Annotated in this window: 174 protein-coding genes, 1 pseudogene and 3 riboswitches; of the genes and pseudogenes, 97 read left to right on the forward strand and 78 right to left on the reverse strand. The window is 58.7% G+C overall.

Annotation, left to right across the window (positions count from 1 at the left end; genetic code table 11):
* The 5 genes from ACFVTJ_RS20045 to ACFVTJ_RS20065 all read left to right on the forward strand — a co-directional run.
* The coding region (locus ACFVTJ_RS20045; protein WP_386910517.1) for a biotin/lipoyl-containing protein at positions 1 to 129 on the forward strand (129 nt) is incomplete at its 5' end.
* A 129-nt stretch (positions 130 to 258) separates the two neighbouring features.
* On the forward strand, positions 259 to 1,059 hold the full coding sequence (locus tag ACFVTJ_RS20050) for a DeoR/GlpR family DNA-binding transcription regulator (protein ID WP_386910364.1): 801 nt from the start codon (positions 259 to 261) through the stop codon (positions 1,057 to 1,059).
* A gap of 12 nt (positions 1,060 to 1,071) precedes the next feature.
* The gene (locus ACFVTJ_RS20055; protein ID WP_386910365.1) at positions 1,072 to 2,262 is read left to right on the forward strand and encodes an MFS transporter; all 1,191 of its coding nucleotides are present in this window, start codon (positions 1,072 to 1,074) and stop codon (positions 2,260 to 2,262) included.
* A gap of 120 nt (positions 2,263 to 2,382) precedes the next feature.
* On the forward strand, positions 2,383 to 3,633 hold the full coding sequence (gene ispG, locus ACFVTJ_RS20060; protein WP_386910366.1) for a flavodoxin-dependent (E)-4-hydroxy-3-methylbut-2-enyl-diphosphate synthase: 1,251 nt from the start codon (positions 2,383 to 2,385) through the stop codon (positions 3,631 to 3,633).
* Positions 3,634 to 3,698: 65 nt separating this feature from the next.
* Positions 3,699 to 4,361, forward strand: coding sequence for an OmpA family protein (locus tag ACFVTJ_RS20065; protein ID WP_386910367.1), 663 nt, complete (start codon positions 3,699 to 3,701; stop codon positions 4,359 to 4,361).
* Positions 4,362 to 4,391: 30 nt separating this feature from the next.
* Here ACFVTJ_RS20065 and ACFVTJ_RS20070 read toward each other — a convergent pair whose 3' ends face one another.
* Complete coding sequence (locus ACFVTJ_RS20070; RefSeq protein ID WP_386910368.1) at positions 4,392 to 5,306, reverse strand: polyprenyl synthetase family protein; 915 nt, start codon at positions 5,304 to 5,306, stop codon at positions 4,392 to 4,394.
* A gap of 136 nt (positions 5,307 to 5,442) precedes the next feature.
* Between ACFVTJ_RS20070 and mtgA the strand changes: the two genes are divergently transcribed.
* Positions 5,443 to 6,189 carry a monofunctional biosynthetic peptidoglycan transglycosylase gene (gene mtgA / locus ACFVTJ_RS20075; RefSeq protein WP_386910369.1) on the forward strand — a complete coding sequence of 249 codons (747 nt, stop codon included), beginning with the start codon at positions 5,443 to 5,445 and terminating at the stop codon, positions 6,187 to 6,189.
* 15 nt (positions 6,190 to 6,204) lie between these two features.
* Here the strand turns inward: mtgA and ACFVTJ_RS20080 are convergent, their stop codons facing one another.
* Positions 6,205 to 7,224 carry an aldose epimerase family protein gene (locus ACFVTJ_RS20080; RefSeq protein ID WP_386910518.1) on the reverse strand — a complete coding sequence of 340 codons (1,020 nt, stop codon included), beginning with the start codon at positions 7,222 to 7,224 and terminating at the stop codon, positions 6,205 to 6,207.
* Positions 7,225 to 7,300: 76 nt separating this feature from the next.
* Positions 7,301 to 8,227, reverse strand: a complete 927-nt coding sequence (gene metA / locus ACFVTJ_RS20085; RefSeq protein WP_386910370.1) for a homoserine O-succinyltransferase — start codon at positions 8,225 to 8,227, stop codon at positions 7,301 to 7,303.
* 84 nt (positions 8,228 to 8,311) lie between these two features.
* Positions 8,312 to 8,388, reverse strand: a riboswitch (SAM riboswitch).
* Positions 8,389 to 8,477: 89 nt separating this feature from the next.
* On the opposite strand from metA, the gene ACFVTJ_RS20090 reads away from it, so the two are divergent.
* From ACFVTJ_RS20090 to ACFVTJ_RS20120, 7 genes are all read left to right on the forward strand, one after another.
* The gene (locus tag ACFVTJ_RS20090; protein ID WP_386910371.1) at positions 8,478 to 9,131 is read left to right on the forward strand and encodes a thiamine diphosphokinase; all 654 of its coding nucleotides are present in this window, start codon (positions 8,478 to 8,480) and stop codon (positions 9,129 to 9,131) included.
* 4 nt (positions 9,132 to 9,135) lie between these two features.
* Complete coding sequence (locus ACFVTJ_RS20095; protein ID WP_386910372.1) at positions 9,136 to 10,962, forward strand: ABC-F family ATP-binding cassette domain-containing protein; 1,827 nt, start codon at positions 9,136 to 9,138, stop codon at positions 10,960 to 10,962.
* A 96-nt stretch (positions 10,963 to 11,058) separates the two neighbouring features.
* The gene (locus tag ACFVTJ_RS20100) at positions 11,059 to 11,451 is read left to right on the forward strand and encodes a VOC family protein (RefSeq protein ID WP_386910373.1); all 393 of its coding nucleotides are present in this window, start codon (positions 11,059 to 11,061) and stop codon (positions 11,449 to 11,451) included.
* A gap of 45 nt (positions 11,452 to 11,496) precedes the next feature.
* Positions 11,497 to 11,607: riboswitch (TPP riboswitch) on the forward strand.
* A 37-nt stretch (positions 11,608 to 11,644) separates the two neighbouring features.
* Positions 11,645 to 12,658 (forward strand): thiamine ABC transporter substrate binding subunit, encoded by a 1,014-nt coding sequence (gene thiB / locus ACFVTJ_RS20105; RefSeq protein ID WP_386910374.1) that lies wholly within the window; start codon positions 11,645 to 11,647, stop codon positions 12,656 to 12,658.
* Positions 12,659 to 12,677: 19 nt separating this feature from the next.
* Positions 12,678 to 14,303, forward strand: a complete 1,626-nt coding sequence (thiP, locus tag ACFVTJ_RS20110) for a thiamine/thiamine pyrophosphate ABC transporter permease ThiP (protein ID WP_386910375.1) — start codon at positions 12,678 to 12,680, stop codon at positions 14,301 to 14,303.
* A complete protein-coding gene (gene thiQ / locus ACFVTJ_RS20115) occupies positions 14,300 to 15,016 on the forward strand; it encodes a thiamine ABC transporter ATP-binding protein (RefSeq protein WP_386910376.1) in 717 nt (238 codons plus the stop codon). Before thiP ends, thiQ begins: the two co-directional genes overlap by 4 nt.
* Before the next feature lie 254 nt (positions 15,017 to 15,270).
* Complete coding sequence (locus ACFVTJ_RS20120) at positions 15,271 to 16,785, forward strand: M48 family metalloprotease (protein WP_386910377.1); 1,515 nt, start codon at positions 15,271 to 15,273, stop codon at positions 16,783 to 16,785.
* Between the two features lie 52 nt (positions 16,786 to 16,837).
* Here the strand turns inward: ACFVTJ_RS20120 and leuC are convergent, their stop codons facing one another.
* Positions 16,838 to 18,247 carry a 3-isopropylmalate dehydratase large subunit gene (leuC, locus tag ACFVTJ_RS20125; protein ID WP_386910378.1) on the reverse strand — a complete coding sequence of 470 codons (1,410 nt, stop codon included), beginning with the start codon at positions 18,245 to 18,247 and terminating at the stop codon, positions 16,838 to 16,840.
* Between the two features lie 415 nt (positions 18,248 to 18,662).
* On the opposite strand from leuC, the gene ACFVTJ_RS20130 reads away from it, so the two are divergent.
* Positions 18,663 to 19,940, forward strand: a complete 1,278-nt coding sequence (locus tag ACFVTJ_RS20130; RefSeq protein WP_386910379.1) for an MFS transporter — start codon at positions 18,663 to 18,665, stop codon at positions 19,938 to 19,940.
* A 124-nt stretch (positions 19,941 to 20,064) separates the two neighbouring features.
* Here ACFVTJ_RS20130 and ACFVTJ_RS20135 read toward each other — a convergent pair whose 3' ends face one another.
* The 4 genes from ACFVTJ_RS20135 to rplS form a co-directional block, all read right to left on the reverse strand.
* Positions 20,065 to 21,027: a rhizobiocin gene (locus ACFVTJ_RS20135; RefSeq protein ID WP_386910380.1), complete on the reverse strand. Its 963-nt coding sequence runs from the start codon at positions 21,025 to 21,027 to the stop codon at positions 20,065 to 20,067.
* 182 nt (positions 21,028 to 21,209) lie between these two features.
* Positions 21,210 to 22,523 carry an HlyD family type I secretion periplasmic adaptor subunit gene (locus tag ACFVTJ_RS20140; protein WP_386910381.1) on the reverse strand — a complete coding sequence of 438 codons (1,314 nt, stop codon included), beginning with the start codon at positions 22,521 to 22,523 and terminating at the stop codon, positions 21,210 to 21,212.
* Positions 22,516 to 24,249, reverse strand: a complete 1,734-nt coding sequence (locus ACFVTJ_RS20145; RefSeq protein ID WP_386910382.1) for a type I secretion system permease/ATPase — start codon at positions 24,247 to 24,249, stop codon at positions 22,516 to 22,518. Before ACFVTJ_RS20145 ends, ACFVTJ_RS20140 begins: the two co-directional genes overlap by 8 nt.
* A 322-nt stretch (positions 24,250 to 24,571) precedes the next feature.
* On the reverse strand, positions 24,572 to 25,111 hold the full coding sequence (gene rplS, locus ACFVTJ_RS20150) for a 50S ribosomal protein L19 (RefSeq protein ID WP_046799594.1): 540 nt from the start codon (positions 25,109 to 25,111) through the stop codon (positions 24,572 to 24,574).
* Positions 25,112 to 25,377: 266 nt separating this feature from the next.
* On the opposite strand from rplS, the gene ACFVTJ_RS20155 reads away from it, so the two are divergent.
* Positions 25,378 to 26,124: a sulfite exporter TauE/SafE family protein gene (locus tag ACFVTJ_RS20155; protein ID WP_386910383.1), complete on the forward strand. Its 747-nt coding sequence runs from the start codon at positions 25,378 to 25,380 to the stop codon at positions 26,122 to 26,124.
* Here ACFVTJ_RS20155 and trmD read toward each other — a convergent pair.
* The 5 genes from trmD to ffh all read right to left on the reverse strand — a co-directional run bounded on the left by trmD (position 26,106) and on the right by ffh (position 29,806).
* Positions 26,106 to 26,804: a tRNA (guanosine(37)-N1)-methyltransferase TrmD gene (gene trmD / locus ACFVTJ_RS20160; RefSeq protein WP_386910384.1), complete on the reverse strand. Its 699-nt coding sequence runs from the start codon at positions 26,802 to 26,804 to the stop codon at positions 26,106 to 26,108. The genes ACFVTJ_RS20155 and trmD overlap by 19 nt on opposite strands.
* 4 nt (positions 26,805 to 26,808) lie before the next feature.
* Positions 26,809 to 27,375, reverse strand: a complete 567-nt coding sequence (gene rimM / locus ACFVTJ_RS20165; RefSeq protein WP_386910385.1) for a ribosome maturation factor RimM — start codon at positions 27,373 to 27,375, stop codon at positions 26,809 to 26,811.
* Positions 27,376 to 27,495: 120 nt separating this feature from the next.
* Positions 27,496 to 27,873, reverse strand: a complete 378-nt coding sequence (gene rpsP / locus ACFVTJ_RS20170; protein ID WP_004443943.1) for a 30S ribosomal protein S16 — start codon at positions 27,871 to 27,873, stop codon at positions 27,496 to 27,498.
* Between the two features lie 33 nt (positions 27,874 to 27,906).
* Positions 27,907 to 28,224, reverse strand: coding sequence for a chorismate mutase (locus ACFVTJ_RS20175; RefSeq protein WP_269346833.1), 318 nt, complete (start codon positions 28,222 to 28,224; stop codon positions 27,907 to 27,909).
* A 10-nt stretch (positions 28,225 to 28,234) separates the two neighbouring features.
* Positions 28,235 to 29,806, reverse strand: coding sequence for a signal recognition particle protein (ffh, locus tag ACFVTJ_RS20180; protein WP_142186820.1), 1,572 nt, complete (start codon positions 29,804 to 29,806; stop codon positions 28,235 to 28,237).
* 326 nt (positions 29,807 to 30,132) lie between these two features.
* On the opposite strand from ffh, the gene ACFVTJ_RS20185 reads away from it, so the two are divergent.
* From ACFVTJ_RS20185 to ACFVTJ_RS20215, 7 genes are all read left to right on the forward strand, one after another.
* Positions 30,133 to 31,203 (forward strand): MBL fold metallo-hydrolase, encoded by a 1,071-nt coding sequence (locus tag ACFVTJ_RS20185; RefSeq protein ID WP_386910519.1) that lies wholly within the window; start codon positions 30,133 to 30,135, stop codon positions 31,201 to 31,203.
* 109 nt (positions 31,204 to 31,312) lie between these two features.
* A complete protein-coding gene (dapF, locus tag ACFVTJ_RS20190) occupies positions 31,313 to 32,212 on the forward strand; it encodes a diaminopimelate epimerase (protein WP_386910386.1) in 900 nt (299 codons plus the stop codon).
* Complete coding sequence (mtaB, locus tag ACFVTJ_RS20195) at positions 32,209 to 33,483, forward strand: tRNA (N(6)-L-threonylcarbamoyladenosine(37)-C(2))-methylthiotransferase MtaB (protein ID WP_386910387.1); 1,275 nt, start codon at positions 32,209 to 32,211, stop codon at positions 33,481 to 33,483. The genes dapF and mtaB overlap by 4 nt, the downstream gene beginning before the upstream one ends.
* 32 nt (positions 33,484 to 33,515) lie before the next feature.
* On the forward strand, positions 33,516 to 34,952 hold the full coding sequence (gene ftsY / locus ACFVTJ_RS20200; protein ID WP_386910388.1) for a signal recognition particle-docking protein FtsY: 1,437 nt from the start codon (positions 33,516 to 33,518) through the stop codon (positions 34,950 to 34,952).
* 2 nt (positions 34,953 to 34,954) lie between these two features.
* Entirely contained in the window at positions 34,955 to 35,605 is a 651-nt protein-coding gene (locus tag ACFVTJ_RS20205) for a septation protein A (protein WP_386910389.1), read from the forward strand.
* A complete protein-coding gene (locus ACFVTJ_RS20210; RefSeq protein ID WP_386910390.1) occupies positions 35,602 to 36,198 on the forward strand; it encodes a DUF2585 domain-containing protein in 597 nt (198 codons plus the stop codon). The genes ACFVTJ_RS20205 and ACFVTJ_RS20210 overlap by 4 nt, the downstream gene beginning before the upstream one ends.
* Before the next feature lie 122 nt (positions 36,199 to 36,320).
* Positions 36,321 to 37,502 carry a diguanylate cyclase domain-containing protein gene (locus tag ACFVTJ_RS20215; RefSeq protein ID WP_386910391.1) on the forward strand — a complete coding sequence of 394 codons (1,182 nt, stop codon included), beginning with the start codon at positions 36,321 to 36,323 and terminating at the stop codon, positions 37,500 to 37,502.
* Positions 37,503 to 37,517: 15 nt separating this feature from the next.
* Here the strand turns inward: ACFVTJ_RS20215 and ACFVTJ_RS20220 are convergent, their stop codons facing one another.
* From ACFVTJ_RS20220 to ccmA, 5 genes are all read right to left on the reverse strand, one after another.
* On the reverse strand, positions 37,518 to 38,123 hold the full coding sequence (locus tag ACFVTJ_RS20220) for a DsbE family thiol:disulfide interchange protein (RefSeq protein WP_386910392.1): 606 nt from the start codon (positions 38,121 to 38,123) through the stop codon (positions 37,518 to 37,520).
* A complete protein-coding gene (ccmD, locus tag ACFVTJ_RS20225) occupies positions 38,120 to 38,293 on the reverse strand; it encodes a heme exporter protein CcmD (RefSeq protein WP_386910393.1) in 174 nt (57 codons plus the stop codon). The genes ACFVTJ_RS20220 and ccmD overlap by 4 nt, the downstream gene beginning before the upstream one ends.
* Before the next feature lie 4 nt (positions 38,294 to 38,297).
* Entirely contained in the window at positions 38,298 to 39,059 is a 762-nt protein-coding gene (locus ACFVTJ_RS20230; RefSeq protein ID WP_386910394.1) for a heme ABC transporter permease, read from the reverse strand.
* Between the two features lie 74 nt (positions 39,060 to 39,133).
* Positions 39,134 to 39,793 carry a heme exporter protein CcmB gene (gene ccmB, locus ACFVTJ_RS20235; protein WP_386910395.1) on the reverse strand — a complete coding sequence of 220 codons (660 nt, stop codon included), beginning with the start codon at positions 39,791 to 39,793 and terminating at the stop codon, positions 39,134 to 39,136.
* A 202-nt stretch (positions 39,794 to 39,995) separates the two neighbouring features.
* On the reverse strand, positions 39,996 to 40,637 hold the full coding sequence (gene ccmA, locus ACFVTJ_RS20240; protein WP_386910396.1) for a heme ABC exporter ATP-binding protein CcmA: 642 nt from the start codon (positions 40,635 to 40,637) through the stop codon (positions 39,996 to 39,998).
* A gap of 269 nt (positions 40,638 to 40,906) precedes the next feature.
* Here ccmA and acnA point away from each other — a divergent pair, with 269 nt between their 5' ends.
* From acnA to ACFVTJ_RS20255, 3 genes are all read left to right on the forward strand, one after another.
* Positions 40,907 to 43,600 carry an aconitate hydratase AcnA gene (gene acnA, locus ACFVTJ_RS20245; RefSeq protein WP_386910397.1) on the forward strand — a complete coding sequence of 898 codons (2,694 nt, stop codon included), beginning with the start codon at positions 40,907 to 40,909 and terminating at the stop codon, positions 43,598 to 43,600.
* Positions 43,601 to 43,789: 189 nt separating this feature from the next.
* Positions 43,790 to 44,530: a DUF1223 domain-containing protein gene (locus ACFVTJ_RS20250; protein WP_386910398.1), complete on the forward strand. Its 741-nt coding sequence runs from the start codon at positions 43,790 to 43,792 to the stop codon at positions 44,528 to 44,530.
* 400 nt (positions 44,531 to 44,930) lie between these two features.
* Positions 44,931 to 45,323, forward strand: a complete 393-nt coding sequence (locus ACFVTJ_RS20255; protein WP_386910399.1) for a DUF2794 domain-containing protein — start codon at positions 44,931 to 44,933, stop codon at positions 45,321 to 45,323.
* A 133-nt stretch (positions 45,324 to 45,456) separates the two neighbouring features.
* On the opposite strand, the gene ACFVTJ_RS20260 is transcribed toward ACFVTJ_RS20255, so the two are convergent.
* From ACFVTJ_RS20260 to ACFVTJ_RS20270, 3 genes are all read right to left on the reverse strand, one after another.
* A complete protein-coding gene (locus ACFVTJ_RS20260; protein WP_386910400.1) occupies positions 45,457 to 46,194 on the reverse strand; it encodes a Bax inhibitor-1 family protein in 738 nt (245 codons plus the stop codon).
* Positions 46,195 to 46,412: 218 nt separating this feature from the next.
* Complete coding sequence (locus ACFVTJ_RS20265; protein WP_386910401.1) at positions 46,413 to 48,974, reverse strand: ABC transporter permease; 2,562 nt, start codon at positions 48,972 to 48,974, stop codon at positions 46,413 to 46,415.
* Positions 48,971 to 49,681 (reverse strand): ABC transporter ATP-binding protein, encoded by a 711-nt coding sequence (locus ACFVTJ_RS20270; RefSeq protein WP_386910402.1) that lies wholly within the window; start codon positions 49,679 to 49,681, stop codon positions 48,971 to 48,973. Before ACFVTJ_RS20270 ends, ACFVTJ_RS20265 begins: the two co-directional genes overlap by 4 nt.
* Positions 49,682 to 49,771: 90 nt before the next feature.
* On the opposite strand from ACFVTJ_RS20270, the gene ACFVTJ_RS20275 reads away from it, so the two are divergent.
* Together ACFVTJ_RS20275 and thpR are read left to right on the forward strand one after the other, a co-directional pair.
* Positions 49,772 to 50,422: an arylesterase gene (locus tag ACFVTJ_RS20275; protein WP_386910403.1), complete on the forward strand. Its 651-nt coding sequence runs from the start codon at positions 49,772 to 49,774 to the stop codon at positions 50,420 to 50,422.
* A 68-nt stretch (positions 50,423 to 50,490) separates the two neighbouring features.
* Positions 50,491 to 51,084, forward strand: a complete 594-nt coding sequence (gene thpR, locus ACFVTJ_RS20280) for an RNA 2',3'-cyclic phosphodiesterase (protein WP_386910404.1) — start codon at positions 50,491 to 50,493, stop codon at positions 51,082 to 51,084.
* Here thpR and ACFVTJ_RS20285 read toward each other — a convergent pair.
* A complete protein-coding gene (locus ACFVTJ_RS20285) occupies positions 51,018 to 51,497 on the reverse strand; it encodes a low molecular weight protein-tyrosine-phosphatase (RefSeq protein ID WP_386910405.1) in 480 nt (159 codons plus the stop codon). The genes thpR and ACFVTJ_RS20285 overlap by 67 nt on opposite strands.
* A gap of 57 nt (positions 51,498 to 51,554) precedes the next feature.
* On the opposite strand from ACFVTJ_RS20285, the gene ACFVTJ_RS20290 reads away from it, so the two are divergent.
* The 7 genes from ACFVTJ_RS20290 (at position 51,555) to ACFVTJ_RS20320 (ending at position 57,374) form a co-directional block, all read left to right on the forward strand.
* Positions 51,555 to 51,860 carry a 4a-hydroxytetrahydrobiopterin dehydratase gene (locus tag ACFVTJ_RS20290; RefSeq protein WP_386910406.1) on the forward strand — a complete coding sequence of 102 codons (306 nt, stop codon included), beginning with the start codon at positions 51,555 to 51,557 and terminating at the stop codon, positions 51,858 to 51,860.
* 51 nt (positions 51,861 to 51,911) lie between these two features.
* Positions 51,912 to 52,292 carry a YkvA family protein gene (locus ACFVTJ_RS20295; RefSeq protein WP_386910407.1) on the forward strand — a complete coding sequence of 127 codons (381 nt, stop codon included), beginning with the start codon at positions 51,912 to 51,914 and terminating at the stop codon, positions 52,290 to 52,292.
* A 297-nt stretch (positions 52,293 to 52,589) separates the two neighbouring features.
* The gene (locus ACFVTJ_RS20300; protein WP_269346877.1) at positions 52,590 to 53,093 is read left to right on the forward strand and encodes an invasion associated locus B family protein; all 504 of its coding nucleotides are present in this window, start codon (positions 52,590 to 52,592) and stop codon (positions 53,091 to 53,093) included.
* Between the two features lie 200 nt (positions 53,094 to 53,293).
* Positions 53,294 to 54,532, forward strand: coding sequence for a 23S rRNA (adenine(2503)-C(2))-methyltransferase RlmN (gene rlmN / locus ACFVTJ_RS20305; RefSeq protein ID WP_386910408.1), 1,239 nt, complete (start codon positions 53,294 to 53,296; stop codon positions 54,530 to 54,532).
* A gap of 108 nt (positions 54,533 to 54,640) precedes the next feature.
* Positions 54,641 to 55,594 carry an ABC transporter substrate-binding protein gene (locus ACFVTJ_RS20310; RefSeq protein WP_386910409.1) on the forward strand — a complete coding sequence of 318 codons (954 nt, stop codon included), beginning with the start codon at positions 54,641 to 54,643 and terminating at the stop codon, positions 55,592 to 55,594.
* Positions 55,595 to 55,701: 107 nt separating this feature from the next.
* Positions 55,702 to 56,583, forward strand: a complete 882-nt coding sequence (locus tag ACFVTJ_RS20315; protein ID WP_386910410.1) for an ABC transporter permease — start codon at positions 55,702 to 55,704, stop codon at positions 56,581 to 56,583.
* The gene (locus tag ACFVTJ_RS20320; RefSeq protein WP_386910411.1) at positions 56,580 to 57,374 is read left to right on the forward strand and encodes an ABC transporter ATP-binding protein; all 795 of its coding nucleotides are present in this window, start codon (positions 56,580 to 56,582) and stop codon (positions 57,372 to 57,374) included. The genes ACFVTJ_RS20315 and ACFVTJ_RS20320 overlap by 4 nt, the downstream gene beginning before the upstream one ends.
* A gap of 42 nt (positions 57,375 to 57,416) precedes the next feature.
* On the opposite strand, the gene ACFVTJ_RS20325 is transcribed toward ACFVTJ_RS20320, so the two are convergent.
* Together ACFVTJ_RS20325 and ACFVTJ_RS20330 are read right to left on the reverse strand one after the other, a co-directional pair.
* Positions 57,417 to 58,064, reverse strand: a complete 648-nt coding sequence (locus ACFVTJ_RS20325; RefSeq protein ID WP_386910412.1) for a LysE family translocator — start codon at positions 58,062 to 58,064, stop codon at positions 57,417 to 57,419.
* A gap of 151 nt (positions 58,065 to 58,215) precedes the next feature.
* A complete protein-coding gene (locus tag ACFVTJ_RS20330) occupies positions 58,216 to 59,070 on the reverse strand; it encodes an SDR family NAD(P)-dependent oxidoreductase (protein WP_386910413.1) in 855 nt (284 codons plus the stop codon).
* Positions 59,071 to 59,382: 312 nt separating this feature from the next.
* On the opposite strand from ACFVTJ_RS20330, the gene ACFVTJ_RS20335 reads away from it, so the two are divergent.
* Positions 59,383 to 60,606, forward strand: a complete 1,224-nt coding sequence (locus ACFVTJ_RS20335; RefSeq protein WP_209086860.1) for an argininosuccinate synthase — start codon at positions 59,383 to 59,385, stop codon at positions 60,604 to 60,606.
* A gap of 53 nt (positions 60,607 to 60,659) precedes the next feature.
* Here the strand turns inward: ACFVTJ_RS20335 and ACFVTJ_RS20340 are convergent, their stop codons facing one another.
* Together ACFVTJ_RS20340 and ACFVTJ_RS20345 are read right to left on the reverse strand one after the other, a co-directional pair.
* Positions 60,660 to 61,838, reverse strand: coding sequence for a multidrug effflux MFS transporter (locus ACFVTJ_RS20340; RefSeq protein WP_386910414.1), 1,179 nt, complete (start codon positions 61,836 to 61,838; stop codon positions 60,660 to 60,662).
* 23 nt (positions 61,839 to 61,861) lie between these two features.
* Entirely contained in the window at positions 61,862 to 62,320 is a 459-nt protein-coding gene (locus ACFVTJ_RS20345; RefSeq protein WP_386910415.1) for a MarR family winged helix-turn-helix transcriptional regulator, read from the reverse strand.
* Positions 62,321 to 62,567: 247 nt separating this feature from the next.
* On the opposite strand from ACFVTJ_RS20345, the gene ACFVTJ_RS20350 reads away from it, so the two are divergent.
* The 4 genes from ACFVTJ_RS20350 (at position 62,568) to ppa (ending at position 68,013) form a co-directional block, all read left to right on the forward strand.
* Positions 62,568 to 64,628, forward strand: a complete 2,061-nt coding sequence (locus ACFVTJ_RS20350; protein ID WP_386910416.1) for a M3 family metallopeptidase — start codon at positions 62,568 to 62,570, stop codon at positions 64,626 to 64,628.
* A gap of 149 nt (positions 64,629 to 64,777) precedes the next feature.
* Positions 64,778 to 66,598: a translational GTPase TypA gene (gene typA, locus ACFVTJ_RS20355; RefSeq protein ID WP_386910417.1), complete on the forward strand. Its 1,821-nt coding sequence runs from the start codon at positions 64,778 to 64,780 to the stop codon at positions 66,596 to 66,598.
* A 215-nt stretch (positions 66,599 to 66,813) separates the two neighbouring features.
* Complete coding sequence (locus ACFVTJ_RS20360) at positions 66,814 to 67,320, forward strand: GNAT family N-acetyltransferase (protein WP_386910418.1); 507 nt, start codon at positions 66,814 to 66,816, stop codon at positions 67,318 to 67,320.
* 159 nt (positions 67,321 to 67,479) lie between these two features.
* Complete coding sequence (ppa, locus tag ACFVTJ_RS20365; RefSeq protein ID WP_386910419.1) at positions 67,480 to 68,013, forward strand: inorganic diphosphatase; 534 nt, start codon at positions 67,480 to 67,482, stop codon at positions 68,011 to 68,013.
* A 4-nt stretch (positions 68,014 to 68,017) separates the two neighbouring features.
* Here the strand turns inward: ppa and ACFVTJ_RS20370 are convergent, their stop codons facing one another.
* Positions 68,018 to 68,329: a DUF167 domain-containing protein gene (locus ACFVTJ_RS20370; RefSeq protein WP_386910420.1), complete on the reverse strand. Its 312-nt coding sequence runs from the start codon at positions 68,327 to 68,329 to the stop codon at positions 68,018 to 68,020.
* Positions 68,326 to 68,616, reverse strand: coding sequence for a YggT family protein (locus tag ACFVTJ_RS20375; protein ID WP_386910421.1), 291 nt, complete (start codon positions 68,614 to 68,616; stop codon positions 68,326 to 68,328). The genes ACFVTJ_RS20370 and ACFVTJ_RS20375 overlap by 4 nt, the downstream gene beginning before the upstream one ends.
* A gap of 137 nt (positions 68,617 to 68,753) precedes the next feature.
* Between ACFVTJ_RS20375 and ACFVTJ_RS20380 the strand changes: the two genes are divergently transcribed.
* On the forward strand, positions 68,754 to 69,986 hold the full coding sequence (locus ACFVTJ_RS20380; protein ID WP_386910422.1) for an MFS transporter: 1,233 nt from the start codon (positions 68,754 to 68,756) through the stop codon (positions 69,984 to 69,986).
* Between the two features lie 78 nt (positions 69,987 to 70,064).
* On the opposite strand, the gene ACFVTJ_RS20385 is transcribed toward ACFVTJ_RS20380, so the two are convergent.
* The 6 genes from ACFVTJ_RS20385 to hemC form a co-directional block, all read right to left on the reverse strand.
* Positions 70,065 to 70,796: a glutamine amidotransferase gene (locus ACFVTJ_RS20385; RefSeq protein ID WP_386910423.1), complete on the reverse strand. Its 732-nt coding sequence runs from the start codon at positions 70,794 to 70,796 to the stop codon at positions 70,065 to 70,067.
* Positions 70,786 to 71,274, reverse strand: a complete 489-nt coding sequence (locus ACFVTJ_RS20390; RefSeq protein WP_386910424.1) for a TerB family tellurite resistance protein — start codon at positions 71,272 to 71,274, stop codon at positions 70,786 to 70,788. Before ACFVTJ_RS20390 ends, ACFVTJ_RS20385 begins: the two co-directional genes overlap by 11 nt.
* 14 nt (positions 71,275 to 71,288) lie before the next feature.
* Entirely contained in the window at positions 71,289 to 73,067 is a 1,779-nt protein-coding gene (locus tag ACFVTJ_RS20395; protein ID WP_386910425.1) for a heme biosynthesis protein HemY, read from the reverse strand.
* A 4-nt stretch (positions 73,068 to 73,071) separates the two neighbouring features.
* Positions 73,072 to 74,526, reverse strand: coding sequence for a COG4223 family protein (locus ACFVTJ_RS20400; protein WP_386910426.1), 1,455 nt, complete (start codon positions 74,524 to 74,526; stop codon positions 73,072 to 73,074).
* A gap of 73 nt (positions 74,527 to 74,599) precedes the next feature.
* Positions 74,600 to 75,340 carry a uroporphyrinogen-III synthase gene (locus tag ACFVTJ_RS20405; RefSeq protein ID WP_386910427.1) on the reverse strand — a complete coding sequence of 247 codons (741 nt, stop codon included), beginning with the start codon at positions 75,338 to 75,340 and terminating at the stop codon, positions 74,600 to 74,602.
* 4 nt (positions 75,341 to 75,344) lie between these two features.
* Positions 75,345 to 76,274 (reverse strand): hydroxymethylbilane synthase, encoded by a 930-nt coding sequence (gene hemC, locus ACFVTJ_RS20410; RefSeq protein WP_386910428.1) that lies wholly within the window; start codon positions 76,272 to 76,274, stop codon positions 75,345 to 75,347.
* Between the two features lie 73 nt (positions 76,275 to 76,347).
* Here hemC and tsaD point away from each other — a divergent pair, with 73 nt between their 5' ends.
* From tsaD to ACFVTJ_RS20435, 5 genes are all read left to right on the forward strand, one after another.
* Positions 76,348 to 77,445: a tRNA (adenosine(37)-N6)-threonylcarbamoyltransferase complex transferase subunit TsaD gene (tsaD, locus tag ACFVTJ_RS20415; protein WP_386910429.1), complete on the forward strand. Its 1,098-nt coding sequence runs from the start codon at positions 76,348 to 76,350 to the stop codon at positions 77,443 to 77,445.
* A complete protein-coding gene (locus tag ACFVTJ_RS20420) occupies positions 77,445 to 78,428 on the forward strand; it encodes an NAD(P)H-dependent glycerol-3-phosphate dehydrogenase (protein WP_386910430.1) in 984 nt (327 codons plus the stop codon). The genes tsaD and ACFVTJ_RS20420 overlap by 1 nt, the downstream gene beginning before the upstream one ends.
* An 87-nt stretch (positions 78,429 to 78,515) precedes the next feature.
* Positions 78,516 to 78,809, forward strand: coding sequence for a YciI-like protein (locus tag ACFVTJ_RS20425; RefSeq protein WP_386910431.1), 294 nt, complete (start codon positions 78,516 to 78,518; stop codon positions 78,807 to 78,809).
* A gap of 6 nt (positions 78,810 to 78,815) precedes the next feature.
* Positions 78,816 to 79,259: an EVE domain-containing protein gene (locus ACFVTJ_RS20430; RefSeq protein WP_003492407.1), complete on the forward strand. Its 444-nt coding sequence runs from the start codon at positions 78,816 to 78,818 to the stop codon at positions 79,257 to 79,259.
* A gap of 7 nt (positions 79,260 to 79,266) precedes the next feature.
* Entirely contained in the window at positions 79,267 to 79,911 is a 645-nt protein-coding gene (locus ACFVTJ_RS20435; protein ID WP_386910432.1) for a class I SAM-dependent methyltransferase, read from the forward strand.
* On the opposite strand, the gene ACFVTJ_RS20440 is transcribed toward ACFVTJ_RS20435, so the two are convergent.
* Positions 79,912 to 80,280: a hypothetical protein gene (locus ACFVTJ_RS20440; RefSeq protein ID WP_386910520.1), complete on the reverse strand. Its 369-nt coding sequence runs from the start codon at positions 80,278 to 80,280 to the stop codon at positions 79,912 to 79,914.
* Between the two features lie 305 nt (positions 80,281 to 80,585).
* Between ACFVTJ_RS20440 and sdhC the strand changes: the two genes are divergently transcribed.
* The 17 genes and pseudogenes from sdhC (at position 80,586) to ACFVTJ_RS20525 (ending at position 98,100) form a co-directional block, all read left to right on the forward strand.
* Positions 80,586 to 80,978 carry a succinate dehydrogenase, cytochrome b556 subunit gene (gene sdhC, locus ACFVTJ_RS20445; RefSeq protein WP_386910433.1) on the forward strand — a complete coding sequence of 131 codons (393 nt, stop codon included), beginning with the start codon at positions 80,586 to 80,588 and terminating at the stop codon, positions 80,976 to 80,978.
* 11 nt (positions 80,979 to 80,989) lie between these two features.
* A complete protein-coding gene (gene sdhD / locus ACFVTJ_RS20450) occupies positions 80,990 to 81,370 on the forward strand; it encodes a succinate dehydrogenase, hydrophobic membrane anchor protein (protein ID WP_386910434.1) in 381 nt (126 codons plus the stop codon).
* 7 nt (positions 81,371 to 81,377) lie between these two features.
* Positions 81,378 to 83,219, forward strand: coding sequence for a succinate dehydrogenase flavoprotein subunit (gene sdhA / locus ACFVTJ_RS20455; protein WP_386910435.1), 1,842 nt, complete (start codon positions 81,378 to 81,380; stop codon positions 83,217 to 83,219).
* Positions 83,220 to 83,234: 15 nt separating this feature from the next.
* Positions 83,235 to 84,014: a succinate dehydrogenase iron-sulfur subunit gene (locus ACFVTJ_RS20460; protein WP_386910436.1), complete on the forward strand. Its 780-nt coding sequence runs from the start codon at positions 83,235 to 83,237 to the stop codon at positions 84,012 to 84,014.
* A 205-nt stretch (positions 84,015 to 84,219) separates the two neighbouring features.
* On the forward strand, positions 84,220 to 84,762 hold the full coding sequence (locus tag ACFVTJ_RS20465; RefSeq protein ID WP_386910437.1) for a protease inhibitor Inh/omp19 family protein: 543 nt from the start codon (positions 84,220 to 84,222) through the stop codon (positions 84,760 to 84,762).
* A 92-nt stretch (positions 84,763 to 84,854) separates the two neighbouring features.
* Positions 84,855 to 86,018 carry a cell division protein ZapE gene (gene zapE / locus ACFVTJ_RS20470; protein WP_386910438.1) on the forward strand — a complete coding sequence of 388 codons (1,164 nt, stop codon included), beginning with the start codon at positions 84,855 to 84,857 and terminating at the stop codon, positions 86,016 to 86,018.
* Between the two features lie 178 nt (positions 86,019 to 86,196).
* Positions 86,197 to 87,159, forward strand: a complete 963-nt coding sequence (mdh, locus tag ACFVTJ_RS20475; RefSeq protein ID WP_003523512.1) for a malate dehydrogenase — start codon at positions 86,197 to 86,199, stop codon at positions 87,157 to 87,159.
* Positions 87,160 to 87,170: 11 nt separating this feature from the next.
* Positions 87,171 to 87,722 carry a hypothetical protein gene (locus ACFVTJ_RS20480; protein WP_386910439.1) on the forward strand — a complete coding sequence of 184 codons (552 nt, stop codon included), beginning with the start codon at positions 87,171 to 87,173 and terminating at the stop codon, positions 87,720 to 87,722.
* Position 87,723: 1 nt separating this feature from the next.
* Positions 87,724 to 88,917: an ADP-forming succinate--CoA ligase subunit beta gene (sucC, locus tag ACFVTJ_RS20485; protein ID WP_386910440.1), complete on the forward strand. Its 1,194-nt coding sequence runs from the start codon at positions 87,724 to 87,726 to the stop codon at positions 88,915 to 88,917.
* Between the two features lie 17 nt (positions 88,918 to 88,934).
* Positions 88,935 to 89,837: a succinate--CoA ligase subunit alpha gene (gene sucD, locus ACFVTJ_RS20490; RefSeq protein WP_006698231.1), complete on the forward strand. Its 903-nt coding sequence runs from the start codon at positions 88,935 to 88,937 to the stop codon at positions 89,835 to 89,837.
* Positions 89,838 to 90,012: 175 nt separating this feature from the next.
* Entirely contained in the window at positions 90,013 to 93,009 is a 2,997-nt protein-coding gene (locus ACFVTJ_RS20495) for a 2-oxoglutarate dehydrogenase E1 component (protein ID WP_386910441.1), read from the forward strand.
* Between the two features lie 53 nt (positions 93,010 to 93,062).
* The gene (gene odhB, locus ACFVTJ_RS20500; protein WP_386910442.1) at positions 93,063 to 94,295 is read left to right on the forward strand and encodes a 2-oxoglutarate dehydrogenase complex dihydrolipoyllysine-residue succinyltransferase; all 1,233 of its coding nucleotides are present in this window, start codon (positions 93,063 to 93,065) and stop codon (positions 94,293 to 94,295) included.
* 70 nt (positions 94,296 to 94,365) lie between these two features.
* A complete protein-coding gene (locus tag ACFVTJ_RS20505) occupies positions 94,366 to 94,779 on the forward strand; it encodes an MAPEG family protein (RefSeq protein ID WP_386910443.1) in 414 nt (137 codons plus the stop codon).
* A 12-nt stretch (positions 94,780 to 94,791) separates the two neighbouring features.
* Positions 94,792 to 95,433 carry a LysE family translocator gene (locus ACFVTJ_RS20510; RefSeq protein WP_386910444.1) on the forward strand — a complete coding sequence of 214 codons (642 nt, stop codon included), beginning with the start codon at positions 94,792 to 94,794 and terminating at the stop codon, positions 95,431 to 95,433.
* Positions 95,434 to 95,497: 64 nt separating this feature from the next.
* Positions 95,498 to 96,904 carry a dihydrolipoyl dehydrogenase gene (gene lpdA / locus ACFVTJ_RS20515; RefSeq protein WP_386910445.1) on the forward strand — a complete coding sequence of 469 codons (1,407 nt, stop codon included), beginning with the start codon at positions 95,498 to 95,500 and terminating at the stop codon, positions 96,902 to 96,904.
* 127 nt (positions 96,905 to 97,031) lie between these two features.
* Complete coding sequence (locus tag ACFVTJ_RS20520; protein ID WP_386910446.1) at positions 97,032 to 97,532, forward strand: cytochrome b; 501 nt, start codon at positions 97,032 to 97,034, stop codon at positions 97,530 to 97,532.
* A 79-nt stretch (positions 97,533 to 97,611) separates the two neighbouring features.
* Positions 97,612 to 98,100: pseudogene (locus ACFVTJ_RS20525) on the forward strand (DUF2867 domain-containing protein).
* Here ACFVTJ_RS20525 and ACFVTJ_RS20530 read toward each other — a convergent pair.
* Together ACFVTJ_RS20530 and ACFVTJ_RS20535 are read right to left on the reverse strand one after the other, a co-directional pair.
* On the reverse strand, positions 98,084 to 99,181 hold the full coding sequence (locus tag ACFVTJ_RS20530) for a TraB/GumN family protein (RefSeq protein WP_386910447.1): 1,098 nt from the start codon (positions 99,179 to 99,181) through the stop codon (positions 98,084 to 98,086). The pseudogene ACFVTJ_RS20525 and the gene ACFVTJ_RS20530 sit on opposite strands and share 17 nt — an antisense overlap.
* A gap of 80 nt (positions 99,182 to 99,261) precedes the next feature.
* On the reverse strand, positions 99,262 to 100,209 hold the full coding sequence (locus ACFVTJ_RS20535; RefSeq protein WP_386910448.1) for a tyrosine recombinase XerC: 948 nt from the start codon (positions 100,207 to 100,209) through the stop codon (positions 99,262 to 99,264).
* A 121-nt stretch (positions 100,210 to 100,330) separates the two neighbouring features.
* On the opposite strand from ACFVTJ_RS20535, the gene ACFVTJ_RS20540 reads away from it, so the two are divergent.
* From ACFVTJ_RS20540 to fdhD, 8 genes are all read left to right on the forward strand, one after another.
* Entirely contained in the window at positions 100,331 to 102,547 is a 2,217-nt protein-coding gene (locus tag ACFVTJ_RS20540) for a primosomal protein N' (protein ID WP_386910449.1), read from the forward strand.
* A 79-nt stretch (positions 102,548 to 102,626) separates the two neighbouring features.
* Positions 102,627 to 103,013: a phage infection protein gene (locus ACFVTJ_RS20545; protein ID WP_386910450.1), complete on the forward strand. Its 387-nt coding sequence runs from the start codon at positions 102,627 to 102,629 to the stop codon at positions 103,011 to 103,013.
* Positions 103,014 to 103,274: 261 nt separating this feature from the next.
* The gene (locus ACFVTJ_RS20550) at positions 103,275 to 103,841 is read left to right on the forward strand and encodes a F0F1 ATP synthase subunit delta (RefSeq protein WP_386910451.1); all 567 of its coding nucleotides are present in this window, start codon (positions 103,275 to 103,277) and stop codon (positions 103,839 to 103,841) included.
* Complete coding sequence (atpA, locus tag ACFVTJ_RS20555) at positions 103,841 to 105,370, forward strand: F0F1 ATP synthase subunit alpha (RefSeq protein ID WP_386910452.1); 1,530 nt, start codon at positions 103,841 to 103,843, stop codon at positions 105,368 to 105,370. The genes ACFVTJ_RS20550 and atpA overlap by 1 nt, the downstream gene beginning before the upstream one ends.
* Positions 105,371 to 105,401: 31 nt before the next feature.
* The gene (locus ACFVTJ_RS20560) at positions 105,402 to 106,280 is read left to right on the forward strand and encodes a F0F1 ATP synthase subunit gamma (protein ID WP_063948352.1); all 879 of its coding nucleotides are present in this window, start codon (positions 105,402 to 105,404) and stop codon (positions 106,278 to 106,280) included.
* A 23-nt stretch (positions 106,281 to 106,303) separates the two neighbouring features.
* Positions 106,304 to 107,758, forward strand: coding sequence for a F0F1 ATP synthase subunit beta (gene atpD / locus ACFVTJ_RS20565; RefSeq protein WP_386910453.1), 1,455 nt, complete (start codon positions 106,304 to 106,306; stop codon positions 107,756 to 107,758).
* Positions 107,759 to 107,886: 128 nt separating this feature from the next.
* The gene (locus tag ACFVTJ_RS20570; RefSeq protein WP_006310765.1) at positions 107,887 to 108,297 is read left to right on the forward strand and encodes a F0F1 ATP synthase subunit epsilon; all 411 of its coding nucleotides are present in this window, start codon (positions 107,887 to 107,889) and stop codon (positions 108,295 to 108,297) included.
* 274 nt (positions 108,298 to 108,571) lie between these two features.
* A complete protein-coding gene (gene fdhD / locus ACFVTJ_RS20575; RefSeq protein WP_386910454.1) occupies positions 108,572 to 109,387 on the forward strand; it encodes a formate dehydrogenase accessory sulfurtransferase FdhD in 816 nt (271 codons plus the stop codon).
* Positions 109,388 to 109,417: 30 nt separating this feature from the next.
* Here fdhD and ACFVTJ_RS20580 read toward each other — a convergent pair whose 3' ends face one another.
* The 5 genes from ACFVTJ_RS20580 to ACFVTJ_RS20600 all read right to left on the reverse strand — a co-directional run bounded on the left by ACFVTJ_RS20580 (position 109,418) and on the right by ACFVTJ_RS20600 (position 118,731).
* Positions 109,418 to 111,154: a methyl-accepting chemotaxis protein gene (locus tag ACFVTJ_RS20580; RefSeq protein ID WP_386910455.1), complete on the reverse strand. Its 1,737-nt coding sequence runs from the start codon at positions 111,152 to 111,154 to the stop codon at positions 109,418 to 109,420.
* A 373-nt stretch (positions 111,155 to 111,527) separates the two neighbouring features.
* Positions 111,528 to 112,004, reverse strand: coding sequence for a chemotaxis protein CheW (locus ACFVTJ_RS20585; protein WP_003504949.1), 477 nt, complete (start codon positions 112,002 to 112,004; stop codon positions 111,528 to 111,530).
* 168 nt (positions 112,005 to 112,172) lie between these two features.
* On the reverse strand, positions 112,173 to 116,333 hold the full coding sequence (locus ACFVTJ_RS20590; RefSeq protein ID WP_386910456.1) for a translocation/assembly module TamB domain-containing protein: 4,161 nt from the start codon (positions 116,331 to 116,333) through the stop codon (positions 112,173 to 112,175).
* A 45-nt stretch (positions 116,334 to 116,378) separates the two neighbouring features.
* On the reverse strand, positions 116,379 to 118,304 hold the full coding sequence (locus ACFVTJ_RS20595; protein ID WP_386910457.1) for an autotransporter assembly complex family protein: 1,926 nt from the start codon (positions 118,302 to 118,304) through the stop codon (positions 116,379 to 116,381).
* Positions 118,305 to 118,479: 175 nt separating this feature from the next.
* Entirely contained in the window at positions 118,480 to 118,731 is a 252-nt protein-coding gene (locus ACFVTJ_RS20600) for a YMGG-like glycine zipper-containing protein (RefSeq protein ID WP_004443753.1), read from the reverse strand.
* A 369-nt stretch (positions 118,732 to 119,100) separates the two neighbouring features.
* On the opposite strand from ACFVTJ_RS20600, the gene hemA reads away from it, so the two are divergent.
* Positions 119,101 to 120,318 carry a 5-aminolevulinate synthase gene (hemA, locus tag ACFVTJ_RS20605; RefSeq protein WP_386910458.1) on the forward strand — a complete coding sequence of 406 codons (1,218 nt, stop codon included), beginning with the start codon at positions 119,101 to 119,103 and terminating at the stop codon, positions 120,316 to 120,318.
* Between the two features lie 34 nt (positions 120,319 to 120,352).
* On the opposite strand, the gene dxr is transcribed toward hemA, so the two are convergent.
* Positions 120,353 to 121,546, reverse strand: a complete 1,194-nt coding sequence (dxr, locus tag ACFVTJ_RS20610) for a 1-deoxy-D-xylulose-5-phosphate reductoisomerase (protein WP_386910459.1) — start codon at positions 121,544 to 121,546, stop codon at positions 120,353 to 120,355.
* 130 nt (positions 121,547 to 121,676) lie between these two features.
* On the opposite strand from dxr, the gene ACFVTJ_RS20615 reads away from it, so the two are divergent.
* Both ACFVTJ_RS20615 and ACFVTJ_RS20620 read left to right on the forward strand, forming a co-directional pair.
* Positions 121,677 to 122,378 carry a phosphatase PAP2 family protein gene (locus tag ACFVTJ_RS20615; RefSeq protein ID WP_386910460.1) on the forward strand — a complete coding sequence of 234 codons (702 nt, stop codon included), beginning with the start codon at positions 121,677 to 121,679 and terminating at the stop codon, positions 122,376 to 122,378.
* Positions 122,379 to 122,410: 32 nt separating this feature from the next.
* Positions 122,411 to 123,667, forward strand: a complete 1,257-nt coding sequence (locus tag ACFVTJ_RS20620; protein ID WP_386910461.1) for an FAD-dependent oxidoreductase — start codon at positions 122,411 to 122,413, stop codon at positions 123,665 to 123,667.
* A gap of 5 nt (positions 123,668 to 123,672) precedes the next feature.
* On the opposite strand, the gene ACFVTJ_RS20625 is transcribed toward ACFVTJ_RS20620, so the two are convergent.
* The 4 genes from ACFVTJ_RS20625 to ACFVTJ_RS20640 are packed head-to-tail and all read right to left on the reverse strand — an operon-like array spanning position 123,673 to position 127,565.
* A complete protein-coding gene (locus ACFVTJ_RS20625; protein ID WP_386910462.1) occupies positions 123,673 to 124,599 on the reverse strand; it encodes an ROK family protein in 927 nt (308 codons plus the stop codon).
* A 3-nt stretch (positions 124,600 to 124,602) separates the two neighbouring features.
* Complete coding sequence (gene nagA, locus ACFVTJ_RS20630; protein ID WP_386910463.1) at positions 124,603 to 125,769, reverse strand: N-acetylglucosamine-6-phosphate deacetylase; 1,167 nt, start codon at positions 125,767 to 125,769, stop codon at positions 124,603 to 124,605.
* Positions 125,766 to 126,788: an SIS domain-containing protein gene (locus ACFVTJ_RS20635; protein ID WP_386910464.1), complete on the reverse strand. Its 1,023-nt coding sequence runs from the start codon at positions 126,786 to 126,788 to the stop codon at positions 125,766 to 125,768. The genes nagA and ACFVTJ_RS20635 overlap by 4 nt, the downstream gene beginning before the upstream one ends.
* A gap of 24 nt (positions 126,789 to 126,812) precedes the next feature.
* Positions 126,813 to 127,565 (reverse strand): GntR family transcriptional regulator, encoded by a 753-nt coding sequence (locus ACFVTJ_RS20640; RefSeq protein WP_386910465.1) that lies wholly within the window; start codon positions 127,563 to 127,565, stop codon positions 126,813 to 126,815.
* Between the two features lie 440 nt (positions 127,566 to 128,005).
* Between ACFVTJ_RS20640 and ACFVTJ_RS20645 the strand changes: the two genes are divergently transcribed.
* The 5 genes from ACFVTJ_RS20645 (at position 128,006) to ACFVTJ_RS20665 (ending at position 133,513) form a co-directional block, all read left to right on the forward strand.
* Positions 128,006 to 129,187: a Gfo/Idh/MocA family protein gene (locus ACFVTJ_RS20645; RefSeq protein WP_386910466.1), complete on the forward strand. Its 1,182-nt coding sequence runs from the start codon at positions 128,006 to 128,008 to the stop codon at positions 129,185 to 129,187.
* A 13-nt stretch (positions 129,188 to 129,200) separates the two neighbouring features.
* Positions 129,201 to 130,085 (forward strand): carbohydrate ABC transporter permease, encoded by an 885-nt coding sequence (locus ACFVTJ_RS20650; protein ID WP_386910467.1) that lies wholly within the window; start codon positions 129,201 to 129,203, stop codon positions 130,083 to 130,085.
* On the forward strand, positions 130,082 to 130,939 hold the full coding sequence (locus ACFVTJ_RS20655) for a carbohydrate ABC transporter permease (RefSeq protein WP_386910468.1): 858 nt from the start codon (positions 130,082 to 130,084) through the stop codon (positions 130,937 to 130,939). The genes ACFVTJ_RS20650 and ACFVTJ_RS20655 overlap by 4 nt, the downstream gene beginning before the upstream one ends.
* A 38-nt stretch (positions 130,940 to 130,977) precedes the next feature.
* On the forward strand, positions 130,978 to 132,210 hold the full coding sequence (locus ACFVTJ_RS20660; protein WP_386910469.1) for an ABC transporter substrate-binding protein: 1,233 nt from the start codon (positions 130,978 to 130,980) through the stop codon (positions 132,208 to 132,210).
* Positions 132,211 to 132,400: 190 nt separating this feature from the next.
* Positions 132,401 to 133,513 (forward strand): ABC transporter ATP-binding protein, encoded by a 1,113-nt coding sequence (locus ACFVTJ_RS20665; protein ID WP_386910470.1) that lies wholly within the window; start codon positions 132,401 to 132,403, stop codon positions 133,511 to 133,513.
* Positions 133,514 to 133,658: 145 nt separating this feature from the next.
* Here the strand turns inward: ACFVTJ_RS20665 and ACFVTJ_RS20670 are convergent, their stop codons facing one another.
* Positions 133,659 to 134,144 (reverse strand): hypothetical protein, encoded by a 486-nt coding sequence (locus ACFVTJ_RS20670; RefSeq protein WP_386910471.1) that lies wholly within the window; start codon positions 134,142 to 134,144, stop codon positions 133,659 to 133,661.
* Between the two features lie 243 nt (positions 134,145 to 134,387).
* On the opposite strand from ACFVTJ_RS20670, the gene ACFVTJ_RS20675 reads away from it, so the two are divergent.
* The 6 genes from ACFVTJ_RS20675 (at position 134,388) to ACFVTJ_RS20700 (ending at position 141,613) form a co-directional block, all read left to right on the forward strand.
* Positions 134,388 to 135,251 carry a MurR/RpiR family transcriptional regulator gene (locus ACFVTJ_RS20675; protein ID WP_386910472.1) on the forward strand — a complete coding sequence of 288 codons (864 nt, stop codon included), beginning with the start codon at positions 134,388 to 134,390 and terminating at the stop codon, positions 135,249 to 135,251.
* A gap of 83 nt (positions 135,252 to 135,334) precedes the next feature.
* Positions 135,335 to 136,117, forward strand: coding sequence for an SDR family oxidoreductase (locus ACFVTJ_RS20680; RefSeq protein WP_386910473.1), 783 nt, complete (start codon positions 135,335 to 135,337; stop codon positions 136,115 to 136,117).
* A 44-nt stretch (positions 136,118 to 136,161) separates the two neighbouring features.
* Positions 136,162 to 138,081 carry a beta-N-acetylhexosaminidase gene (locus tag ACFVTJ_RS20685; protein ID WP_386910474.1) on the forward strand — a complete coding sequence of 640 codons (1,920 nt, stop codon included), beginning with the start codon at positions 136,162 to 136,164 and terminating at the stop codon, positions 138,079 to 138,081.
* 12 nt (positions 138,082 to 138,093) lie between these two features.
* Entirely contained in the window at positions 138,094 to 139,527 is a 1,434-nt protein-coding gene (locus tag ACFVTJ_RS20690) for a M81 family metallopeptidase (protein WP_386910475.1), read from the forward strand.
* A 62-nt stretch (positions 139,528 to 139,589) separates the two neighbouring features.
* Positions 139,590 to 140,795, forward strand: coding sequence for an MFS transporter (locus tag ACFVTJ_RS20695; protein ID WP_386910476.1), 1,206 nt, complete (start codon positions 139,590 to 139,592; stop codon positions 140,793 to 140,795).
* A gap of 77 nt (positions 140,796 to 140,872) precedes the next feature.
* Entirely contained in the window at positions 140,873 to 141,613 is a 741-nt protein-coding gene (locus ACFVTJ_RS20700; protein WP_386910477.1) for a copper homeostasis protein CutC, read from the forward strand.
* Here the strand turns inward: ACFVTJ_RS20700 and ACFVTJ_RS20705 are convergent.
* The 7 genes from ACFVTJ_RS20705 to ACFVTJ_RS20735 form a co-directional block, all read right to left on the reverse strand.
* On the reverse strand, positions 141,579 to 142,730 hold the full coding sequence (locus tag ACFVTJ_RS20705) for a glycosyltransferase family protein (RefSeq protein ID WP_386910478.1): 1,152 nt from the start codon (positions 142,728 to 142,730) through the stop codon (positions 141,579 to 141,581). The genes ACFVTJ_RS20700 and ACFVTJ_RS20705 overlap by 35 nt on opposite strands.
* Positions 142,727 to 143,974, reverse strand: a complete 1,248-nt coding sequence (locus ACFVTJ_RS20710) for a glycosyltransferase (RefSeq protein ID WP_386910479.1) — start codon at positions 143,972 to 143,974, stop codon at positions 142,727 to 142,729. Before ACFVTJ_RS20710 ends, ACFVTJ_RS20705 begins: the two co-directional genes overlap by 4 nt.
* A 43-nt stretch (positions 143,975 to 144,017) precedes the next feature.
* Positions 144,018 to 145,226, reverse strand: a complete 1,209-nt coding sequence (locus ACFVTJ_RS20715; RefSeq protein WP_386910480.1) for a glycosyltransferase family protein — start codon at positions 145,224 to 145,226, stop codon at positions 144,018 to 144,020.
* Between the two features lie 72 nt (positions 145,227 to 145,298).
* Positions 145,299 to 146,474, reverse strand: coding sequence for an ABC transporter permease (locus tag ACFVTJ_RS20720; RefSeq protein ID WP_386910481.1), 1,176 nt, complete (start codon positions 146,472 to 146,474; stop codon positions 145,299 to 145,301).
* Positions 146,471 to 147,469, reverse strand: coding sequence for an ABC transporter permease (locus ACFVTJ_RS20725; RefSeq protein ID WP_386910482.1), 999 nt, complete (start codon positions 147,467 to 147,469; stop codon positions 146,471 to 146,473). Before ACFVTJ_RS20725 ends, ACFVTJ_RS20720 begins: the two co-directional genes overlap by 4 nt.
* A 1-nt stretch (position 147,470) precedes the next feature.
* The gene (locus ACFVTJ_RS20730) at positions 147,471 to 149,372 is read right to left on the reverse strand and encodes an ABC transporter substrate-binding protein (protein WP_386910483.1); all 1,902 of its coding nucleotides are present in this window, start codon (positions 149,370 to 149,372) and stop codon (positions 147,471 to 147,473) included.
* On the reverse strand, positions 149,369 to 151,261 hold the full coding sequence (locus tag ACFVTJ_RS20735; protein WP_386910484.1) for an ABC transporter ATP-binding protein: 1,893 nt from the start codon (positions 151,259 to 151,261) through the stop codon (positions 149,369 to 149,371). The genes ACFVTJ_RS20730 and ACFVTJ_RS20735 overlap by 4 nt, the downstream gene beginning before the upstream one ends.
* Positions 151,262 to 151,471: 210 nt before the next feature.
* Here ACFVTJ_RS20735 and ACFVTJ_RS20740 point away from each other — a divergent pair, with 210 nt between their 5' ends.
* Positions 151,472 to 152,434, forward strand: a complete 963-nt coding sequence (locus ACFVTJ_RS20740) for a glycosyltransferase family 32 protein (protein WP_386910485.1) — start codon at positions 151,472 to 151,474, stop codon at positions 152,432 to 152,434.
* Here ACFVTJ_RS20740 and ACFVTJ_RS20745 read toward each other — a convergent pair.
* Together ACFVTJ_RS20745 and ACFVTJ_RS20750 are read right to left on the reverse strand one after the other, a co-directional pair.
* Positions 152,426 to 153,169, reverse strand: a complete 744-nt coding sequence (locus ACFVTJ_RS20745) for a polysaccharide deacetylase family protein (protein WP_386910521.1) — start codon at positions 153,167 to 153,169, stop codon at positions 152,426 to 152,428. The two genes, ACFVTJ_RS20740 and ACFVTJ_RS20745, sit on opposite strands and share 9 nt — an antisense overlap.
* A gap of 2 nt (positions 153,170 to 153,171) precedes the next feature.
* Positions 153,172 to 154,263: a glycosyltransferase family 4 protein gene (locus ACFVTJ_RS20750; protein WP_386910486.1), complete on the reverse strand. Its 1,092-nt coding sequence runs from the start codon at positions 154,261 to 154,263 to the stop codon at positions 153,172 to 153,174.
* Between the two features lie 127 nt (positions 154,264 to 154,390).
* Here ACFVTJ_RS20750 and ACFVTJ_RS20755 point away from each other — a divergent pair, with 127 nt between their 5' ends.
* Positions 154,391 to 155,731 carry a nucleotide sugar dehydrogenase gene (locus ACFVTJ_RS20755; protein ID WP_386910487.1) on the forward strand — a complete coding sequence of 447 codons (1,341 nt, stop codon included), beginning with the start codon at positions 154,391 to 154,393 and terminating at the stop codon, positions 155,729 to 155,731.
* 4 nt (positions 155,732 to 155,735) lie between these two features.
* On the forward strand, positions 155,736 to 156,218 hold the full coding sequence (locus tag ACFVTJ_RS20760; RefSeq protein ID WP_386910488.1) for a class I SAM-dependent methyltransferase: 483 nt from the start codon (positions 155,736 to 155,738) through the stop codon (positions 156,216 to 156,218).
* A gap of 37 nt (positions 156,219 to 156,255) precedes the next feature.
* Here ACFVTJ_RS20760 and ACFVTJ_RS20765 read toward each other — a convergent pair whose 3' ends face one another.
* The 4 genes from ACFVTJ_RS20765 to ACFVTJ_RS20780 all read right to left on the reverse strand — a co-directional run bounded on the left by ACFVTJ_RS20765 (position 156,256) and on the right by ACFVTJ_RS20780 (position 162,490).
* Complete coding sequence (locus ACFVTJ_RS20765) at positions 156,256 to 157,950, reverse strand: adenylate/guanylate cyclase domain-containing protein (protein ID WP_386910489.1); 1,695 nt, start codon at positions 157,948 to 157,950, stop codon at positions 156,256 to 156,258.
* A gap of 272 nt (positions 157,951 to 158,222) precedes the next feature.
* Complete coding sequence (locus ACFVTJ_RS20770) at positions 158,223 to 159,083, reverse strand: MBL fold metallo-hydrolase (protein WP_386910490.1); 861 nt, start codon at positions 159,081 to 159,083, stop codon at positions 158,223 to 158,225.
* A gap of 190 nt (positions 159,084 to 159,273) precedes the next feature.
* Positions 159,274 to 159,729, reverse strand: a complete 456-nt coding sequence (locus ACFVTJ_RS20775) for a cyclic nucleotide-binding domain-containing protein (protein WP_386910491.1) — start codon at positions 159,727 to 159,729, stop codon at positions 159,274 to 159,276.
* Between the two features lie 43 nt (positions 159,730 to 159,772).
* Complete coding sequence (locus ACFVTJ_RS20780) at positions 159,773 to 162,490, reverse strand: ABC transporter transmembrane domain-containing protein (RefSeq protein WP_386910492.1); 2,718 nt, start codon at positions 162,488 to 162,490, stop codon at positions 159,773 to 159,775.
* 344 nt (positions 162,491 to 162,834) lie between these two features.
* Here ACFVTJ_RS20780 and ACFVTJ_RS20785 point away from each other — a divergent pair, with 344 nt between their 5' ends.
* The gene (locus ACFVTJ_RS20785; RefSeq protein ID WP_386910493.1) at positions 162,835 to 164,655 is read left to right on the forward strand and encodes a hypothetical protein; all 1,821 of its coding nucleotides are present in this window, start codon (positions 162,835 to 162,837) and stop codon (positions 164,653 to 164,655) included.
* Here ACFVTJ_RS20785 and ACFVTJ_RS20790 read toward each other — a convergent pair.
* The 5 genes from ACFVTJ_RS20790 to ACFVTJ_RS20810 are packed head-to-tail and all read right to left on the reverse strand — an operon-like array spanning position 164,623 to position 170,411.
* A complete protein-coding gene (locus ACFVTJ_RS20790; RefSeq protein WP_386910494.1) occupies positions 164,623 to 167,079 on the reverse strand; it encodes a glycoside hydrolase family 2 protein in 2,457 nt (818 codons plus the stop codon). The genes ACFVTJ_RS20785 and ACFVTJ_RS20790 overlap by 33 nt on opposite strands.
* Positions 167,076 to 168,059 carry a DUF1839 family protein gene (locus ACFVTJ_RS20795; RefSeq protein WP_386910495.1) on the reverse strand — a complete coding sequence of 328 codons (984 nt, stop codon included), beginning with the start codon at positions 168,057 to 168,059 and terminating at the stop codon, positions 167,076 to 167,078. Before ACFVTJ_RS20795 ends, ACFVTJ_RS20790 begins: the two co-directional genes overlap by 4 nt.
* A 6-nt stretch (positions 168,060 to 168,065) precedes the next feature.
* The gene (locus tag ACFVTJ_RS20800) at positions 168,066 to 168,974 is read right to left on the reverse strand and encodes an amino acid--[acyl-carrier-protein] ligase (RefSeq protein WP_386910496.1); all 909 of its coding nucleotides are present in this window, start codon (positions 168,972 to 168,974) and stop codon (positions 168,066 to 168,068) included.
* 4 nt (positions 168,975 to 168,978) lie between these two features.
* Positions 168,979 to 170,160, reverse strand: coding sequence for an acyl-CoA dehydrogenase family protein (locus ACFVTJ_RS20805; RefSeq protein ID WP_386910497.1), 1,182 nt, complete (start codon positions 170,158 to 170,160; stop codon positions 168,979 to 168,981).
* Positions 170,160 to 170,411 carry an acyl carrier protein gene (locus ACFVTJ_RS20810; RefSeq protein WP_003504852.1) on the reverse strand — a complete coding sequence of 84 codons (252 nt, stop codon included), beginning with the start codon at positions 170,409 to 170,411 and terminating at the stop codon, positions 170,160 to 170,162. Before ACFVTJ_RS20810 ends, ACFVTJ_RS20805 begins: the two co-directional genes overlap by 1 nt.
* Positions 170,412 to 170,593: 182 nt before the next feature.
* Positions 170,594 to 170,705: riboswitch (TPP riboswitch) on the forward strand.
* Between the two features lie 95 nt (positions 170,706 to 170,800).
* On the opposite strand from ACFVTJ_RS20810, the gene thiC reads away from it, so the two are divergent.
* The 6 genes from thiC (at position 170,801) to ACFVTJ_RS20840 (ending at position 176,065) form a co-directional block, all read left to right on the forward strand.
* Complete coding sequence (gene thiC / locus ACFVTJ_RS20815) at positions 170,801 to 172,624, forward strand: phosphomethylpyrimidine synthase ThiC (RefSeq protein WP_386910498.1); 1,824 nt, start codon at positions 170,801 to 170,803, stop codon at positions 172,622 to 172,624.
* Between the two features lies 1 nt (position 172,625).
* Positions 172,626 to 173,630, forward strand: a complete 1,005-nt coding sequence (thiO, locus tag ACFVTJ_RS20820; RefSeq protein WP_386910499.1) for a glycine oxidase ThiO — start codon at positions 172,626 to 172,628, stop codon at positions 173,628 to 173,630.
* Entirely contained in the window at positions 173,599 to 173,796 is a 198-nt protein-coding gene (gene thiS / locus ACFVTJ_RS20825; protein ID WP_386910500.1) for a sulfur carrier protein ThiS, read from the forward strand. Before thiO ends, thiS begins: the two co-directional genes overlap by 32 nt.
* Positions 173,797 to 173,800: 4 nt before the next feature.
* Positions 173,801 to 174,574, forward strand: coding sequence for a thiazole synthase (locus tag ACFVTJ_RS20830; RefSeq protein WP_386910501.1), 774 nt, complete (start codon positions 173,801 to 173,803; stop codon positions 174,572 to 174,574).
* An 88-nt stretch (positions 174,575 to 174,662) separates the two neighbouring features.
* Positions 174,663 to 175,667, forward strand: coding sequence for a P1 family peptidase (locus ACFVTJ_RS20835; protein ID WP_386910502.1), 1,005 nt, complete (start codon positions 174,663 to 174,665; stop codon positions 175,665 to 175,667).
* A gap of 2 nt (positions 175,668 to 175,669) precedes the next feature.
* Complete coding sequence (locus tag ACFVTJ_RS20840; protein WP_386910503.1) at positions 175,670 to 176,065, forward strand: winged helix-turn-helix domain-containing protein; 396 nt, start codon at positions 175,670 to 175,672, stop codon at positions 176,063 to 176,065.
* On the opposite strand, the gene modC is transcribed toward ACFVTJ_RS20840, so the two are convergent.
* The 4 genes from modC to ACFVTJ_RS20860 all read right to left on the reverse strand — a co-directional run bounded on the left by modC (position 176,034) and on the right by ACFVTJ_RS20860 (position 180,230).
* Complete coding sequence (gene modC / locus ACFVTJ_RS20845) at positions 176,034 to 177,110, reverse strand: molybdenum ABC transporter ATP-binding protein (protein ID WP_386910504.1); 1,077 nt, start codon at positions 177,108 to 177,110, stop codon at positions 176,034 to 176,036. The two genes, ACFVTJ_RS20840 and modC, sit on opposite strands and share 32 nt — an antisense overlap.
* Entirely contained in the window at positions 177,107 to 177,814 is a 708-nt protein-coding gene (modB, locus tag ACFVTJ_RS20850) for a molybdate ABC transporter permease subunit (protein ID WP_386910505.1), read from the reverse strand. The genes modC and modB overlap by 4 nt, the downstream gene beginning before the upstream one ends.
* 53 nt (positions 177,815 to 177,867) lie before the next feature.
* Positions 177,868 to 178,659, reverse strand: coding sequence for a molybdate ABC transporter substrate-binding protein (modA, locus tag ACFVTJ_RS20855; protein ID WP_386910506.1), 792 nt, complete (start codon positions 178,657 to 178,659; stop codon positions 177,868 to 177,870).
* A gap of 287 nt (positions 178,660 to 178,946) precedes the next feature.
* On the reverse strand, positions 178,947 to 180,230 hold the full coding sequence (locus ACFVTJ_RS20860; RefSeq protein WP_386910507.1) for an NAD(P)/FAD-dependent oxidoreductase: 1,284 nt from the start codon (positions 180,228 to 180,230) through the stop codon (positions 178,947 to 178,949).
* 130 nt (positions 180,231 to 180,360) lie between these two features.
* Here ACFVTJ_RS20860 and ACFVTJ_RS20865 point away from each other — a divergent pair, with 130 nt between their 5' ends.
* Positions 180,361 to 181,287 (forward strand): LysR family transcriptional regulator, encoded by a 927-nt coding sequence (locus ACFVTJ_RS20865; RefSeq protein ID WP_386910508.1) that lies wholly within the window; start codon positions 180,361 to 180,363, stop codon positions 181,285 to 181,287.
* A gap of 103 nt (positions 181,288 to 181,390) precedes the next feature.
* Complete coding sequence (locus tag ACFVTJ_RS20870) at positions 181,391 to 181,627, forward strand: Lrp/AsnC ligand binding domain-containing protein (protein ID WP_269712371.1); 237 nt, start codon at positions 181,391 to 181,393, stop codon at positions 181,625 to 181,627.
* A gap of 354 nt (positions 181,628 to 181,981) precedes the next feature.
* Here the strand turns inward: ACFVTJ_RS20870 and ACFVTJ_RS20875 are convergent, their stop codons facing one another.
* The 3 genes from ACFVTJ_RS20875 to epmA all read right to left on the reverse strand — a co-directional run bounded on the left by ACFVTJ_RS20875 (position 181,982) and on the right by epmA (position 184,675).
* On the reverse strand, positions 181,982 to 182,170 hold the full coding sequence (locus ACFVTJ_RS20875; RefSeq protein ID WP_386910509.1) for a hypothetical protein: 189 nt from the start codon (positions 182,168 to 182,170) through the stop codon (positions 181,982 to 181,984).
* A gap of 379 nt (positions 182,171 to 182,549) precedes the next feature.
* The gene (locus ACFVTJ_RS20880; protein WP_386910510.1) at positions 182,550 to 183,614 is read right to left on the reverse strand and encodes a lysine-2,3-aminomutase-like protein; all 1,065 of its coding nucleotides are present in this window, start codon (positions 183,612 to 183,614) and stop codon (positions 182,550 to 182,552) included.
* Complete coding sequence (gene epmA, locus ACFVTJ_RS20885; RefSeq protein ID WP_386910511.1) at positions 183,611 to 184,675, reverse strand: EF-P lysine aminoacylase EpmA; 1,065 nt, start codon at positions 184,673 to 184,675, stop codon at positions 183,611 to 183,613. Before epmA ends, ACFVTJ_RS20880 begins: the two co-directional genes overlap by 4 nt.
* A 251-nt stretch (positions 184,676 to 184,926) precedes the next feature.
* On the opposite strand from epmA, the gene efp reads away from it, so the two are divergent.
* On the forward strand, positions 184,927 to 185,496 hold the full coding sequence (gene efp / locus ACFVTJ_RS20890) for an elongation factor P (protein WP_080792640.1): 570 nt from the start codon (positions 184,927 to 184,929) through the stop codon (positions 185,494 to 185,496).
* A 112-nt stretch (positions 185,497 to 185,608) separates the two neighbouring features.
* Here efp and ACFVTJ_RS20895 read toward each other — a convergent pair whose 3' ends face one another.
* From ACFVTJ_RS20895 to ACFVTJ_RS20915, 5 genes are all read right to left on the reverse strand, one after another.
* Positions 185,609 to 187,063: an efflux transporter outer membrane subunit gene (locus ACFVTJ_RS20895; RefSeq protein ID WP_386910512.1), complete on the reverse strand. Its 1,455-nt coding sequence runs from the start codon at positions 187,061 to 187,063 to the stop codon at positions 185,609 to 185,611.
* A gap of 149 nt (positions 187,064 to 187,212) precedes the next feature.
* Positions 187,213 to 190,302, reverse strand: coding sequence for an efflux RND transporter permease subunit (locus ACFVTJ_RS20900; RefSeq protein WP_386910513.1), 3,090 nt, complete (start codon positions 190,300 to 190,302; stop codon positions 187,213 to 187,215).
* 53 nt (positions 190,303 to 190,355) lie between these two features.
* Positions 190,356 to 191,558: an efflux RND transporter periplasmic adaptor subunit gene (locus ACFVTJ_RS20905; protein WP_386910514.1), complete on the reverse strand. Its 1,203-nt coding sequence runs from the start codon at positions 191,556 to 191,558 to the stop codon at positions 190,356 to 190,358.
* Positions 191,559 to 191,757: 199 nt separating this feature from the next.
* Entirely contained in the window at positions 191,758 to 192,417 is a 660-nt protein-coding gene (locus tag ACFVTJ_RS20910) for a TetR family transcriptional regulator (protein WP_386910515.1), read from the reverse strand.
* A gap of 3 nt (positions 192,418 to 192,420) precedes the next feature.
* Positions 192,421 to 193,371 (reverse strand): phosphoribosylaminoimidazolesuccinocarboxamide synthase, encoded by a 951-nt coding sequence (locus tag ACFVTJ_RS20915; protein ID WP_386910516.1) that lies wholly within the window; start codon positions 193,369 to 193,371, stop codon positions 192,421 to 192,423.
* Between the last annotated feature and the right edge of the window lie 311 nt (positions 193,372 to 193,682).

Raw genomic sequence — 193,682 nt, forward strand, 5'->3', positions numbered from 1 at the left:
CTCTCCATCGAGGCCATGAAGATGGAAACCGCGCTGCATGCCGAACGCGACGGCAAGATCACTGAGGTTCTGGTGCGCCCCGGTGATCAGATCGATGCGAAGGATTTGCTGGTCTCCTACGCCGAATAACGGCGTACCTCTCCCCTGCAACAGAGCTACAGACGCCCGCCTTCTAGGCGGGCGTTTTTTATTGCACTCCGGCAGAAACTTGATTATGCATGTTCGTGCACGTTTATACTTGTTTATGCATGAGTCCCGATGAGTGATCATTTCGTCAGTGAGCGGCAGGCGCTCATCCTTGCGCAGTTGCGGCAAAGTGGCCGGGTGCTCGCGCAGGATCTGGCCCAGAATTTCGGCGTCTCCGAAGACACGGTGCGCCGCGACCTGCGCGAGATGGCGGCGCGTGGGGAATGCCTGCGCGTTTACGGCGGGGCGCTGCTTTCCGACAGCACGACTGTGCCGCTGAAAACGCGGATTGCCGAGGACGCCGACCGCAAGGCCATGCTGGCCCGCGCCGTCGTTCCACTTCTTGAACCGGGCATGGTGGTTTTCATCGATGCCGGCTCGACCAATCTTGCCATTGCAAGGGCGATCCCGGCCGGCCTCAAGCTGACCGTCGTGACGAACACGCCCGCCATAGCTGCCGAGTTGACGGGGCGGTCCGATATCGATCTGGTGCTGATTGGCGGCAAGGTCGATCCGGCCGTCGGTGCAGCGATCGACGCGATGGCGTTGCGGCAGCTTGAGCTGATGCGGCCCGATCTCTGCATTCTCGGTGTTTGCGGTGTTGCGGCCGAGACGGGTTTGTCAGCGGATGTATTCGAGGACGCGGTGTTCAAGCGGCTTGGCTGCAGCGCCAGCCAGCGGGTCATCGCCGCAATTACCACGGAAAAGCTCGGCCATAAGGCTGCTTTCCACGTCCATGATTTTTCCCCACCGCTTTGCCTCGTGCTGGAACGGGATGCCGACCGGGCATTGGTCGAGTCGCTCTCGGCACAAGGCGTAGACGTTTATTGCGGCGACGATGACGCTGCCCTGTTTTCTCATGGTCAAGTCTGAAGGATATTGCCGATGAATGGCCCCACGACATTTTCGCCGACAGGCACACGCTCGTCCTATCTGACGCGACACAGGCTCGGCGTTTCGCTGCTGTTCTTGATGAACGGCTTCATGATGGGATCATGGGCGCCGAAGATTCCGGAATTTGCCGCGCGCCTGTCTCTCAGCGAAAGTGCGCTTGGCCTGATCATTCTGGTTTTCGGTATCGGTTCGCTGGTTTTCATGCCGATTGCCGGCTCCCAGATCGCCCGGTTTGGCTCAAGGACGGTAAGCCTTGTCACGGCGGCGATCTTTTTGCCGACGCTGCTCTTCATCTCATGGGCCGGCACGGTTTGGGCCGGCGTGATCGCGGTTTTCCTGTTTGGCGGGCTGACGGGGGCGATGGATGTTGCCATGAATGCCAACGCCGTGGCTGTGGAGCGTGATATGCGCCGGGCGATCATGTCGTCCTGCCATGCCTTCTGGAGCCTCGGTGGCCTCATCGGGGCCGGTCTCGGTGGTTATCTCATCACGGCAATCGGCGTGCAGGGCCACGCCATTGCACTCACCGTCATCGCGCTGGTGCTCCTCGTCATTGCGTGGCCGCGGGTTCTGGCGGATCGTCCGCACCCCGAGGAAGAGCGTCCGAAAGGTGGCCTGCCGCTAACGCCGCTGCCCTGGATCATCGGCCTGATGGCCCTGTTCTCGATGATCCCTGAAGGCGCCATCCTCGATTGGGGCGCGCTTTATCTGCGCAATGAACTCGGCGCTTCCGTATCGCAGTCCGGTTTCGCTTTTGCGGCCTTCTCCATGACCATGGCGGCGATGCGCTTTGCCGGTGACCTCGTGCGCGACCGTTTTGGCGCTGTAACAACGCTGCGCTTCTGTTCGGCCATGTCGATCATAGGTCTCCTGATTGCGGGTGTTGCGGACAATTCAACCATCGCCATAATCGGCTTTGCGATCGCTGGCATCGGTATCTCCAACATGGTGCCCATTGCCTTTTCGGCTGCGGGCAACATGCCGGGGCTGGCACCCGGGATTGGTCTTTCGGTCGTCACCACCATGGGGTATTCCGGCATTCTGGTAGCGCCGTCGGCAATCGGCTTCATTGCAGAGCATACCGGCCTCGCCAGCGTTTTCCTGTTCCTGCCGCTTCTTCATGTGGTGGTTCTCCTGCTTTCGCGGCTCGCCCGCCATGCGGATGGTGCGGGCAAGGAATAGGCGTCTCGAATTTTGCCATGATTGCGGTAAAGTAGAAGCTCCAGCGCGTTGGGTGTTGACAAGCAGGCTTGCCTGTTTCACCTCAATTGCAAGACCTTGCCGCAAGCTCCAGAGACCGCCATGACGTCACATGCCGATTATGACCCGAAGCCCCGCCGCTCATCCGTCGCTGTAGACGTCGGCGGCGTCATCGTGGGGGGTGGCGCACCCGTCGTCGTGCAGTCCATGACCAATACCGATACGGCGGACATCGACGCCACCGTGCAACAGGTGGCGGCGCTCTTCCGGGCTGGTTCGGAAATCGTGCGCATCACCGTCGATCGTGACGAGAGTGCGGCCGCCGTGCCGAAAATCCGTGAGCGGTTGCTGCGCCTTGGGCTTGATGTGCCGCTTGTGGGCGATTTCCATTATATCGGCCACAAGCTTCTGGCCGATCATCCGGCTTGCGCCGAAGCGCTGGCCAAATACCGCATCAACCCCGGCAATGTCGGTTTCAAGGACAAGAAGGACAAGCAGTTCGGCGAGATTGTCGAAATGGCGATTCGTTATGACAAACCCGTCCGCATCGGCGTCAACTGGGGGTCGCTTGATCAGGAGCTGCTGACGACCCTGATGGACAGGAACAAGGAGCAGGGTTTTCCGCTCTCCGCCCGTCAGGTCACGCGTGAGGCGATCGTGCAGTCAGCACTGATTTCCGCGGAGCTTGCCGAAGAGATCGGCCTGCCGCGCAATCGCATCATCCTGTCTGCCAAGGTCAGCCAAGTGCAGGATCTGATTGCCGTTTATTCGATGCTTTCTGAGCGCTCCAACCATGCCCTGCATCTCGGCCTCACTGAAGCGGGCATGGGGTCGAAGGGCATCGTCGCCTCGTCTGCCGCCATGGGTTACGTTCTGCAACACGGCATTGGCGATACGATCCGCGTTTCGCTGACGCCTGAGCCGAATGGCGACCGCACCCGTGAGGTGCAGGTGGCGCAGGAACTGCTGCAGGTTATGGGTTTCCGTCAGTTCATTCCGGTGGTTGCGGCATGTCCCGGCTGCGGGCGCACCACGTCCACCGTCTTTCAGGAACTTGCCCAGAACATCCAGAACGACATTCGCAAGAATATGCCGGTCTGGCGTGAAAAATATCCCGGCGTCGAGGCGCTGAATGTTGCCGTCATGGGCTGCATCGTCAATGGGCCCGGCGAAAGCAAACATGCCGATATCGGCATTTCACTGCCCGGAACTGGCGAAAGCCCGGCCGCGCCTGTTTTCATCGATGGCGAAAAGGCTCTCACCCTGCGTGGTCCCAACATCGCCGCCGATTTTGAAGCGCTTGTGATCGACTACATCGAAAAGCGTTTTGGCCACAAAGATGCGGCGGAGTAAAACGACCGTGAAAAGGCCGGAATTCCACTGTTCTACCTCCTGAACCTCTCGGAGCATCAAAACACATGATCAAAAAAATCGCGATCGTCGCCCTTTGCGGCACCTATCTTTCCGCCTGCACCACCACCGATCCCTATACGGGCGAGCAGAAGATGTCGAACACGGCCGGCGGCGCGGGTATCGGCGCTGTTGTTGGTGCTCTCGGTGGTCTGGCTGTCGGCGGCTCGCCGGTCGGCCGCCGTAACGCCGCGCTTATCGGTGCGGGCATCGGTGCGCTCGCCGGTGGCGCCATCGGCAATTACATGGACGGTCAGGAATCCGAACTTCGCGCGCAGCTTCAGGGCACAGGCGTTTCGGTTACCCGCCGTGGCGACAGCATCGTTCTCAACATGCCGTCGAACATTACCTTCGCGACGGATCAGGATCAGGTCATTCCACCGTTCTATCAGACGCTCGATTCCGTCGCTATCGTGCTGAACAAGTTCAACCGTACGCTTATCGATATTAACGGCCACACGGATTCTACCGGCAACCCCGGTTACAATCAGGGCCTTTCGGAACGTCGCGCCGCATCGGTTGCCAATTATCTCGGCGCGCGGGGTGTCGACCAGCGTCGTATCTCGACGCTCGGTTTTGGTGCCACGCAGCCGATCGCGTCGAACGCAACACCTGACGGCCGCGCCCAGAACCGTCGCGTTGAAGTGCTGATTTCGCCGCTTAAGGGCTGATTGGATAATGAAAAGCTGAGAGGTATCTGCTCAGCTTTTCCGTTCGGCGATGAATCTTGCGGCCGCGATGAGAATCGCGGCCTTTTCGCCATAAGGGGCCAGGAGTTCGCTGGCTTCCGCCACCTGTTCCTGCAGTTTGCGGCGTGCCCAGTCTTCGCCGCGCAGTGCCACCAACGTGCCCTTGCCGCGTGCGGCATCCTTGCCAGTCGCCTTCCCCATGGTGGCGGCATCGGCAGTCAGATCCAGAAGATCGTCGGCGAGCTGGAAGGCGAGGCCGATCTTTTCGCCGAAGAGGCGCAGTTTCTGCCTTTCGGCCTGATCGCTGCCGCTAATGATCGCTCCGGCCTCGCAGGCGAAACGCAACAAAGCCCCAGTTTTCATAGCCTGCAATGTGATGATGCCGTCCTCATCAGGCGCGTTCTTTTCGGCAGCGAGATCAAGGGCCTGTCCGCCAGCCATGCCGCCAATGCCGGCGGCGCGCGCGAGCGAAAGCACGAGTGCGGCCTTGCGCTCGTCTGCCAGCGGATTGTCATCCGAGGCGATGATGTCGAAAGCAAGCGTCAGCAGGCTGTCGCCCGCGAGGATGGCGGTTGCCTCATCGAATTTGCGGTGCACGGTCGGCTGGCCACGGCGCAAGTCGTCGTCATCCATGGCCGGCAGGTCGTCATGAACAAGCGAATAACAATGGAGGCATTCGAGTGCTGCGCCGACATAAAGGGCGGCTTCGGCATCTCCGCCAAGAAGCGTTGCACTTTCGATGACGAGAAAAGGCCGCAGGCGTTTACCGCCGTTCAGCACGCCATGGCGCATGGCCTCCAGCAGGTTTTGCGGGCGTGTGATCTCGTCCGCGCGTGCCTTGCCGGAAAGCAGGTGGCCAAGCAGCGCTTCGGTTTTCGCCGCGTTTTCGCGCAGCCTCGTTTCGAAATTCGTCATCTGAGCGTCCATGCGCGCTCTTTGGCATGTCGAACGAATGCAGGCAAACCTTTTCGTGATTCCATTGCGCAACGGTGTGACCGGACTCGCCTTGAAGACGGCAATGGACTATGAAAGGCTTCAATTGGCGTGGGTGCGGGGACGGAAATTGAGCAGTACGCCTGAAAGCGACGCAGAATACGCCGTGCTGGCGGAAGACCGGAGCAGTCCGAAGGTGGATTTTCGCACGTTGGCAAAGCGCATCCTGATGACCTTGCTGCCTTTGCTGATCCTGCCCTATCTGTTGATCCCGGTTTATGCGCTGCCGTTCATCCGACCTGTTTCGACGCTGATGCTTGCCGATCTCGTGACCTTTCAGGGTTATGACAGGCGCTGGGTGCCGCTCGAGGATATTTCGCCGCGCCTTGTGCAATCCGTGATGATGTCCGAGGATGGGCAATTCTGTTTCCACGGCGGTGTGGACTGGAACCAGATGCAATCTGTGGTCAGCAATGCACTTGATGGAGCCTCCACCCGCGGTGCCAGCACCATTCCGATGCAGACGGCCAAGAACCTGTTTTTATGGAATGGCCGCTCTTTCCTGCGCAAGGGGCTGGAGTTGCCGCTGGCAATCGCGGCTGATTTCGTCTGGTCGAAAAAGCGGATGATGGAGATTTATCTCAACGTTGCCGAGTGGGGGCCGGGTATTTACGGCATCGAGGCGGCGGCCCAGCATCATTTCAATATACCGGCTGCCAAGCTCAATTCCCGTCAGGCCGCGCTTTTGGCCGTCTCTCTGCCTAATCCGATTGACCGGGTTGCGAGCAAACCAGGGCGCGGCCTGCAGCGGCTGGCTGGCCTTATCGAGCGTCGTGCCCGCGCCTCGGGCAGCTATGTCGGCTGCGTGCTGGACTGAGCCCAGCCCTCCGCCTCAACCCTTTCTAAAAATATAGTCCGTTTCCTGACGCAGCGTTTCGCCCGGCCGCAGGATGGCGTGCGGAAAATCCGGGTGATTGACGGCATCAGGCCAAATCTGCGTTTCAAGGCAGAAACCGGCGAAGGGGCCGTAGTGTCGGCCATCGAGGCCCGGAACGGGAACGTCCAGCTTGAAGGCCGAATAGAACTGCACGCCGGGCTCTGTCGTGTGAACTTCAAGCGCGATATCGGAGGCGGGCGAATAGGCACGGGCGACCTTGCGCTTGGCGCGACGCTCGGGCGAAAGGCAGAAATTGTGGTCGTACAGAACCTGTTCGCCATTCTCCGTGCGCCGCATCGGCGTCGAGTGGCGCAGGTCGAAGACGGTGCCTTCGACGGAGCGGATTTCGCCTGTCGGTATCTGCTGTTCGTTGGTCGGCAGGTAAAAGTCAGCGGCGATGCTGATTTCATGGCCAAGTGCGGTATCCGCGCCGTCGAGATTGAAATAGGAGTGCTGGCAGACATTGGCGATGGTCGGCCGGTCGGTCACCGTTTCGTAAACCACCGAAAGCACGCCGCCATCGCGGATCGTATAGGTGGCGGTCACCGTGCAGTTGCCGGGATAACCGGCGCGGCCATCTGGATCGATGATCTGCAGGACGGCATGGCTTTCGCCATGTTCCATCAGCATCCAGTTGCGCTTGCCCATGCCATCGCTGCCGCCATGCAGATGAGTCACGCCCTTTTCGTTCAGCTCCAGCTGATATTCGTGCCCGTCGATGGCGAACCTGCCATTGCCGATGCGATTGGCGTTGCGGCCGGGCGTGGCGCCGAAATAGGAGGAATATTTGTAGTCCTCGAACTTTTCGAAGCCGAGCACCAGCGGCGGCTGGTGGCCGTCAAGCCGCAAATCCTGGATAACGGCGCCCCAGGTGATGATTTTCGCTGTCAAACCGTCTTTAGAGATGGTGACCCGTTCGACCTTTTCACCCGTCGTCGTGAAACCGAAATCTTCTCGTGCCGCACCGTCGCTCATCTCGTCATTCTCCATGGTGTCGCGAATTGCCGGGGCGGACGTTGCGTCATTTTCCGGCAATTCGCAATCCTGCAGTTTAGGCAGCCATCTGCCCGATGGCTTCGAGATCATAGGGCGTCGTCTGGTATATTTCGTTGATCCAGTTTCCGACAAACAGATGGGCATGGCTGCGCCAGCGGTTTAGCGGGGCGAGCTCCGGGTCGTTATGCGGAAAATAATCATGCGGAAGCTTGATAGGCACGCCGGAATTCACGTCACGGAAATACTCGTCGGACAATGAGGTCGAATCATATTCGACATGATTGAACATATAGAGACGGTTACCTTCCTTCTCATGCACCAGACACACGCCCATTTCCTCAGATTCCATCAGGATTTCGAGGTCGGGGTGTTTTTCGATATCGGCGCGCCTAACTTCCGTCCAGCGCGATACCGGAACCTGAAAATCGTCCGAAAAGCCGTTGAGGTAGATCGAGGAGGGGCAAAGGTTGCGGTGGCGATAGACCCCGAAAGCTTTTTCCTTCAGTTCGTATTTCGGCACGCCATGGAAATGATAGATGGCGGCCATCGCGCCCCAGCAGACGTTGAGGGTCGAATGAACATTGGTGCGGGTCCATTCGAAAATCTTCTGCATTTCATTCCAATAGGTAACGTCCTCATATTCCAGCAGCTCGATGGGAGCGCCGGTAATGATGAAACCGTCGAACTTGCGGTGACGCACTTCCTCCCACGTCTCGTAGAAGGAGAGGAGGTGCTCTTCCGGTGTGTTCTTGGCGCGATGACCGCCTATGCGGACGAGCGACAATTCCACCTGCAGCGGCGAGGCGCCGACGAGGCGCGCCATCTGGATTTCGGTCTTGATCTTGTTCGGCATGAGGTTGAGAAGCCCGATCTGGAGCGGGCGGATATCCTGCCGGATGGCCGCCGTTTCGGTCATGACCCGCACGCCCTCATGAACGAGGGTATCAAAAGCGGGAAGCGTATCGGGTATCTTGATCGGCATGTCGAACTCTCTTTTCCGGGTCGCGTAAAGAACGTTGCGAAAACAAAAAAACCGGCAGCGGAAATCGCGACCGGTCCCAGGAAATTGCCCTTTTCCTCGACCCTTTAGCGACTTCTTTAAAGTGGCTGCAAGCCGGTCGGCAAATCACCACTGAGGGGTTTCATAATCCCGAAGCCGGCGAAAATCAATATAGGCTGATTTCATCGGGTTTCTGCTTTCCCTTTTTGGCCGAGGTGCGATAAGGCAGGGCATGGATAAAGAGTGCTTCACCATTCTGCTTGGCGGCGATGTCACGGTGACCGATCGTCTGAAACGGGCGGTCGCGAATAGCCGCGTGATTGCGGCCGATGGCGGAATGCGCCATGCCGCGCCGCTCGGTCTTACGCCTGAACTTTGGGTCGGAGATTTCGATTCCGCCAGTGAAGAGCTGCTCAATGCCTGGCCCGATGTGACGCGGCAACCCTATCCGGCGGCAAAGGCCGTGACAGATGGGGAGATCGCGGTCTCCGAAGCACTTTCGCGTGGCGCACACTCGCTGCTGCTGGTGGGCGCGCTCGGTGGCGCGAGAAGCGACCATGCGCTTCAGCACCTTCTTTATGCCGTAGCGCTTGCGGAGCGCGGTTTCCGGGTGACGCTGACCTCCGGTGAAGAAGAGGCGAGGCCGCTGCTTGCCGGTTCGCTCACCATTGATCTGCCAGCCGGATCGCTGTTTTCGGTCGCCGGGTTCACCACCCTTGAGGGGCTCAATATCGGCAATGTGCGTTATCCGCTTAATGATTTCGTGCTTGCTTTCGGCTCCTCCCGCACTATTTCCAATGTCGCGAATGGCGGCCCTGTGCATTTCTCGCTGAAAAGCGGCAAAGCCATCGTGCTTGCCCGACCCTATGACCTGACCGGAGCCTGACGCCTTGGCACCCCCAATTCTGAAACTCGACGATATAAAGCTGACCTTCGGCGTGACCCCACTGCTCGACGGCGCCAATCTCCAGGTAGAGCCCGGTGACCGTATCTGCCTTGTCGGACGCAATGGCTCGGGTAAATCCACGCTGATGAAGATTGCTGCCGGTCTGGTCGAGGCGCAGTCGGGCGAGGTTTTCCGGCATCCCGCCGCTACCATTCGTTATCTTGAACAGGCACCGGATTTTGCGGGTTATGACACCGTGCAAGCCTATGCGGAATCGGGGCTTGGGCCGGGTGACGATCCCTATCGGGTGACCTATCTTCTCGAACATCTGGGTCTTACCGGACAGGAAAATCCGGAGAGCCTCTCAGGCGGCGAAGCGCGCCGTGCGGCGCTTGCCCGCGTCATGGCGCCTGAGCCTGATATTCTGATGCTGGACGAGCCGACCAACCATCTGGACCTGCCTACTATCGAATGGCTGGAAGGCGAGTTACAGCAGACGCGCAGTGCTCTGGTGCTGATCTCGCACGACCGGCGCTTTCTGGAGAAGGTCTCGACCTCCACAGTGTGGCTCGATCGCGGTCAGTCGCGCCGTCTCAATCGTGGCTTTGCCCATTTCGAGGAATGGCGCGACAAGGTGCTGGAAGAGGAAGAGCTGGAACAGCACAAGCTCGGCAAGGCCATCGAGCGCGAAGAACACTGGATGCGTTACGGCGTGACCGCAAGGCGCAAGCGCAACATGCGCCGCGTCGGCGAGCTTCAGGCCATGCGCGCGGAATATCGCGGCCACAAGGGTCCGCAGGGTTCCGTACAGGCAACCGTCACCGAAGGGCGGGAATCCGGAAAGCTGGTCATCGAGGCCGACGCCATCACCAAGGCTTATGGCGAGCGCGTGATCGTGGCGCCATTCTCGCTCAGGGTTCATCGGGGGGATTGCATCGGTCTCGTCGGTCCGAACGGTGCGGGCAAAACCACGCTCCTGAAGATGCTGACGGGCCAGCTTGAACCCGACAGCGGCACGGTGAAGCTCGGCACCAATCTGGAGATCGCCACGCTTGACCAGAAACGTGAGGATCTCAACCCTAACGAAACGCTCGCCCATTATCTGACCGACGGGCGTGGTGACAATCTTCTCGTCAATGGCGAAGTGAAGCATGTTACGGGTTACATGAAGGACTTCCTGTTCCAGCCGGAACAGGCGCGCACACCCATCCGCAATCTTTCCGGTGGGGAGCGCGCCCGTCTTATCCTGGCGCGCATTCTGGCCCGGCCGACCAATCTTCTCATTCTCGACGAACCGACCAACGATCTCGACATCGAAACGCTCGATCTGTTGCAGGAGATCGTGGCCGGTTTTTCCGGTACGGTCATTCTCGTCAGCCACGACCGTGATTTTCTGGATCGTACCGTCACCTCCACCATCGCGCCGGCCAATCCCGATCAGCCGGATGGGCGCTGGATCGAATATGCGGGCGGCTATTCGGACATGATGGCGCAGCGCAAGGGTGCGGCGGAAGAAAAACGCAAGGCCGAAAGGCAGGAAAAGGCAAGAGCCGTATCTTCAGCTTCGCCATCGCAGGAGCCCGTCAAGGCCAAGGGCAAACTTTCCTTCAAGCAAAAATTCGCTCTCGAAAATCTTCCGAAGGAAATGGAAAAGGCCCAGGAAGAGATCGCAAAACGCGAACAGCGCATGGCTGACCCGCAACTCTTCGCCAAGGATCAGGCGACCTTCAACAAGCTGGCGCAGGAAATGGAAAAGCTGCGCGAAAAGCTGGAGACCATGGAAGAGGAATGGCTGGAGCTGGAGATGCTGCGCGAAGAACTGGAGAGCTGAAACCAGGCGCTCTCCATTCAAGCAGCCCTTCTTCGGCCTTTGACAGGCAAGCGGAATTGCCGTTCTATGCTCGCGTTCGTTTGGAGGACGTCTGAAATGCGCATGATTTTCGTCAATCTGCCGGTCAAGAACATCGAGGGATCGAGAAGCTTTTTCACGGCCCTCGGTTTCAGTTTCAATCCGGAGTATTCCGACGACCGCACGCTGTGCATGATCGTGGAGGAGAACATCTTCGTGATGCTTCTTCAGGAGGAACGTTTTCGCGATTTCATCAATGGTGATATCGCCGATGCCAAGCGCAGCACCGAGGTTCTGACCTGCCTTTCCGCCGGGAGCCGCGAGGAGATCGACGGGATGATCGCGACCGCGCTTGCCTCCGGTGGCAGCAGCTGGAAACCGGTTCAGGACCATGGCTTCATGTATGCGGGCAGCTTTCAAGATCCCGACGGTCACGTCTGGGAACTGGTGCATATGACGGGGCAGGGCTGATCTCGGCCGTCTTGCCAATCACAGACGACGGGACTAAACCATCATCTTGATCTAACGGGGTGTCTTCTGTGCTCATGTGCAGAAGGCTGAGAGGCTTGCCAACCCGAAGAACCTGATCCGGTTCATACCGGCGGAGGGATTAGACGGCTTAAAGACAAGCGGCTACTCCTTCTCGTTTTTTGAGGAGATACCCGTGCGCCGTCGTCTTTTTCTGAATTCCGTCATTGCCGCCTCGCTGTTTCTGCCCGGTCTCGCCGCGGCTCAGGATAAGCCGGAACTGACCGTCTATACCTATGAAAGCTTCGTTTCCGAATGGGGTCCCGGCCCTAAGGTGAAGGAAGCTTTCGAGAAGGTGTGCGGCTGCAAGGTCAATTTTGTGGGTGTCGCGGATGGTGTGGCACTGCTCAATCGTCTGAAGCTTGAAGGCGCAGGATCCAAGGCGGATGTGGTCGTTGGTCTCGACACCAATCTTGTCGCAGAGGCGAAACAGACCGGTCTTTTTGACGTGAGCGGCATCGATGCGTCGGCGGCCAAAGTGCCGGGCGGTTACAAGGATGATGTTTTCGTACCCTATGACTATGGGCATTTTGCCGTCATCTATGACACGCAGACGGTGAAGAACCCGCCGACGAGCCTGAAGGAGCTGGTGGAAGGCGATCCCGCGCAGAAGATCGCCATTCAGGATCCGCGCACTTCCACGCCGGGGCTCGGCCTGCTTTTGTGGGTGAAATCGGTTTATGGCGACAAGGCGCCGGAGGCCTGGGCAAAGCTCAGGAAGCGCATTCTCACCGTCACGCCGGGCTGGTCGGAATCCTATGGCCTCTTCACCAAGGGGGAAGTGCCGATGGTGCTCTCCTACACCACCTCGCCCGCCTATCACATGGTCGCGGAAAAATCGGAGCGTTATCAGGCTGCGGCCTTTTCCGAAGGGCATTACATCCAGATCGAAGTCTCTGGTCTCCTCAAAAACGCACCGCACAAGGATCTGGCAAAGCAGTTTCTCGCTTTCACACTGACATCAGGTTTTCAGGACGCCATTCCTGAAAACAACTGGATGATGCCGGTCGCGGCCACGTCGGCACCCTTGCCCGAGGCATTTTCCAAACTCGTCGTGCCGCAAAAGACCTTCCTGATGGATCCCGAAGAGGTGGCGAAGAACCGCAAGGCCTGGATCGACGAATGGCTTTCGGCCATGAGCATGAACTGAGGAAGAGGCACGCTCGCACATGATGTTGCGTCGCGATTATCGGCGGTCAGTCATTTTCGGGACGGCGGCCTTTGCCGCCGTTTTCTTGTTCATGGCGCTCGCGGTTTTTGCGCTGCTGTCATTTGATGCCGGCCCATCCGCCGCCGGAATCATGGATGCCTATACGTTGCGCATCCTGCGCTTCACGCTTTACCAGGCGATGCTATCTACCCTTTTATCTATCGTTCTCGGTCTGCCCGTCGCTCTGGCACTCGCCCGGCGCAGAGAGTTTCCGGGAAGGATCTGGATCATCCGGCTGATGGCGGTGCCAATGGGTTTGCCGGTGATCGTCGGTGCCTTCGGCATCATCACTATCTGGGGCAGGCAGGGCGTGCTGAACAGTGCCCTTGTTTTTGCCGGTGCGGATGAGCCTTTCAGCATATACGGCCTTTCCGGCATTCTCATTGCTCACGTCTTCTTCAATCTGCCGCTTTCCGTGCGGCTGATGCTGGCCGGGCTGGAGCGCATTCCGGGAGAATATTGGCGCATGGCGGCAAGTCTCGGCATGGGGTCGGTTTCAGTTTTCCGTTTCATCGAATGGCCGGCGGTCTCGCGGCTCATTCCTGGCATCGCCGGGCTGGTTTTCATGCTGTGCGCCACCAGCTTCACGCTTGTGCTTCTTCTGGGCGGCGGGCCGGCAGCAACGACGCTGGAAGTGGCGATCTATCAGGCGCTGCGGTTCGATTTCGATCCGCAGCGGGCAATCGCGCTTTCGGTTCTGCAGATTGTGCTCACCGCAATCCTGCTTGCGCTCCTCGCCTTTTTGCCGTCACCGGAAGCGGAAATCTCCTCGCTTGGTCGCAGCATCCAGCGTTTCGACGGCAAAAGCACCGCAGCGCGCCTGTGGGACGGCGCGGCAATCGCTTTTGCTGTTTTTCTGGTCGGGTTGCCGCTTATCGCCATCGCTGTTTCGGGGTTGCAGGCCGATCTGCCGCGCCTGCTCACCGCGCCGATCTTCCTGCGTGCTGCGGCGACCAGTCTCGCCATCGCCATGCTGTCGGCAATTCTCGTCGTTTTCTGCTGCATGGCGATTATCGGCGCGCGCCAGGCCATCGGCTCCAGACGCAAGGTGGCGTGGCCTCTCCGCTTGCTTTCCGCACTGCTTGGGGCGGGCTCCTCGCTGGTGCTGCTTGTTCCGCCCGTCGTGCTTGGAAGCGGTTGGTTCCTGCTGCTTCGGATCTTCGGTGATGTCAGCTTCTATGCGCCCGTTCTCGTGGCGCTCATCAATATGCTGATGGCCCTGCCGCTGGCCATGCGGGTGATGGAGCCGGCCTTCACCAGTCATTTCCTGCGCACCGGCCGGCTTTCCGCCAGCCTCGGACTTCAGGGCTTTTCGCGGTTGCGGTTTGCCGATCTGCCGGTTCTTCGGCGGCCCATGCTGATGGCACTTTCTTTTGCCATGGCGTTGTCGCTCGGCGATCTCGGGGCGGTTGCGCTGTTCGGATCGGAAAACTTCATAACCTTGCCCTGGCTGGTTTACAGCAATATGGGGAGCTATCGCACCAATGACGCCGCCGGATATGCCTTCCTCCTCGGCATCGTTTGCCTGCTGCTTGCCGCAGGCGGTGTTTCCAGACCATCCCAATCAGCAGGGGCTCGTATATGACAGGCGACGATTTTGCCGTGGAGCTGGATAATGTCAGGCTACGGCTCGGGACGCAGGATTTCGAACTCGATTGCACCTTCCCGCAAGGTCAGGTGACGGCGGTCGTCGGTGCCTCCGGTTCGGGAAAATCGACGCTCCTCAATCTCGTGGCCGGTTTCGAGGTGCCGGACTCCGGCCGTGTGCTTATCGATGGACAGGACATCACGGCAAAGGATCCTTCGGAAAGGCCGGTTTCATCGATCTTTCAGGACAATAATCTTTTCGCCCATCTCGATATTTTCACCAATGTCGCCCTCGGCGTCAGCCCCAGCCTGAAATTGCGGGCGGAGGGCCGGCAGAAGATCGAAGTGGCGCTGGCGCGCGTCGGTCTTGCGGGTTTCGACAGGCGCCTGCCGGGTACGCTTTCCGGCGGAGAAAGGCAAAGGGCGGCGCTGGCGCGTGCCCTGGTGCGGCAAAAACCGGTCATGTTGCTCGATGAACCCTTCGCCGCGCTCGATCCGGGATTGCGGGCGGGCATGACGTCTCTGCTTCTCGACTTGCACGACGAAACAAAAAATACGGTGATTATTGTCACACATCATCCCGACGACATAAAAAAGCTGGCGCAGCGGGTGGTTTTTCTTGAGCGTGGCCGCGTTGTCTACGCAGGCGCGACCGCAGATTTCTTCGCCACACAAAATGTGAAGGCGGTCGATAGTTTTCTGAATGGCTGATCGCCTTATTTTCGACGCGTGCCGCTGGCAATCGCTTTAGATGACTTCAATGGCGCTAATTTGCACTTGCCAGTTTCAAGTTGTTGCCCGAGAAAAGATGGGAATTATTGCGTTCTTCAGGAATATTCAGGGCTTGGTGGATCGTTTTTACCGCTTTGGCATTCATCGCCCATTGGGGCGAATCGGTTATTCTGGTCTGCAATTAACGGATGATCAGGAACGTTAAGGGGCAGGCATAGAGAATGAAAAATAGCATGACTGCACAGCGGGGGCTTTTCTCCGGTTCAGGCCTTCGCCGTTCCGGCAGGCTTGCTGCGGCGTGGTCTGCACTGACGGCGTCCGCCGTGCTGCTGTCATCGTGCCAGTCCCTGTTCAGCCCGGCCTATCAGTCCACATTGCGTCCCTCGGACAATCCGCAGACCGTGGAACAGGTGCAGAAGAACGATCCACGTGCCCAGATGGGTGCACGCGAACATCCGCGTATCGTGGCAAGTTATGGCGGCGAGTATCGCGATGCCAAGACGGAACGGTTGGTCGCCCGCATTGCCGGCGCGCTGACGGCTGTGTCGGAAAATCCGCAGCAATCCTACCGCATCACCATTCTCAATTCGCCCGCCATCAACGCTTTCGCTTTGCCCGGCGGATATCTTTACGTCACGCGCGGCCTGCTGGCGCTTGCCAATGATGCGTCCGAAGTGGCGGCCGTGCTTTCGCACGAGATGGGCCATGTCACCGCAAACCACGGCATCGAACGCCAGCGCCGCGAAGAGGCGGAGGTGATTGCCAGCCGTGTGGTTGCGGAAGTTCTGTCGAGCGATCTCGCCGGCAAACAGGCACTGGCACGCGGCAAGCTGCGGCTTGCGGCCTTCTCCCGTCAGCAGGAATTGCAGGCAGACGTCATTGGGGTTCGCATGCTGGGCGAGGCCGGTTACGATCCTTACGCGTCGCCGCGTTTTCTGGATTCCATGGCGGCCTATGCACGGTTCTCGTCGGCTGATCCCGAAAACGACCAGAGCCTCGACTTCCTTTCCAGTCACCCCAACACGCCGCAGCGTATCGAGCTTGCGCGCCGCCATGCCCGCGCCTTCGGCCAGGAAGGTCAGGTCGGGGATAAGGGCCGCGACTGGTTTCTGGATGGTATAGATGGGCTGCTTTACGGGGACAGCCCACAGGAAGGTTACGTCCGCGGCCAGACATTCCTGCACGGAACGCTGGGCATCCGTTTCGACGTGCCGGAAGGGTTCGTCATCGACAACAAGGTGGAAGCCGTTCTGGCGACGGGGCCGGGCGATATGGCGATCCGTTTCGATGGCGTGGCCGATCCGAAGCAGACGAGCCTCGCCAACTACCTGACCAGCGGCTGGGTCGCGGGTCTGTTACCGGAAACCGTCAAGGAAACGCAAATCAACGGTCTGGAGGCTGCGACAGCCCGGGCGAGTGCGGATAAATGGGATTTCGACGTGACCGTCATTCGTGTCGGCCAGCAGATATTCCGTTTCCTGACAGCAGTGCCAAAAGGCAATACCCAGCTCGACTCCATTGCCAACACACTGCGCACCAGCTTCCGCAAGATGACGCCGCAGGAGATCGCCTCGCTAAAGCCGCTGAGGGTGCGGGTGGTGACGGTGAAGCCCGGTGAAACCGTGGCGACAATGGCGGCGAGGATGATGGGGACGGAGCGGAAGCTCGACATGTTCCGCATGATCAATGCCATGAGCGCGACGGCGACGCTTCAGCCGGGCCAGCGTGTAAAGATCATCGCTGAATAAATAAAAACCCCGGATTACTCCGGGGTTTTGTGTTCAAGTCGTCAGCCGGCAATCATTGCCACTCGCGCACGTCAACGAAATGACCGGCGATTGCCGCCGCCGCCGCCATGGCGGGGGAGACAAGGTGGGTGCGACTCTTATAGCCCTGACGGCCCTCGAAGTTGCGGTTCGAGGTGGAGGCGCAGCGTTCGCCCGGCTTCAGACGGTCGTCATTCATGGCAAGGCACATGGAGCAGCCCGGTTCGCGCCATTCGAAACCGGCGTCGAGGAAGATCTTGTCCAGACCTTCCTTTTCCGCCTGTTCCTTGACGAGGCCGGAGCCGGGTACGATCATCGCCGAGACGGTAGGGGCGACCTTGCGGCCATCGACGATCTTCGCTGCCGCGCGCAAGTCCTCGATACGGCCATTGGTGCAGGAGCCGATGAAGACGCGGTCGATGGCGATATCGGTGATGCGTGTGCCGGGTTTCAGGCCCATATAGTCAAGCGCACGCCATTTGGAGGTGCGCTTGTTTTCTTCCTCGATATCGTCGGGATTGGGAACGATACCTTCAACGGAGGTCACATCTTCCGGAGAAGAACCCCAGGAGACGATTGGAGGCAGGTTGGCCGCATCGAGAATGACAACCTTGTCGTAATGGGCGCCTTCGTCGGATTTCAGCGTCTTCCAATAGGCGATGGCCTGTTCCAGCGTTTCACCCTTCGGCGCACGCGGCTTGTCCTTGATGTAATCGAAAGTCGTTTCGTCAGGTGCGATCAAACCGGCACGGGCGCCGCCCTCGATCGTCATGTTGCAGACCGTCATGCGGCCTTCCATGGAGAGCGAGCGGATCGCCTCGCCGGCAAATTCGATCACATGGCCGGTACCGCCAGCCGTGCCGATCTCGCCGATTATGGCAAGGATGATGTCCTTGGCGGTCACGCCTTCAGGAACCTTGCCATCGACACGCACCAGCATGTTCTTGGCCTTTTTTTGGATCAGCGTCTGGGTGGCCAGAACGTGCTCCACTTCCGACGTGCCGATGCCATGTGCCAGTGCGCCGAAAGCGCCGTGGGTCGAGGTGTGGCTGTCGCCGCAGACGATCGTCATGCCGGGCAGGGTGAAACCCTGTTCGGGGCCGACGATGTGGACGATGCCTTGGCGTTTGTCCCGCTCCGAATAATATTCGACACCGAAATCCTTGGCGTTCTGCGCAAGCGCTTCCACCTGAATGCGGCTTTCTTCGTTCTTGATGCCTTCCAGCCGGTCAGCGGTGGTCGGCACATTATGGTCGACGACCGCCAGCGTGCGGGTGGGCGAATGGACTGGACGGCCGGCGATGCGCAGACCTTCGAAGGCCTGCGGGCTCGTCACCTCATGCACGAGGTGACGGTCGATATAGAGAAGACAGGTTCCGTCCGGGTCACGATTGACGACGTGGTCGTCCCAGATTTTGTCATACAAAGTGCGGGGTGCGCTCATGGCTCAATGCCTTGTCATGGAAAAGAATATTCAGGGTTCAATAAGGCGGTGGACAGCGGGTGCTGTCAGGCGAGCCTAAGTCGGCTGTTGAGCGCCCCGGAAATGCGCGCAAAGAACCGTGCCGGCAGACGCTTGTGGTCCTGCAGCACATAAACATTCTGTGCGAGACATCCGAATTTAGATCCCATGGCAACTTTCATAGCAGATCGATGGTTTTACGGCAATATGAATGCTTGGGAGACACGCCTGAGGAGGGAATAGTTTCGCTCATATGCGCTGCACCAGGACTGGAGGGCCGGAACCGCAACGCTTTCCAACGGATATGATGCGGCGCAACTTGCCTATTTTGCGGCGCACATATAGATGGGTTCCCTTATCATTTGCATTCGACGAGAAATCGAAGGGAGGAAAGCATATGGTATCCGAGAAAGCCCTCATCTCGAAGATCACCTGGCGGCTGATGCCGTTTCTAGGCCTTCTCTATCTCATCGCCTATATCGACCGCCAAAATGTCAGCTATGCCAAGCTGCAGATGGTCGATGCGCTGAGTCTCAGCGAATACGCCTACGGTCTTGGCGCGTCGCTGTTCTTCATCGGTTACTTCATCTTCGAAGTGCCGAGCAACCTGTTCCTCAACCGTTTCGGCGCCAGCAAATGGTTCGCCCGCATTCTGGTTTCCTGGGGCGCCGTCACCATCGCGCTTGCCTATACGCAGAATGCCACGATGTTTTACATCCTGCGTTTCCTGCTCGGGCTTTGCGAGGCCGGTTTCTTCCCGGGCGTGCTGTTCCTGATGACGCTCTGGTTCCCGCGTGACTATCGCGGCCGCATGATCGGCCTTTTCATGATTTTCAGCGCGCTTGCCAATGCGGTCGGTGCGCCGCTCGGCGGTATGCTGCTCGATCTCGATGGTTTCCTCGGTTATGCCGGATGGGAATGGGTGTTCCTCGCGACCGGCATACCGGCCGTTATCGCCGGTATCGTCACCTTCTTTTATCTGGATGATACGCCTGATAAGGCGAAATTTCTCACCCAGGACGAGAAAGACTGGCTGAAGAACCGGTTGGCCGAAGAAAATAAGGGTATGGAAGACCATGCGGAGGACGGCTTCAAGGCCCTGATCAACCCGCGCGTTCTGTTCATGGCGCTTTGCTATGTCGGCTTTCCGCTGGCCGCCTATGGTCTCAGCTATTGGCTTCCGACGATCGTGAAGAGTTTTGGTGTTTCCAACACCACCAACGGCTTCATCAACATCATACCTTGGATTATCGTCGCCATCGCCCTGTTCGTCGTTCCTTCGGCAGCCGATAAGGCAAAGAAAAAGACGCCCTATATCGTCGGCCCGGCTTTCGTTGGCGCTTTCTGCCTGCTGATGTCGGCGTTGCTCAGCGATCCCATTTTGCAGTTCGCCTTCCTTTGCGTCGCTGCCGCAGGCATTTTTGCCGGCCAGCCGGTGTTCTGGAGCCTGCCCGGCCGGTTCCTGAAGGGAGCGGGAGCTGCCGCCGGCATCGCCGCGATCAATTCCGTCGGTAATCTGGGTGGTTTCGTGGCGCAGAACGTTGTGCCCTGGATCAAGGATCAGACCGGCAGCACCATTGCGCCGATGTTCTTCCTTGCTTTCTGCCTTGCCCTTGCAGGTGTGCTGGTCATCATCGCGACGCGTAAGATGGGCAATCAGGTCAAGGCTGCCTGATTTTTGAAGTCAGAGCGAGGACGAACAAGATCGCCGTTTGTCGCGCGTAATAAAAATCGCGGCCCGGATGTTTCCGGGCCACGATCATTTTAAGCGACAGTATATGGCGTTTTCTTCAAGAGAATTACGCGGTGAACCAATCGTTGCCGGTGAGGTGAACATTGGAAAGAATGATCTTCTCGCCCTTGTGCTCGCCAGTGACGTTGTAGGTGAGGATGGTGTCGTTATCGATGGTCGATACGGCCCAATTGTCGATTGTCGTATTCACCAGCTTGAGCTTGTCCATGGCGGCATCGAAGTTGGCGATGGTATCGGTCGCGAAGCTCTTCGCCATGTCGCCGAGATTGAAGACAAAGGTATCTGCGCCACCGCTTGCGATGATGTGGTCTATGCCCTTGCCGCCGGTCACCAACGAGGAAGCAAGCTTCACGCCGCTCAGGTCGATAAAGTCGTTACCTGCACCAGCGTCGATCTTAACCGAGGTGAAGCTGCCGTCGGTGATGCCGGCGCCGCCATTCACAGCGCCGGTGTTGGCAGCGAGGCCACCGGTGCCAGCTGCAGACGTGTCATTGAATGCAGCGCCGGCCTTGACGATGATCGTGTCGTTGCCCGCGCCGGTGTCGATGTTGAAATTGTTTACCCAGGTCTTTTCGTTCGAAACGACAGAGACGATGACGGTGTCGTTGCCTGCGCCGGTTGAGATATTGCCACGCTTGGCATTGAGAACTTCGACAGAAGACGAGCCGGTGCCGCCGAGATGAACGTCGACCTGAACGAAATCCTTGAAGATAAGGTTTTCAGAAGTGTCGGACTGCGCAAGAGCGTTCTTTACCGAATTCCACGCCGACGACACGTCAAATTTGAAGCCGTTCGAGCTGGGGTCATAACCCACATCGACAGTACCACCCGCACCGGTACCCGCTACCGCTACGGAGCCGACATTGACGCTGCCGGATTCCATCGAGGAACCGGTCTTGATCTGGGCGGTGGATTCCGTGAGGAGCTTATAAGCTTCCTGGTCGATCAAACTGGTAAGCGAGGAAACCGAAGCGGCGCCACCATTACCGAACGTTACTTTTAACGCCATTTTAAACTCCTATAAATCTTTGAGAAATGGATGAATTAAAATTGAATTTATACTAATTATTGCGGGGGATATTTAATACATAAAAAACCATAATACAATATAAGAAAAAACACTTTTTTTAAAAAAATCACGTATTTGGTGTATCGGTAAATTATACCCAGAATAAGGGCTGTAACTGAAAATCATTCCTGAATGAACGTCTTTCTAAGTCTATCCTGGAATGGTTTGACAAAATAGGAGAGAACACTCCTTTCGCTGGTCTGGATGAATACTTCCGCTGGCATGCCAGGATACAACTTCCCGCCAGGTATATGCCCCATGTCAGCTTTGTTGGGTCTGATGCGCAGAACGTAATAAGATGTGCCAGTTCGGGAATCCGTTTGCAGATCGGGGGCGACGACAGCAACTTGCGCGCTTAAGTCCGGTGTCGTGCTCTGATTGAACGCGGTGAAGCGAACGGTAACCGGCTGCCCGACGTAAATCTGATCGATGTCTCGCGGCGTTATATTCGCTTCTATTGCAAGCTCGTCCTTATCGGGAACCACGAGCATCAGCACTTCACCGGGTTGAATGACCCCGTTTATGTTGTGCACTGAAAGCTGATAGATGCGACCGGCAATCGGCGAGCGGAGGTCGAGACGGTCCAGCTGGTCGCGCGTTGCCGCCAGCCGCTCTTCATATTCCGCAACGGTTGCCTCTATGGATGTCAGATCTTTCGTGACCTCCGATTTGCGGTCTTCATCGAGCTGAAGCAATTGCAGGTCTAGTTCGCTGAGTTTTCCCACCGTCTGCGCACGGGACGCTATATACTGGCCCTGCTGGCCCTCAAGATTGGAAAGCTGGCGCTTGAGGAGATTGAGACGCTGCAGCGTGACCAGTCCTTTTTTCAAGAGTTCGTCTGTCTTGGAGACGTCTTCCTTCACGATAGCGAGTTCATTTTCCGTGGCTTCGACCTGCACGTCGAGGCCGCGCGCCTCGTCGGCCAGCTGATCTTTTCGGGTTGCAAGCTGCTTCTTCATGCCGATCAGCGCGTTGTGACGACTGTTGAAAAGGTTTTGCTCGCTATCGATGAAGGTTTTGGCCGCTTTCTTACTTGTCAGTGCTGCCAGGTCTTCCGTCACGGTGAAAGATGGTTCTTCGGCAATCTCCGCCCGCAGGCGAGCCCGGCGCGCATAGAGTTGTGCGAGCGTATTCTCGACGATGGAGAGGTTTGCCTGGACGACCGTGGCGCTCAGTCGCAACAGGACCTGGCCGGCCTCCACCCTGTCGCCCTCAACGACATTTATTTCACTGACGATGCCGCCGGAAAGATGCTGGATTTTTTTGGAATTGCCTTCAACGACAACCCGGCCCGTGGCCACCACCGCACCGGCAAGCTTTGCGAAGGCCGCCCAGCCGCCCATTCCGACGAGAAGGCCGAGACCGAGAACGACCACCGCGATCGAGTGCCTGAGTATGGATGAATTTGTCGTGCCGGCTTTTTCTGTCTCAGCCATTTTCGCTCACCCGGTTTTCAATCTTGCGCGTTTCTTCTCCCTCGGGCACCTGGCGGATGTTCTGCCGCAGGATTTGTGCCAGCACCTCTTCCTTGGTGCCGAAGCGCAGCATCCGGCCATTGCTCATCACCATCACCATATTGACGCTTTCGATGGCGCTGGGGCGATGGGCGATGACGACGACAATGCCGCCACGCGCCCGGATGTCGCCAATGGCATTGCGCAGCGCCGCTTCCCCTTCGCTGTCGAGATTGGAGTTCGGCTCATCGAGCAGGACAAAGAAAGGCTCGCCAAACAGCGCACGGGCAAGGCCGATGCGCTGTTTCTGCCCGCCCGACAAAGCCTCACCGCGATCGCCTATGGTGGTGTCGTAGCCATTCGGCAGGTTCAGTATCAGTTCATGCACCTGGGCGGCCTTGGCTGCGGCAACGATCGATTCCGCGGTCGCGTTGCGGTCGAAACGCGCGATATTCTGCGCGACCGTTCCCGGCATCAGTTCCACCTGTTGGGGCATATAGCCGATGGATTTGCCGAGGAACTCGAAATCCCACTGGTTCAGTGCCGCGCCATCGAAGCGGACGGAGCCGCGCTCGTAGGGCCAGATGCCGGTCATCAAACGCGCCAGAGTGGATTTGCCCGAGGCGCTTGGGCCTATGATGCCGAGCCCATCGCCCGCATTCAGCGTGAAGGAGATGTCTGAAACCGTATCGCGCGCGCCATTGGGCGGCCCACCCGTTACCCGGTCGACGGCGACGGTATATTGCGGACGTGGCAGGGAGAGAGGTGGTGAGGGCTCCGGCACCAGTTCCAGAAACTCATTGACGCGTTTCCACCCCTGCCTTGCGGTCATGAAGCTGCGCCAGTTCGCGATAGCGTGTTCGACGGGGCCGAGCGCCTTTGCGGAAAGGATTGAGCCAGCGATGATGCTGCCTGCCGAGGCGTGGCCGTCGATGACAAGTACGGCGCCGATGGCCATGACGCCGGATTGCAGCAACAGGCGAAATGTCCGCGACATGGCGCCGAGCATGCCTGTCGTGTCTGATGTCGACAGGGTGACGGAGCGATATTTGGAATGCAATTCGTCCCACATCGACGTCACCGCAGCCATCATGCCCATGGTCTTGATGGATTCGATGTTGCGCTGGCTACTACCGACAAGCACGTTTCTCTGGCCTCGGGCGGTATAAGCCTGCTTTGTCGCTCTTTCGGTCAACCAATTGGTCAGAAGAGTAAGCATGACGAGAACCACGGCGCCGCCGAGCACCGCAAAACCGATCCAGGGATGCAGGGCAAAGCAGATCAGGAGATAGATGGGCAGCCAGGGAATATCAAAAAACGCCGCCGGGCCCGGCCCGGAGAGAAACTGGCGGATCTGATCGAGATCGCCGACGATCTGCAGCCCGTCGATCTTGGCTGAGGCGAGGAGCGGCGCGCTGATCGATGCCCTGAAAAGTTTCTGATTGAGCGCGTCATCCATACTATCGGAGATGCGCGCCAATATGCGACCTCGCAATGTGTCGAACCCCATCAGAAACGCGTAGAGAACGATCAGCAGAACGACCAGCGCTACAAGAGACGGAATGCTCTTGCTGGGCAAAATGCGGTCGTAAACCTCCAGCATGAAAAGCGAGCCGGAAAGATTAAGGATGTTCATCAACGCGCTGGCGAGGCCAACCGCGAAAAAAGCGGACTTATTTTTTGTTAAAAAAGAATTAAATAAAAACATAATAACACCTAAAACAGCAAGAAAATTGCACAATAAAAGAGATTAGGCAATGCTATTCGAGGATGGGCTAAAACACCCGCCTGAAAAAATAAGTAAATATCCGTTATCTGTTTGGAATCTGTTGGTTTATTCAGAAAAAACTGAAGTGGGACCAGCAGACGGGAAGTAGCGACAGCTTTTCGTAAGGTTTCTGGCCCGCCGCCCGTCACTAGGGCCTGGTGCCGAACTGGTAATTTGTGGCCTGCGGTTTCGATTGGCAGCCCGAAACCACAAAAAAGGCGACCCGAAGGTCGCCTTTAATGCATCCATCGAAATGGAAATCTTATTCCGCTGTGGCTTCTGCAGCCTTTGCTGCTTCTTCCGCTGCCTTGGCTTCTGCGGCTTCAGCTGCTGCCTTTTCGGCGGCCAGGGCCTGTGCTGCTGCTACCTTTTCGGCTTCCAGACGTGCCTTTTCTTCGGCAGCGGCCTGGCGCTCGGATTCGTTCAGCTTGCGGGCGCGCGTACCGGTGTTTTCAACGATACGGGCAGCCTTACCGCGACGGTCGCGCAGGTAGTAGAGCTTCGCACGGCGAACCTTACCGCGGCGAACGATTTCTACGCCTTCGACCAGCGGAGAGTAGATCGGGAATACGCGCTCGACGCCTTCGCCGTAGGAAATCTTGCGGACGGTGAAGCTTTCGGAAAGGCCGCCACCAGAACGGGCAATGCAAACGCCTTCGTAAGCCTGAACGCGGGTACGGTTACCTTCCGTCACGCGAACGTTGACGCGCAACGTGTCGCCCGGAGAAAAGTCAGGCAGGGTGCGCTTTGCTTCGATCTTGGCAGCCTGTTCGGCTTCCAGCTGCTGAATGATATTGGTCATATTAACCTCTGATTTCTTCTGAAACAGCCAGAGCGCTCAACGTTCATCCTTCGGTCAAAGCCTTGGGATCATGCCTTGCGGCAGGAGCGGGTTCGCCATTCTTTGCTTGCGGTTAAAGGGGAAAACCCCAATTCCAAGCGCGCACATATACTAGCATGCGCCATTTGTCATCCCTTCGTGACAATTTTTTATCAATACCGCGCCGCATCCGACCGGTTGCGAAGCACGATTTTGACGGATATGGCATGAGAACCTTGGGAGGGGCCATGTCAGTTTTCATCGTTCTCATGCTGTTTGCGACAGGCTTTCTGTCTGGCGTCGTCAATGCGATTGCCGGTGGCGGCACCTTCCTGACCTTCGGGGCGATGACGCTGGCCGGCTTGCCGCCCATCGTTGCCAATGCCACCTCGGCAATCGTGCAATTTCCGGGCTACATCACTTCAGTGATCGCCTATGGACCGGAAATTCGTGCCCATTGGCGCGAGGCGATTCTTCTGTCTGCTGTTTCTGTCATCGGCGGGTTGGCTGGGTCGCTCCTGCTGCTGTCGCTCGACAATCCTGCCTTCCGGCAGCTCGTGCCATGGCTGCTGCTGGCCGCCACGGCGGTTTTCGCTGCCGGCCCATGGCTCAGGCCGAAGGCGAGTTGGGAGCGTTCCCCCGGCAATCTGCCGAGCCTCGTTTTTCAGGGGCTCGCTTCGATCTATGGCGGCTTTTTTGGTGCCGGCATGGGCATCATGATGCTCGCCATCCTCGGGATAACCTCCGGCGGCAGCTATCATCATCTGAACGCTTTGAAGAACCTGCTGTCGGTGGTGATTGCCGTCATCGCCATCACGATTTTCGTCAGCGGCGGCGTCGTGTCCTGGTGGGCGGCACTCATCATGTTTCCGGCGGCGGCACTTGGCGGCTATGTGGGTGTGCACACCGCAAGGCGAGTGCCGCAATGGATCATCCGCTGGCTGGTCATTGCAGTCGGGCTGGTGCTGACGGCCTATTATTTCGTTTCGACCTGAGTTTTTTCCAGCAGATCGGGCCGTCTTTTCTTCGTCAGCGCCAGTGCCTGTTCGTGCCGCCACTTGTCGATGGCGGCATGATTGCCTGATGTGAGGATGGCGGGAATATCGAGGCCTTCCCACACCTGCGGGCGGGTATAATGGGGATGCTCCAGCAAACCGCCCTCGAAGCTCTCATGCACGCCGGAGAGATCGTTGCCCATGACACCAGGCAGGATGCGGACGACGGCATCAAGCAGCGTCAGCGCCGCCGGCTCGCCGCCGGAGAGAATGTAATCGCCGATCGACACTTCCTCCAGCCCGCGTGCTTCGATGACGCGCTGGTCGACACCTTCGAAACGACCACAGACGATGATCGCGCCGTCTCCCGCCGCCAGTTCGCGCACACGGGTCTGCGACAGCGGTTTGCCGCGGGGGCTCATCAGCAGCCGTGGCCGGGTGTCGCCATTCGAAACGTGATCGATGGCCGCGGCCAATACGTCGGGCTTCAGCACCATGCCAGCGCCGCCGCCTGCCGGCGTGTCATCGACGCTTCTATGCCTGTCGGCGGCGAATTCGCGGATTTGTACGGCATCGAGCGACCATTGCCCCCGCTCCAGCGCCTTGCCGGCTAGCGAATATTGGAGATGCCCCGGAAACATTTCCGGGTAGAGCGTCAGAACGGTCGCCTTGAAGGTCATGGATTTATTTCTTACCGAACGGCGGTACGCCGTTTGGGTCCTTGTCGTCCGGGTTGTCGATCAGGCCGGCGGCCATAGGGTCGATCAGGATGCGCCCTGCTTCGAGGTCGATTTCGAGCACCGCAGCCTCGGAAAAGGGAATGAGGGCGGGGCGGCGGCCGGCGCCTTTCAGTTCCAGCAGATCGCCTGCACCGAAATCATAGACTGCGCTGACGGCGCCGTAACTTTTTCCCTCGGCGTCGACGGCTTCCAGACCTTCCAGATCGGCGTAATAGAATTCGTCATCGTCGAGTTCATCATCCGGTAGATTGTCACGCTCGATGAAGAGTTCCAGCCCGTTGAGGCTTTCCGCGGCGTTGCGGTCGTTGATGCCACGGAAACGGACGACGACGACATTTTTACCCTCACGAACTTCCAGAATTTCAAAGACACGGCCATCGGCAGTGACCAGATTGCCGTAGTCGCCCAGCGCCATCGGGTCGTCGGTATAGGTACTCACACGGACTTCGCCGCGCAGACCCTGCGCGCCGCCGATCTTTGCCATGAGTATCGGGTTTTCCAGCTTTGCCATCGGGCTGTCCGTCTTCTGGTGTTGGTTGCGTCAGCTTTAAGGTTTGTTGACGCCAAAATAAACAAAAAACGGGCGGCATGGGAAACCATGCCACCCGTTCTTCAAAAGTTTCCGTGCAGATTATTCTGCAGCAGAGGCTTCCGCAGCAGCAGCGGCTGCATCTTCAGCCTTCTGCTTCTTTTCAGCAACGCGCTCCAGGGCGCGCTTGCCGGGCTTTGCCTTTTCCGGGTTGCTGCGAGCGGCGCGCTCGGCAAGACCGGCTTCGGCGAGGAAGCGCAGAACGCGGTCGGTCGGCTGTGCGCCCTTGGCGATCCATTCCTTGATGAGGTCAGCCTTCAGCTCAACGCGCTGCGGGTTGTCCTTGGCGAGCATCGGGTTCCAGGAACCTACCTTCTCGAGGAAACGGCCGTCGCGGGGCGAACGGGCGTCAGCAACGACGATCTGGTAATACGGGCGCTTCTTGGAACCACCGCGTGCGAGACGAATTTTAAGTGCCATGTGATATACTCCTTAGGATGGCTTGTCCGCCTTTCAGGCGGTCTTTTCGTTACCGCCATGTTCGGCGGCGATTGCTTCATGATGCCGGATGACTTCCTTGATGACGAAGTTCAGGAACTTCTCGGCGAAATCCGGGTCCAGATTGGCGTCCTTCGCCAGACGGCGAAGGCGTTCGATCTGGTATTCCTCGCGCGCCGGGTCGGCCGGCGGCAAACTGTATTTTGCCTTCAATACGCCCACCGCCTTGGTGCAGCGAAAACGTTCGGCAAGAATGTGAACCAGTGCGGCATCGATATTGTCGATCGACTGACGGTATTCGGAAAGCTGGGCTTTCACCTCTGCATTGTTCATTGGCGCGCCCTCACTTCTTCTTCGGAAAACCGGGAAGCCCCGGCATGCCACCAAGACCCGGCAGCTTTGCGCCACCGAGACCAGGTAATCCGCCTGGCAGACCGCCAAGGCCAGGCATTCCACCCGGCTTGCCGAGACCGGCGGCTTCCGCCTGCTTCTGCAGCGCTTCAAGCTGCTTCGGATCGATGTTGGACAGGTCAGGCATACCGCCGCCCATCATGCCACCGAGGCCCATCTTGCCGGCAAGGCCGCCCATCATCTGTTTCATGATGCCGCCCTTGCCCTTGCCGCCCATGGCCTTCATCATGTCGGCCATGCCGCGATGCATCTTCAAGAGCTTGTTGATTTCAGCGGCATCCGTGCCGGAACCGGCGGCGATGCGCTTCTTGCGGCTGTGTTTCAGAATGTCCGGATTGGCGCGTTCGGCCTTGGTCATGGAGGAGATGATGGCGATCTGGCGGTCGAACATCTTGTCGTTCATGCCAGCCGAGGCCATCTTGTCCTTCATGCCGGCCATGCCGGGCATCAGACCCATGATGCCGCCCATGCCGCCCATCTTTTTCATCTGGGCAAGTTGGTCGGCGAGATCGTTCAGATCGAACTTGCCCTTGGCCATCTTCTCGGCCATGGCGCGGGCTTTTTCCGCGTCGATGTTTTCGGCGGCCTTCTCGACCAGCGAGACGATGTCGCCCATGCCGAGAATACGGTCGGCGATACGGCGCGGATGGAACTCGTCGAGTTCGTTCATGCGCTCACCGATACCGATCAGCTTGATCGGCTTGCCGGTGACGGCGCGCATGGAGAGGGCCGCACCGCCGCGACCGTCGCCATCCATGCGGGTGAGAACGAGGCCGGTGATGCCGACTCGCTCATCGAAATTGCGCGCCAGATTGACGGCGTCCTGACCAGTCAGCGAATCCGCGACCAGCAGGATTTCATGCGGGTTGGACTTCTTCTTGATGTCGGCCATTTCCAGCATCAAGGGTTCGTCGATGTGGGTGCGGCCGGCGGTATCGAGAATGACGACGTCATGCCCGCCAAGCTTGGCGGCCTGCACGGCGCGCGCGGCAATATCCGTCGGCGACTGGCCGGCGATGATGGGCAGCGTGTCGACGCCGGTCTGGACGCCGAGCTGGCGAAGCTGCTCCTGTGCGGCCGGACGACGCGTGTCGAGAGATGCCATCAGCACCTTCTTCTTGTCGCGGTCGGTCAGGCGCTTGGCGATCTTGCCTGTCGTGGTCGTCTTGCCCGAGCCCTGCAGACCCACCATCATGATGACGACGGGGGCGGCTGCATGCAGGTCGATCGAGACGCCTTCGGTGCCCAGCATTTCGACAAGCTCGTCATGCACGATCTTGACGACCATCTGGCCGGGCTTGATGGATTTCAGAACGGCGGCACCAACGGCCTTTTCACGCACCTTATCGGTGAAGGAGCGCACGACTTCCAACGCCACGTCCGCTTCCAGCAGCGCACGGCGAACCTCGCGCAGGGCGGCGGCAACATCGGCTTCCGTCAGCGCGCCACGGCCGGTCAGTCCATTCAGAATGGAACCAAGGCGGTCCTGGAGGTTTTCAAACATCGCTTTTTCCTTCTTCGTTCCGGGGTCTCCGAAACGTCGGTGCTTTCGCTGGCAAAAACAAGACGCAAAGCCAAAAAGCACCCGAGGGCGCATCGCGCTGTCGGGTGTTGACCTCCGGGATCTCTTTATACCTTTTCGGGTCCCGGTCGGCGGCTTGGAGTCGTGAAACTGCCAGCTGATGGGCGGGATAAACAGGAAAGTGCCGGAAAAGTCAAGGCGATGCCGGATTTTAGCTGCAAACGCGCCGATTTCATCTTCGCGTGATCGTTACAAGAGCGGTACGCGCCCTCCTTGAAGGCCGCCGCATCGACACCTATACATCTTTCATGAACCGTCGAAAATTTTTCCGTTTTTCCGCTGTTGGTCTGCTCGCTCTGGCGGGCGGCGGCCTTTATGCTCGCCGTTCAAGCGCCAGCGCCTATTACAGCGGCCCAATCTCCGATCATTTCGACGGGATACGTTTTTTCAATCCCGGAGGTACGCCGCCAAGCAACTTCATAGGGCTGCTGAAATGGCGTTTCAACGGCGAGCGCGCCAAGTGGCCGGAAAGCTATCCGAGCCCGTTTCCCTTTGCGAAACCGGACAGCCGGGTCGAGGGTAAAGACATGCGTGTCACCTTCATCGGCCATGCTTCCTTTTTTATCCAGACGGCGGGATTGAATATTCTCGTCGATCCGGTGTGGTCTGAGCGCACCAGCCCTTTCAGCTTTGTCGGCCCCAAGCGGGTCAATCCGCCCGGCATTCGTTTCGAGGACCTACCGCCCATCGATCTGGTGCTGGTGACGCACAATCACTACGACCATCTGGATATGGAAACGCTGAAGCGCCTGCATGTGGCGCACAAGCCGCTTTTCATCACGCCGCTCGGCAATGATGCCATCATTCGCACGGGTGTCGAGGCGGCTCGCATCGAGGTCGGCGACTGGGGTGATGTGATTGATGCCGGTGGGGTCAAAATTCACTTCGAGCCCTGCCACCATTGGTCCGCGCGAGGCTTGAACGACCGCCGCATGGCGCTCTGGGCGGCGTTCGTCATCGAAACGCCGGGTGGGAAAATCTACCATATCGGCGATACCGGCTTTCACGAGGGCCTCAACTATCGCGCCGCACGCAAGAAGCATGGTGCGTTCCGCCTCGCCAACCTGCCCTTCGGCGCCTATGAGCCGCGCTGGTTCATGAAGGGGCAGCACCAAAACCCCGCTGAAGCTGTCGAGGGCATGAAGATTTGCGGAGCGGCGCATGTGTGCGGCCATCACTGGGGCACGGTACAGCTCACCGATGAGGCCGTCGATGCGCCGCTCGCGGCGCTCAAGGCGGCGTTGGCGGAGCAGGGGGTGGACGAGAGCCGTTTTCGACCGATGCGTCCCGGCGAGGTTTTTGACGTGCCTTCCGCCTGACACCGCCCCGTTTGCGCCGCAACAGTCTGGTAATTTGTCGGCCTTTCCGCCATATAGGGCGAAAGCACGGGAAAATCCCGTATGAAAAGCGGTTTTCAGGTTTAAAGCGATGGCGGACACGGTCGAATTTGCGAAGATGAACGGGCTTGGCAACAAGATCCTGGTTGTCGATATGCGCGGCCGAAAGGATATGGTCACGCCAGCGGCCGCAATTGCCCTCAATGCCGATCCTGCCACCCAATTCGACCAGATCATGGCCATCCACGATCCGCGGGTGGGCGGCACGGATGCCTTCATCGATATACTCAATTGCGATGGCACCAAGGCGCAGGCCTGCGGCAACGGCACGCGCTGCGTGGTGCAGGCGCTGTCGTCCGAAACCGGCAAGACCAGCTTCACCTTCCAAACGGTCGCTGGCATTCTGAATGCCGTCGAGCATGAAGACGGCATGATTTCGGTCGACATGGGCCTGCCGCGTTTCCGCTGGAGCGACATTCCGCTCTCTGAGGAGTTTCACGATACCAGCCGCATTGAGTTGCAGATCGGACCGATCGATGCGCCGATCCTGCATTCGCCTGCTGTGATGTCGATGGGCAATCCGCACGCCGTATTTTGGGTTGATCGCGATCCGATGGAGTTCGATCTTGAACGCTTCGGGCCGTTGCTTGAAAACCATCCGATCTTTCCGGAAAAGGCAAATATCACGCTGGCGCAGGTCGTTTCCGACAGCGCGCTGCGCACACGTACGTGGGAGCGCGGCGCCGGACTGACCCTCGCCTGCGGTTCCGCTGCCTGTGCTTCAGCCGTCTCTGCTGCCCGTACAGGCCGCACCGGCCGCAAGGTCAGCATCGATGTGGCATCAAGCCCGATCCGCGTGCCGCTCACGATCGACTGGCGCGAGGACAATCACGTCATCATGACCGGGCCGGCCGAGTGGGAATGGTCCGGGTCGGTCGACCCCGTCACCGGTTCCTGGGCGCGGGATGCGGTCGAGCGGGGGGCTGTATGAGCGGCGTCGAGGTCATAACCTTCGGCTGTCGTCTCAACACCTATGAATCGGAAGTGATGCGGGCGGAGGCCGAAAAGGCCGGGCTTAACAATGCCGTGCTGGTCAATACCTGCGCGGTGACCGGGGAGGCGGTGCGTCAGGCCCGCCAGGCGATACGCCGCGCCCGCCGTGACAATCCGCATGCGCGCATCATCGTCACCGGCTGCGCCGCCCAGACCGAAAAGCAGACCTTTGCCGACATGCCCGAGGTGGATGCCGTGCTGGGCAATGAGGAAAAGCTGAAGAGCGCTTCCTATCGTTCCTTGCCGGATTTCGGCGTCTCCGCAGAAGAAAAGCTGCGCGTCAACGATATCATGAGCATCAAGGCGACCGCCCCGCAGATGGTGAAGCACATCGACGGGCATGTGCGCGCCTTCATTCAGGTGCAGAACGGCTGCGATCATCGCTGCACCTTCTGCATCATTCCCTATGGGCGCGGCAATTCTCGCTCCGTGCCGATGGGTGCGGTGGTGGATCAGGCCCGCCGGCTGACGGAGAGCGGTTATCGCGAAATCGTGCTCACCGGCGTGGATGCGACCAGTTACGGCGCCGACCTGCCCGGCGAGCCTTCCCTCGGTTATCTCGCCAAGACATTGCTGAAGCAGGTGCCGGACATTCTGCGCCTGCGCCTTTCCTCCATCGACAGTATTGAGGCCGACCACCATCTGATGGATCTGATTGCCGATGAGCCGCGTTTCATGCCGCATCTGCATCTCTCTCTCCAGCATGGTGACGACATGATTTTGAAACGCATGAAACGCCGTCATTTGCGGGCGGATGCCATCCGTTTCTGTCATGAGGTGCGGGCGCTCAGACCTAATATTGCTTTCGGAGCTGATATGATCGCCGGGTTCCCGACCGAAACGGAAGAGATGTTCGAGAACGCCGCGACGCTCGCGGAAGAATGCGGCATTTCCAACCTGCATGTGTTTCCCTACAGCCCGCGTGCCGGCACGCCAGCCGCGCGCATGCCGCAGCTCGACCGAGCGCTTGTGAAGGAGCGGGCAGCAAGGCTGCGTGATCGCGGCGAGGTTCTCAAGGTGGCGCATCTGCAAAACATGGTCGGCTCGGTGCAGACCGTCCTTGTTGAAAACAATGGCTTTGCCCACACGGATAATTTCACGCTGGTGGAGACGCCTGATCTTGCGCCGCGCACTCTTGCGCGGGTTGCGATTACCGGCCACAACGGCAAACATCTGAATATGAGGCTTCTGGCGGCAGATGCGGCCTGAGGCAGCGCAAGAAAAGAGACACGGGAACAACCATGGCCCTCGGCTTCATCAAAAAAGTCTTTTCGTTCGGCAAGGACAAGGCCGAAACGGAAGAGCGGCCGCAAGAGGACGCTGCGTCTGCGCGCGGCAATGAAAACGCCTCCTTCGAAGCGGCGCTGAGCGACGCCGAAGCGCATGATGTTGCCGAAAGGGACCCGGTTTCCGACCTGGAGATGGAGACGGCCGGCGGCCCGGCCCCTGACGAGGCGGAATATCTAGCTTCCCCCGGAGAGAATGCAGACGAGGACGCGCCGCTTCTTCCCGGTGCCGAGCTTTCCGGTGATATGGGCCTGGTGCCATTGTCGTTGCTACAGGCGGAAGCCGCTGCCGAGGAGCAGGATGAGGCTTCGCCGGAAGCCGTGGATGTCGTGCTGGATGCGGATGCGATGGATGCGCTGCTCGACGAGGCGGAAGCCGCGACTGCCGCCGAGCCTTCCGCTATACCACCAGTTCTGCCAAAGGGTTTTTCGTCCGCCAGCGAACGGCAGGAGCCTGCGCCTGCCGTACCTGAGGTGAAATTGACATGGTTTCAGCGCCTGCGGGCCGGGCTCGCCCGCACCTCGTCGCAGCTGACCACGCAGATTTCGGCGCTGTTTACCAAGCGCAAGCTGGATGAGGACACGCTCGACGAGCTGGAAGATCTTCTCATCCAGTCCGATCTTGGTGTCGAGACCGCCATGCGCATCACCGGCGCCCTGTCTTCGGAGCGTTACGGCAAGGATGTCAGCGGTGAGGATGTGGCGCGCATTATGGCTGGTGAAATCACCAAGGTGCTGAAGCCTGTTGCCAAACCTTTGGAGCTCGATCTTTCGCACAAGCCGCATGTCATTCTCGTGGTGGGTGTCAACGGCACCGGCAAGACGACCACCATCGGCAAGCTCGCTGCCAAGCTGTCAGGTTCCGGCCTCAAGGTGATGCTAGCGGCCGGTGATACATTCCGCGCGGCGGCCATCGAGCAGCTGAAGATATGGGCCGACCGCACCGGCTCGGACTTTATCGGCACAAAGCTTGGGGCGGATGCCTCCGGTCTGGCTTACGACGCCTATGAGCAGGCGCGGGCGCAGAAAAGCGATGTGCTCATCATCGACACCGCGGGCCGTTTGCAGAACAAGACGGAACTGATGGCGGAGCTGGAAAAGATCGTGCGCGTGCTCGGCAAGCTCGATCCAGATGCGCCGCACACCGTGCTACAGACGCTAGATGCGACAACGGGTCAGAACGCCATGAACCAAGTGGAAATATTCCGCAACGTCGCGGGTGTTTCTGGCCTGATTATGACAAAATTGGATGGCACGGCGCGGGGCGGTATCCTCGTTGCCATCGCTGCCAAACACAAGCTGCCGGTTTACTTCATCGGCGTGGGTGAAGGTGTTGACGATCTGGAGCCCTTCGAGGCGGAAGATTTCGCCAAGGCCATTGCGGGAGTTTGAGTATGGATATTGAAAGCAATTCCAAGGAGAGCGAAAAGATGGTGGCGGAAATCAGCCCGCTCCTGAAATTCGTGCTTGAGCTTGGCCCGCTCGTCGTTTTCTTTTTCGCCAATTCCCGCGGCGAATGGCTTGCCACCACTTTTCCGGTTCTAACAGAGTTTGGCGGCCCGATCTTCATCGCCACCGGCCTGTTCATGATTGCGACTGCCGCCGCCCTGACTGTGTCGTGGATTTTGACGCGGAAATTGCCGATCATGCCACTGATTTCTGGCATCGTCGTCTTTGTGTTCGGCGCGCTGACGCTATGGCTGCAGAACGATACCTTCATCAAGATGAAGCCGACCATCGTCAACACGCTGTTCGGCGTTATTCTGCTGGGCGGCCTGTTCTTCGGCCAATCGCTGCTCGGTTACGTCTTCAATTCCGCCTTCAAACTGACGGATGAGGGCTGGCGCAAGCTGACGCTGCGCTGGGGCATCTTTTTCCTCTTTCTGGCGGTGCTGAACGAGGTTGTCTGGCGCATGTTCTCTACAGACACCTGGGTGGCCTTCAAGGTGTGGGGTACGATGCCGATCACCATCATCTTCACCATGGCGCAGATGCCGCTTGTGATGCGCCATTCTGTCGAGCCGCTTGGCAAGGACGAAAAATGACAGTTGCGGAGATACCGGCTTCCCGTTCGCGTTCGCTCAAATGGTTCGGCGTGGCCGCCGGGCTGCTTCTCCTGCAGATCATCATTCTCTACGCCATGGGTCGCATTCCCATCTGCGAATGCGGTTATGTGAAGCTGTTCGAACCGGGCGTGAACACGCCGGGCAATTCGCAGCATCTCGCGGACTGGTATACGCCCTCGCACATCATTCATGGCTTCCTATTCTACTGGTTTGCGTGGCTGCTGTTCCGCAACAAGCCGCTTTCCATGCGGCTTTCGCTCGCGGTTCTGGTAGAGGCGGCGTGGGAAATTCTCGAAAACTCGCCCATCATCATCGATCGCTACCGTACGGCGACGATGGCGCTGGGGTACACCGGCGACAGCATCTTGAACTCGGCGATGGACACGGTTTTCATGGCGCTGGGTTTCCTGTTCGCTGCGCGAGTGCCGGTCTGGCTGACGGTCCTGATCGCCATCTCCTTCGAAATCTTCACCGGCTGGCTGATCCGCGATAATCTGACGCTCAACGTGGTCATGCTCGTCTGGCCGGTGGAGGCGATCAAGGAATGGCAGAACGCGCTGCCGCAGATGTGATAAAGCGTCTAATGCCTCCTACGGGAACCGCCGGAAAGTATTTCGTCATATGCAGGTTTTCTTAATGGCGTTCGGCTAAGATTCGGGTTCAAAAGCTCGTCTCTTTATCCGGCAGAACCTCCTTGCAAGATAATTTCGCCTATCTTCTTCCCTTCATCATGCTGACATTCGGCGTGGTGTTCCTGTTCCTGCAGCGGATTGGGCATGCTTCGGCCCGTTATTGGGGCTTCGGATATTTGTCGGCGGCTTTCGGTTTCGCGACGCCGCTTGTTTTGGGCGGTCTTCCGTTCGAAGTGCAGGCGATCCTGTCGAACCTGCTCTTCTTCTCCGCCTTCTTTCTGTTTGGCCACGCATTGCTCACGCATTTCGAGCAGCCGCTTTACACTAAGGCACGGCTGTCGATCGTCCTTGTCGCGGCGCTGTTTGTTTCCTTCCACGTTGTCGTGACGCCGGATTTGAAGCGAGAACTGGTGATCGGCGATCTCATTTGCGCCCTGTTGCTTGCCATCCCTGTTTGGGTCGTCCGCAAACGGCCGATAACGCTTGCAGACAGGATGATGGTTGGGATCGCCTGTCTTGTGGTCGCGGAAACGCTGGTGCGCATCGGCGCGCTTCTGGTCATGACGCCGAACGGATCGATGATCGAGCTCAGCGAATTCTTCGAGTCCGACTACGCGTTTTACATGCAGCTGACGGCCAGCATTTTCGGTTTCCTGCTGGCCTTGTCCGTCCTTGCGAGCCAGATTTCCGTCACCGTCGAAAGGCACCAGCATGCGGCGGAACATGACCCGCTGACGGATGTGCTGAACCGGCGCGGCTTTGACCGCCATGTGCCCGACTTTCGCAACGAAACACCCAATGGTGCCGTCATCACCTGTGACATCGACCACTTCAAGCGCATCAACGACATTCACGGCCATGCGGCAGGCGATATCGTTCTGATCGGCCTGTCTGATCTGCTCAGGCGGCATACTTCTAATGGTGCGCTGGTGGCACGTTTCGGCGGCGAAGAATTCGTGGTCTTCCTGCCGGATCAGACGGCGGCAGCGGCCGGACAAGTGGCAAATGCAATACGCGCGGCGTTTTCGTCGCTCGACTGGACAAATCGTGGCATTCCGGAGCAGATAACGGCGAGTTTCGGCGTGTCAGCCATTGCTAGAGGTGATCACTCCATCCACGACGCCATCAAACGGGCTGACGACAGTCTCTATGCCGCGAAACGTGGTGGGCGTGATCAGGTCGTGCTGGAGGGTGCGCGGTTGCCGGCTGAGGGACCGTCACTCAGGATCATTTCCGGCAGGTGATCTGTTGCGGGCTCGCTATTGTCCGGCTACGGCTGCAATCGCCGGCATGAGGTCACGCTCGATGCTGCGCGCGTCGAATGGTCCGACCTTTTTGAACAGGATCGTACCGTCCCTGCCGACCAGATAGCTTTCGGGAATGCCGTAGACACCCCAGTCAATCGCCGCCTTGCCGTTGGGATCGATACCTATGGCAGCAAACGGGTTGCCGAGTTCGCCGAGGAAGCGCAGGGCATTGTCCGGCTTGTCCTTGTAATTGATACCGACGACGGTGATGCGGCTGTCCTTCGCCAGTTCCTGAAGCAGCGGGTGCTCCTGCCGGCAGGGGATGCACCACGAGGCGAAGACATTGACCAGCGTCAGCTTGCCCTTGATGGCGGCGTCGGTGAGTGCGGGCAGGTTCGAGCCTTCCAGCGGCGGCAGCGACAAGGAGGGCGCCTTGGTGCCGATGAGTGCCGAGGGAATAGCGCTGATATCCAGGCCGTTCACATCCTGATCATACAGCATCTTGCCGGCGACGAGGGCAAAGCCGCCGAAGAGCAGAAGCGGCAGCAATGCCAGCGCATAACGGGCGCGGCCGGTCGTCTTGGCTTTGGCATCCTCATTCTGGCTGGCCTGCGTCATTGCGCATCACCTGCGGAACCGGCTCTTGCCCTGCGGCGCACGCCGGATGCTTCCAGTTCCTTCAGTTCCCGCCTGCGTGCCTGACCGTCCAAGAAGACCCAGGCGATGAGACAGAGAACGACGAGACCGGTCGCAGCATAGGACATGCCGATATAAAAGGCGTGCGTCATCCCCTCAGCCCTCCCGGTTCGCCATGCGGGCAGCAAGCCGGCGTTGCGCGGCTACGCGTCGGCGCCAGATTTCGTTACGCATGGCAGCGATGTGCAAAGTGAAGAACAGCAGTGTGAAACCGAGGGCCATGGTCAGAAGCGGCCACAGGAACTCCGCATCGATGGCGGAACCGCCCATGCGGATGACGCTTGCCGGCTGATGCAGCGTGTTCCACCACTCGACCGAAAACTTGATGATCGGAATATTCACAAATCCGACGAGGATCAGCACGGCGCTGACGCGGGCGGCTCTGGAGGGATCGTCCATGGCGCGGTTGAGTGCGATCAGCCCGAGATACATCAGAAAGAGGACGAAAACGGAGGTGAGCCGCGCATCCCACACCCACCAGGTTCCCCACATGGGTTTGCCCCAGAGCGAGCCGGTGATAAGCGCAATGAGCGTGAAGGCTGCACCGATGGGAGCTGCCGCCTTGTGGCTGACATCGGCCAGTGGGTGACGCCAGACGAGGGTGCCGATGGCGGATATTGCCATCACCGAATAACACATCATCGCCAGCCATGCGGAAGGTACGTGCACATACATGATGCGCACCGTGTAACCCTGCTGGTAATCTCCCTCTGAGCTGAAGGACATGTAGAGGCCGGCCGCCAGCACCAGTGCGGTCAAACCGGCGAGCCATGGCAGGATGCGTGCGGCCAGCGCCAGAAAGCGCGTGGGATTGGCGAGATCGCTGAACTTGGTGATGGTGAAGGTCTGCTCGTTCATGCCGTTTGTGTAACCCGAGAATGGCCGCCCCGCAATTGATCCCTGTCAACAGGGGGTCATCCATCGCGGTTTCATCAATCCATACCATTGCGCAGCGCCAAAGCGGCAAAGAAAGGGCCGGTCACGGCTGAAAATAGCGTGATCGCGCAGAGAATGAGAAAGGGCGGCAGGAAAGGTGCCGGGTCCTGCACGGCTGCATAGGACGCGCTGACACCGAAGATCAGCACCGGAATGGCGAGCGGCAGGACGAGGATGGAAACTAGAAGGCCGCCGCGTGGCAGGGCAACGGCAACCGCCGCTCCAACTGCGCCAATGAAAGTGATGGCGGGTGAGCCGACGAGAAGGGTGAGCATCACCGCGCCGATTGCCACCTCGTCCATGTTCATGAACAGGCCGAGAAGGGGCGATGCCAGCACCAGGGGCAGGCCCGTTGATACCCAGTGCGCCAGGCATTTGACGAAGACGGTTAGCACCAACGGGGTTTCCTGCATCAGGATGAGATCGAGCGATCCGTCGTCGCGTTCCGCCTGGAACAGCCGGTCGAGCCCGAGAAGGGCGGACAGAAGTGCGCCGATCCAGACAATGGCCGGGCCAATGCGGGCCAAGAGGTTGAGGTCGGGACCGACACCGAAAGGGATGACGGCAACCACGGTCATGAAGAACAGTACGCCGATTAGCGCGCCGCCGCCGGCGCGGATGGAGAGTTTGATATCGCGGAGGAAGAGGGCGGTCATTGGTGGAACCTCGGTGGGTGAAGTTTACCCCCCTCTGTCCTGCCGGACATCTCCCCCACAAGGGGGGAGATCGACTCGCGGTTAGGTCTCGGCAATCTCAAGGTTTGAGAATGGAGCGCCAGAACGGCCACCTGCGGATCTCCCCCCTTGAGGGGGAGATGCCCGGCAGGGCAGAGGGGGGTAAGCCGCGTGCACATCGCCATCACGCCCAAGCCTCCACACCCACAAACCCCGTCATCTGCAATTCCCGCGCATTCGTTAGCCCCAACGGCTGATGGGTTGCCGCCAGAACGATCCCGCCTTTTGCAAGATGGTCTTTCACAAGATCGGTAAACATGTCGTCTGCCGCCCTGTCGAGCGCCGCAGTCGGTTCGTCGAGAATCCACACTGGCCGCCATGCGACAAGGAGCTTTGCCATCGCGAAGCGGCGCTGCTGGCCGGCGGAAAGATAACCGAAGGGCAAATGGGTAATGCCGGCAAGGCCAACGATCTCTGCCGCGTCGTCAATCGGGATGCCGTCTGCGCCTTGAAAGTCTCCGAGGAAATCCTTCCAGAAGCGCAGGTTCTCGGAAACTGTCAGTTCCGTCTTCATGGCATTGCGATGTCCAAGATAATGGCAAGCCTCTGACGGCCGCATCTCGTCGTCAACCCCTTCGCCGGCTATCTTTACGCTGCCCTGTTCGGGCCTCAACAGACCGGCCACCGTGCGCAGCAGCGTCGATTTTCCCGAGCCGTTGCGGCCGGTCAGCACCAGTGCCTCGCCGCCGCTTAACTTGAAGGAAATATTCATGAATATGAAATCTTCGCCGCGTCGCACGCCAAGATTTTCCGCCGTCAGATGCATGCTGCGGTTCCGATTAAAATTTGCCGCTCGATCATAAAAAAATCGATTAGCGTCGTGGAATGGTCTGGCACGTTTGTCTGAAATTATCTATATGGGTGTCAACACGCCAGCGGCCGGCGTGAACATCATCTTGCGCCGGACTTGACGATTGCGAGGAGCAATTTTCACGTGCGGACAGCGGAAATGGTCGTACCCGCATCCTGATGTGCATGAGTGCATAGGTGTCCGCACGAACGTGTTGGCTATCAGTGTAAGCGGGGTTTATATCCATGCCCAAATCACTCGACAGTTTCAAATGTCGTTCCGTTCTTACCGTCGATGGTAAGGACTATGTCTATTTCAGCCTACCCAAGGCCGAAGCAAATGGCCTGAAGGGCGTTTCCAAGCTGCCCTATTCCATGAAGGTCCTGCTGGAAAATCTCCTGCGTTTCGAAGACGGCCAGTCTGTTACCAAGGAACATATTCTGGCGGTTTCCGAATGGCTCAACAATAAGGGCCTGACGGAAAACGAAATCGCCTATCGCCCCGCCCGCGTTCTCATGCAGGACTTTACCGGTGTTCCCGCCGTGGTCGACCTCGCCGCCATGCGTGACGGTCTCAAGGCTCTCGGTGGCGATCCGGAAAAGATCAATCCGCTGGTTCCTGTTGATCTTGTCATCGACCACTCCGTTATCGTTGATGAATTTGGCACGCCCAACGCCTTTGCCCGCAACGTCGAGCTTGAATATGAGCGCAATGGCGAGCGTTACCGCTTCCTGAAGTGGGGCCAGCAGGCCTTCAAAAACTTCCGTGTTGTCCCTCCCGGCACCGGCATCTGTCACCAGGTCAACCTTGAATATCTCGGCCAGACCGTCTGGACCAAGGAAGAGGATGGCGAGACGATCGCTTACCCGGATACGTGCGTCGGCACCGACAGCCACACGACCATGATCAATGGTCTTGGCGTTCTTGGCTGGGGTGTCGGTGGTATCGAGGCTGAAGCGGCCATGCTTGGCCAGCCGGTTTCCATGCTTCTGCCTGAGGTCATCGGCTTCAAGCTGACCGGCAAGGTCAAGGAAGGCGTCACTGCGACCGACCTCGTTCTGACCGTCGTGCAGATGCTGCGCAAGAAGGGCGTCGTTTCCAAGTTCGTCGAATTCTTCGGCCCCGGCCTTGATTCGATGTCTCTGGCCGACCGTGCGACCATCGGCAATATGGGCCCGGAATATGGCGCGACCTGCGGTTTCTTCCCGGTTGATAGCGAAACCATCAATTACCTGACGATGTCCGGCCGTGCGAAAGATCGTATTGCCCTTGTGGAGGCCTACTCCAAGGCTCAGGATATGTGGCGCACCGGCGACGGTTCCGATCTTGTCTTTACCGACACGCTGGAACTTGACCTCGGCGACGTCGTACCGTCCATGGCCGGCCCAAAGCGTCCTGAAGGCCGGCTGCCGCTTGAAACCATCGCGCCCAATTTCGCGACGGCTCTTGAGAACGACTACAAGAAGCCCGGCCAGCTTTCGAGCCGCTACGCGGTTGAAGGCGAGGACTTCGATCTTGGTCACGGCGATGTGGCGATTGCCGCCATCACCTCCTGCACCAACACGTCCAACCCCTCCGTCCTCATCGCGGCCGGCCTTCTTGCCCGCAATGCTGTTGCCAAGGGACTGACCTCCAAGCCATGGGTGAAGACATCGCTTGCGCCCGGAAGCCAAGTGGTTGCCGAATATCTCGACAAGTCGGGCCTGCAGAAGGATCTCGATGCGATCGGCTTCAACCTCGTCGGCTTCGGCTGCACGACCTGCATCGGCAACTCCGGCCCGCTGCCGGCGCCGATCTCCAAGACGATCAACGACAAGGGCCTGATTGCGGCTGGCGTTCTCTCCGGTAACCGCAACTTCGAAGGCCGTATCTCGCCTGACGTGCAGGCGAACTATCTGGCCTCTCCGCCCCTCGTCGTTGCTTACGCCCTTGCCGGCACGGTCCAGAAGGACCTGACCAAGGAGCCGATCGGCAATGATAAGGACGGTAACCCGGTGTATCTGAAGGATATCTGGCCGACCTCCAAGGAAATCCAGGAGTTCATCCTGAAATATGTCACCCGCGAGCTTTACGAGACGAAGTACGCCGACGTCTTCAAAGGTGATGCCAACTGGCAGGCCGTTCAGGTTCCGCCGGGCCAGACCTATGCCTGGGACGACAATTCGACCTATGTCCAGAACCCACCTTACTTCGTGGGCATGGGCAAGACGGGTTCGGGTCTCAAGAACATCAAGGGCGCGCGCGTTCTCGGTCTCTTTGGCGACAAGATCACGACCGACCATATTTCTCCGGCCGGTTCGATCAAGGCGGCATCGCCTGCCGGTGCTTACCTCACCGAGCATGGAGTTGGCGTTGCCGACTTCAACCAGTACGGCACGCGTCGTGGCAACCACGAAGTGATGATGCGCGGCACTTTCGCCAACATCCGTATTCGTAACCACATGCTCGGCCCGAACGGCAAGGAAGGTGGCTACACCATCCACTATCCGTCCAAGGAAGAGATGTCGATCTACGACGCGGCCATGAAGTACAAGGCAGAGGGCGTTCCGCTCGTCATCTTTGCGGGTGTCGAATATGGTAACGGCTCATCCCGCGACTGGGCGGCCAAGGGCACCAACCTGCTTGGCGTCAAGGCGGTCATCGCGCAGTCCTTCGAGCGTATTCACCGTTCTAATCTGGTCGGTATGGGCGTCGTGCCGTTCGTCTTCGAAGAGGGAACATCCTGGGCGAGCCTCGACCTCAAGGGCGATGAAATCGTCGAGATCGACGGTCTCGAAGGCGAGATCAAACCGCGTGAAAAGAAGATCGCCAAGATCACCTACAGTGACGGCACGGTGAAGGAGGTTCCGCTTCTTTGCCGCATCGATACGCTTGATGAGGTGATCTACATGAACAATGGCGGCATTTTGCAGACCGTTCTTCGGGATCTGGCCGCGTAACGCTTTGACAATCGAAGGTGCCGGGAGGAATCCCGGCGCCTTTCGTTTTTCAGTCTCTTTTTTTGTGATTGGCCCTCACCCCTTCGTGACTTTCTATTGAAGGGCGTTAGACGTTATTTTCCGGTTTGCATCCGGGCGAAATTGATCGCATCAATTCGTCTGGATATCTTCCGGACAAAGGTTTTTGTAATGCCCCTGAAATTTCCTCTGTCGATATGTCTTCTCGGCACGCTTCTCGTCACCTCTGCACAGGCGCAGGAGGCAGTGAAGGGCGTTGTCGAATTGTTCACATCGCAGGGATGCGCTTCCTGCCCGCCGGCGGATGAAGCCTTGCGCAAGATGATCCAGAAGGGTGATGTCGTCGGTCTCTCCTACCATGTCGATTATTGGAATTATCTCGGCTGGGTGGATTCGCTGGCCTCGAAGGAAAATACCGATCGCCAATATGGCTATATGCGCGCGCTCGGCCGCAACGGCGTCTATACACCGCAGGCCATTCTGAATGGCCGCGACCACGTCAAGGGTGCTGATGTCCGCGGCATCTATGATAGGCTCGATGCGTTCAAGCGTGAGGGCAAAGGCCTGAACGTACCCGTCTCTTCGAAATTCGCCGGCGATGAGGTGGAGATCGATATTGGTGCGGGTAGTGGCAAGGCCGATGTTGTGGTGGCCTATTTCACTCGCGAGCAGACCGTGGATGTGCAGAAAGGCGAAAACCAAGGGAAAAAAATGTCCTACTGGCACAGCGTTTACGATGTGCAGACCGTCGGCATGTGGGATGGTTCACCGATGACGGTGAAGCTTCCTGCCAGCGTGGTGGCAAAGGTGAAGAAGGGCGGATGCGCCGTGCTGTTGCAGACGGCAAATGCCAGCGGCGATCCCGCGGCAATCGTCGGCGCAAGTATTCTGCTGGGGAATGAAAAACCGTAATCGCCGAGTTGGCGATGGAAGATCCGATCCGGGCATTGGGGGCTGGGGGTAAAGGGTCAATGCACCGGACCGGGTCATCTTGGTGCCTAGGCATCAATTGACAATAGGACTATTCCATCCAATTCGGGCCATGGTTTGACCGAAATACGGCAGGCCATGTGAAAATGGCTGCCTAAATGGTTACCATTTTTAACCCCTGCTTTTGTCGTTGGCAGTTCTTTCGGAGGGATAGAGGGATGGAATTTTGTGTTGTCACTTTCTGTTTCCCCTGCCATTCGAAAGCTTGTCGAACATCTCCCGGATTACGCTCTCCTGTGCGTGATGGCGGTGCAAAGGCTTGCAATTTCACCCTCCCAGGCTCACACTGCATGGATGATGTGGGTGGATTCGGAGGTATTGGATGACCGATCAACCGGATGTGCAGCGGGTGCAGACCGCTTCACGCGACAATTCCACCGTTATCGATCTCCGCGAATATAAGAAGAATAAGGATCCTCTGCCGGTCACTTTTCACCGCCGCGAGCTGGATGCTATCCTGCGTATCTATGGCCGCATGGTGGGGGAAGGGGAATGGCGTGACTATGCCATCGATCACCTGAAGGAAAAGGCGGTGTTTTCCGTCTTCAAACGGTCGGGTGAAATGCCGCTCTACAGGATCGAGAAGAACCCAAAGCTGGCTGCGAAACAGGGCGCTTATTGCGTTGTGAATGTGGATGGCCGCATTCTCAAGCGCGGCCACGAGTTGCCGCAGGTTCTCAAGGTTTTCGACAAGGTTCTGAAGCTTATCGAGTGAGATGAGATGGTCGAGCTATTCTGTCGCGGCTTTAGGCGGCAGGCTGGTGACGAGGCAGTCGGTTGAAAATACGGTAAATAAAAAGGCGGCCTTACGGCCGCCTTTCGCATATTTGCCAGTCGGGTCCTTACCCTTACTTGTCACGGTTACCCATGAACTGCAGGAGGAACATGAACAGGTTGATGAAGTCGAGATACAGCGTCAGCGCACCCATGATGGCTTTACGGCCGGCCACGGCAACCTCGTCGCCATCGAAATACATTTCCTTGATCTTCTGAGTATCGTAGGCGGTAAGGCCTGCGAAGATCAGTACACCGATCGCGGAGATTGCAAACTGCAGCGCGGACGATGCCAGGAAGATGTTGACGATCGAGGCGATGATCAGGCCGAACAGACCCATGATCAAGAACGAACCCATGCCGGACAGGTCCTTCTTGGTCGTGTAACCGTAAAGCGAGAGCGCGCCGAACGAGGCAGCGGTCACGAAGAAGGTCTGTACGACGCTCTGGCCGGTATAGACCAGGAAGATCGAGGACAGAGACACGCCCATCAGCGCTGCATAGACCCAGAAGGTCATCTGAGCGGCGGAAACGCTCATGTTCTGAATACGGAAGCTAAGGAAGAACACCAGTCCGAGCGGTGCGAGCATCACAACCCAGCGCAGCGGCGACGCATAGAGCAACTGGGCGAAAGCCGGATTGGTCGTCGCGAGCGTAAAGGTGGCGAACGCTGCAACGCCGGTGATGACCAGAGCCAGCGCCATAAGGTTGTAAACCTTGAGCATATAGGCGCGAAGACCTTCATCGATCATCGCACCAGACTGTGCACGGGTCTGCGCCATGCGGTTCTGGTAATTGTTAAAGTCAGCCATTGTTTCCTCTTTTGAGCTCCGTGATTGCTACGGTGTCGGGATACCTCCCGGGCGCCGCTGCGGAGCTTCAGCAAGCCTGATTGAGAATATGATGGCAGATCGTGTCCGATACAAGGCCTTTTCCCGCCGAAAAGACACCATATGCGCGAAAAGCCCTCACGTTTTGGCGATCATTACGAAGAATTAATCGTTAAAGTTAAGCGGCGCACAACCGATGATCATTCCCCCGCCTGCCGCAGAACCGGCGCCGCCTTCTGCCCGAGGATCCGCCACGTACCGATGAGGCCGATGCCAACGGTCATGACGAGGGCTATGACAAGCGTTCCGATCGCCACATCAGGTAGGAAGCTGGACGGCAGCTTCATGATCCGCGCGATCACGAACCATGCGGAAACGCCGCCGGCAAAAAGCGCGAAGACGGCCGTGGCGAGACCGAGCATCATATATTCATAGGAGAAGGCGCGGATGAGCAGGTTTCGTGTACCGCCCAGCGTTTTGAGGATGACCGCGTCATGGGTGCGGGCGCGGTTGCCAGCGGCAAGTGCGCCGGCAAGCACTAGAACGGATGCAATGAGCGCCACGGCTGCGGCAGCGCGAATGGCGGTGGCGAGCTGGCCGACAAGCCTATTGACGACGTCAAGCGCATCCTTAACCCGCACGCTGGTTATCGTCGGGAAGGTGTTGGTGACGGCGCGCAATATGCGGCCCTCGTCGCTGGCGGTTGCGGAAGGGTCGGCAAGGGTCGCAAGCCAGGCATGCGGTGCGCCGCGGAAGGTATTGGGCGAAAACACCATGACGAAATTGATCGAAAGGGATTCCCACTCGACATTGCGCAGATTGGCGATCTTGGCCGTGATGCTGCGGCCGAGCACGTTGACGGTGACCTTATCACCGATCTTCAGACCCAGATCTCCCGCCTCTTTCGCCGCGAACGAGACCAGCGGTTCGCCGTTATAATCCGGCTCCCACCATGTTCCTTCCGTCAGCGTCGCGTTTTCGGGCCGGTTCTCCGAATAGGTTATGCCGCGGTCGCCGCGCAGCAGCCAACGTCCCCCCGGCGGCACCTCCATTTTCGTCACGTCCGTGCCGTTCAGCGCCATGATACGGCCGCGTAGCATGGGCACTTCGGTCAGGGTTCCCTCGGGTGCTTCCCGCTTCAGGAGGTCGCGGAAGTTTTGAACTTCACTACCTTGAATATCCACGAAGAAGAAGTTCGGTGCCTTTTCCGGCAGGCTGTCCGTCAGTTCGCGGCGCAGATTGCCGTCGATCAACGTCAGCGTCACAAGCAGGGTGAGGCCGAGGCCAAGGGACAGAACGACCGAGGGGGTGAGCGCACCGGGGCGGTGAATATTGCCGATCGCCAGCCGAAGGGCGGCCGAATGAACGCGCGGGCTGCGTTTGGCTATGGCCTTGACACCTGAGGCCACCAGCCGCAACACCACGAAGGCAAAAGCGATCGCCGCAAGGAACACCGAGGCAATGAAACGGTCTTCCGCCGAAAAGATGGCGAGTGCAGCCAGCGCTGCCAGAAGCAGGCCGGTTGCGGCGAGATAAGGCCAGGATGGCCAACGGCCCTCCTCGAAACCCTGTTCGCGGAAGAGCGCCGTTGCCGGAACCTCACGCGCCTGACCGAGTGGTACGATGGCGAATGCGAGGGTCGTCAACAGGCCGAAAAGGGCGGCAAGACCGAGTGCACCGGGATAAAAGGCAAGCCCTTCCGGCACCGGCAATACACCTTCCAGAAACCGCATGGCGATCAGCGGGGCGATAGCGCCCACCACAAGGCCGATCACGATACCGACGGCGGCAATGAAGGCGATCTGGAAGAGATAAGTCATGGTGACCACGGAGGCCGGTGCGCCCAGGCATTTCAGCGACGCGATCGTGGTGCGCTTGGAATCGAGAAAGGCGCGCACGGCGTTAGCGACGCCGACACCGCCGACGATGAGGGCAGTCAAACCCACCAGCGTCAGGAATTGCGAGAAACGGTTGACGTTATCGGTCAGCGAGGGTGCTGCCCGGTCGCTGGTGCGGATGGACCAGCCAGCGTCGGGAAAAGCCTTGTTGGCCGCGTCGGTCATGGTTGACCGTGCCGGCGGGTCGTTCAGCTTGATTTTGTAGGCGTGTTCGACGAGGCTGCCGGTCTGGATGAGGCCCGAAGCAAAGAGGGCGTCGCGGCTTACCATCAGCCTGGGAGCGAAACCGAAACCATCGGACAGGGCGTCCGGTTCATCGACGACCGTGCCGGTCAGTTTCAGTTTCGTATTTCCGAGCAGAATTTCATCACCGACCTTGATGCCAAGCCGTTCCAGCAGAAGCGGCGCGGCGACGGCGCCATAGGTATCGCCGTTGACAGCCAGAAGTTCGCCCAGCGGCCGGTTGGGGTCGGCGACAAAGGTGCCATAGAGCGGATAGGCGCCGTCAATGGCTTTTACTTCCGTCAGGGTCTGTTCGGAGCCATCGGCAAGACGGGCCATGGATCGCAGACCGGTGGAAACCGCGACGGTGCCGAGGCCGTCGAGATAGGACCGTTCTTCTGCCGTTGCCTCCCTGTTACGCAGTTCAAAACGGACGTCTCCGGCGAGGATCGACTGGCCTTCGGTGGCAATGGCGCTGGTGACCGCGCGTGACACGGAATTGACGGCGGCGATGGCTCCGGTCCCCAACGCAATACAGGCGAGGAAAATGTAAAAGCCGCGCAGGCCCCCGCGAATTTCGCGGCGCGCGAGCCTTGCGGCGTTTCTGATATTGGCGACGGACGGAAGAAGGGATCCAATCATGCCGGTACCGCCCGCGCCACCTGGGGGCGGGCGCTGTCGCCCTCGATCTCGCCGGAGCGTACCTTGATCTGCCGCGAGCAGCGGGCGGCGAGCGAAGGATCATGGGTGACGAGCACCATGGTCATGCCGCGTTCGGCCTGCTTGGCAAACAGAAGATCGGCAATCTGTTTGCCCGTATCGGTATCGAGATTGCCTGTCGGTTCGTCGGCGATCAGCACGGCTGGGGAGGGGGCAAGCGCACGGGCGATGGCGACACGCTGTTGCTCGCCGCCGGAAAGCTGGCCGGGATAGTGGTTGAGACGTTCGCCGAGACCGACGGCGATGAGTTCGCGTTTGGCGATCTCGAAGGGATTGGGGGCGTTGGCCAATTCCAGCGGAACAGCCACATTCTCCAGCGCCGTCATATTGGCGATGAGGTGGAAGGACTGGAAGACGATGCCGATATTGCGGCCGCGAAAATCCGCAAGCGCATCTTCGCCGAGCTTGTGCAGGTCCGTATCCGCTATGACGATTTCGCCGCTGTCGAGCCGCTCCAGCCCTGCAAGCACCATCAGCAGCGTCGATTTTCCCGAGCCGGAAGGGCCGACGATACCAACCGCCTCGCCTTCGCCGATGGAAAGATCGATGTTCTTGAGAACGTGAACGGAGGCGGCGGCGTTACCGAGGGTGAGGTCGGCCTTCTTCAGCTCTATGATGCTTTTCGTCACAATTCTCGTTCCTATATAGGGTGATGAAGAGGTCTGGCGGTCAGTGCGGTCGGTGTTTCAGACAATGTGAACCAAGTTAGGAAAGCCGTGATGAGATTTAAAGCTGCCCTGTTTCACTTCATCGTCATTCTCGTGGGTGCATTTTCGGTTGCTTCGGCGACGGCACAGGAACGGACATTGCAATTGGTCGGCTTCGGCGACAGCCTGATGGCCGGGTATCAGCTTCCCTCTACTGACGGCTACACGGCACAGCTTGAAGCTGCATTAAAGGCAAAAGGTATCGACGTCGTCGTTACCAATGCCGGTGTCTCCGGTGACACATCTTCCGGCGGGCTGGCACGGGCGGAGTGGTCCGTTCCCGATGGATCAGATGGGGTCATTCTGGAGCTCGGCGCCAATGATGCCCTGCGTGGTATTGCCCCTGAACAGACGGAAAAGAACCTTGATGCCATTATTTCCGGTTTCCAGAAGCGTAACATAGCTGTGCTGCTGGTCGGCATTATGGCGCCGCCGAACATGGGTGAAGATTACGCCAAGCGGTTCAACCCGATCTTTCCAAGGTTAGCTGAAAAATACAACCTGCCGATTTATCCCTTCTTTCTGGATGGCGTCGTGACGGATGACACGCTGAAGCTTGAGGACAAGATGCACCCCAATACCAAGGGGGTGGCAATGATGGTGGAGAAATCTTTGCCGGCTGTTGAAAGCTTCATCAAGACAATCGGTGCGCAAAAAAAATAAGCACTTGCGCCAGTGTGCATTGCGTGATTCGCTATGCTTGTTCTGCCTAGAGATTCGGGGAGCTCGCCATGCCGAGACTGTTTACCGCCCTCGAAATTCCGCGCAATGCGGCTATGAGCCTTTCATTGTTGCGCGGTGGTCTGCCGGGAGCCCGGTGGATTGATGTGGAGAATTATCACATAACCCTGCGTTTTATCGGCGATATCGACGGTCGCACCGCCGATGAGGTCGTGGACAGGCTGGATCGGATCGAAAGGCCGGAATTCCAGCTCAACCTCACCGGTATGGGGTCTTTCGGTTCCAAGAAGCCGCATTCCATCTGGGCGGGGGTTTCGCCCTCACCGGAAATGCATGCGTTGCAGGCGGAGGTCGAGAGAATTTGCCAGAGGATTGGCCTCCCGCCCGATCCCCGCAAATTCATGCCGCATGTCACGTTGGCGCGGCTGCGCTCCTCACGTGTGGATGATGTGGTGCATTATCTTTCCGGACGCGGAAACTTCCGTACCTCGCCCTTTACGGTCGGTCGTTTCGTGCTGATGTCGTCGAAGGAATCGGTGGGCGGTGGCCCTTATATCGTTGAAGAGGCTTTCCCGCTTCACGAGGCCCGGTCCAGCTCCATCTTTTCGAGCAACGATCTGCATCCCGCCAAGAGCATGTTGTAGACATCAAGGAACCCGTCCTCGGCCCCATAATAGGGATCGGGGACGTTTTCCCGGCGGCCCGTGGCATAGTCCATTAAGAGATGGATTTTGTGCCGCTGGTTTTCCGGGCTTGATTGACGCAGGTTGGCCAGATTGTCTTCGTCCATGGCGAGGATAAGGTCGAAGGCTTCGAGATCCGCACGGGTGACCTGCCTTGCCCGTTGTCTCGAAATATCAATGCCATGCTTGCGCGCGATGGCAATAGATCGGCTATCAGGCGCGTCACCCGCGTGCCAGCCACCGGTGCCGGCGGAATCGATCGTGAACCTGTCCGACACGGCCGCCTCGTCACAAAGTTTCCTTAGAACGCCTTCGGCAAGCGGTGAGCGGCAAATATTGCCCATGCAGACAAAAAGAATAGCTGTATGTTTCATGGCGTGTGCGTCGATCCGGGCGTTCAAGCGTTATGAGTGTGAATTGGAGGTTAGTTCATGAAATATCCGAGACTCGAGCCGGACGCCATAGAACAGAGGCTCTCAAAGCTGGAAGGCTGGTCCTTGCGGGAAGACGGTGCGGCGATCGTCCGTGCTTTCAAATTCGCAAGTTTTGCGGAAGCCTTTGGGTTCATGACCGAGGCGGCGTTGGCCGCAGAAAAGCTCAACCATCATCCTGAATGGTCGAATGTCTATTCGCGCGTGAAGGTCTGTCTTACAACGCATGACTCGCAAGGGGTGACCGAGCGGGATTTTATTCTGGCCGAGGCGATGCAGAAAGCGGCGGCTGGCCGGGGGAATTGAACGGCTGTCTTTCAAACCCATATAATAGCCGTGACCGGAGGACCGTCGATCATGGATGATGTGAAAATCGGTGAAATTCTTCTGCCGGGTGAAACCGACAAGCAGCGTGCGCGCGAAGAAGTTGTTCGAGCCAAGTTCTGGCCGAAGCTGAAACGTGTCATGGCGAAAGTGCCGTTTGCCCGCGATGCGGCCGCTGCTTACTATTGCGCAATCGATCGCGACACGCCGCTGCGCGCCAAGGGCATCATCCTGGCTGCACTTGCCTATTTCATCATGCCCTTTGACGCCGTACCAGACATGCTCGCAGTCGTCGGATTTACCGATGATATTGCGGTCATTACTGCCGCGCTTGCGATGATCCGTGCCCATATCAAGATGGAGCATTACGATGCGGCTGATGCCATGTTGAAGAGGCAGCAGGAGGCCGAGTAACACCTCTGTGATGCTCTGCATCGGCGCTGCCAGAGGCGTGACAAATTCTTGCCTGAATTTATGTGTCATACACGCGGGGGAAGGGTGTTTCGCGCCCTTTTCCTCAGGGCGTCGGGAGTCGCCAATCTGTAACACTGCAAGACGTTTCAGGCTTTTTATGCATGTTGTTGACGGTTTGGTAACCGCTTCCCGAACACAATGAGAAAAGACGATCCGCACCTGAACGTGGCCGATCCAGAAAATGGAGCCCGCCGCTGCTTCGGGCCAATGGAAGACAATAACCCGGCAGGAAATTCTATGTTTGTAAGAAGTGTAGCAACCGCAGCGGCCATTTTGCTGACCAGCGTCGGCGTAGCATCTGCACAGTCGCCCACGCGCATCCAGCAGTTCAATGCCTGGGGTGCCTATTCGTACAAATCGGGCAACAGCACCGTCTGCTACGTTCTTTCCATCCCGACCTCCAAGGAGCCGGCAAGCGTCGACCATGGCGATATCTTCTTCATCGTCTCGCAGCGCCCTGGCCAGAATATCTCCTATGAGCCGCAGGCGATGGTGGGTTATCCGCTGAAGCAGGGCTCCAAGGTCAATGTGACGATCGACAACAAGAACTTCGTCATGTTTACCAAGGACAAGGCCGCGTGGGTTGAAAACGCCGCTGAAGAGCCCGCCCTCGTCGCGGCGATGAAGAGCGGAAAGTCGATGACCGTGAAGGCGACGTCCGGTCGCGGGACCGGCACATCCTATTCCTATTCGCTCTCGGGTATTTCGGCTGCTCTCAAGCAGATCGAGAGCTGCAAGTAATTTCGATACTTGATCGCATTTGACAATGGCCGGTCCTCGACCGGCCATTTGCGTTTTTACCAGTTTGATGCTAAAGGCGCGGCAACATTGACAGGCGGGAGCGCGAAACGTGCTCCGCCTTTGATTTTCTCGACATGCAGACGATTTTCCGCCTCTCTGACAGGCCGGTCGTGCGATGCATGGAACGATGGGATAACGTGATGTCCGTAATGGAAGCTTCTGCCGGCATGGCAATCAAGACCCCGCTGATCGCCAATAGCGATCTCATGTCCGGTAAGCCGTCGCTGATCGGCCTGACGCGTGAGGAAATGGGCGAGGCGCTGGCCGAAATCGGCGTACCGCAGAAGCAGGTGAAGATGCGCGTCAGCCAGTTGTGGAACTGGCTTTATGTGCGCGGCGTCTCGGATTTCGATAATATGACCAATGTCGCCAAGGAGCTTCGCGAGAAGCTGAAGGCGGCCTTCACCATCGCCCGTCCGGAAATCGTCGAGGAGCAGATATCCAATGACGGCACCCGTAAATGGCTGATGCGTTTTCCGCCAAGGGGCGCAGGACGTCCCGTCGAGATCGAAACGGTCTATATTCCCGAGGAGGGACGCGGCACTCTGTGCATATCGAGCCAGGTCGGCTGTTCGCTAACCTGCTCCTTCTGCCACACCGGCACGCAACGCCTGGTGCGCAACCTGACGGCGGAGGAAATTCTTTCCCAGCTGCTGCTGGCCCGTGATCGGCTTGGCGATTTCCCTGACGGTTCGACGCCGGTTGGTGCCTATGTGCCGAGCGAAGGCCGCAAGGTTTCCAACATCGTCATGATGGGCATGGGCGAGCCGCTCTATAATTTTGAGCATGTGAAGACCGCGCTTTTGATCGCGACCGATGGTGACGGCCTGTCGCTTTCCAAGCGCCGTGTGACGCTGTCTACCTCGGGCGTCGTGCCGGAAATCTTCCGCACAGGTGACGAGATCGGCGTAATGCTGGCGATTTCGCTGCATGCGGTGCGCGACGAGCTGCGCGATATGCTGGTACCGATCAACAAGAAATATCCGCTGAAAGAGCTGATCGAAGCCTGCCGCAACTATCCGGGTCTTTCCAATGCCCGCCGCATCACTTTTGAATATGTGATGCTGAAGGACGTCAACGACAGCCTGGAAGACGCCAAGATGCTGGTGCAGTTGCTGAAGGGCGTTCCGGCAAAGATCAACCTCATTCCATTTAATCCGTGGCCGGGCACGAATTACCAGTGCTCCGACTGGGCGCAGATCGAAAAATTCGCCGACTTCATCAATCAGGCGGGTTACGCTTCGCCGATCCGTACACCACGCGGTCGCGACATCCTCGCCGCCTGTGGCCAGCTGAAGTCGGAATCGGAGCGTATGCGCAAGACGGAGAGGCTGGCTTTCGAGGCCATGATGATCGCCAACCACGGCGCGGATGACTGAATAAGTCACAACTGCGCCAGAAAGCTGGCTTTTGCGCTGTTCTTCGATTGATTTCGGCCGGTCTTGTTTTTAAGAAAGCGGCAATAAGAAACCAACTGGAGGACACCCATGCGCGCACTTATCCTGGCTCTTGCCGCAGCGACCGCACTCGCTCTGCCGGCAAAGGCTGAAACCGTCACCGTTGCCGTTACCGCCATTGTCGAACATCCGGCTCTTGATGCTGCCCGTGATGGCGTCAAGGCAGCCCTTGCCGAGGCCGGTTACAAGGAAGGCGACAACCTCAAGTTCCTCTACGAGTCCGCGCAGGGCAACCCTGGCACCGCAGCGCAGATCGCGCGCCAGTTCGTGGGCGACGCTCCTGCTGTTATCGTGCCGATCTCTACGCCCTCCGCCCAGGCTGTTGTTGCCGCGACGCGCGATATCCCTGTTGTCTTCACGGCGGTTTCCGATCCTGTCGGCGCACAGCTCATCAAGAGCATGGAAAAGCCCGGCCGTAACGTGACCGGCCTTTCCGACATGCTGCCGGTTGCCGAGCATCTGGCGCTCATCAAGGAAATCTCGCCGAACGCCAAGTCCATCGGTTTCATCTACAATTCGGCCGAAGCCAACTCCGCTTCGACGCTTGCCCTTCTGAAGGCAGAGGCTGAAAAGGCCGGCCTGAAGATCGTCGAATCGGTCGCGACCAAGTCCGCTGAAGTTCAGGGCGCGACACGCGCGCTGGTCGGCAAGGCTGACGTTATCTACGTTCCCACCGACAACACAATTGTTTCCGCTTTCGAAGCCGCAGCCGGTGTTGCGGCCGAAGCCAAGATCCCGCTCTATGCCGCTGATACGGATTCCGTCGCCCGCGGCGCTGTTGCCGCCCTCGGCTTTAACTATTTCGACGTTGGCAAGCAGACCGGCGCCGTTGTTGTCCGCATCCTCAAGGGTGAAAAGCCAGGCGACATCCCGGCCACCGTTGCTGTCGGCACCGATCTGGTGATCAACAAGAAGGCCGCTGAAAAAGTGGGCATCACCTTCCCTGAGAGCGTCACCAAGCGCGCCACCAAGGTCATCGACTGAACCGAAACCAGACTGAATGACGGGCGGCGGCAAATTCGCCGCCCGTTTTACGTGGCACGAGACGGTGCCCGTCTCCGCCTCATGGCGGCAATAACAAGGACATTACCGTGAGCCAAATCGCCTTCTGGGGTGCCGTGGAGCTGGGACTGGTCTTCGCTTTCGTGGCGATCGGCGTCTATCTCGCTTTCCGCGTGCTTGATTTTCCTGACCTGACCGTGGACGGTTCGTTTCCGCTTGGCGCCGCCGTTGCTGCCGTGCTGATCATCGCCGGTCTGAATGCCTGGGTCGCGACAGCGATTGCCATGGGTGCTGGCGCTGTCGCTGGCATCGTGACCGCTACCCTCAATGTTCGTTTCAAGATTCTGAACCTGCTTGCCTCGATCCTGACGATGATCGCGCTGTTTTCCGTCAATCTTCGGGTTATGGGAAAGCCCAATGTGGCGCTGCTCAATCAGGACACGATGATCTCGCCGTTTTACGGCCTGGGCCTTTCGGAATATCTGGTGCGGCCGCTCTTCGTTGGTGCGCTGGTACTGATCGCCGTCATTCTCGTCTGGCGTTTTCTGGAGAGCGATGCGGGCCTGGCCATGCGCGCCACGGGTGCCAATGCGCGGATGGCGCGGGCGCAGGGCGTGAAGACCGGTAACCAGATCTATCTTGGCATGGCGCTTTCAAATGCGCTGGTCGCTCTTGGTGGCGCTTTGTTTGCCCAGACGAATGGTTTTGCGGATGTGACTGCCGGCGTCGGCACCATCGTCGTCGGGCTTGCGGCCGTCATCATTGGCGAAACGCTTTTCGGCGCGCGCGGTATTCTGATCGCGCTCATCGGCTGTGTCTTCGGTTCTATTGCCTATCGTCTTGCCATTCAGCTCGCTCTTTCGAGCGATGTGCTGGGTCTCAAGGCATCCGATCTCAATTTCGTAACGGCGGTATTGGTGGCCATCGCATTGATCCTGCCGCGACTGCGCCGCGGGGGAGCCACATCGTGATTTCGCTTTCCGATATCCAGGTCGTCTTCGGGCGCGGTACACCGCTGCAGAAGCAGGCGCTGGCCAAGATCGATCTGACCATCGAGGATGGTTCATTCGTCACCGTCATCGGCTCCAACGGTGCCGGCAAATCCACTTTGCTCGGCGTTTTGGCTGGCGATGTTCTGCCGACGGCGGGTAAGGTGACGATCGGCGGTGCCGATGTCACCCGTAAGCCGACCGCAAGCCGCGCGGGACGGGTGGCACGCGTGTTTCAGGACCCGCTCGCGGGCAGCTGCGGTGCGCTCACCATTGAGGAGAACCTGGCGCTTGCGGCGTCTCGTGGAGAGCGTCGCGGGTTGTCGTCAGCGCTTGGACGCGGCAGGCGGGACTTCTTTAAAGAACGCATTGCTTCCCTTAATCTCGGCCTTGAAAACCGCTTGAAGGACCGCATGGACCTTCTTTCCGGTGGGCAGAGGCAGGCGGTGTCACTTGTCATGGCGACGCTGTCGGGCTCGGACGTGCTGCTCCTGGATGAACATACGGCAGCGCTCGATCCGGGCATGGCGGAATTTGTGATGGAGCTGACCCGCAAGGTGGTGGAGGAGCGCAAGCTCACAACCCTTATGGTCACTCACTCCATGCGTCAGGCGCTGGACTACGGCACCCGCACGATCATGCTGCATGCCGGTGAAATCGTGCTCGACGTGTCCGGCGAAAGCCGCAAGGGTCTTCAGGTCGAAGATCTCATCGACATGTTCCGCAAGATACGCGGCCAGACGCTTGATGACGACGAGCTATTGATCGGCTGATGAATGATGCAAAAGGCGCCAGCGGGCGCCTTTTTTTGTCCCTTATCGCGTCTGCGTCAGAAAAATCTTGACGGCGAAAAGCGAAAAGACACCGGCGATCGTATAATCCAGCCCACGCAGAACCTTGCGGTTGCGTTGCAGCCAGGCGGACAGGACATCGGCGGCGACAACGATGCCGATACCGATCGGCAGCGCCACGATGATGGACCAGAGCCCGAGGAAAATCAGCTTGCCGGTGACATGCGGATCGGAGGCGCTGACGAATTGCGGCAGGAACGTCATGAAAAAGATGATGACCTTCGGATTGAGCAGATTGACCCAGATGCCGTTCAGCAAGGCAGATTTCAGCGAGGATTGCTGTTTTTCGTTTGTCGTCTTGACCATCACGAAATCCGAGCCCTTGCGGATCGCCTGAATGGCCAGCCAGACCAGATAGGCAGCCCCACCGGTCTTCAGGATCAGAAAAGCCGTAGGCGATGCGACGATGAGGGCGGCGACGCCGAAGGCAACCAGCATCGTGTGCACGGTGATGCCAAGATTGGTTCCAACAAGCGTCATAAAACCCGCAGCCCGGCCTTCGCGTATCGACCGGCTGATCCACAAGGTCATGTCAGGCCCGGGCGTGACCGCCAGAAGCAGAATGGCGACGGTGAAGGCGGCAAGTGTTGGCAGGCTCGGAACGAAATCCATCGCGGCACCCGTAAATCTGGAGACTGCCGTTGCTTAACGCGATTTCGCGTTTCTGCCAATGCTTTTGCGTGCGCAGGACGCTGGCGCCAAAGCGAGGGCCGACAAAGCGTTATTGGCCGCCGCAACTTTTAATGTGCGGCGGCCTCGCAGATCAGTTTTTGAGGAAGCTTGTAAAGGCGGTGGAATATTCCGTGTGCCAGCGCGACAGCGGCGGACGATTTTGGACGATGTCCTGGGCGGCCCAGAGTATGCGCTTTTCGTCCGTGGGACGGTCCACTTCGCCGTCGGGGCAGAGAATGTAGAAATCACCACGGCCAATGCTTTCGACCATGAAATCCACGGTCTGTTCGCCGGTCCAGGCGCCTTCAGGCTTTTCCGTTCTGCCATGGGCGGTGAGGCCAGTGAAGACAAAACCGGGGATCAGCAGGTGGGCGGAAACCGCGCTGTTAGGCACATTGCGCAACTCGTGCTGAAGCGCTTCAGTGAAGGTTTTGACGCCGGCCTTCGAGACATTGTAGGCCGGGTCACCCGGCGGCGTGGTGATGCCTTGTTTTGAGCCTGTATTTATGATGAGCGCTGGCTCGCCATGGGCAATCATACCCTGGCCGAAGACGCGGCTGCCGTTCACGACGCCCATCAGATTGACGCCGATGATCTTGTCCCAATTGGCCTGCGGCCCGAAGATGGCGCTGCCGGGCTGGATGCCGGCATTGTTCATGAGGACGTGCACGCGCCCGAAACGCTGGATGACGGCGCGTTCCAGCGCCTCCAGCTCATCGAGTTTCGAGACGTCGGTCGGGATGGCGACGATCTGCGCTTCGCCGTCCTTGGCGACGGTCAGAATATCCGCATGGGCAGCGGCAAGCTTTTCCCCATCGAGATCGACGAGCACAACGCTCATGCCGAGACCGGCGAATTTGCGGGCGGCGGCAAGTCCGATGCCGGATGCCGCACCTGTTATGACAGCGACATTATCTTCCTTGAATGCGGGGTGGATGGTCGTCATAGGTTTCTCCTTCGCGTCGTTTCTGCTGTTTCCAGCGGTTTGCAACGTTGCCTGAACCTGAGTGGCTTCATTCACGGTCTTCAAGTTGATCGCGCCGCTTTATGATAAAGCGCGAAATTTCTAAATGCATGTGACAATTGCTTCGTTCCCATCGGTGCACTCGTTCATCACCCGTGAAATCCGCCCATCAATTGTTTTGTCGCTTATCTCACGGAAAAGCGCTTCACACATTTCGGGTTGCACTGTAAAAGTGCCGAAATCCCAAGGAAATGGCGGTGTCACCATGCCGTCATCATGCAGATGGACATCATTATGGCACTTCCGAAAGACGTTAAGAAAGTCGTTCTCGCCTATTCCGGCGGCCTCGACACCTCGATCATCCTGAAATGGCTTCAGACCGAACTCGGCGCTGAAGTCGTGACCTTCACCGCCGATCTCGGCCAGGGCGAAGAGCTTGAGCCGGCGCGCAAGAAGGCCGAGATGCTGGGCATCAAGGAAATCTTCATCGAGGACGTCCGCGAAGAATTCGTGCGTGATTTCGTGTTCCCGATGTTCCGCGCCAACGCCGTTTACGAAGGCGTCTATCTGCTCGGCACGTCGATTGCCCGTCCGCTGATTTCCAAACACCTGATCGAGATCGCCAAGAAGACCGGCGCTGATGCCATCGCCCATGGCGCCACCGGCAAGGGCAACGACCAGGTTCGTTTCGAGCTATCGGCCTATGCTCTGAATCCCGACATCAAGATCATCGCCCCCTGGCGCGACTGGACGTTCAAGAGCCGTACAGACCTCCTGAACTTTGCCGAACAGCATCAGATTCCCGTTGCCAAGGACAAGAAGGGCGAAGCGCCATTCTCCGTGGACGCCAACCTGTTGCACTCCTCGTCCGAGGGCAAAGTTCTGGAAGATCCGGCGGTGGAAGCCCCGGAATACGTGCATATGCGCACCATTTCTCCGGAAGCTGCGCCTGACAAGGCAACTGTCATCAAGGTCGGTTTCCGCAAGGGTGACGCCTGCTCCATCAATGGCGTCGAAATGTCGCCCGCGACGCTTCTTGCCACGCTTAACAATTACGGCCGCGAAAACGGCATCGGCCGTCTCGATCTGGTTGAGAACCGGTTCGTCGGCATGAAGTCGCGCGGCGTATATGAAACGCCCGGCGGCACCATTCTGCTTGCCGCACACCGTGCCATCGAATCCATCACGCTCGACCGGGGTGCAGCGCATCTCAAGGACGAGTTGATGCCGCGTTACGCCGAGCTCATCTATTACGGCTTCTGGTTCTCGCCGGAGCGCGAAATGCTGCAGGCGCTGATCGACAAGAGCCAGGAGCATGTCGAAGGTGAAGTGACGCTGAAGCTCTACAAGGGCAACGTCATGGTAACCGGCCGCGAGAGCGCCAAGTCGCTCTATTCCGACGCGCTGGTGACCTTCGAAGACGACCATGGCGCTTACGACCAGAAGGATGCAGCAGGCTTCATCAAGCTTAACGCCCTGCGTCTGCGCACGCTCGCAAAGCGTAACCTCAGCAAGTAATTTTGCTGATCTGAGATAATGAAACCCGCAGGCGGTGACGTCAGCGGGTTTTTTTATGTCTCCCGTCTGGAGACGATGCGGAAGCCGATGTAGCTGGCGACGGCGGTGAATTCCATCACCGGAATGATGATGCCGAAACCGGTCAAAGGCGAACCTATGAGCGCGGCGGCAGCACCGCCCGCAAAACCTGATCCCATCTGGATGAAGCCCATCATCGCCGACGCCGAGCCGGCGATATGCGGGAAAGGCGCAAGCGCCGCCGTTACCATCGAGGGTGTCAGCAAGGCGATACCGACCGTTGCGACTGCCACAGGCCCCATGATCGAGAGGAAGGACGGCGGTATGAAGAAGACCGACAGCAGGATAAGCAGACCGCCTGTTCCCGAAAAACAGAGACCGAGCATGACCGAACGGCGATCACCCAATCGCGGTGCGATATAGCGCAGGGCGATGGAGCCGAAGAAGTAGGCGCCGGTCTGCATCAGCATGCCGATACCGAATGCGGTGGGTGTCATGCCAACCGTGTTGATGAGAATGAAGGTCAGCATGGTGGCCTGCGCGTAAAGCGCGCCGATGGAGCCGCCGAGCACGAGGGCGGCCAGAAGAAAGCGTGGTTCGGTCAGCAAGGTGCCGTAGGCCGACAGGAGGCGACGGGGGCGAATGAGGCTTTTGTCCGGGACCGTTGTTTCGCGCAGAAAAATCACGACGGACAAGATGGCAATGGCGCCGAGACCGGCCATGAGGAAAAACACCGATTTCCAGCCAAAGGCCGCAAGCGAAAGCCCGCCGATCGTCGGCCCCATGGCAGGGCCGACGGCCAGCATGATGCCGATGAGGTTCATGATGCTGGAGGCGTCTGCGCCGGTGAACTGGTCACGGACAATGGCGCGCGCCACCGTCATGCCGACAGAGGCGCCGATGCCCTGAATGAGCCGGGCGAGGAGTAGGACCTCTATCGTCGGGGCAAAGACCGCCAGCAATCCGCCGCCCAGAAAGATCGACAGGAAGACGAGACTTGCCTGTTTTCTGCCAAAAGCGTCCGAGGCCGGGCCGGAAAGCAATTGCGCCACGGCAAAACCGGCAAAATAAAGCGAAAGGCTGAGCTTGATCGCGGCTTCGTTGGTGGCAAAGACTCGTGTGAGTTCTGGCATGGCCGGGGTGTAGATCGACATCGAAATCGGTGCCAGCGCCGTCAGCAACGCGCCGAGAATGGCCGTGCGTTTTGTCGACATGATCGGTCCTGGCATCATTGCGGTCAGCAGCTCTGGCCCGGCTGGTCCGGCTGGAGATTATCGCGAAGCGTCTGCAGGAAGCTGCGGAAAAGCGCAACTTCGTCCTCGTTCAAGCCACGCGTGGCGTGACGGACCAGTTCATCGATTTCCTGACGCACGGCTTCCAGCATGTCGGTGGAGTTTTTTGTCAGTACGATGCGTTTGGAGCGCCTGTCTTGCGGGTCCTGCTGGCGCTCGATCAGGTCGAGGGATTGCAGCTTGTCGAGATAGGCGCAGATCGTCATGGGCTCAATGCCCAGACGGGCGGCAATATCAGATTGCTTGCTGCCATCAACGACGGCAACCGTCAGCAATGCGCGTGCTTCGCCGGGGGTCAGGCCGAGGCCCGCTTCAGAAATTCGGCGCTCAAAAGCATTGTTCAGCAGGCGGGCGCCGCTGTTCAACAGAAATGCCAGTGAATCTTTTTCGCGTTTCGTGCTCATGCTTCGCCTTTTCGTAAGTCAGCCTTACTAAATTCCGGGCGATAATCAATGCTACGCGACCGATATTCTCGAAAATCGGCTCAACTATACGTCAGCCGCCAGAGCAGGGCGGTCGGCGTTGGGGCTGATAATTGCCTCGCATTACAGGAGAAAGCGTCTGCATTTTTCGACCTCAGCTTAGCATATTGAATTGACGCTAGAGGCATGCCCATATGGATTTTAATCGGAATCGCACAAGGAAGATGAAATGCCATTGAAGACCGCCCTTTATCCCGCGCTGGTTGACTGGAACGGCCATAATGGCCTGCCGAAATTCGATGCGGTCAAGGATGAGGATTTTGCGCCCGCTTTCGATGCCGCGCTTCTATCCCATGAACAGGAAATCGATGCGATTGCGGGAAATACGGAGGCGCCGAGCTTCGAGAACACGGTGACCGCTCTCGAAATTGCAGGTGACGAGCTCTCGCGCATCTCGTCGCTGTTCTGGAACAAAGCCGGCGCCAACACCAATGGGGTGATCCAGGCACTCGAGCGGGAAATCGCGCCAAAGATGTCGCGGCATTATTCGAAGATCGGCATGAACGAAGCGCTGTTCAAGCGCATCGACACGCTGTGGGAAAAGCGCGAGGCGCTTGGGCTGACAGGCGAAGAAAAACGGGTTCTCGAACGCCACTGGAAAGGTTTTGTCCGCTCAGGTGCGAAATTGCCGAAAGAGCGGCAGGAGCGATTGGCGGCCATCAATGAGGAGCTTGCCGGTCTCGGCGCGAAATTCGGCCAGAACGTGCTGGCGGATGAGAAGAGCTGGAAGCTTTTGCTTTCCACGGATGAAGAGCTTGCGGGCATCCCCGGCTTCCTGCGCGACGCAATGGCGGGGGCAGCCCGCGAGCACGGGGAGGACGGCAAATTCGCCGTTACCCTTTCCCGCTCGATCATCGAGCCCTTCCTGACCTTTTCCGAACGGCGCGACCTGCGCGAACAGGCATTCAAGGCCTGGGCGGCGCGGGGCGAGAACGGTGGCGAGACCGACAATCGCGAGATCGTCCGCCGCACGCTCGAACTGCGCGAGGAGAAGGCAAAACTTCTCGGTTATGCTAATTTCGCTGCCTATAAGCTCGATGACACGATGGCGAAGACGCCGGACGCAGTGAACGGTCTTCTCGGACAGGTTTGGGAAAAGGCTGTTCAACGGGCAGGAGAGGAAGAGGCTGAACTTGCCGCCATCATCGCAGCGGAAGGCAAGAACCACGAGGTACTGCCGTGGGACTGGCGGCACTATGCCGAAAAGCTCCGCGCCCAGAAATTCAATTTCTCCGAGGCGGAATTGAAGCCCTATCTACAGCTGGAGAAGATCATCGAAGCTTGCTTCGATGTGGCAGAGCGGCTGTTTGGAATTCGTGCCGTCGAAGTGAAGGGCGTTGCGGGCTATCATCCGGACGTTCGGATTTTCGAAATCCGCGATGACAAGGGTGATCTCAAGGCCATGTTCCTCGGCGATTATTTCGCCCGCCCTTCGAAGCGATCCGGCGCGTGGATGAGCTCCTTCCAGTCGCAGCACAAGCTGCCTTTGAAGAACGGTACGGTGGGTGAAATCCCGATCATCTACAATGTCTGTAATTTTGCGAAACCGGCAGAGGGAAAACCGGCGCTGCTTTCGCTTGATGATGCGCGCACGTTATTTCATGAATTCGGCCACGCCTTGCATGGCATGTTGTCCGACGTCACTTACCCCTCGGTATCGGGAACGGGTGTTTCGCGCGATTTCGTGGAATTGCCGTCGCAGCTTTACGAACATTGGCTGACGGTTCCGGAAATTCTGGAAAAATACGCGCTGCACTATGAGACTGGTGCGCCGATGCCGAAGGCGCTCTTGGACAAGGTTCTGGCGGCTCAGACCTTTAATGCCGGTTTCAGCACGGTGGAATTCACCTCCTCAGCGATCGTCGACATGGCGTTCCACACCCGTGACAGCGTCGCCGATCCGATGGTGGTTCAGGGTGAGGTGCTGTCTGGCCTCAACATGCCAAAATCCATCGTCATGCGGCACGCGACGCCGCATTTCCAGCATGTGTTTTCGGGTGATGGCTACTCCGCGGGCTATTACTCCTACATGTGGTCGGAAGTTCTTGACGCCGATGCCTTTGCTGCCTTTGAGGAAACAGGCAATGCCTTTGATGGCGAGATGGCGCGCCGGCTGAAGGACAACATCTATTCCGTCGGTGGTTCGATCGATCCGGAGGAGGCCTATCTCGCCTTCCGCGGCAAGATGCCCAGCCCGGATGCGATGCTTTCGAAGCGCGGTCTCCTATAAGAGACTGTCATAATTCTCAGCTAGAACCTCAGCGCAGGGGGCTTATGACATGAGCCCCCTTTCGCATTTGCAAAAAAAAGGTTATGAGCGCGCCAAACTAAATTGGCGCTTCTCACCATTATAGCGCCCAACCTCAGAGATTTTGAACAATGGCACTTCGCAACATCGCGATCATCGCGCACGTTGACCATGGAAAAACGACGCTCGTGGACGAGCTTCTGAAGCAGTCCGGCTCGTTCCGCGATAACCAGCGCGTTGCAGAGCGCGTGATGGACAGCAACGACCTCGAAAAGGAACGTGGCATCACCATTCTCGCCAAGGCGACTTCGGTGGAGTGGAAGGGTGTTCGCATCAACATCGTCGACACCCCCGGCCACGCCGACTTTGGCGGTGAAGTCGAGCGTATCCTGTCGATGGTGGATGGCGCGATCGTTCTGGTCGACAGCTCGGAAGGCCCGATGCCGCAGACCAAGTTCGTGGTCTCCAAGGCGCTGAAGGTTGGTCTTCGCCCGATCGTTGCGATCAACAAGATCGACCGTCCGGATGGCCGCCATGAAGAAGTCATCAACGAAGTTTTCGACCTCTTTGCAAACCTCGATGCGACCGACGAGCAGCTCGACTTCCCGATCCTCTACGGTTCCGGCCGTGACGGCTGGATGAACGTCAATCCGGAAGGTCCGAAGGATCAGGGTCTTGCACCGCTGCTCGATCTGGTTCTTGAGCATGTTCCGGAGCCCAAGGTTGAAGAAGGTCCGTTCCGTCTGATCGGCACGATCCTCGAAGCCAACCCCTTCCTCGGCCGCATCATTACCGGCCGTATCGCTTCTGGTTCCATCAAGCCGAACCAGGCTGTGAAGGTTCTGGGTCAGGACGGCAAGCTGATCGAAACGGGTCGTATCTCCAAGATCCTCGCATTCCGCGGTATCGAGCGCACGTCCATCGAAGAAGCTCATGCCGGTGACATCGTCGCCATCGCCGGCCTTTCCAAGGGCACCGTTGCCGACACCTTCTGCGATCCGTCCGTGACCGAAGCGATGACCGCGCAGCCGATCGACCCACCGACCGTTACCATGTCGTTCATCGTCAATGACAGCCCGCTTGCCGGCACCGAAGGCGATAAGGTGACGAGCCGTGTTATCCGCGACCGTCTGTTCAAGGAAGCCGAAGGCAACGTCGCGCTGAAAATTGAAGAGGCTGAAGGCAAGGATTCGTTCTTCGTGTCCGGCCGTGGCGAATTGCAGCTGGCGGTTCTGATCGAGACCATGCGTCGCGAAGGCTTCGAACTTGCCGTTTCGCGTCCGCGCGTCGTGATGCACAAGGATGAGAACGGCACCCTCCTGGAGCCGATCGAAGAAGTCGTGATCGACGTTGACGAAGAGCATTCCGGCGTCGTCGTTCAGAAGATGTCCGAGCGCAAGGCTGAAATGGCCGAGCTCCGTCCTTCCGGCGGCAATCGCGTTCGTCTGAAGTTTTACGCTCCGACCCGTGGCCTGATCGGTTACCAGTCGGAACTGTTGACCGACACGCGCGGCACGGCGATCATGAACCGCCTGTTCCACGACTATCAACCCTTCAAGGGCCAGATTGCCGGTCGCGTTAACGGCGTTCTGCTGTCCAACGGTTCAGGCGAAGCTGTCGCTTACGCCATGTTCAACCTGGAAGATCGCGGCCCGATGATCATCGAGCCAGGTGAAAAGGTTTACGCCGGCATGATCATCGGCATTCACTCTCGCGATAACGATCTCGAAGTGAACGTGCTCAAGGGCAAGCAGCTGACCAACATTCGCGCCGCTGGCAAGGATGAGGCCGTCAAGCTGACACCGCCGATCCGCATGACGCTCGACCGCGCTCTTTCCTGGATCCAGGACGACGAGTTGATGGAAGTGACGCCGAAGTCGATCCGTTTGCGCAAGATGTTCCTTGATGCAAACGACCGCAAGCGTTTTGAAAAGGCCAAGCTCGCAATCTGATTTGCAGTCACTCGCCAAGAATCTGAAAACCCGGCCTTGAGCCGGGTTTTTTTATGCATTTGTTTTTATGTGTGCATGAGTCGAAAGGTGCTTGTGCGAAAGGTTAAGGATGCGTTAATTTTTCCTGGTCGTCCACATGAATAGGCTGTGGGTAAGCTCGCCGGCGTTAACCTTTATGACTGGTAAGTTTCCTTGGCCGGGGCCAGAATCGCGTTATGAAAACGTTATCCATCGATGTTCGCCGTGCTGAGCCGCATGATGCGCGCGCTATCTCCGAAGCGCACCGTCTGTCGTGGCAACAGGCCTATGCCGGGCTTATCCCGCATCGGCCGTTGACGCAGATGCTGGAGCGTCGTGGCGAAATCTGGTGGAAGAAGGCGACCAAGGGTTCCGCAACCATGCTGGTGGTGGAAGTGGCCGGTGTGGTTGCCGGATATGCGACGCTGGGCCTCAGCCGTGCGCGCGGCTTGCCGCATGATGGCGAGATATACGAACTCTATCTTCGGCCAGAATACCAGGGTATCGGGCTTGGCTCGCTCCTGTTCACCGAGGCCCGCCGGCTGCTGACTTCGCTCGGCTGCAATGGCATTGTCGTCTGGTGCTTGGAAGATAGCGATGTCGCCAATCGGTTCTTCCGTTCGCATGGCGGACGCGATATTGCCGAAGGCATGGAAGATTTCGACGGCAAGTCGCTGCGCAAGGTTGGTTTCGTCTGGAACTGACGGGGGAATTTCGAGCCGGTTTGATTTCTCGGCGGGTGATCCGTGGTCGCTACGGAGCCAAATCGCTCATTCTGCCTTATCCGCTTAAAGCCGTGTTGCAATGCGGCGACTTTCCCAGTATCGAAAACCAAATCCAACCCGATGAATTGAGGGAAGCGAATGCGTATCGATGCAATTTCCATAGGCAAGAACCCGCCGGATGACGTGAATGTCATCGTTGAAGTGCCGGTCGGTGGCCATCCGATCAAGTACGAGATGGACAAGGATGCCGGTGCGCTGATCGTCGATCGCTTCCTTTACACGCCGATGACCTATCCGGGTAACTATGGCTTCGTCCCGCACACGCTCTCTGACGATGGTGACCCGATCGACGTTCTCATCTGCAACACCCGTCCGCTCGTTCCCGGCTGCGTGATCAATGTCCGCCCCATCGGCGTGATGATCATGGAAGATGACGGCGGCAAGGATGAGAAGATCCTCGCTGTTCCGGCTCCGAAGCTGACGCGCCGTTACGACAAGGTCAACAACTACACCGACCTGCCGGAAATCACGCTGAAGCAGATCGAGCACTTCTTCGAGCACTACAAGGATCTGGAGCCCGGCAAGTGGGTGAAGATGGGCGGCTGGCAGGATGTCGACGTCGCCAAGAAGCTGATCGTAGAGGCCATCGAGCGCTACAAAACGCAGGGCTGATAGGCTAATCCGTCAGCTTTTTAAAAAGCTTTTCGAAATCCTCCGGTTCGGTATCGATCCGGAGGATTTTTTTACGCGCTGTTTCGCCTGAAATGAAGGTGATGGAAGATTTGGGCAGCCTGAGTTTTTTTGCCAGCAAAACAATCAGGGCCTTGTTCGCCTTGCCGTCTTCCGGCACGGCGCTGACGCGGGCTTTCAGATGCGCGTTTCCGTCGGCATCTTGCTCCACGCCGTCGATCTCATCCCGCCCGCCGTTCGGCGTGAGGCGAACCGACAGGCGGACATGATCATCGTGTTTTCGCCAGGAGCCGCTCAAATGGTCATCGGGTAAAGCGTGTTCCACATGAAGGAGCGGATGAAGAAGATGATGAGCAGCAGGATGATCGGCGAGATGTCGATGCCGCCGAGATTGGGCAAGATACGGCGGATCGGGCGCAGGGCGGGTTCCGTAACATTAACCAGAAAGCTGCCGATGGCGTTCACGAACTGGTTGCGGGAATTGATGACGTTGAAGGCGTACAGCCAGGAAAAAATAGCGCTGGCGATCAGCACCCACGTATAGAGGTTCAAAGCCAGATCGATGGTCTGAAACAGGGCAAGCATCAATATCTCCGTATCTTGGTTGCAAGACATTTAGACATTCGCTGGTGAACCGGCAAGTGTTGCGCCCATAGGGCTGGCGATTCTTGTGATATCGCTCTATTGCAAAGCTCTCCTATTGTCTCGCGAGCACCCAGCCGATGTCCCTCCCTTCCGCCGATAACCGCTTTGGCGCATTCCGGCATAGTTCCTATCGCCGTTTTTTTAGCGCCCGGTTTTTCTCGGCCTTCGCCATCCAGATCGTCAGTGTTTCCGTCGGCTGGCAGATGTATGAGGTGACAGGCAACGCCTTTTATCTCGGCCTGATCGGTCTTTTCCAGTTTCTGCCGTCGCTGCTTCTGATCCTCGTCACGGGAACGGTCGCCGACCGGCATAATCGTCGGCGCATTACGGCCATATGCCTGCTGATCGCGGCGCTCTGTGCCGCGGCGCTTCTTTGCCTCACGCTGATGCACAGCTTTTCGCCCTGGCCGGTCTTTGCCATTCTCGTCGTCTTCGGCATAGAGCGGGCCTTCATGGGGCCGGCGGTTCAGTCGCTGGCGCCCAATCTTGTGCCGGTCGAGGATTTGCCGAACGCCATTGCCTGGAATTCGTCTTCCTGGCAGATGGCATCGATTCTTGGGCCCGTCGCCGGTGGTCTGCTTTATGGCGTCGGGGCCGCCGTCGCCTATAGTGTGGCGTTGGTGCTTTTCATCGTATCTGCAGCACTTGCAGTCGCAATCCGCAAGCCGGAACAACGCGGGCCGGCAAAAGCCATCAGCCTCGAAACCATGCTGGCCGGGTTCAAATTCATCTCGCAGGAAAAGATAGTTCTTGGCGCGATCTCGCTCGATCTTTTTGCTGTGCTGCTGGGCGGCGCCGTGGCGCTGATGCCGATCTTTGCCAAGGAGGTGTTGACGCTCGGTCCATGGGGCCTTGGGCTTCTGCGTGCCGCGCCTGGTATCGGGGCCATCACCGTTGCGGTCATTCTGGCGTTCAAGCCCATCCGGCATCATGCCGGTTTGTTGATGTTTGTCGGCGTCGGCCTCTTCGGCGTTTCCACCGTCGTCTTCGGGCTTTCGCAAACCGCGTGGCTGTCCATCGCCGCGCTGGTTGTCATGGGTGCATCGGACATGGTGTCGGTTTATGTGCGCGAGACCCTGATTGCGCTCTGGACACCGGACGAGGTGCGCGGGCGTGTGAACGCGGTTAACATGGTCTTTGTCGGCGCATCAAACGAGCTGGGTGAGTTTCGTGCCGGCACCATGGCCCACGTTGTCGGAGCGGTGCCAGCAGTCGTCCTCGGCGGGGCGGGTACACTTGCGGTGGCGGTAATCTGGGCGCTCGGTTTTTCCAAGCTGCGCAAGATCGACAATCTGGATGCGCCGCACTGATGGTGATGGGTCTTAGATCGTTTTGTTTTTACGCATTTTCCGACCGTAAAACCGCTACGCACTTTTACTGGAAATGCTCTAGCGCTGCGCCTTGCCTTCAAAGACCAGATCGAGAAAATTGCCGAGCCATGCCCTGAGCGGTGTGTCGAACAGCATGCGGCCTTCCAGATGCTGGCTGCCCACCTGCGCATTTGGCATGCCGAAACGCTGCGCGCCGCGCACCACCCAGCTATGCATCATGGCGCGCGTGAGTTCTGCGTGGAACTGCAGACCCCAGGCATTTTTGCCGTAACGATAGGCCTGGTTAGGATAGGTCTCGCCAGAAGCCAAAAGTTCGGCTCCGCGCGGCAATTCGAACCCTTCCCTGTGGAAATGATAGACCATCTTCGGCCAGTGCGGCATCAAGAGCCGCCCGTGTTCGGTGGCGTGAAGCGGATACCAGCCGATTTCAACCTTGCCGTCCCTGTCGGCCTCCACCTTGCCGCCCAGATGTTTGGACAGCATCTGAGCGCCGAGACAGATGCCGAGGAAAGGCTTGTTTTCCTTCAGCGGCACCCTCAGCCAGTCGATTTCGGCTTTGACATAATCATGCGGGTCATTCGCGCTCATCGGGCCGCCGAAGATGATGGCGCCCGCATGTTTCTCCAGCGTTGTCGGCAGGTCATCGCCGAGCGCAGGCCGCCTTATGTCCAGGCGATATCCCTTCTCAACCAGTATCTGGCCGACGCGACCGGGCGTAGAACGCTCCTGATGCAGGACGATAAGCAGCGAAGGTTGTTCTCTCTGTTGCCTGGAGGGGTCAAACAGCATCGTCTTCGTTTTCGCTTTCTTCAGCGGGCCCGGACCTCGTGGCGGCCTGCTGACGTTGCAGAACCCTGTCGCGAACGGAAACACCAAGCAGATCGGCTACCCGCCAGATCACATGATCTTCCATTTCGCTTCGTTCGCCGTCAGCGTAAACAATATCCCATAATATTCCAATAAGCTCTACGCGCTGATCTTCGTCGAGATGGCGGCGAATATCGGCGGTGAAGCGGTAATAATCGACGGCCTCCTTGCCGGCCTCCTGGCCGGCGGCAAGAAGGGCATCGAGTTTGCCGCCGTCGAGATGGTAATATTCGTGCAGAATTTCGCGAAGGCGGTCACGCTCGCTTTTCGAGACGGTGCCATCCGCTTCCATCACCTGGAAACAGAGGGCTGCCACCGCCACCCTCAGATCGTCTGGGCTGAAATCCCCCGCATGCGGGCCGACGAGGTTCTGAATAAAAGACTGTATTTGCTGGAACATCGATAGCCTGTTGGTCAGAAGAGTTTGAGCCGGGTCTTAGGTTCGGCTTCCGCGCCTGATTTCTTGACGCCCGGATCATCCGGAGCGCCGCCGAAAAAGGGCACGGCTTCACTCTTTTCAGCCGACACATCACTTGGCTTTAGCGGGTCGATTGTGGCGGGCTTTTTTTCTTTCTGCGGCGGCGCGACCGGCGTTGTCTTGGCTTCAGCTTCCACGCCTGGCTTCTTGACACCCGGATCATCAGGAGCACCGCCGAAAAAGGGCACGGCTTCCGCTTTTTCGGCCGACGCCTCGGTTTGCGGTGGGGTGGTGATCGTGATGGGCTTTTTCTCTTTTTGCGATGGGACGACAGGCTTCATCTCGGCCCTCTGGGCCGGAACAGGCTTCGACTCAACTCTTGTTTCGGGTGGGGTTTCCACAATGATTGTCTTTGCAACTGGTTCAGCTTTGGCTGGCGCTGCCGCAATAGCGTTTTCGATCGTCAAATCTTCAACGGGTCCTTCAAGCTGACCAAATGGCGCTTTCCATTCGAAGGCGTCGAGACGACCGGTGACCGGAGACACCGGCAGCCATTTTTCCGAAACAAAGCCATCGGCCACCCAGGCAGGGTCACGCGGCGCGCGCAACGCCTGCGCCATCCAGTAGCGCACGCGGCCCTGATCTCCGGTTTCGGCTTCCTCGATGTCGGCCATCAGCAGGAAGATGCTTTCGCGTGGCTCGATCCGCGCGGCGGCTTCCGCCTTGGCCCGTGCCTTGGCGAATTCCTTGGCGTCGAGTGCTGCCTGCGCCACAGCGAACAGCGATTCAATATTATTGGGCTTCAGGCTTTCCAGTCGCTCTGCGCGTTTCAGCCGGTCTATGGCGGTATCGCCGCTGCGGGCGCGAACATAAAGCGCGGCGATCTGCGGATGCGGATCGTTCTTCCACACGGGCTCCAGGATCGTTGCGGCCTTGCGCAGATTGTCTTCGCGCAGATAGGATTTTGCCGCAATCAGCGCTGCCGGAACCAGGCCCTTTGCAAGCTTGAGAGCGTGCTTGGCATCATCTCGCGCTGATACCGGATCGCTTTCCAGCTTCTCGCCGGCCTTGGCGGTGAGAAGCACGGCTTTGAGCCGCTCCGCGTCGCCGCGTTCAATCACGCTTGCCGCCTTCTGCTGGTCGAGCAGACGGATGGCATCGTCCCATTGCCCGTTGCGGCAGCGGTTTTCCAGCGTCGCCTGCGCTGCCCAGGGCAGGTAGGGGGCCTTTTCCGCTGCGTCCTCGGCATATTGCTGGGCGGCTTCATAAGCCCCCTGACGGCGTGCTTCGATATAAAGGCCGCGAAGGCCCAGCTCGCGGGTTTCCGGGTCGCGGGCCATGGCCTCGAATTTGCGGCGCGCCTCGTCATATTTGCCTTCGATGAGATCGGCTTGCGCATCGAGCAGGTGGATCAGCGGCTCCTGGTCGGCACTGAGCAGACCCTGCGTACGCGCTGTCATCTTCCGGGCGAGAATGGCGTTGCCGGCCCCGGCGGCGATGAGGCCGGTGGACAGAGCCTGATAACCCCGGTCGCGCTTGCGGGCGCGGAAATAGCGGCGTGCGGCATTGGGCGAGGTCCAGATGGCGTTGACGACCCACCAGACAAGCATGATGGCGGCAACCAGCGCCGCGATGATGGAGGCAGCTACCATCAGGCTCATTTCGATGAGCTGGCCCTGCCAGACGATGGAAAGCACGCCCGGCCTGTCCGCCAGCCAGGAGAAACCGAAACCGAGCGCCAGAACGATAACGGCGAAAGTCAGAATTCTGGTCATGCCCTTACCCCTGCCTGCCGGTGCTGGTGATGGCACGGTTCAACGTGCCGCCCACCAGATTTTCGACTTCGATACGCGCATCCAGAGATCTCTTGTAATCGGCGGATGCAGTCTTGGCCGCCTCGGGAAGCCCGTTCCATTCAAGTGCCGCGCCCTGCAGATCGCCGTTCCGCAGCTTGTTTTCCATGCGCGCGATCTTCGCTTCGGGACTCTCGCCCTCGATATTTCCGACGGGACGAACCTTCACCAGTGAGAAGGCGCTTTCCGTCAGGCGCTCCATGATGCCCTGATTGGGATCGGGCTGGTTGATGGCCGAGAGCATCGCATTGGCGACATCGGGGAATTTCTGCATCAGCTCGGAACGCGACGGTACGCCGGTTGCGGCGAAAGATTGCAGCGATGCGATGGCCGGATCGTCAGGCGTGACCTTGGAGAGCGTGTCGAGTTCGGTGAGGAACGGTCCACCGCGATCGATCGCCGCCTTCAGCGCGGCCGACGCTATGGCGCGGGCGACTTCGATATCGTCGCGCGGCTCGTTGATCTTGGTCTCCGCATCCGTCAGGCGGCGGGTCAGATCTGCCGTCGCGGAGGCCTGCGCGGACCGTTCAGATTGCAGTGCGGCCTCCAGCGCGGTGATTTTTTCCGAAAGTCCCTCGACCTGCGGGGTCTCGCCCTTTGCAGCTTCCAGCGAAGAGATACGCTGTTCCAGCGCCGATGTGTCTGCCGCAGGCGCATTGGCGAGTTGCTGCCGCAGACTGCTTATATCGGTTTTCAACGCAGTGATCTCACCGTTTCCGGCGCTTCCGGAATTCGAGGACGGCAGGATACCGGCATATTGCATGCTGCCGGCGGCGGCGAGTGCGATGAGGCCGCCGACGATACCGGCAGCGATGAGGCCGGAGGTCGCCGCCTGTTTGCGCTCCGCCTGCTGTGTGGTGGTGGACGGCTTGGCCGGTCCTGACGACGAGGTTGTCGCAGAGGATTTGGCAGCAGAAGCATTGCCGGATGTGCTGGAGGAAGCTGTGGAACCAAAGGCTGGTTTCGAAGCCGTAGCGGAAGCTGCGGCTGCGCTTGTCCCTGCAGTATCCGTCGTCGGTTTTGCATCGGCTTTGGGGGGGACGGGAGCCTGTGAGACCGGCTCTTTCCGATTGCCCCCTGTGTTTTCAGCCTCCTGCCCTGCGGCTGCGGAGTCAGTTTTGCTGACATTGGGTTCAGGCTCGATAGGGGTTTTCTTCGCCTGATCCCATACGGGGGCTGGGTTGCCCGCAACAGTCGCTTCAGGCTTTTTTTCCTGGGCGCTCGACGCTATGGTCGTCTCTGTTGTGTTGTCATCGGGCTTTTTGTCCGTGCTGGCAGCGTTCCCATCGGCGGAAATTGCTTTCACGTCTTTTGCGTCCAGGTCGATCGTGACCGGTTCGGCTTTGGACTTGGAGTGGCGTGGCGGCTTTCCCGATACCATGACAACCTCATTTCTGCCTGCAGTAATCTAAACCTAGTCAGTGACGGCGGCAAAGGAAAGAGGCGAGCTCGAATTAGGTTCCAGAGTTCTGGTGCAGAAGTTCGAACATCGCGGCCTCGCTTGGTTCTTCGGCTGCCTTGGCATTGGGGCGGAAAACCTGCGGGACCAGAGAAAACACGTTACGGCTGATGCAGATGAATTTTGTCGTGGTCAGTGCCATTGCGTATTTCTCTGCTGAGACATGACGGAAAAAGGCCCGCGCCGCTTCTGAAGAATAAAGCAGGACTATGTCAGCTGCAGCGTCGAGAAGCGCCGTTTTGAGAGTGGTTTCGGAGATATCGGAGGGCAGCATCTCGTAACAGTCGACCGTTCTGAAGGGAATGCCCGCAGCGGCAAGGCCTTCCTCGAAGACGGAGCCACGTGGCCTGCCCGCGAGATAGAGCAATGGCTCTTCTTCAGTCAAAAAAGTGCGGTGTTGTGTCACCAGCGCGGTCAGACCCAGCGCATCTCCTGATGCGGTGAATATCTGCTGGAAGCCGGTTTTTTCCGCGGCTTCCGCCGTTGCCCCGCCGACGGCGAAAAGCGGTTTCGGCAGATGCGAGGCCAACTGCCCGCCGAATGTGTCCAGTGCCCGCACTGCCTCTGCGCTGGTGACAGCGATGGCAGCCAGTGGGGTGGACAGTGCCGAGATGGCACGTTCACCATGATGGACTGGATGAAACAGCGGAAGAAGCACCGGCGAATGGCCAAGCGCTTCAAGCTTTGCGGCCGTCCTTTCGCCCGAACGCTGCGGCCGGGTGACGACGATCCGCATCCGCTCAGCTCCAGCCTTCGAAGAAATTGCTGCCCGCTTTGGCGCGCACCTCTTCGCCGGCCTGTCGGCCGAGTTTCGCCGCATCCTTGCGTTTGCCGGAGATTTCAATCCCGTGGCTTGTCTGGCCATCGGGCGTAAGGATCAGGCCGGAAAAATGGAGATCCTCACCTTCACAGGTGGCATAACCGGCAATGGGGGTACGACAGGAACCGTCAAGTGCCGCGAGGAAGGCACGCTCACAGGTCACGGCGTCATAGGTGGGGGCATGGTTTATGGGAGCCAGCAATTCATCCATGCGAGCGTCACCGATGCGGCTTTCGACCCCGATCGCGCCCTGGGCCGGAGCGGGGGGGAACTCTCTCGGATCGAGAATTTCCGTGGGCACCTTGTCCTTGCCAAGTCTCTTCAGGCCGGCAAAGGCAAGAAGCGTGGCATCCGCCTGGCCTTCTTCGAGTTTGCGCAGGCGGGTATCGACCAGACCGCGAAAAACGATGACGCTCAGATCCGGCCGCAGGCGGCGGATCAGCGCCTGACGGCGCAGGGATGCGGAACCGACCACGGCGCCCTGCGGCAGCTCCAGCAGCTTCGGCGCGGCGCGGCCGATGAAGGCGTCGCGCATGTCTTCACGTGGCAGGAAGGCGGAAAGATAGAGGCCCTCAGGCAAAATAGTCGGCATGTCCTTGGAGGAATGCACGGCAATATCGAGTTCGCCGGACAGAAGCTGATTTTCCAGTTCCTCCGTGAACAGACCCTTGCCACCGATTTCCGACAAGGCGCGGTCGGTGATCCGATCACCCTTGGTGGACAGCACGACGACCTCGAACATGTCTTCCGGCAGACCATGCGCCGCCATCAGCCGGCTGCGGGTCTCATAGGCCTGTGCCAGCGCCAGCGGGCTGCCACGCGTGCCGATTCGGAAAGGTTTTGTTTGCATCCGCGTCTATCCATTGTTACCGGAGTTGTCTTAGACCAACTCAGCGTATGATCGCAATGAACGAACAGATTTGATGGCTCCCTTTCTTCGTATCCTCGGCATAGAGACAAGCTGTGACGAAACCGCTGCATCCATTGTGGTTCGGCATGCGGACGGGCGTGGCGAGATCGTCTCCGACGTCGTTTTGTCGCAGCTGGAGGAACACAGCGCTTATGGTGGCGTGGTGCCGGAAATTGCAGCGCGCGCCCATGTCGAGGCGCTGGACACGCTGGTGGAAGAGGCACTGGAGCAGGCGGGAGTCACTCTTGCCGATGTGGACGCCATTGCCGCCACCTCCGGTCCCGGTCTCATCGGTGGCCTGCTGGTGGGGCTGATGACCGGCAAGGCAATCGCGAAGGCCGCCGGCAAGCCGCTTTACGCCATCAATCATCTGGAAGGCCACGCACTGACGGCGCGGCTGACCGATGGTCTGTCTTTCCCCTATCTGATGCTGCTGGTTTCCGGCGGCCACACCCAGCTGGTGCTGGTGCGCGGCGTGGACGACTATGAGCGCTGGGGAACCACCATTGATGACGCTTTGGGTGAAGCCTTCGACAAGACCGCGAAACTTCTGGGCCTGCCCTATCCCGGCGGGCCTGCCGTCGAGAAAGCGGCCGCGAAGGGTGACCCGGACCGCTTTCCGCTTCCGCGTCCGATGGTGGGTGAGACGCGTCTTGATTTTTCCTTCTCGGGCCTGAAGACAGCGGTGCGGCAGGCTGCGACCGCTATCGCGCCGCTTTCCGAGCAGGATATTGCCGATATCTGCGCCTCCTTCCAGAAAGCGGTATCGCGCACCCTGAAGGACCGTATCGGCCGTGGCCTTGCGCGTTTCAGCCAGGAGTTTCCAAAGCTGGAGACGACGCCTGCGCTGGTCGTGGCTGGCGGCGTTGCGGCCAATCAGGAAATCCGCCAGACGCTGCAGGCGCTTTGCGATACGCATGGTTTCCGTTTCGTTGCGCCGCCGCACCGGCTTTGCACGGATAATGCGGTGATGATCGCCTGGGCGGGACTGGAGCGCATGGCGGATGGCAGGCAACCCGATCCGCTGGAGGTACCGCCGCGCTCGCGCTGGCCACTTGATGGCAATGCGGAGACGTTGATCGGCTTCGGCAAAAGGGGAGCCAAGGCCTGATGCAGCGGGAAAAAATCGTCGTTATCGGCGCCGGCGCCTTCGGAACTGCGCTTGCCGTCGTCATTGCGCTGGAAAACCGGCATGACGTCATCTTGCTCGGCCGTGATGCATCGCTGATGGCCGATCTCAAGGTTGATCGTGTTCACGAGGCGGCTCTGCCGGGTGTCGATTTGCCGGACGCGCTTGAATTTTCGGCCGAGCCGGACGTGCTGGCTGGCGCCAATATCGTGCTCTTCGCCATGCCCTCGCAGGCTCATGCGGACGCGGCGCGTCATTACGGTCCTTATCTGGCTAACGACTCTGTCATCGTCACCTGTGCCAAGGGTATCGACCGCAGCTCCGGTCGTCTGCTGACGGAGCTTCTGGAAGCGGAGCTGCCACATCACCCGATTGCGGTCCTTTCCGGCCCAGGGTTTGCGGCGGATATCGCGCGCGGATTGCCGACAGCCATGGCGATTGCGGCTGATGATGCAGGGATTGCCGAACGGCTGGCGACCACGATCTCCGGCAGGACCTTCCGGCTTTATGCCTCCACTGACCGCATCGGCGTGCAGCTTGGCGGAGCCCTGAAGAATGTCCTCGCCATTGCCGCCGGCATCGTTGAAGGCGCGGGGCTTGGCGATTCCGCCCGGGCGGCGCTGATCTCGCGTGGGCTTGCCGAAATGTCGCGCCTCATCGTCGCGATGGGCGGCAAGGCCGATACGGTGCGCGGACTTTCCGGCCTCGGCGATCTGGTGCTGACGGCTACCAGCCACCAGTCGCGCAACCTGCGTTTCGGTATCGCGCTTGGCCGGGGTGAGGGCAAGGACACGTCCGGCGGGCTGGTGGAGGGCGCCTTTGCGGCTGCCGTCGCCGCGCGGCTCGGTGAACATCACGCCGTCGATATGCCGGTTACCGAAGCGGTCGCCGCCATCATCGATGGCAATCTGGATGTGGCAAGCGCCATGCAACAATTGATGACGCGGCCGATCACCACCGAATGAGATGGGGCGGTCAAATGATGTTTTACGCATGTTCCGGTCCCGAAACCGCTGACGCTTCGGGGGACATGCTCCAGCAAGGAGACGACAATGCTGTTTGCCTTTATCTGCAAGGACAAGCCCGGCCATTTGAACGTGCGCATGGAAACGCGCCCGGCGCATCTGGAACATCTGAACAAACTCAATACAGAGGGCACGCTGAAGATCGCCGGTCCGTTTCTGGATGCCGAAGGCAAGCCGAATGGCAGCCTCGTCATCGTGGAAGCTGCCGATATCGATGCGGCCAAGGCCCTTGCCGACGCCGATCCTTATGCCAAGGCCGGCCTGTTCGAAAGCGTTGACGTGAAGCCCTATAACTGGGTCTTCAACAATCCGGGGGCGTGATCGGGCATGGCGAATTATTGGCTTTACAAGTCCGAGCCGTTCAAATGGTCCTGGGAAATGCAGAAGGCAAAGGGCGAGGCCGGCGAAGAATGGACCGGCGTGCGCAATTATCAGGCGCGCAACAACATGCGCGCCATGAAGATTGGCGACAAGGGTTTCTTCTACCACTCGAATGAGGGGCTGGATGTCGTCGGCATCGTCGAAGTCTGTGCATTGTCGCATCCGGACTCGACCGCCGAAGGCGATCTGAAATGGGATTGCGTCGATATCCGTGCCGTCTGCGATATGCCGCAGCCGGTTTCGCTGAAGGATGTGAAGGCAAACCCGAAGCTGGAGAAGATGTCGCTCGTCACCTCCATGCGGCTTTCCGTGCAACCGGTAACGGAAGAGGAATATCTCGAGGTCTGCCGCATGGGCGGCCTCGCCAATCCGCCGAAATCACCGGACTGATGCGTCGGTGAGGACCGATCCCGAGCGCTTCATTCTTGACAATACCGGAATCATGCGGCCGCCGCATGTGCCGGAGTTGCGTCTTCATCTCGCCACCGAGGCGCACGAGCTTTGGCTGAAGACGGAGGATGAACTGGAGGAGATCGGTCTGCCACCACCGTTCTGGGCCTTCGCCTGGGCCGGCGGGCAGGGGCTTGCCCGTTATGTTCTAGACCATCCTGAGAGTGTTCGCGGCAAGCATGTGCTGGATTTCGCCAGTGGCTCCGGGCTGGTTGCCATCGCAGCGGCAACGGCCGGTGCAAGCGAGGTTCTGGCCGCCGATATCGATCCGTGGACGGAAACAGCCATTCGGTTGAATGCGGCTCTCAATGACGTGGAAATCGGCTTTACGGGGTTCGACCTGGTCGGCGAGCCGGTTGAAGCCGATGTCCTCTTGGCGGGCGACGTGTTTTACGACCGCGCCTTTGCCGATCTTCTCGTGCCGTGGTTTCTGGCACTGACGGAAAAGGGTGTAAGCGTCCTCGTCGGCGATCCGGGGCGGGCCTATCTGCCCAAAGAGCGCCTTCGCGCCGAGGCGACCTATCAGGTGCCGGTGACGCGGGCGCTGGAAGACAGCGAAGTGAAGAAGACCACGGTGTGGCGTTTTATCTGATCACGGTCTGATGATGCAAACGCCGTGCTCATACGCGCAGGCGTCGTCAGCGTTTTCGGCATGGACAGAGATGATTTTCGCCTTGGGGGCTAATTGTACGCCCGCTCTATCCGTTACACTTCTTCGCGAAAATCCGCTGCTGATTGCAAAATAATTGCCGTTTCCGCGCACCCGCAGGGCTGCTATGCCGCCCACATAGGTGCCGCCGGGAAGGGTTGATGGTAACCCATCGGTGGAGAAGCTTACCTGAGATTGATGATGCCGATATTGGTGGCGACCATAAAAATCCTCTGCCGCCGCCGGTGGCACGAAGGTGAAAATTGCGCCAGCGACCGTCATGGTCAGGGCGGCGATTCGGCAAAGTAACATGAGCTTCATGCTCCGGTTTTTGAGGTTAACCAATCGTAAATTACACCTTTTCTGAATTACGTAAAGGTAAATATTTCGAGGGCGTAAATCTTGGAAACGCTCGTTTTTTTATTTTGACGCAAAAAAATTCCAAAAAAAATTCGCGAACCAATCGATTAAATTCGAATCGGCCATGAAATGTGCTTGTGGTGATGCTCCCATGTGATTAAACGTCGCGGTTGGTGCAATGCACATTCTTTCGTCATGTGCTGTTGCTTGGGGGCGTCCTGTCTGATGGGCGCACGGGAAAACGCCGCGAGGTTCTGATGGCGAATGCGACTAATAACCGGCCTCTGTCGCCGCATCTTCAAGTTTACAAGCTGATTCCGACGATGGTTGCATCCATCGTGCACCGCATCACGGGCGGCGCGCTTTATTTCGGAACGCTTCTGGTTGCCTGGTGGCTGATCGCGCTCGCCTCGGGCCCTGCCTATTATGACTGGGTCAGCTGGGCGATGGGTACGATCATCGGCAGGCTCATCCTGATCGGATACACCTGGGCTCTGGTTCACCACATGCTGGGCGGTCTTCGCCACTTCATGTGGGATCTGGGTCATGGCTTCGAAAAGCACTTTACCACCAAGCTGGCAAAGGCCTCGTGGGTGGTGTCGATCTGTCTGACCGCGCTGATCTGGGTCGTTGCCCTGATCGTGCGCTGAGGAGATTTTTCATGGATATGCGTACACCTCTCGGGAAGGTTCGCGGTCTCGGCTCCGCCAAGGAAGGCACCGACCATTTCTGGCGTCAGCGCGTAACTGCGGTCGCCAACGTTCCGCTGCTCACTTTCTTTGTCGTCTTCCTCATCAGATATGCCGGCGCGCCCTATCCGGAAGTCGTTTCGGCGCTGTCGAACCCGCTCGTTGCGGTCATCATGGCTCTGGTTTTGGTTTCCGGCCTCATCCACATGAAGCTCGGCATGCAGGTCATCATCGAAGACTACATTCACGCCGAGGTTTTGAAGCTCGTTCTTCTGATGCTGAATACATTTTTCGCGATCCTCATCGGTGGCCTGTCGATCTTCGCCATCCTGAAAATCGCATTCGTAGGATAAGTTCGCCATGGCTTCGATCAGTTCACCTTCCCAGAATGGCAAGGCCTACACCTATGTCGATCACTCCTATGACGTGATCGTGGTAGGCGCCGGCGGCGCCGGTCTGCGCGCCACGCTCGGCATGGCCGAGCAGGGTTTCAAGACCGCCTGCATCACCAAGGTTTTCCCGACGCGGTCCCACACGGTGGCAGCGCAGGGCGGTATCGCCGCATCGCTCACCAACATGACGCCCGACTGTTGGCAGTGGCACCTTTACGACACCGTAAAGGGCTCCGACTGGCTGGGCGACGTCGATGCGATGCAATATCTCGCCATGGAAGCGCCGAAGGCGGTCTATGAGCTGGAGCATTACGGCGTGCCTTTCTCGCGTAACGAAGAAGGCAAGATCTACCAGCGCCCCTTCGGCGGCCACATGCAGAATTACGGTGAAGGCCCGCCGGTGCAGCGCACTTGCGCTGCCGCCGACCGTACCGGCCACGCCATTCTGCACACGCTTTATGGCCAGTCGCTGCGCAACAATGCGGAATTCTTCATCGAATATTTCGCGCTCGACCTCATTATGGCGCCCGATGGCCGCTGCACCGGCGTCGTGGCCTGGAACCTCGATGACGGCACGATCCATCGCTTCTCCGCCAAGATGGTGGTTCTGGCGACCGGCGGTTACGGCCGCGCCTATTTCTCGGCGACCTCGGCTCATACCTGCACCGGTGATGGCGGCGGCATGATCGCGCGTGCCGGCCTGCCGCTCCAGGACATGGAATTCGTGCAGTTTCACCCGACCGGCATTTATGGCGCGGGCTGCCTCATCACCGAAGGCGCACGCGGCGAAGGCGGTTATCTCGTCAACTCCGAAGGCGAACGCTTCATGGAGCGTTATGCGCCTTCCGCGAAGGACCTTGCCTCGCGTGACGTTGTCTCCCGCTGCATGACGATGGAAATCCGTGAAGGCCGCGGCGTCGGCAAGAACAAGGACCACATCTTCCTGCATCTCGATCATCTCGATCCGGCGATCCTGCATGAGCGTCTTCCGGGCATCTCCGAAAGCGCCAAGATTTTCGCCGGCGTCGATGTGACGCGCGAGCCGATCCCGGTTCTCCCGACCGTTCACTACAATATGGGCGGCATTCCGACCAACTATTGGGGTGAAGTGCTGAACGCCGATGCCAACAACCCGGAACGCATCGCGCCCGGCCTGATGGCTGTGGGTGAAGCCGGTTGCGCCTCGGTTCATGGCGCCAACCGTCTCGGTTCGAACTCGCTGATCGACCTCGTTGTCTTCGGCCGTGCTGCCGCCATCCGCGCAGCCCAGGTCATTGACCGCGATTCGCCGGTTCCCGCGCTTGACGTTGCGGCCTGCGACAAGATCATGGAACGCTTCGACAGCCTGCGTTACGCCAACGGCTCGACGCCGACGGCGGTGCTGCGCGACAAGATGCAGCGCGCCATGCAGGACGATGCGGCCGTGTTCCGCACCCAGGAATCGCTCGAAAGCGGCTGCCAGCGTCTTTCCGCCATCTGGAAGGAACTGCCTGACGTCAAAGTCACCGACCGTTCGATGGTCTGGAATTCCGATCTGGTCGAAACGCTTGAGCTTCATAACCTCATGGCCAATGCCATCACCACGGTCTACGGCGCGGAAGCGCGCAAGGAAAGCCGCGGTTCGCACGCCCGCGAGGATTTCGTCGACGGTCCGTTCGGTGGTCGCGACGACGTGAACTGGCGCAAGCATACGCTTGCCTGGGTCAGCCCCGAAGGCGACGTGAAGCTCGATTATCGCCCGGTTCACACCGACCTCATCGCCGACGGCATCGATCCGAAAAAGATCGAGCCGAAGGCGCGCGTCTACTGATTTGAGGAACTGGATATGGTTGAACTTGCTCTCCCCAAGAATTCCCAGATCAACGAAGGTAAAGTCTGGCCCAAGCCCGACGGCGCCAAGAATGTGCGCGAATACCGCATCTATCGCTGGAACCCGGATGATGGCCAGAACCCGCGCATCGACACTTTCTATATCGATGTCGATGATTGCGGGCCGATGGTTCTCGATGCGCTTCTTTACATCAAGAACAATATCGACCCGACCCTGACGCTGCGCCGCTCCTGCCGCGAAGGCATTTGTGGCTCCTGTGCCATGAACATCGACGGTACCAATACGCTCGCCTGCACCAAGGGCATGGACGAGATCAACGGCACGGTGAAGGTTTATCCGCTGCCGCATATGCCCGTCGTAAAGGACCTTGTTCCCGACTTGTCGAACTTCTATGCGCAGCACCGCTCGATCGAGCCCTGGCTGAAGACGGTTTCGCCGACGCCGGCCAAGGAATGGAAGCAGAGTCATGAGGACCGCCTCAAGCTCGACGGTCTTTATGAGTGCATTCTCTGCGCCTGCTGCTCCACCTCCTGTCCCAGCTACTGGTGGAATGGCGACCGTTACCTTGGTCCCGCCGTTCTGCTGCAGGCCTATCGCTGGCTGATCGATAGCCGTGACGAGGCGACCGGCGAGCGTCTCGACAATCTCGAAGACCCGTTCCGCCTTTATCGCTGCCACACCATCATGAACTGCGCGCAGGCTTGCCCGAAGGGCTTGAACCCGGCCAAGGCGATCGCCGAAATCAAGAAGATGATGGTCGAGCGTCGCGTTTAAAGTCGATTCGCTGACGACGGAAAATCTATCGGGCTACGGTCTCGACCGTGGCCCTTTTTACTACCTGGCGCCGGAAATTTCGGTAAAAATCGACCGAAATTGTAATTATCCGGGCCATCGCTTGCGCAAGATAAGGCTTTGGTAATAATTCAGCCTTCTTGTTTGATCACTGTCTTTCCGGAAGCGAGAGAATCGGGAGCTTGATATGCAATTCAGATATGTGGTGACGGGCCTTGCCGTTGTGATGGGCCTTGCCGGTTGCCAACGTACCTCCTACGATTACAACAATAACGCCAGCAACAATCCCGGTTATACGCCGCCCTTGCAGGCGCAGCCGGTGCCCTCCGTTCAGTCCGGCGCCCTGCCGCCACCCGGTGGCGCGAATGGTAGCCAGTTCCCGTCGGCGCCGGCCTCGGCAGCCCCTGGCGGTACCAACGTTGCGTCCGCCGCTCCGCCAGCAACGGCTCTCGACGTCACCAAGGAATCCATGGTCGGCAACTGGCGCGTTTCCAATGGCGGCGCCAATTGCGACATGTTCCTGACGCTCACCAACCTCGGCGGCGGTTCGCGTGGGGGCACGCGTGGCTGCTCCGGTGAATTAACGGCGATGGGATCGTGGGAAGTGTCCGGCAAGATGGTGCTGTTCAAGAACCGTTCGGGTGACACGATCGGCCGCGTCTACAAGAGCGCCGATGCGCGCTTTGATGGTACGACCAATAGCGGCCAGCCGCTCAGCCTCAGCCGATGAGTCTTTCCGGTGCATCCGGAATGCTCTTTTCGCTCTAAGCCTGTTTATTTGCCGCGGGTGCCTTCGTGCGCCCGCGTCCGAGGCGTTTTTTTATGAAGCCATTGCCTGACTATAATCATAGTGTCGTTGAACAGCTCAACGCATTGACGGCAGCTGGTACCTTGCAGGCCGATGCCGCCCAGCTTGGCGTGGCGGTCCATCTCGACCGTATCCTTGCCGATCTGAAGGCGCGCAAGCCCGCCAAGAAGAAGAGCGCGCTCGGCTGGATGTTTGCGCGCAAGTCAGCACCGGCTACGACGGTCAAGGGTCTCTATGTCTATGGCAGCGTCGGTCGAGGCAAGACCATGCTGATGGACATGTTCTATGAAATGGCGCCCGTTTCTTCCAAGCGGCGTTGCCATTTTCATGAATTCATGGCGGATGTGCATAATCGTGTGCATGCGCACCGGCAGAAACTGAAGAATGGCGAAACCAAGCAGGCCGATCCCATTCCGCCGGTCGCGGCCGAGCTTCTGGCCGAAGCCGAGCTTCTATGCTTCGACGAATTTTCCGTCACTGATATCGCCGATGCAATGATCCTTGCGCGGCTTTTCACCGAATTGTTCGCTCATGGCTGCACATTGGTAACGACCTCCAACGTCGTGCCTGACAATCTCTACAAGGATGGTCTCAATCGCGGCCTTTTCCTACCCTTCGTCGATCTGCTGAAGAGATATGTAGAGGTGGTGTCGCTGGACAGCCCCACCGACTACCGGATGGAGAAGCTGGAAAGCCTGCCGGTCTATGTCACGCCGCTCGACGGTTTGGCGGATCAGGCGATGGACATGGCCTGGCGGCATATGATTGCCGGGCACCTCGTTGCACCGACCGAGATACCGATGAAGGGCCGTTCCATTCTGGTGCCCCGCGCCAGTGGCCGGGTGGCGCGCTTCTCTTTTTCCGATCTCTGCGAAAAACCGCTAGGGGCTTCCGATTTCCTGGCCATCGCCAATCGTTTCGATACCGTCTTCATAGACCACATTCCGCTTCTCAACGCGGATAAGCGCAACGAGACCAAACGTTTCATTATTCTCATCGATGCGCTTTATGATCATAGCGTCAGGCTCTTCGCATCGGCGGCAGCGATGCCGGAAGACCTGCTCGGTAAGCGCAAGGGAACGGAAGGTTTCGAGTTCGACCGAACCGCCTCGCGCCTGTTTGAGATGCGCAGCGCCGATTATCTCGCGCTTCATCACGAAAAACGGCAGAAAGTTTGACACTTTCGTGACGCATTTTCTTACGTTTACGTAAGAAAATAATGATCTAAACGATTGAAAATATTCACCACAAAAGAATCTGTTGCCTATTTTGGCCAATGGGTCTAATCGGAGTGCGACAATTTGGCTGCCGGTTTGGCGCGGTGAAATTGAATTGAAGCTCAAGAGGAAGCATTCGATGGCTCGCAAAAAGATTGCACTTATTGGTTCTGGCATGATCGGCGGCACGCTGGCGCATCTCGCCAGCCTGAAGGAACTGGGCGATATCGTCCTCTTCGATATTGCTGACGGCATCCCGCAGGGCAAAGGCCTGGATATTGCCCAGTCCGGCCCGGTTGAAGGCTTCAATGCAAAGCTCACCGGCGCATCCGATTACGCTGCCATCGAAGGCGCGGACGTCTGCATCGTCACCGCTGGCGTTGCCCGCAAGCCTGGCATGAGCCGTGACGATCTTCTCGGCATCAACCTCAAGGTCATGGAACAGGTCGGCGCCGGCATCAAGAAGTATGCCCCGAACGCATTCGTCATCTGCATCACCAACCCGCTCGACGCCATGGTCTGGGCGCTGCAGAAGTTCTCCGGCCTGCCGAAGAACAAGGTCGTCGGCATGGCCGGCGTTCTCGACAGCGCGCGTTTCCGCCTCTTCCTCGCCGAAGAATTCAACGTTTCGGTCGAAGACGTCACCGCCTTCGTTCTCGGCGGTCATGGCGACACCATGGTGCCGCTCGCCCGCTATTCCACCGTTGCCGGCGTTCCGCTGACCGATCTCGTCAAAATGGGCTGGCTGACCGCCGAGCGTCTTGAGCAGATCATCCAGCGCACCCGTGACGGCGGTGCGGAAATCGTTGGCCTCTTGAAGACCGGCTCGGCCTATTATGCTCCGGCTGCCTCGGCAATCGAAATGGCTGAATCCTACCTCAAGGACAAGAAGCGTGTTCTGCCCGCCGCTGCCCATCTGTCGGGTCAGTATGGCGTGGACGACATGTATGTCGGCGTTCCCACCATCATCGGTGCAGGCGGTATCGAGCGCATCATCGAGATCGAACTCAACAAGGAAGAAGAAGCCGCCTTCCAGAAGTCCGTCGGCGCTGTTGCCGGTCTTTGCGAAGCCTGCGTCAACATTGCTCCGTCGCTGAAGTAATCGAGGACGTTTTGCGCTCTGAAAAATCGAAGCTTGTTTTGGCTTTTGTTATGACCGCACTTTTAGGAGTGTGCGTCATATGGCTGATGTCGATATTTTGGAGCGCAATCTATGGCGCAGACAAGTCAATTCAAGCGGCGGTGATCGCTGCGATAGTAGGTATTTTTACTGTCGCATTTACTTACTGGAAGGAGCGGAGCCGCTCAATAAAGGAAGCACACAGAGATAAGAAAATCGAAGTGTACGCTGAGTTCTACGACATGATGTTTGATCTTCCTCATAAATCGAAGAAGGGCGATATCAGGGAACTTGAAGGTGACGAAGATTTTCAGAAAACGTGGTTTTCAATATCGAAGGGTGTTCTTTTTTACGGGTCCCCTAAAGTTGTGAGAGCATTCTCACAATTTAAAGTTGGGTCGGCTGACAAGCTTGATGTTATGAAACTTGTTGGTCGACTTCTCCTCTCCATGAGAGAGGATATTGGGTTGAGTAATTCGGGTTTAGATGAATTGAATATCCATCAAATCTACGTAACGGACGATATCAGAAAGCTAGGAAGCTAAGATGAATATCCATGAATATCAGGCCAAGGCTCTTCTGAAGGGCTACGGCGCGCCGGTTGCTGAAGGCGTCGCCATCCTCAAGGTCGAAGAGGCCGAAGCTGCTGCAAAGCAGCTTCCCGGCCCGCTCTACGTCGTCAAAAGCCAGATCCATGCTGGTGGTCGCGGCAAAGGCAAGTTCAAGGAACTCGGCCCCGACGCCAAGGGCGGCGTTCGTCTGGCGAAGTCGATCGAGGAAGTCGTTTCCCATTCCAAGGACATGCTCGGCAACACGCTGGTAACGGCCCAGACGGGCGATGCCGGCAAGCAGGTCAACCGCCTCTACATCGAAGACGGCGCTGACATTGCCCGCGAACTCTATTGCTCGCTGCTGGTTGACCGTTCGGTCGGCCAGGTTGCTTTCGTGGTTTCTACCGAAGGCGGCATGGACATCGAAGCTGTCGCTCACGACACGCCTGAGAAGATCCACACCATCGCCATCAACCCTGAAAAGGGCGTTTCCGATGCCGACGTTGCTGCGATCTCCAAGGCGCTTGAGCTTGACGGCGTTGCAGCTGAAGACGCCAAGTCGCTCTTCCCGATCCTCTACAAGGCCTTCAGCGAGAAGGACATGGCTCTTCTCGAGATCAACCCGTTGATCGTCATGGAAAATGGCCATCTGCGCGTTCTCGACGCCAAGGTTTCCTTCGATGGCAACGCCATGTTCCGCCATGACGACGTCAAGGCGCTGCGCGACGAGACCGAAGAAGACGCCAAGGAAATCGAAGCCTCCAAGTGGGACCTCGCTTATGTCGCGCTCGACGGCAACATCGGTTGCATGGTCAACGGCGCTGGCCTTGCCATGGCGACCATGGACATCATCAAGCTTTACGGCAAGGAGCCGGCTAACTTCTGCGACGTCGGCGGCGGCGCCGGCAAGGAGAAGGTTGCGGCAGCTTTCAAGATCATCACTGCCGACCCGAAGGTCGAGGGTATCCTCGTCAACATCTTCGGCGGCATCATGAAGTGCGACGTTATCGCCGAAGGCGTCATCGCCGCGGTGAAGGAAGTCGGTTTGCAGGTTCCGCTCGTTGTTCGCCTCGAAGGCACCAACGTCGAGCTCGGCAAGAAGCTTCTGAACGAATCGGGCCTTGCGATTACGGCTGCTGACGATCTGGACGACGCAGCCAAGAAGATCGTCGCGGCGATCAACGGCTAATTGAGGGACCGGAAATAATGTCTATTCTCGTTAATAAAGACACCAAGATCCTCGTTCAGGGTCTGACCGGCAAGACCGGCACCTTCCACACCGAACAGGCACTTGCCTATTACGGCACGCAGATGGTCGGCGGTATTCATCCGAAGAAGGGTGGGGAAACCTGGACCGGTTCCAAGGGCGAAACCCTGCCGATCTTCGCAACGGTTGCCGAAGCCAAGGAAAAGACCGGTGCAGACGCATCCGTGATCTATGTTCCGCCGGCCGGTGCAGCAGACGCGATCATCGAAGCCATCGATGCGGAAATTCCGTTCATCACCTGCATCACCGAAGGCATCCCGGTCATGGACATGGTTCGCGTAAAGGCTCGCCTCGACCGCTCCAAGTCCCGCCTGCTCGGCCCGAACTGCCCCGGTATCCTGACGCCGGAAGAATGCAAGATCGGCATCATGCCGGGCTCCATCTTCCGCAAGGGTTCGGTCGGTATCGTATCGCGCTCCGGCACGCTGACCTATGAAGCCGTGTTCCAGACATCCAACGAAGGCCTCGGCCAGACGACGGCTGTCGGCATCGGCGGCGACCCGGTCAAGGGTACCGAGTTCATCGACGTCCTGGAAATGTTCCTCGCTGACGACGCTACGCAGTCGATCATCATGATCGGCGAAATCGGCGGTTCGGCTGAAGAAGATGCGGCGCAGTTCCTGATCGACGAAGCCAAGAAGGGCCGCAAGAAGCCGATGGCCGGCTTCATCGCGGGCCGTACGGCTCCGAAGGGCCGCACCATGGGCCACGCCGGCGCTGTCGTTTCCGGCGGCAAGGGCGATGCGGAATCCAAGATTGCTGCCATGGAAGCAGCGGGCATCAAGGTATCGCCTTCCCCGGCGCGCCTTGGCAAGACACTGGTTGAAGTCCTCAAGGGCTGAGACCACATGAAACGGTAACGGGCGGCGCGGCTTCAAGCTCGCGCTGCCCGATGCCGCAAGAACGACAACAGACGGCATACCGCCCAGGCGGCAGATAGCAATAATCAAAGCGGCAGGCCGGTCGAACGGCCCTAACGGCATCGAGGAGGCGGACGGATAAGTCCGCAAGAACACAATGGCAAGGCAAGAAGCGAACGAGCAGTTTCAGATCACGTCGTTTCTGGACGGCGCGAATGCAGCCTATATCGAGCAGCTCTATGCCCGGTACGAAGAGGACCCCTCTTCCGTGTCGCCGGAGTGGCAGAGCTTCTTCAAGGCACTGTCCGATAATCCGGAAGATGTGAAGAAGGCGGCCAAGGGCGCCTCCTGGAAGCGCGCCAACTGGCCTATCCCGGCGAATGGCGACCTGGTTTCCGCGCTTGATGGCAACTGGGCCACGGTCGAAAAGGCCATCGAAAAGAAGGTTCAGGCCAAGGCGGAAGCCAAGAGCGCGGATACTGGCAAGGCTGTCAGCCCGGCGGAAGTGCTGCAGGCGACCCGTGATAGCGTTCGCGCCATCATGATGATCCGCGCCTACCGCATGCGCGGCCATCTGCATGCCAAGCTCGATCCGCTCGGCATTGCCGTTGCCGTCGAGGACTATAACGAGCTTTCGCCGAAGTCCTACGGCTTCGAGGAAAGCGATTACGACCGTAAGATTTTCATCGATAACGTGCTCGGCCTCGAATATGCGACCGTGCGCGAGATGATCGATATTCTGGAGCGCACCTACTGCTCCACCATCGGCGTCGAATTCATGCACATGTCCAGCCCGGAAGAGAAGGCCTGGATCCAGGAGCGTATCGAAGGTCCGGATAAGGGCGTTGCCTTCACGGCCGAAGGCAAGAAGGCAATCCTGTCGAAGCTGGTCGAAGCCGAAGGTTACGAACAGTTCCTCGACGTGCGTTTCAAGGGGACCAAGCGTTTCGGTCTCGATGGCGGTGAATCGCTCATCCCGGCGCTGGAGCAGATCATCAAGCGCGGCGGCCAGGAAGGTCTGGAAGAAGTCGTGCTCGGCATGGCTCACCGCGGCCGCCTGAACGTTCTGACGAACGTCATGGGCAAGCCGCACCGCGCCGTGTTCCACGAGTTCAAGGGCGGCTCGTTCAAGCCTGACGATGTCGAAGGTTCGGGCGACGTGAAGTATCACCTTGGCGCCTCCTCCGACCGCGAATTCGATGGCAACAAGGTTCACCTGTCGCTGACGGCCAACCCGTCGCACCTTGAAATCGTCAACCCTGTCGTCATGGGCAAGGCCCGTGCAAAGCAGGACCAGCTGGCCAAGCAGTGGGACGGCGACATCATTCCGCTTTCCGAGCGCGCCAAGGTTCTGCCGCTGCTTCTGCATGGCGATGCCGCTTTTGCGGGTCAGGGCGTGGTTGCTGAAATTCTTGGTCTTTCCGGTCTGCGCGGTCACCGCGTTGCCGGCACGATGCACTTCATCATCAACAACCAGATCGGCTTTACGACGAACCCGGCCTTCTCGCGTTCGTCGCCTTATCCGTCGGACGTTGCCAAGATGATCGAAGCGCCGATCTTCCACGTCAACGGTGACGATCCGGAAGCTGTGACCTATGCGGCCAAGGTTGCCACTGAATACCGTATGAAGTTCCACAAGCCTGTCGTCATCGACATGTTCTGCTATCGCCGCTTCGGCCATAACGAAGGCGATGAGCCGGCGTTCACGCAGCCGAAGATGTACAAGGTCATCCGTGGCCACAAGACCGTCGCGCGCATCTATGCCGACCGTCTGATCGCCGAAGGCCTGATGAACGAAGGCGAATTCGAGAAGATGAAGGCCGACTGGCGCGCTCATCTCGAGCAGGAATTCGAAGCGGGCCAGTCCTACAAGCCGAACAAGGCCGACTGGCTGGATGGCCAGTGGTCGGGTCTGCGCGCTGCCGACAATGCCGATGAGCAGCGTCGCGGCAAGACCGGCGTGCCGATGAAGCAGCTGAAGGAGATCGGCAAGAAGCTGTCGACCATCCCGGAAGGCTTCAGCGCTCACCGCACGATCCAGCGTTTCATGGAAAACCGCTCGCAGATGGTCGAGACAGGCGAAGGCATCGACTGGGCAATGGCGGAAGCGCTCGCTTTCGGTTCGCTCGTCGTCGACGGCCACAAGATCCGCCTTTCCGGTCAGGATTGCGAACGCGGCACCTTCTCGCAGCGTCACTCGGTTCTCTACGATCAGGAAACCGAAGAACGCTACATCCCGCTGGCAAACCTTGCGCCGACACAGGCCCGTTACGAAGTCATCAATTCGATGCTTTCGGAAGAAGCCGTTCTCGGTTTCGAATATGGCTATTCGCTTGCCCGCCCGAATGCGCTGACGCTCTGGGAAGCCCAGTTCGGCGACTTCGCCAACGGTGCACAGGTCGTGTTCGACCAGTTCATCTCGTCGGGTGAACGCAAGTGGCTGCGCATGTCCGGTCTGGTCTGCCTTCTGCCGCATGGTTACGAAGGTCAGGGTCCGGAACACTCTTCCGCCCGTCTGGAGCGTTGGCTGCAAATGTGCGCCGAAGACAACATGCAGGTTGCCAACTGCACGACGCCGGCAAACTACTTCCACATCCTGCGCCGCCAGGTGAAGCGCGACTTCCGCAAGCCGCTGATCCTGATGACGCCGAAGTCGCTGCTGCGCCACAAGCGCGCCACCTCTTCGCTGGCCGAGCTTGCAGGCGAGTCCTCCTTCCACCGTCTCCTGTGGGACGATGCCGAGGTCATCAAGGACGGCCCGATCAAGCTGCAGAAGGATTCGAAAATCCGTCGCGTCGTCATGTGCACGGGCAAGGTCTATTATGATCTGCTCGAAGAGCGCGAAAAGCGCGGTATCGACGATATCTACCTGCTGCGCGTCGAACAGCTCTATCCGTTCCCGGCCAAAGCGCTCATCAACGAGCTGTCGCGTTTCCGCAATGCGGAGATGGTCTGGTGCCAGGAAGAGCCCAAGAACATGGGTGCGTGGTCGTTCATCGATCCTTACCTGGAATGGGTCCTGGCGCATATCGACGCCAAATACCAGAAGGTCCGTTACACGGGCCGTCCGGCTGCCGCCTCTCCGGCGACCGGCCTGATGTCCAAGCATCTGGCGCAGCTTGCTGCGTTCCTGGAAGACGCGCTGGGAGAGTGAGAACTCTCCCGCATCGCCCCGCACAAAAGACACCCGAATAACGGAACTAGATCATGGCCACTGAAATCCGCGTACCAACCCTCGGCGAATCCGTCAGCGAAGCGACCGTCGGCACCTGGTTCAAGAAGGTCGGCGACACCGTCAAGGCCGACGAACCTCTCGTTGAACTGGAAACCGACAAGGTTACCGTCGAAGTCCCGGCGCCTGCGTCCGGCGTTCTCACCGAAATCGTTGCGCAGAACGGCGAAACCGTCGGTCTCGACGCGCTTCTCGGCCAGATCGCCGAAGGTGCCGCCGGCGCTGCAACTTCTGCACCGGCTGCCGAACCGGCAAAGCCTGCTGCTGCCGCGGCCGCCGCTCCGGCTCCCGCTGCTTCTGCCGCCAGCGCCATGCCGCCGGCACCTGCCGCTGGCAAGCTGCTTGCTGAAAACAACCTGTCTGCCGATCAGGTCGATGGTTCGGGCAAGCGTGGTCAGGTGCTGAAGGGCGATGTGCTCGCTGCTGTCGCCAAGGGCGTTTCGGCGCCCGCCGCCGCTCCGGCTCCGGTTGCTGCCGCTCCCCGTCCGGTTTCCGCCGAGCAGGATCAGGTTCGCGAAGAGCGCGTGAAGATGACCCGCCTGCGCCAGACAATCGCTCGTCGCCTGAAGGACGCCCAGAACACTGCCGCCATGCTGACCACCTATAATGAGGTGGACATGAGCGCGGTCATGGACCTGCGCAACCGTTACAAGGACGTGTTCGAGAAGAAGCATGGCGTCAAGCTCGGCTTCATGGGCTTCTTCACCAAGGCCGTGACCCACGCGCTGAAGGAACTGCCTGCCGTCAACGCTGAAATCGACGGCACTGACATCATCTACAAGAACTATTGTCACGTCGGCATGGCTGTCGGCACCGACAAAGGCCTCGTTGTCCCTGTCATCCGCGATGCAGACCAGCTGTCCATCGCTGGCGTCGAAAAGGAACTCGGTCGTCTTGCCAAGGCTGCGCGTGACGGTTCGCTCGGCATGGCCGACATGCAGGGCGGCACCTTCACCATCACCAATGGTGGTGTCTATGGTTCGCTGATGTCGTCGCCGATCCTCAATGCGCCGCAGTCGGGCATTCTTGGCATGCACAAGATCCAGGAGCGTCCGGTCGCCATCGGCGGTCAGGTCGTCATCCGTCCGATGATGTATCTGGCGCTCTCCTACGATCACCGTATCGTTGACGGCAAGGAAGCCGTGACCTTCCTCGTTCGCGTCAAGGAGAGCCTCGAAGATCCGGAACGTCTGGTTCTCGATCTTTAATCGGTCTTGCTTTTCGTTTCAGCGGGGTTTCAAGTGAAGCCCCGCTGAAAGACCACCTGGGAGAGCAGACGTGCAGCCGACATTTCTTGCCGCTTCGCCTTTTTTACCGCTTATCGGTCTAAGCGTTCTTCTTCTCGTCGTGCATGTCCTGTTACAGGGGATGACGGCGACCAAAGAACTGGGGCGCGAATGGAATGCCGGTCCTAGAGACGGTGAGCAGAAGCCACAGGGCAAGCTCTCCGGTCGCGCTTCGCGCGCATCGGCGAATTTCCGGGAGACCTATCCGGCTTTTGTGGCACTCGCCTTCGGCGTTATCATGGCGGGTGACCCATCCGGGCTAGCGCTTATCGGTGCCTGGCTGTGGCTGATCTGCCGTGTTGTCTATATCCCGCTTTATCTCACGGGCGTTCCTTATATCCGCTCGTTCGTCTGGCTGGGCTCCATGCTTGGTCTGGCGCTCATGTTTATCGTGCTGATGTTCTGAAGGCGGCTCGTGATGCATCAATATATTGTCGAACTTGCATCCCTGATGGCGATCTTCGCTTTTGCAATCGTATCGCCGGGCGCAGATCTGGCGATGGTTATGCGCCAGGCGATGGTACACGGGCGCAAGCAGGCCATCATTACCAGCTTCGGCGTGGGAACATCGCTGATGTTCCACGTCACCTATACGATCCTCGGACTTGGCCTCATCATTTCCCAGTCGATCTATCTCTTCAACATCGTCAAATGGCTCGGCGTTGCCTATCTGATTTACATCGGCATCAAGGCGCTGCGCGCCGGCAAGACCGAATTGCCCGCCGCTGAAGCTGAGGGCGTTCAGACGAAAAGCAGCCAGACGGCCCTCAAGGCTTTCACGCTCGGTTTTGCCGCCAATGCGCTCAATCCCAAGCCGGTGTTTTTCTTCCTGTCGATCTTTTCGACGGTGGTTCACGCGCATACGCCTGTTGGCATCAAGTTCGGATACGGGCTCGTCATGGCAAGCTGCCTTATCCTGTGGTTCGTCGGCGTCAGCCTGTTCATGACGACGCCGCGCATGCGTGCTGCATTTCAGCGCGCCAGCCAATGGATCGACCGCACCAGCGGTGTGGTCTTCATCGCTCTCGGTATAAAACTCGCAACTGAAAAAGCGGCCTGAGTTTCAGGTCAAACGGAAGCAGGGCGGTTCAAAATCCTGCCCGATATCAATCAGGAACAAAGATATGGCATATGATGTAGTTGTAATCGGCACAGGCCCCGGCGGTTATGTTTGCGCGGTCAAGGCGGCACAGCTCGGCCTGAAGGTCGCTGTCATCGAAAAGCGCGCGACCTATGGCGGCACCTGCCTCAATGTCGGCTGCATTCCCTCCAAGGCGCTGCTGCATGCTTCCGAAACCTTCGCGCATGTCGCCCACGGCGTCGATTCGCTCGGTATCGAAGTTGCTGCGCCTAAGCTTAATCTTGAAAAGATGATGGGCCATAAGGACGGCGTGGTGAAGGCCAATGTCGATGGCGTTGCCTTCCTGTTCAAGAAGAACAAGATCGATGCGTTCCAGGGTACCGGCAAGGTGGTTTCCGCCGGCAAGGTTTCTGTCACCAACGAGAAGGGCGAGACACAGGAAATCGAAGCGAAGAACATCGTCATCGCAACGGGTTCTGACGTTGCCGGCATTCCCGGTGTGCAGGTCGATATCGATGAAAGCGTCATCGTGTCGTCTACCGGCGCAATCGCTCTCTCCAAGGTTCCGGAAAAGCTGATCGTCGTCGGCGGCGGTGTGATCGGCCTCGAACTCGGTTCGGTCTGGTCGCGTCTTGGCGCCAAGGTGACCGTTGTCGAATATCTCGACAACATTCTCGGCGGCATGGATGGTGAAGTTTCCAAGCAGGCGCAGCGTCTGCTCGCCAAGCAGGGCCTCGATTTCAAGCTTGGCGCCAAGGTGACGGGTGTTGAAAAGACCGCCGCTAGCGCGAAGGTAGTGTTTGAGCCGGTCAAGGGCGGCGCTGCCGAGACGCTGGAAGCAAACGTTGTACTCATCTCCACCGGCCGCAAGCCCTACACCGAAGGCCTCGGCCTCGCGGAAGCTGGCGTCGTTCTCGACAGCCGCGGCCGCGTCGAAATCGACGGCCACTTCAAGACCAATGTAGACGGCATCTACGCCATCGGTGACGTGGTGAAGGGCCCGATGCTGGCGCACAAGGCGGAAGACGAAGGCGTTGCGCTTGCTGAAATCCTCGCGGGCCAGCACGGCCACGTCAATTACGATGTCATTCCGGCCGTCGTTTATACGCAGCCGGAAGTGGCTTCCGTCGGCAAGACTGAAGAAGAACTTAAGGCGGCCGGCATCGCCTATAAGGTCGGAAAGTTCCCCTTCACCGCCAATGGCCGCGCCCGCGCCATGCAGGTTACGGATGGTTTCGTGAAGATCCTTGCCGACAAGGAAACCGACCGGGTTCTCGGTGGTCATATCGTTGGTTTCGGTGCCGGCGAAATGATCCACGAAATCACGGTGCTGATGGAATTCGGCGGTTCTTCGGAAGATCTCGGCCGCACCTGCCATGCGCATCCGACCATGTCGGAAGCGGTGAAGGAAGCAGCGCTCGCGACCTTCTTCAAGCCGATCCACATGTGATCGGCGTTTAAGCCCGACGCTCGAATATTAAATTTCTGTCATCTGCTGAACCCCGGCTTGCCATGCAGGCCGGGGTTTCCCATACTCGCGCTACGGCCTGTCTAACCTTTTGATAAAAGGCAATAAAATGGCGCATCCTACTCAAGTTTCCTTCTCCATTCCGCAGCGTGTCATTCATTGGGCAATGGCGCTTCTGATCTTCTTCAACCTTTTGTTTCCTGACGCCATGGCCCATGCCTACCGGCAGATGCGGCGGGGTGAAACATTGACGTCGGATCAGATTTCCTCGGCTAATATTCACGCCTATGTCGGCTTTGCAGTCCTGCTGCTCGCGGTTCTGCGCCTCTGTCTGCGTTTCTTCCAAGGTGTGCCGCCGCATCCAGCTGAAGAACCGCGACCGTTTAAGATTGCCGCCAAGGTGGCGCATTTCACCTTCTATGTCCTGTTCTTCATTCTGCCCCTTTCCGGCATTGCTGCTTATTACTTTGGTATTGCAACGGCAGGAGAGTTGCATTCGGGTCCCTTCAAGGCTGTGATGTGGGTGCTGATTGCGGGCCATGTCGCCGCCGTTCTGGTTCACCAGTTCTACTGGCGCACCAATGTTCTAAAGCGCATGACCCACGGTTGAGCGGCGGTTTGTCGCGTTTTCTGTTCGACGGAAAAAGAAGATGGTGGTCCCTGTCGCAGCGTGCGGCTGGGGTTCAGGGATGCGAAACATCGAAGATGTATTGCCGGGCGCCGACTGGTGCGATCGCTTTCAGGGGGACATGATGACGCCGGGAGCGACCTCGCTCGATGTGAGCAGGCTTCTCCTCGATCATCCTCCGGCATGGATTAGCGCGCTGATGGCACTTCGAAACCCTGTCGTCTCGCTTTTCGGCTTAAAAACGGTCGAGTTGGTGGCCGGCGCTTCGGCGGGTGGATTTCCGGTTCTGTCGTCAAGCCGGGAGCGGACAGTGCTGGGTTTCGATGACCGTCATCTCGATTTCCGGATCGTCGTTGATCTCGAAGAAAAGGTAGCCACCAGCTGGTGAATGTCACCACCATCGTCCGGCGCAAGAACTTGTTCGGGCGGCTCTATCTTCTTGCCGTCGGGCCGTTTCACCGCCGTATCGTGCCGGCGACGATGCGGCCGTTCTGCGCCAATGTCCGGCCTGTCAGCACAGGAAACTGAGTGGTTCAGTCAACCCGCGTGAGTGTGAAACCCTTTGCGCGCAACAGTTCGACTAGGCCTTCCTCGCCCGGGAGATGCAGCGCGCCGACGGCCATGAAGACATCGCCCTTGGCAAGTTCTGGTGTGGCCCTGTCAGCCATGACATGATTGCGGTCGGTGATGATGCGTTGTTCGAAGGCGGCATAGCCCTGTTCGTTTTCTGCCGCTGCCTTCTTGGGGTCCAGGCTTTTCAGCATGGGCATGGTCATGCCAATATCGCCGGCGACGTAGAGATCGGTCATGGTCGTCATTACGTCATCCATGCGGTCGCCCAGTTCGAGCGTCTCGATCAGCGCCTGCAAATGAAATTCCATCGGCAGTTCAGACATGGCTGTCAATTGTTCGACCATGGTCTCCAGCCCGACGAGACGCTTTCCGTCGGCAATCGCGTCTTCGGCCAGCTTTTTGTCGAGAAAGGAAAGACCCGTTGCCTTGCGGGCAAACTCGCAGGCGGGAAGGGCAACGAAGCTTGAGAGCATCCAGGGCTTCATGCGCGAGACCGCATTCAGCGGAATGCCGCGCTCCTTCAGGCCTTTTTCGAGGCGCGCAACATTATCGGGCGACAGGATGTCGGTAATCGATTTGCCATCCAGAAACATGGTGAGTTCGGGCTTGCTCAGCAGCGAGGTCGCGACCTTCTTATCGTCAACGATTTCGTCCGACTCCACGATAACGGTCGTGGCTTTCTCGAAGGCGGGGCTGGCGGCCGCAGGCATCTCCAGAACACGCGGATCGGTGACATGCATGGTGCCAAGAAGATAGGATGGGGCCGTGCCGGCCTTTTCGATGCGCCAGAAATTGCCCTTGCCGTTCGGGATCGCGGCTGCTTCCTGTTCGATCTTTGCGAAAGCTTGCGGATCGGTCTTGCGCATCTCCACGAGAATATCGCTGCCCGTGCAGGTGATCTTCCGCTCTGTGGCCCCCGCTTCACTGAGTGACAGCAAGGTCATGAGCAGGATGGCAACGGCGGTAACATGGAGGGCGGCCAGCAGCCAGAGCAGGGCGTCGCCTGTCTTGCCCATCAGGGTGGCGGTGAGATTTTGAGGTTTTATCAGGCTGTTCATCGGTCCAATCCGGTTCTTGTTCGCTTATAGAACGGCGGTTTGGACGTCTGGTTAATATCTATGGTTAACCATTTCCTGCTTCATGCGCGAGGGTGCGCGTTGTCGTAGATTTCCAGCAATCTTGCAGTATCGACACCGGTATAGACCTGGGTGGTGGAGAGGCTGGCATGGCCGAGCAGTTCCTGAATGGTGCGCAGATCCCCACCGCCGGCCAAAAGATGGGTGGCGAAGGAATGGCGCAACGCATGCGGGGTGGCGTTTTCCGGCAGGCCGAAAGCGCCGCGCAGCTTCTGCATTTCACGCTGGATGATCGCAGGCTGAAGCTTGCCGCCGCGTGCCCCGAGGAACATCGGTTCGTCGGCCGACAGGGCAAAGGGGCAGAGCTTTTTGTATGTATCGACCGCTTCCGTCACCACTGCGAGCAGCGGCACGATCCGCGTCTTGTTGCCCTTGCCGGTGATGCGCAGGCTCCGCGCTCCGGGTGGGAAATCGGCCGGGGTAAGACCCAGCGCCTCGGAAATGCGAAGACCGCAGCCATAAAGCAGCGACAGGACCGCAGCGTTGCGGGCTGCGATCCAGGGTTCTTCGTTCAACTGTGCCTCGGCCGTGGTGATTTTAAGCGCCTGACGGTCGGTCAGCGGCTTCGGCAGGGATTTCGGCTGTTTTGGCGCGCGCATTGCAGTGGCGCCGGCCGCATTGACGAGTCCCTTTTTCTGCAGGTGGTGCAGCAGCGAGCGCAGACCCGCCAGATGCCGCCCAAGCGACCGCGCGCCGGCGCCCTCCTTTCGTCTGTTGGCCAGAAAGGCGCGAAGATCAACGGGGCGCAGATCGGCAATATCGACTATGGAGGCTGGTTTGCCGATGTAGCCGGTCAGGAACGTCAGAAATTGCCGCGTATCGCGCTCATAGGCTTCCACGGTGTTGTCGGAGAGGCGGCGCTCGCCTGCAAGCGCCGTCAGCCAGGCTTGGCGCTCGGCGAGCAGATCGGGTTCGGCAAATGTCAGGATTTCGGTCACGCGGCGCTCCATTCCACGATTCGAAACTAAGCGCTTATGGTCAGCATTTGGTTAAGAGGTGGACTTTGCGGGGCGCGCCCACTACATCCGGGCGGTTTCCTTTTTCCTGTCGCCGGGGCATGGTCGCCACATCATGGCAAAAGATTCGTCCGATCTGTTTGGGGCTCTGTTCGACCCGCCGTCGCCCACGCGCACGGTGCCCGTTCTTGTGCCCATGCCGGCGCCCGGGCCCTATAGCTACGCTGTGCCTGAAGATATGGTGGTGGAAACTGGTTCCGTCGTTCAGGTGCCACTTGGTCCCCGGCAGGTGTTCGGGGTGGTGTGGGACGATACTGGCGAAAAGGGTGTTGACCCCAAAAAGCTGCGGCCCATCACCAAGAGTTTCGAGTGCCCGCCGCTGAAGGCGGAAATGCGCCGCTTTGTGGATTGGGTCGCCGCCTACACGCTTTCTCCGCCCGGCCTCGTGGCGCGCATGGCATTGCGGGCGCCCGCCGCTTTCGATCCCGAACCGATGATCGAGGGGCTGCGGCTGACCGAGGGCAGGCCGGAGCGCCTGACCCCGGCCCGCGAGAGGGTGATGGAGCTGGCGGCCGAAGGGCACGGCTGGACGAAGAGCGGGCTTGCCCATGCTGCCGGTGTTTCAACCAGCGTTATTGACGGGCTTGTGAAACAGGGCGTGTTCGAGACGATCTTCCTGCCCGCGCCGCCAGTGGTGCCCGAGCCTGACCCTGATTATGTCGAGCCGCGTCTGGAAGGACCGCAGAAACAGGCCGCTTCGGAGATACTCGAAGATGTGCGCAAGGGCGGTTTTCACGTCTCGCTCGTTGATGGCGTGACCGGCTCTGGCAAGACCGAGGTCTATTTTGAGGCCGTGGCCGAAACGCTCAGGCAAGGCAGGCAGGTCCTCATCCTGCTGCCCGAAATCGCGTTGACGGCGGCGTTTCTGGAGCGTTTTCAGGATCGTTTCGGCGCGAAACCGGCCGAATGGCATTCGGACCTGTCGCCGCGGATGCGCGAAAAGGTCTGGCGGCAGGCGGTGACCGGCGAGGTGAAGGTGGTGGCCGGAGCGCGTTCGGCGCTTTTCCTGCCGTTCGACAATCTTGGTCTTATTATTGTCGATGAAGAGCACGACCCCGCTTACAAGCAGGAAGATCGCGTCTTCTATAATGCCCGCGACATGGCGGTGGTGAGGGCGCGGATCGCCGAATTCCCGGTCGTGCTGGTTTCGGCCACGCCTTCGGTGGAAAGCCAGGTCAACGGCAGCTCGGGGCGTTACAACACTATTCACCTGCATACGCGTTTCGGCGATGCGGCGATGCCTGACCTGCATCTTGTCGATATGCGTCGCCATCCGCCAGAGCGGGGAGGTTTTCTATCTCCCGTTCTGCTGCGCGGGATCGGCAAGACGATCGAAAAGGGTGAACAGGCGCTGCTGTTTCTCAATCGACGCGGTTATGCGCCGCTGACGCTCTGCCGCGTCTGCGGCCATCGCTTTCAGTGCCCGCAATGTTCCAGCTGGCTGGTGGAGCACCGGTTCCGCAATCAGTTGCAGTGCCATCAGTGCGGCCACAGCGAGCCCACCCCCGACCATTGCCCGGAATGTGGCACCTTCGATCATCTGGTGGCCTGCGGTCCGGGGGTGGAGCGCATCGCCGAAGAGGTGGAGAAACACTTCCCCGATGCCCGCACCATTGTACTCTCTTCCGATCTCATGGGCGTCAAGCGGCTGCGGCTGGAACTGGAGGCGATCGTCAAAGGGGAGGCGGATATCGTCATCGGCACGCAGCTCGTCGCCAAGGGGCATAACTTCCCGCTGATGACGCTCGTCGGCATCGTCGATGCCGATCTAGGCCTGGCCAACGGCGATCCGCGGGCGGCGGAGCGAACTTTCCAGCTGCTTTCGCAGGTGACGGGGCGAGCCGGACGAACGGGGCGTAAGAGCCATGGCCTGCTCCAGACCTATCAGCCGCAGCACCCGGTCATGCAGGCCATCGTTTCGGGTGATGCTTCTGCCTTTTACGAAAGGGAGATCGTGGAGCGCGAAAAGGCCGTGCTACCGCCCTTCGGACGGCTTGCCTCAATCATCGTTTCGGCCGATACGCGCGGAGAAGCCGAAACCCATGCGCGAGGTCTGAGGGCGGCCGCCCCGCAGGTTACCGGCATCATGCTGCTCGGCCCGGCGGAGGCACCCTTGGCGTTGATCCGCGGCCGTCACCGTTTCCGCCTTCTCGCGCACGGGCGGCGCAATTCCGACATGCAGACCTTCCTTCGCACATTGCTGGCCAATGGCCCGAAAGAGCGCGGCAGCGTCCACGTGCAGCTCGATATAGATCCGCAAAGTTTCCTTTGAAACTCGCCAACGGGCGTTTTCCCGCTGTCATGACCGTGTCATAACGCAGCAGGCAATCAAAGATGATTTGGGGAACGAGATGGAGTTTTATTTTCCCGCCGAGTTTGGCGAGCAGCTGGCTTTCGGCGCAGCGGTGGTATCGGTCGTGATGGGCCTTTTTTTCATGTTTGCACCGGGCGTCACGCTGCGCGCCTTCGGTTTGCAGCCGGCTGGCGAGCGCAGGGACGGTTATGTGCTCGTGCGGTCGTCGCTGGCGGGGTTCTATCTCGGTCTGGGCGCTGCCGCCCTGCTTCTCGCACAGCCGATGGTCTATCTCGCCTTCGGTGCGGCATTCGGCCTCAGCGTGTTCGGCGGCATTCTTTCCATCCTCTCGGATGGTGGCGCAACCATGCGGAATTTCTTACTTCTGGTTGTGCACTTTCTGCTCTCCGCACTCGCGTTGAGCTATGTCTTCGGGCTGGTCTGAAGCGGGCTTTTGGGCTTTTGTGCCGCAGATGCGCCGCATCCTGAGCGAAAACGGAAAATTTAAACGCATTCCCCCTTGCCCAAACGGCGCTTTCCGCTATTACGCGTGTTGCGAGTCCCGGCGTCCTATGCTAGACGGACCGCGAAATTGGGAAAAGGCAGGGGGGAATTCCGGTCTTTTTCGGGGAAATTGAAACGATTTCAAGAATTTGATGCGGTGGAGCCCCATCGCTGAGGGTCTTGGACGATTAGCAGGGAAAAAGTGCCCGTGGCAGACACCTCCCAGGGAACATCCGGTGTAGCGGAAAGGTATGCGTCGTCGCTTTTCGAGCTTGCTTTGGAAGCGGGTACGGTCGAAGCGGTTCAGGCCGAACTGGACAAGTTTGGCGCACTTCTCGACGAAAGCGACGATTTAAAGCGTCTGGTTGCGAGCCCGGTGTTTTCCGCCGAGGATCAGTTCAAGGCAATCACCGCTATCTGCGAAAAGGCCGGTATCTCCGGTCTCGCTCTGAATTTCCTCAAGGTTGTTGCGAATAACCGCCGTCTCTTCGCCGTTCCCGGCATGATCCGCGCCTACCGCACCATCGCTGCCGCCCATCGCGGCGAAATCACCGCCGAGGTCACCTCGGCACATGCGCTCGACGAGGCGCAGGAAACTGAACTGAAAGCGGCGCTGAAGAGCGTTACCGGCAAGGATGTGACGATTTCCGTTACCGTCGACCCGTCGATCCTCGGTGGTCTGATCGTCAAGGTCGGCTCCCGCCAGATCGATACGTCTCTTCGCACCAAACTTTCCACCCTTAAGCTTGCACTGAAAGAGGTTGGCTGATGGATATCCGCGCCGCGGAAATTTCCGCAATTCTGAAAGATCAAATCAAAAATTTCGGCAACGAGGCGGAAGTCTCGGAAGTCGGCCAGGTGCTTTCCGTCGGTGACGGTATTGCTCGCGTTTACGGTCTCGACAATGTTCAGGCTGGCGAAATGGTCGAGTTTCCGGGCGGCATCCGCGGCATGGCGCTCAACCTCGAAGCCGACAATGTCGGCGTGGTTATCTTCGGTTCCGACCGTGACATCAAGGAAGGCGACACCGTAAAGCGGACTGGCGCTATCGTTGACGTTCCCGTGGGTCCGGAACTGCTCGGCCGCGTCGTTGACGCGCTCGGCAACCCGATCGACGGCAAGGGCCCGATCAATGCCGTCAAGCGTTCGCGCGTTGACGTCAAGGCTCCTGGCATCATTCCGCGCAAGTCGGTTCATGAGCCGATGTCGACCGGCCTCAAGGCCATCGACGCGCTCATCCCGGTTGGCCGCGGCCAGCGCGAGCTTGTGATCGGCGACCGCCAAACCGGCAAGACCGCGATCATTCTCGACACGATTCTGAACCAGAAGGCCATTCACGACAATGGTCCTGACGGCGACAAGCTTTATTGCGTCTACGTCGCTATCGGTCAGAAGCGTTCGACCGTTGCCCAGTTCGTGAAGGTTCTGGAAGAGCGCGGCGCACTGCAGTATTCGATCATCGTTGCTGCGACCGCTTCCGATCCGGCTCCGATGCAATACCTCGCACCGTTCGCCGGTTGCGCCATGGGCGAATACTTCCGTGACAACGGCAAGCATGCTCTTATCGGTTACGACGACCTTTCCAAGCAGGCCGTTGCCTATCGTCAGATGTCGCTTCTGCTGCGCCGTCCTCCGGGCCGCGAAGCTTATCCGGGCGACGTTTTCTACCTCCACTCCCGTCTTCTCGAGCGCGCTGCAAAGCTCTCCGACGAAATGGGCGCTGGCTCGCTGACGGCTCTGCCTGTCATCGAAACCCAGGGTAACGACGTTTCGGCCTTTATTCCGACCAACGTGATCTCGATCACTGACGGCCAGATCTTCCTCGAAACCGACCTGTTCTATCAGGGTATCCGCCCGGCTGTTAACGTCGGTCTGTCGGTTTCGCGCGTTGGCTCCGCCGCTCAGATCAAGGCGATGAAGCAGGTTGCCGGCTCGATCAAGGGTGAACTCGCCCAGTATCGCGAAATGGCCGCTTTTGCCCAGTTCGGCTCGGACCTCGATGCTTCCACGCAGCGCCTGCTTAACCGCGGTGCTCGCCTGACCGAGCTTCTGAAGCAACCGCAGTTCTCGCCGCTCAAGACGGAAGAACAGGTTGCGGTGATCTTCGCTGGTGTCAACGGCTACCTCGACAAGATCCCGGTCGCACAGGTCGGCAAGTTCGAGCAGGGTTTCCTCTCCTACCTCCGCTCGGAAGGTAAGGCGATCCTCGACACCATCCGCACGGAAAAGGCTATCAGCGACGATACCAAGGGCAAGCTCAAGGGCGCTCTTGATACCTTCGCCAAGTCTTTCTCTTAAATCAGGGCTCTTTTACTCGGACGGATAACGGATGCCTTCACTAAAGGATCTGAAAAACCGCATTGCCTCTGTTAAGGCGACGCAGAAGATTACCAAGGCGATGAAAATGGTCGCCGCGGCGAAGCTTCGGCGCGCCCAGGAAGCTGCGGAGGCCGCCCGGCCTTATTCTCAGCGCATGAGCGCCGTTCTTGCCAACATCGCGAATGCGGTCGAGGCGGACGTTGCTCCGGCGCTGATGACCGGCACCGGCAAGGACGACGTGCATCTGCTCGTCGTCTGCACGGCTGAGCGTGGTCTTTGCGGCGGTTTCAACTCGCAAATCGCCCGTTTTGCCCGCGATCACGCCCGCAAGCTGATTTCGGAAGGCAAGACGGTCAAGATCATCACGGTCGGCAAGAAGGGTTACGACGCCCTGCGTCGCGAATTTGCAGCCAACATTATCGAGCGCATCGAACTGCGCGACGTGAAGAAGGTCGGTTTTGAAAATGCCGACCAGATCGCCAAGAAGGTGATCTCGCTCTTCAACGCCGGCGAGTTCGATGTCTGCACGCTGATCTATTCGGAATTCAAGTCCGTCATCAGCCAGATCCCGACCGGCCTGCAGCTCATTCCGGCCGCAACGCCTGTTGTGGAAGAGGATGCCGCGACGCAGAACGCCGTCTACGAATATGAGCCGGATGCGGCTTCTATTCTGGAAGACCTTATTCCGCGCAACATTTCGGTTCAGGTTTTCCGGGCTCTGCTCGAAAACGTTGCCGGTGAAATGGGCGCCAAGATGAGCGCGATGGATAACGCAACGCGCAATGCCGGTGAAATGATCAACAAGCTGACGCTGTCCTACAACCGTCAGCGTCAGGCTCAGATCACCAAGGAACTCATTGAAATCATTTCGGGCGCGGAAGCGCTCTGAGGTAAGGAAAGAGGGTAAGGATAATGGCTAAGGCAGCTACCCCCAAGAAAACCGCAGCGGTGAACGGCGCGGGCAAGGTTACCCAGGTTATCGGCGCTGTTGTCGACGTGGCGTTCGAAGGCGAACTGCCTCCGATCCTGAACGCGCTCGAAACCGAGAACAACGGCAACCGTCTGGTTCTGGAAGTCGCGCAGCACCTCGGTGAAAACGTCGTTCGCACGATCGCCATGGACTCGACCGAAGGTCTGGTTCGTGGTCAGTTCGTTTCGAACACCGGCGCTCCGATCTCCGTTCCGGTTGGTCCGGAAACGCTCGGCCGTATCATGAACGTCATCGGCGAGCCGGTTGACGAAGCTGGTCCGATCGTGACCGCCTCCAAGCGCGCCATCCACCAGGACGCTCCTGCTTACGTCGAACAGTCGACCGAAGCGCAGATCCTCGTCACCGGCATCAAGGTCGTCGACCTTCTGGCTCCTTACGCCAAGGGCGGTAAGATCGGCCTGTTCGGCGGCGCCGGCGTTGGCAAGACCGTTCTCATCATGGAACTCATCAACAACGTTGCTAAGGCACATGGCGGTTACTCGGTATTCGCCGGCGTTGGTGAGCGTACCCGTGAAGGTAACGACCTCTACCACGAAATGATCGAATCGAACGTCAACAAGCTCGGCGGCGGCGAAGGCTCCAAGGCTGCGCTGGTTTACGGCCAGATGAACGAGCCGCCGGGCGCTCGCGCTCGCGTCGCTCTGACCGGTCTGACGATCGCTGAGAACTTCCGCGACGAAGGCCAGGACGTTCTGTTCTTCGTGGACAACATCTTCCGCTTCACGCAGGCTGGTTCGGAAGTGTCGGCTCTTCTCGGTCGTATTCCTTCGGCCGTGGGTTATCAGCCGACGCTCGCAACCGACATGGGTCAGATGCAGGAACGCATCACCACCACGACCAAGGGTTCGATCACCTCGGTTCAGGCTATTTACGTTCCCGCCGACGACTTGACCGACCCGGCTCCGGCCACCTCGTTCGCCCACCTGGACGCAACGACGGTTCTGTCTCGTTCGATCGCTGAAAAGGGCATCTACCCGGCTGTTGACCCGCTCGACTCCACCTCGCGTATGCTCGACCCGATGATCGTCGGCGAAGAACACTACGAAGTGGCTCGTAAGGTTCAGTCTACCCTGCAGCGCTACAAGTCTCTTCAGGACATCATTGCCATCCTCGGCATGGACGAACTGTCGGAAGAAGACAAGCTGACGGTTGCCCGCGCCCGCAAGATCGAGCGCTTCCTGTCGCAGCCGTTCTTTGTTGCTGAAGTCTTCACCGGTTCGCCGGGCAAGCTGGTTGCTCTCGAAGACACGATCAAGGGCTTCAAGGGCCTCGTCAACGGCGAATACGACAATCTGCCGGAAGCCGCCTTCTACATGGTCGGTTCGATGGAAGAAGCCATCGAAAAGGCAAAGAAGCTGGCTGGCGAAGCTGCTTGATGATGAATTGGCGGGCGCGTGGTTTAACCGCGCGCCTCGCTGGCAATGGCGGCGAAACCCGAATGGTGATGCCGGCGTTGTAACGAATAATTCGTGACGCCCGCGTAATTGAAAAGAAGTGAATAGCCATGGCTGACAGTTTCAAATTCGATCTCGTTTCCCCGGAGCGTCTGCTCGTTTCCGAAACGGTTACGGAAGTCGTCATCCCGGCTACGCTGGGTGAAATGACGGTTCTGGCCAATCATGCGCCGACGATGACCACGATCAAGCCGGGTCTTGTGACGGTGAAATTTGCCTCTGGCGAAACACACAAATACGTCGTGTTTGGCGGTTTTGCCGATATTCTGCCGACCGGCTGCACGCTTCTCGCGGAATCCGCTGTTTCGGCTGACGATATGTCTCCCGATACGCTTCAGAAGCGCATCGATGCGGCCAAGGCCGAAATCCAGGAAGGCAATCATCACCACGAACATCTGACCAAGCTTGAAAAGCACCTCTATGAGCTGACGAACCTGCATGAGGTTCTCGTCGCTGCTTGAAAGTACCGGGCGGGTTCGAAAGAATGACTGCCCACAAAAAACTAGAAGCAGAAAGCGGCCGTTTCGGTCGCTTTTTTGTTTTTAGCTGTCTCTCCCGCTTCTGTTGCTAGAGCCCTATCGGGTCGTCGCCTTGCCAGGCTCATTACGGGGAATTGGCTCGCATCTGCCGAAATCGATTCCGATTTTGTGGGTGATAGGCTAGATGTGAAAGGGAAGGGAATGTCGCTTTATCCATCACAGACCGATATGGTGGTGCGTTTCCCGTCATGGAGGAATGATCGTCGTGTCGGTGGAAGCAAGTTATCGAAGGGTTGCCAGAACCGCATTGCGGGAGGGCGCACTTGCCACAGGTGAGCGTGCCGTGCCGGAAGAAATCCCGGTTGCTTTTTCTTATGGCGGTAGCACCCATGCCGTGATGATGGCCAGCCCTGCCGATCTCGTCGATTTTGCCGTCGGCTTCAGCCTTACCGAGGGCATCATATCGATGCGTTCCGACATTCAGGCTATCGAAGTGATTGAAGCGGGACAGGGTTACGATGTCCAGGTGGATTTGACGGATGCCGAGGCCGATGCCCTGCGGGCGAGACGACGGCATATGGCAGGTCCGGTGGGCTGCGGTCTCTGCGGCATTGAGTCGATAGAACAGGCGGTGCGTGTCGTGCCGGATTTGAGCGGCTTGAAATCGTCGGTCCACGGCAATGATGTGGTTGCGGCTGTGAAGGCGCTGAACGATGGGCAAACCCTCAATCGTGAAACAAGGGCCGTTCACGGCGCAGGGTTTTATAGTCCGCGTGAGGGGCTTTTGGCGGTACGCGAAGATGTCGGCCGTCACAATGCGCTGGATAAATTGGCCGGCGCGGTCGTGAATGCGGGCTTTTCCGCGCAGACGGGTATTGTGGCCGTTACCAGCCGCCTGTCGGTGGAGATGGTGCAGAAGACGGCGATTCTCGGCTGCCCGGTTCTCGCGGCGATCTCCGCACCCACGGCGCTTGCGATCGAAACTGCCGATAAGGCGGGCATTACACTCGTTGCTTTGGTCCGGGGTGAAGACTTCGAAATCTTCACCCGTGCGGACCGTATTAGCCTGTAACCCCGGCATGGGGCTTCGGCATATGCGGATTTAGAATTCCGCCCATTCCGCCGCCATGTTACCGGGCGCCCTTGCTGTGGCATATCGCGGCTGAGGTGTCGGCAGCCGGGTTATGCTGGCGGGTTTTTTATCGATGGGCTGGGCGGGTGCTAGCTGTGCCTCGCCGGATATTCTGAACTGTCGCAGCAATTCGTAGAGGTTGTCGGCCTCACTGGCGAGACCGTGGCTGGCGGCAGTGGTTTCTTCCACCATGGCGGCGTTTTTCTGGGTCGCCTGATCCATGACGTTGACGGCCTGGTTGATTTCCCTCAGCCCGTTCGCCTGTTCGCGCGATGCTTCGACGATCGCCGAGACATTGACGTCGATTTCACCCATCTGCGACTGAATATCCCGCAAGGCCTCACCGGTTCTGCCGACAAGATCGACGCCATTGGCGACCTGTTCGCGGGAGGTGTTGATCAGCGACTTGATCTCCTTGGCTGCCACGGCGGAGCGTTGGGCCAGCTCGCGCACTTCCTGCGCCACGACGGCGAAACCCTTGCCGGCCTCCCCGGCGCGGGCGGCTTCTACCCCGGCGTTCAGCGCCAGGAGGTTGGTCTGGAAGGCGATGTCGTCGATTACGCCAATGATGTTGGTGATTTCGCCGGAAGAACGCGAAATCGCATCCATGGCGGAAATTGCCTGCTGAACGACATCGCCGGAATGTTCGGCATGTTCTCTCGTCCGCAGCACCAGCTTGCCAGCCTCACCGGCGCGACGGCTGGCATCGGTCACGGTGGTGGTGATTTCCTCCAGTGCAGCGGCAGTTTCCTCCAGCGAGGCCGCCTGTTGTTCCGTTCGTTGCGAAAGCTGATCGGCGGCGATGCGGATTTCGCCGGAGCCGGAGGCGATGGTCGAGGCATTGTGAGATATCGTCTGCATGGTGGCCTGCAGCTTGCCGACGACCTCATTGAAGTCCGCCCGCAGTTTCTCCATGCTGGGGACGAAACCGGTGTCGAGGCGCTGCACAAGGTCGCCCTCGGCGAGTGCGCGCAGGGCGTTGGCAAGCACGGTGATGGCGCTCATGCGCGGCGTGACGTCGGTGGCGAATTTTACCACTTTCACGACTTTTCCGGCCTCATCCAGGACCGGGTTGTAGGCGGCCTGGATCCATATTTCCTTGCCGTTCTTGCCATAGCGGACAAATTCGTCCGAAATGAATTCTCCCGATGCCAGTCGCTGCCAGAAATTGGCGTAAGTGGGGGATGCCGTATAGGCCGGATCGCAGAACATGCGATGGTGCTTGCCCTCGATCTCCTTCAGATCGTAGTTCACCGTTGCACAGAAATTCGGGTTGGCGGTGATGATCGTGCCGTCAGGGAAAAACTCGATGGTCGCCTGAGAGCGCGATAGCGCTTCCAGCTTGCCTGCGTCTTCTATGGCCTTGATCCTCTTGGCGGTGATGTCAGTCGCGATCTTGACGACTTTGTAGGGCTTGCCCGAACGGAAGACGGGGTTATAGGAGGCTTCAATCCAGATGGCTGATCCATCCTTGCGAATACGGCGATACTCGCTCGCCTGAAATTCACCGCGCGCAAGAGATTCCCAGAATTCTTGATAGGCGTGCGATGCGGCAATCTCCCTGTCGCAGAACATGCGATGGTGCTTGCCGACGATTTCTGCGAGATCGTAACCCAGCGTCATGCAGAAATTCCGGTTTGCGGTGAGAATATTACCTTTGAGATCGAATTCTATGACCGCCTGCGATCTGGATATCGCATCGAGCATATTTCGGTTATCTGCGCTTTTCCCTAACCCCAGCATTAACGTCCCCCAAATATCGGTCGACGGAGCGGCTCGCAGCACCCAAGGTGTGGTCCACGCCGTATCATGTTGAACAACGGACAGGTTTTGCCGCCACGGGCGGCAATGCAGGCACTTGCGACTTTTGTGGCCTTCGTCAGCTATCGAACCCGGGTGAATATGATGTGGGTGAGGTACTGTTCGCCGGCTTTTAATATTAGATATCTATAATATTAAAATGTTCTTATTTAAGTTGTAAGATGAACGACAAAACAAAAAAACCGCCGGAGGGCCCGGCGGTCTGGTTCTGTTGTCGATGACAGCTGTGAAACACTTGCTTCAGACTGTAGTCACCTGATCAGGCGGCAAGGTCTTCGGCTTCGGTTCCCTTGAACATCTTAGCGAGGTTCAGGAAGCAGATCATACCGTGTTCGTTGGCGATGATGCCTTCGGAATAGGACTTGTCGAAAGAGGCGGAGATTTCCGGAACGGGCTGCACCTGGTTTGCCGGGATCGTGAGGATATCGGAAACGCGGTCAACAAGCATGCCGATAACCATGTTGTGCACTTCCGCCACCACGATGGCGCTTCGTTCATTGGCGACGGTGCTCTTCATGCCGAGCTTGTGAGCCAGATCGATGATCGGAATGACCGAGCCGCGCAGGTTCATGACACCGATGACATCTTTCGGTGCGTGGGGAATGGGCGTGGAAGGCGCCCAGCCGCGAATTTCGCGAATGGTCGTCGTCTTCACGCAGAACTCCTGATCATGCAGGCGGAATGCGATGATTTCGAGCGTCTCACCGCCAAAATTGGTAGAGTTAATCATTGCCATCAGAATTCTTCCCAATGCTCGCTGTGGAGGCCGGCGCAAGTGCACCGACACTTGCATATGCGGGTTTGGCGTTCTGCCTGGTGCCTGAACAGCCGGAAATACTATTTCCGTCTTCAATGGAAGAGTCGTACCACGAGATGGTTTCGCAAACCTAAATGCGAAGCCGTCTCAATATTCCTTCTCGTAAAATATCCCGGCCGCGCCTTCGCCATTGCCGCCTGCTTCGCCGCGCAGCTTCACGCCGCGCCCGACATCGAGGTTGATGATCGCTTTTGCGCCGGAGTCGCCGCTCTGCTGCAGCTCGAGATAGGTTCTTTCATTGAGATACTTACCAGCGGAAACACGGGCCTGTCCCTCGGAATCCGTGGAAATATCGAGATCGTCGACGCCGAGATTGCTTCTAAGCTTGTCGAACAGCGAGGTGGAGCGTCCACCGGCCAGCTGGGCGGCGGCATCGGCCAGACGCGCGATCTGCAGGGCAGAGAGTTTCGACATCGACTGTCCGAAAATCAGCTGTGCCATCACCTCGTCCTGCGGCAGGGCAGGGGCGGAGGAGAAGGCAAAGGTCGGGTCGTTGGCGTTGCCGGAAACAGATACGGTGACCGTGGTCGAACCGACCGCCGAGTCTGCCTTCATATCGAGAACCGGGACGAGGCCGCCACCAAAGGTGATATTGCCCGTTGTGAAATCCAGCCGGCGGGTAAGGATTTCCAACCGGCCTCGGCGCATTTCAAAGCCGCCCGAGATGACGGGAACGGCGGCGGTGCCGCGGATGGTCAGATTGCCGGTCAGTTCGGCATCGATGCCTCGCCCGCGCACGAAGATGCCGCTCGGCGCATTTACCTTGAGATCGAGATTGATGGTGGAGGAACTGCCGCTTCCGCCCTGGTCCGCTCCGAGTGCCTTGGCCTGGGCGCGCACTTTTGGCGGCGCGTTCTTGTGCTTGACATCGATCTCCGTCAGCGAGGCCGGAAGTTTCTCAGGAATGGTGATGGCGCTTCTGTCGAGAGTGAGGTTGCCACCAAGTATTGGCGAATTCAGCAGCGGCCCTTTCAGAGTCAGCGTGCCGCTCACCACCGTCGTCACCAGCGTGCCGTCGTTATAACCGGCGCGATCCAGCGTGATGGAAATATCGGCGGGAAAACCAGAGCCGCCGGTTATGCCGATGTTGCCGGTGCCCGAGATCGTTCCGCCACCGGCGAGCTTGCCCGTCAATCTGGAAATGACGGCACGGTCGCGATCGAAGGTGACCGTTGCGCCCAGGCCATTGATCGTCAGGTTCCGGCGCACATCTGTCAGGCGTGTGCCATCGGTGGTGATGCTGCCGGTCACGACAGGTGCGGAAGCGGTGCCGGAGATCTTGACGTCGATGGCGGCGGTACCGTCCACATCCAGGCCCTGTGCTGCGGTTTGCGCGGCAACTGCGGTGAAAGGCAGCCGACCGGAAAAAGCCATGGAAAGCGGGCGATTGCCGGCGATGCCAAGCGAGCCGCCGCCGGAAAGGGACATGCCGCCCTGACCGCTCACGTTGGTTTCGATCTGCAGGCTGCCGCCGGCAAACCGGCCGTTCGCCTTGATGCCGAGTGCCGCGAGCCCCGAGGCGCGGGTCTGCGCGACCTCGGCATTGGCCCAGTTCAAATCATAATCAACCGAGGGGTCGGATGCCGCACCCTTGGCGCTGACCGTGCCGGATATGCTGCCTGCTGCATCCAGCCCGGCAGCAAAGGCGTTTGCCAGGTTCGCGGGAAGCGAGCGGATATCGGCCTTGATATCAAGGGTCGAGCCGGCGGTACCGTTGACCACCACACGCCCATCTCCCGTGATGATGGTCAGATCGGCGATTCGAGCCGTGCCGTTCTGGACGGCGATGGTGCTTGGTTTTTCAAGCCGCACCGCAATTCCCCTGGGTGCTGCCGAAAAGGCGTCGACCCGCACCGTCATCGGTGATCCACCAGTATCCGCGCTGCCTTTCACCACCAGCGGCGCATTGTCATAACGGCCCGTGACATCGAACGCGGTCATCGTGCCGGAATGTCCGATGGTGGCATTCAGGCCTGAAATCGCAGCCGTTCCGGTATTGACGCTGTCGGCGCTGACCTTGCCATTGATGGCGAGCGCCTGAAGGTCATCGATGGAAATATCGGCGGCCAGCTTTGAAATCGTCGTCGTGCCTTGGCGGATGCTGCCGCCATTTGCCTTTATCGTTGCTGCGATCTTGCCATTGGCGTTGCTCAGCGCGATATCGCCGGCAATATCGCCATCCGCCTGCTGGGCGGCGAGTGCGGCCAACAGGGCGAGATCGGGGAAATTGAAGGAGAGATTGCCCGTCGGCAGGAACTGCTGCGAAAATTGCAGCTTCCCGTCCAAGATGTTGCGACCCACCGCGATATGAAGTTCGGGTATTGCCGTGCCATTTTCGGTCTGCACCACATTGGCGTTGGCGTCGATCTTCTGCCGGTCGAGGCTGCCGCTGGCCGTCAGCTTTGCCTGCGGTGCGGCCGGGTCGGCCTTGCCGGCGGCATTGACCTTCAGTGCTTCGAGTTTTCGCCCGGCAAGGACGGCACTTTCAGAACTCAGGGTCACGTTAAAATCGGGTGCGGCAAGCGCGCCGCTGGCCTCGATCGCAAAATCGGCGAGGCCCTTCGCCTGCGGCGTCAGCTTTTCGAGCGCGGGGAACTTACCTGTGAGATCGGCTTTCAGTTCCTCATTTTCGAGGCTGACATTCCCTGCCGCCTCGATCGTACCGGACTTGATGACGAGGTTCTCGACGCTGATGCGTCCGCCGATAATCAGGTCGATATCCCCCTGGAGGGCGATGGTTGTGTCGAATTTTTCCGCGAGCGAGGGCGGAAGCGTGGCGGGCAGCGCAAAGAGTTGAACGCTTGAGGTCAGGTGGTTGTCGGCGAGATCGAAATTGCCGTTCAGTGTGCCGCCGACACTCGCACTTTCCAGCGTCGCGCCGTTAAAAGCGATGGCGGACGAGGTGAGGCTGAGCGGTGCCTTGATGGTGAGAGGTGCACGTACCAGCCGGTCGATATCGGGACTGACAAAGGATGATTGCGCCACCGACAGGACGGTGGCGATCGTGCCGCTGCGGTTGGCGATATTGAGATCGGTGCTCTCTGCGGTCAGTTTGACATCGCCAAGCCGACCCTGTGGTAGCGCAAGGCTGCGCAGGGAAACGGTGGTGTTGAGGTGAGCGGCGTCTGCGCCACCCTTCAGGGAAAGATCAAGGCCGTTGATGAGGGCCTGGATTTCACCATTGCCGAGCGGCCAGCGGAAATCCACGGGGCCGGCGGTGCCGATGAGATTGGCGGCAAGATCGTTCTGGCCGTTCGGATCGACGGTGCCCCATGCCGTCAGCAGCAGCGTGCCGGTCTCAAGCGTACTGCTGCCGATTTCGATGCGGCCCTGCGGGGAGAGTGTGGCATTCGCATCAAGCTTCGTCTCACCGGCAAAAAGCTGGCGGAAGGCAGGCGGCAGCAGCAGATCGGGCTTACCGCCGCCCGCAATCTCGATACGGCGCGTTCCGTCATCACCAAGGAGATGACGACCGGTGACGTTGAGCACCGCATTGCCGGCGACATTGCCGCGCAGCGTGCCCGTCCAGTTGGAAAGCGGGCCTTCGCCATTGAGGTCTATCGCCACCGCAGGCGTGCCGGGAAGCGAAAGCAGCGTAGCGAGCAGGCCGCCTTCGGGTTCCTTCATCTCCGCTTTCAGCTTCAGCACGTTCTCATTCGGCAGGAAAGCAACGTCGGCATTGATCTCCGCATCCACGGCATTGCGCCTGTGAGCGGTCAGTGAAAGCCGCATGTCGTCCTGGGCGGCCTTGAGGTTGCCTTCCACCGTCAGATCGAAGGGGCGGCCGAGAAGTGATTGCCCAAGGCTGATATTCGGAAAGTTGAAATTATCGATGACGATTTCAACAGGAAGCGAAGAATTGCCGGAGTTTTTGCTGGTCGTCTGCTGAGCGGGCAATGGTTGGCGCTCGACATCGACCGATGCAGCCGAGACGCGATCGGCATGGAAGGTGCCGGCAAGCAGCGACAGCGGCGACCAGTCGACGGCGATCTGGTTCACGCGAGCATAAGGGCCCTGCCGGTCGGAAAGGGTGACATTATCAAGCCGCAGCCGGCCGGTCAGAAGGCCGGCCGGAGGAGAAATCTCGATTGTCTGATCGGGTGTCGATACGAGTGATGCAATCTGCTTTGCGGCAATCCGGGCGCCCATCGGCGTAAAACCGACGAACAGCGCCGCAAGCAACACCAGCACCACGCATAACAGTGCAGCGTAACCCAGCCATCTCAGCAATCGAATCAACGTTTTCATCAAGGGTAAACTACACTCTGTTGCAAGGGTGTTCGACTGCGGCGTTTAAAAAGACTGGCCGATGCCAGCATAAATGCCGAAATTGTTGCCGCCGTCGTATTTTTCAAGCGGCATGGCGACATCGAGACGCAGAGGCCCGAAGGGCGTCACGTAACGCAGACCGATACCGGCACCAGCCCGGATATCGGAAAAATCGGGAGTTACTTCATCCGAAACCACACCGGCATCAATGAAGGGCACGATGCCGATCGTATCGGTGACCTTGATGCGGGCCTCAACGGAGCCGACCACATAAGAACGACCGCCGGTCGCGTCACCCGCTGCATTATAGGGCGAAATTTCCTGGTAGCTGTAGCCGCGCACCGATCCGCCGCCACCGGCGTAAAAGCGCCGTGTGGTCGGAATGTCCTGCAGATCGCTGCCACCCACCAGAACGCCACCAGAGAGCTTTCCGGCCATGATCAGCCTGTCTTCTGCACCAAGCCCCTTGTAACCGGTGATGGAGCCCTCGAAGGAGGAGAAGAACGTACCGTTCAGCGCCTCATAGCTCGGCTTGGCGGCAAGAGATGCCCGAAAACCTTCGGTGGGATTCAGCTTGTCGTCGCGTGTATCGCGAACGAATTCAAGCGGTATCGATGTGGTCAGATATTCGTTCTTGCCGAAAGCGTCGTCGGTGTTGGCCCATTGCACCTCGAGGCCGGCCGCAGCCGTATCGGTGTCGTTCAGCTCATAGGCGAAACCGGCCGTGCCCGTCAGCGTCTTGGCTTCATAGGTATCGGGATGCTCGGTCTTGGCAATCAGGCTGGTCTTGAATGTGGTGCGCGGGTTGAACATGCCGGGCTTGGTGAAGGTGATGCCCGCCGAATAATCCATGCCGTCAATGCTCGATGCCTCGGCGATGCGCGAGACCGAGCCTTCGATACGTAGCGATTCCGCCTGTCCGAAGAGGTTCCTGTGGCCCCAATACCCCTGGAGGCCGATGCCTTCCGTGGTGGAATATTGCGCGCCGACACCGAAATAACGGTGCTTGCCTTCGGACACTTCGATGGTGAGCGGGATGGAGCCGTCGCGGGCGAGCGTTCCAGCTTCCTTGATCGTCAGGCTGGAAAAGACGCCGAGCTGGCGCAGGCGGTCGGCGGCCTTGCGCAGCTTTTCCGGGGAATAGGGCTCGCCGCCATTGAGGCGTGAATAACGGCGGATGAAGTCGCCATCGACGGTTTTTTCACCCGTGACGGTGACTGCACCGAGCGGCGCAATGGGTCCACCTTCGGCCGCCATCGTAATGTCGACGGTATTCGTCGCATGGTTTGCGACGGCCTCGCGTTTCGTCAGTTTCGCGAGCGGCCGGCCTTCCGCCTTCAGATCATCGATCAACTTGTTGCCGGCGCGGATGATTGCCAGCGATCCGGCATCGCCGCCGTTGATCAGGCCGTATTCCTCAAGATTTCGGCCCGTTACATCACCCTCAAGGCGGACGTTGCCGAGCGTGAATTTCGGGCCCGGCGTCACCGTTATGACCACGGGTACGGGCGCGCTGTGATCGAAAACCGGATTGGGAGGCAGGTCGTCAACGTTTTTCCCGGCCACGGTGACATTGACGATGCCGCCGTAACGGGCGTTTTCATAAAGTGCCGCGATCAGCCTGTCCCTGTCATCCCGCGCCTTTATCAGAAGGCCGAGATCGCCGGAGGCAGGTTTGTCCTTGTCGGCCAGAAGAAGCGAGCTATTTTCCAGACTATCCCTGAGGGACTTGTCGGCGTCGGCAGCGTCAAGCGTGACAGCATATTTGACCGGGTTGATAACCTCGACCTCCGGTTCTTCCGAACCCCAGAGGCGCACACCGAACAGTTTGAAGGCAAAGGCATCACGGGCAAACGCCGGATACAGGGCGAGCGTCACAGCAACCGCAAGAGCGGTGCCAGCTTTCCGATACGCAATACCTGTCTTCGGGTTAGTCCGTGTTCTTCGCATAAGCTGCTTTATGGTTGAGCATTTATTGTCGCCCTAACCCGTTTCCTCTCCGTTAACATTGCAATTTAATCATAAATAAACGGCGTTGAGCACCCTTTGACCTGCGTTTTGATGCCCATAACGCAAAAAGCCCCGGGTGACCGGGGCTTCTGTGCAACGGTATTTCGCGATGCGATTAGCGGCAACGTGCCGTGTAACGCTGACCGTACTGGTCGCGATAATAGCAGTAGCCCGGCTCGGAAGCGTTGCCAATCAAAGCACCACCGACGCCACCGATCGCTGCGCCAACAGCTGCACCACGAACGTTGCCAGTGACCGCGCCACCGATAACGGCGCCGGAAACGGCACCAATCGAAGCACCCTTTTCAGTCTGCGTGCAGCTTGCGAGCGACAGGCCGACCAGCGCAAATATGATTGCCTTTTTCATGAAACTCTCTCCAACGTTACAATGAGCTCTTTGGCTCGGTAGGCGTCCCATATTTATCTGCGGCGACTGCTACCTCCGACCGCCACAGATAACTAACAATTCGATATCGTTTAGGGAAGCCTAGACTTGAGGCATTCCTGCGAGCGTAAATCGATTGTGCCCCAAACAACGGCGCGGCGCGAAAAAGGTTCCAAAATTCCGGTTTTTTGATGTGAATCAATTTTGTGCTTTTCATCAGTGTCTATAAACGGTTTATTGGAATGGTTCAAAACAACGGCGAATTGACGCAGACACGGTTAAAGTGGGCCCAAAGGGTTGACGGTCCCGGTGCCGGGGCAGAAAACGGTCTGGTCAATTCTGGAGCATGGCATGGACTTCGAGGCATTTTTCACGACGGAACTGCAGAGCCTGCATTCTGAGGGGCGCTATCGCGTTTTTGCAGATATCGAACGCCAGCAGGGCAATTTCCCCCGCGCGACACGGTACAACGCCAATGGCGAGCGCAAGGACGTCACGGTCTGGTGCTCCAACGACTATCTCGGCATGGGCCAGAACCCGAAAGTCATCCAAGCCATGAAGGCCGCCATCGATCACTGTGGCGCGGGTGCGGGAGGCACCCGGAATATTTCTGGCACCAACCATTATCATGTCCTTCTTGAACAGGAACTTGCCGATCTGCACGGTAAGGAATCGGCGCTGATCTTCACCTCGGGTTACGTGTCCAACTGGGCGACACTCGGCACGCTCGGCCAGAAAATTCCGGGGCTCATCATCTTCTCGGATGCGCTCAACCATGCATCGATGATCGAGGGCATCCGTTACGGTCGTTGCGAGCGGGTGATCTGGAAGCACAATGACCTTGAAGATCTCGAGGCGAAGCTCAAGGCTGCCGATCCGAACGCGCCGAAGCTGATCGCCTTCGAATCCGTCTATTCCATGGATGGCGATATCGCGCCGATCAAGGAAATTTGCGATCTTGCCGACCGTTACGGCGCCATGACCTATCTCGACGAAGTTCATGCCGTTGGCATGTATGGGCCGCGCGGCGGCGGCATTGCCGAGCGCGAAGGCCTTATGGATCGCCTGACGATCATCGAGGGTACGCTCGGCAAGGCCTTCGGCGTGATGGGCGGTTATATTGCCGGCTCCACAGCGGTCTGCGATTTCATCCGTTCTTTTGCCTCCGGCTTCATCTTCACGACGGCCCTGCCGCCGTCGCTTGCCGCCGGTGCCATTGCCTCGATCCAGCATCTGAAGGCCAGCCCCTTTGAGCGCGCCCGCCATCAGGACCGGGTGCGCAAGCTGCGCGGCCTTCTCGATGCGCGCGGTATTCCGCATATGGACAATCCAAGCCACATCGTGCCGGTCATGGTGGGCGATGCCGCCAAGTGCAAATGGATTTCGGATATCCTGCTGGATAATCACGGCGTCTATGTGCAGCCGATCAATTACCCGACGGTGCCGCGCAAGACCGAGCGCCTGCGCATTACCCCGACCCCGCTGCATACCGATGCCGATATCGAACATCTCGTCGGCGCGCTGCATCAGCTCTGGTCGCATTGCGCACTGGCGCGTGCGGTGGCGTAAGGCCGTCGTTCAGATTGGGGAGACCGGGCCGCGTTTACGCGGCCTTTTCTTTTGTGGTGATGATTTCCAGTGCATGACGACGGGCTTCCTCGTCCGCTGCGAACACGTCTTCAATCGTCGTCGCAGACCGGCCGTCATGCAGGCGGTCCATGACCGTTTCGACGATCTCGGCCATATCGAGAAAGCCGATATTGCCTCCAACGAAGGCGTGAAATGCAGTTTCTTCAGCGGCATTCAGGGCCGCACCTTGTAGACCACCGCGCTCCAGCGCCGTGCGGGCCAGTCGAATCGCCGGGAAACGGGCTTCATCCGGCGCTTCGAAATCGAGCCGCGCCAGTTTTGCGAAATCCAGCCGCTCGACATTCAGATTGCCGCGGTGCGGATAGGTGAGGGCATAAGAGATTGCTGTGCGCATGTCCGGCGCGCCGAGCTGGGCGATATAGGAACCGTCGGTGTAGCCCACCATCGAATGAATGATCGACTGCGGATGGACGATCACCTCTACCTGATCTGGCCTGAGATCGAAGAGATATTTCGCCTCGATCATTTCCAGCCCCTTGTTGAACATGGAGGCGCTGCCAATCGAAACTTTTAGCCCCATCGACCAGTTAGGATGGGCGCGGGCGATATCGGCCGTCACGTTGGCCATCTCGTCCCGCGACCAGGTACGGAACGGCCCGCCGGAGGCCGTTAGCACGATGCGCTCCACGGCTTGTTTGTGTTCACCCGTCAGGCACTGGAATATCGCACTGTGTTCGCTGTCGACCGGGATCAGCCTGCCGCCACCCTGTTTGATCGTGCGCAGAAAAACATCGCCAGCCGAAACCAGGCATTCCTTGTTGGCGAGTGCAATATCGGCACCACGCCGGGCGGCAGTCAATGTGGGCGCGAGGCCGGGAGTGCCGGCGATTGCCGCCATGACCCAGTCGGCCGCCATCGAAGCGGCCTCTTCAAGGCCGGCCTTGCCCGCCGCGACCTTGATGCCAGTGCCGACAAGGGCTGATTTCAGTTCTTCGTATTTGTCATCTTCGGCCGTGACCGCGAGCTGTGCACCAAATTCCCGCGCCTGTTCCGCCAGAAGCGCGATGTTTCCCGCGCCGGTCAGAGCCATGATCTCAAACCCATCGCGGCCGCCCAGCTGACGCACGACATCCAGCGTATTGGTGCCGATCGAACCCGTCGAACCCAATATGGTCAGCTTGCGTGGCAGTTCACTGGCATTCGTCATTTTCAGCCCGTCGGTTTATTTGGCAGATTTAGGCTCTACCCGCGAAAACCCGCCATAACAAGGACAAAGCCCAGGCTATTGTTTTTGCGAGGCGCAAAGCCATATGCAAGAAAATGATAAGAGGATGTCGATGCGACGTTTCGTGGTTTCCAGCGGCTGGATTTTTGTGGCAAGCCTTGTGCTGGTTCTGGTTTTCATTCCTTTCGATCCGCGCCTTTCCGAAACTGCGCAGGCCTTGCCCGGCCGAGTAGTTACTTTCAATCGAGCGATTACCGATTTCGGAACTTTCCGCTGGATGCTTTATTCCACGGGTGCGCTCGCTATTCTCGCTTATGTCGCCGCGCGTGTCCTGCAGGCGCAGACCTATTCAGGGCGGTTGCGAACGGCATGGCGACTTCTCGCCTATTTTTTCCTGACGATCGGCACTGCGAGTATTCTTGTCCATACCCTGAAATTTCTGATCGGGCGGGCGCGGCCTGAGCTTTTTCTGGAAATGGGCGCCTACAGCCTCACGCCTTTTACCGGCGATAATCTGTATGAGAGTTTCCCTTCCGGCCATTCGACGGCTGCCGGGGCGTTTTTTGGTGTTTTCGCCATGCTGATGCCGCGCTTCCGCTGGGCATTTCTCCTGCTTGCCCTCGTGATCGGTGTTTCGCGTGTCATTGTCGGTGCCCATTACCCAAGCGACGTCGCGGCCGGGTTGTTTCTCGGCATGTGGACGGCCATGGCATTCGCCTTTATCTTCGCACGGTCCGAAATGCTGTTTCGCTTCGATGCACAGGGCTGGCCGCAGCCGAAAAATGCGACCCTTCCCGCGGCGGACGTAAGATAGAGGCCTTTAACGGGACGTGACGGGGGACGGTAATGGAAAGCGAAGAGGTCTTGCGTGAAAGGGACGGCAAGGCCGTTCGGAACATCCGCACCCGCATTGCCGTGGCCGGTGGTGGACCGGCAGGCATGATGCTCGGCCTGCTGCTTGCCCGCAGCGGTATCGATGTTGTCGTCGTCGAGAAACACGGCGATTTTCTGCGCGATTTTCGCGGCGACACGATCCATCCTTCCACGCTTGAACTGATGGAACACCTCGGCTTCATCGATGAGTTTCTGAGCCTTCCGCATACGCGCGCGCCGCGTTTGAACGCGGTTATTGGCGGCGAACGCGTCACGATTGCGGATTTTTCCCGTCTGCCCGTCCGGCATCGTTTCATCGCCTTCATGCCGCAGTGGGATTTTCTCAATTTCATCGTCGGCAAGGCAGGCCAATATGAAAATTTTCGCCTGCTGATGAACGCGCCGGTCACGGGCCTTATTGAACACGGTGGGCGCGTCGGTGGTCTCACCCTCGAAACGCCTGATGGCGTGGTCGAGATCGCTGCCGATCTGGTGGTGGGTGCGGATGGCCGCAACTCCATCGTCCGCGAGGCGGCGGGGCTCGAGGTCCAGCGCTTTGGAATTCCGACCGAGGTGCTGTGGCTGCGCCTTTCAAAACAGCCTGGCGATCCGACCGAAACCATGGGCCACGCCGGTTCGCGGCAGGGCTTCGTGATGATCAACCGCGGTGACTACTGGCAATGCGGTTATGTGGTGCGAAAGGGATTTTTTGCCGACATAAAGTTGGAGGGGCTCGAAGCTTTCCGGGACCGGGTCGCGGAAATCTGCCCTTTCCCCCGCGAAAGGCTTGAGGAGATCAAGAGCTGGGACGACGTGCATCTCCTGACCGTTCGTATCGACCGTCTGAAACGCTGGTGGAAACCTGGCCTGATCTGCATCGGTGATGCGGCCCATGCCATGTCGCCGGTCGGCGGCGTCGGCGTCAATCTGGCCATTCAGGATGCGGTTGCCGCTGCCAATATATTGGTGCCGGTGCTGCTGTCCGGCCGTTCCATTCGTGACGATGATCTTGCCGCAATCGAAAAGCGGCGGTCTTTTCCGACCAAGGCCACGCAGTTTCTGCAGCGCATGATGCGTATCGGTCGCAAGAAAGGGCACGAGGAAAGAGCGGAGAGGCCCAAAGGCCCTCCTGCCTTCGTGCGGGCGATCATGCGGTTTCCGCTTCTTTCCCACCTGACGGGGCGGCTGGTGGGGTTGGGTTTCCGGCGGGAAAAGATCGAGACACCGTGAGGCCATCAGGACGAGCGTGCGATCTCCTGCGCATATTTCAACCCGATAACGGCTGATCCGATCAGCCCCGGCTCAATGCGGCAGATGGCAGGCACGACCAGCGGGCGGTCGAAACGTCTGAGGATGCGAGCCCTGACCGCTTCATCCAATGCGGCGAGAAGCTCCCGCGAATTCGAAAGCCCGCCGCCCACCGGCACGATGGTCGCGCCGGTCACATTGATCATCATCGCCAGCGGCGAGGCGAGAATATCGATGAGAACGTCGATGGTTCTGGCGGCTTTTGCGTCGCCCGCCTGCCAGGCGTCGATAATGTCCTCGCTGGTCTTCTCCTGCCGGTGCAGATGCACGTGCAGCTTTTCCATGCCGCGGGCGCTGCCGATGGCGTCGACGCAGCCGGTAAGGCCACAGCCGCATTCGAAGCGGGGCAGCGAGACCGGTGGATTTCCGGCCAGTGTCGCGGCCACGGGGCCGTGTCCCCATTCGCCGGCAAAACCGCCATGGCTGTTGATGAGTTTGCCGTCGATTGCCAGGCCGCCGCCGACACCCGTTCCGAGGATAACCCCGAAAACCACGCGGTGGCCCTGACCCGAGCCGATTTCCGATTCGGCGATCACGAAGCAATCCGCGTCGTTCGACACGATGACGGGTAGGTTGAGGGCTTTTTCCAGCTCGTCCTTCAAGACCCGGCGATGAATGCTCGGAATATTGGCAACGGTAGCTTGGCCGGTGTCGGGATCGAGCACGCCGGCAATCGATAACGACACGCAGCCGGGTGTGCCGCCGCTCACATCGATGACGGATTTGAGGCCGGCGGCGAAGTCTTCAAAACTGGTCTTAGGCGTCGGTATGCGTGGCACGGGGCGAATATCGTCCGGTGCATGGGCAATAGCGCCCTTGATGGTCGTTCCGCCAATATCGAAACAAACGATCATGGTTCACACTCCGGAATGCGCGGCATCGTAAATCTTCTTTCCACCGATCCAGGTTGAATGCATCTGGAGGTCGGGCGTCAGCACAACGAAATCGGCATCAAAACCGGGCAGGAGTTTTCCCTTATCCGATGCGCCGACGGCCTGCGCAGGATAAGCGGATGCCATCCTCAAAGCTTCTTCCAATGGCGTTTCCAGTTTTTCATGCATGAAGCGGACGCAGGAAAGCATGTCTATATCCGCCCCCGCCAGCGTGCCGTCTTCAAGCGTCAGCCGGCCGCCATTGCGATAGACGCGTCGGCCGTTCAGTTCGAAACCATCATCATCCGTGCCGATCGTCGACATGGCGTCGGTGACGAGGAAAATCCGGCCGGGGCCGTTCTTGGCGCGGAGCGAGATGCCAATGGCAGCAGGATCGACGTGAAATCCATCAGCGATCAGCCCGCAATCCAGCCGGCCGTTCGAAAGGGCGGCGCCGACCAGACCCGGTTCGCGATGGCCAAGCGGGCTCATCGCGTTGAAAAGATGTGTCACCATGGAAGCGCCGGCCTCAGTATAGGCCGTTGCAACATCGAGGCCGGTATCGGTATGGCCGAGGCTGACGGTGATGCCGGCTTTTCTGAGTGCTGCGACCTGCTCCTCGGTCACGTTTTCAGGGGCAATCGTCGTCATCACGAAGGCAAGCTCCATCTTGCAGCCGGTCAGAACGGCAAGATCGGCCGTTTCCATCCTGCGGATCAGCGCCGGGTCATGCGTTCCCTTGCGTGCGATGGAAAGATGCGGCCCTTCGAAATGCAGGCCCAGAAAGCCCGGCACCTGCTTCTGGCCGGCGGCAACACCCGCCTTTGCCGCTTTCGAGGTCACATCCGGCCGGTCGGTAATGAGCGTGACCATCAGCGCCGTCGTGCCGAACCTGGCATGAGCGGAACAGATGCGGGCAATACCTTCGACGTCAGGCTGGTTGTTGAACATCACCCCGCCGCCGCCATTGACCTGAAGGTCGATGAAGCCGGGCGCGATGAGCAGTCCCTTCACATCGATCATCTCGGCTTCGGCCGGCACGCCGTCCGAGACGGCAGCAATGTGCCCATCGCCGACCACGAGCACCTTGCCGTCGTGCCATGCGGCGCCATCGAAAATGCGGGCGCCGACAAATGCCTTGATGCCGCTCATTGGGTTTCCGTTACCTTCTTCAGCGCCACGGGTGCATCCGGGTTGAAGCCGCGTGCGCGGGACAATTGTTCGATGAACCCGTAAAACGGCGCAATCAGCAGCAATGCATCGGTCAGCGGGTGGTTGGTCTCCACGAAGGGCAGGGGTTTGGCCGGGCCACCCTTTGTGGATGTGACGAATACATTCGCGCCCTTATGAGCAAGACCTGCGGCGATATCCGTGACTGAAGCTTCGGCACGATCGCGGGCGGCGAAGGCGATGACGGGGAATTGCGGCGCCACCAGCGAGACCGGGCCATGCATGACTTCCGCCGAGGAATAGGCTTCGGCATGCAGCTCGCAGGTTTCCTTGCATTTCAGCGCAGCTTCCGCGGCAATGGCCAGCGCCGGACCGCGGCCCAGCATGTAAAGCGATTCTTCGCCCTTCACGGCCTCGCCGATATGGCTCCAGTCAAGCGCGATGGCCTTGGCGAAATTCTTCGGCAGGGCGCTGACGGCCTTGGCAAGCAGGCTGTCTTCCGTCCATTCGGCAAGGATTGCGAGGCCAGCGACGATGGAGTTGACGAAGGATTTGGTCGCCGCCACGGCTTTCTCCGGTCCCGCCTGGATATTGATGGCATGATCGGCTGCCTCACCCAGAGGAGAAGGCAAAGTATTGACGAGCGAGAAGGTGAGCGCGCCGCCCTTGCGGGCGCTTTGCGCGAGGGCAACGATGTCGGGGCTCTTGCCTGATTGAGAGACGGCAAAGGCAGCCGCGCGGTCCAGCCGCAGCCTTGTCTGATAGATGGAGGCGAGCGAGGGACCGAGCGAAGCGACTGGCAAACCGGTCTGCAATTCGATGGCATATTTAAGGAAATGTGCGGCGTGGTCCGACGAGCCGCGCGCGATGGTGACGATAACGGCCGGGTCACGGGCTTTCAGTTTGGCGCCGGCTTCGTGAAAGTCGGCATTGGCATTGTCCAGCAGGCGGGCGACAGCATCGGGAATCTCATCGATTTCCTGGCGCATCAGGGTTGTCATTGTTTCGTGTCCTTGGTCAATGTTTCACTCTGGACCCATCGTCAGTTCGGCGACGAGGTCATAGGCATCACTGCGGTAAAGTGCGCGGGATATTTCCATGAGGCGCCCGCTTTCCAGATAGGCCATGCGCTGAACGGAGAGCGCTGCCGAGCCAAGCGGAACCCCAAGCAGCAGGGTTTCCTCATCCGTGAGATTGCGGGCGGAGATGCGCTGAATGGCGCGCACAGGGCGAATGCCGCTTTTCTCAAGCTCCAGATAGAGGGAGTTTTCCACCAGTTGCGGATCGGGCAGAATATCACCCGGCAGGCTGGTGACTTCCAGTGCGATCGGTTGGTCATTGGCAAGGCGCAGACGCGTAAGCCTTGCCACCATGGCGGATTGGGAAAGGCCGAGCGCCATCATCTCGTCGCCGGTCGGGTGGAAGAGGCCCCTGTCCAGCCAGCGGGTGCTCGCTGTCATGCCGCGCCTTCGCATATCCTCCGTAAACGAGGTAAGCTTGGTCAGGGGCTGCTGCATGCGGGTGATCGGCTTGACGACAAACGTGCCCGAACCATGCCGGCGGACGAGAAGGCCGTCGCGGACGAGGTCGTCCACAGCCTTGCGGACCGTCACACGGCTGACGCAGGCGCTTTCGGCAATATCGCGCTCCGGCGGCAAGGCGTCGCCATGTTTCAGGCGACCGGCATTGATGGCGTCTTCAATCGTCTGGCGCAGTTTCAGGTAAAGCGGGCCACCGCCTGATTGCAGGTCGTCCAGATTTAGCGCTGCCCCGTTCATCCATAACCTCTGTCACAATCCGATATGGCTGCCTGTGGCTATATCACAGAAGGCGCGATCAGCAATACCAAAATAGAACCATTAGCGAACTTGTATGGTTGATCGGAGCTTTTTTCGTTCCTGTGCCTTAAATTAAGGCCATATGACCGAAATTTTCGCATTAACCAAAAAAATTTTCCCATCGCTGTAATTGCTCTGGACGATTGGCATTTTTTTGGTATTGTTTTGGCATCGGTTGCCGGTGAATAGCTGTTGCGCATCCCGCTGGCCTGGAAGAATCGGTTTCTTATCCGTGACTTGCCAGAGTAAATCGAATTTTGCTTGACCGTTTTGAAAACTAATTTCATCATGGTTGGAAATTATCGCAGATAACTGAATGGCCGACGTAGAAACGGCTGCTTCTGCGAAAATTATTTACGAATGAGCAGGGAACAAAGTTAATGAAGGTGGGAATTATCGGACTCGGATTCCGTCTCGGTTATCTGGGCTACGTTTTTCATGAGATCGACAAGGATTTCGAGATCGTCGGTTATGTCGATCCGGCGCCGGCAGGCCTGCCTGGTTTGCAGGAGAAGGGCATCTCGGCCGGAAAGGCTTATGACACCCCCGAGGCCTTGATCGCCAATGAGAAATTCGATCTCCTGATGATCGGCTCGCCGAACCACATGCATCTGGACCACATTCGTCTCGGTCTCGAGGCCGGCTGCACCATCTTCTCCGAAAAGCCAATCGTCGTCAGCATCGAGGAAAGCCTTGAGCTCGCCCGGCTGCTCAACAAGCATGGTCATGAGCGGCTGCTGGTCGGTCTCGTGCTCAGATACTCGCCGCTTTACCGCGACCTGCGCGCCGCGCAGGCGGAAGGCAAGCTTGGCGATGTCGTTTCCATCGAGGCTTCCGAACATATTCCGCCCTATCACGGCGCGTTCTTCATGCGCGACTGGCGGCGTTACGAGCACTATTCCGGTTCCTTCATGCTGGAGAAATGCTGCCACGATCTCGATCTTTACAATGGTGTTGTCGGCGCGCGGCCGCGTTTCGTCTCGAGCTTCGGCGGTCGCAAGAGTTTCACGCCCGCAAACGCGCCGCAGAATGACGGCATCAACGACATGGAGGTCTACCATCGCAAGCCGAGTGGCTGGATGGGGTCCGACAAGGTCTTTGACAGTGATGGCGATATCATCGATTACCAGACGGCGATCGTAGAATATGAAAATGGCGCATCGCTCGCCTTCCATACCAATCTGAACGTTCCCGATGATTTCCGCCGCTTCTGCGTGATCGGCGCCAAGGGCATGGCGGAAGGCGATTTTGTGCGCGGTTTCCTCAACGTGCACAATGCCCGTACCAACGAGAAGACGGTCGCCAAGACCTATTCTGCGGCGACCACGCTCTCGCAGCATTATGGCGCGGACGAGCAGATGGCAGAGGACGTCATCGCCCATATCGTCAAGGGTACGCCCTTGCCGGTTTCCGCCCTCGATGCGATCGAGGCCGGCATTCTGGCGCTTGCCATGGATGAGGCGCGCCATGGCCGCAAAGTGGTCGATCTGAAACCGGTCTGGGAGGAGTACGATCTGGCGCTGCACGGTCAGACGCATTCCCCCACCGCGAAATCGGCTTGAGGGGGACTGCGCGATGGATGCCAAACGCAGCGCAGTCATTTTCGCCTGGCTTCTTCTCGTCCCGGCGCTTTTATACATCACGCTTATCGTTGCTTACCCGCTGGTGGACACATTCATCCTGTCGTTCACCGACGCGTCGCTCAAGAAAGTGACGAACTGGGTTGGCTTCATCAATTACGAGAAGATTTTCAACGCGACTTTTGCCGATGTCATCACGCGGACCTTTATCTGGACGTTCTTTTCCGTCTCGATAAAGATGATCATCGGCACATTCGGTGCAGTGCTGTTGAATTCGGCCGTCCCCGGCCGTGCGATTTTCCGCATCCTGACCATGCCGCCATGGATCGTGCCGATGGCTATCGGCATCTTCATGTGGGGCTGGATGTATAATGGCCAGTTCGGCATGATTTCCGGGGTGTTGCAGAATCTCGGCCTGGTGGATGGCCCCGTCGCCTTCCTTGCCTATGGCAGAACCGCCTTCTGGGCGACGATCGTGACCGATGTGTGGATCGGCGTGCCGATGGTGACGCTTTATCTGCTGGCCGCCATCCAATCCATTCCGCAGGACCTCTACGAAGCGGCCTGGACAGATGGCGCAAGCCGCGCCTATCGCTTCCGCCGCATCACCTTGCCGCTGATGTTGCCGGCCATGATCACCATGTCCGTCCTGTCATTGATTTCGACGTTCAATTCCTTCGATATCATCTGGATTCTGACGCGCGGTGGTCCGAATGGCGAAACCACGACGATGATCATCGACACCTATAAGACGGCGATCGGGGCCTACAAATATGGCGAAGGTGCCGCGCGCGCCGTGCTGATCTGTATCTTCCTGTCGATCTTCACCTTCTTCTATTTCCGCATCACCAGCCGTTTCTCGCAGGAGGCCACCCGATGACCGACAAACATGCGAGGATCAACCGCTACACCTGGTATGAAATGGTCGGGATTTATTGCGGCGTTGCCGTGTTCCTGACCTTCGTTCTGGCCCCCTTTGTGGAAGGTTTTCTGGTTTCCCTGAAGCCGCTCAGCCTGCTTTTCTCGTCGCCTTACAAATTCTGGCCCGAGAATGGTTCGTTTGAGGCCTACCGGACGATGTGGGTCAGCGTTCCCGGCTTTGCGATTTATATCTTCAATTCCTTCTTTATCGCCGGCAGCATCACGCTGATCGTACTCGTGCTGGTGATTCCTGCCTCCTACGCTTTCGCGCGTTTCGAGTTCAAGGGAGCCGGTCTGTTGCTGGGCATATTCCTGGCGGTGAAGATGTTCTCTGGCGCGGTGCTGCTCATACCGCTTTTCCGGCTGATGCGATCCATCGGGGTTTTGAACACCTATTTCGCGATGATCATCCCCGGCGTCGCCTTCATCATCCCGACGGGCATCCTGCTTCTCGTAACCTATATGCGCCGCATACCGCGCGAACTGGAAGAGGCTGCCTATGTGGATGGCGCGAGCCGGCTCTACACGCTGCGCCGCGTGGTCCTGCCGATAGCAACGCCGGGCATCGCTGTCGTCGCCATCTCGTCCTTCATCGAGGCCTATGCCCAGCAGTTCATCTATGCCCTGACCTTCAATTCCAAGACCGAATATATGCCGTTGCCGGTGGGCCTGTTTGCCTATTTTGGCCGGCAGGAAGTGGTGTGGAACGAGTTGATGGCGGCGAGCTTCGTCGGCATCGCGCCAGCAATGATCGCGATTTTCCTGATGCAACGATATCTCGTCGGCGGGCTGACCGCCGGCGCGGTGAAATAAAGCAATAACCGGAACGACCACCAAAACGGGAGACTACAATGGCACTGAAACATTACGGTTTGGCGCTCTGCGCCTTCGCATTTGCCGGTTCCACCGCCCTTGGCACGGTGACGGCACATGCCGCCGACAAGGAGATCAGCTGGATCTACTGCGGCGACAAGATGGACCCGATCCACGAGAAATACATCAAGGAATGGGAAGGCAAGAATGCCGGCTGGAAGGTCGTGCCTGAGGTCGTCGGCTGGGAACAGTGCCAGGACAAGGCCACTACGCTCGCTGCCGCCGGCACGCCGGTCGCCATGGCCTATGTCGGCTCGCGCACGCTGAAGCAGTTCGCCCAGAACGATCTGATCGTTCCAGTGCCGATGACGGAAGACGAAAAGAAGACCTACTATCCCAACATCGTCGACACGGTCACCTTCGAAGACACGCAGTGGGGCGTGCCGGTCGCTTTCTCGACCAAGGCGCTCTACTGGAACAAGGATCTGTTCAAGAAGGCTGGCCTCGATCCGGAAGTGCCGCCGAAGACTTGGGCTGAAGAGATCGCCTTTGCCAAGCAGATCAAGGAAAAGACCGGTATTGCCGGTTACGGCCTGCCGGCCAAGACCTTCGACAACACCATGCACCAGTTCATGCATTGGGTTTACACCAATAATGGCAAGGTGATCGATGGCGACAAGATTACCGTCGACAGCCCCCAGGTGCTCGAAGCTCTCAAGGCCTATAAGGACATCACGCCCTATTCCGTCGAAGGCCCGACGGCCTATGAGCAGAACGAAATCCGCGCCATCTTCCTTGATGGCAAGGTCGGTATGATCCAGGCCGGTTCGGGTGCTGCAACCCGTCTGCAGGCAACCAAGATCAACTGGGGCATCGCAACCCTGCCGCTTGGCCCTGAAGCCAAAGGTCCCGGCACGCTGCTCATCACCGACAGCCTTGCGATCTTCAAGGGAACCGGCGTGGAAGAAAAGGCGACCGAATTCGCCAAGTTCATCACGTCCCCCGGTCCGCAGGGTGAATACGAGCTGCAGGGCGGCGCTGGCCTGACCCCGCTGCGCCCGTCCGCCAAGGTCGATGAATTCGTTGCAAAGGATCCCTTCTGGAAGCCGCTGATCGACGGTATCGCCTATGGTGGTCCTGAGCCGCTCTTCACAGACTACAAGGGTTTCCAGGACGTGATGATCGAGATGGTGCAGTCTGTCGTGACAGGCAAAGCAACTCCGGAAGATGCCGCAAAGAAGGCATCCGGTGCTCTCGAGCAGTACAAATAAGACCTCCTGACTAGGGGATGCGGGCGAAAGACCGCCCGCATCCGTTCAGTTTCGCCGCGGGAATTCCAGCGCCCATTTTGGACGCTCCTTCCCATGTTTTTCAACGGTTCCGATCCAGCGCTGTTTTGTCCCTGTTTCGGAACGTCTCTGAACGCAGCCTGATGTCGGCTGGTGACGGGAGAGGCAAGTTTTGGGTCAGCTTTATCTCAACAACGTCCGCAAGAACTATGGACATTTCGAAGTCATCAAGGGCGTTCAGCTCGACATCAGGGATGGCGAGTTCGTCGTTTTTGTCGGCCCTTCGGGATGCGGTAAATCCACATTGCTGCGCATGATTGCCGGCCTTGAGGAGATTACCACCGGTGACGTCGTCATTAACGGCGTCAAGGTCAATGAATTGCCACCGGTCAAGCGCGGCATCGCCATGGTGTTCCAGTCCTATGCGCTCTACCCGCATATGAGTGTTTTTGAAAACATCGCCTTTCCGCTCCGCGTCGAAAAGATGAGCGAGGAGAAGATCAAGCAGAAGGTCGAAGGCGTCGCGAAAATCCTCCAGCTCGAACAGCGCCTGCAGCAGCGTCCCGGCATGTTGTCCGGCGGCCAGCGCCAGCGCGTCGCGATCGGCCGTGCCATCGTGCGCGAGCCGAAGATATTCCTGTTCGACGAGCCGCTTTCCAACCTGGATGCCGCCCTTCGCGCCGACATGCGCATCGAGCTTACCAATCTTCACAAGACGCTGAAGGCGACGATGATCTATGTCACCCACGATCAGGTGGAAGCCATGACCATGGCTGACCGCATCGTGGTGCTGAATGCCGGCGAAATCGCCCAGGTCGGTGCGCCGCTCGAGCTTTACCACAAGCCGGCCAACCTGTTTGTGGCCGGTTTTATCGGCAACCCCAAAATGAACTTCCTGAAGGTCACCTGCAAGTCGGTCAGCCCCGAGGGCGTGACGGTGGAATATGAGGGCCAGACGATCACCGTGCCGGTGGAGCCCCGTGCCGGTCTTGAGGGTAAGCAGCTGACGCTAGGCATTCGCCCGGAACATACCGGTCTCGAAGCGGCCGATCTCAACATCAAGGTCGCGCCGAGCGTAATCGAGCGGCTGGGGGTCAATACCATCGCTTACGGCGTTGCCCCGACCGGTGAGAATTATTGCGCCCTGCTTCCCGGCTCGGCTCCTGTGGTCGTGGATGAACCCGTCGTTACTGGCATCAAAGCATCAGACTGCCATCTGTTCGATGAGAGCGGCATCGCTCTGGAGCGTCGCGTCGATCTCTCCGTTCTCAAGCTGATACAATAGAGGCAGGGACCGGGCCATGACATTTGTTTCCCCATGCCCGGCTGTTTCTGACACGACCCGTCTCCGGCAGTTTTCTGCCTCCAGACGAAAAAATAACGCCGGGTGTTGGGCCCGGCGTTCAAATCCTTATCGGAGGCTTGTCTGTTCAAGGCATGGGGTTGGGCATGTAGCCGGTAAACCCACTGATCTTCCAGCGTCCCTCGTGCAGCCGGCAATAATAGAGCGTCTGCCATTTCATCACGTCGAAGCTGCCATCTGCCTTGCGAAGCCCGCCGTCAAACTTCTTGCGCACCAGCGCGGTTTCGCCCTCGACTTCGATCTCTTCGAGCGTGGTCGTCTTGAAAATCGCATGGCGCGGATCTTCCGCGAATTTCTGGGTCTGGAAATCCTGCGCCTGCCGCAGCCACTCGTCGCGATAGGCGATAAGCGAAGGGAAGGAGAGGCGCCAGTTGTCCGGGTTGGCATCGCGGTTGGCGTTGATGCCGAGAAAGCCATCCTCGACGAAATCGTCCGCGACTTTCGACCAGTCTGCGGCAAGGAAGGCGTCAATGTCCCGCGTCACCAACATCTCCCAGATGGAGTGGCGGGCGCTGTCTGTTTCTGGAAAGGGATTTTTGAAGGGATCGCGCATCGTTTCAGTCCGTTGTTGAAATTATTTTCAAGATTTGGATATTTCTCTGGTGAATATTGTTGGCATATGCTCATCTCTCAATCAACAGAGAAAATAATTTTCAGATCAAAGGTATCGGTGGTGGCGTCAAACGGACGAAACATGCTCGATTCAGAGGTTAATATGGTTGACGGGCGCGCCTTATTAGGGTGCATCGGAAACGGGGCCAGGCTTTAAGTTTTGGCGGAACGGAGACCGGTGAGCATGGATATTTTTGCAAGGATACAGGAAGGCAGGGGGCAGTTCTCGCAATCGGAACGGCGGATTGCTGATATTCTGGTTTCGGACTTCGAATTCGCCGTCAATGCTTCGATTATCGAGCTTGCGGCCCGCGCCGAAGTGTCTCCCCCGACCGTTACGCGGTTCTGCCGGCGGCTGGGATGCCAGAGCTTTTCGGATTTCAAGGTCAGCCTCGCCAAGACCGCCTATGTGGGTATCCGCTATCTTACCTCCGAACCCTCCAGCACCGGCCCCTCCGATGTTGCGGAAGAGGTGCTTGCCAAGGCCCAGGAAGCGCTTTTCCTGCTGCACAAAACGCTCGATCCCGCCCTTGCAGATGCAGCTGCGACCAGGATCGCCAATAGCGGCATGATCTATGCTTTTGGCGCGGGCGGAAATTCATCGATGATAGCTTCGGAAATCCAGAACCGGCTGTTTCGCCTTGGGTTGCGCGTTTCCACCAGCGCCGACCACAGCATGCAACTGATGATGACCGCTGCGGCGCGTAAGGAAGACGTCATTATCGGTTCGTCCTTCTCCGGCCGAAACATGGAGCTGGTGAAATGTTTCAGGCTGGCGCGGGAAATGGGGGTAACCACTATTGCGCTGACCCAGAGCGACACGCCCGTTGCCGCCGCCGCCGATATGGTGGTGGCCGTCAATGTGCCTGAAGGAAACAATATCTTCCGCCCCACCTCATCACGCTACGCCTATCTGGCAGCCGTCGATGTCTTGGCGACGCTTGCTGCCTATCACCAACGGCAACGATCGATGGTGACCTTGCGTCACATCAAGCAGCAGCTCGTGGAACATCGTGACCCGGATGACAAGCAATTGCTCGGCGATTGAGGCGGGCTGACGAAAAACACAGGCTGCTTTGCCTGAGACCCGGCTTTGTGCCGGGTTGGATAGCTTCAAGGGAGTTGTAGGAGATGAACGACAGGAAAGAGCAGCTCGCCGTTGTTACCGGCGCGGCAGGTGATATTGGCCGGGCAATTGCCGCGGCTCTCGCTGAAAGCCATGCAAAGGTTGTGTTGGTGGATATCGACCCCGACGCCCTTTCAAGCGCGCTTTCCCTGCTTGCCGATCCTCGCTTTGTTGCGAAAACCTGTGATGTCACTGATCCGCAGGACCTCGCGAGGCTTGCCGCTGAGATTGCGGAACTCGGCGATGTTGCTACCCTCGTCAACAATGCGGGCGCCGCAAGGGCGGTCAGCCTGCATGACACGACCGCCGATATATGGCGCAAAGACAATGCACTTAATCTGGAAGCGCCGTTCCTCTGCTTCAGGGCTTTCGAAGAGGCGTTGAAGAAAACCCAGGGGTCGGTGGTTAATATCACCTCCGTCAATGGCATGGCGGTCTTCGGGCATCCTGCCTATAGCGCGGCAAAGGCTGGCCTGATCCATCTGACCAAGCTGATCGCCGTCGAATACGGCAAATTCGGCATTCGCGCCAACGCCGTGGCGCCCGGCACCGTGCGCACGCAGGCGTGGGAAGCGCGGGCTGCAAGCAATCCTCAGGTCTTTGAGGAAGCAAAGCATTGGTATCCGCTGCAACGCATCGTGAAACCTGAGGACGTGGCCAATGCGGTTGCTTTTCTCGCCGGCCCGCAGGCCGCCGCCATCAGCGGCGTTTGCCTGCCGGTCGATTGTGGTCTCACGGCAGGGCAAGCGCCGCTCGCCCGGACTTTTTCGCAATCCGAACATTACTGACCAAAGCCCTCTTAAGGGTTCAATGCGCAATAAAGGGGAGCATCATGGCGCTCGCACAATATCGTCTTGAAAATTCTTGGCATCCGCTCGCAGAGTCCGCATCCGGCGGCTTTACCTTTACCCTCGTCAATCTGTCCGGCGCGCCGCTGAAGGACTTCCGCATCGTCTATACGTCGCTGACGCGGACGGTGGACAAGCCGGTCTGCGGCAACGCCGTTTACCTGCGCCGGAACGCCAATTTCCATGAGTTTGCACCGCCGCCGGGCTTTGTACTGGAGCCGGGAAAATCCTGGCGCTTCACCGTCGATGGCCTGCTGCGACCCGCAAGGCATCGCACGGACGGCGCGAAATCCGCCTATATCAGCTTTGCCGATGGCACACATCGCGCCGTTGATGTCGGTGACCTGATGCTGGACGGACGCCACAGCGAGCCAGCGCCGGTGCTGCTTCCAGAAGGCAAGCTCGATCTGCCCTTCGCCATCCAGCCCTGGCCCGCCGAAATCGATGCAGAACCGGGTGAAGGTTTTCCCGTCGCGCTCTTCCCGGCGGAAGATGCGGGAGCCGAAGAAGTGCTTGCGGTGGAAACCGTGCTGTCGCTGTTCCGCCGGCTTTTTGCCGTCGGGCATGTGCCCTTCAGCCTTGCGCCGGTTCATGAGGGAAAACCGCTGCGTTTCAAGCAACATAGCGGGCTGGAAGCGGAAGGTTATCGCCTTAGCTTTTCCAAGGAAGTCGTTACTGTCGAATATTCAGCCGTTGCCGGCCTGCAATATGGTCTGACGGTTCTGGCGCAGCTGCTGCATGGCGCGCGCATCGATCCGAAATTCCGTTTCCCGGCGTCCGGCACTATCAGCGATGCGCCGCGTTATAGCTGGCGGGGCTGCCATCTCGATGTTTCGCGGCAATTCTATCCGACAGGCGATGTCGTGCGGCTGATCGATATTCTTGCATGGCTTCGCATGAACCACTTCCATTGGCACCTGACGGATGACGAAGCGTGGCGTCTGGAAATCAAGGCCTATCCGCTGCTGACCACCGTCGGCGCGACGCGCGGCCCGGATGCACCGCTTCTGCCGCAGCTGGGCAATGGCGCGGAACCGGTTTCCGGTTATTACACGCAGGATGACGTGCATCTGGTGGTGGCGCATGCGGCGGCGTTGAATGTCGAAATCGTGCCGGAGGTGGATATTCCCGGCCACAGCACGGCGGCGCTTGTCGCCTATCCGGAACTTGCGGACGGGCAGGAAGCGCCGGACAGCTACCGTTCGGTGCAGGGATATCCCAATAACGCGCTCAACCCGGCGATCGAGCCGACCTATGAATTTCTTGGCAAGATCTTCGACGAGATGGTTGAACTCTTCCCATCGCGGCTGATCCATATCGGCGGTGACGAAGTTGCGGATGGGTCGTGGCTGGCTTCCCCGCTTGCCAAGGCATTGATGGAAAAGGAAGGGCTGGAGGGCACCTTCGGTATCCAGTCCTATTTCATGAAACGTATTCAGGGCATGCTGCATGAGCGCGGCCGCCAGCTCGCTGGCTGGGACGAGGTTTCCCATGGCGGCGGCGTTGATCCCTCGGGAACATTGCTGATGGCCTGGCAGAAGCCTGAAGTTGGACTTGAGCTCGCAAAGCAGGGTTATGACGTCGTGATGACGCCGGGTCAGGCCTATTATCTCGATATGGTTCAGGATGAAGCCTGGCAGGAGCCGGGCGCAAGCTGGGCTGGCACCGTCCCGCCTTCGCATACCTACGCCTATGAGGCTGTCGGCGATTTCCCGGAGGAATTGAAGGAGCGGATGAAGGGCGTTCAGGCCTGCATCTGGTCTGAACATTTCCTCAACCGGGCCTACTTCAACCATCTGGTTTTTCCCCGTCTGCCAGCCATTGCCGAAGCAGCATGGACACCAAAAGCGCAAAAGGACTGGCTGCGTTTTTCCGCCATCGTCCCCTTGAACCCGGTTTATTGAGGGGAAGGCGAGATGCGTATTGCCGTTGGTGGAATACATACCGAATGCAGCACCTATTCTCCGGTGCTGATGGAGCAGAACGACTTTCGCGTCTTTCGCGGCTCCGAACTTCTGGAGGCCGAGTATTTCAATTTTCTCGGTGAGGGTGGGGCGGAGGTGTTGCCGCTTCTGCATGCGCGGGCGGTGCCAGGTGGCCCGGTGTCACGGGTCGCCTATGATGCGTTCAAGCAGGAATTCCTCGAACGCCTGAAGGCGTCGTTGCCGTTGGACGGGCTTTACCTCGCCATGCATGGTGCGATGAATGTCGAAGGCATGGACGATGCGGAAGGTGACTGGATTTCCAGTGCCCGTGCCGTGGTCGGGCCGGATGTTGTTGTCGCTGCGAGCTATGACCTGCATGGCAATGTCAGCCAGACCATTATCGATCAGCTGGATATCTTTGCTGGCTACCGAACCGCGCCGCATATCGATGTGCGCGAGACGATGGTGCGGGCATGGACGATGTTGCTCAAGGCTCTGAAGTCGGGAGAAAAACCCGGCGTCGCGTGGGCGAAAATCCCCGTTCTGCTGCCCGGCGAAAAGACCTCGACGGAAGACGAGCCCGCCAAAAGTCTCTATGCCGTGTTGCCGGATTACGATGCGCGGTCCGGCATATGGGATGCGAATTTCATGATCGGTTACGTCTGGGCCGATGAACCCCGGGCGACGGCCTGCGCGGTGGTGACGGGAACCGACAAAGCCGCCGCGCAAATTGTCGCCACCGAGATCGCTCAATCCTACTGGAATGCCCGGCAGGATTTCCGTTTCGGGCCCGTGACGGAGCCGCTCGATGCTATCATGGATATCGCGGAAAAGACGGTTACCCTGCCTATCATTCTCGCTGACTCGGGCGACAACCCGACCGGCGGCGGGGTGGGTGACCGTGCCGACGTTCTGGCAGCGTTGATTGCGCGCAACTGGCAGGGCGCATTGCTGGGCGGCATCACCGACCGGCCAGCAGTCGAAGCCTGTTTCGCGGCTGGCGAGGGCGCGCGCCTTTCCCTGAAGATCGGCGGTAGTCTCGATCCGCAAAGCCCGTCCGTCAGCGTCGAAGCCCAGGTTCTGAAACTGGACGATCCCGGTGCCGCCGATCAGCGGCAGGCAGTGGTCACGATCGGTGGCATCACGGTCATCCTGGCGGCGCGGCGCAGGCCCTATCACATGATTTCGGATTTCACCCGTCTGGGCTTCGATCCGAAGGAGGTCAGGCTGCTGGTCGTCAAATCGGGTTATCTTTCGCCGGAGCTCGCGCCGATCGCCAATCCCAACCTCATGGCGCTGACGGACGGGGTTATCAATCAGGATATCGAAAACCTTCCCAATCATCGCCGGTCCGGCGATTTTTACCCATGGAAGCGGGATTTCGATTATACACCCGAACCCATCCTTTCGGCCCGCTGGCGATGACAGCGGTCTGACAGGTTTTACCCAGCGATCCGGCCTTGCCGGATCATTTCAGGCGAATATCCATGCCGTCGGCTCTTTCCATCGTCATCAACAATCCGTCGATCCGCATCGGCGCGCTCGCCATCCTGTTTTTCGGGTTTTCGAACGCGGCGACTGCGCCCTATCAAGCGGTCATCGGTATTCGTGAAATCGGGTTGAGCAACAGTGTTTATTCCCTGCTGATGCTGTTTGCCGCCGTCATCAATGTCAGCGCCAGCGTCCTGATGGGCATCGTTGCCGACAGGCTGGGCGAATATCGCAAGCCAATGCTGCTCATCGCGCTCTTCGGCGTCAGCGGTTATCTGCTGGTTTATCTGGTGGGTAATGCCACGGCTTTCGTCAGCGCCAAGCTCCTTCTGCTGCCGATTTTCGGGGCGATGAACTCACTGATCTTCGCGCATGTGCGGGCCGATGCGCGCAATCTTTCGACAGGCGACATGATCGCCGTGAATTCGATCATGCGGGCCACCATTTCGCTGTCCTGGGTGCTGGTGCCCGGCATTGTCGGCATTTTTCTGGTGAATTCCGGCAATATGCTTTTGGCCTTCCTGTTCTCAGGTATTTGTGCGCTCATCTGTTTCCTGCTGGTCGCTTTCTGCCTGCCGCGCGCGGCGACACCGGCGGTCGTCAATAATGAAGCGCGCTTCGGCCTTGTGGCTTCCCTCGCGGAAATCGGATCGCGGCGGGTGCTTTTGCGCATCATCGCCATCGCGCTGATTTGCTCCATGTTGCATCTGAATGATTCCATCCGCTCGCTCATCATAACCGGACAGGCAAAGGGCACGGTTGCAGATATCGGTATCGTCGCGGGGATCGTCGCCGCGCTGGAAATCGTTTTCATTCTCCTGTGGGGCTGGATCGAAAAGAAAGTGCCGCAAACGCTGACGCTGGCGGCGGGCGCGGTGCTTTATGCCATCTATCTCATCTTGCAGGGGCTCGCTTCCGCGCCATGGCACATTTATGCACAGACTGTCATCAGCGCGCTTGGCGCTGCCGCCATCATCAGCATTCCCATCACCTATCTGCAGGAATTGATCGCCGACCGGCCGGGGCTCGGAAGCTCGCTGATCGCGGTCAATATCTTCCTCGGCGCAGGCCTTGGGGCGCTGATTTTTGCCGTTGGAACCCTGGTCTCCAGCTACTCGGGAACCTCCATATTGGGAGCGATCGTGGGTCTTGGCGGGGTCTATATGTTGTATGCGCTTGATGGGACGGGTCGCCGCAGGTAGAGCGTCGGCCAAAAGTGTGGGCGGTTTTCGGATGATCGAGCGCGTTAGCAGACCGCAGCCAGACAAAAGAGGTTAGAATGATACTCGAAATTTGCGTGGACGATGTGGCTGGTCTGGAAGCGGCGGTCCGGGGCGGAGCCGATCGGATCGAGCTTTGTGCAGCGCTGTCCGGCGGCGGCGTGACGCCATCGGCGGGGTTCATGCAGCGGGCGGCGACCTATGGACTGCCGGTGAGCGTCATGATCAGGCCGCGTGCCGGCGATTTCGTGTTTACGCGCGACGAGGCCGACGTGATGAAGCGCGATATCGATGCGGCGCGTGCGGCCGGGCTTTCCGGCGTGGTGCTCGGCGCATCGCGCGGCGATGGCTCGCTCGATATGGCTTTGCTCGAAGAGTTGCGCCGTCACGCCGACGGAATGGATGCGACGCTGCACCGGGCGTTTGATGTCGTACCGGATATGGAAGAGGCTCTGGAGGCTGCCGTTTCGCTTGGTTTTCCACGCATCCTGACCTCCGGCGGCGCGCGCTCGGCGCTTGAGGGTGCCGAGGCCCTGGCACATCTGTCGGAGATTGCCAAAGGCCGGATCGTCATCATGCCCGGAGCCGGCGTACGCCCGCAGAGCGTCCAGACTTTGCTGGACCGCTTTCCGATCACGGAAATCCATGCTTCTTGTTCCGCCGTTCCGTTTTATGATCCGGAAAGCATGGTGGCGAAGCTCGGTTTCACCGGCGCGGGGCGCAAGGCAACGGATGAGGCGGCGGTTCGTGAGTTGAAGACGATCCTCAGCGCTCATCATAAAGGCGGCGCAGCGCTCTAGCGGTGCCTGCAGCGCCATCGAGATCGAGGTGGATCTTGCCCGGTTCCGGCAGCGCCAAAGCCGCCTGGATGGCCTCGGCCATGGATTGTGCGGAGATGTATTTTTCCTCCAGCACCTGCGCCAGCCCAAGCCGCGCCAGCCGTTCCGCGCGGGCGCTCTGCTCCGTCTCGCCACCGGCCGCGAAGGGGATAAGAAGCGAGCGGCATTTCGCCTGGAGAATATCGCAGACGGTGTTGTAGCCCGCCTGCGAGACCGAAAGCCGCGCGCCTGCCAGAAGGCTGGCGAAATCCTTGCGGAAACGGAAGACGGAGACATTGTCCGGCGCTTCAGCGGAGATCGCATCGAAATCCATCTGAGGCATGTTCGGACCGGTGACGAGACACCAGCTTTTGATGCTTGGGAGCAACGGGGCCGCCTCAAGCGCCGCCCGTATGAGGGCTGCACCGACAGCACCACCACCGGCGGAAACGACGATATCGAATTTTTCCACCGGCTCCGGCGGTGGCAGCGGGGCGACGAGCCCCGTATAGACAATGCGCTGGCTGATCTCGTCGGCGAGGGGAAAAGTGTCTTCCAGCCGGGCGAAATCGGGATCACCGTGCACCAGCACCGCGTCGAAATGTTTCTTCACCAGGGAAACGGTCTCTTCGTCCCGGCCCGGCTTGGTCTTTTCCTGCAGGATATCACGCAGGGATGTCATGACGAGCGGGCGTGGTTCGCTGTCTTCGATCTCGTCCAGCAGCGGCAGCAATTCGAAGCGCACCTGTCTGCGGCCGAAGGGGAAAGCCTCGATGATGACGATATCGGGTTTCGCGCCGTGATAGGCGCCGATCAGCATGTCGGTTCTGAGGTTCTTGAAGGCCTCGTCTACCGGTTTGCCGGCGCTGTCGACCAGGCCGGAAAAGCTGCCGTCGCTAACGGCGATCGGCGGCAGTTCGACGTGGCGGATGCCGTCGCCCGGAAAGCCCGGAACCGGGGTGCCGCCGGTGACCAGAACGACATCGAAACCATCCGCCTGCAGGGCATTGGCAACGCGGCTGGCGCGGGCAATATGGCCGATGCCGAGAAGATGCTGGACGTAAAAGAAAACGCAAGGGCGCTTTTCCATCTCGGTCATGGTGTCTTTTCCCACTCGGTCTCGAACAGAGCCTTCAATTCCGCGATGCTGGTGCGATGATCAAAGGCGGTTCGTACACGATTTTCGGCAGCCGCCCCCAGACGCTGGCGCAATTGCGGATCGGTGATCGCGATACGCAATGCTTCCGCAAAGGCTGCCGGATTTTCCGGCTCCGTCAGCAAACCGTTTTCGCCATTGAAGAAGAACTCCGGGATGCCCGATATATTGGTGGAAATGCAGGTCAGCGCCTGGCTTGCGGCCTCGACCAGTACATTGGGAAGTCCATCTCGGTCGCCATCGCTGGTGATGCGGCAGGCGAGGGCAAAGAGATCCGCCGCGCGGTAATTTTCCAGCACCTGCTTCTGGTCCATGGCGCCGGTCCAGACGATCCTGTCGGCAATGCCGAGTTCGTCGGCCAGTTTTTTCAGCGCGGTCAGCTCGTCACCACCGCCGATATGGGTGAAGCGCCAATGAATGCTTTCGGGAAGCGAGGCGAGCGCCCGCAGCAGTATATCGATGCCCTTTTTCTTGACTGCTCGCCCGACGCTTAAAATCCTGACCGGATCGTCGGCGGTTGATCCATCCCTGGCGGGGCGTGGTCCATCGAAATGCGGGAAACGGGTGAGATCGAGCCCGTGATAGCTGAGGTGCACGTTCCGTTTTGCCCCTGAGAGCGCCTGCAGGTGCTGGAAACCACCGGCAGTACAGGTCACGGCCCAGCGGGCGCTTTGCAGCTTGGCGGCGAGGTCACGGTCGTTCGAGGTCCAGATGTCCTTGGCATGTGCCGAGATCGTCCAGGGTATGCCAGTGATCAGATGGGTATAGGCGGCGACCGAGGCAGGGGTGTGGATGAAGTGGACATGCAACCAATCCGCATCCGCAGGCCATTCATGGGCGAGCACGGCGGCCTGCCCAAAACGGCGAAAGCGGTTGCGGCTGAAATCATGCGGCAGATCGCTGAAAAACCGGCGAAGCGCCTTGGTGAAGCCGGGCTTTTTACGGCAGGCCCATAGCGCCTTCAGAACCCGCAAGGGCTCTTCATGCAGATATTCCGGCAGGTATGTAACAGGTGCGCGTATCTCATCGTGAACGGGGTGGCGCTTCTTGTCGGTCGGACGGCGCATGGACATGAGCTCGAGTTTCAGTCCGGCCTTCTCAAGCCCCAGAAGCTCCTGGGCAATGAAAGTCTCGGACAGACGCGGATAGCCCTTGAGGAGCACCACGATTTTTTTTGTGTCGGTCACGTTGCGCGTGTCTCTTCTGAAGCGGAGTTGGTTGGGAAGACTCTCACGCGGTGAGCGTGATCGGCGTCTTTTCGCCTTCGGGCGGCAGCCACTCGGCGATCCGGCGCGATATGTTTTCCAGACCGTCGAGTTTCAGATTTTGCGAGTTGACGGAAGGGGGCGCACGGTTCGGCAAGGCTTTGAGGGCCGCTGCCATTTTTGCGGGGTTCTCCGCGTCTTCCGGCAGAAGCATGTCAAAAAGACCAAGCTCCGATGCACGGCTGGCGCGGATGAGCTGCTCTTCACGCGGCACAGTGCGGGGTACGACGAGGGCGGGCTTGTCGAAGGACAATATCTCGCAGACCGTATTATAGCCGCCCATGGAGACGACGGCCTGCGCGCCGGCGACGAGGTCTTCCATGCGGTTGTCGAATTCGATGATCTCGATATGCGGGATATCGGCCACGCTGCTCATGAAGCGCAGGCGCTGATCCGCTGGCATGTAGGGGCCGAGCACAACAAGTGCCTTGTGTGTCAGGTCCGGGTCGTGGCGATAAGCGTTGATGACGTCGTCGATCAATTCACTGCCGTCGCCACCGCCGCCGGTGGTGATGAGGAGATAATCGCCTTCCGGCCGATGCGCCACGGTCTCGGCCTGCGTCTTGGATCGTTGCAGGAAGCCCACGAAATCCATTTTTTCGCGCACGGTTGACGGAACATCGAGCCCCGTCAGAGGATCGTGAAAATCCGGCGGACCGTAGACCCAGACGTGATCATAAAACTTCCCGATCTTGGTCATGACATTGTTGCGCTTCCACTCAGCCTCCAGCAGCTGCGGCGCGTCCATGACGTCGCGTAGGCCGATGACGAGCTTGGTGCCCTGTCCCTTGAGATAGGCGAGCGTCTCTTCCACCTCACCGCGCAGGCCCATGGGCTCCTTGTCGACGATGAAGATATCTGGCTGGAAGCTCTCGGCGGTATGATAGATAATGGAGCGGCGCATCTTCAGAGTTTCCTGAAGATCGATATGCCTGTCCATCGAGGTGTATTCGCCGTTGCGCAGCTTGATGACGCTTGGGATTTTCACGAAATCGACGCGGGCGCGGTAATCGAAGGCACCGGCAATGGTCGCGCCTGAAATGATGAGGACGTTGAGTCCGCGATAATCCTCCACCAGTGCATGCGCGATGGTGCGACACCGTCGCAGGTGACCGAGACCGAAGGAATCATGGCTGTACATGAGAATGCGCGCGTCGTTCAAACGGGAGCTCATGGGCCACACCTCTTTTTGCCTTTCACGATGAAGGCGGCTTCGGAAGGGCAGTGTATCAAGGCGTATTCCATTTTATTTGAAGGGGTCCGCAGCATCACGTAGTCCGTCGCCGAAGAAATTAAAGGCCAGAATGACGAGAACGACCGGGATCGTCGGAATGAGAAGCCACGGATATAGCGCAATGACGCTGACGCTGCGCGCCTCCGTGAGCAGAATTCCCCAACTTGTGATCGGAGGCCTGAGACCAAGCCCGAGGAAGCTGAGCGCGGTCTCGCCGAGAATCATGCCTGGTATCGTTAGCGTTGCCGACGCGATCAAGTGTGACATGAAGCCGGGAATAAGGTGTCTGCCGATGATGCGCGGCGTACCCGCACCCATCAATTGCGCAGACAAAACATAGTCTTCTTCGCGAAGCGCCAGCAATTTAGAGCGCACGGCGCGTGCGAGCCCCGTCCAGTCCAGCATGCCGAGAATGATGGTGATGCCGAGATAGACGAGGATCGGGCTCCAGGTCACCGGCATGATGGCGGCAAGCGCCAGCCACAGCGGAATGCTTGGAATGGATTGCAGGACCTCGATGATGCGTTGAACAATCAGATCGAACGTGCCGCCGCGATAACCCGCTAAACCACCGATCACAATGCCGAGAACAAAGCTCATGGCGACGCCAAGAAGGCCGATGGTCAACGAAATGCGGGCACCGTAGATGATGCGGGACAGCACGTCACGGCCGAGCCGATCTGTGCCAAGCAGGAACAATTCACCGCCTTCTGCCGGGCAGACGAGATGGGTTCTGCCCTCGAACATGCCCCAGAAGTGATAGGTATCGCCCTTGCAGAAGAAACGCAGCGGCTGAACATCCGTCGGCACATCGCGGTAGACGCGGCGCAGATTGTCCATGTCGAGCGTCATTTCCCGGCCATACACGAAGGGGCCGACAAATTTGCCGTCATTGAAGAGGTGAATGGCCTGCGGTGGCGCGTAGATATGCTCGATATTGCGGGTATGGAGATTGTAGGGCGCCAGGAACTCGCTGATCAGGATCGAAAGGTAAAGTACTACCAGAAAAGCACCGGACCACACCGCGATCTTGTGCTGGCGGAACTGCCACCACATGAGCTTCAGTTGCGACGCTTTGCTGAAGGCCGCCATGCCCGACGTGTTGGGTTCGATCAGCGAGGGGTCAAAAGGCGCGGTCGAGACGTAATGGGGCAGGGCTTCGCCTGGGTTCGGAATGGATGAAGTCATTTGACGTTACCACCTCCGAAGCGGATTCTCGGGTCGAGTATGGCAAGGGCGATATCCGAGACCAGCACGCCGATCACCGTCAGGAAAGCGAGGAACATCAGGAACGAACCGGCCAGATACATATCTTGGCTTTGTAACGCGCGGATGAGCATCGGGCCGGTGGTTTCGAGCGATAGGACGACGGCGGTGATTTCCGCGCCTGATATGATGGCGGGCAGGATCGAGCCGATATCCGAGATGAAGAAATTCAACGCCATACGCAGCGGATATTTGATCAGCACCTTGAATGGGTGCAGACCCTTGGCGCGGGCGGTCACGACATATTGTTTCTGCAATTCGTCGAGCAGGTTGGCGCGCAGGCGACGGATCATGCCAGCCGTTCCCGCCGTTCCGATGATGAGGACGGGTATCCAGATATGTTCGAGGATCGACTTAAACTTCGCCCAGCTCATCGCCTGATTGAGGTACTCCCGGTCCATCAGATGGCCGATGGAGATGCCGAACCAGATGTTGGCGAAATACATCAGGATCAAAGCCAACATGAAATTGGGGATGGCAATGCCGAGCAGGCCGAGGAAGGTAAGCCCGTAATCGCCCCAGCTGTATTTATGCGTGGCGGAATAGATGCCGATCGGAAAAGCAAGCAGCCAGGTGACGATGATGGTGACAAACGAAACCAGAACCGTCAGCCACAGGCGGTCTCCCACCACGTCGCTGACCGGCAGCTGATATTCGAAGGAATAACCGAAATCGCCGACCAGCATGCCGGTCGCCCAGCGGAAATAGCGGATCGGTGCCGGCTGGTCGAAACCGTAACGGGTACGCAGTTCCTCGATTTCGGCAAGGTTTGCGGTTTCGCCCATGGCGCGAAGCTCGGCGACATAACTTTCGAAATAATCGCCCGGCGGCAGTTCGATGATGGTGAAGACCAGCATCGAGATGAGGATCAGCGTGGGGATCATGACGAGGATGCGCTTGATTATATACCGCAGCATATCAGGCGTCTCCGTCATACCAGAAGGCATCCGGCATATAGACGCCGAGATAGGATGTGGGTTCAAAGCCGAAGAGCGCCTTCTCCGGCACATTTCGCATGCGTTTGACATGGACGACGGGTTGCAGCGCGCCGTTGACGATGCCGATGGAAAATACCTGCTGCGTATAGATGCCAAGCATTTCCAGCCAGATCGCCTCACGTTCTTCCTCGGTGACGCTTCTGCGCCATTTTTTCAGAAGATCAAGCAAATGGGCTGCCTCCGGCAGATCGGGCTCCTTGCCCTCGCGGCCGCCGGAAAGATAATGAATGCCCCAGACCGGCCATTGCAACTGGTCATCCCCCGTGGGCGCAAGGCCGGAAGGCAGCATGTCGGGCGTCGGCACGCCATTGTCCATGCCCATCCACACCGACATCAGCACCTCACCGCCCATAGCGCGCTTGCGGAAGACATCGCGCTGGGTGGGGCGGACGGAAACGGCAATGCCGATATGCCGCCAGTGATCCGTCACCAGCTCCATCACGTCCGTTTCGAGCGTGCTTTCGCCCGTCGTCTCGACGATGATATAGGCGGGTCGACCATCCGGCAGCAGCCGAAGTCCGGCATTGTCGCGCTTGTCGAGACCCGCTTCATCGAGCAGCTTATTGGCCGTTGCGCGGTCGAAGGCGCTCCAGGCGTCCGCAAATTCCTGCCGGTAAAGCGGGCTTTCCGGCAGAACGGTATCGGCGCTTTCCTTTGCCAGTCCGTAAAAACAGACCATGTTTATTTCGTGCCGGTTGATCGCGAGCGACAGCGCCCGGCGGACGCGTACATCCTGAAAAGCGCTGCGCCAGACCGCGTCGGCACAATTGAGATTGGGCAGCAGCGCTATGCGTGAGCCCTGGGAGCGCTTGTAGAGATTGACCTTCAGCGGGAAACGCTTTTCAGCGTCCTTCAAGAAGGTGTAGTCGGCGAAGTCGAGGCCGAAATATTGCAGGTCGCTGTCGCCGGAGGCCGTCTTGGCCGAGATGATGTCGGACGAGGTGACGTTCAGCAGGAAGCGGTCGAGATAGGGCAGTTGCAGCCCGTTTTCATCGACACGATGATAATAGGGATTGCGTTCGAACACGAACTGTTCGGCGGGCGGCGCAGTGGTGTTGCGCCAGGCATCGAGCGTTGGCAGATCAGGATTTTCTGGACGAACCTGCCGTGACATCTTGATGTGCAGGCCGCTCCAGTCGTCCGCCTTGTTTTTCTTGATGAGCTTCGCAAGCTTTTCCGGCGTCTGATATTTGACGTGGAACTGTTTCATATAGGCCGCCGGCAAAAACAGCCGTGCCGGCGAGGCGGCGGCGAGCTTCGCCAGAAAATCCGGGTTGGGGCCGTCCCAGGTGTAACGCACCGTCAGCAGATCAATGACCTCGATCAGCGGCGGCTTGTTGTTGACCAGAAGTTCGATCGGAGGACCGCCCTTGTGGATTTCCTTGTTGAGGGCGACATCCTCCCAGAAATAGCGGAAATCTTCAGACGTCAAATCGCTGCCATCGGACCACTTGTGGCCCTCACGCAGCTTGAAGGTGAAGATGCGTTCTTCCTGGACGTCGTAGCTTTCCAGGATATCAGGATGCAGCTCGAATTTTTCGTCGTAACCGACCAGGCGGGCATAGTTGCTGATCGGCATAAGCCTGATATCACGCTGGCCGCCAATGAGCATACGTACCGAGCCGCCATGTTTTCCCGGCTCACGGCCAAGCGCTTTCATATCGATGATGCGCGGGTTTTTCGGCAGGCGTTCGGCCACGTCGGGCAATTCGCCCTTTTCGCGTTTTTCCTTGAAATAGGTAGGGTCGACATAGGCGGCGCGCGCATAGGCCGGCAGGAAAACGGAGGCCAAGAGGGCAAGGGTGGTGCGACGCGTGATCAAGGGCGAAGCTCCCGGATGTCGGCATTGCCGTTGGCGAGGACGAAATGGCCTTCGCCGAGATCGGCTGATATCATCTCGCCATCACCCTCATCGCGAAACTGCTTGCCCCAGTCGAATTTGCCCGTCGCGCTGATCTTGCCGATGGTGTGGAAATCGAGCGGGCGGTCAAGGTCCGGGAAAGGCACGGCGGCCAAAAGGGATTTTGTGTAGGGGTGAACCGGAGAGCGCATCAGAATTTCCCGCGGTGCCAGTTCCACGATGCGGCCCTCGCACATGACAGCCACGCGGTCGGCCATATAATCCACGACCGCGAGATTGTGCGAGATGAACAGATAGGTCAGCCCGAGGTCCTGCTGCAAATCCTTCAGAAGATTGAGAATTTGCGCCTGAACGGACACATCCAGGGCAGAAACGGGTTCATCACAGATCAAGAGTTCCGGGCCGAGCGCCAGTGCTCTTGCAATACCGATACGCTGCCTCTGGCCGCCGGAAAAACTGTGGGGGTAACGGTTCAGTGCGCTTTCGCCCAGCCCTATTGCCCTCACAAGTCCACGGACTTTCTCCGCCCGGTATTTGGCATCCCCGCGTCCGTGAATTTCCAGCGGTTCGCTCAGGATGTTGCCGACCGTCATGCGCGGCGATAGCGAGGAAATCGGGTCCTGAAAGACCATCTGGATCTTCGATCGCAGTTCCTTCAGTTCGCCATCCTTGGCATTGAGCACGTCGATATCGCCCCCCTGCCGGTGGAAGGTCACCGCGCCTTCATCCGGGCGAACCGCGCGCATCAGGATCTTGCTGACGGTGGTCTTGCCGCTGCCGCTTTCGCCGACCAGCCCGAGGCATTCACCGCGACGGATGTCAAAACTGACGCTGTTGACCGCTTTCGTCGCGTTGGCGTCGCCTTTGCGGAACCAACTGGACTTTCGTGTTGTGAAGGTCTTGCTGATATTGTCTACGGTCAGGAGCGGGCCGGGGGTTTTGTTGATCGCGGCGGTCTTCTTGCCCACGAGGCTTTCGTGGTCCACCTTGATTTCGCGCAGGGCCTTCAGCCTTTCGCCGGGCTTCATGTCGAAATGCGGCACGGCGGCCATCAGGCCCTTGAGATAGGGATGGGCCGGTGCCTTGAAAATGTCATCGACCGTACCCGCTTCCATGATCTCGCCCTGATAGATCACGGCCACTTCGTCGGCGATATTGGCGACCACACCGAGATCGTGGGTAATGAGCAGCATGCTCATGTTGAGCCGGCTCTGGAGGTCGCGCAGAAGCTTGAGGATTTGCGCCTGTATCGTCACATCAAGCGCCGTGGTCGGCTCGTCGGCGATGAGCAGCGCGGGGCGACAGATCAGCGCCATGGCGATCATGGCGCGCTGGCGCATGCCGCCCGACAATTCGAAGGGATACATGTTCACGACCTTTTTGGGTTTGGGAAACCCTACGAGGTCGAGCGTCTCATGTATTTTTTCCGCACGTTCCGCCGGTGACAGAATGCTGTGGATGCGCAGCGCTTCATCGATCTGGTTACCGATCGTGTGCAGCGGCGAAAAGGAGGTCATCGGTTCCTGAAAAATCAGGCCGATGCGGTTTCCACGTATTGAGCGGATTTCCCTCCCGTCCTTCGGCAATTGCAGCAGATCGATGGGGCCGGCTGCGGCATTTACAGGATCGGTAAACAGCACGCGGCCGTTCACGCGCGCCGTCTTGGGATGAATACCCATGATGGTTTGGCCGATGACGGACTTTCCCGAGCCGGACTCGCCAACAAGAGCAGTCACCTTTCCTGGAAGAATACGGAGACTTGCGCCCCTGACGGCATCAATGGTGCCGCCCATGAGAGAAAAAGAGACCCGCAGATTTTCAATACGGAGCAAATCTGCGCCAGCGCTCATGCCAAAAGGTTCCTTGCCGTCTCTTTATCGTTGCCTTGTGACAATTGTTCAGGAGGGCTTAAATTCACGTTATCGCAGGGTTTGTTGTCTGTCTATGCCTCTGAAACATCGAATTGTTTAGCAAATTCAAAGCCGGCTTCCTAAATGTGGCTGCTTGCCTGAACGCCTTTGTTTGGTGATATGTTAACGGACGCTTTGGAACGAGGATCCATGTCCGACAAGAAATATTATGACGCCCAGTTGGATAAAGCCCGACAGTTGCAAAATCGCGGCCAATATGCGGAAGCCAATGCGCTTCTCTTATCGCTGGTTGCAGCAAAAGACGGGCATCTGATGGGTGAGCGAACCGTGCTCGGCCTGCCACGCCGGCTGCATGCCGCACGGCTGCGTCTGGCCAAGGCCGAAGGCGATCTCGTCGCTCGGATCGGTTATCAATACACGCTGGTTCCGCCGCCACAAACGCTCGCAAAATATGCCCGGTTTTCCCCCGAAGAACGGCGCGTGATCAGTCTCAAAAGCCGAGAGGATGTGCCGCGGCTCATTCATCAGATATGGATTGGGGAAAAAGCGCCGCCGGTATCGGTCAAGGCCTGGGCCAACCATGCCGAACAGCATGGTTATGAGTATCGCCTTTGGCGGGAGGCCGATCTTGAGCGGGAGGGCGTGTTTTCGAACAGCATCTTTAACAGGATGCTTGGCGAAGGCGATTATCCAGGTGCTGTGGATGTGGCCCGTTACATCCTGCTGGAGCGTTTTGGCGGGATCTATCTCGACTGCGACTGGTATCCGGCGCGTGATGACATGAGTTTCGATGCCTTCGTGCCTTTGACAGGACTGACGGCGTTTGACGAGAAAACGCCGCGCGATACGGGGCAGGGCAGCATGCTGCTTGCCAATTCCTTCATTGCCGCCCCGGCCGGGCATCCGGTCTTCCGCAAGATGCTCGAGGCTTTTCCCGGGATCATCGACGAAATGCCGCGTGCGCCGGCCTGGTGGTCTACCGGTCCACTTATCTTCACCATCATCGCCCGGGCGGGAAGTATCAGTCTTGCGCCGGCGTCGTTTGTCGCCGCGGTTCTTGCCGACCGTGCGCCGCTGGAGGCGGTAGAAGAGATCAGGCAGAAACTCGCCCTGCAGGACAGCGGGATGCTGATCGCCTGGAAATCATGGTGATATCTCGTTGACGAGGTCCTGCGAGGAACGCCAGCGGGCGGCGGGATGCCCGGTGGTTACCTCGAAAAGTCGCCGCAGAAAGCGCCAGACATTGTCGTCATGCACGAGATGATGGGTGAGCAAGCCGGTCGTCCCGCCCTCGTCGGCGGTGCGCAGGATGCGGGCGGCGGTCTCGGAAAACAGGATGTCGTCTTCCCGGCCGCCGCGGCTGCCGTGCCAGTCGATGACATCGACATGGGTGTTAAGGCAAGGCGGGATCGTATCTTTTTCAGGTCCGAAGACGGATAAAGCGCGATATCCGATATCCGCCAGACCCTTCACCATACCGGCGTCGATGCGGTTCCACGGTGGCACCAGCATCGGCACCAGACGCCTGCCATGCAGGTCATGAAGCTTCTCCAGTCCGGATTGCAATTCATCAAGCACGACGGCCGGGTCGCGATGCGGCCCGAGTTCCTGTTTCTTTTCATTGGCGCTGGCGTAGTTCGTATGGGACCAGCCGTGGACGGCGACCTCCGCAATGTCAGAGGCATCCAGATGTGTTGCGAGCTTCTCCGTTGTCATTCCGGGAATGACCGCGAGCGTGGCCGGGACGGAAAAGCTGCTGCAAAGATCAAGAAACGCATCGAGAGCCGCTGTCGGTTCCACCGCATCGTCATCCCGGAGCCAAAGATCGGCCTTCATGCCGCGTCGGCTGCATTCATCCAGTGCCGCATTGAGTTTTTCCAGACTCATGATCATCGTGCCTTTGCCTGCAAAAGGATATGGTTCAGCTTCGTTGCGGCGTTTTCCAGAGATCGTTCATTGATGATGAATTGGCGGGCCGCTTTTGCCAGTTCCTCACGCTGCCTGTCATCGCCGAGCAGGGTCTTGATCGCCTCGGCATAAGCGGCTGTATCATTTTCCGGTGTCAGTAATCCTGTGGTACCGGATTTTACCACCTCGGGAACACCGGCAACTTTTTCCGCCACAACGGGCAGGCCGGCAGCCTGCGCTTCTAGATAGGCGAGACCATAGGCCTCGCCATGGCCCGGCCAGACGTAGAGGGATGCTCTTGAAAGAAGCGCCGCGATGTCTGTCGGGCTTTTTTCCCCGTGCCAGACGAGGCGGTGATCGGGAAACGCGCTGAAAATGGCCTCCACGGCCGCGCGCTCCGGGCCGTCGCCGACGATATCCAGCGTCCAGCCGAGAGTTTCAGGCAATAAAGCGAGCGCTTCGGACAGGCTACGATAGCTCGATAGCTTGTCGCCCGCCCGCATCATGGCGACGGTAATGAGCCTTGATGGCTGGGGTCGGGGTCCGTTTGCGAGAAACGCCTCGGCGTCGATGAAGGGCGGTAACATGGCCCATTGCAGGCTAGGGGAAGCGCGGACAAGCCCTTCGCGATCCCGCGCGGTGAAGCAGATATTGACCGCGGCCCCGTTCAATGCGGCGAGCAGAGCGTCCTGAACCGCCTGCCAGCCCATATTGTTGCGTTTCGGCGAATAGGATGCCTCGGCGGTCACATAGGGGATGCCGAAACGCTTCACCAGTTCCGGGCCGAGCAGATCCGGGGCCTTGTAGTAGGGGTGATAACAAAACCAGAGGTCCGGTGCGCCGTCCTGACGCCATAGCTCCGCGATCGTTTCGATTTCGAGCCTGGCCTCATCGGCGAGCGATGGCCGCGCCGGATCGTCCGGTTGTTTCAGAAAGCTGCGCAGCTCCGAGGCGACGAAAACGTCATGGCCTCCCATCGTCATCGCCTTCATCAGAAGTCGGGCCATGAGCCGGTCGCCGGAGGGAACGGGATGGTTGGGCGATTTGAGCGGCGAATAAAAGGCGATCTTCATGGCGATGGTTGTGCGTTGCCGACGGCTTGGGCGTCAACCGGAATTTGAAAGGGCCGAGCCTTGACAGGTCGGTCATTCTTGCCCAACTGAAAGGCATCTTTTGCACATGCGCGGAGCGTGACACGCTTTGACTTCTCCAGACATTTCCCAGACCCTGCTTTCCGGCATCGAAAACAGAAGCGCTAAAGCGGGGGTGATCGGCCTCGGCTATGTCGGCCTGCCGCTTGCCATGACGGTTGCCAAAGCTGGTTTCAAAGTCGTCGGTTTCGACATTGACCCCGGCAAAATTACCGCGATCGAAGCGGGCCGCAGTTACATCGAGGCGGTTTCGGATGAAGTGCTGGCAAGTGTTCGGCCGGATGACGGTTTCGTTGCTACCAGCGATTTCTCCAGATTGGCCGAATGCGATGTGATTGCCATCTGCGTGCCGACGCCGCTGACGAAATATCGCGAGCCTGACCTTTCCTACGTTGAAAAGACCTGCCGGGAGATTGCAACCCATCTGCGCAAGGGGCAGCTCGTGGTGCTGGAATCGACCACTTATCCCGGTACGACCGACGGGGTGGTGAAGACCATTCTGGAGAGTACTGGCCTCGTCTCCGGCGTCGATTTCTTCATCGGCTTTTCGCCGGAGCGGGAAGATCCGGGCAATCGTGATTTCGAGACCTCGACCATTCCGAAGGTCGTTGCCGGTGACGGCGAAGCTGCCGGAAAGCTGATGGCCGCCTTTTACGGCTCGGTGGTGAAGAAGATTGTTCCGGTTTCCACCAATGCCACGGCTGAGGCGGTGAAAATCACCGAAAACGTGTTCCGTGCCGTCAATATCGCGCTCGTCAACGAACTCAAGGTCGTCTACGAGGCGATGGGTATCGACATATGGGAAGTTATCGATGCGGCGAAAACCAAGCCCTTCGGCTTCATGCCCTTTTATCCCGGACCGGGTCTCGGCGGCCATTGCATACCGATCGACCCGTTTTATCTCACCTGGAAATCGCGCGAATATGAACTGCCGACCCGGTTCATCGAGCTTGCCGGCGAGATCAATACCGGCATGCCGCGCCATGTCGTCGGACGGGTTGCCGAAGCGCTTGATGTTCATTCCGGCAAGGCGCTCAGCCGCGCGAAGGTGCTGGTTGTCGGTCTCGCTTACAAGAAAAACGTGCCCGATATTCGCGAAAGCCCATCGCTGAAGCTCTTGGAGCTAATTCGGGAGCGCGGCGGCGAAGCGGCCTATTTCGATCCTTATGTGGCGGAAATTCCGAAAACCCGGGAATATAGCCACCTGATGGGCATGAAATCCGTATCATGGGACAGTGAGACCATTGGCGGCTTCGACGCCGTTCTTGTCGCGACGGATCACGACAATGTCGATTATGCGGCGCTCAGCGACTGGGCGCCGCTGATCGTCGATACACGAAATGTCTTCGCGCGTCGGGATATCGCCGCAAAACACATCATCAAGGCCTGATAACATGAGCAGACTGGACAGCTTCATTCGTCGGTTGACCGCGCAGCGCGACATCCTCAACCATGTCGAGGCCGATCTCGATCTGCCTGAGCAGGGCGCGCTCATGGAAATCGGGCTTGGAAACGGGCGTACTTTCAATCATCTGCGGGAACTGTTTCCCAACCGCCGCATCATCGCTTTTGACAGGGCCATGGGTGCCCATGCCTCTTCCGTTCCGGCAGAAGAGGATCTTGTGATCGGTGAGATCTCGCAAACCGCCCCAGCCTTCATCGGCACGGATGCGGCGATGGTGCATGCCGATATCGGAACGGGCTATCCGGAAAAGGATGCAGTCACCCTGACGTGGTTGCCCGATCTTGCCGCGGGCATGCTGGCGAAAGGCGGTATCGCCATCAGCGGCCTGCCGCTCGATCATGCCATGCTGAAACCGCTGCCGGTGCCGGAAACTGTGCCGACGGATCGCTATTTTCTCTATCGTAAAATTTGATGTTGGGCAGCCCGATGCGGGAAGCGTCGTGGCTGCCTCAGAGATAACGCTCGCTCTCTTCTCTTGAGAGCAGATACACTCTCATCTGCGAGTTTCGTCCGCGAATGGCGATTTTTTCGCTTCTGAGGTCAGCAATATCCTGCCCCGCCTGAATGAGGGCCGGTTCGGAAATGACGATGGCGGCGCCGAATTCTTTAGCTTTGGATTCGAGCCGGCTTGCCACGTTCACGGTATCGCCTATGGCCGTCAGGGTTTTTGCCGCGCCATATCCCATCACGCCCACGATGCTGGGGCCGGCGTGAATGCCGACCACCACTTCCAGACGGACGGCGAATTGTTTTTCCAACCCCTCGTTCAGGATTGCGATATCCCGCAATATGGTGGCGGCTGCCTTCATGGCGTTGCGACAGGCCCGGTCCGTATCCTCGCCGAGTCCAAAAAGAGCCATGGCGCCATCGCCGATGAATTTATCGAGATGGCCACCGGCCTGTTCGACGGCCTGACCGACGATGGTGAAGTAGCGGTTGAGAAGGAAGACCACATCATAGGGCAGCTTCGCTTCGGACAGCGTGGTGAAATTCCGCAGATCGCAGAAGAGGATGGCGATTTCCTCTTCCCGACCGGGGCGCGCCGGTTCGGCATCTGCCGGCAGATCGCTCTCTCGGGGTGGAGAAACGAGAAGCGCGATGTCGAGATCGCTGGTGGGCCGTAGTTGACAGCCGAGCCGCACGTCCGAATCGGCGTGGATACGCCTCAACGTCGTCTGCTCGATATCGCCGGGTGGTGGAAGCGGGCCCTTGCTGTTTAAAACCTTGACACGACAGGTGGAACAGCGCCCCTTGCCGCCGCAGACGGAGTAATGCGGGATGCTCGCGAGGCGGCTCGCTTCGAGAATGCTGAACCCGGCCGGGATACGGGCTTGCGCGCCCTGTTCATAGTGGATTTCAATCGCGGTCAGCCGTTGCCGGAAGCTCCGCACACCGCGTAAGACGAAGACAAGCACGATCGCGCCGGCAAAAAGAGCTTCGGTTGTGCTGGTGATGAACCGAATTCGCGTTTCCATCTCCCTTTGCAGCGGGAATTCGTCTCTCTGGATAGTGTTATCCGAAAGCCCGGGAGGAAGCGCATATTTCCGATCGACTTCTTCCAGCCAGCGGCCTGCATCGCTGAAGCCCAGCAATGCCAGAAGCGGCAACATCACCACGACAGTCATGAACAGCCCGGCGATTTTCGGATACCAGTCGCGGTATCGCAGCCAGAAATAGAGGCCGATGCATCCATGGGTCCAGATGACAATTAATGCGATGCTTTGCCACGCACCCCCGATGGGGTTGTTAATCCACAGCCTGCGGATCACGGAATAATAACCGACGTCGATGCCATAAAGCATATGCGAGACGCGGATATTGACGGCGTGGCCGATGATCAGAAACGGGATCGACAAGCCGAATATGACCTGAAGCGCCTCCCGCAGCGGCATGCGCAGCGTCCTACGCAGATAGAGCGAACGCAGGACGAGACAGACATGCACCACGACCGACCCGTAAAAAAGTGCGCTGCTGACCGGATTGAGCCATATCAGGCTGAACCATTTGCGCGCCCGTTCGGCCGTGTCGATGGAAATGAGTGCAAGGGAATGATTGGCGAGGTGGGAAAAAACGAAAGCGAATATGATGAGGCCGGATGAAATCCGGGCACGTCTTAAATTGGTCTCCGAAAAGAAACGGATCATGCAAATCCCATCAGATGGCCGTTCGGCATAGAATCATCGTGCAATATATGGTGGCGATCTCTTAGACCGTTTTGTCGAATTTCGGGACGGGAAACCGGGGTTCGCCTTCCTTGGAAATACCCCAAATGCAGATGGCCTCGTGGCAATATCATGGAGCAATTGATCGGAACTGGTCAATTGTGCGTGTTCGCAATGCACGCCTTGAGAAGGGTGTTCCGTGAGGATGTCGAAAAGCGGTCGAACGTCGAAGCCCGGCGGACGCCGGGTTGCGATCAGAGTTCGATAATCTGTCCGTCCATCGCCGCGAACGCACCGTTGAACTCGGCTTTCGCCTGTTTTTCGATATCGTCCAGTTCCTCGTCTGTGCGGCTTGGGGCGTGGTGGATGAAGCCGACATTTTTCGCGTCGGCGAGCTTGGCGAGGCGGATCGCCTGCTGCCAGGAAGAATGGCCATAACCGCGGTAAAGGCCCATTTCCTCGTCGGTGAACATGGCGTCATAGAGGAAAAGATCGACATCCCTGATGAGATCAAGCACGGTTTCGTCGATGTTTCCGGGCTCATGTTCGGTGTCGGTGATGATGGCGAGCGACTTACCTTCCCAATCCAGCCTGTATCCGATGGCGTTGCCGGGATGGTTGAGCATTCCGGTTCTGATCGACAGGCCGGGATGCACATCGAGCACGTCACCCGCCTTGAAATCCCGCGTCGCGATCTTTGCGCAGCAAATTTCAAGGGGCACCGGGAACCAGGGAGGGCTCATGAAATCCTTGAGCATTTCCCGGGTAGTCATGCTTCCGGCAAGGTGGCCCGACCAGATGGCGACATCGTTGGCGCTGTTATAAAAGGGCTTGAAATAGGGGAAGCCGACAATGTGGTCGTAGTGACAGTGCGAGAAGAAAAGGTTGACGTCGGTAACGCCTTCCGCCCGCAAGGCAAGGCCAGCGGGGTGCAGGCCGGAGCCGGCATCGAACAAAAGAACGTGATCGCCGCACCTTACCTCGATGCAGATTGTATTCCCGCCGTATTTTCGGAAGTTTTCACCTGAAACGGGAAGCGTTCCCCGCGCACCCCAGATCTTTACCCGAAAATTTCTATTACTTTCCCGACGTGTTGTGTCGGAATTGAACGCCATAGCACACCCCAATAACAACGGAATCTTGCACGCTTCCTCCCATGAAGCCCGTTGTCTCTATAGATTCTTATATCCGCCCTCGTTGGAGCGGCTGCCTTTACCCCTTATTCAGTCAGCATTTCATTTATATTGCAATAGTACGACATTTATTTTTCCAATATCGCCATTCAAGGTAGCAAGGAATTGTCGTTTATGTCCTGGTGCCCGCGCGAGCTTTGCTCAGCTCAGTCGTCGTCTGGGTAAGGCGTTCGGCGAGAACCCGCATGACTTTGATAGTAATGTCGGGGAAATCGGACATGAGCTTGAAGAACTGTTCCTTGCCGATACGCAGGGCTTCCACATTGGTGGAGGCGCGGACGGTCGCGGTTCTAACGCTGTCACAGAGAATTGCGATTTCACCGACAATGGCATTACCGGTCATTTCCGCCACTTTAAGCGTGCCCGAAGGGGAATCGACCAGAACATCGACTTTTCCGGTCAAGAGGACATAGGCCGCGTCGCCGACATCTCCCTGCCGGAACAGCACATCCCCGGCGTGATAGGATACCCGATCGGACGCGAATGCGAGCAGCTTGAGTTTTGACGGTTCCATTTCCGAAAAAAACGGGACCCTTTTCAGCATCTGAATTTCGTCTTTAAACAGCATTGCCCTATCCTGTTCTTGTTCCACCTCGGTCACATTCTTGGTGTTATGTCGCGACCATTTCCTTGAATGTACCGTTTTCCTCGGCGAGAGTCTCGTAACTTCCGTCAGCCGTGATCAGGCCTTGATGAACGACGATCACCCGCTCGAACATGCGCGAGAGGTGTGCATTCGAGAGAACCCACACGATCGAGGGGTTAGTGTTGTTCTGTTTCAGAAGTGTGATGACCCGTTCGACAATTTCTTCCTGCTGTCGGGGATCGAGGCCGGGAAGAGGGCGGTTAAAGACGTAATAGTCGGATTTGCGGATCAGCGCCCGCGCGAGATTGAGCTTTTGGCGCTGCAGCGGGCCAAGCCGCTTGCCGCCGGCACCCAGGTTGAAATCCAGCCCCACGGCCAGCACCCGCTCGTAAACGCCCTGCTTGCGCATGACATCCGCGACGATGCGGGTAATGCGCCGTGAGGCGTCGGTATAACGATGGCTCACCTTGCCGAAGAGGATGTTATCCAGAAGGCTGGTGGCGCTCATGTACTTGGTCGGGTCATAGATTTCGATCACGTTTTTCAAGCTGTCGGGCAGCTTCTCGTGGAACATGTGGCGGACCTCGACGATCCGGTTCATTATCTCTGGCGTGAGAAGACCAAAACGCTGGCGAGGCTCGATGTAGAAGAAGCTGAGCCGCAGCATTGCGCGCTTTTCGTTTTCATTGGCCTCGTCGAAACTCCGGCTCTGAAGCCGCTGCAGCATCTGCTGATAGACCGGAATGTCATCCGGCGTCATGAAGGTAAGCTGCTGGAAAAAGGGGTGGTCTCCTGGCAGGTCGGCGAAGATTTCCACGATGTTTTCAGCGATCGTGTAACCCATTTCGAATAGGGTTTTGACGAGGCCGGTTTCGCGCATGAGCGAGCGGAAATAGTCGCTTTCGATGACGGTTCTGATGGATTGCGACGAGTCGCGCATGGTGCCGAACAACAGGTTTTCGCCAACTGTCGCCTCGCTATTGTAGCTCTCCAGTTCGAAGGGAGCGATGAGGCCGCTCAGATTTTCCTTTTCCAGTTCGGCGCGCAGCACATGCCGCAGTTCCACGATACGGGCGGCAAGGTGTAGATCGCTCAAAGGATCGATCGACGAGCGTAGCGCGAACTCCAGAATATCCTGGGAGAGTTCCACGCTGTCTAGCACGTCCAGAATGGCCTGAATGAGATTTTCCGGCCTGCCGTCGCCGGCCGGGCTTGAAGCGTAATCGATCCATTCGCTGTTGATGTCGATCAGCGGATTGCCCGCCATCTTGGCTTCGCGGATTTCCCACTTGCGGTGCTCCAGCGCAGCGCCCTCGTAGTTCTTGTCTGCGAGCGGGGCGTGCTTCAGGCCGTAAAGCAGATTGTCCTTCAGACTGGCGTGGAAGAAATAACTGTCCGAGGAGACATAGGAAATGCGTCGCCCGGTCAGCGATTCCGGCAGTTCCAATATGTCGACATCGTTGATGCTGACCTTGCCCGAGATTGGCCAGAGCGTACGGCCGATCGCATCCGCCAGCGCTTCGGCTCCCGAGCCGCCGACGATGGCGATCACCTCGCCCGGCTCGATCTTCAACGATGCCTGCTCCAGAAGCCGGCTGCCGCTGTCATCTTCGAGGGTCAGATTGGCAATGACGAGCGGTGCGGCGATGGGCGAAACGGCGCCGGGAGAGAGTTTCTGCACCTTTTCGTCGATCATGTTCGGAGTGTTGAACTGCTCGAAGACCTGCTCATATTTCACCTGCACGTCCTGACGTGCCTGATCCCAGTCGATCAGTTCCTTCAATGGTCCGGGCAGTTCCTTATAGGCGTTGATGACGGCGACCAGCTGGCCGACGTCAAGGCTGCCCTTCAGGGTTAGATATCCGCCGAGCGCATAAAAGAAGAAGGGTGTGAGCTGCGCGAGGAAGTTATTGATGAATTTGACCAGAAACTTCCACTGGTAGAGATCGTAACGGATTTTGAAGATGTCGCCGAGCCGGTGCGAGGCATCGGCGCGTTCGTAGTTGGAGGTGTCATAGGCATGGATCGTGCCGATGCCATCGACCATTTCGCCGATGCGTCCGGCAAGCTGGCGGGCGCTCAGCTGCCGCTGGCGACCGAGTTCGATGAGGCGGCGACGCATCTTCGGAATGATGCCCACCTGGATCGCCGCCATGAAAGCCGCGATCAAGCCGAGCCAGAAATTCTGCACGAGAATGAAAAAGAGCGCGGAGAGTGCCTGGCCGCCGAGAAGTGCCGGCTGCACGAAGGCGTCGCCGGTAAATCCGCCGAGCGGCTCAACCTCGTCCTTCACCATGCTGGAGATTTCCGCACCTTTGACACGCTTGAAATGCGAGGGTGGGAACCGCAGGATCTTGTCGATGAGCTCGAAGCGGATACGCCGCAGAAGCCGCTCGCCAAGGCGGCCCTTGTAGGTATTGATGTAATATTTGAAGAGCCCGTTGATGATGACAAGCGCCAGAAATGTCAGGCTCAGTCCCATCAACATCGACATACGGTTGAGCTCAAGCCCGGGGAACAATGTCACGGTGCCCCAATAGGGAATATCGACCGTGAGATGCATGAAAAGCTGCGTCGCATTCGCCCCTTCGAACCCATCCCCCTGAATTGGGCCGTTGACGATCTGCTTGGGCAGATCGAAGGCGAGGAAATAGGGGATCATCGACAAGGCCACGATCAGCAGAATGAAAAGCTGCTGCCGCCTCGTGTGCGACCAGATATAACGCGTAAGGCTTTGTTCCATATAAAACTTCTATGACCTGGCGGGCGAGGCCCGGCGTGTTGGTTTGCGCGGTGTCTAGACGATCCGGTGGCCGGGCGGCGCAACCTCCTCCTGCAAATAGGTATGGGACTCGCTATTTATCAGTATATTCAAGCGGTTTCGAGCAAAATAGCGGGCCTGTCGAGGCGTGTCCGTTACCATGGCGATTGTTTTTGCAATGTGCGGGTGGCGGGCTATATAAATACGACTATATTTTTAGGGTTCTCTAATATTGTTGTTTTTATTGTAGAACAGGCGTTAAGGCGCTTCGATATAATGATCCCGTAATGGTTGGGCCGTGCACTGGCGCAATGATGGCAAGGTCGATGGCGATAGATATTTCAGAGCGTACAGGCGGCGATCCCTCTCTTGATGTATTGTCGCTTTCCGGCGTTGGCCAGGATGGTGCGGTCGCGCATCCCGTCTCTTTCGATGGGTTGACCGGAATTTTCCATCCCGCACGCAGGGGTGTGAGGCAGGCCCATGCCGTTCTTTTCGTCAGCCCATGGGGCATGGAGGAGCTGTGCAGCCGCAAGTTTCAGCGGATCTTGGCCGAGCGACTGGCGGCCCGGGGCGTTGCGAGCCTGCGATTTGACTATCTTGGCGTTGGTGATGCCTTCGAGCCTGAAGATGCGGGCCGCGCGGCAGACTGGCTTTCCGACACGCACGCGGCTTTCGCTTATCTGAAGCGCCTTTCCGGATGCGGGGAAGTGGTTGTCGTCGCGCAGGGGCTTGGTTGCATGATGGCGGCGCAGGCGCTTGCCGATGTGGCGGGTGCCGGTTCCATGGCGTTTCTGGCGCCTGTCGTTTCCGGCCGCGCCTATCTGCGCGAGCTGGCGATGTGGTCATCCATGATCGATGACGGCCTCGGCCTCCGGCCGGGTCAACGTCTCGCGGCGGCGGGAGCGATCGCGGGCATGACCATGCCTGAAGGTGTTGCCGACGCGATCAAGAAGACCAATCTTGCCAATCTCGCTGTCGCTCCGGCCCGTACCATTCTGGTCCTGTCGCGACCTGATCGCGTCACCGATGCCGATTTCGCCAAACATCTCGCCGCAATCGGCGGTCAGGTGAAGGAGGTGGAGTTTTCCGGCTATGACGATCTCGTTTCCAGCCCCACGCTCTCGAAAATTTCAGGAGATGTGGTGAAACGGCTGGTGGAGTGGGTTCTGTCTCAGACCCATGCCGAGATCTCTGCCAATACTGACGAGGATATCGTCCTCAATCCTCCGCAGTACGGCCGTGGTTTCATCGAACAGCCGGTGCAGTTTGGTGAAGGCGGGCGGCTTTTTGGTGTGTTTTGCGGTCCGGACGACCAGGAGGCGGTGTCGTCCGTTCTCCTGCTTGGCGCCGCCTACGATCGGCATGCGGGGTGGGGCAGGCTTTCCGTGCAGATGGCCCGTGCCCTGGCGCGTGAAGGCGTTATGTCGCTTCGCTTTGACGCGGCTAATATTGCCGATAGTCCGCCTGTCGAAAACGCGCCCGATCAGGTTCTTTACGATGCCGTTCAGAATGATGATGTGGCCGCTGCGCTCGATTTTCTCGGCTCGCGCGGCAAGGGGCCTTTGATTGCGGCCGGTCGGTGCAGCGGCGCCTATCTCGCTTTTAATGGTGCGCTTGCCGATGACCGGATCGATGCCGTGGTTGCGGTCAATCCGGTTGTTTTCCACTGGCGCAAGGGGCGCTCGGTGGATGAGGCACTCCATAAACGGCCTCGTTCCTTTGGGGAATACAGCCAGCGTTTTCGGCAGGGCGCGACGTTCAAGCGCCTCATCAGCGGTGATGTCGATGTAGCAAGCGCCGGGCTGAACATCCTCAAGGCGACGATGAAGCGGCTTTCGACAAAAACGGCAAGGCTGTTTCGCAGAGGCAGCGAGGAAGGGCGGGCGATCTTTGGGGCTTTCGACAAGCTGAAAGCGAAGAATACTACCGTCCATCTACTTTACAGCGACAACGACGATGGCCTCGAGCATTTCCAGTACTATTTCGATGCCAACGGTGAGGGGCTGGCGGCCTATCGCAACGTGTCGCTGACGATCATTCCCGATGCCGATCACAATCTCTCAACGCCGGAAGCGAAGAAAATCTACATCGAGACGGTAAAGCGACTGGCTCTAAAAGGTAAATCGACGGCTGGAGCCCAGTGACACGACCTCTCCGGAGGGAGGAGCTTCGGTTGTGGCGGTCTCCGGGGAAAGACCGATTTTTCTGGTCTCGCCGGGCCCGAGATGGAACCAGCTTTCGCTGGCGCGGTAGCCCTCTGCCGTGATGTAGACCGATTGCGCTAGCCGATCCGTGCCGATTTCGAGGGCCCAGCTGCCGTTCGTTTCGCTAACTGCGACCTGAAGGTTTGCGGCATGCAGCGCCTTTTTCCGGCCAAGCGGGAAAAGGAAGGCGTCGGCAATAACATGCCCGGTCGCAATGTCCCGAAGGCGGGCGATCGTTACGTCATGGGATGGCGGGCCGAAGCGATAGGCGTAGGTCGTATCGAAAAAAGCGCCGAACAGGTCGGTTGCGGCAATCGTCTGGCCCTGTCGGGGCAAGAGCGTGAGTGGCCGTTTGGCGTGAACGACGGGCTGCGTGCCTTCGCGCAGGCAGGTCAGCTCCAGCATGGCGTCCAGGCTGTCGCCGGTCTCGTTGAGGACGTGAATGTCGAGCCCGTTGGTACCTTCGTCGGACAGGCTGATCTGAACGGGGCGGAATGCTCTTTTCAGCGCATGCCAGACTGATTTGGGCCTGCCGGCGGCATCGATGATACCCCAGCCCGCGCCGGGAATGAGGTCCTGCAGCGTCCAAACCAAAGCCCCCTGACAGGAGGAGCCATTGCGCCGCCATTCGGCGAAAGTCGCTTCCATCACCTCTGCCGTCGCGGCGCGCGACATGTCGAGATAAAGGCCGCCATCTTCCCGTCGCAGAACATCCGGTTCGACCTCGTAAAGCAGCTTCAGATAATGATCGCGGACGTCCTCGAAGTCCCAGGAGGCACCGCGGTCACGCGGTGTTCGCGCTTTCCAGCGCGGATCGTGAACGGCCACGCCGGGAAGATATTTGTCCAGCGTTTCCTGTTCGGGAATATTGGCAAAGGCGAGACATTCGGCCGCGAAACGTAGATCGGCCCGGCGGGCATCTTCCAGTGGCCGGCAATAGGCGCCCACACCGTAATAATGGCCAATGCCGGCATTGGGAAAAAACGGCAATGCGCCGCCGGAAGGAGAATTGGCAACATAGGCGGCATCGGGTCGCTTTTCGGCGACCAGTTCCGGCAGGATCTCCTCGGTCAGCGTTCCCTTCCATATCTGTTCCGGCAGGCCGAGCATCGCGCCCTGTTGGTACATTTCACTGCCGCCGCAGAAAATCGCAAGCGATGGAGAAAGCGCCGTCGCTTCAAGGAACTCCGAGATTTCCGCAATGATATGCTCGCGCAGGCCGTCATCTTTTGCCGGGTAATCAAAATTGGCGAGCATGGCATCCTGCCAGACCATGATGCCGAGTTCATCGCAAAGCGCGAAGAATGCCGGCGTCTCATAGGCCATCGTGCCGCCGATGCGGATCATGTTCATGCCGGCTTCTGCGGCTTTTCGCAGCCAGGGCTCATAATCCGGCCTCGTCCCCGGCAGACGCACAATATCGGCTGTCGTCCAGACCGCGCCGCGGCAGAAGACCGGCTGACCGTTCACCTTGAGGCCGAAACCGTTGCCGTCCTCGCCATGATCGACCTCGATCCGACGGAAGCCAGTGCGCGCAAGGTGATGTTGAGTGCCGTCAACTTCGAGGACGACCTCGTGCAGAGCCGGCCTGCCATGCGTGTGCGGCCACCATTGTTCAACATGCGATATGTGCAGTTCACCGGAAAGCTTGCCGCTTTCGTCCGGAGCCAGATCGGTGCTGTAACCGGCGCAGCCAAGCCTTGCCGATTTTATGGGCTGTTCGGTTTCCAGCACGATGCTGACGGTTCCCGTTCCATCCTCGCCCAGCGACGACCGGAGCGTGCATAGCACCCCGTCCTGTCTGATGAGGCTGATGGGCCGCCATGGGCCGGCGGCGTGGATTTCCGGGCACCAGCCGGGCATATAGCCCAGCGCCGTGGTGCGGATCAGCCGCAGCCCCTGCGTATTCATCATTTGCGGCCGCCAGCGGGCGCGGGGACCGGTTTTTTCGAGCCGAGGGCCGAGTGCCCGAAAGCAGATCGAAAGCTCGTCCGCACCCGTCAGTGCAACAGGCACTTCCAGTCTTTCGAACATGCTTTGGCTCGCGGCAATCAGTTCGCCGTTGAAGAAGATTTCGGCAATGGTGGAAAGACCATCGAAGCGCAGGATGGCCCGCTCCCGGGCATCTGAAATCATCGTCAACCGGTACCATGCGTCCCTGTCATTGAGGGCGACGGGGGCCAGGCGATCGAATTTTCCGGCCGTTTCCAGAGCCTGCGCCACAGTGCCGGGAACGGAGACATGCAGGCTTTCAAGTGATGCCGGAATATCGGATGGGGTCTCAAAGGCATCGGCAGGCGTCAGTGTCAGCGTCCAGCCTTCACTCAGCACTTCTTCGCTTTCGCCCGGAAGATAGGTCCTCACGCGGCCTCGCTGGCATCAGATAGTTTTTCGCCAAGGCTTTCCATCAATCCATCCCACGCGTCCGCGGCCGGATCGAGCACGGTGGTCAGCGCATCGAATTTTCGGCGGGCGACTGCGCGGGCGAGTTGGAACTGCACAGTTTTGGCAACTTCGGAAATTTTTAGGGCGTGGTTCTTTGCCTCAGAAAAACCATCCGCGTCCAACCATTCGAAGTGGCTTGCCGCCAGTTCGAAATTGGCACCGAGCTGGCGCAGCGTATTGAACGCGTATTTGTGGAAAAATCCGAAGGGCCGGTCTGCAACCTTTTCCACCTGCGCCGGAAACACCTTTGCAAAGGCCCGGACCGGGTTGGTGGAAGGTCGCCGGGAAAAATGAAACTTCAGGAGCCGTTCGGCGGTCTTGCGAACATGCGCCGGCGAAGGATTGCCGTCCGCGAATTTCGCAAATTCCGTATAGGGCAGGAAAGGCGGGTCGGTTTCAGCCAGATGATGCTGGAAGAGCCCGTCAAAGTCATTGCCGGAGAGATGGAAGAAGCCGGCATTATGGAAATAGTCCAGTTCCCGCTTGTCGAGATCGAGCCGGTTGATGGCGATGGTGGTCTTGCCGTGTTCCTTCCGGTAGCCCACCCCATGGGTATCGGGCATATAGAAGCTGTCCATCTCGATCAGGCAGATGCGGCCGCGTTCCAACTGCGTCTCGATGTGGTTTTCCACCCTGTCGAAGATCGCAAGCTCGGTGGCGCGGATCCCATAAAGCGCCTCGAGGTCTTCCAGCGGCACCTTGAAGAAGGTGAACTGGTCGCCTTCGAACTCCTGCGTCAGCGTGAAACCGAACATGGCTTCCGGGGATAAGCCTTTCGAGGCCAGCACCTCGATCCATAAATCAATGTAGCAATTGGTCTCCGGCCACATTCTTTCGGAGGAATGAAGCGGATGCTGCACATAGTTTTTGGGATCGAGACCGGGAAAAATCTGCCGCATGGATAATCAGCCCCAGAGTGTTTCCACGACTTTCGCAGGCCATTTCTTGACGTCGAGGCCATGATGCGCAAACAGCGCCAGCGCGATACGTTCAAGGCCGAAACCGACGCAGGCGGTGTGCGCGACATCGCCATTATCGAGGTTCAGACCCCATTTCTGGCCGAAGGCATCCTGATGGTAGTTAAAGCTCATGCAGGCTGTCGGGTTTGTTGTTGACGTTACCGGGATCAACAGTTCGAACTTCAGGTTCTGATCGCGCTGGTTGTTGGCGAGCATCTTGCCCGCGCGGCCGAAGAAAGGATCGTTGGCGACATCGATGGTGACATCGAGTCCGACCGCTTTCATCATCTCGACGCCGCGATCCATCCAGGTCTGGCGGAATTCGGTGACATTGGCCTCGGTACCCATGCAGACATATTCGCGCATGCGGAACAGCTGCTGGCGTGCTGGGTCCTTGGAGGGTTCGTGGCGGAAGCAATAGGACTGGATGTCATAGAGACCGCCGCCGGCAGGCAGCGCGCCGCGCTTGGCGATCGTCGGATAAAGCGGATAGCAGGCCGCCGGCGTCAGCACGATGTCGGTGGCTTTCTGGTCCTTGGTCCAGTCGCCGCCCTCATCCATGGTTTTCAGCAGGCTGACATGGTCTAGCTCGCAGCCGCAGAAGGAATGGACCGTGCCAGCAAGCTGCGGGAAGCTCTTCATGTAACCGCTCTTTTCGAAATAGGCGCGGTTGATGCCGGGCGGAAAACGGATCGCCTCGGCGCCATCGCCACAGCCCGTGCGGTCGATCAGTCGCTCGAATGCGGCAATCACGTCCTCGAACTGGCCGCTGCGTCCATAAAGACCGTCCACACCCGTTTCAATCAGCAGGCCTTCTTCGAACAGTCGATCGAGGAACGATGTTTGCATGTCCATGGTCTTATCCCAAGAGGCTGGTGTCCTGCCTGTGAACCAGCAGGAGATTGGCGGAATTGCCGAGAATGCGATCGTTGGAAATCATCAGGCGGGCGGAATGCGCGTCGCGCAGGTGTCGGCCGAGGCTGTAGGGCGTGCCGTTCTTGTAGCCCATGATGCCGCAGACCAGCATGGCGTGGTCGATGATCTCGAGAATGGTTTCCGAAGAGCAGATCTTCACATTGTTCATGGCCACCGCAAACGCCATCGACATCAGTTTTTCGGCGTCGCTCTTGGTCTCTTCGTAAGCCTTGATACCGGCTATGATGTTGGATTTCACCACCTGCAGCTTGGTGGAAACCTCGGCAAGGCGGATCGCGCCGGGAGGAGCCGTTCCGGGCGATTTGCGGGCCGCGGTTCTGACAAAGGACTGGGCGCGCAACACCGCATCCGACGCGATGCCATACCAGACGGCGCTCCACAGCAGATGCGAGCTTGCAAGCATGGATTGTGCAGCGATTTCCGCGAAAGGCTTTGGGAAAATCTGCACCGCCGGCGCTTCGCCTCGGAACAGGAAGCCATCCGAACAGGTGCCACGCATGCCGAGCGTATCCCAGACATGGGTCTTCTCAAGCGTGTATTGGTTTTTTAGAAATACGGTCATCACCTGATCGGCGGGCGCGGCATCCTTGTGGGCGCGCGAGGTGATGAGGATCGCATCGGCATTGCTGCCATAGGAAATAACGGTGGCGTCCTTTTCCAGCCGGCAGCTTTCCCCTTCGACTTCGATCGCGCAGATGGAGTTGCGCAGATTGCCGCCGATGCCGCCTTCAGTGGTAGCGGAGCCGAGCAGAAGCTGTTCGTTGGCAACGCGGCGCATGAAGCCCGCATGCCATTCGCTTTCCACGCCGTGTTCCACCAGGCTGGACAGCTTGATGTGATGCATGGCGAAAATCATCGCCGTTGCCGAACAGGCTTGGCCGAGCCGGGCGCAAATGTCGGCAATCTCCTGAACGGAAGCGCCTTCGCCGCCGAGCGAGGCGGGTACCTGAATTCCCAGCAGGCGTTCCTGCCGCAGGGCGTCGACGGCTTCCTGTGGGAAGCGGCCGGTGACATCCACCTCGTCGGCATGTTTGGCGGCAATGATCGCGACACGGCCCGCGCGCGCGGACAGCGTTTCATCCTGCGGCGCAACGGTCATGTTCATCAGGCTGCCTCTTTACCATCCAGGATGAGCTTAACGGTGTCTTCGATGGCCTTGATGCTGGCGAAGGACTTGCGGTTCAGCAGGTTATCTGGAAACTCGATGTCGAAAGCTTCTTCGATTCCCAGCATCAATTGCACCGATGCGAAGGAAGAAAGGCCCGCTGCATAAAGATCGGCTTCGTCTGCAATCGTATCTACGGGGGTGGGAAGCTGGCCGAATTTTGCTAGTATTTCACGAATAGTCGCATTCATTCCGACGTATCTCCAATGAAATCAACATTAGGAAGGTTTGTGCTTATCGTTATGCCGCAAACGATAATATTCACCTAAACCGTTAGGTTAATTACAACTAACGGCAGCATGCGCCATTCCCGCACCTTTGCCAAGCTTTGATAGGCGGCCTTGACAAAATGCGGGCGGTGTCTTTTCCTGTGGCCATTCACCAGGGGTGTCCCGTCAAGGGGCTGAGATTCTGCTTTCATGCGCAGTGACCCGTTGAACCTGATCCAGTTCATACTGGCGTAGGGACGGTGCAAAGACCTGATGTCGGGCGGGCGCATGGCGTTTCGTATCGGCGCACGGGTATTTTCCATCATTCCGGCTCGAACTGGGTCTCCACTGTCAAACTTTGGAGCCTCAAGATGAATATCGCTGCCAAGACTATCCCGCTTACGGTCACCACCGGACCGCATGCCGCCTCCACGAAAATCCATAAGCCCGGAATTTTGCATCCGAATATCCGCGTGCCGATGCGCGAGATCGCGGTGCACCCGACGGCGGGCGAGCCGCCGGTGACGGTCTATGATTCCTCCGGCCCTTATACCGATCCTGCTCATACAGTCCTGATCGAAAAGGGTCTGCCGCGTCTGCGTCACGAGTGGATCGTCGCGCGCGGCGATGTTGAGGCCTATGAGGGACGGCATGTCAAACCGGAAGATAATGGCTTCGCCACGGGTGAGCGCCTGACACCAGAATTCGGAGTGCGCAATCAGCCTTTGAAAGCGACGGCTGACAAGGCCGTGACGCAGCTTGCCTATGCACGCGCCGGTATCATCACGCCGGAAATGGAATTCATCGCCATCCGCGAAAATCTCGGTCGCGAGGCCGCAAAAGAAAAGCTCGTGCGTGACGGCGAAAGCTTTGGTGCGCATATTCCTGATTATGTCACGGCGGAATTCGTGCGTCAGGAAGTGGCGGCCGGTCGCGCCATCATTCCCGCCAATATCAACCATCCGGAACTTGAGCCGATGATCATCGGCCGTAATTTTCTGGTGAAGATCAACGCCAATATCGGCAATTCCGCCGTCACCTCCTCCATGGCGGAAGAGGTTGAGAAGATGGTTTGGGCGATCCGCTGGGGTGCGGATACCGTCATGGACCTTTCGACCGGCCGCAACATTCACAATATCCGCGAATGGATCATCCGCAATTCGCCGGTGCCGATCGGTACCGTGCCGCTTTATCAGGCTCTGGAGAAGGTCAACGGCATTGCCGAAGACCTCAATTGGGAAGTGTTCCGTGATACGTTGATCGAACAGGCGGAGCAGGGGGTGGATTATTTCACCATCCATGCAGGCGTCAGGCTGCATTACATCCCACTCACCGTCAACCGCGTCACCGGCATCGTTTCGCGCGGCGGCTCCATCATGGCCAAGTGGTGTCTGCATCACCATAAGGAAAGTTTTCTCTATGAGCATTTCGAGGAGATTTGTGACATTTGCCGCGCTTACGATGTCTCCTTCTCCTTGGGTGACGGTTTGCGGCCCGGGTCTATTGCCGACGCCAATGATGCGGCGCAGTTCGCGGAACTGGAAACGCTGGGTGAACTGACGCAGATCGCCTGGGCAAAGGATTGCCAGGTGATGATCGAAGGCCCCGGCCATGTGCCGATGCATAAGATCAAGGAAAACATGGACAAGCAGCTGAAGACCTGCGGTGAGGCGCCTTTCTATACGCTGGGGCCGCTGACCACGGACATTGCGCCGGGTTACGACCACATTACCTCGGGTATTGGCGCGGCAATGATCGGCTGGTTCGGCACCGCCATGCTTTGTTACGTGACGCCCAAGGAACATCTTGGCCTGCCTGACCGCAACGACGTGAAGGTGGGCGTTATTACCTACAAGATTGCCGCCCATGCCGCCGATCTTGCCAAAGGCCATCCCGCTGCACAGGTGCGTGACGACGCCTTGTCACGTGCAAGGTTCGAGTTCCGCTGGGAGGATCAGTTCAACCTGTCGCTCGACCCGGACACGGCGCGGTCCTTCCACGACGAGACGTTGCCGAAGGAGGCGCACAAGGTCGCGCATTTCTGCTCCATGTGCGGGCCGAAATTCTGCTCAATGCGGATTTCCCACGATATCCGTGCCGAGGCGCAGAAGGAGGGGCTCGAGGCCATGGCGGCGCGCTTTAAGGAAGGCGGCGAGCTTTACATGCCGCTTCCGACGCCCGCGAGCGCCGAATAGGATGCGTGTTCTGATCAAGGGAACGGGGGTCGCCGGACTGACGGCGGCCTTCGAACTGGCGCGGAGTGGCGTTGCCGTCGAGATCTCGGAGCGCAATTCTGAGCCTTCTCGTGGGGCGTCGTTCTATGCAGGCGGCATGCTGGCGCCCTGGTGCGAGCGTGAAAGCGCGGAAGAGGCGGTTCTGACACTCGGCAAGGTGGCGCTTGACTGGTGGGATGACGCAACTCCCGGCCTTGTGGTTCGCAACGGCACGCTGGTCGTGGCGCCCGCCCGCGACAAGGTGGAGCTGTCGCGTTTCGCATCGCGGACAAGCGGCTATCGCTGGGTGGATGAGGCTGGAATCGCCGCTCTGGAGCCCGACCTTGCCGGTCGCTTCCGCTCCGGGCTCTATTTTGCGGATGAGGGACATCTCGATCCGCGCCTTGCACTGAAGTCACTTTATGAGCGGCTTTGCGGCATGGGTGTGCGGTTTCATATGGGCGTTTCGGTGGACGAACAGCGGTTCGACCGGGTGGTCGATTGCACCGGACCTGCGGCAGTGGGAGAAATTCCCAACCTTCGCGGGGTTCGGGGAGAGATGCTTTACCTCGCCACGTCGGAAGTTTCCCTCTCCCGTCCCATCCGGCTGCTGCATCCACGCATTCCGCTCTATATCGTGCCGCGCGAGCCCGGCCGCTTCATGGTGGGCGCGACTATGATCGAGACTGACTATGCCAGCGCCATTTCCGCCCGCTCGATGATGGAGTTCCTGAATGCCGCCTATGCCGTGCACCCTGCCTTCGCGGAAGCGGAAATCATCGAAACCGGCACGGGCCGACGTCCTGCCTATCCCGACAATCTGCCAAAAGTCACGGAGGATGGTCGGACCATCTTCATCAACGGTGCGCACCGGCACGGCTTTTTGCTCTCGCCATCCATGGCGCGGCAGGCGGTGCGGATTATTTGCCAAAATCTATCTCAAAAGGAACAGGATCATGAAACTTCTTGTCAATGGCGACGAGCTTGATCTCGCCACTGAAACGCTGGCTGGGCTGCTCGCCAGCCTCGATTACGAGGGCGACTGGCTGGCGACGGCGGTCAATGGCGATCTCGTGCATTCGGAAGAACGCGCCGATTACGTGCTGAAGGCTTTCGACCGTGTCGAAATCCTCTCGCCGATGCAGGGAGGCTGAGCCCATGCTGACGCTTTATGGTCGCGAGGTCTCGTCCCGTCTTCTGCTTGGCACGGCGCGTTATCCATCCCCTGCCGTGCTCGCGGATGCGGTGCGGGCGAGCGATACGGATATTCTGACGATTTCGCTGCGCCGGGAGATGGCAGGCGGCAAGAAAGGCGGCCAGTTCTTCGAGCTGATTCGCGAGCTGGACCGCCACATCCTGCCCAATACCGCCGGTTGTCATACCGTCAAGGAAGCGGTGCTGACCGCGAAGATGGCGCGAGAGGTTTTTCGCACCAACTGGATCAAGCTGGAGGTCATCGGTCATCATGATACGTTGCAGCCCGATGTCTTCGCGCTTGTCGAGGCGGCTAAAATACTTTGTGACCAGGGGTTTGAGGTCTTTCCCTATATGACGGATGATCTCGTCGTCGCCGAAAAGCTGCTGGAGGCCGGCTGCAGGGTGCTGATGCCCTGGTGCGCGCCGATCGGCAGCGCCATGGGGCCGCTCAATCTGACCGCGCTGAAATCGATGCGGGCACGGTTTCCCGACGTGCCGCTCATCGTCGATGCCGGTATCGGCCGTCCGTCCCATGCGTTGACCGTGATGGAGCTTGGTTATGATGCCGTTCTGCTCAACACGGCGGTTGCGGGCGCGGGCGACCCGGTCGGCATGGCGACGGCTTTCGCCCAAGCCATTGAGGCCGGTCATCAGGCCTTCAGGTCCGGGCCACTGGAACCGAGGGATATGGCTGTGCCTTCGACACCCGTGATCGGAACGGCGGTTTTCTCCTGAGGGCGGCTTTTCGCCAGAGGCGGGGACGGCACCTTTTGCGTTGACAGTACGCTGCGGCGGCGGGATACCGAAAGAAAAGGGGAACGGCATGGCGGCAGGTAACAATCTTATGACGGATATTGACGGCGTGTCGGTCGGCAATGTTACCGATCTCTCCCTCGGCTCCGGCGTCACGGCGATTGTTTTTGAAAAGCCCGCCATCGCTTCCGGCTCGGTTCTTGGCGGAGCGCCGGGTGGGCGCGATACCGCTCTCCTCGATCCCGCCATGACGGTTGAAACCGTGGATGCCTTGGTATTGTCAGGAGGTTCAGCCTTCGGGCTGGATGCGGCGGGCGGCGTTCAGGCCGGGCTGCGGGAGATCGGTCGTGGGTTGCAGGTGGGTTCCACCCGCGTGCCCATCGTGCCGCAGGCGATCCTGATGGATCTGCTGAATGGCGGGAACAAGGACTGGGGGCTGCATTCGCCCTATCGCGAGATGGGATATGCGGCCTTCAAAGCGGCGGGCCGCGCTCCCTTTTTGTTAGGGACGGTCGGTGCCGGAACGGGAGCGACCACCGCCACTTTCAAAGGTGGGCTTGGTTCTGCAAGTGCCGTCAGTTCCGGTGGATATAAAGTGGCGGCAATCGTCGCCGTCAACGCGCTTGGCTCCGCCACCATCGGCATGAGCCGCCATTTCTGGTCCGCACCGTTCGAGGTAGAGGGTGAATTCGGCAGTTGCGGTTTTCCGGACCGTTTTACAGCTGACGATACCGCGCTGCGTCTCAAGGGTGTCAATCTCACCGCGACGACCATCGGTGCGGTGGTCACCGATGCCGTATTGACGAAGGCGCAGGTCCATCGCCTCTCCATCATGGCGCATGATGGGCTGACGCGCGCGGTGCTTCCCGCCCATTTGCCGAGCGACGGCGATACCATGTTTGCGGCAGCGACGGGCGAAAGGCCGCTTCAGGGCGGTACTCATTTTGCCGAGCTTTGCTATCTCGCCACAACGGTGATGGCGCGGGCCGTGGCGCGTGGGGTCTATGAGGCAACGGCGCTGCCGGTGGAGGGGGCGCAGCAGGCCTATCGTGACATTCATGGCCGGGGCGCCTGACCATGAGTGAGACGCGCCCCTTGCTGAAGCCCGTCCTGCGGATCGACTTTCCGCCGGGCGAGCGTCTGGGCCACGGCAAGATCGAACTGATGGAACTGATTGTCGAGACGGGTTCGATCTCGGCTGCGGGGCGGGCGATGGACATGTCCTATCGGCGCGCATGGCTACTGGTGGATGCGCTGAACCACATGTTCAGGCAACCGGTTATTGAATCGCAGCGCGGCGGCAAACAGGGCGGCGGCGCAGCGCTCACCGCCTTTGGCGCGGAATTGCTGGAGCGCTATCGAAGCATGGAAAAGCGGATGAACGAGGCCCTGCGCGCGGATATCGACTGGCTGGAGGCCAACCGCAATGCCGAAGATGCGCTCAATAGGGATCGAGAGCCGCAGACTTTATGATCGCATGCACCGGTTTTCCGGGTTCCAGTTGCAACCGCTCGCGGGACAGGTCGGTGATGCGCGACTGGATGATATCGCCGCCGCAATCCACCTGGATCGTCACCATTCCGTCCCCGCTCTCCGAGATATCGGCGACGTGGCCTTCGAGAATGTTGAGCGCACTGAGACCTTCCGGCTTTACCAGAGCCAGCATGACATCGCGTGCAGGTATCAGCACCCGTGCAGGGATGCCGGCTGTTGCCTTCTTTGCCGGAACCTGCAGGAGTGCGACATTGAGCCTGACAGCGGCAAGCCCGTGCCTTTCATCGAAGCTTTCGATGTTTCCTGAAAGGATGCTGCCCGCCTCGCGCCGCTCGAGATGGGTACTGAAATCGCGTCTGGACAGCACCTCGGCCGCATTTCCTTCAGCCTCCACCCTGCCGTCTTTCATCACCACGATGCGGTCGGCAAGGCGGGCGACTTCCTGGATGGAATGGCTGACATAGACGATCGGAATTTTCGTCTCGTCGCGCAACCGTTCGAGGTAGGGAATGATCTCGGCCTTGCGCTGTTCGTCCAGCGAGGCGAGCGGTTCGTCCATCAGCAGCAGTCTTGGGGAGGAAAGCAACGCGCGGCCAATGGCAACGCGCTGTTTTTCGCCGCCCGAGAGTTTGTTCGGACGGCGCTGCAAGAGGTGGCCGATGCCAAGCATTTCTACGATACGGTCATCCTGTACGACCTTCGTTTTGTCCGAGGTGAACCATCTGCTGTATCGCAGGTTCTGTGCCACGCTGAGATGCGGGAAGAGCCTTGCTTCCTGAAAGACATAACCGAAGCGGCGTTTATGGGCCGGGAGGAACAGCCGGCTTCCGCTATCGGCCAATACTTCGCCGTCGAGCGAGACTTTTCCTTCATCCGGCCGCAGCAGGCCGGCAATGATGCGGATCATCGATGTCTTGCCGGAGCCCGAACGCCCAAAAAGGGCGGTGACGCCGCCTTCAGAGGTGAAGGACACGTCGAGTTCGAAGGCGCCGAGGCGGTGACGGGCAGAGACTGAAAGCGTCATTCCATGCTCACCCGTTTGCCGATGATGCGAGCCAGAAACTCCGAGACGAGCAGGGCCAGCATGGAAATTACGACCGAAACGATGGTGAGGCGCAAAGCACCGGCATCACCGCCGGGCACCTGCGTAAAAGTGTAGATGGCGGCGGAAAGCGTCTGGGTCTCGCCCGGAATGTTTGAAACGAAGGTGATGGTTGCACCGAATTCGCCCATGGCCTTGGCAAAAGCGAGGATCATGCCGGCGATGATGCCGGGCAGCGTCAAGGGTAGCGTGACGGTGAGGAATACCCAGAGCGGGCTTGCCCCGAGGGTGCCCGCGGCCTCTTCCAGCTTGCGGTCCACCGCCTCGATGGAGAGGCGGATGGACCGCACCATCAGCGGGAAGGCCATGACGGCGCAGGCAAGCGCCGCCCCTGTCCAGCGAAAGGAAAAGACAATGCCGAACCAACTATCAAGAAATTGCCCGATGACGCCTCTGCGGCCGAAGAGGACGAGAAGCAGAAAGCCGGTGACGACGGGCGGAAGAATGAGCGGCAGGTAGACGATGCCATTGAGGAGCGATTTGCCCCAGAACCGGCCTCGTGCCAGCGCTACGGCGACCGCAATGCCGAAGGGCAGGCTGGCAAGCATGGCGATGGACGAAACCCACAGGCTGAGCCTGATCGCCGTCCATTCCTCAGAGCTGAGTGTCCACCAATGCAATGCCATATCCTGAAATCGTCAAGGTTCACGGCCCGCCGGGAGGTGGGCCTGAGGCGAGCTTATTTCAAAACGGTAAAGCCTTGCTTTTCGAAGAAGGGTGTCGCCTTCGAGGACTTGAGGAAATCCAGATAGGATTTCGCTGCCGGCGATTTTGCTTCCGAAAGAATTGCGACCGGATAGATGATTGGTGGATGGCTGTCTTCCGGGAAGGTGCCGACGATCTTCACGCCGGGATCGGCGGCGGCGTCAGTCTGGTAAACGATGCCATAGGGCGCTTCGCCGCGCGAGACGAGCAGCAGGGCGGCGCGCACGCTTTCAGCACCGGCGACTTTCTGTTCGACTGAGGACCAGACACCCAGTTTTTCCAGCGCCGCCTTGCCGTATTTACCCGCGGGAACGGAATCGACCGCACCCATGGCAAGACGGCCATCACCCACGAGCGCCGCGAGATCGAATCCCTGCTTGATATCCACCGGCTTTGCCTTGTCGGCAGGAGCGACGAGAACGATGCGGTTGCCGAGAAGGTTGGAGCGGCTCTCGGCATTGATCAGCTTCTTGTCAGCGACATAGTCCATCCATGCGAGGTCGGCGGAGATGAAGATATCCGCCGGCGCGCCCTGTTCGATCTGCTTGGCGAGCGCGGAGCTCGCGGCATAAGAAACCGTCGCCTCGTTGCCGCTTTCCTTGGCCCATTCCGCGTTGATGGCGTCGAGCGCGTTTTTCATGCTCGCGGCGGCAAAGACCGTAACCTTTTCTGCGGCATGGGCCGGAACAGCCACGAAGGAGGCCGCCATCCAGAACGATGAGGCGGCGGCGATGGTTTTGAAGAAGCTGCGGCGCATAAGTCTCATGATGTCCCCCGAGTTAGATATATTCAGATGAATATAACGATAGGCCTATAGGGCAATCATTATATTTTCAAGGATATATCGATGGGCCGGGGAAATGAGATTGCTCCGGGTGTGTGTGCCAGAGGGGGGCTAGGCTCGAAAAGCTCTCTCCGTCATGCTCGGGCCTGTCGCGAGCATCTGCAACGTCTCGATTTTATTTAGCGTGATTAGATCCTTGGGACGAGCCCAAAGATGACGTCGAGTTTGAGGGCAGGTTTATCCCTGCCAAGGCTGCCCACTCTGCCTGATCAATAACGTTCGCCCGCGAAATGGGCGATCTGGGCGCCGGCCTCGTAGTAGGCTTCCTTCAATGCACGGAAAGCCTGCGCTTTCGGCTCCGTCACCGGCAGGGGTAGATCGGCTTCGGCGATTTCACTGACAATATGCTGTGCGATCACCTTGCCGAAAGCCGTCCCCGGCGCAATGCCGCGACCGTTGTAACCCGAGAAGCCGACGACATTATCCGCAAATTTGTGGAAACGCGGCACGGCATTGTCCGTCATGCCGATCTGGCCGTACCACTCGCATTCGAATTCCGTATCGCCCAGCTGCGGGAAAAGCCGCTTCAACGAGCGTTTCGCCCAGGCGCGATGAATGGCGGCGCCGGTGCCACGCAGCGCACCGACACTGCCGAAGACCAATCGGCCGGCCTTGTCCATGCGGAAGGAAGAGAGGATTTCCTTCGTATCCCAGCAACCTTGCCGGCCCGGCAGGATGCTTTTCTGCAAATTGTCGCTGAGCGGCCGGGTCGCGAAATTGAAATAGGGCAGGTAAACCTGCTCCTCGCGGATGATCCGCCACGGGCCGGTGCTGTAGGCTTCGGTTGCGACGACAATCCATTTTGCCGTCACCGACCCTTGAGGAGTTTTCACCACCCATTCTGCGCCTTTACGCTGGGTTTCGATGACGGGGCTTGCCGTATGCAGCCGGACGCCGGCCTTTTGTGCTGCACCGGCAAGGCCACGAACATAGGCCAGCGGCTGGATCGTGCCGGCGCGCCTGTCCAGAAGCGCACCGGAATAGACGGTGCTGCCTATATGACTCGCCGTCTCTTCGGCGTCGAGAACACGAACGGGCGCGCCCCTTGCCGACCATTGTGTGCAGCGTTCGCGGATTTCGGCGAGCCCTTTTTCACCAACGGCGCAATGCAGCGTCCCGTTCGTCTCGATCTCGCAGGGAATGCCGTATTCTTCCACCAACGCGCGAACGAGAAGCGGCGCATTGCCGAGAAGATCGAGAAGCCGTTCGCCGTAAGTCTCGCCCAGCACATTGGGAAGTTCTTTGGGCATGACCCACATGCCGCCGTTGATGAGGCCGACATTACGCCCCGCGCCGCCGAAACCGATTTCTTTTGCTTCCAGCAAAACGACGTCCACACCGCGCTCGGCAAGATGCAACGCGGCGGACTGCCCGGTGAAGCCACCGCCGACGATCACGACATCGGCAACCGCAGCCCCTTGCAGCGCAGGCGCTGCGGGCGGCTGTGGCGCGGTCTTTTCCCAGAGGCCATGCGAGCGGGGGTCGTTATACATCGTTCCACCATGTTGCGGGCGAGTTCATTTGGTTTGCGTATGAGTGACAAGCCCTTGTTTATAAGACTTTACAAGCCACTCCGTCTGTTGAATATCGACATATCGTCAAGAGTTCATTCCGTGAGGGAATATGGTTCTGCCGCCGCGCCGTTTTCTGCCGTCGCTTTCGCTGCTCGCGGCTTTCGAGGCCGCTTCGCGCTCGGGTAGCGTTACCGCTGCGGCAAGGGAGCTCGGCCTGACACAGGGAGCCGTCAGCCGTCAGATTCTGGCGCTTGAAGAGCAGCTTGGCGTGGCGCTGTTTCTGCGTGAACGGCAGACCATCCGGTTGACCCGGGCAGGGGAAGGTTATGCGCGGGAAATCCGCGAGGCTTTGCGGCGTATTTCGACGGCGTCGCTTAATCTGCGCGCCAACCCGGATGGCGGCACGCTCAATCTCGGCGTTCTGCCCAGCTTCGGCACGCGCTGGCTGGTGCCGCGTCTTCCGGATTTCATTGCGCGGTATCCCGGCGTTTCGGTCAATCTTCTGACCCGGTCGTCGCTGTTCGATTTCCGCACCGATACCGTCGATGCGGCGATCCATTTCGGTTTGCCGCATTGGCCGGGCACTGAGCTGGTTTTCCTGATGCATGAAAAAGTCGTTCCGGTCTGCAGCCCGGCTTTCAAGGAACTTTATCGACTTTATCGGCCAGATGATCTGCTGCATGTGCCCCTCCTGCACATGACAACCCGGCCCGACGCCTGGGAGCAATGGTTTCGCAGTCATGATGTGCGTTTCGACAATGTGCACGGCATGTTGTTCGATCAGTTCACGACGATTGCCGAGGCGGCGAGTGCCGGCGTCGGGGCTTCGCTCGTGCCGTCCTTCATGATCGAGGAGGAATTGAAAAGCGGTCGTCTGGTCGCGGCCGTCGCGGGGGAAGTGGAAAGCGACGAGGCCTATTATCTTGCCTGCATGCCAGACCGGGCCAGCTATCCGCCACTCGAAAATTTCCGAAGCTGGATCGTTTCTCAAGCCGCAATCGGCAGAGGCGCCGGCGTTGAAGACTTTTCGGCGTAAACCGGAGGTCGGTCTTGCAAGAGCGACACGGCTAAGCCAATAGTGCGCCATGACGTGTGGCGGACGGCGCCACGCACCGCAAGTTCCAATACGGGAGATGTCCGTGAAGCCCATTTTTGTTCAGCTTCAATGCGAGCCCGGCAAGACCTATGATGTCGCCGATGCCATCTATAAAACGGAGCTCGTTTCGGAGCTCTACTCCACCAGTGGCGAATATGATCTGATGCTGAAAATCTATCTCCCGCAGGAGGAGGATATCGGCAAATTCATCAATGAGAATATCGTCAATATTCCCGGCATCGTCCGCTCGCTGACGACGCTGACCTTTACCGCATTCTGACTGCCTTTCCAGCCTTCGGCCGTGCATCATGCGGAGGGGAAAGTCCGTCCAGCTGAAGGACTTTGTGGCAGGTCGCCCCGCTGGGCGTGTTGCGAAGAAGAGGAACGAGGGAAGTTGGGAGTGTGAGGAAGGCTGTATGGCGTAGCGCGTGGCGCTCTGCCATGACTTGCAGGGGCTTTTTCAGTTCGACGGATCAGAGCTTTTGATACGTCCAGAATGGCTTGCAGCCGCACCGGCAGATGAATTGTTATACAAAATAAAAGCGCGCCATCGGCCCGGTGTTCGGGATACGATATTGGGCGCGCTTTGGTTTAGATGGGGACGACGCAGTGACAGGATGACGGGTTTCCCGCATCAGGCCGCGGCCAGGTTCCGGTTACGCACGAGATTGCGGATGGCGATCCGTACGTCATCGGCGCTGTCGAACTTCTGTTCGTCCAGGTCGTGAACGTGGAACTTCACCGCGATGAACTTCAGCCGGTCGTTGTCCGGGACGACGATGCCGACGGGTTCGCCAGCGAATTCAATAACTTGCTTTTGCATAGGTATACTCCCGCTGTGGCTTATTTACACAGCATGTTGTCGAACTGATTTTCAGAAAATTGAGACCGTCAGGTCACATTCGACAGCAGCGGGAACACGTGGATTTAAATCCAGCATTCCAGGACACAAGACCAAGGATTGCGTTAATGTTGATATGGTTTGACATGACACACTCCCTGTATTGGTGTTGGCCCAGAATCAGGAGACTCGCTCTCCAGTTCCACACTGATAATCCAGACCAGCACTAAAATCAATGCTGATTGTTATAGGTAGAATATTTTTCTTTATGATGACAGGAGAGGGGCGGAATTGTGAAATTTTTGTTTCTGTCCGAAGCCGTCCCGAAAAGCCCGGCGTAGCGGGCCTTTTATGTATTTTTTTAATCGCTGCCGGGTGTCGTCGGCGGGTAAATATGATCGTTTCCATTGAAGTCGGAGACGGAGTAACAGCCATCGCGGGTCTTTTCGGCCGCATTTCGGCCGATCGTGGCCTTGCCGTGACCGCCGGGAATGTCGAGGACATAGGTCGGCTGGCAGAGGCCCGAGACGTGCCCCCGCAAGGCGGAAACGATTCGCTGTCCTTCTTCGATCGTCAGCCGGAAATGGCTTGTGCCCGGGGCAAGATCGGGATGGTGCAGGTAATAGGGCTTGATACGGTTTTCGACAAAGCTGCGCATCAGCTCGGCAAGAACAGCCGGATCGTCGTTGATGCCCTTCAAAAGCACGGTCTGGCTAACCATGGCGATGCCGGCATCGATCAACCGCGCGCAGGCGGCTTTGGCTGCGTCGCCGAGTTCGCGGGCGTGATTGGCGTGCAGGGCAATATAAGTGGTCTTGCCGCTCTCCTTCAGTGCCTCGATCAACGCGGCGTCGATGCGGTCGGGATCGACAACCGGCACGCGGGTATGGAAACGGACGATCTTGACGTGGGGTATGTCCTTCAGACGTTTCATCAGGTCTGACAATCGCCGCGGCGAAAGCACCAGAGGATCGCCGCCAGTGAAGATGACCTCCCATATGGCCGGGTTGGCTTTGATATAGGCGAATGCGGCGTCCAGCTCTTGCGCACTCATCATGCCGTTGCCCTGCGGGCCGACCATTTCGCGGCGGAAACAGAACCGGCAATAGACCGGGCAGATATGCACCGCCTTCAAGAGCACGCGGTCGGGATAACGGTGAACGATGCCGTGAACGGGGCTATGGGCGTCATCGCCGATCGGGTCGTCGCGTTCTTCGGGGAGATGGACGAGTTCGGCTAGATCAGGCACGAACTGCAGGGCTATCGGATCCTGCGGATCGTCGCTGTCCATCAGCCCGGCAACCGTTGGTGTTATGGCGAGCGCGTAACGCTGCGTCACTGCGCGCAGGTCCTCGAGCGCCTCAACTTCGATCAGCCCCGCTTCAAGCAGCGCTTCCGGTGTCTTGATCGTTTCAAGCCTTGTCATCGTCCATATTCCGCAACCGGCGCCCATATGACGAGATCGATGCGCGGCGCACCCGTTGCCAGCATCACCAGCCGGTCGAAACCGAGCGCTATGCCACTTGCCGGCGGCATGATGGCAAGAGCCGCCAGGAAGTCATCGTCCAGCGGATAGGTCTCGCCATAAACCCGCTGCTTTTCGGCCATCTCCATGTCGAAACGCCGTCTCTGCTCTGCAGCATCGGTCAGTTCGCCGAAGGCATTGGCAAGTTCCACACCGCAGGCGTAAAGCTCGAAGCGTTCCGCCACCCTTGCATCTGCTGGCGATTTGCGAGCAAGGGCCGCTTCGCTGGTGGGATATTCATCAAGAATGGTTGCGCGGCCGAAGCCGAGCTCCGGCTCGACGCGCTCGACGATGACGCGGCTGAACATATCTGCCCAGGTATCGTCATCGGCCACGCGGATGCCGGCATTGGTGAGGCTCGCAGCAAGGTGGCGCTCATCCGTTTCGCCATTGCTGCTGATGGTGGCCAGCAGGTCAATTCCGGCATAGCGCTCGAAGGCCTCGGCAACGCTCAGACGTTCCGGTTCGAGGAAGGGATCGACGCTGCGGCCGCGATAGGTGAAATGTTTCGTTTTGGCGGTTTCAGCCGCCAGCGCCAGAAGATTGGCGCTGTCCTTCATCAGGCTCTCATAGGTTTCGCCGACCCTATACCATTCAAGCATGGTGAATTCCGGGTGGTGCAGGGGGCCTCTTTCCCGGTTTCTGTAAACATGCGCAAAACAGGTGATGCGTTTTTCACCGGCGGCTAACAGTTTCTTACAGGCGAACTCTGGCGACGTGTGCAGATAGAGCGGCACGGCCTCGCCGGCCGGTGTCAGGCCCTGCGTGGCGAAAGCATGCAGATGCGCCTCGTTGCCGGGGGATATCTGCAGTGTCGCGGTATCGACCTCAAGAAAATCCGCATTGGCGAAGTAGCTGCGAAAAGCCGACTGGATCGCGTTACGGCCAAGGAGAAACGCGCGGCGGTCGGCGTGGACATCAGGGGTCCACCATGGCGACATTGTCTCTTTGCTTGCGCGCATCGTCTCTTCTTTTCCGTCTTCTCTGCGGCGTCCGATGGCGGATAAACCGTCCGCAAAACGCCTGATCGCATCATTTAAAGCAATTCCGGGCGGAAAACCGCTAGGCACTCTTCCGGGAATTGCTGTAGAAGGCTGGCAATTCGTGCGGATTTAAGGTAGTTGCGCCCCAGAAAAAAGACAAAACGTCTGTCGGGGCCGGTGCTGCCGCGCAGTCCTTTACGACGCATTTCATCGAGTTACAAGGAAGTCATATGGTCAAGGTTATCGCCTCATCCGTCCGCAAGGGCAATGTTCTCGACGTGGACGGCAAGCTTTACGTCGTTCTCACCGCGCAGAACTTCCATCCCGGCAAGGGCACACCGGTTACCCAGGTGGACATGCGCCGCATCGTTGATGGCGTGAAGGTCTCCGAGCGCTGGCGCACCACCGAGCAGGTCGAGCGTGCTTTCGTTGAAGACCTGAACTTCCAGTTTCTCTATGAAGATGGCGAAGGCTTCCACTTCATGAATCCTGAGAATTACGATCAGGTCGTGGTCGACGTCGAGACCATGGGTGACCAGAAGGCCTATCTTCAGGAAGGCATGACCTGCGTTCTTTCTATCCATGAAGGCAATCCGCTGGCCGTTGAACTGCCGCGTCACGTCACGCTGGAAATCATGGAAACGGAACCGGTTGTGAAGGGCCAGACGGCTTCTTCTTCCTACAAGCCGGCAATCCTCTCCAACGGCATCCGCACCATGGTGCCGCCGCATATCGATGCCGGCATCCGCGTTGTCATCGCGACGGAAGACAATTCCTACGTCGAGCGCGCCAAGAACTGAGCCTGACGGCTGCGTAAACGAAAAGCACCGGGCGACCGGTGCTTTTTTATGTCCGCAACAATAAAAAAGCCCGCGTCGAGACGCGGGCTTTTTGTTTGTCTGTTTGCGCTGATTACATGCGCTTGGCAGCAACAGCAGCAGCGATCGTCGGACCACCCTTCGATGTAGCCGTCTGGCCGACAGCGTAACCGCCACCGAGCGCAACGCTCAATGCCACGTAATCCTGTGCCGCCTGCTGGATCGCCGTTGCAAGCTGCGACTGGGCGTCGGAGACGTTGCGCTGGGCATCGAGAACGTCGAGGAGCGAGGACGCACCGTCACGATAGCTGGCCGTCGCGAGCGAGAGCGCTTCCTGATAGGAAGAAACGGTTCTGCGATAGGCGCTAACCGTCTGCTGGTCGCGATTAAGCGCAGTCAGGGCGTTTTCGACTTCTTCCACCGCATTCAGAACGGTTGCCTTCCAGGCAAGGTACTGTTCACGCGCAACGGACTTCTGAATATCGACGCCAGCGCGCAGTCTTCCGCCATCAAGGATTGGCAGCGTGATCGAAGGGCCAAAGCCCCAGCCATTGGACGTGCCCCTCGCACCATTGCTGATGTTGGTGAAGCTCGGCGTAATCGAACCGCTCAGCGTGATGCTCGGATAGAGCTGTGCTTCGGCAACACCAATATCGGCCACCGCAGCGGCGAGCTGGCGTTCCGCAACGCGGATATCCGGTCTGTTGCGGATAAGGTCGGCCGGAATACCCGTGCGCGGAATGGTGCGGGCAACGGGCTGACGGGCGCCTCTTTGAAGCTCCATCACAAGCGAGTCGGCCGGCATGCCGAGGAGGGTTGCGATACGGTGTGCAGCGCGGCGGAAATTCGTCTCCAGAGCGGGCATCTGCGCCAGAGTGGAGTTTACCAGACCCTCGGACTGAACGACATCCAGGCGGGAAGCCGCGCCGGCGTCCAGCTGCAACTTCGTCAGGCTGAGTGTCTCACGACGAGAACCGAGGTTCTGACGGGCGATTGCGAGACGCTCCTGATAATAGCGCACGTCGATGTAGGCAGACGTGACGGCTGAGATCAGAGTGAGGCGCTGAACGTTGGCCGTTGCATAGGCAGCATCGAGCGATGCCCCTGCACTTTCCTGAGCGCGACGATATTGGCCGAACAGGTCCAGCAGCCAGCCGACGTTAAAAGCATTGCTCGTCGTGTTGGTGACATTGTCATTACTGGACGGCAGGCTTCCGCCGCTGCCCTGCGTCTGGTGACGGAATGTGGAGGTCAGGCTCGGCAGAGAGCCGGCGCCGGCAACTGTGATGTTGGACTGAGCCTGATTGATGCGCTCGATCGCCTGGAGAACCGTGAGGTTCTGCGTGAGGCCCGTGGAAACGTATCCGTTGAGGCGGCTGTCGTTGAATGCATTCCACCATGCCACGGTGCTGATGTCGCCGTTACTGGCTTTTCCGGCTTCTGCAAACTTGCCAGGCAATTGAATTTCCGGGGCCTGATGGTCTGGCCCGACAACGCAGCCTGAGAGCAGCAGCATTGTCAGGGGAGCGATAGCGCGAATAGACAGCATGTAATTTTCCCAATTCTTAGGTTGGCTTACCGAGCGCGGCTTGCTGACAAATGGGCTGCGCGGTCGATATGCCGTAGAAACGTGCACTTGCCAAATCGGCAATATTTCTAGCAGCGTATTAACGGTTGGCACAGCCCATTTTTGTTTTGTTAACGCCTTGAAAGGCGACGAATGATGACGAAAAAGGACGGAACGAAGAAAATTCCGAGCAGTGTTGCAGAAAGCATACCACCCAGGACGCCGATACCGATTGCATTTTGCGCGGCGGAACCCGCTCCGGTTGCTATTGCGAGAGGCACGACACCCAGGATGAAGGCGAGCGACGTCATGATGATCGGACGCAGACGCAGCTTGGCTGCCTCCAGTGCCGCTTCCACCAGACTCAACCCGTGCTCCTGCCTTTCCTTGGCGAATTCGACGATCAGGATCGCGTTTTTCGCAGCAAGGCCGATGGTCGTCAGCAGGCCCACCTTGAAGTAGACGTCATTCGTCTGGCCGAAGAAATGGGCCGCAGTCAAGGCGCCGAGGACACCCACCGGAACGGCCAGAATGACCGAGAAGGGGATCGACCAGCTTTCATAGAGAGCGGCAAGGCACAGGAAGACGATCAGTACCGACAGCGCGTAGAGCATCGGCGCCTGAGAGCCGGAAAGCCGTTCCTGATAGGAAATGCCCTGCCACGCCACGGTGTAGCCGCCCGGCAGGCTTGCCGTCAGGCGTTCCATCTCGTTCATAGCCTCGCCGGAAGCGACGCCTGCACCGGCGGTGCCTTCAAGCGAGATCGCGCCCGTGCCGTTGAAGCGGGCAAGAGACGGCGGAGCGTTGATCCATTTCACCTCGCTGAAGGAGGAGAAAGGCACCATCTCGCCGTTGGTGTTGCGGGCATACCAGAACTTCAGATCATCGGGCTGCATGCGATAGGGCGCATCCCCCTGGACATAGACCGGCTTCAGTTCGCCGTTCAGGGTGAAGTCGTTGACATCCCGGCCGGCAAAGATCGTCGACAGCATGAGGTTCACGGAGGCAAGATCGACCCCCATGGCGCCCATTTTTTCCTGATCGAGAACGATCTTCATCTGCGTCTCGTTGTCCTGGCTGTCGCTTCGCAGCGAGCTGATCTTCGGATTGCCCGTCGCAAGCGCGATCAGTTCCTTCGATGAGGCGGTGAGAGCATCGGTGCCGTTGCGGCCGCTATCCACGAGATACATCGAGAAGCCGCTCGATGTGCCCATGCCCTGAATGGCCGGTGGCAGAAGCGGGAACACCTGCGCATCGCGGAAGCCGAAGAAGGTGCCCATGGCACGCTGCACGATGGCACCGGCATGTTGATCGGGCGCGGTTCGTTCCGAGAAATCCTTGAGCTTGGTGAAGACGATGGCGTTGTTCTGGCCCGAACCGCTGAAGCTGAAGCCGAGAACACCGAAAACCGATTCGACATTGTTGGCTTCTTTTTCGCGGAAGTAGTTTTCGACCTGTTTCACCACCTCGTTGGTCCGTTCGATATTCGAACCGGTCGGTGTCTGAATGATCGTCAGAAGCACACCCTGGTCTTCCTGCGGCAGGAATGAGCTCGGGAGCTTGCTGAAGAACCAGACGCAGCCACCGATGACGACCGCGAAAATGATCATCACACGCAGCGGGCGCTTCAGCAGATAGCCGATGGAGGACACATAGCCATCCGTCGTCTTGCCGAAGCCGCGGTTGAACCACGCGCCCGGTCCGCGCTGCTTCTTGTGATGGTCGATCGGCTTCAGCATCGTGGCGCAAAGCGCCGGCGTCAGCACGATGGCGACAACGGCCGAAAGCAGCATGGCCGACACGATGGTGATCGAGAACTGACGATAAATGATGCCTGTCGACCCGCCGAAGAATGCCATCGGAATAAACACGGCGGTCAGAACGAGTGCAATGCCGATGATCGCGCCGGTGATTTCGCCCATCGATTTCTCGGTCGCCTCGACCGGCGACAGGCCTTCTTCCGACATGATTCGCTCGACGTTTTCAACGACAACGATGGCGTCGTCTACGAGAAGGCCGATGGCAAGCACCATTGCGAACATGGTCAGCGTATTGATAGAATAGCCTGTCAACGCAAGCACGCCGAATGTGCCCAAGAGAACCACGGGCACGGCGATCATCGGAATGAAGGTGGCTCTAAGGTTCTGCAGGAACACCAGAAGCACGACGAAAACGAGGATGATCGCTTCGATCAGCGTGTGTACGACCTTCTCGATGGAGAGTTTGACGAAGGGCGTCGTGTCATAGGGATACTCGATCGAGACACCCTCAGGCAGCGAACCCTCGACATTTGTCAGCGCCGCTTTCACCCGCGCCGCCGTATCGAGCGCATTGGCCCCCGTGGCAAGGTTGACCGCGAAACCGGCAGAAGGACGGCCGTTGGAGCGGGAATCGCCGCCATAGGTTTCCTGGCCGATCTCGATGCGTGCCACGTCGCTGAGGCGAACGGTCGAACCATCCTTTTCGACCTTCAGGATGACCTTTTCAAAATCGGCCACAGTAGTGAGCTGGCTCTGTGCCGTCACCGTCACATTCAGCTGCTGGCCCTTGACCGCGGGCACGGCGCCCAGCGAGCCGACCGAAACCTGGGTGTTCTGGCTTTCGATGGCGCCGGTGACGTCGGCTGTCGTCAGCTGGTATTTGTTGAGCTTGAACGGATCCAGCCAGATGCGCATCGCATATTCAGAACCGAAGACGTTGATGCTGCCCACACCTTCGAGACGCTTGATCTGGTCTTCGACGCGCGAGGAGAACACGTCGCCGAGATCGGCCGAATTTCGCTTGCCATCGGTGGAGATCAGCGCTCCTACCATTAGAATGCTCGATGTGGAGCGACTGACCTGAATACCGCGTTGCTGGACGGTGTCGGGCAATTGTGACTGCACGAGCTGCAGCTTGTTCTGCACCTGAACCTGCGCGATGTCAGGCATGATACTGTTGCCGAAGGTCAATGTCACTTCGGCGCTGCCCGTCGAAGACGACGAGGTCATATAGGTGAGGTCGTCGAGGCCAGTCATGCCGTCCTCGATGATTGTTGTCACCGATTTCTCGACGGTTTCGGCGCTGGCGCCATTATAGGTCGCGCTGACACGCACCGTGGTTGGCGCAATATCCGGATACTGCGAAATGGACAGTGTCCAGATCGCAAGCGCGCCGCCCAGCATGATGACAATGGCGATAACCCATGCAAAAACGGGGCGCCGGATGAAGAAATGGGCCATGGCAGTCCTGCCTTACCTTTAACGAGCTTCGACCGAGGGTTTCGTGCTCATGCTTATTTCGTGGGGGCAGCGGCAGGCGGAGCTTGCTGCGGCAGAACGACGATACCGCGATCGTCGATGGTCACTTCAACCGGTGCGACCGTTGCACCGTCGGCAATCCACTGGAAACCGTCGACGATGAGCTTGTCGCCATCCTTGACGTTTTCCGTCACCAGCCAGGCATTGCCCGACTGCTGGCTGGAAGGGAAGGTGCGGGTTTCCACCTTGTTTTCCGCCGTCACGAATTTCGCGGTCAGTTCGCCACTGGCGTTGCGGCTCGCGGCGCGCTGCGGAACGCGGAAACCATTTTCCTTGCCGATCGTCAGAGTGGCGCGGACATAGGTGCCGGGAAGCAGAAGGTCATCAGGGTTGTCGAAGAGGGCGCGGATGGAGAAGGTACCCGTCGTTTCGCTGACCGCCATATCGGACATGTCGATCTTGCCGTCATGCTTGTATTCGGTGCCGTCTTCCAGTGTCAGATGGATGCCGGTCTCCTTCGTGTCGCCACCGAGCTGACCGGACGAGATCGCCTTTTTCAGACGCAGTAGATTGGTGCTGGACTCCATAAGATCGATATAGATCGGATCGATGCGGCGCAGCGTCGTCAAGGCCGTCGTCTGATTCGCCGTCACCACGTTGCCGATGCTGAAGGCTGTCGCACTGGTGATGCCGTCGAAAGGTGCACGGACCTTGGTGAGATCGAGATTGATCTCAGCCGTTTCCAGCGCCGCCTTGGTCTGGGCCACATCGGCCTGCGCCTGAAGCAGCGTTACCTTGGCGTTTTCATATTCGATCTGCGTCGCGCCGCTGTTGACCAGCCGCTCGTAGCGCGCAAGGTTGGCCTCGGCGCTCGGAATGCTTGCTTCGGCCTTCGCGACGTTGGCCTTGGCTTGCGCCACTTCCGCCAGATAGGTATTGTCTTCGATCTGGTAGAGAATATCGCCCTGCTTGACCTCACTGCCTTCCTTGAAAGGAATTTCGCGGATGATGCCGGTCACGCGCGGCCGAATCTCGGCGGTCTGGAACGCGCTGGCGCGGCCGGGAAGAACCGTGGTCAGCGGGTATTCGCTGTTTTTCATCACGATGATGCTGACTGGAGATGGTGGCCGCGCGGCACCCTGGCCGGCCGCCTGGTTACTCTCGCCGCCATCGCTGCATCCGGCCAAAACTGCGGTGACACACAGAGAAGCAAATAGAGGTAAAATACGTCGGCTCATCGTTCTTCCCTGCGTCTTGGTCGCATTCAACTATAAGCGCAATGTCGCTCGGCGGATGCGCGTCCGGCAACAGACACGACAGGTTAAGGCCTTTGAAGGAACCCTGTTCGCTCATTCTGTCCGGACCGCCAAGCGCATAGAAGCGCAGGCTAATGCGCTTCGCAAGCAATTGCGAGAAGGTGACGTAAATTGGGAATCGTCACTTAGCAAGCGGATTGCGTAATCCCGCATCGATCAGATCGACGAGTTGATCACAACGTGTTGCTAAATTGCCGATATCTTCCCGTGCGATCAGGACGGGGTGAATGACGCTCGTCAGGGCATGGAGCACGGTTTCCGCCAGCACGGGAATATCAGTGGCGGTATAGAATCCGGCCTCGACGCCATCCCGAATGATGTCCGCCAGCAATTTCGCGATGACGGATTTATAGTAGTCTCCGCATTTCATGTCCTGCTTGGCGGTCATGAGGATCATTTCGAAGACATATGGATTTTTATTGAGATCCTGGTGGTGCTGCTCCATCAGGTTGCGCGCGAGATGACGCAACCTTTCAAGCGGCGCATGGCTTTTGTCGAGCGGACAGATCTGCCGTTCGAAAATGCCGATCTGTTCGAAGCCGATGGCATCGACGAGGGCATTCTTGGAACTGAAATTCTTGAAGACATTGGCGGGAGACATGTTCAGCGCTGCGGCGATATCCGCAATCGCCACCGCATTGAAACCGCGCTGGCGGAAAAGCTCCTCGGCTTTGGCAAGAATGTCCCGCCGGGTTTCCTCGGCGGAACGGCGAGGCCGGCGGCGCACAGGAAGGTCTTTCTTCCTGTCGCCGCTTCTCGCCTGGTCAATCGTTTTGCTCAAGGGTCAGACTCCGGGGAAGAACGGCTCCAGATTCCGGCGTACTCTTGCAAGCGGCGTCTCGCCGCTATCGTCGGGAACGAAGCGCTGTCCGGTGATGCGTTCATAAGCATCAATATAGACCTTGGAGGTCTGCAGGACGAGATCCTGCGGAATTTCTGGTACGTCGTCCTTATAGGGGTCGCAACGTTCGGCAACCCAGGCTCTGACGAAATCCTTGTCGAAGCTCGCCGGCCGTGTGCCGTTGCGGAAGCTTTCCTCGTAGCTGTCGGCCATCCAGTAACGGCTGCTGTCCGGCGTGTGGATTTCGTCAGCCAGGATGATCGTACCGTTCTCGTCCGTCCCAAATTCATATTTTGTGTCAACGAGAATGAGCCCCTGCTTTGCGGCAATTTCCTGCCCCCGCTTGAACAGCGCCAGCGCATAATGGGACAGCGTGTCCCATTGCTCCCGCGTCAGGAGTTTCTTCTCGACGATCTCTGCGGGCGTCAATGGTTCATCATGACCGCCGTGAAAGGCCTTGCTTGTGGGTGTGATCACCGGTTCGGGCAGAATCTGGTTGTCCTTCATCCCGTCAGGCAGGCTCATGCCGTACATCTGCCGTTCGCCCTTTTTATAGAGGGTGAGGATTGAGGTGCCTGTCGTGCCGGCCAGATAGCCGCGAACCACGACTTCGACCGGCAATATGTCGAGCCTCTTGCCGATGACGACATTCGGGTCGGGATAGCTGACCACATGGTTGGGGCAGATATCCTTGGTATGCTCGAACCAGTAGCGTGCCGTCTGGGTGAGCACCTGTCCCTTATAAGGAATGCATGTGAGGATACGATCGAAGGCGCTGAGGCGGTCGGTGGAGATTATAATACGGTTACCATCAGGCAGATCATAGTTTTCCCGCACCTTGCCACGGTAGTAATTCGGCAGCTCGGGAATGACGGCTTCATCGAGAATGCGCACGGGGTCTCCAACTCTTGGGCTTATAAGGGGCGTCGGGTGCCCCGGTCTGGCTGAAACTCTTGTCCGTTCCTATTGCATGTTTCCCGGAACAGGGCCAGTCGCCACATAAAGGAGATGTTGGGGTCGGTTTTGGCGCCCTCCACGAAACTATCGTTAAATACCAATAACTTACGAAAAATGTCAGTTTTTTGACGGGAGGTGTGTTGACTTGTTTGCTGAGGTTCTCTTATAAGTCCGCTCACTGAACGAGGGCGGCGGCGCTGCTGGCGACGAAGTCTTTCGTTCTAAATAAATCAAGATGATGAGCTGAT

The sequence above is a fragment of the Agrobacterium sp. NPDC058088 genome (assembly GCF_042885035.1).
Lineage (GTDB): Bacteria > Pseudomonadota > Alphaproteobacteria > Rhizobiales > Rhizobiaceae > Agrobacterium.

Bases quoted from the DNA above. Each gene is read 5' to 3' on its own strand.
- ACFVTJ_RS20050 (WP_386910364.1), top strand. From the start codon at position 259: ATGAGTGATCATTTCGTCAGTGAGCGGCAGGCGCTCATCCTTGCGCAG.
- ACFVTJ_RS20055 (WP_386910365.1), top strand. From the start codon at position 1,072: ATGAATGGCCCCACGACATTTTCGCCGACAGGCACACGCTCGTCCTAT.
- ispG (WP_386910366.1), top strand. From the start codon at position 2,383: ATGACGTCACATGCCGATTATGACCCGAAGCCCCGCCGCTCATCCGTC.
- ACFVTJ_RS20065 (WP_386910367.1), top strand. From the start codon at position 3,699: ATGATCAAAAAAATCGCGATCGTCGCCCTTTGCGGCACCTATCTTTCC.
- ACFVTJ_RS20070 (WP_386910368.1), bottom strand. From the start codon at position 5,306: ATGGACGCTCAGATGACGAATTTCGAAACGAGGCTGCGCGAAAACGCG.
- ACFVTJ_RS20080 (WP_386910518.1), bottom strand. From the start codon at position 7,224: ATGAGCGACGGTGCGGCACGAGAAGATTTCGGTTTCACGACGACGGGT.
- metA (WP_386910370.1), bottom strand. From the start codon at position 8,227: ATGCCGATCAAGATACCCGATACGCTTCCCGCTTTTGATACCCTCGTT.
- ACFVTJ_RS20090 (WP_386910371.1), top strand. From the start codon at position 8,478: ATGGATAAAGAGTGCTTCACCATTCTGCTTGGCGGCGATGTCACGGTG.
- ACFVTJ_RS20100 (WP_386910373.1), top strand. From the start codon at position 11,059: ATGCGCATGATTTTCGTCAATCTGCCGGTCAAGAACATCGAGGGATCG.
- thiP (WP_386910375.1), top strand. From the start codon at position 12,678: ATGATGTTGCGTCGCGATTATCGGCGGTCAGTCATTTTCGGGACGGCG.
- thiQ (WP_386910376.1), top strand. From the start codon at position 14,300: ATGACAGGCGACGATTTTGCCGTGGAGCTGGATAATGTCAGGCTACGG.
- ACFVTJ_RS20120 (WP_386910377.1), top strand. From the start codon at position 15,271: ATGACTGCACAGCGGGGGCTTTTCTCCGGTTCAGGCCTTCGCCGTTCC.
- leuC (WP_386910378.1), bottom strand. From the start codon at position 18,247: ATGAGCGCACCCCGCACTTTGTATGACAAAATCTGGGACGACCACGTC.
- ACFVTJ_RS20130 (WP_386910379.1), top strand. From the start codon at position 18,663: ATGGTATCCGAGAAAGCCCTCATCTCGAAGATCACCTGGCGGCTGATG.
- ACFVTJ_RS20135 (WP_386910380.1), bottom strand. From the start codon at position 21,027: ATGGCGTTAAAAGTAACGTTCGGTAATGGTGGCGCCGCTTCGGTTTCC.
- ACFVTJ_RS20140 (WP_386910381.1), bottom strand. From the start codon at position 22,523: ATGGCTGAGACAGAAAAAGCCGGCACGACAAATTCATCCATACTCAGG.
- ACFVTJ_RS20145 (WP_386910382.1), bottom strand. From the start codon at position 24,249: ATGTTTTTATTTAATTCTTTTTTAACAAAAAATAAGTCCGCTTTTTTC.
- rplS (WP_046799594.1), bottom strand. From the start codon at position 25,111: ATGACCAATATCATTCAGCAGCTGGAAGCCGAACAGGCTGCCAAGATC.
- ACFVTJ_RS20155 (WP_386910383.1), top strand. From the start codon at position 25,378: ATGTCAGTTTTCATCGTTCTCATGCTGTTTGCGACAGGCTTTCTGTCT.
- trmD (WP_386910384.1), bottom strand. From the start codon at position 26,804: ATGACCTTCAAGGCGACCGTTCTGACGCTCTACCCGGAAATGTTTCCG.
- rimM (WP_386910385.1), bottom strand. From the start codon at position 27,375: ATGGCAAAGCTGGAAAACCCGATACTCATGGCAAAGATCGGCGGCGCG.
- rpsP (WP_004443943.1), bottom strand. From the start codon at position 27,873: ATGGCACTTAAAATTCGTCTCGCACGCGGTGGTTCCAAGAAGCGCCCG.
- ACFVTJ_RS20175 (WP_269346833.1), bottom strand. From the start codon at position 28,224: ATGAACAATGCAGAGGTGAAAGCCCAGCTTTCCGAATACCGTCAGTCG.
- ffh (WP_142186820.1), bottom strand. From the start codon at position 29,806: ATGTTTGAAAACCTCCAGGACCGCCTTGGTTCCATTCTGAATGGACTG.
- ACFVTJ_RS20185 (WP_386910519.1), top strand. From the start codon at position 30,133: ATGAACCGTCGAAAATTTTTCCGTTTTTCCGCTGTTGGTCTGCTCGCT.
- dapF (WP_386910386.1), top strand. From the start codon at position 31,313: ATGGCGGACACGGTCGAATTTGCGAAGATGAACGGGCTTGGCAACAAG.
- mtaB (WP_386910387.1), top strand. From the start codon at position 32,209: ATGAGCGGCGTCGAGGTCATAACCTTCGGCTGTCGTCTCAACACCTAT.
- ftsY (WP_386910388.1), top strand. From the start codon at position 33,516: ATGGCCCTCGGCTTCATCAAAAAAGTCTTTTCGTTCGGCAAGGACAAG.
- ACFVTJ_RS20205 (WP_386910389.1), top strand. From the start codon at position 34,955: ATGGATATTGAAAGCAATTCCAAGGAGAGCGAAAAGATGGTGGCGGAA.
- ACFVTJ_RS20210 (WP_386910390.1), top strand. From the start codon at position 35,602: ATGACAGTTGCGGAGATACCGGCTTCCCGTTCGCGTTCGCTCAAATGG.
- ACFVTJ_RS20220 (WP_386910392.1), bottom strand. From the start codon at position 38,123: ATGACGCAGGCCAGCCAGAATGAGGATGCCAAAGCCAAGACGACCGGC.
- ccmD (WP_386910393.1), bottom strand. From the start codon at position 38,293: ATGACGCACGCCTTTTATATCGGCATGTCCTATGCTGCGACCGGTCTC.
- ACFVTJ_RS20230 (WP_386910394.1), bottom strand. From the start codon at position 39,059: ATGAACGAGCAGACCTTCACCATCACCAAGTTCAGCGATCTCGCCAAT.
- ccmB (WP_386910395.1), bottom strand. From the start codon at position 39,793: ATGACCGCCCTCTTCCTCCGCGATATCAAACTCTCCATCCGCGCCGGC.
- ccmA (WP_386910396.1), bottom strand. From the start codon at position 40,637: ATGCATCTGACGGCGGAAAATCTTGGCGTGCGACGCGGCGAAGATTTC.
- acnA (WP_386910397.1), top strand. From the start codon at position 40,907: ATGCCCAAATCACTCGACAGTTTCAAATGTCGTTCCGTTCTTACCGTC.
- ACFVTJ_RS20250 (WP_386910398.1), top strand. From the start codon at position 43,790: ATGCCCCTGAAATTTCCTCTGTCGATATGTCTTCTCGGCACGCTTCTC.
- ACFVTJ_RS20255 (WP_386910399.1), top strand. From the start codon at position 44,931: ATGACCGATCAACCGGATGTGCAGCGGGTGCAGACCGCTTCACGCGAC.
- ACFVTJ_RS20260 (WP_386910400.1), bottom strand. From the start codon at position 46,194: ATGGCTGACTTTAACAATTACCAGAACCGCATGGCGCAGACCCGTGCA.
- ACFVTJ_RS20265 (WP_386910401.1), bottom strand. From the start codon at position 48,974: ATGATTGGATCCCTTCTTCCGTCCGTCGCCAATATCAGAAACGCCGCA.
- ACFVTJ_RS20275 (WP_386910403.1), top strand. From the start codon at position 49,772: ATGAGATTTAAAGCTGCCCTGTTTCACTTCATCGTCATTCTCGTGGGT.
- thpR (WP_386910404.1), top strand. From the start codon at position 50,491: ATGCCGAGACTGTTTACCGCCCTCGAAATTCCGCGCAATGCGGCTATG.
- ACFVTJ_RS20285 (WP_386910405.1), bottom strand. From the start codon at position 51,497: ATGAAACATACAGCTATTCTTTTTGTCTGCATGGGCAATATTTGCCGC.
- ACFVTJ_RS20290 (WP_386910406.1), top strand. From the start codon at position 51,555: ATGAAATATCCGAGACTCGAGCCGGACGCCATAGAACAGAGGCTCTCA.
- ACFVTJ_RS20295 (WP_386910407.1), top strand. From the start codon at position 51,912: ATGGATGATGTGAAAATCGGTGAAATTCTTCTGCCGGGTGAAACCGAC.
- ACFVTJ_RS20300 (WP_269346877.1), top strand. From the start codon at position 52,590: ATGTTTGTAAGAAGTGTAGCAACCGCAGCGGCCATTTTGCTGACCAGC.
- rlmN (WP_386910408.1), top strand. From the start codon at position 53,294: ATGTCCGTAATGGAAGCTTCTGCCGGCATGGCAATCAAGACCCCGCTG.
- ACFVTJ_RS20310 (WP_386910409.1), top strand. From the start codon at position 54,641: ATGCGCGCACTTATCCTGGCTCTTGCCGCAGCGACCGCACTCGCTCTG.
- ACFVTJ_RS20325 (WP_386910412.1), bottom strand. From the start codon at position 58,064: ATGGATTTCGTTCCGAGCCTGCCAACACTTGCCGCCTTCACCGTCGCC.
- ACFVTJ_RS20330 (WP_386910413.1), bottom strand. From the start codon at position 59,070: ATGACGACCATCCACCCCGCATTCAAGGAAGATAATGTCGCTGTCATA.
- ACFVTJ_RS20335 (WP_209086860.1), top strand. From the start codon at position 59,383: ATGGCACTTCCGAAAGACGTTAAGAAAGTCGTTCTCGCCTATTCCGGC.
- ACFVTJ_RS20340 (WP_386910414.1), bottom strand. From the start codon at position 61,838: ATGTCGACAAAACGCACGGCCATTCTCGGCGCGTTGCTGACGGCGCTG.
- ACFVTJ_RS20345 (WP_386910415.1), bottom strand. From the start codon at position 62,320: ATGAGCACGAAACGCGAAAAAGATTCACTGGCATTTCTGTTGAACAGC.
- ACFVTJ_RS20350 (WP_386910416.1), top strand. From the start codon at position 62,568: ATGCCATTGAAGACCGCCCTTTATCCCGCGCTGGTTGACTGGAACGGC.
- typA (WP_386910417.1), top strand. From the start codon at position 64,778: ATGGCACTTCGCAACATCGCGATCATCGCGCACGTTGACCATGGAAAA.
- ACFVTJ_RS20360 (WP_386910418.1), top strand. From the start codon at position 66,814: ATGAAAACGTTATCCATCGATGTTCGCCGTGCTGAGCCGCATGATGCG.
- ppa (WP_386910419.1), top strand. From the start codon at position 67,480: ATGCGTATCGATGCAATTTCCATAGGCAAGAACCCGCCGGATGACGTG.
- ACFVTJ_RS20375 (WP_386910421.1), bottom strand. From the start codon at position 68,616: ATGCTTGCCCTGTTTCAGACCATCGATCTGGCTTTGAACCTCTATACG.
- ACFVTJ_RS20380 (WP_386910422.1), top strand. From the start codon at position 68,754: ATGTCCCTCCCTTCCGCCGATAACCGCTTTGGCGCATTCCGGCATAGT.
- ACFVTJ_RS20385 (WP_386910423.1), bottom strand. From the start codon at position 70,796: ATGCTGTTTGACCCCTCCAGGCAACAGAGAGAACAACCTTCGCTGCTT.
- ACFVTJ_RS20390 (WP_386910424.1), bottom strand. From the start codon at position 71,274: ATGTTCCAGCAAATACAGTCTTTTATTCAGAACCTCGTCGGCCCGCAT.
- ACFVTJ_RS20395 (WP_386910425.1), bottom strand. From the start codon at position 73,067: ATGACCAGAATTCTGACTTTCGCCGTTATCGTTCTGGCGCTCGGTTTC.
- ACFVTJ_RS20400 (WP_386910426.1), bottom strand. From the start codon at position 74,526: ATGGTATCGGGAAAGCCGCCACGCCACTCCAAGTCCAAAGCCGAACCG.
- ACFVTJ_RS20405 (WP_386910427.1), bottom strand. From the start codon at position 75,340: ATGCGGATCGTCGTCACCCGGCCGCAGCGTTCGGGCGAAAGGACGGCC.
- hemC (WP_386910428.1), bottom strand. From the start codon at position 76,274: ATGCAAACAAAACCTTTCCGAATCGGCACGCGTGGCAGCCCGCTGGCG.
- tsaD (WP_386910429.1), top strand. From the start codon at position 76,348: ATGGCTCCCTTTCTTCGTATCCTCGGCATAGAGACAAGCTGTGACGAA.
- ACFVTJ_RS20420 (WP_386910430.1), top strand. From the start codon at position 77,445: ATGCAGCGGGAAAAAATCGTCGTTATCGGCGCCGGCGCCTTCGGAACT.
- ACFVTJ_RS20425 (WP_386910431.1), top strand. From the start codon at position 78,516: ATGCTGTTTGCCTTTATCTGCAAGGACAAGCCCGGCCATTTGAACGTG.
- ACFVTJ_RS20430 (WP_003492407.1), top strand. From the start codon at position 78,816: ATGGCGAATTATTGGCTTTACAAGTCCGAGCCGTTCAAATGGTCCTGG.
- ACFVTJ_RS20440 (WP_386910520.1), bottom strand. From the start codon at position 80,280: ATGTTACTTTGCCGAATCGCCGCCCTGACCATGACGGTCGCTGGCGCA.
- sdhC (WP_386910433.1), top strand. From the start codon at position 80,586: ATGGCGAATGCGACTAATAACCGGCCTCTGTCGCCGCATCTTCAAGTT.
- sdhD (WP_386910434.1), top strand. From the start codon at position 80,990: ATGGATATGCGTACACCTCTCGGGAAGGTTCGCGGTCTCGGCTCCGCC.
- sdhA (WP_386910435.1), top strand. From the start codon at position 81,378: ATGGCTTCGATCAGTTCACCTTCCCAGAATGGCAAGGCCTACACCTAT.
- ACFVTJ_RS20460 (WP_386910436.1), top strand. From the start codon at position 83,235: ATGGTTGAACTTGCTCTCCCCAAGAATTCCCAGATCAACGAAGGTAAA.
- ACFVTJ_RS20465 (WP_386910437.1), top strand. From the start codon at position 84,220: ATGCAATTCAGATATGTGGTGACGGGCCTTGCCGTTGTGATGGGCCTT.
- zapE (WP_386910438.1), top strand. From the start codon at position 84,855: ATGAAGCCATTGCCTGACTATAATCATAGTGTCGTTGAACAGCTCAAC.
- mdh (WP_003523512.1), top strand. From the start codon at position 86,197: ATGGCTCGCAAAAAGATTGCACTTATTGGTTCTGGCATGATCGGCGGC.
- sucC (WP_386910440.1), top strand. From the start codon at position 87,724: ATGAATATCCATGAATATCAGGCCAAGGCTCTTCTGAAGGGCTACGGC.
- sucD (WP_006698231.1), top strand. From the start codon at position 88,935: ATGTCTATTCTCGTTAATAAAGACACCAAGATCCTCGTTCAGGGTCTG.
- ACFVTJ_RS20495 (WP_386910441.1), top strand. From the start codon at position 90,013: ATGGCAAGGCAAGAAGCGAACGAGCAGTTTCAGATCACGTCGTTTCTG.
- odhB (WP_386910442.1), top strand. From the start codon at position 93,063: ATGGCCACTGAAATCCGCGTACCAACCCTCGGCGAATCCGTCAGCGAA.
- ACFVTJ_RS20510 (WP_386910444.1), top strand. From the start codon at position 94,792: ATGCATCAATATATTGTCGAACTTGCATCCCTGATGGCGATCTTCGCT.
- lpdA (WP_386910445.1), top strand. From the start codon at position 95,498: ATGGCATATGATGTAGTTGTAATCGGCACAGGCCCCGGCGGTTATGTT.
- ACFVTJ_RS20520 (WP_386910446.1), top strand. From the start codon at position 97,032: ATGGCGCATCCTACTCAAGTTTCCTTCTCCATTCCGCAGCGTGTCATT.
- ACFVTJ_RS20530 (WP_386910447.1), bottom strand. From the start codon at position 99,181: ATGAACAGCCTGATAAAACCTCAAAATCTCACCGCCACCCTGATGGGC.
- ACFVTJ_RS20535 (WP_386910448.1), bottom strand. From the start codon at position 100,209: ATGGAGCGCCGCGTGACCGAAATCCTGACATTTGCCGAACCCGATCTG.
- ACFVTJ_RS20540 (WP_386910449.1), top strand. From the start codon at position 100,331: ATGGCAAAAGATTCGTCCGATCTGTTTGGGGCTCTGTTCGACCCGCCG.
- ACFVTJ_RS20545 (WP_386910450.1), top strand. From the start codon at position 102,627: ATGGAGTTTTATTTTCCCGCCGAGTTTGGCGAGCAGCTGGCTTTCGGC.
- atpA (WP_386910452.1), top strand. From the start codon at position 103,841: ATGGATATCCGCGCCGCGGAAATTTCCGCAATTCTGAAAGATCAAATC.
- ACFVTJ_RS20560 (WP_063948352.1), top strand. From the start codon at position 105,402: ATGCCTTCACTAAAGGATCTGAAAAACCGCATTGCCTCTGTTAAGGCG.
- atpD (WP_386910453.1), top strand. From the start codon at position 106,304: ATGGCTAAGGCAGCTACCCCCAAGAAAACCGCAGCGGTGAACGGCGCG.
- ACFVTJ_RS20570 (WP_006310765.1), top strand. From the start codon at position 107,887: ATGGCTGACAGTTTCAAATTCGATCTCGTTTCCCCGGAGCGTCTGCTC.
- fdhD (WP_386910454.1), top strand. From the start codon at position 108,572: ATGATCGTCGTGTCGGTGGAAGCAAGTTATCGAAGGGTTGCCAGAACC.
- ACFVTJ_RS20580 (WP_386910455.1), bottom strand. From the start codon at position 111,154: ATGCTCGATGCGATATCCAGATCGCAGGCGGTCATAGAATTCGATCTC.
- ACFVTJ_RS20585 (WP_003504949.1), bottom strand. From the start codon at position 112,004: ATGGCAATGATTAACTCTACCAATTTTGGCGGTGAGACGCTCGAAATC.
- ACFVTJ_RS20590 (WP_386910456.1), bottom strand. From the start codon at position 116,333: ATGAAAACGTTGATTCGATTGCTGAGATGGCTGGGTTACGCTGCACTG.
- ACFVTJ_RS20595 (WP_386910457.1), bottom strand. From the start codon at position 118,304: ATGCGAAGAACACGGACTAACCCGAAGACAGGTATTGCGTATCGGAAA.
- ACFVTJ_RS20600 (WP_004443753.1), bottom strand. From the start codon at position 118,731: ATGAAAAAGGCAATCATATTTGCGCTGGTCGGCCTGTCGCTCGCAAGC.
- hemA (WP_386910458.1), top strand. From the start codon at position 119,101: ATGGACTTCGAGGCATTTTTCACGACGGAACTGCAGAGCCTGCATTCT.
- dxr (WP_386910459.1), bottom strand. From the start codon at position 121,546: ATGACGAATGCCAGTGAACTGCCACGCAAGCTGACCATATTGGGTTCG.
- ACFVTJ_RS20615 (WP_386910460.1), top strand. From the start codon at position 121,677: ATGCGACGTTTCGTGGTTTCCAGCGGCTGGATTTTTGTGGCAAGCCTT.
- ACFVTJ_RS20620 (WP_386910461.1), top strand. From the start codon at position 122,411: ATGGAAAGCGAAGAGGTCTTGCGTGAAAGGGACGGCAAGGCCGTTCGG.
- ACFVTJ_RS20625 (WP_386910462.1), bottom strand. From the start codon at position 124,599: ATGATCGTTTGTTTCGATATTGGCGGAACGACCATCAAGGGCGCTATT.
- nagA (WP_386910463.1), bottom strand. From the start codon at position 125,769: ATGAGCGGCATCAAGGCATTTGTCGGCGCCCGCATTTTCGATGGCGCC.
- ACFVTJ_RS20635 (WP_386910464.1), bottom strand. From the start codon at position 126,788: ATGACAACCCTGATGCGCCAGGAAATCGATGAGATTCCCGATGCTGTC.
- ACFVTJ_RS20640 (WP_386910465.1), bottom strand. From the start codon at position 127,565: ATGAACGGGGCAGCGCTAAATCTGGACGACCTGCAATCAGGCGGTGGC.
- ACFVTJ_RS20645 (WP_386910466.1), top strand. From the start codon at position 128,006: ATGAAGGTGGGAATTATCGGACTCGGATTCCGTCTCGGTTATCTGGGC.
- ACFVTJ_RS20650 (WP_386910467.1), top strand. From the start codon at position 129,201: ATGGATGCCAAACGCAGCGCAGTCATTTTCGCCTGGCTTCTTCTCGTC.
- ACFVTJ_RS20655 (WP_386910468.1), top strand. From the start codon at position 130,082: ATGACCGACAAACATGCGAGGATCAACCGCTACACCTGGTATGAAATG.
- ACFVTJ_RS20660 (WP_386910469.1), top strand. From the start codon at position 130,978: ATGGCACTGAAACATTACGGTTTGGCGCTCTGCGCCTTCGCATTTGCC.
- ACFVTJ_RS20670 (WP_386910471.1), bottom strand. From the start codon at position 134,144: ATGCGCGATCCCTTCAAAAATCCCTTTCCAGAAACAGACAGCGCCCGC.
- ACFVTJ_RS20675 (WP_386910472.1), top strand. From the start codon at position 134,388: ATGGATATTTTTGCAAGGATACAGGAAGGCAGGGGGCAGTTCTCGCAA.
- ACFVTJ_RS20680 (WP_386910473.1), top strand. From the start codon at position 135,335: ATGAACGACAGGAAAGAGCAGCTCGCCGTTGTTACCGGCGCGGCAGGT.
- ACFVTJ_RS20685 (WP_386910474.1), top strand. From the start codon at position 136,162: ATGGCGCTCGCACAATATCGTCTTGAAAATTCTTGGCATCCGCTCGCA.
- ACFVTJ_RS20690 (WP_386910475.1), top strand. From the start codon at position 138,094: ATGCGTATTGCCGTTGGTGGAATACATACCGAATGCAGCACCTATTCT.
- ACFVTJ_RS20695 (WP_386910476.1), top strand. From the start codon at position 139,590: ATGCCGTCGGCTCTTTCCATCGTCATCAACAATCCGTCGATCCGCATC.
- ACFVTJ_RS20700 (WP_386910477.1), top strand. From the start codon at position 140,873: ATGATACTCGAAATTTGCGTGGACGATGTGGCTGGTCTGGAAGCGGCG.
- ACFVTJ_RS20705 (WP_386910478.1), bottom strand. From the start codon at position 142,730: ATGACCGAGATGGAAAAGCGCCCTTGCGTTTTCTTTTACGTCCAGCAT.
- ACFVTJ_RS20715 (WP_386910480.1), bottom strand. From the start codon at position 145,226: ATGAGCTCCCGTTTGAACGACGCGCGCATTCTCATGTACAGCCATGAT.
- ACFVTJ_RS20720 (WP_386910481.1), bottom strand. From the start codon at position 146,474: ATGACTTCATCCATTCCGAACCCAGGCGAAGCCCTGCCCCATTACGTC.
- ACFVTJ_RS20725 (WP_386910482.1), bottom strand. From the start codon at position 147,469: ATGCTGCGGTATATAATCAAGCGCATCCTCGTCATGATCCCCACGCTG.
- ACFVTJ_RS20735 (WP_386910484.1), bottom strand. From the start codon at position 151,261: ATGAGCGCTGGCGCAGATTTGCTCCGTATTGAAAATCTGCGGGTCTCT.
- ACFVTJ_RS20740 (WP_386910485.1), top strand. From the start codon at position 151,472: ATGTCCGACAAGAAATATTATGACGCCCAGTTGGATAAAGCCCGACAG.
- ACFVTJ_RS20745 (WP_386910521.1), bottom strand. From the start codon at position 153,169: ATGAGTCTGGAAAAACTCAATGCGGCACTGGATGAATGCAGCCGACGC.
- ACFVTJ_RS20750 (WP_386910486.1), bottom strand. From the start codon at position 154,263: ATGAAGATCGCCTTTTATTCGCCGCTCAAATCGCCCAACCATCCCGTT.
- ACFVTJ_RS20760 (WP_386910488.1), top strand. From the start codon at position 155,736: ATGAGCAGACTGGACAGCTTCATTCGTCGGTTGACCGCGCAGCGCGAC.
- ACFVTJ_RS20765 (WP_386910489.1), bottom strand. From the start codon at position 157,950: ATGATCCGTTTCTTTTCGGAGACCAATTTAAGACGTGCCCGGATTTCA.
- ACFVTJ_RS20770 (WP_386910490.1), bottom strand. From the start codon at position 159,083: ATGGCGTTCAATTCCGACACAACACGTCGGGAAAGTAATAGAAATTTT.
- ACFVTJ_RS20775 (WP_386910491.1), bottom strand. From the start codon at position 159,729: ATGCTGTTTAAAGACGAAATTCAGATGCTGAAAAGGGTCCCGTTTTTT.
- ACFVTJ_RS20780 (WP_386910492.1), bottom strand. From the start codon at position 162,490: ATGGAACAAAGCCTTACGCGTTATATCTGGTCGCACACGAGGCGGCAG.
- ACFVTJ_RS20785 (WP_386910493.1), top strand. From the start codon at position 162,835: ATGGCGATAGATATTTCAGAGCGTACAGGCGGCGATCCCTCTCTTGAT.
- ACFVTJ_RS20795 (WP_386910495.1), bottom strand. From the start codon at position 168,059: ATGCGGCAGATTTTTCCCGGTCTCGATCCCAAAAACTATGTGCAGCAT.
- ACFVTJ_RS20800 (WP_386910496.1), bottom strand. From the start codon at position 168,974: ATGGACATGCAAACATCGTTCCTCGATCGACTGTTCGAAGAAGGCCTG.
- ACFVTJ_RS20805 (WP_386910497.1), bottom strand. From the start codon at position 170,160: ATGAACATGACCGTTGCGCCGCAGGATGAAACGCTGTCCGCGCGCGCG.
- ACFVTJ_RS20810 (WP_003504852.1), bottom strand. From the start codon at position 170,411: ATGAATGCGACTATTCGTGAAATACTAGCAAAATTCGGCCAGCTTCCC.
- thiC (WP_386910498.1), top strand. From the start codon at position 170,801: ATGAATATCGCTGCCAAGACTATCCCGCTTACGGTCACCACCGGACCG.
- thiO (WP_386910499.1), top strand. From the start codon at position 172,626: ATGCGTGTTCTGATCAAGGGAACGGGGGTCGCCGGACTGACGGCGGCC.
- thiS (WP_386910500.1), top strand. From the start codon at position 173,599: ATGAAACTTCTTGTCAATGGCGACGAGCTTGATCTCGCCACTGAAACG.
- ACFVTJ_RS20830 (WP_386910501.1), top strand. From the start codon at position 173,801: ATGCTGACGCTTTATGGTCGCGAGGTCTCGTCCCGTCTTCTGCTTGGC.
- ACFVTJ_RS20835 (WP_386910502.1), top strand. From the start codon at position 174,663: ATGGCGGCAGGTAACAATCTTATGACGGATATTGACGGCGTGTCGGTC.
- ACFVTJ_RS20840 (WP_386910503.1), top strand. From the start codon at position 175,670: ATGAGTGAGACGCGCCCCTTGCTGAAGCCCGTCCTGCGGATCGACTTT.
- modC (WP_386910504.1), bottom strand. From the start codon at position 177,110: ATGACGCTTTCAGTCTCTGCCCGTCACCGCCTCGGCGCCTTCGAACTC.
- modB (WP_386910505.1), bottom strand. From the start codon at position 177,814: ATGGCATTGCATTGGTGGACACTCAGCTCTGAGGAATGGACGGCGATC.
- modA (WP_386910506.1), bottom strand. From the start codon at position 178,659: ATGAGACTTATGCGCCGCAGCTTCTTCAAAACCATCGCCGCCGCCTCA.
- ACFVTJ_RS20860 (WP_386910507.1), bottom strand. From the start codon at position 180,230: ATGTATAACGACCCCCGCTCGCATGGCCTCTGGGAAAAGACCGCGCCA.
- ACFVTJ_RS20865 (WP_386910508.1), top strand. From the start codon at position 180,361: ATGGTTCTGCCGCCGCGCCGTTTTCTGCCGTCGCTTTCGCTGCTCGCG.
- ACFVTJ_RS20875 (WP_386910509.1), bottom strand. From the start codon at position 182,170: ATGCAAAAGCAAGTTATTGAATTCGCTGGCGAACCCGTCGGCATCGTC.
- ACFVTJ_RS20880 (WP_386910510.1), bottom strand. From the start codon at position 183,614: ATGACAAGGCTTGAAACGATCAAGACACCGGAAGCGCTGCTTGAAGCG.
- epmA (WP_386910511.1), bottom strand. From the start codon at position 184,675: ATGCGCGCAAGCAAAGAGACAATGTCGCCATGGTGGACCCCTGATGTC.
- efp (WP_080792640.1), top strand. From the start codon at position 184,927: ATGGTCAAGGTTATCGCCTCATCCGTCCGCAAGGGCAATGTTCTCGAC.
- ACFVTJ_RS20895 (WP_386910512.1), bottom strand. From the start codon at position 187,063: ATGCTGTCTATTCGCGCTATCGCTCCCCTGACAATGCTGCTGCTCTCA.
- ACFVTJ_RS20900 (WP_386910513.1), bottom strand. From the start codon at position 190,302: ATGGCCCATTTCTTCATCCGGCGCCCCGTTTTTGCATGGGTTATCGCC.
- ACFVTJ_RS20905 (WP_386910514.1), bottom strand. From the start codon at position 191,558: ATGAGCCGACGTATTTTACCTCTATTTGCTTCTCTGTGTGTCACCGCA.